The 195,142-nt window shown below is 62.6% G+C and carries 167 protein-coding genes, 1 tRNA gene and 2 pseudogenes (1 of these 170 only partly in view); 103 read left to right on the top strand and 67 right to left on the bottom strand.

Translation table 11 applies throughout. The features are described 5' to 3' along the window. The 5 genes from BM374_RS15305 to BM374_RS15285 all read left to right on the top strand — a co-directional run. The coding region (locus tag BM374_RS15305) for a chemotaxis protein CheW (protein ID WP_092293534.1) at nt 1-364 on the top strand (364 nt) is incomplete at its 5' end. A gap of 35 nt (nt 365-399) precedes the next feature. After that, the gene (locus tag BM374_RS15300; protein ID WP_092293532.1) at nt 400-786 is read left to right on the top strand and encodes a response regulator; all 387 of its coding nucleotides are present in this window, start codon (nt 400-402) and stop codon (nt 784-786) included. A gap of 34 nt (nt 787-820) precedes the next feature. Further along, complete coding sequence (locus BM374_RS15295) at nt 821-1,693, top strand: CheR family methyltransferase (RefSeq protein WP_092293377.1); 873 nt, start codon at nt 821-823, stop codon at nt 1,691-1,693. Between the two features lie 2 nt (nt 1,694-1,695). After that, nucleotides 1,696-2,013, top strand: a complete 318-nt coding sequence (locus tag BM374_RS15290; RefSeq protein ID WP_092293375.1) for a pilus assembly protein PilZ — start codon at nt 1,696-1,698, stop codon at nt 2,011-2,013. A gap of 142 nt (nt 2,014-2,155) precedes the next feature. After that, nucleotides 2,156-2,659, top strand: coding sequence for a response regulator (locus BM374_RS15285; RefSeq protein ID WP_092293373.1), 504 nt, complete (start codon nt 2,156-2,158; stop codon nt 2,657-2,659). Between the two features lie 54 nt (nt 2,660-2,713). Here BM374_RS15285 and BM374_RS15280 read toward each other — a convergent pair whose 3' ends face one another. Beyond that, nucleotides 2,714-3,016 (bottom strand): hypothetical protein, encoded by a 303-nt coding sequence (locus BM374_RS15280; RefSeq protein WP_092293371.1) that lies wholly within the window; start codon nt 3,014-3,016, stop codon nt 2,714-2,716. A gap of 162 nt (nt 3,017-3,178) precedes the next feature. On the opposite strand from BM374_RS15280, the gene BM374_RS15275 reads away from it, so the two are divergent. Beyond that, nucleotides 3,179-3,814 carry a response regulator transcription factor gene (locus tag BM374_RS15275; RefSeq protein WP_092293530.1) on the top strand — a complete coding sequence of 212 codons (636 nt, stop codon included), beginning with the start codon at nt 3,179-3,181 and terminating at the stop codon, nt 3,812-3,814. Nucleotides 3,815-3,855: 41 nt separating this feature from the next. Here BM374_RS15275 and BM374_RS15270 read toward each other — a convergent pair whose 3' ends face one another. Together BM374_RS15270 and BM374_RS15265 are read right to left on the bottom strand one after the other, a co-directional pair. Continuing rightward, a complete protein-coding gene (locus tag BM374_RS15270; RefSeq protein WP_092293369.1) occupies nt 3,856-7,467 on the bottom strand; it encodes a PAS domain S-box protein in 3,612 nt (1,203 codons plus the stop codon). Continuing rightward, nucleotides 7,445-7,864 carry a response regulator gene (locus BM374_RS15265; protein ID WP_092293368.1) on the bottom strand — a complete coding sequence of 140 codons (420 nt, stop codon included), beginning with the start codon at nt 7,862-7,864 and terminating at the stop codon, nt 7,445-7,447. Before BM374_RS15265 ends, BM374_RS15270 begins: the two co-directional genes overlap by 23 nt. Before the next feature lie 253 nt (nt 7,865-8,117). On the opposite strand from BM374_RS15265, the gene araD reads away from it, so the two are divergent. Both araD and BM374_RS15255 read left to right on the top strand, forming a co-directional pair. Beyond that, nucleotides 8,118-9,860 carry an L-arabinonate dehydratase gene (gene araD / locus BM374_RS15260; protein ID WP_092293366.1) on the top strand — a complete coding sequence of 581 codons (1,743 nt, stop codon included), beginning with the start codon at nt 8,118-8,120 and terminating at the stop codon, nt 9,858-9,860. A gap of 139 nt (nt 9,861-9,999) precedes the next feature. Further along, nucleotides 10,000-10,718: pseudogene (locus tag BM374_RS15255) on the top strand (ribonuclease activity regulator RraA). Nucleotides 10,719-10,733: 15 nt separating this feature from the next. On the opposite strand, the gene BM374_RS15250 reads toward BM374_RS15255, so the two are convergent. Then, entirely contained in the window at nt 10,734-12,833 is a 2,100-nt protein-coding gene (locus tag BM374_RS15250) for a S9 family peptidase (protein ID WP_092293528.1), read from the bottom strand. A gap of 140 nt (nt 12,834-12,973) precedes the next feature. Between BM374_RS15250 and BM374_RS15245 the strand changes: the two genes are divergently transcribed. After that, on the top strand, nt 12,974-14,410 hold the full coding sequence (locus BM374_RS15245; RefSeq protein WP_092293364.1) for an MBOAT family O-acyltransferase: 1,437 nt from the start codon (nt 12,974-12,976) through the stop codon (nt 14,408-14,410). Then, nucleotides 14,410-15,516: a hypothetical protein gene (locus tag BM374_RS15240; RefSeq protein ID WP_092293362.1), complete on the top strand. Its 1,107-nt coding sequence runs from the start codon at nt 14,410-14,412 to the stop codon at nt 15,514-15,516. The genes BM374_RS15245 and BM374_RS15240 overlap by 1 nt, the downstream gene beginning before the upstream one ends. Nucleotides 15,517-15,545: 29 nt before the next feature. Here BM374_RS15240 and BM374_RS15235 read toward each other — a convergent pair whose 3' ends face one another. The 3 genes from BM374_RS15235 to BM374_RS15225 form a co-directional block, all read right to left on the bottom strand. Beyond that, nucleotides 15,546-16,733, bottom strand: coding sequence for a pyridoxal-phosphate-dependent aminotransferase family protein (locus BM374_RS15235; RefSeq protein WP_092293360.1), 1,188 nt, complete (start codon nt 16,731-16,733; stop codon nt 15,546-15,548). A 102-nt stretch (nt 16,734-16,835) separates the two neighbouring features. Further along, nucleotides 16,836-17,561 carry a thermonuclease family protein gene (locus BM374_RS15230; RefSeq protein ID WP_092293526.1) on the bottom strand — a complete coding sequence of 242 codons (726 nt, stop codon included), beginning with the start codon at nt 17,559-17,561 and terminating at the stop codon, nt 16,836-16,838. A 157-nt stretch (nt 17,562-17,718) separates the two neighbouring features. Beyond that, nucleotides 17,719-19,449 carry a hypothetical protein gene (locus BM374_RS15225; RefSeq protein WP_092293358.1) on the bottom strand — a complete coding sequence of 577 codons (1,731 nt, stop codon included), beginning with the start codon at nt 19,447-19,449 and terminating at the stop codon, nt 17,719-17,721. A 424-nt stretch (nt 19,450-19,873) separates the two neighbouring features. Here BM374_RS15225 and BM374_RS15220 point away from each other — a divergent pair, with 424 nt between their 5' ends. Further along, on the top strand, nt 19,874-20,725 hold the full coding sequence (locus BM374_RS15220) for a caspase family protein (protein WP_092293356.1): 852 nt from the start codon (nt 19,874-19,876) through the stop codon (nt 20,723-20,725). Between the two features lie 176 nt (nt 20,726-20,901). Here BM374_RS15220 and BM374_RS15215 read toward each other — a convergent pair whose 3' ends face one another. After that, nucleotides 20,902-21,792 carry an efflux RND transporter periplasmic adaptor subunit gene (locus BM374_RS15215; RefSeq protein WP_177248310.1) on the bottom strand — a complete coding sequence of 297 codons (891 nt, stop codon included), beginning with the start codon at nt 21,790-21,792 and terminating at the stop codon, nt 20,902-20,904. Between the two features lie 299 nt (nt 21,793-22,091). Here BM374_RS15215 and BM374_RS38580 point away from each other — a divergent pair, with 299 nt between their 5' ends. Continuing rightward, nucleotides 22,092-22,232 carry a hypothetical protein gene (locus tag BM374_RS38580; protein ID WP_177248309.1) on the top strand — a complete coding sequence of 47 codons (141 nt, stop codon included), beginning with the start codon at nt 22,092-22,094 and terminating at the stop codon, nt 22,230-22,232. A 19-nt stretch (nt 22,233-22,251) separates the two neighbouring features. On the opposite strand, the gene BM374_RS15210 is transcribed toward BM374_RS38580, so the two are convergent. Together BM374_RS15210 and BM374_RS38575 are read right to left on the bottom strand one after the other, a co-directional pair. After that, the gene (locus BM374_RS15210) at nt 22,252-23,367 is read right to left on the bottom strand and encodes a lactonase family protein (RefSeq protein WP_177248308.1); all 1,116 of its coding nucleotides are present in this window, start codon (nt 23,365-23,367) and stop codon (nt 22,252-22,254) included. A gap of 170 nt (nt 23,368-23,537) precedes the next feature. Further along, nucleotides 23,538-23,675 carry a hypothetical protein gene (locus tag BM374_RS38575; protein WP_177248307.1) on the bottom strand — a complete coding sequence of 46 codons (138 nt, stop codon included), beginning with the start codon at nt 23,673-23,675 and terminating at the stop codon, nt 23,538-23,540. Between the two features lie 146 nt (nt 23,676-23,821). On the opposite strand from BM374_RS38575, the gene BM374_RS15200 reads away from it, so the two are divergent. From BM374_RS15200 to BM374_RS15195, 3 genes are all read left to right on the top strand, one after another. Further along, nucleotides 23,822-24,004, top strand: coding sequence for a hypothetical protein (locus BM374_RS15200; protein WP_092293351.1), 183 nt, complete (start codon nt 23,822-23,824; stop codon nt 24,002-24,004). Between the two features lie 115 nt (nt 24,005-24,119). Further along, the gene (locus BM374_RS39970; protein WP_271614830.1) at nt 24,120-24,242 is read left to right on the top strand and encodes a hypothetical protein; all 123 of its coding nucleotides are present in this window, start codon (nt 24,120-24,122) and stop codon (nt 24,240-24,242) included. Between the two features lie 153 nt (nt 24,243-24,395). Then, nucleotides 24,396-26,495: a methyl-accepting chemotaxis protein gene (locus BM374_RS15195; RefSeq protein WP_092293350.1), complete on the top strand. Its 2,100-nt coding sequence runs from the start codon at nt 24,396-24,398 to the stop codon at nt 26,493-26,495. Between the two features lie 142 nt (nt 26,496-26,637). Here the strand turns inward: BM374_RS15195 and BM374_RS15190 are convergent, their stop codons facing one another. Continuing rightward, nucleotides 26,638-28,335: a GMC family oxidoreductase gene (locus tag BM374_RS15190; RefSeq protein ID WP_092293348.1), complete on the bottom strand. Its 1,698-nt coding sequence runs from the start codon at nt 28,333-28,335 to the stop codon at nt 26,638-26,640. A 115-nt stretch (nt 28,336-28,450) separates the two neighbouring features. Then, nucleotides 28,451-29,332 carry an SDR family oxidoreductase gene (locus BM374_RS15185; RefSeq protein WP_092293524.1) on the bottom strand — a complete coding sequence of 294 codons (882 nt, stop codon included), beginning with the start codon at nt 29,330-29,332 and terminating at the stop codon, nt 28,451-28,453. A gap of 105 nt (nt 29,333-29,437) precedes the next feature. Here BM374_RS15185 and BM374_RS15180 point away from each other — a divergent pair, with 105 nt between their 5' ends. After that, nucleotides 29,438-30,328: a LysR family transcriptional regulator gene (locus tag BM374_RS15180; RefSeq protein ID WP_092293346.1), complete on the top strand. Its 891-nt coding sequence runs from the start codon at nt 29,438-29,440 to the stop codon at nt 30,326-30,328. A gap of 18 nt (nt 30,329-30,346) precedes the next feature. Here BM374_RS15180 and BM374_RS15175 read toward each other — a convergent pair whose 3' ends face one another. The 4 genes from BM374_RS15175 to BM374_RS15160 form a co-directional block, all read right to left on the bottom strand. Continuing rightward, entirely contained in the window at nt 30,347-30,607 is a 261-nt protein-coding gene (locus BM374_RS15175; protein WP_177248306.1) for a hypothetical protein, read from the bottom strand. A 79-nt stretch (nt 30,608-30,686) separates the two neighbouring features. Beyond that, complete coding sequence (locus BM374_RS15170) at nt 30,687-31,046, bottom strand: hypothetical protein (RefSeq protein ID WP_092293344.1); 360 nt, start codon at nt 31,044-31,046, stop codon at nt 30,687-30,689. A 202-nt stretch (nt 31,047-31,248) separates the two neighbouring features. After that, complete coding sequence (locus tag BM374_RS15165) at nt 31,249-33,912, bottom strand: bifunctional diguanylate cyclase/phosphodiesterase (protein ID WP_092293342.1); 2,664 nt, start codon at nt 33,910-33,912, stop codon at nt 31,249-31,251. A gap of 148 nt (nt 33,913-34,060) precedes the next feature. Next, nucleotides 34,061-34,765 (bottom strand): hypothetical protein, encoded by a 705-nt coding sequence (locus tag BM374_RS15160; protein WP_092293340.1) that lies wholly within the window; start codon nt 34,763-34,765, stop codon nt 34,061-34,063. A 161-nt stretch (nt 34,766-34,926) separates the two neighbouring features. On the opposite strand from BM374_RS15160, the gene BM374_RS15155 reads away from it, so the two are divergent. Beyond that, nucleotides 34,927-35,970 carry a LysM peptidoglycan-binding domain-containing protein gene (locus BM374_RS15155; RefSeq protein WP_092293338.1) on the top strand — a complete coding sequence of 348 codons (1,044 nt, stop codon included), beginning with the start codon at nt 34,927-34,929 and terminating at the stop codon, nt 35,968-35,970. Between the two features lie 130 nt (nt 35,971-36,100). Beyond that, on the top strand, nt 36,101-37,402 hold the full coding sequence (locus BM374_RS15150; RefSeq protein ID WP_244552602.1) for a Spy/CpxP family protein refolding chaperone: 1,302 nt from the start codon (nt 36,101-36,103) through the stop codon (nt 37,400-37,402). Between the two features lie 191 nt (nt 37,403-37,593). Here the strand turns inward: BM374_RS15150 and BM374_RS15145 are convergent, their stop codons facing one another. After that, nucleotides 37,594-40,041, bottom strand: a complete 2,448-nt coding sequence (locus BM374_RS15145) for an adenylate/guanylate cyclase domain-containing protein (protein ID WP_092293334.1) — start codon at nt 40,039-40,041, stop codon at nt 37,594-37,596. Between the two features lie 255 nt (nt 40,042-40,296). After that, complete coding sequence (locus tag BM374_RS15140; protein ID WP_092293332.1) at nt 40,297-42,348, bottom strand: AsmA family protein; 2,052 nt, start codon at nt 42,346-42,348, stop codon at nt 40,297-40,299. A 245-nt stretch (nt 42,349-42,593) separates the two neighbouring features. On the opposite strand from BM374_RS15140, the gene BM374_RS15135 reads away from it, so the two are divergent. After that, the gene (locus tag BM374_RS15135) at nt 42,594-43,268 is read left to right on the top strand and encodes a Crp/Fnr family transcriptional regulator (protein ID WP_092293330.1); all 675 of its coding nucleotides are present in this window, start codon (nt 42,594-42,596) and stop codon (nt 43,266-43,268) included. 37 nt (nt 43,269-43,305) lie between these two features. Here BM374_RS15135 and BM374_RS15130 read toward each other — a convergent pair whose 3' ends face one another. The 4 genes from BM374_RS15130 to BM374_RS15115 form a co-directional block, all read right to left on the bottom strand. Next, nucleotides 43,306-46,446 (bottom strand): efflux RND transporter permease subunit, encoded by a 3,141-nt coding sequence (locus BM374_RS15130; RefSeq protein WP_092293328.1) that lies wholly within the window; start codon nt 46,444-46,446, stop codon nt 43,306-43,308. Then, on the bottom strand, nt 46,446-47,375 hold the full coding sequence (locus BM374_RS15125) for an efflux RND transporter periplasmic adaptor subunit (protein ID WP_092293326.1): 930 nt from the start codon (nt 47,373-47,375) through the stop codon (nt 46,446-46,448). Before BM374_RS15125 ends, BM374_RS15130 begins: the two co-directional genes overlap by 1 nt. A gap of 142 nt (nt 47,376-47,517) precedes the next feature. Then, nucleotides 47,518-48,180, bottom strand: a complete 663-nt coding sequence (locus tag BM374_RS15120) for an OmpA family protein (protein ID WP_092293324.1) — start codon at nt 48,178-48,180, stop codon at nt 47,518-47,520. 144 nt (nt 48,181-48,324) lie between these two features. After that, nucleotides 48,325-49,836 (bottom strand): caspase family protein, encoded by a 1,512-nt coding sequence (locus BM374_RS15115; protein WP_092293322.1) that lies wholly within the window; start codon nt 49,834-49,836, stop codon nt 48,325-48,327. Nucleotides 49,837-50,200: 364 nt separating this feature from the next. Here BM374_RS15115 and BM374_RS15110 point away from each other — a divergent pair, with 364 nt between their 5' ends. Further along, nucleotides 50,201-51,007, top strand: a complete 807-nt coding sequence (locus BM374_RS15110; RefSeq protein WP_092293320.1) for an N-acyl homoserine lactonase family protein — start codon at nt 50,201-50,203, stop codon at nt 51,005-51,007. Between the two features lie 212 nt (nt 51,008-51,219). After that, entirely contained in the window at nt 51,220-51,867 is a 648-nt protein-coding gene (locus BM374_RS15105) for a DUF4019 domain-containing protein (protein ID WP_177248305.1), read from the top strand. Between the two features lie 153 nt (nt 51,868-52,020). On the opposite strand, the gene BM374_RS15100 is transcribed toward BM374_RS15105, so the two are convergent. Together BM374_RS15100 and BM374_RS15095 are read right to left on the bottom strand one after the other, a co-directional pair. Beyond that, the gene (locus BM374_RS15100) at nt 52,021-52,809 is read right to left on the bottom strand and encodes a class I SAM-dependent methyltransferase (RefSeq protein ID WP_244552601.1); all 789 of its coding nucleotides are present in this window, start codon (nt 52,807-52,809) and stop codon (nt 52,021-52,023) included. A gap of 11 nt (nt 52,810-52,820) precedes the next feature. Next, nucleotides 52,821-53,360 carry a MarR family winged helix-turn-helix transcriptional regulator gene (locus tag BM374_RS15095; RefSeq protein WP_092293316.1) on the bottom strand — a complete coding sequence of 180 codons (540 nt, stop codon included), beginning with the start codon at nt 53,358-53,360 and terminating at the stop codon, nt 52,821-52,823. A gap of 110 nt (nt 53,361-53,470) precedes the next feature. Between BM374_RS15095 and BM374_RS15090 the strand changes: the two genes are divergently transcribed. The 5 genes from BM374_RS15090 to fahA all read left to right on the top strand — a co-directional run bounded on the left by BM374_RS15090 (nt 53,471) and on the right by fahA (nt 59,117). Then, complete coding sequence (locus BM374_RS15090; protein WP_092293314.1) at nt 53,471-55,099, top strand: FAD-dependent oxidoreductase; 1,629 nt, start codon at nt 53,471-53,473, stop codon at nt 55,097-55,099. A gap of 8 nt (nt 55,100-55,107) precedes the next feature. Further along, entirely contained in the window at nt 55,108-55,341 is a 234-nt protein-coding gene (locus BM374_RS15085) for a DUF2783 domain-containing protein (protein ID WP_092293312.1), read from the top strand. A gap of 20 nt (nt 55,342-55,361) precedes the next feature. Beyond that, nucleotides 55,362-56,318 (top strand): MBL fold metallo-hydrolase, encoded by a 957-nt coding sequence (locus BM374_RS15080; protein WP_092293310.1) that lies wholly within the window; start codon nt 55,362-55,364, stop codon nt 56,316-56,318. A 2-nt stretch (nt 56,319-56,320) separates the two neighbouring features. Next, nucleotides 56,321-57,667, top strand: a complete 1,347-nt coding sequence (gene hmgA / locus BM374_RS15075; protein WP_177248304.1) for a homogentisate 1,2-dioxygenase — start codon at nt 56,321-56,323, stop codon at nt 57,665-57,667. 175 nt (nt 57,668-57,842) lie between these two features. Beyond that, a complete protein-coding gene (gene fahA, locus BM374_RS15070; protein WP_177248303.1) occupies nt 57,843-59,117 on the top strand; it encodes a fumarylacetoacetase in 1,275 nt (424 codons plus the stop codon). 1 nt (nt 59,118) lies between these two features. On the opposite strand, the gene BM374_RS15065 is transcribed toward fahA, so the two are convergent. Further along, nucleotides 59,119-59,430, bottom strand: a complete 312-nt coding sequence (locus BM374_RS15065) for a DUF1272 domain-containing protein (RefSeq protein WP_092293516.1) — start codon at nt 59,428-59,430, stop codon at nt 59,119-59,121. A 74-nt stretch (nt 59,431-59,504) separates the two neighbouring features. Then, nucleotides 59,505-59,984, bottom strand: a complete 480-nt coding sequence (locus tag BM374_RS15060) for an Lrp/AsnC family transcriptional regulator (RefSeq protein WP_177248302.1) — start codon at nt 59,982-59,984, stop codon at nt 59,505-59,507. A 122-nt stretch (nt 59,985-60,106) separates the two neighbouring features. On the opposite strand from BM374_RS15060, the gene hppD reads away from it, so the two are divergent. Continuing rightward, a complete protein-coding gene (gene hppD, locus BM374_RS15055) occupies nt 60,107-61,222 on the top strand; it encodes a 4-hydroxyphenylpyruvate dioxygenase (protein ID WP_092293304.1) in 1,116 nt (371 codons plus the stop codon). Between the two features lie 202 nt (nt 61,223-61,424). Here hppD and BM374_RS15050 read toward each other — a convergent pair whose 3' ends face one another. From BM374_RS15050 to BM374_RS15035, 4 genes are all read right to left on the bottom strand, one after another. Further along, on the bottom strand, nt 61,425-62,531 hold the full coding sequence (locus BM374_RS15050) for a CaiB/BaiF CoA transferase family protein (protein ID WP_092293302.1): 1,107 nt from the start codon (nt 62,529-62,531) through the stop codon (nt 61,425-61,427). Nucleotides 62,532-62,741: 210 nt separating this feature from the next. Beyond that, nucleotides 62,742-63,542, bottom strand: coding sequence for an FAD binding domain-containing protein (locus BM374_RS15045; RefSeq protein WP_092293300.1), 801 nt, complete (start codon nt 63,540-63,542; stop codon nt 62,742-62,744). A gap of 135 nt (nt 63,543-63,677) precedes the next feature. Further along, nucleotides 63,678-66,020: a xanthine dehydrogenase family protein molybdopterin-binding subunit gene (locus BM374_RS15040; protein WP_092293298.1), complete on the bottom strand. Its 2,343-nt coding sequence runs from the start codon at nt 66,018-66,020 to the stop codon at nt 63,678-63,680. A gap of 82 nt (nt 66,021-66,102) precedes the next feature. Then, the gene (locus BM374_RS15035) at nt 66,103-66,588 is read right to left on the bottom strand and encodes a (2Fe-2S)-binding protein (protein ID WP_092293296.1); all 486 of its coding nucleotides are present in this window, start codon (nt 66,586-66,588) and stop codon (nt 66,103-66,105) included. A 659-nt stretch (nt 66,589-67,247) separates the two neighbouring features. Between BM374_RS15035 and BM374_RS15030 the strand changes: the two genes are divergently transcribed. The 5 genes from BM374_RS15030 to BM374_RS15010 all read left to right on the top strand — a co-directional run bounded on the left by BM374_RS15030 (nt 67,248) and on the right by BM374_RS15010 (nt 72,734). Further along, a complete protein-coding gene (locus BM374_RS15030) occupies nt 67,248-67,697 on the top strand; it encodes an SRPBCC family protein (RefSeq protein ID WP_177248301.1) in 450 nt (149 codons plus the stop codon). A 295-nt stretch (nt 67,698-67,992) separates the two neighbouring features. Beyond that, nucleotides 67,993-69,708, top strand: a complete 1,716-nt coding sequence (locus tag BM374_RS15025) for a PQQ-dependent methanol/ethanol family dehydrogenase (protein WP_244552600.1) — start codon at nt 67,993-67,995, stop codon at nt 69,706-69,708. Nucleotides 69,709-69,859: 151 nt separating this feature from the next. Further along, a complete protein-coding gene (locus BM374_RS15020) occupies nt 69,860-71,071 on the top strand; it encodes a c-type cytochrome (RefSeq protein ID WP_177248300.1) in 1,212 nt (403 codons plus the stop codon). 180 nt (nt 71,072-71,251) lie between these two features. After that, a complete protein-coding gene (locus tag BM374_RS15015) occupies nt 71,252-71,938 on the top strand; it encodes a response regulator transcription factor (protein WP_092293290.1) in 687 nt (228 codons plus the stop codon). Nucleotides 71,939-72,035: 97 nt separating this feature from the next. After that, complete coding sequence (locus tag BM374_RS15010; protein WP_092293514.1) at nt 72,036-72,734, top strand: response regulator; 699 nt, start codon at nt 72,036-72,038, stop codon at nt 72,732-72,734. Between the two features lie 156 nt (nt 72,735-72,890). Here the strand turns inward: BM374_RS15010 and BM374_RS15005 are convergent, their stop codons facing one another. After that, entirely contained in the window at nt 72,891-74,240 is a 1,350-nt protein-coding gene (locus BM374_RS15005; protein ID WP_177248328.1) for a hybrid sensor histidine kinase/response regulator, read from the bottom strand. A gap of 5 nt (nt 74,241-74,245) precedes the next feature. Next, on the bottom strand, nt 74,246-75,412 hold the full coding sequence (locus BM374_RS15000) for an FIST N-terminal domain-containing protein (RefSeq protein ID WP_092293286.1): 1,167 nt from the start codon (nt 75,410-75,412) through the stop codon (nt 74,246-74,248). Between the two features lie 263 nt (nt 75,413-75,675). Between BM374_RS15000 and BM374_RS14995 the strand changes: the two genes are divergently transcribed. After that, entirely contained in the window at nt 75,676-77,715 is a 2,040-nt protein-coding gene (locus tag BM374_RS14995) for a methyl-accepting chemotaxis protein (protein WP_092293284.1), read from the top strand. 77 nt (nt 77,716-77,792) lie between these two features. On the opposite strand, the gene BM374_RS14990 is transcribed toward BM374_RS14995, so the two are convergent. Further along, nucleotides 77,793-78,164 (bottom strand): DUF3175 domain-containing protein, encoded by a 372-nt coding sequence (locus BM374_RS14990; protein WP_092293282.1) that lies wholly within the window; start codon nt 78,162-78,164, stop codon nt 77,793-77,795. 126 nt (nt 78,165-78,290) lie between these two features. On the opposite strand from BM374_RS14990, the gene BM374_RS14985 reads away from it, so the two are divergent. From BM374_RS14985 to BM374_RS14975, 3 genes are all read left to right on the top strand, one after another. Further along, on the top strand, nt 78,291-79,778 hold the full coding sequence (locus tag BM374_RS14985) for an MFS transporter (protein ID WP_177248327.1): 1,488 nt from the start codon (nt 78,291-78,293) through the stop codon (nt 79,776-79,778). Nucleotides 79,779-79,781: 3 nt separating this feature from the next. Next, on the top strand, nt 79,782-80,603 hold the full coding sequence (gene otsB, locus BM374_RS14980) for a trehalose-phosphatase (RefSeq protein WP_092293278.1): 822 nt from the start codon (nt 79,782-79,784) through the stop codon (nt 80,601-80,603). 236 nt (nt 80,604-80,839) lie between these two features. Continuing rightward, a complete protein-coding gene (locus BM374_RS14975; RefSeq protein ID WP_177248299.1) occupies nt 80,840-82,303 on the top strand; it encodes a trehalose-6-phosphate synthase in 1,464 nt (487 codons plus the stop codon). Nucleotides 82,304-82,342: 39 nt separating this feature from the next. Here the strand turns inward: BM374_RS14975 and BM374_RS14970 are convergent, their stop codons facing one another. Further along, nucleotides 82,343-82,684 carry a hypothetical protein gene (locus tag BM374_RS14970; protein ID WP_092293274.1) on the bottom strand — a complete coding sequence of 114 codons (342 nt, stop codon included), beginning with the start codon at nt 82,682-82,684 and terminating at the stop codon, nt 82,343-82,345. 195 nt (nt 82,685-82,879) lie between these two features. Between BM374_RS14970 and BM374_RS14965 the strand changes: the two genes are divergently transcribed. Next, nucleotides 82,880-82,969: transfer RNA gene (locus BM374_RS14965), tRNA-Ser, on the top strand. A gap of 43 nt (nt 82,970-83,012) precedes the next feature. On the opposite strand, the gene BM374_RS14960 is transcribed toward BM374_RS14965, so the two are convergent. The 3 genes from BM374_RS14960 to BM374_RS14950 form a co-directional block, all read right to left on the bottom strand. Then, nucleotides 83,013-84,092 (bottom strand): YeeE/YedE family protein, encoded by a 1,080-nt coding sequence (locus tag BM374_RS14960; protein WP_092293272.1) that lies wholly within the window; start codon nt 84,090-84,092, stop codon nt 83,013-83,015. Between the two features lie 71 nt (nt 84,093-84,163). Beyond that, nucleotides 84,164-84,514 carry an ArsR/SmtB family transcription factor gene (locus tag BM374_RS14955; RefSeq protein ID WP_028137430.1) on the bottom strand — a complete coding sequence of 117 codons (351 nt, stop codon included), beginning with the start codon at nt 84,512-84,514 and terminating at the stop codon, nt 84,164-84,166. 29 nt (nt 84,515-84,543) lie between these two features. Then, nucleotides 84,544-84,915: a thioredoxin domain-containing protein gene (locus BM374_RS14950; protein WP_092293270.1), complete on the bottom strand. Its 372-nt coding sequence runs from the start codon at nt 84,913-84,915 to the stop codon at nt 84,544-84,546. Nucleotides 84,916-84,990: 75 nt separating this feature from the next. Here BM374_RS14950 and BM374_RS14945 point away from each other — a divergent pair, with 75 nt between their 5' ends. Continuing rightward, nucleotides 84,991-85,722 carry a cytochrome c biogenesis CcdA family protein gene (locus BM374_RS14945; protein WP_092293268.1) on the top strand — a complete coding sequence of 244 codons (732 nt, stop codon included), beginning with the start codon at nt 84,991-84,993 and terminating at the stop codon, nt 85,720-85,722. Between the two features lies 1 nt (nt 85,723). Here BM374_RS14945 and BM374_RS14940 read toward each other — a convergent pair whose 3' ends face one another. Further along, nucleotides 85,724-86,443: a hypothetical protein gene (locus tag BM374_RS14940; RefSeq protein WP_177248298.1), complete on the bottom strand. Its 720-nt coding sequence runs from the start codon at nt 86,441-86,443 to the stop codon at nt 85,724-85,726. 87 nt (nt 86,444-86,530) lie between these two features. Here BM374_RS14940 and BM374_RS14935 point away from each other — a divergent pair, with 87 nt between their 5' ends. The 12 genes from BM374_RS14935 to BM374_RS14880 all read left to right on the top strand — a co-directional run bounded on the left by BM374_RS14935 (nt 86,531) and on the right by BM374_RS14880 (nt 96,044). Continuing rightward, the gene (locus BM374_RS14935) at nt 86,531-87,112 is read left to right on the top strand and encodes a SoxW family protein (protein WP_092293266.1); all 582 of its coding nucleotides are present in this window, start codon (nt 86,531-86,533) and stop codon (nt 87,110-87,112) included. Nucleotides 87,113-87,242: 130 nt separating this feature from the next. After that, the gene (soxX, locus tag BM374_RS14930) at nt 87,243-87,686 is read left to right on the top strand and encodes a sulfur oxidation c-type cytochrome SoxX (RefSeq protein ID WP_092293264.1); all 444 of its coding nucleotides are present in this window, start codon (nt 87,243-87,245) and stop codon (nt 87,684-87,686) included. Nucleotides 87,687-87,704: 18 nt separating this feature from the next. After that, nucleotides 87,705-88,157, top strand: coding sequence for a thiosulfate oxidation carrier protein SoxY (gene soxY / locus BM374_RS14925; protein WP_092293262.1), 453 nt, complete (start codon nt 87,705-87,707; stop codon nt 88,155-88,157). An 18-nt stretch (nt 88,158-88,175) separates the two neighbouring features. Next, a complete protein-coding gene (gene soxZ, locus BM374_RS14920; protein ID WP_092293260.1) occupies nt 88,176-88,502 on the top strand; it encodes a thiosulfate oxidation carrier complex protein SoxZ in 327 nt (108 codons plus the stop codon). A 28-nt stretch (nt 88,503-88,530) separates the two neighbouring features. Then, the gene (gene soxA / locus BM374_RS14915) at nt 88,531-89,352 is read left to right on the top strand and encodes a sulfur oxidation c-type cytochrome SoxA (protein WP_092293258.1); all 822 of its coding nucleotides are present in this window, start codon (nt 88,531-88,533) and stop codon (nt 89,350-89,352) included. A gap of 27 nt (nt 89,353-89,379) precedes the next feature. Next, on the top strand, nt 89,380-91,071 hold the full coding sequence (soxB, locus tag BM374_RS14910; RefSeq protein WP_092293256.1) for a thiosulfohydrolase SoxB: 1,692 nt from the start codon (nt 89,380-89,382) through the stop codon (nt 91,069-91,071). Nucleotides 91,072-91,077: 6 nt separating this feature from the next. Beyond that, complete coding sequence (gene soxC, locus BM374_RS14905; protein ID WP_092293254.1) at nt 91,078-92,349, top strand: sulfite dehydrogenase; 1,272 nt, start codon at nt 91,078-91,080, stop codon at nt 92,347-92,349. Next, nucleotides 92,288-93,025 (top strand): c-type cytochrome, encoded by a 738-nt coding sequence (locus tag BM374_RS14900; protein WP_177248297.1) that lies wholly within the window; start codon nt 92,288-92,290, stop codon nt 93,023-93,025. The genes soxC and BM374_RS14900 overlap by 62 nt, the downstream gene beginning before the upstream one ends. Nucleotides 93,026-93,051: 26 nt before the next feature. Further along, nucleotides 93,052-93,483 (top strand): DsrE family protein, encoded by a 432-nt coding sequence (locus BM374_RS14895; protein ID WP_177248326.1) that lies wholly within the window; start codon nt 93,052-93,054, stop codon nt 93,481-93,483. A gap of 14 nt (nt 93,484-93,497) precedes the next feature. Continuing rightward, the gene (locus BM374_RS14890; protein ID WP_092293248.1) at nt 93,498-94,403 is read left to right on the top strand and encodes an alpha/beta hydrolase; all 906 of its coding nucleotides are present in this window, start codon (nt 93,498-93,500) and stop codon (nt 94,401-94,403) included. An 8-nt stretch (nt 94,404-94,411) separates the two neighbouring features. Beyond that, the gene (locus BM374_RS14885; RefSeq protein WP_092293246.1) at nt 94,412-94,855 is read left to right on the top strand and encodes a DsrE family protein; all 444 of its coding nucleotides are present in this window, start codon (nt 94,412-94,414) and stop codon (nt 94,853-94,855) included. Nucleotides 94,856-94,937: 82 nt separating this feature from the next. After that, nucleotides 94,938-96,044 carry a YeeE/YedE family protein gene (locus BM374_RS14880; RefSeq protein WP_244552598.1) on the top strand — a complete coding sequence of 369 codons (1,107 nt, stop codon included), beginning with the start codon at nt 94,938-94,940 and terminating at the stop codon, nt 96,042-96,044. A 6-nt stretch (nt 96,045-96,050) separates the two neighbouring features. On the opposite strand, the gene BM374_RS38570 is transcribed toward BM374_RS14880, so the two are convergent. Next, nucleotides 96,051-96,314 carry a hypothetical protein gene (locus BM374_RS38570; protein ID WP_177248296.1) on the bottom strand — a complete coding sequence of 88 codons (264 nt, stop codon included), beginning with the start codon at nt 96,312-96,314 and terminating at the stop codon, nt 96,051-96,053. 627 nt (nt 96,315-96,941) lie between these two features. After that, the gene (locus BM374_RS14875; RefSeq protein WP_092293244.1) at nt 96,942-97,157 is read right to left on the bottom strand and encodes a hypothetical protein; all 216 of its coding nucleotides are present in this window, start codon (nt 97,155-97,157) and stop codon (nt 96,942-96,944) included. Between the two features lie 687 nt (nt 97,158-97,844). On the opposite strand from BM374_RS14875, the gene BM374_RS14870 reads away from it, so the two are divergent. The 3 genes from BM374_RS14870 to BM374_RS14860 all read left to right on the top strand — a co-directional run bounded on the left by BM374_RS14870 (nt 97,845) and on the right by BM374_RS14860 (nt 100,462). Beyond that, complete coding sequence (locus BM374_RS14870) at nt 97,845-98,090, top strand: hypothetical protein (protein WP_092293242.1); 246 nt, start codon at nt 97,845-97,847, stop codon at nt 98,088-98,090. A gap of 172 nt (nt 98,091-98,262) precedes the next feature. Further along, complete coding sequence (locus BM374_RS14865) at nt 98,263-99,402, top strand: PqqD family peptide modification chaperone (RefSeq protein ID WP_244552597.1); 1,140 nt, start codon at nt 98,263-98,265, stop codon at nt 99,400-99,402. After that, complete coding sequence (locus BM374_RS14860; protein WP_244552596.1) at nt 99,389-100,462, top strand: nucleotidyltransferase family protein; 1,074 nt, start codon at nt 99,389-99,391, stop codon at nt 100,460-100,462. Before BM374_RS14865 ends, BM374_RS14860 begins: the two co-directional genes overlap by 14 nt. A gap of 108 nt (nt 100,463-100,570) precedes the next feature. Here the strand turns inward: BM374_RS14860 and BM374_RS14855 are convergent, their stop codons facing one another. Further along, nucleotides 100,571-100,954: an H-NS histone family protein gene (locus tag BM374_RS14855; protein ID WP_092293238.1), complete on the bottom strand. Its 384-nt coding sequence runs from the start codon at nt 100,952-100,954 to the stop codon at nt 100,571-100,573. A gap of 598 nt (nt 100,955-101,552) precedes the next feature. Between BM374_RS14855 and BM374_RS14850 the strand changes: the two genes are divergently transcribed. Further along, nucleotides 101,553-101,921: an H-NS histone family protein gene (locus BM374_RS14850; RefSeq protein WP_092293236.1), complete on the top strand. Its 369-nt coding sequence runs from the start codon at nt 101,553-101,555 to the stop codon at nt 101,919-101,921. A gap of 55 nt (nt 101,922-101,976) precedes the next feature. Here BM374_RS14850 and BM374_RS14845 read toward each other — a convergent pair whose 3' ends face one another. The 3 genes from BM374_RS14845 to BM374_RS14835 form a co-directional block, all read right to left on the bottom strand. After that, entirely contained in the window at nt 101,977-103,443 is a 1,467-nt protein-coding gene (locus BM374_RS14845) for an exopolysaccharide biosynthesis polyprenyl glycosylphosphotransferase (protein ID WP_092293234.1), read from the bottom strand. Between the two features lie 118 nt (nt 103,444-103,561). Then, nucleotides 103,562-105,646, bottom strand: coding sequence for a hypothetical protein (locus tag BM374_RS14840; protein WP_092293232.1), 2,085 nt, complete (start codon nt 105,644-105,646; stop codon nt 103,562-103,564). A gap of 93 nt (nt 105,647-105,739) precedes the next feature. Further along, complete coding sequence (locus BM374_RS14835) at nt 105,740-108,073, bottom strand: polysaccharide biosynthesis tyrosine autokinase (RefSeq protein WP_092293230.1); 2,334 nt, start codon at nt 108,071-108,073, stop codon at nt 105,740-105,742. A gap of 297 nt (nt 108,074-108,370) precedes the next feature. On the opposite strand from BM374_RS14835, the gene rfbC reads away from it, so the two are divergent. The 9 genes from rfbC (at nt 108,371) to BM374_RS14790 (ending at nt 123,652) form a co-directional block, all read left to right on the top strand. Continuing rightward, the gene (gene rfbC / locus BM374_RS14830; protein ID WP_092293228.1) at nt 108,371-108,928 is read left to right on the top strand and encodes a dTDP-4-dehydrorhamnose 3,5-epimerase; all 558 of its coding nucleotides are present in this window, start codon (nt 108,371-108,373) and stop codon (nt 108,926-108,928) included. A gap of 10 nt (nt 108,929-108,938) precedes the next feature. Next, complete coding sequence (gene rfbB, locus BM374_RS14825) at nt 108,939-109,997, top strand: dTDP-glucose 4,6-dehydratase (RefSeq protein ID WP_092293226.1); 1,059 nt, start codon at nt 108,939-108,941, stop codon at nt 109,995-109,997. An 8-nt stretch (nt 109,998-110,005) separates the two neighbouring features. After that, nucleotides 110,006-110,995, top strand: a complete 990-nt coding sequence (rfbD, locus tag BM374_RS14820; protein ID WP_092293224.1) for a dTDP-4-dehydrorhamnose reductase — start codon at nt 110,006-110,008, stop codon at nt 110,993-110,995. Next, a complete protein-coding gene (gene rfbA, locus BM374_RS14815; protein WP_092293222.1) occupies nt 110,904-111,776 on the top strand; it encodes a glucose-1-phosphate thymidylyltransferase RfbA in 873 nt (290 codons plus the stop codon). The genes rfbD and rfbA overlap by 92 nt, the downstream gene beginning before the upstream one ends. 116 nt (nt 111,777-111,892) lie before the next feature. Beyond that, the gene (locus tag BM374_RS14810; protein WP_244552595.1) at nt 111,893-118,501 is read left to right on the top strand and encodes a DUF4082 domain-containing protein; all 6,609 of its coding nucleotides are present in this window, start codon (nt 111,893-111,895) and stop codon (nt 118,499-118,501) included. A gap of 10 nt (nt 118,502-118,511) precedes the next feature. Further along, entirely contained in the window at nt 118,512-118,847 is a 336-nt protein-coding gene (locus BM374_RS14805) for a hypothetical protein (RefSeq protein WP_092293220.1), read from the top strand. Beyond that, on the top strand, nt 118,825-121,029 hold the full coding sequence (locus BM374_RS14800) for a peptidase domain-containing ABC transporter (RefSeq protein ID WP_092293218.1): 2,205 nt from the start codon (nt 118,825-118,827) through the stop codon (nt 121,027-121,029). The genes BM374_RS14805 and BM374_RS14800 overlap by 23 nt, the downstream gene beginning before the upstream one ends. Continuing rightward, complete coding sequence (locus tag BM374_RS14795; protein ID WP_244552594.1) at nt 121,026-122,453, top strand: HlyD family type I secretion periplasmic adaptor subunit; 1,428 nt, start codon at nt 121,026-121,028, stop codon at nt 122,451-122,453. The genes BM374_RS14800 and BM374_RS14795 overlap by 4 nt, the downstream gene beginning before the upstream one ends. A 26-nt stretch (nt 122,454-122,479) precedes the next feature. Further along, nucleotides 122,480-123,652, top strand: a complete 1,173-nt coding sequence (locus BM374_RS14790) for a hypothetical protein (RefSeq protein WP_244552593.1) — start codon at nt 122,480-122,482, stop codon at nt 123,650-123,652. 16 nt (nt 123,653-123,668) lie between these two features. On the opposite strand, the gene BM374_RS14785 is transcribed toward BM374_RS14790, so the two are convergent. Continuing rightward, the gene (locus BM374_RS14785) at nt 123,669-124,556 is read right to left on the bottom strand and encodes a glycosyltransferase family 2 protein (protein WP_092293216.1); all 888 of its coding nucleotides are present in this window, start codon (nt 124,554-124,556) and stop codon (nt 123,669-123,671) included. A gap of 169 nt (nt 124,557-124,725) precedes the next feature. On the opposite strand from BM374_RS14785, the gene BM374_RS14780 reads away from it, so the two are divergent. From BM374_RS14780 to BM374_RS14740, 9 genes are all read left to right on the top strand, one after another. Next, entirely contained in the window at nt 124,726-125,520 is a 795-nt protein-coding gene (locus BM374_RS14780) for a WecB/TagA/CpsF family glycosyltransferase (RefSeq protein WP_092293214.1), read from the top strand. Nucleotides 125,521-125,523: 3 nt separating this feature from the next. Then, the gene (gene wecB, locus BM374_RS14775) at nt 125,524-126,648 is read left to right on the top strand and encodes a non-hydrolyzing UDP-N-acetylglucosamine 2-epimerase (RefSeq protein ID WP_092293212.1); all 1,125 of its coding nucleotides are present in this window, start codon (nt 125,524-125,526) and stop codon (nt 126,646-126,648) included. Continuing rightward, nucleotides 126,641-127,903, top strand: coding sequence for a UDP-N-acetyl-D-mannosamine dehydrogenase (gene wecC, locus BM374_RS14770; RefSeq protein ID WP_092293210.1), 1,263 nt, complete (start codon nt 126,641-126,643; stop codon nt 127,901-127,903). The genes wecB and wecC overlap by 8 nt, the downstream gene beginning before the upstream one ends. Nucleotides 127,904-127,972: 69 nt before the next feature. Then, on the top strand, nt 127,973-129,034 hold the full coding sequence (locus BM374_RS14765) for a Gfo/Idh/MocA family protein (RefSeq protein ID WP_092293208.1): 1,062 nt from the start codon (nt 127,973-127,975) through the stop codon (nt 129,032-129,034). Nucleotides 129,035-129,080: 46 nt separating this feature from the next. Then, nucleotides 129,081-130,556, top strand: coding sequence for an oligosaccharide flippase family protein (locus tag BM374_RS14760; protein WP_092293500.1), 1,476 nt, complete (start codon nt 129,081-129,083; stop codon nt 130,554-130,556). Nucleotides 130,557-130,587: 31 nt separating this feature from the next. Continuing rightward, nucleotides 130,588-131,103, top strand: coding sequence for an acyltransferase (locus BM374_RS14755; protein WP_092293206.1), 516 nt, complete (start codon nt 130,588-130,590; stop codon nt 131,101-131,103). 103 nt (nt 131,104-131,206) lie between these two features. After that, the gene (locus BM374_RS14750) at nt 131,207-132,385 is read left to right on the top strand and encodes a DegT/DnrJ/EryC1/StrS family aminotransferase (protein WP_092293204.1); all 1,179 of its coding nucleotides are present in this window, start codon (nt 131,207-131,209) and stop codon (nt 132,383-132,385) included. Then, nucleotides 132,382-133,380, top strand: coding sequence for an NAD-dependent epimerase/dehydratase family protein (locus tag BM374_RS14745; protein ID WP_092293202.1), 999 nt, complete (start codon nt 132,382-132,384; stop codon nt 133,378-133,380). The genes BM374_RS14750 and BM374_RS14745 overlap by 4 nt, the downstream gene beginning before the upstream one ends. Then, the gene (locus BM374_RS14740) at nt 133,377-134,516 is read left to right on the top strand and encodes a DegT/DnrJ/EryC1/StrS family aminotransferase (protein ID WP_092293200.1); all 1,140 of its coding nucleotides are present in this window, start codon (nt 133,377-133,379) and stop codon (nt 134,514-134,516) included. The genes BM374_RS14745 and BM374_RS14740 overlap by 4 nt, the downstream gene beginning before the upstream one ends. A gap of 20 nt (nt 134,517-134,536) precedes the next feature. On the opposite strand, the gene BM374_RS14735 is transcribed toward BM374_RS14740, so the two are convergent. Beyond that, nucleotides 134,537-135,856, bottom strand: coding sequence for a glycosyltransferase family 4 protein (locus BM374_RS14735; protein WP_092293198.1), 1,320 nt, complete (start codon nt 135,854-135,856; stop codon nt 134,537-134,539). A 172-nt stretch (nt 135,857-136,028) separates the two neighbouring features. Here BM374_RS14735 and BM374_RS14730 point away from each other — a divergent pair, with 172 nt between their 5' ends. Both BM374_RS14730 and BM374_RS14725 read left to right on the top strand, forming a co-directional pair. Next, complete coding sequence (locus BM374_RS14730) at nt 136,029-137,483, top strand: class I SAM-dependent methyltransferase (protein ID WP_244552608.1); 1,455 nt, start codon at nt 136,029-136,031, stop codon at nt 137,481-137,483. Nucleotides 137,484-137,583: 100 nt separating this feature from the next. Then, nucleotides 137,584-138,861 (top strand): O-antigen ligase family protein, encoded by a 1,278-nt coding sequence (locus BM374_RS14725; RefSeq protein WP_092293194.1) that lies wholly within the window; start codon nt 137,584-137,586, stop codon nt 138,859-138,861. Here the strand turns inward: BM374_RS14725 and BM374_RS14720 are convergent. Further along, nucleotides 138,855-139,655 (bottom strand): FkbM family methyltransferase, encoded by an 801-nt coding sequence (locus BM374_RS14720; protein WP_092293191.1) that lies wholly within the window; start codon nt 139,653-139,655, stop codon nt 138,855-138,857. The genes BM374_RS14725 and BM374_RS14720 overlap by 7 nt on opposite strands. A gap of 289 nt (nt 139,656-139,944) precedes the next feature. Then, complete coding sequence (locus BM374_RS14715; RefSeq protein ID WP_177248295.1) at nt 139,945-140,826, bottom strand: right-handed parallel beta-helix repeat-containing protein; 882 nt, start codon at nt 140,824-140,826, stop codon at nt 139,945-139,947. Nucleotides 140,827-140,897: 71 nt separating this feature from the next. Between BM374_RS14715 and BM374_RS14710 the strand changes: the two genes are divergently transcribed. From BM374_RS14710 to BM374_RS14685, 5 genes are all read left to right on the top strand, one after another. Beyond that, nucleotides 140,898-142,034 carry a glycosyltransferase family 2 protein gene (locus BM374_RS14710; RefSeq protein WP_177248294.1) on the top strand — a complete coding sequence of 379 codons (1,137 nt, stop codon included), beginning with the start codon at nt 140,898-140,900 and terminating at the stop codon, nt 142,032-142,034. Nucleotides 142,035-142,572: 538 nt separating this feature from the next. Next, nucleotides 142,573-145,170: an Ig-like domain-containing protein gene (locus BM374_RS14705; RefSeq protein WP_143270192.1), complete on the top strand. Its 2,598-nt coding sequence runs from the start codon at nt 142,573-142,575 to the stop codon at nt 145,168-145,170. 215 nt (nt 145,171-145,385) lie between these two features. Continuing rightward, nucleotides 145,386-147,197: a type I secretion system permease/ATPase gene (locus BM374_RS14700; protein WP_502689435.1), complete on the top strand. Its 1,812-nt coding sequence runs from the start codon at nt 145,386-145,388 to the stop codon at nt 147,195-147,197. After that, nucleotides 147,194-148,507, top strand: a complete 1,314-nt coding sequence (locus BM374_RS14695; protein WP_092293179.1) for an HlyD family type I secretion periplasmic adaptor subunit — start codon at nt 147,194-147,196, stop codon at nt 148,505-148,507. Before BM374_RS14700 ends, BM374_RS14695 begins: the two co-directional genes overlap by 4 nt. Before the next feature lie 842 nt (nt 148,508-149,349). Next, entirely contained in the window at nt 149,350-149,967 is a 618-nt protein-coding gene (locus tag BM374_RS14685; protein WP_092293175.1) for a transglutaminase-like cysteine peptidase, read from the top strand. A 40-nt stretch (nt 149,968-150,007) separates the two neighbouring features. Here the strand turns inward: BM374_RS14685 and BM374_RS14680 are convergent, their stop codons facing one another. From BM374_RS14680 to BM374_RS14670, 3 genes are all read right to left on the bottom strand, one after another. After that, entirely contained in the window at nt 150,008-151,009 is a 1,002-nt protein-coding gene (locus BM374_RS14680) for a methionyl-tRNA formyltransferase (protein WP_092293173.1), read from the bottom strand. Between the two features lies 1 nt (nt 151,010). Further along, nucleotides 151,011-151,970: a hypothetical protein gene (locus tag BM374_RS14675; RefSeq protein ID WP_092293171.1), complete on the bottom strand. Its 960-nt coding sequence runs from the start codon at nt 151,968-151,970 to the stop codon at nt 151,011-151,013. Nucleotides 151,971-152,109: 139 nt separating this feature from the next. Further along, entirely contained in the window at nt 152,110-152,949 is an 840-nt protein-coding gene (locus BM374_RS14670) for a 2OG-Fe(II) oxygenase (RefSeq protein WP_244552592.1), read from the bottom strand. A 281-nt stretch (nt 152,950-153,230) separates the two neighbouring features. Here BM374_RS14670 and BM374_RS14665 point away from each other — a divergent pair, with 281 nt between their 5' ends. After that, complete coding sequence (locus BM374_RS14665) at nt 153,231-153,452, top strand: hypothetical protein (protein ID WP_092293168.1); 222 nt, start codon at nt 153,231-153,233, stop codon at nt 153,450-153,452. A gap of 61 nt (nt 153,453-153,513) precedes the next feature. On the opposite strand, the gene BM374_RS14660 is transcribed toward BM374_RS14665, so the two are convergent. Next, the gene (locus BM374_RS14660; RefSeq protein WP_092293166.1) at nt 153,514-153,858 is read right to left on the bottom strand and encodes an H-NS histone family protein; all 345 of its coding nucleotides are present in this window, start codon (nt 153,856-153,858) and stop codon (nt 153,514-153,516) included. A gap of 931 nt (nt 153,859-154,789) precedes the next feature. On the opposite strand from BM374_RS14660, the gene BM374_RS14655 reads away from it, so the two are divergent. From BM374_RS14655 to BM374_RS38565, 3 genes and pseudogenes are all read left to right on the top strand, one after another. Next, complete coding sequence (locus tag BM374_RS14655; protein WP_092293165.1) at nt 154,790-155,479, top strand: LuxR C-terminal-related transcriptional regulator; 690 nt, start codon at nt 154,790-154,792, stop codon at nt 155,477-155,479. Between the two features lie 522 nt (nt 155,480-156,001). After that, nucleotides 156,002-156,391, top strand: a pseudogene (locus BM374_RS39385) (hypothetical protein); the annotation flags it as partial. A 368-nt stretch (nt 156,392-156,759) separates the two neighbouring features. After that, on the top strand, nt 156,760-156,912 hold the full coding sequence (locus BM374_RS38565; protein ID WP_177248293.1) for a hypothetical protein: 153 nt from the start codon (nt 156,760-156,762) through the stop codon (nt 156,910-156,912). Nucleotides 156,913-157,204: 292 nt separating this feature from the next. Here BM374_RS38565 and BM374_RS14640 read toward each other — a convergent pair whose 3' ends face one another. After that, the gene (locus tag BM374_RS14640) at nt 157,205-157,978 is read right to left on the bottom strand and encodes a Crp/Fnr family transcriptional regulator (RefSeq protein WP_092293160.1); all 774 of its coding nucleotides are present in this window, start codon (nt 157,976-157,978) and stop codon (nt 157,205-157,207) included. Nucleotides 157,979-158,560: 582 nt separating this feature from the next. On the opposite strand from BM374_RS14640, the gene BM374_RS14635 reads away from it, so the two are divergent. From BM374_RS14635 to recQ, 7 genes are all read left to right on the top strand, one after another. After that, nucleotides 158,561-161,950, top strand: a complete 3,390-nt coding sequence (locus BM374_RS14635) for a LuxR C-terminal-related transcriptional regulator (protein ID WP_244552591.1) — start codon at nt 158,561-158,563, stop codon at nt 161,948-161,950. Between the two features lie 353 nt (nt 161,951-162,303). After that, entirely contained in the window at nt 162,304-163,281 is a 978-nt protein-coding gene (gene dusA, locus BM374_RS14630; RefSeq protein WP_177248292.1) for a tRNA dihydrouridine(20/20a) synthase DusA, read from the top strand. 119 nt (nt 163,282-163,400) lie between these two features. Beyond that, the gene (locus BM374_RS14625) at nt 163,401-164,978 is read left to right on the top strand and encodes an amidase family protein (protein WP_092293157.1); all 1,578 of its coding nucleotides are present in this window, start codon (nt 163,401-163,403) and stop codon (nt 164,976-164,978) included. Between the two features lie 243 nt (nt 164,979-165,221). Continuing rightward, entirely contained in the window at nt 165,222-166,523 is a 1,302-nt protein-coding gene (locus tag BM374_RS14620) for an O-acetylhomoserine aminocarboxypropyltransferase/cysteine synthase family protein (RefSeq protein WP_092293156.1), read from the top strand. 12 nt (nt 166,524-166,535) lie between these two features. Continuing rightward, on the top strand, nt 166,536-167,537 hold the full coding sequence (gene metA / locus BM374_RS14615; protein WP_092293154.1) for a homoserine O-succinyltransferase MetA: 1,002 nt from the start codon (nt 166,536-166,538) through the stop codon (nt 167,535-167,537). 105 nt (nt 167,538-167,642) lie between these two features. Next, a complete protein-coding gene (locus BM374_RS14610) occupies nt 167,643-168,386 on the top strand; it encodes a polysaccharide deacetylase family protein (protein WP_092293152.1) in 744 nt (247 codons plus the stop codon). An 85-nt stretch (nt 168,387-168,471) separates the two neighbouring features. After that, nucleotides 168,472-170,337 carry a DNA helicase RecQ gene (gene recQ, locus BM374_RS14605; protein WP_092293150.1) on the top strand — a complete coding sequence of 622 codons (1,866 nt, stop codon included), beginning with the start codon at nt 168,472-168,474 and terminating at the stop codon, nt 170,335-170,337. 205 nt (nt 170,338-170,542) lie between these two features. On the opposite strand, the gene BM374_RS14600 is transcribed toward recQ, so the two are convergent. Then, a complete protein-coding gene (locus BM374_RS14600) occupies nt 170,543-171,559 on the bottom strand; it encodes a 1-aminocyclopropane-1-carboxylate deaminase (protein WP_092293148.1) in 1,017 nt (338 codons plus the stop codon). Nucleotides 171,560-171,718: 159 nt separating this feature from the next. Here BM374_RS14600 and BM374_RS14595 point away from each other — a divergent pair, with 159 nt between their 5' ends. The 3 genes from BM374_RS14595 to BM374_RS14585 all read left to right on the top strand — a co-directional run bounded on the left by BM374_RS14595 (nt 171,719) and on the right by BM374_RS14585 (nt 174,118). Further along, on the top strand, nt 171,719-172,183 hold the full coding sequence (locus BM374_RS14595) for an Lrp/AsnC family transcriptional regulator (RefSeq protein WP_092293496.1): 465 nt from the start codon (nt 171,719-171,721) through the stop codon (nt 172,181-172,183). A gap of 106 nt (nt 172,184-172,289) precedes the next feature. After that, nucleotides 172,290-173,435 (top strand): PLP-dependent cysteine synthase family protein, encoded by a 1,146-nt coding sequence (locus BM374_RS14590; protein WP_092293147.1) that lies wholly within the window; start codon nt 172,290-172,292, stop codon nt 173,433-173,435. A 122-nt stretch (nt 173,436-173,557) separates the two neighbouring features. Continuing rightward, entirely contained in the window at nt 173,558-174,118 is a 561-nt protein-coding gene (locus BM374_RS14585; RefSeq protein ID WP_092293145.1) for a carboxymuconolactone decarboxylase family protein, read from the top strand. Here the strand turns inward: BM374_RS14585 and BM374_RS14580 are convergent. After that, nucleotides 174,115-174,951 carry a hypothetical protein gene (locus tag BM374_RS14580; protein ID WP_244552589.1) on the bottom strand — a complete coding sequence of 279 codons (837 nt, stop codon included), beginning with the start codon at nt 174,949-174,951 and terminating at the stop codon, nt 174,115-174,117. The genes BM374_RS14585 and BM374_RS14580 overlap by 4 nt on opposite strands. Before the next feature lie 227 nt (nt 174,952-175,178). Continuing rightward, complete coding sequence (locus BM374_RS14575; RefSeq protein WP_092293141.1) at nt 175,179-176,114, bottom strand: alpha/beta hydrolase; 936 nt, start codon at nt 176,112-176,114, stop codon at nt 175,179-175,181. A 149-nt stretch (nt 176,115-176,263) separates the two neighbouring features. Between BM374_RS14575 and BM374_RS14570 the strand changes: the two genes are divergently transcribed. Continuing rightward, nucleotides 176,264-177,151 carry a branched-chain amino acid aminotransferase gene (locus BM374_RS14570; RefSeq protein WP_092293139.1) on the top strand — a complete coding sequence of 296 codons (888 nt, stop codon included), beginning with the start codon at nt 176,264-176,266 and terminating at the stop codon, nt 177,149-177,151. A gap of 6 nt (nt 177,152-177,157) precedes the next feature. Here the strand turns inward: BM374_RS14570 and BM374_RS14565 are convergent, their stop codons facing one another. Then, the gene (locus BM374_RS14565; RefSeq protein WP_092293137.1) at nt 177,158-177,775 is read right to left on the bottom strand and encodes a class I SAM-dependent methyltransferase; all 618 of its coding nucleotides are present in this window, start codon (nt 177,773-177,775) and stop codon (nt 177,158-177,160) included. 94 nt (nt 177,776-177,869) lie between these two features. Beyond that, a complete protein-coding gene (gene phaR, locus BM374_RS14560) occupies nt 177,870-178,460 on the bottom strand; it encodes a polyhydroxyalkanoate synthesis repressor PhaR (protein ID WP_092293135.1) in 591 nt (196 codons plus the stop codon). Nucleotides 178,461-178,502: 42 nt separating this feature from the next. On the opposite strand from phaR, the gene BM374_RS37875 reads away from it, so the two are divergent. From BM374_RS37875 to yddG, 4 genes are all read left to right on the top strand, one after another. After that, nucleotides 178,503-178,685: a hypothetical protein gene (locus BM374_RS37875; protein WP_143270191.1), complete on the top strand. Its 183-nt coding sequence runs from the start codon at nt 178,503-178,505 to the stop codon at nt 178,683-178,685. Nucleotides 178,686-178,763: 78 nt separating this feature from the next. After that, on the top strand, nt 178,764-179,942 hold the full coding sequence (locus BM374_RS14555) for an acetyl-CoA C-acetyltransferase (RefSeq protein WP_092293133.1): 1,179 nt from the start codon (nt 178,764-178,766) through the stop codon (nt 179,940-179,942). Nucleotides 179,943-180,179: 237 nt separating this feature from the next. Beyond that, nucleotides 180,180-180,905 carry an acetoacetyl-CoA reductase gene (gene phbB, locus BM374_RS14550; RefSeq protein WP_092293130.1) on the top strand — a complete coding sequence of 242 codons (726 nt, stop codon included), beginning with the start codon at nt 180,180-180,182 and terminating at the stop codon, nt 180,903-180,905. Nucleotides 180,906-181,074: 169 nt separating this feature from the next. Beyond that, entirely contained in the window at nt 181,075-181,944 is an 870-nt protein-coding gene (gene yddG, locus BM374_RS14545) for an aromatic amino acid exporter YddG (RefSeq protein ID WP_092293128.1), read from the top strand. 7 nt (nt 181,945-181,951) lie between these two features. On the opposite strand, the gene BM374_RS14540 is transcribed toward yddG, so the two are convergent. Together BM374_RS14540 and gloB are read right to left on the bottom strand one after the other, a co-directional pair. Continuing rightward, nucleotides 181,952-182,374, bottom strand: coding sequence for a cupin domain-containing protein (locus BM374_RS14540; RefSeq protein ID WP_092293126.1), 423 nt, complete (start codon nt 182,372-182,374; stop codon nt 181,952-181,954). A gap of 30 nt (nt 182,375-182,404) precedes the next feature. Further along, nucleotides 182,405-183,172 carry a hydroxyacylglutathione hydrolase gene (gloB, locus tag BM374_RS14535; protein WP_092293124.1) on the bottom strand — a complete coding sequence of 256 codons (768 nt, stop codon included), beginning with the start codon at nt 183,170-183,172 and terminating at the stop codon, nt 182,405-182,407. 108 nt (nt 183,173-183,280) lie between these two features. On the opposite strand from gloB, the gene BM374_RS14530 reads away from it, so the two are divergent. After that, nucleotides 183,281-184,021: a methyltransferase domain-containing protein gene (locus tag BM374_RS14530; protein WP_092293122.1), complete on the top strand. Its 741-nt coding sequence runs from the start codon at nt 183,281-183,283 to the stop codon at nt 184,019-184,021. Between the two features lie 63 nt (nt 184,022-184,084). Here BM374_RS14530 and BM374_RS14525 read toward each other — a convergent pair whose 3' ends face one another. Continuing rightward, nucleotides 184,085-184,870 carry a DUF4167 domain-containing protein gene (locus BM374_RS14525; protein WP_092293120.1) on the bottom strand — a complete coding sequence of 262 codons (786 nt, stop codon included), beginning with the start codon at nt 184,868-184,870 and terminating at the stop codon, nt 184,085-184,087. Between the two features lie 462 nt (nt 184,871-185,332). Further along, on the bottom strand, nt 185,333-186,229 hold the full coding sequence (gene prmC / locus BM374_RS14520) for a peptide chain release factor N(5)-glutamine methyltransferase (protein ID WP_092293118.1): 897 nt from the start codon (nt 186,227-186,229) through the stop codon (nt 185,333-185,335). A 157-nt stretch (nt 186,230-186,386) separates the two neighbouring features. On the opposite strand from prmC, the gene BM374_RS14515 reads away from it, so the two are divergent. After that, on the top strand, nt 186,387-186,794 hold the full coding sequence (locus BM374_RS14515) for a MarR family winged helix-turn-helix transcriptional regulator (RefSeq protein ID WP_244552588.1): 408 nt from the start codon (nt 186,387-186,389) through the stop codon (nt 186,792-186,794). Nucleotides 186,795-186,797: 3 nt separating this feature from the next. Here BM374_RS14515 and prfA read toward each other — a convergent pair whose 3' ends face one another. From prfA to BM374_RS14500, 3 genes are all read right to left on the bottom strand, one after another. Next, nucleotides 186,798-187,883 (bottom strand): peptide chain release factor 1, encoded by a 1,086-nt coding sequence (gene prfA / locus BM374_RS14510; protein WP_092293115.1) that lies wholly within the window; start codon nt 187,881-187,883, stop codon nt 186,798-186,800. 51 nt (nt 187,884-187,934) lie between these two features. Then, entirely contained in the window at nt 187,935-190,202 is a 2,268-nt protein-coding gene (gene ptsP / locus BM374_RS14505) for a phosphoenolpyruvate--protein phosphotransferase (RefSeq protein ID WP_092293113.1), read from the bottom strand. Nucleotides 190,203-190,469: 267 nt separating this feature from the next. Then, nucleotides 190,470-191,726 (bottom strand): aspartate kinase, encoded by a 1,257-nt coding sequence (locus tag BM374_RS14500; protein WP_092293111.1) that lies wholly within the window; start codon nt 191,724-191,726, stop codon nt 190,470-190,472. 152 nt (nt 191,727-191,878) lie between these two features. Between BM374_RS14500 and BM374_RS14495 the strand changes: the two genes are divergently transcribed. From BM374_RS14495 to BM374_RS14485, 3 genes are all read left to right on the top strand, one after another. Then, on the top strand, nt 191,879-192,346 hold the full coding sequence (locus BM374_RS14495; RefSeq protein ID WP_092293109.1) for a PH domain-containing protein: 468 nt from the start codon (nt 191,879-191,881) through the stop codon (nt 192,344-192,346). Between the two features lie 14 nt (nt 192,347-192,360). Continuing rightward, a complete protein-coding gene (gene ubiG / locus BM374_RS14490) occupies nt 192,361-193,134 on the top strand; it encodes a bifunctional 2-polyprenyl-6-hydroxyphenol methylase/3-demethylubiquinol 3-O-methyltransferase UbiG (RefSeq protein WP_177248291.1) in 774 nt (257 codons plus the stop codon). A gap of 141 nt (nt 193,135-193,275) precedes the next feature. Further along, nucleotides 193,276-194,175 (top strand): EamA family transporter, encoded by a 900-nt coding sequence (locus BM374_RS14485; protein WP_092293107.1) that lies wholly within the window; start codon nt 193,276-193,278, stop codon nt 194,173-194,175. A gap of 114 nt (nt 194,176-194,289) precedes the next feature. Here BM374_RS14485 and BM374_RS14480 read toward each other — a convergent pair whose 3' ends face one another. Continuing rightward, a complete protein-coding gene (locus BM374_RS14480) occupies nt 194,290-194,772 on the bottom strand; it encodes a DUF1178 family protein (RefSeq protein ID WP_092293105.1) in 483 nt (160 codons plus the stop codon). Then, nucleotides 194,769-195,142 carry the 3' end of a carbon-nitrogen hydrolase family protein gene (locus BM374_RS14475; protein ID WP_092293103.1) on the bottom strand. The gene runs 517 nt beyond the window's last position, so 374 of the gene's 891 nt are visible here — the last part of the coding sequence; its start codon lies beyond the right edge, outside the window — the gene reads right to left on this strand; it ends in the stop codon at nt 194,769-194,771. Before BM374_RS14475 ends, BM374_RS14480 begins: the two co-directional genes overlap by 4 nt.

Raw genomic sequence — 195,142 nt, 5'->3', positions numbered from 1 at the left:
GCCCGAGCGCGTCACCCGCGTTCCCTTGTCCTCGCGCGAGATCTCGGGCGTCCTGAACCTGCGCGGCCGCATCGTCACCGTGGTCGACATGCGCGCTCGCCTCGGCCTGCCCAGGGACGAGGACGGCAAGACGCCGATGGCGGTCGGCGTCGACCTGCGCGGCGAATCCTATGGCCTCCTGATCGACCAGATCGGCGAGGTGCTGCGCCTGCCCGAGGACGGCAAGGAAGACAACCCCGTCAACCTCGACCCTCGCATGGCCAAGCTCGCCGGCGGCGTCCATCGCCTCGACGGACAGCTCATGGTCGTCCTCGACGTCGATCGCGTCCTCGAGCTCAAGACCGACGTACAAATGGCTGCCTGAACGGAAACAAGAGACATTCAATGCCGGAGAGCAAAATGAAGACCTGTTTGGTGGTTGACGATTCCAGCATCGTTCGCAAGGTCGCGCGCCGCATCGTCGAATCGCTGGGATTTCACGTCATCGAAGCGGAAGACGGCGTCGAGGCCCTGGTCCATTGCAAGAAGGCCATGCCGGAAGCGATCCTGCTCGACTGGAATATGCCTGTCATGGACGGCTTCCAGTTTCTGGGCACACTGCGCCGCATGCCCGGTGGCGACGAGCCCAAGGTGGTGTTCTGCACCACCGAGACCGGCATCGACCACATCACGAAGGCGATGGGCGGCGGCGCCAACGAATACATCATGAAGCCGTTCGACAAGGACATCGTGATGGCGAAATTCCAGGAAGTCGGACTGGTCGAGCGCGAAGAAACAGCTGCCTGAAAATCAACCTGCCAGTAGCGTCAAGAGGTATCCTGTGAACGCGCCCGACTACGAGTATCTGCGTAAGTTGCTGAAAGAGCGCTCCGGTCTCGACCTGTCCGCCGACAAGCAATATCTGATCGAAAGCCGCCTGCTGCCGCTGGCGCGCAAGGCCGGACTCGCCGGCATCCCCGAACTCGTGCAGAAGCTGCAAGGCGGATCGAGTGCGCTGATCACCAGCGTGGTCGAAGCCATGACCACGAACGAGACCTTCTTCTTCCGTGACAAGGTCCCGTTTGACCATTTCCGCGACACCATCATGCCGGAGATCCTCAAGGCCCGTGCCGGCAAGCGCAGCGTGCGGATCTGGTGCGCCGCAGGCTCGACCGGGCAGGAGCCCTATTCGCTTGCGATGACCTTGAAGGAGATGGGCGCGGCCCTAACCGGCTGGCGCGTCGAGATCATCGCGACCGATCTGTCGCAGGAAGTGCTGGAGAAGGCCAAGTCCGGCGTCTACAGCCAATTCGAGGTGCAGCGCGGCCTGCCGATTCAGCACCTGGTGAAATACTTCAAGCCGAACGGCGAAACCTGGCAGATCAATCCCGAGCTGCGGGCGATGGTCCAGCACCGCCAGCTCAACTTGCTGCAGGACTTCTCCCATCTCGGAACCTTCGACGTCATCTTTTGTCGCAACGTGCTGATCTATTTCGACCAGGAGACCAAGATCAACATCTTCAACCGCCTGGCCCGCCAGATCGAGCCCGACGGCTTCCTGGTGCTGGGTGCGGCGGAAACCGTGGTCGGACTGACCGATACGTTCCGGCCGCTTGCGGATCGCCGCGGCCTCTACAGGCCGAACGATTCGCGTGCGGCGGCCAAGCCCGCCGCTGACAGTGCGGCGCCGCGCATGGCGATTGCAGGACGATAGACATGGCCGAGGATGGCAAGGGTGCAGAGCGCGTCACATTCAGCCGGGGCTATGATGTCTGCATCATGGCCATCGACGGTACGTGGCGGCGTGACTGCACCCTCAATGCGATTTCCGACAGCGACGCCATCCTCACGGTGGAGGGTTCGATCCAGGGGTTGAACCTGAAGGAGTTCTTCCTGCTGCTGTCGTCCACGGGCCTCGCCTACCGCCGCTGCGAGCTGGTGCGCGTGAACGGCGCCGAGATGGATATTCAGTTCCTGCGCGGCAAGAACCGCAAGAAGCGCGGCGCAGCCAGCGGTCATGATGCGGTGGCGTGATCGCCACGCGCGCTGTGCGCTCCTTTGCTGACGCGTTGCTTCAAATTTTCTGAAAACATCCGAACGAATTGGCAGACCCGGCTTTACACAGCCTAAGCGTGCAGCGTGTAGCAATGGCTGGTCGCAATTTCAGGATCCGGCAATGCCAAGAAGCTCTCTCTCCCCCATTCCCTCAAATCTGCCCGACGCCGCCGAACGGCGCGCGCTTCAGCTCCTGGTGGTCGACGACGACGCTACCCAGCGCAGCCTGATCACGGTCGCCGCCAAGCAGGCCGGCCACGAAGTCACCGTTGCGCCGTCGGTTGCGGAGGCGATCGAAAAGCTGCGCGCTGGACGCTTCGACTGCGTGACGCTCGATCTCGTGCTGGAGGACGGCGATGGCGTCGATGTGCTCCGTGAGATGGCGGCGGCGAAATTCTCGGGTTCGGTGATCGTGATCAGCGGCATGGACGGCAAGCGCCGCAGCGCCGCCCGCAGCTACGCCCGCTCCGTCGGCATCGAGCTCCAGAGCCTGCCGAAGCCGCTGGATCTCGCGGCGCTGCGCATCAGCCTCGCCAATCTCGGCAAGACCGCGATGGGATTGCCGCCGATCCATACCTGGGGCGGCGTCGCCACTGACGCGATCGTGGAGCGGCATCGGACCTGAGACGCGGAGCTGCCATGCAATCGGCTGCGGCCAATCAACCGCACCGATTGCCGCCTACACTGAATTGCCCGATTCCGACAGCTTCTGGAGGGCCCGGGCGAGCTCCGCCCGGCAGGCGTTGAGGGCGGCGCTCGCTGTCGCATATCGGGGCGTGACGTCGTCGAGCACGACAATCTCGGTGGAACCCAGATTGGCGCTCACGATAGCGCTATCGTCCTCGGGCTCCATCGCCGCGTCGATCAGACGCGTGCTGATCTCGATGCGCGCGATCAGGGAGCGAAGTTCGGCTGCGATCAACTGGCGGCTGTCCGTTTCGGCCATCGCGGCGAGCGGGGGTGTAGCTGCGTAATTTAGCATGGATATTCTCCGTCTCCCGCAATAAGGCACCTCAGCGCTACTTGTGCGTTAAGTTCATGTCCCGTACAAATGCGGGTGGGCGGAATCCGCGCCGAAAGCCGAAACTTCAGGCGCGGACGCGAGTCCTTCAATGCCGACTGGCTTGGCGAATGGACGTGGCACATGGTCGAACAAAGCTCCCGTGGTGAGATCTTCGTGGTCGATGACGATCCTGCTGTTCGCGACACCCTGTCGATGGTGTTGAAGGCGGCGGGCTATGAGGTGATCTGTTTTGCGGACGGCGCAGCACTGCTCTCCGTGGCGCGAAACCGTACACCGGCTGCGATCCTGCTCGACGTGCACATCCCCGGAAAGTCGGGTCTCGACATTCTGAAGGAGTTGCACGGCGAAGACTATCCGGCCCCGATCTTCATGATCTCCGGGCAGGGCGACATCGCGATGGCGGTGGGCGCCATCAAGAGCGGCGCGCTCGACTTCATCGAGAAGCCGTTCCGCGGCAGCGAGATCGTCGGCCGGCTGGACGAGGCGATCGGCGCTTATGCACGCAGGCAGGCCGAGAACGCGTCGCCGAAATTCGGCTCGCTGCATTTCCCCGGACGCGAGCCGCTGACCCGCCGTGAGCGCGAGGTGCTGGAGCAGTTCGCTGCCGGTGCCTCCAACAAGGAGGCCGGCCGTACGCTTGGCATCAGTCCGCGCACCATCGAGGACCACCGCGCCAACATCATGAAGAAGCTCGGTGCCCGCAATGCCGCCGACCTGATCCGCATCGTGATGACCGCGGCCCAGCGCGCATCGTAGTTCTACACGCGAAATATCGTAGCCCGGATCCAGATTGCTCCTCAGCTGCTCAGCGCCTTGCGGATGATGCGCGCGAGATCCGATTTGCGATAGGGTTTCGCCAGCAGCAGCACGCCTGAATCCAGCCGGCCATGGTGGATGATGGCGTTTTCGGTATAGCCGGACGTATACACCACCCTGAGATCGGGGCGCGTCTTCAGCACCTCGTCGGCGAGTTGACGCCCGTTCATCTTGCCGGGCATGATCACGTCGGTGAACAGCAGGTCGAACGGCTGTCCGGCCGCGACGATTGCCAGCGCTTCCGCGGCGTTGGCGGCCTGCAGGGTGACGTAGCCGAGCGAGTGCAGCTGCGCGAGCACATATTCGCGCACCAGACGGTCGTCCTCGACCACCAGGATCGTCTCCTGTCCACCCTCGATCGACGCCGGCAGCACGCCGTCGCTGACGACCGTGGGGGTCTTGCCGGGGGGCAGGTACATCTTGATCGTGGTGCCGTGGCCTTCCTCGCTGTAAATCTTGATGTGTCCCGCGGACTGCTTGATGAAGCCGTAGACCATCGAGAGCCCGAGCCCGGTGCCTTTGCCCGGCCCTTTCGAGGTGAAGAAGGGATCGAACACGCGGGCCAGCATGTGGGCCGGAATGCCGGTGCCGGTGTCGCTCACCGCGATCAGCACGTAATGTCCGGGCGGGACGTCGTTGGCGCTGGCGTAGACCTCGTCGAGATAGGCGGCGCCGGTCTCCACGATCAACTTGCCGCCATCAGGCATCGCATCGCGCGCGTTGAGCGCGAGGTTGAGGATAGCCGTGGTGAGCTGGTTGGGATCGACGATCGCGACACAGCTCTCGTCCTCGAACACGGATTCGATCTGGATCTGCTCACCGAGCGTCGGCCGCAACAGCTTGGCTGTGTCGACGATCAGCGAGTTGATGTCGACCTCGCGCGGCTGGAGCGGCTGCTTGCGCGCAAAGGCGAGCAGATGCTGGGTCAGCTCGGCGCCGCGGCCGGCAGCCTCGTCGATCATCTTCGTGATTGCCGCGAGCCCCGGATCCTTGGCCACCGCATCGGCCAGAATTTCGATCGTCCCCGTGATGACGGTGAGGATGTTGTTGAAATCGTGAGCCACGCCGCCGGTGAGCTGGCCCACCGCCTCCATCTTCTCGGCATGACGGATGCGCTCCTCCGAGGCGATCTTGTCGGTGAGGTCGCGGTAGAACACGTTGAACAGGATACCCTCGCGGCGCTTCAGCGCCGTGACGCTTAGCTCGGCCCTGAATTCCTTGCCGTCGCGGCGGCGGACCATGAGCTCGCGGCGGCGGTTGAGGGTCTGACCCTCAGCGGATTCGAGGAAGCGGGCGAGGCCGGCCTTGACCCTTTCGTGCTCGCTCTTGGCGACGATCATGTCGATGGCATTCTTGCCAAGCGCCTCGTCGCGCCGCCAGCCGAACAGCTCCTCGGCCCTCGAGCTCCAGTTCAGGATGGTGCCGCGATCGTCGGTCTGGACGAAAGCGTCGAGCGCGGTTTCGACGATGTTGCGAGCAAGCTGCTCGCTGTCGCGCAAGGATTCGGCGGCGAGCCTCGCCTCGGTCATGTCGCGTCCGACGAAGAAGAAGCGCCTGACCTGATCCGACCAGTTGCCGAGCCAGGAGAGCCAGACTTCGCGGCCGTCCTTGTGGAAGCAGCGGGTGTCCGCGAGCTTGGGATGGCCGCCGCGCCGGAGCTCGCGCATCTCCTCGCGGGACCGATCCAGGTGCGCGGGATGAACGAACTCGGCGCCGCTGTGCCCGATCATCTCCTCCGGCCTGTAGCCGAGGATGGTCTCGCTGCTCGGGCTGATCTGCACGATCTCGCCGCGCGAGTTCATGATCATGATCAGATCCTGCGAGGCGTCGAAAAGCTGCCGCCGCTCCTCCAATTGCTGCTGGAGCGCGCGCTCGGCACGACGGGCCTCGGTCAGACTGCGCGCGGACCCGGAGACGCCGATGACCTCGCCCGACGGCCCCCTGATCGGCGACAGGCTGAGCGAGATTTCGACCGGCGTGCCGTCCTTGCGCATCCGGACCGTCTCGAAGCGTTCGATCGGCTCGCCGCGCGAGATCCGCCTCAAATACTCCTTGCCCTGCTCGCGGCGGTCGGGCGGGACGATGATCGAGGTGGATTTTCCGATCGCCTCGCTGGCCGAATATCCATAGAGACGTTCGGCGGCAGGATTCCAGCCCGTGATGATAGCTGCGAGGGATTGCATCACGATCGCATCGTCGGACGATTCGACGGCGGCGCTGAACAACAGCTCGCGCGCCGCATGATGGCTTCGTGCGGCCTCGGTGCGGCGATGCTCCTGGACCTCGCGTTCGAGGGCGGCTGCTTTCGCTCGCGTTTCTTCGACCATCTGGGCAAAGGCCCGCGCCAGCGCGCCGGTCTCGCCGCTTGCATCGACCGGAATGTCGGCCGGCCGTCCGTTGCCAATTGCCGCCACCGCCCCGGTCAGGCGCGTGATCGGACTTGTCAACGAGCGCGCCAGCAGTACGGCGAGCGAGGCCGCGGCGAGGACGGCCAGCACGCCGACGAGCACGGACGTTCTTTCGATGGCTGCTGGCACGAGACCAAAGACAGGCGCCGGAATCGTCTCGATGATGGCGACCCAATCCTTGCCCGCGAGCAGCGCCGGCGCGAACGCTGCGCCGCTCGGCCGGCCCGATTCATCGGTCATGAGCCGCGTGGATGCGTCCAGCGTACCGATCAAGGGGGCAAAATATGGAAAGTCCTTGCGCCAGTCGTTGGGACTAACATGGGATGCGCCGAATTCCCGCGCGCGATCGGGATGGACCAGATAGTCCCCCCGCGAACTTACGACGTAGATCTCTCCGCCCGAGGTCTTGGTGGAGCGGAGGCTGTCGAGCGCCGGTCGCATGTCGATGTTGGCGACGATGATGCCGAAGGGCTTGCCGTCCGGCGCGAACAGCGGCATCGCGACGCGCAGCGTCGGAACGTGCGGGGCCGTTGTCCCCCCGTGCCGGGTGGCGAGCTCGATGGGCGACACGTAGATTTCACCGGGCCCGAGCCGTATCGTCTCCTGGAAATAGGCCCGGTCGCTCTTGCTTTCCAGTTCGCCGTCGGGAACGATCCGTGCTCCTCCGTTCGGTCCGGACCGGTCGACCCGGACGAGTTCGCGCTGGTCATTGTCAAGCCCGATGATGCGAAACTGCCCATAGATGGGTTTGGCCTCGATCTCGGCCGCGAGCCGCGCCGCGATACGATCGCGCCAGGTTCGCTCCGAAACGCCGTCGGTGGGGTCAATTCCTCCAGCGGCGTGGGCGCGAATGATGCCATTGATGGCCGCGGCGGCGTGATAGCCGATCAGGTCGCCGCGCACTCCGGCAACATAGGATTCAAGATTGACCGCCAACAGGCGCGACTGGGCTCCGACCCGCTCCAGGACGCGGGGGATGACCGCCTGCGTGGTGTTGCGATAGCCCAGCCAACCGACTGCGCCCACGGTAACCGCCACCAGCAGGGTCATGGCGATGGCCAGGCGTGTCGCGAGCGTCGTTCCCTGCCTCACGGGAACATTCGCGGGGCTTCCTGCAAGATTGCTTCCGTGCCGGTCCCGAGCTGAGGAGGAGGCGCTGCCATCATTGGCGGCTGGCATTGACATCAGACCCCTCCGACTCGCCCGCCTTCAGGCAGCCGTCGACCGCCGCCAGCAACGCATCGGCCCGGAACGGCTTCTGCAGGCTGGCGACCGCGCCGAGCTTGGTCGCCATCTTGAGAAAGTCCGGTTCGGCATAGGCGTCCGGCGCGGTCGAACGACCGGAAATGACGATGATGGGGATTGCCGGTTGCAGCGACCGGACATGACGCATTGTTTCCAGTCCATCCATGCCGGGCATGAAGATATCGAGGAACAGTAGGTCGAACGGGTCGGCTTTGAACAGAGCGAGCCCCTTGCGGCCATCGCCGGCGACCGTCACGTGGTGACCGGCTCGCTCCAACAGCAGCCGGATTGTCAACTGAACGGCCGGGTCGTCATCCACGATCAGGATGTTGGCCACGCTAAAACCTCCGGGCCGGATGGGGATGCTCCCAGCGACCCAAATCAAAGCTCCAAATGTGAAATTGTTGCGCGGTTTGTGCCCGCGCTGCAAGCACTTCGGGGCTGGCCTGGCCGAACTCACCCAATTTTGCGCCGCACCCTGAGGTATGCACGCTTGCATGCATGCCGGAGGTCCACCCCGCAACCGGTGCCTTGCGAGAAGTGGACCGCCTGTGGGAAGAGCACGGCGGCCTTCCCGACGGACGAGGACAATGACCAAAACAAGGAAGAAAACACCCGACCAGCTCCGCAGCGCGCGCTGGTTTGCGCCCGACGACCTCCGCTCGTTCGGCCACCGCTCCCGCACCATGCAGATGGGCTACGCGCCGGAGGAATGGAAGGATCGCCCGATCATCGCGATCCTCAACACCTGGTCGGACGCCCAGCCCTGCCACATGCATTTCAAGTCGCGCGTCGACGACGTCAAGCGCGGCGTCCTGATGGCGGGCGGCCTGCCGCTTGAGCTGCCGGCATTGTCGCTCTCGGAATCACTGCTGAAGCCGACCACCATGCTCTATCGCAATCTTCTTGCGATGGACGCCGAGGAGCTGCTGCGCAGTCATCCCGTCGACGGCGTTGTGCTGATGGGCGGCTGCGACAAGACCACGCCGGCGCTGCTGTTAGGGGCCACCTCGATGAACATCCCGGCGATCTATCTGCCGGCGGGGCCTATGCTGCGCGGCAATTGGAAGGGCAAGACGCTCGGCTCGGGCTCGGACGGCTGGAAATATTGGGACGAGCGCCGCGCCGGAAAGATCTCCGACAAGGATTGGCTCGACATCGAAGCCGGCATCGCCCGCAGCTACGGCACCTGCATGACCATGGGCACGGCCTCGACCATGACCGCGATCGCGGAGGCGATCGGCATGACGCTGCCAGGCGCCTCCTCGATTCCGGCCGCGGATGCCAACCACATCCGCATGGCCTCGGAATGCGGCCGCCGCATCGTCGAGATGGTGTGGGAGGATCTGACGCCGAAGGCGATCCAGACCCGTAAGGCCTTCGAGAACGCGATTGCGGTCGCGATGGCGATGGGCTGCTCGACCAATGCGATCATCCATCTGATCGCGCAGGCCCGCCGGGCCGGCCAGGATATCGGCCTCGACGATTTCGAGATCGCGAGCCGCAAGGTGCCCGTGATCGCCAATGTCCGCCCCAGCGGCGAGACCTATCTGATGGAGGACTTCTTCTATGCTGGTGGCCTGCCGGCATTGATGGGAGAGATCAAGGAGCATCTGCATCTCGATTGCATCACGGTGTCTGGCAAGACGCTGGGCGAGAACATCGACGGTGCCGAGGTGCACAATGCCGACGTGATCCGTTCGGTCGCCAATCCCATCTACAAGGAAGGCGCGCTCGCGGTGCTGAAGGGCAATCTTGCGCCCGACGGCTGCGTCATCAAGCCCTCCGCCTGCGCGCTGCGCTTCCTCAAGCACACCGGGCCGGCGCTGGTGTTCGACGATTATCCGTCGATGAAAAAGGCGGTCGACGATCCCAATCTTGACGTCACTGAGGATCACATTCTCATCCTGCGCAATGCGGGGCCGCAGGGCGGGCCAGGCATGCCGGAATGGGGCATGCTGCCGATCCCGACCAAACTCGTGAAGCAGGGCGTGCGCGACATGGTGCGCATTTCCGACGCGCGCATGAGCGGCACCAGCTACGGCGCCTGCATCCTGCATGTTTCACCTGAGTCCTATATCGGCGGCCCGTTGGCGCTGGTGCAGAACGGCGATCGCATCACGCTGGACGTCGCTGGCCGCACCATCAATCTCGACGTTCCCGAGGCCGAGTTGGAGAAGCGCCGCGCCGCCTGGAAGCAGCCCGAGCGCCGCTTCGAGCGCGGCTATGGCTGGATGTTCACCAAGCACATCAAGCAGGCCAATGAAGGCTGCGACTTCGACTTCCTCGAGACCGGTTTCGGCGCGCCGATCGGCGAGCCGTCGATTTATTGATCGTCGTTCCGGGGCGCGCGCAGCGCGAGCCCGGAACCCATTTCACCGCGTTGCGTGCGGCCCGATGGATTCTCTGGTGCGCAACTGCGCACCATAGCTCGCCGCTGCGCGGCGCCCCGGAATGACAAGAGGATACATCATGACAAAACTCAGCGAAGCCACCCGAAACAAGCTCAAATCCGTCTCCACTGCCACCGTCGCCACCGCACTGTTCAAGCGCGGCCTGCGCATCCAGATGATCCAGGATGTGCACCCGTTGGCCCCGACAAGCCGACCATGGTTGGCGAGGCCTTCACGCTGCGTTACATGCCGGCCCGCGAGGACCTCAACACGATCGACGTGTTCAGGGACCGCTCGCATCCGCAGCGCAAGGCGGTCGAGGATTGCCCCCCAGGCGCGGTGCTGGTGATGGACAGCCGTAAGGACGCGCGCGCGGCCTCGGCCGGCGCGATCCTGGTAACGCGCTTGATGAAGCGCGGCGTTGCCGGCGTCGTCACCGATGGCGGCTTCCGCGATTCCGCGGAGATCGCCAAGCTCGGCATTCCCGCCTACCATCATCGCCCATCGGCGCCGACCAATCTGACGCTGCACCAGGCGATCGAAATCAACGTTCCCATCGGCTGCGGCGATGCGCCGGTGTTTCCCGGCGACGTCATCCTGGGCGATGCCGACGGTGTCATCGTGATCCCCGCGCATCTTGCCGACGAGATCGCCAATGAAACTTTTGAGATGACCGCGTTCGAGGATTTCGTCACCGAGGAAGTCGGCAAAGGCCGCGGCATCTTCGGTCTCTATCCCGCGACCGATCCGCAGACGCTCACCGACTTCGCCGAATGGCGTAAGAAAAACGGAAGATAGCTTCGGGCTACAAGATCACGCCTGCGCCGGCCCGGTCGCCCACAGCGCAAACGCGTACACGATCGCGACTTCGTCGAGCCGGTCGAACCGACCCGAGGCGCCGCCATGGCCGGCGCCCATGTTGGTGCGCAGCAGTACCGGCCCGCCGCCGGTCATGGTCGCGCGCAGGCGGGCGATCCATTTCGCCGGCTCCCAATAGGTCACGCGCGGATCGGTTAGTCCGCCCATCGCCAGGATTGCCGGGTATTCCTTCGCTGTGACATTGTCGTAGGGGGAATAGGACAGGATGGTGCGGAAATCCTTTTCGCTCTCGATCGGATTGCCCCATTCGGGCCATTCCGGCGGCGTCAGCGGCAGGGTGTCGTCGAGCATGGTGTTGAGCACGTCGACGAACGGCACTTCGGCGACGATGCCGGCGAACAATTCGCCGGCGCGGTTGGCGACCGCGCCCATCAGCATGCCGCCGGCCGAGCCGCCATGGCCGACGATGCGCTTTGCGCTCGTGTATTTCGCATCGATCAGCGCGCGAGCGCTGGCGGCAAAATCGTCGAACGAGTTGGTCTTCTTTTCCCGTTTGCCGTCGAGATACCAGCCCCAGCCTTTGTCGGCACCGCCGCGGATATGGGCGATGGCATAGACGAAGCCGCGATCGACCAGCGACAGGCGGTTGGCGCTGAACGAGGCCGGCATCGCCATGCCATAGGAGCCGTAGCCGTAGAGCAGTAGCGGCGCCGCGCCGTCGAGCTCGAGGCCGCGGCGATAGAGGATCGAGACCGGCACCTCGGCGCCGTCATGTGCTTTGGCCATGATGCGCGTGGTGACGTAATCGGCGGGGTCGTGGCCGGACGGAATCTCCTGGCGCTTGCGCAGCGTGCGCGTGCGCTTGACCATGTCGTAGTCGTAGACTTCCGAGGGCGTCGTCATCGACGAATAGGCAAAGCGCAGATTGGTCGTTTCGAATTCGTAGGAGCCCATCGTATCGAGCGAATAGGCGGCCTCGTCGAAGGCGATCGCGTGCTCCTCGTTCGATGCGAGGTCGCGGATCACGATCGAGGGCAGCGCGTTGGCGCGCTCCAGCCGCACCAGATGGCCGGCATAGAGATCGAGGTCGATGATGTAGATGCCGGGACGATAGGGGATCAGGTCGCGCCAATTCTTGCGTTCGGGGGCGCCGAGCGGCGCGGTGACGATCTTGAAGTCGATGGCGTCATCGGCATTGGTGAGAATGAAGAGTTCGTCGCCGCGGTCGGCCAGCGAATATTGCACGCCTTCCTCGCGCGCCGCGACGAGGCGCGGCGGCGTCTCGGGGTTGGTGAGATCGATCAGCCGCTGCTCCGACGTCTCGTGGTCGCCGCCGGCGATCACGCAGAAGCGGCCGCTGGTGCTCTCATGCAGATGGGTGAACCAGCCGGAATCCTGTTCTTCGTAGACCAGCGCATCGTCAGCCTGCTTGGTGCCGAGCTTGTGCCGCCAAACCTGCATCGGGCGGTGATTGTCGTCGAGCTTCACATAGAAGAAGCTTTTGCCGTCCTTGCTCCAGACCACGCCGCCGTCGGTTTCCTCGACGACGTCGTCGAGATCCTGACCCGTCGCCCAATCGCGTACGCGGATGGAGAAATATTCGGAGCCCTTGGTGTCGGCGCTCCAGGCCTGGAGTTCGTGATTGTCCGAGTGCCGGCTGCCGCCGAACTTGAAATATTTGTGGTCCTTGGCGAGCGCGTCGCCGTCGAGCACGATCTCGGCCTTGCCGCCGTCGCGCGGCATGCGACCGAACAATTCGTGCTGGCCGCCCTCGCGGAATTTGCGGAAATAGGCAAACCGTCCGTCCGGCGACGGCACGCTGGAATCGTCCTCCTTGATCCGCCCGCGCATCTCGCGCACCAGCGTCTTTTGCAAGCTTGCGGTGTGGCCGAGCAGGCTCTCGGTGTAGCCGTTCTCCTCGTCCAGATATTTGCGGATATCGGGGTCGAGTACCGCGGGGTTACGCAGCACCTCCTGCCAGTTCGGGTCCTTCAGCCAGGCATAGTCGTCGGTCACGACGATGCCGTGCCGGGTGAAGGAATGCGGCCGGCGCGGCGCGACGGGGCGCAGGGAAGGTGTCTTGGCCTGGGTCACTCGATCCTCATTCAACTCAGTATTTCACCTTATATCGTCCCGATTCGGCGAATTGCCAGCGCCGTAGCTTCACGCCACCCGCTTGTTGGCCGGTCGCATGTATGCTTTAGGGGCAATACCCCCGCCGCTGGTCCAGCCTGATGCTCTTCAATTCCTATACGTTCATCCTGCTGTTCCTGCCGGCCGTGCTGGCCGGCTATTTCTGGCTGGGGCGGCGCAGCAATCTTGCCCCGGTGATCTGGCTGGCGCTCGCTTCGCTCACCTTCTACGCCATCGGCAACTGGCAGTTCGTGGCCCTGTTGCTGCTCTCGATCGCCTTCAATTACGGGATCGGTCATCTCCTGATCGTGGCGAAGCTCGGCCCGTCGCAACGAAAGGCGGCCCTTGCCGTTGGCGTCGCCGGCGATCTTCTCGTGCTCGGCATCTTCAAATATGCCGGCTTCGCCATCGACAACATCAATGCGCTGGCCGGCACGCATATTGCCGTTCACATCCTTCTGCCGGTCGGCATCTCCTTCTACACCTTCACGCAGATCGCGTTCCTGGTCGATGCGTATCGCGGGCAGGTCGCCGCCTACGCGCTGCCGCACTACGCGCTGTTCGTGACGTATTTTCCACATCTGATCGCGGGGCCGATTCTCCACCACAAGGACATGATCCCGCAATTCGAGCAGGAGCGATCGAAGCATCCGCAATCGCATCTGATCCTGTGCGGTCTCATCATCTTCGGGATGGGCCTGTTCAAGAAGACCGGGCTCGCCGACGGCATCCAGCCCTTGGTCATGCAGGCCTTCGGGCCGAACACGCCGACCTTCGATCAGGCCTGGATCGGCGCGCTCGCCTACACGTTCCAGCTCTATTTCGATTTCTCCGGCTATTCCGACATGGCGATCGGCATATCGCTGATGTTCGGCATATTCCTTCCGGTCAACTTCAACTCGCCTTACAAGGCGACCAGCATCATCGAATTCTGGCGGCGCTGGCATATGACGCTGTCGCAATTCCTGCGCGACTACCTCTATATTCCCCTCGGAGGTAACCGCCTTGGCCGCGTGCGGCGCTACGTCAACCTGATGGTCACGATGCTGCTCGGCGGTCTCTGGCACGGAGCGGCCTGGACGTTCGTGGCGTGGGGCGCGCTGCACGGTGCCTATCTTTGCATCAATCATGCCTGGATTCATTTCGCGCCGCCGATCCCGCGGCGGCTAGCGCCGGTGGCCGGCTTTGTCGGCTTCGTCCTGACCTTCCTCGCCGTCGTCGTCGCATGGGTGTTCTTTCGCGCCGACAGCCTGGCAACGGCGCTTCTCGTGCTGTCGAAGATGGCAGAGCCGGGCAACCTCGCCCTTGGCCGCGGCGAGATCGCCTATGCGCTGTTCATCGCCGTCTACGCGGCCTTTGCGTGGTTCATGCCGAATACGATGAAGCTCATGGGTTACGATCATCGCAGCCGGAAAGTCGGGGAAGCCTTTGCGGCCAGCCGCCTGCACTCCGTCTATCTCTACGCGGCGGCGGCGGTGCTGGCGTTCGGCGTCCTCGGTATCCAGAGCCGCAGCGAATTCATCTATTTCAGGTTCTGATGAGCACGCCGACAAAGAGCCTGATCAAGTTTCTGGCCGCGGTCGTCGCCGTTCTTGTGGCGGCGCCCGTGCTCACCTTCATCGTCGATCCCTTGCAGTTATTTCGGCCGGCACGCGTCGTCGATGCCATGTATTCGATCGACAGCCGGATGCAGAATGCCGGCCTGATCCGTAGCCAGACGTTCGACACCGTTTTCATGGGAACGTCTCTGGCGATCCATTTTCGGCAAAGCGATATGGACAAGGCACTTGGTGTTCGCTCGCTGAAGCTGGCGATGAGCGGCTCGAATTCGCACGAGCAGAGTTTCGTGCTCGCGACTGCGATGGAGCGCCATCCCGCGCGGGTGATCTGGGAAATGGATGACTGGATCTTTCGTGATGCGCCCGAGGTCGACGCCAACGCATATATCCCCGCCGATTTCTACCGGCGAAACGCAAGGGGCATTGCCTCCTATCTCGTCTCGGGAGCGATGGCCCGTGAATCGCTATGGATACTGGCGCGATCGGTTCCTCCGTTGAGGCCTGTCGTCACGCGCCTGACCAACGGCATCATGTTCAAGTTTCCGCTTGCGCAGGCGGAGGACATCAACGTCCTTCGCCCCAGCGACAACGTTGCAGAGATCTACAACGCCGGAAAAGCGCTGGCCGCCTTCAAATTCATTACCGATCCCGTCCGCAGCAATTATCTGGCGGAAGGTTACGAGACCGGCGCCATGATGCGAAATTTCGAACGCGATGCCGTTGCCCTGATCGCGCAGAACCCGAGCGTGACTTTCGACATCTATTTCCCGCCTTACTCGATCCTGCAGTTCGTGGCGATGCGCGATGCGTCTCCCATGACGCTGGCGATCGTCTACGACGTCACCGCCCGCATCGCGCAGCGCCTGACGCAGCTCCCCAACGTGCGGCTCTATGACTTTCGTCGCGTCAAGGACGTCACCCACGATCTCGGCAATTATAGCGACGTCGTCCACCATTCGCCGGCCGTCGATGCGAAGGTCCTGCACTGGCTGGCGCGCGGAGACTACCGGGTCGATCCGAAGATGCCGCTTGCCTCGCTCGACGAGCTGAAGGCGCAGGTCGAGGCGTATCGCGTGCCGCAGTAGGCCAGGACGGCATCGGAGTTTGTGGCGCCTTACACCGCCACTTCCTCACCCAGATACGATACCGCGGCCTCGAGCCCGCCCTTGCCGTGCGGAATCTTCAGCGCGTTGAGGCCGACCTCGATCACTCCGAGCGTGCCGAGCAGCATCGGCGCGTTGACATGGCCCATATGGGCGATGCGGAAGGCTTGTCCGGAGAGATCGCCGATGCCGGTGCCGAGCACGACGCCGCACTTCTCCTTGCAATAGCGCTGCAGCACCGCCGGATCGTGGCCGCTCGCCATGGTCACCGTCGTCACGGTGTTGGAGCGCTCGCTGGGTTCGGCAACGTTGAAGCCGAGGACCTGGCCTTCCGTCCATGCGCCGACCGCGCGACGGGTGGCTTCGCCGAGCAGGGCGTGACGGCGGAAGGCGTTCTCCAACCCTTCCTCGTGCAGCATGTCGATCGCCTTGCGCAGCGCGAACAACAGATGCACCGGCGCGGTGCCGGCATATTTGCGATAGTTCTCGGTGCCCTCGCGCTCGCTCCAGCTCCAATAGGGCGTCGACATGTCAGCCTTCTTGTGCACCTCGAGCGCGCGCGCATTGGCTGAGACGAAGCCGAGACCGGGCGGCGTCATCAGGCCCTTTTGCGAGCCGGACATGGCGACGTCGACGCCCCATTTGTCCATCTCGAACGGCATGCAGCCGAGCGAGGCGACGGTGTCGACCATGTACAGGGCGGGATGGCCGGCCGCCTTGATCGCCTTGCCGATCGCCTCGATGTCGTTCTGCACGCCCGAGGCCGTGTCGACCTGGACGACGACGACGGCCTTGATCCTGTGCTCGGTGTCGCGGCGCAGCCGTTCCTCGACCTCGTGCGGCCGCACCGCGCGGCGCCAGTCGCCCTTGAGCACCTCGACCTCGGCGCCCATCAGCGCGGCCGCATTGCCCCAGCCGATCGCGAACCGTCCGCTTTCCAGCACCAGGACCTTGTCGCCGCGCGACAAGACGTTGCTCAAGGCAGCTTCCCAGGCGCCGTGGCCGTTCGCGATGTAGATGTAGGACTTGCCCTTGGTCGCGAACAGACCAGAGATGTCGCGGAGCAGGCTTTCGGTCAGGTCGAGCATCTCCTTGGAGTAGATGTCGATCGCCGGCCGATGCATCGCCTGCAGCACCGCGTCGGGCATCGTGGTGGGCCCGGGGATGGCCAGAAACTCCCGGCCCGCGCGAACGGTCATTGCTATCGGTCCTTGTTGCTTGAGAACAGGATGGTGGGTCGCTGAATCACACTTGTACGCGGCGCTGGCGCCTTGGAAAAGCGCGCAAAACGCAGGTCTGGGTTATCGTTTGGTTTCGCGGCAGCCGGCGGCTTCCGCCTCCTCGACCGAGCAGAACCAACGGGTGCCCTTGCTGATCTTCATCTTGATTTGCGCATACCAGCGGCTGGTCGGCTGGTGATAGATGCACTCACCGGCGCTGTTGACGTTGCCCTTGATGGTGCAGTCCGGCGAGGGTGCGACCGGGCCTGAGGCCGAGGCCAGCAGCACCGTATGCGCGCCTTCGGGCGGCTTGGTGGCGCCAAGGATCGCGGTCTTCTTGTTGCGCACGCGCCAGTCCCAGGGGGCGATGAAGGCGCCCTGCCACATCCCGGCCTTGGCTTCGCGCGCGGCCTTCTCGTCCGCATCGTAATCGTGCGACATGCGGGTATAGGCCAGCGCCCAGCCGTTGCGCACCAGCCATTTCTGGATGTCTTCGCCGCCGACCTCGCAACGCGCCACGGTGCGACCGCGCCGGTCGATCGAGCGGGCATGGCAGACCCAGCTTTTGCCATCGGCGTATTTGGCGAGCTCGTCGCGCGCCGCGACGCCGCAGGTCCAGCGCTCGCCCTTGGTGTTGAGGCAAAGCTGGTCGACCGACGGCGCATCGACGCCGCCGAGCCGGATCCGCGTGTTGCCGATCAGGATGGAATCGCCGTCGCGGACTTTTGCAGTGCCGGTGACGTCGGCCGCCTGCGCCAGCGAGGGGACAATCAGCAAAGACAACGCAATCAGGATTTTTCGCAACATGCCGGTCCGCGTGTAAAGGAACTCGATACAGCCGCGCAATTGTGGTCGGCTTTGGGCTATCAGGCCAGCATATGCCCAACGGAGAGGCTTTCAACTTCCCGTCATTACCGGGCGAGTAGCGAGTAGGGAGTGGCGAATAGCGCGCGTGCACCATTCGCTATTCGCCATTCACAATTCGCCTGCGCGCCACCGCCAGCCCCATCAGCACGAAGGCCGACGTCACCTCCGGCCCGCCGACCAGGATCCGCGTCGGGGTCTTCATCTTGTTCCATTCATAGGCGCGGAACGGGCCGCGGCGGCCGCCTTCGCCCACGGCATCGACGATCACGTTCAGCGCGGGTGCAAAGGCGCGCGGGTCGGCGCCGAGATGGCCGAGCGCGATCAGCGCCAGCGCGGCGTCGAACACGTTCATCTCCGCGGCGATCAACTCGCCCTTGACGTAGGAGAGCACGCGGTGGCGGATGAAATCGAAATCGCCGTCGGGATCGATCGCCGCCTGCGCCGCCAGTGGCAGCGCCAGGAAAGCTGCGTAGCAGCGGCCGAAATAGGCGCTGTAGAGTTCCGGCAGATAATAGATGTGCGAGCGCGGATTGGCGAAGGCGCCGCTTGCGGCGAGCCGCTTCTGGAAGCCGATAATGCGATGCACGGTTGCCAGCCGCGCCGGCGTCTCCAGAATCTTCCAGCGCGCCAGATTGCGAAAGCTCACCTCGAGAATGTCGAGATTGAGCGTTGGATCGAGATCGTTGCCATAGGGCCGCTCGCCCTTGAGGTTATCGATCCAGGTCGCAACGCCGCCCTCGTAGTCGATGTTATCGTTGAGCGGCACCGTCACGCGCGGTTCGTTGACGCCGGCATGCACCTGATAGCTCGCGTAGAAATCCAGCAGCGGCTGGTCGATGATGGGGTCGGTGCAGCCGGCCTGCGTCGCTGCTGAGATCGAGCACGCCGTCGTGTCGCAGTCCGGCACATAGATGCCGAAGCCGAGGTCCTGCTTGATTTGCGCAAAATAGCGGGAAAAGCGCGGATGCGGCGCCGGCGCGAGCGCGGTGATGACGTTGAAGCGCGAACCGCCTGGGCCCTCGACCTCTTCGCGGCTGATATTGACGCAGAAATCGACCATGTCGGCGATCGCGCGCTCCGCTGCTTTCTTGTCCGCCGGCGACGCCAGCCCGGTCTCGACATAGCCAAGCAATGCCTCGATGAAGAACGCATCGTAATAGGCCGAGCGGTGGCGGATTTGCACCGGCTCCCACATCGGCTCGGCGATCCCTCGCCAGGGCGGATTGACCACGGCGCGTGCGGGCGAGCGCGCGATGAAGACCCGCGCGAGGTTGAACAGCAGCGACGAATTCTTGTAGCCGCGCGCGTTCAGCCCGGTGAGGGCCATGGTCAGCTCGCGCCCGCGGAAATCGGGATCGCCGATCAGGTTGAAGGCGGCGTAGGTCGGCAGAAAGCCATTCTTGCGGTACGAGCCCAGCAGATGCTGCGCGCAGTCGCGGATCACACGATCGATCTGCGCCGGTGCCGGCATCGCGCCGATGAACGCGGTCGGCGGCGGCTTGGGATGGTCGAGCGCGATGCTGTCGACCAGTTCGGCGACGGGCTGGCCGACCGCGGCCCAGTCGGGTTCGGCATCGTCGCGGGCGCCGACCAGGGCCTCGCGTAGCCGGGTCAGCTTGGCCTCGTCACGCAGCTCGGGGAGACCGGCGCGGCGCAGCAGCATCCGCAATGCGGGATTGCCGAGTGCGGTCTTGTAGAACTTGGCCAGATGCGGATCGCCGCTGGCTTGGCCCGACAATACGGGATCGCAGACGTCATAAAGGGAGGGGCCGTCTTTCCGGGCCATCAGCGCCCGGCACGCGGCACCTGCAAAATAATGAAAGCTCATGAAATACCTGGTGGCGGGGGACTTTCGCGGAGGCCAAGTCGGCGCCAAGTCGCCGACCCCATCCTCCGCAAGTCGTTGAAAAAGCTACCCGGATTCGCAGGAAAAACAAATGTGACTGATGTCACATAAATAACCCGCAAAAGAGGCCAGCAAGATCCGCCCCGGAAGGCTACGGGGAGGGGGAAAAGGGAGGAAAACGGGCCGGAAAATATATTGAGATCTCAATATGTTAACTCAAATCTTGGCAATCTATTGCCCGCGAGCCTATATCCGGTTAAGTCTTTGTTTGGTGCGGCGCCGCAAATTGCGCGCAATTCGGGGGCACTCCCCCCGGCCGATCCCTCAAACCTAAAGACGCCATCGCGCTACTCAAGCAGTGTGCGCGCGCTTGGCAGGTCTTTGGCACCGACAGGAATGAAGCGAGATGAATGTAAGGCAGCTCGACATTTCCAAACGCTCGATTGCGCTCGCCGCAGCCCTCATCGGCACGGTGTCGCTGGCGATCGGCGCTCATGCTGCCCTCAACATGCGCGCGCTCGACGCCGCCAAGGCTGTTTCGACCGACCAGGTCACGGACTCGGTCGGCCAGACCTCGCGCCTGGCGCTCGTCATTGGCAATGGTCACTATCCCGACGCCAGCGCGCCCCTGACGCAGTCGATCAACGACGCCCGCGCGCTGTCCTCGGCTCTGCGCAAGAACGGTTTTGACGTCGACATGGTGGAAGACGCCAGCAAGGACGACATGGTCCGCGCCGTCAACCGTCTGAAGTCCCGCATCACGCATGACACCACCGTCATGCTGTTCTTCGGCGGCTACGGCGTGCAGGCCGGCCGCGAGAGCTACATGCTGCCGGTCGATGCCGTGATCTGGAAGGAAAGCGACGTCCGCCGCCAGGGCGTCTCGATCGAGGGCGTGCTCGACATGATGAAGCAGCAGGGCGCCAAGGCCAAGCTCGTCGTGGTCGATGCGTCCCGCCGTAACCCTTACGAGCGCCGCTTCCGCTCCTACAGCCATGGTCTCGCGCCGATCGGCACGCCCGACAACGCACTGATCCTCTCCTCGGCTTCGCCCGGCAAGGTCGTCGACGACGGCAAGGGCGAGCACTCGACCCTGGTCAGCGAGCTCCTCAACAACCTGAATGCGCAAGGCAGCAGCGCCGAAAGCGTCTTCAACAAGACCCGCATCGCCATCTCCCGCGCCAGCGAAGGCGATCAGGTCCCGACCGTCTCCTCCTCGCTGCTCGAGGACGTGCAGTTCAACCAGGCTGGCGGCTAGTTTTTCCTAGATCTTACGACGTCTTCGGCCCCGGACGCGGCGCATCATGCAAGGATGCGAAGCTGAGCCGGGGCCCGGTTCCTTAGGGTGATCGCGTCGCAACGAGACGGGTCCGGCTCTGCGCAGCAGCGCTACACGCTGCAGCCCGTCCGGGACACGGGATCAATCTCTCAAACCTACTTCGCCGCTTCGCTCGCCATTACCGGGCGCACTGGATCGCCTTCGCGCAACAGCGCGCCGGCGCGGGCGACGACGATATCGCCTTCATTGAGGCCGTCACGGACCTCGATATTGCCGCCCGACATCAGCCCGATCTCGACGCGCTTGGTCTCGACGCGATTGCGGCGGATCACCTGCACCACAGTGCCGGCGGACGAATATTGCACCGCTGTCAGCGGTACCGCGACATTGCAGCTCTGCCCGGTCTTGATCAGCGCCCGCCCGCTCGCATTCAGCAGCAGCCGCTTCTGCGACGAGATGCCGATATAGACCATGCCCTGCTGGATGTTCGGCTCGACGGTCGGACCGATGCGCCGCACCTTGCCGTCGATATCGCCGGCGCCGGCAATCCGCACGGTGGTCGGCTGATTGACCGCGAGCTTCCTGACATCGTTGGTCGCGACCAGGCCGACGAGATCGTATTCGCTGCGTGCAATGATCGTGAACAACGCCTCGCCCTTGGCCGAGGCGAGATTGCCGATCTGCGCGGTCGAGGTGGCGATGACGCCGGCCACGGGGGCGGTGACCTGCAGCGTGCCGCCTTCGGGCAGAGCCAGCCGCGCCAGCACCTGGCCGGCCGTGGTGGTATCGCCTGCTTCGGCCAGCACGTCCGTCACCTTCAGCCCGGGCCGCTCGGGGCGCACCGAGGTCTCCTCGCGGGCGATGATCGTGCCGGTGGCCTCGACGATATCTGAGAAGCAGGACTTTGCCGCCTTCAGCACTGTGACCGCCGGCCCCTTGGGCGTGTCGTCATCGGCGGCTGCGGCCGGATATCGACCGAAGACGAGCGCTCCGGCGATGGCTGCGGGAAACAGGCTACGGACGACGGCACGAGGCAAATGGCGCATTGGAAATTCCACGAGGGCTATGCCTCCAAATCGATAGCAGATGGCGGCCCCCCGGACTACGGCAGCGTTGTCCCAAGGCAGGGATGCCGAGCCGCCTGGGCTGCCGCAGCAAGCCGTTGATTAGTCGCGGGAATGGAAATCAGGTTCGCCAAACAGGGCTTCGCACCAGGTCGACGACGTCTCTGCTCAGGTGGCGGTGACGCCCTAGCGCTCCCTCAGCCCCGGCGATCGCCGACCAGCTTGCCGCTGGAACGATCAATCAAGTGCAGGCGTGTACAGGCTGGACAGGAGACCGGCACATGCGTGCGATCGGCCGGCTCGTCACTGAGCCGATGCTGCACATTCAGGCCGGTCTGAGGGCACTTGAAGACAATGTGACGGTCCATGAGCGACGATATGACGCTTGGGCGCACCTTGCGAAATTCCGGATGTTTACTTAGGTCGCCCGCCCGATCCCGCTCAGGGCAGGGTTAAGAATTCCACCCAATTCGGCTTCTTCCCGGTGGCATAGGATTTCAGCTTGCTGAGCGCGCCGCTGGTCTGGTCGATGGCGTAGACCGTCATGCCGTCGGACAACTCGCCGACGGCGGCGAGATAGCGGCCGGTGGGGTCGATATTGAAGCCGCGCGGCTGCTTCTCGGTCGGCACGCTGCCGATCGTGGTCAGCTTACCGCTTGACGCATCGACCTTGTAGGCGGTGAGGGTGTTGCTGGTGCGCTCGGAGGCGTAGAGGAAGCGGCCGTCCGGGGTGATGTGGATGTCGGCGGCCCAAGGCTTGCCGTTGAATCCCTCCGGGAGCGCGGTGGTGCGCTGGATCTCGCTCCAGGCCCCGCTCTTGGCCTCATAGCTGAACGCGGCGACGTCGCCGTTCAGCTCGTGGATGAGATAGACGAACTTGCCGCCCGGGTGGAACACGAAGTGCCGCGGGCCGGATTTCTCGGGCACCTTGATCGCGGGCGGATCGCTCGGCGTCAGCGTGCCGGCCGCGGCGTCGAACGCAAAGCTCAGCACCTGGTCGGAGCCGAGATTGGTCGCGAACACGAAGCGGTTGTCGGGCGAGGGCAGGAGGGCGTGTGCGTTCAGCCCGGTCGGGATCACCTGCTTCGGCTCGCCGACGACGCCATTCGCGGCAAGTGGATTCAGCGCGACCTTGTTGCCGCCATAGGAGGCGCTGAACAGCACCTTGCCGGTGCGATCGGTCGCGATATTGGCCATGCTGTCGGCGAGCGGCCCATTGCCGATGTGGCTGAGGAGGCCTGTCTTGGGATCGATAGCAAAGCTCACCGCGAGGAACGGCTGCGAGCGGACGCCGGCGATCAGCACGCGATGGTCCGGTGTGATCGCGAGCGGCGTCGAGGCGCCCGGCTTTTCGACCCCGGTGAAGGCGGCCGTCTGCACCGGCGTCATCTCGCCGTTCTCGGCGATCTTGAACACGCTGATGTTGTTGGAGTCGGCATTGCCGACATAGGCGAAGGTTTCGGCCATGCCGGCACGGACTCCCGAGATGAGGGCAACAGAGGTGAAGAGAGTGGCGACAATCGCAGCACAGGCTGCGGGGCGTGTCGGTCTGATCAAGGCATCCTCCCGCCGGTGTGGTGTTGTCATTGTGCAGGGAAGGATAGCGGCCCGTGTTCCGCTGCACCAAACTCCAGATGGGATTGATTGATGCCGAAATCGTATCGGTTGCGTCCGCCTTGTCGGGCGAAGCGGATGCCGGTCCAGGGAAAACGCGCCGAGCCGGAAATCTAGCGCACCGACGCCGTCAGGTCGCGCGAGGGCAGATGCGGGCCGGCCGGGTGGTCGGGCGGCCCGAGCACGCTCCACACCGCGACGGCCAGCAAGGCCGAGGTCAGGATGGTCCAGGCAACGAGTTGCTTCCGCATTGGGCCAAATCCGTTCGTCGAGGGATCAATGCGCCGACAGCGCCAACCATCGTGCACTGCCAAAGACGGCGATCCTATGAACTCGTTCACAGCCATAGCGCCGGGAGCAGATTGCGAACCATTGCCGGGCGAGCGCGTTGACCGTCATGCCCCGTGAAAACGACCTCGAAGGCAAGCCCGACATGGGCGGCAAGCATGGCGGCCAGTCCGGCCAGCCCAAGCCGCCGCCGCGTCCGCGCGAAGGCGCGGGGGATGAAGACGTCGTGGCAAAGCGCCACACCGGTGAAACCGATCGCAAGGCCTCCCCGACCAAGAACAGGAAGCGCTAAGCTTGCCTGCGCTTGCTCGAGCCGCAGGCCCAGTCATGGGCTCGTTCTGGAACGGCAGCCTCCTCGTGCCGTTACTCCGGGCGCAGGCGGAGGACGTCAAAAACGGAGGCTGAAAGTGTTTTGGATCTATTGGGACACCGCCTGGTCGCTCATCATTAGCGGCATCATGTTCGCAACGATCGTCGCCCACCCGGACGCCGAGTTCGTCGAGATCCAGGCCGCCAGGCGGACGAAGTGAGCCGCGCGACCTGAAGTCGCCACGTCCTCACAGGAGCGAAGCGAGCCGGGCTCGGCGCCTGTCGCGGGCCGCGGTATGTTTGATGAACCAAATCTTAGGGACGGCCGGGTATTTTTCTGCATCTTTTTCCGATTCAGAGACCCGGCGCTTCCTATGGCATTGTTCGGCAATCCCTCTATTCGTTCTGTTCTCGGCGCCATCATCGGCGTCCTCGGCCTGTTCCTGTTGGGGCAGCTCTCGACCGGCCTGTTCGGGGCCGTCGAGCGCAACAGCGCCGCGCAGAAGGTCGAGCGTTTTGCCAGCACCGACCAGCAGCTCTTCACAGCCCTGCTCGGTTTCCGCATCGAGCGCGGCACCTTCCTGTCGGCGCTGGTTGCGGAAGAGCCGGCCAATGCCGGTGCCGACGACCGGATCGCCTCCAACCGGCAATTGTCGGAGGCAGCCTACAAGAGCGTGCTCGAACGCCTCGATGGCGTATCCGATTCCCGCCTGGCCAGCGCCGTGAGCAAGCTCGTTGCGATCCATGATGCGTTGACGCCGCTGCGATCGAAGGCCGAGGGCCTCATTCACCAGCCCAAAGCGGCGCGCGACGTAAAGGCGGCTGACGAGTTCCGGAAAGTCGCGCAAGACTATCTCGACGCCATCCTGGCACTGACGGCCGAACTCGAAAATGCGCTGAAGCTGACAGACCCCGTGGTCGATCATCTCCTTGGCGTCAAACAGTCGGCCTGGGCCGCACGCAATTTTGGAGGCCTCGTTGCGATCCGGCTCGAAACTGCGGGCGCTGCCGCAAAGCCCTGGACTGGGGCCGACATTGTCGGGGCTGCCGAAGATACCGGCCGGGCCAAGCAGGCCTGGAGCCAGGTGCAGGACGCGGCTAGCCGCATTGACGCCCCCGCCAGCCTCACGGATGTGATCGCGCGCTCGAAGCAGGGCGATGCCGTCGCCATGATCCAGCGCCAGCAGGGCCTCATCAACGCCCTGAGCAACAACCAGACGATCGACGTTAAGGGCGTGGAGCTCGCCAAGCTCAACACCGCCATCCTCAGCTTCTACGTCGAGGCCGGCCAGGCGGCGCTTGCCGAAATGGTTTCCCGCGCCGGGCAGCAGATGACATCGGCAAGATGGAGCCTCGTGTTCAACGGCGCCATGATGCTGGTCGCACTCGCGATCACCGTATTCGGCTTCATCCTGGTGAACCGCCGCGTCAGCACGCCGATCCGCAAGCTGACGCACGCCATGCAGAAGCTGGCCGAGCGCGATTATGCGATCGAGCTCGCGGGCATCGAGCGCGGCGACGAAATCGGCGACATGTCGCGTGCCGTGTCGGTGTTCAGGGAGAACATGATCGCGGGCGATCGCCTCGGCGAAGAAAAAGCCGCAGAGCAGGCGAAGAAGGAGCGGCGCCAGTCCGCCGTCGATCGCTTGATTGAGCAGTTCGAGAAGACCGTGACGGAATCGCTGCACACGCTGGCTTCGGCCTCCGGCGAGCTCAACGCCACTGCGCAGTCGATGTCGTCCACCGCCGAGCAGGGCTCGTCCAAGGCAGCCTCGGTCGCGAGCCTGTCGGGTGATGCCTCCGCCAACGTGCAGACGGTCGCAGCCGCCACGGAAGAGCTCTCGGCCTCGATCAGCGAGATCAGCCGTCAGGTCGCGGAATCCTCCAGCATTGCGAGCGCCGCCGCCGGCGAAGCCGACCGAACCAATGGCGAGGTGCAGGCCCTGGCCGACGCGGCCCAGCGCATCGGTGACGTCGTCGCGCTGATCACGGGCATTGCGCAACAGACCAATCTCCTCGCGCTCAACGCTACCATCGAGGCCGCGCGCGCCGGCGAAGCCGGACGCGGCTTTGCGGTGGTCGCAGCCGAGGTGAAGAACCTCGCGACGCAGACCGCGAAGGCGACCGAGGAGATCACGGGGCAAGTCGCCGCGATCCAGGGCGCGACCCAGGCCTCGGTGAGCGCGATCCAGTCCATCGGCACCACCATCCAGCGCGTCAACGAGATCGCAGCCGCGATCGCGGCCGCCGTCGAGCAGCAGGGCGCTGCAACCCGCGAGATCGCGCGCAATGTGCAGCAGGCCTCGCAAGGCACCAACGAAGTCTCGCGACACATTTCGGGCGTGTCGCAGGCTGCCGGGCAGACCGGCGCCGCCGCCGGCGAGGTGCTCGACTCCGCGAAGATGCTGGCGCGCCTGTCCGACGATCTCAAGCGCGATGTCGACCGCTTCGTCGGCGATCTCCGCGCGGCGTAGGAAGTCTGTAGGGTGGGTTAGCCGCAGGCGTAACCCACCACTGCTGTCGCCGAGGAAAGAGAAGAGGTGGGTTACGCCCCCGCGGACTGCGCTTCGCGCAGCCGCAGTGCTAACCCACCCTACGAGGCTCGTTCCGCCGGCGTTACTGCACCATCGCGGCCGCGATCTTCTCTGCCGACATCAGCACCGGAAAATTGGTGTTGGCGCAGGGCACCACTGGAAAGATCGAGGCATCGACGACGCGCAAGCCCTGGATGCCTCTGACCCGGCCCTCGGTGTCGACGACCGCCATGGGATCGCCGGCCCGGCCCATGCGGCATGAGCACGAGGCGTGCCACACGCCGATGGTGGCCTTGCGCACGAAGGCTTCCAGCGCCTCGTCGTCATTGATCACGTCATCGAAGGTGAAGCCTTCGACCACGAAATTGTCGATCAGATAGTGACGCAGCGCCGCCGGTCCGTCCATCAGCGTCGCGGCGACCCTGGTCAGGATCTTGTTCGTGGTGTTGACCACGCCGATCTTGCGCACCTTGTCGGTATAGGCGGCCGGGAACGGCTTGTCCGTCACCTTCTTCACGATATCGCTCATCTGAATCGCCGCCATCTTGCGGAAGCCGCTCATCAGGCGTTCGAGGTCGCGCCGGTCGGACAACAGGTTGAACTCGACGATCGGCTCCGCTGTGGGATCGCGCGAGGCAAGCTTCACCTGTCCGGTCTCGGAATAGGTTTTGTTGACGAAGGTGAGCAGCGAGCCGATCTGCGCGCCGACCGCATGCCAGGCCGATTTGGAGAGCACGACGACGAACATGTCGCCCTTGGGAACGCCGGGGAGGCCTGACGAATAGCGCAGACCGAGCTGCATGTGCCGCCTGGTATGCTCGTTCATGCGCGCACCGCGGCGGACGAAGGACGACAGCGAGATCGAGGGATGATCCATCAGGCGCTGTCCGACGCCCGGCAGTCCCATCAGGACCTGAATGCCGAGATCCTTGAGGTGGCCGACCGGCCCGATGCCGGCGCGCAAGAGATGCGCCGGCGAGTGGATGGCGCCGGAGGAGAGGATGATCTCGCGTCCCCGGAATTCCTGCTCGCGCCCGTCGATCATCGCCTTCACGCCGACGCATTGCGTGCCTTCGAACAGCAGCTCTCTCACCTCAGTGTTGGTGGAGATCGTGAGGTTGGCACGCTTGCGAGTGTCGCGATCGAGATAGCCCATCGCAGCCGAGACACGTTGCTCGGCCTCATTCGAATGCGTCACCGCGAAATAGCCGTCGACGAACTCGCCGTTCTGGTCGGGCAGATATTGATGGCCGGCCTGTTGAAAAGCGTCGGCGAAGGCCTGCGAATGCCGTGTCCAGTGCTCTCTGGGAATTCTGCGCACCGGAATTCTTCCGTCCTTGCCGTGATACGGCCCGTCGAAATCGAGGTCGCGCTCCACCTTCTTGAAGAACGGCAGCACGTCGGCCCACGACCACCCTTCGGCGCCCCGCGCTTGCCATTCATCGTAATCGGTCGGTGCGCCGCGATTGGCCATCTGGCCGTTGATCGACGAGCCGCCGCCGAGCACGCGCGCCTGCTCGTATTTGCGCAACGGCGGGCGCGCTTCGTTCGGATTGTTGTGGCTGACGACCTGGGTCGTCACCTTGAGCTCGGTCCAGTGAAAGCGCGGGTCGAAATAGGCTGTGCCCGGATAGCTGTCCCTGATTTCGGCCGGTTCGTTGCCGGGTGGTGTGTCCTGTCCGGCTTCGCAGAGCAGGACCTTGTTGGCGCTCCTTGCGGAGAGCCGGTGGGCCAGCACGGACCCTGCCGAGCCGCCGCCCACGATAATGTAGTCGTACACGATTGGCGTTTCCTCTTGTTCTTGTCAGGGAAGGCTAGCGTGGTTTGATCGCGAGGTCACGCCAAAGCCCCTGAGGTCGTGTGGCGGCGACGTCAGGGGCTCGTTGCAGCTATTGTCACGCGGACTTTGTCGCGCTCGCCGCGATCTGGGCTGCGAAACCGCGGTAGGAGTGCAGCGGTCGCCCCAGGATTCCCGTGAGACGTTCAACGTCGCCGGCTTCGGGAATCATGCCGTCGGTGACATAGCGCTCGGCCATCAGGCGCATCTCATAGGCCGTCCATCTCGGCAGGAAGCGCGCCATGTTCTGCTCGAATCCGCTGGGATCGTCGCCGCCATAGACGATCGGGCGATCGAGGATATCAGACCAGATCTTTGCCACGTCAGGACCGGTCAGCGTGTCGGGGCCGACCAGGTTGATGGTCTCGACCGGAAGCTTTTCCGGGGCGCGGTCGCGGCGGATCAGTTCGATCGCGGCGACCTCGGCGATATCGCGCGCGTCGACCATGGCGACGCCCTTGCTGCCGATCGGCATCGGATAGACGCCATGGTTGAGGATCACGTCCTTGATCATGAGTTCGTTGTCGATGAAGTAGCTCGGGCGCAGGATGGTGGCGCTGAAGCCCATGTGCGCGAGCATGCGCTCGGCGCCCGACTTCACCGCGAAGTGCGGCACGTTCACGGCCCCGTCGGCGTCGAACACCGACTGGTAGACGACCCGTTCGACACCGGCCTCGCGGGCGATGTTGAGCGTGACGATCGCCTGGGTGAATTCGTCGCCGGTAACGGCGTTCAGCAGGAACAGCGTCCTCACGCCTGTGAACGCGGCGCGCAGCGCCTCGATGTCGAGCAGGTCGCCCTTGGCGACTTCGACGCCGGCCGGGAATTTGGCCTTGGCGGGATCGCGGGTCAGCACCCGCACCTTGGCTCCGCGCTGGACGAGCTGTTCGACGACATGGCGGCCGACGCGGCCGGTAGCGCCGATAACGAGGATGGTCATGGGGGTCACTCCTTGCTGGGGGTTAGAAGACACCCCGGAAATTAGTGATCCACATTCGGACCGATAGACGCTATATTTGGACATTCCGTTTCACTGGTGGAACGAATGGATCTCCTTGCCCTCGCCGATTTCAATCTGGTGGCCCGTCACGGCGGCTTTGGCCGGGCTGCCCGGGCCGCCGGCCGCCCGAAAGCGACGCTGTCCCGTCGGGTCTCCGAACTGGAGAGCAGCCTCGACCTGCGTCTGTTCGAGCGCGGAAGGCGCAACCTGAAGCTCACGGAGGAGGGGCGGGCGCTCCATGAGCGGACCGGGGCGTTGCTCGCCGAACTCGACGAGACGGCGGCCGCAATCGCCGCCCGCGGCGATAGGCCGCGTGGCCGGTTGCGGATCAGTGCGCCGCTGTTGTTCTCGCAAACCGCGATGGGAAAACTGGCGGCCGCGTTCGCGATGGAATATCCGGAGGTCCGGCTCGAGGTCACGACGGAAGATCGCTCCGTCGACATGATCGAGGAGGGCTATGACCTCGTGATCCGCGTCAATCCGGATCCCGACGAAAGCCTGGTCGGACGGATCTTCCTGCGCGATCGGCTGGTGGTGGTGGCGAGCCCGAGTCTCCGTCGCCCCGTGGGCGATGTCACCGTCCCGGCCGTGGTGCGCAGCGCGGGGGATTTGAACTCTGTCTGGACTGTGGTGACGCCGGTCGGAAGCGCTGAGATCGCAATCGAACCCGTGCTTCGCTTGTCATCGCTCATCATGATCCGCGACGCCGTCCGAGCCGGCGTCGGTGCCGCGCGACTTCCTGTCTCGCTCGTCAGTCGCGACCTCGCAGCCGGCAGGCTCGTGCACTGGGGCGATGTTGACGGGCCCGAGATCAGTCTCTGGACGCTCTATCCGTCTCGCCGGCTGCTGAGCGCGCGCGTGGCAGCGTTTCTCGATTGTCTCAAGAACGCATTCCCCTCCGGCAAACCGGAGGAGCTCGCATCGTTCATCGATTGAGCGAGCTTTTCCGGCTGCTTATTGCAGAACCTTGGGCATCACCACGACGACGTCGACCTGCTTGCGCAGCACACGCGAGGCCACGGCGGCGACGAGCGGCGAGTAGCTGTCCTCGATATCGGAGGCGACGTCCTCGTTCCTGGCGAAAGCGTAGAGCATCGAGCCTTCGACCTCATCGAAGCGGATGCCTGCGAAGACGTGATCGAACGTCTCGGCGCCGACGATGCCGGCCATGAGTGCCTGAATGGCGTGGTCCTGAATGCGTGTAAGCTTCATCATGGCGATGAGATATGGCAGCGCCGCGCGAATACAAGATGCGGTGCAAGCCGGCCGAGCGCGATCGATTGCTCCGATCACCTCACGTCATGCTGCCGGGCATGAAGCAGCGGATGATGGCGCGGCCGTTGATATAGTAGGGCCAGACGATCGTGCGGCCGACGCGGTTCGGCTCGGTGATCACGGTGTCGTCAGGCACCTCGATCCATTCGCCCTGGATGCGGACACGGTAGTGCCCGCCACGCGTGTCCCAATCGACGTCGTCGAGCGCCGTGCCGTCGGCATCCGCGCAGCACGGGCCGCCGCCCTTGCTGTGCAGGCTCTCGAACCAGCCCTTGAGGGGCGAGTTCGCGTAGCGGCCATCGTCGCGGGCCTCTGCGGTAAAGCCGATCACGGCAGCCGCCGCTATCAAAGGGATCATCCTGAACGTCACGATCGCCATGTCGCCTCGCTCGATTTCGCACGCGCGCAACCGGTCGCAGACGACAAGCCGCCTGCGATGCGCGTGATGCACTGTCGGCTGGTGCCCGCCGGCCGGAGTTCCCGGCCGCCTCAGCAGCGCGATAACCGCGAGGCGCGAGGTTTGATCCTATCTTCAGGATGAGAAGTGATCATCGCCGCAATTGCAGGCGGAGGAATCGGCCTCAAGCCGCGGCCGCCTGCTTCGACAGCAATTGCTTCAGCTTTGCCGCCGGCACGGCGGGGCTGAACAGCCAGCCCTGCATCTGGCTGCAGCCGAGCTGGCGCAGCACTTCGCGCTGCGCCTCGGTCTCGACGCCTTCGGCTGTTGTCGCCATGTGGCGGGCGGCGGCCATGTGCACCACGGCCTGTACGATCGGGGAGGAATCCTCGGGCTCGCCGATGTCGCTGATGAAGCTGCGGTCGATCTTGATCTTGTCGAACGGGAAGCGGTGCAGATAGCTCAGCGATGAATAGCCGGTGCCGAAATCGTCGAGCGCGATGCGCACGCCGATCTCGCGCAGCTGCTGCAGGATGGTCAGTGCCTCCTCGTCATCGCGGATCAGCACGGTTTCGGTGATCTCGAGCTCGAGCCGTTCCGGCGCGAGGCCCGATTCGGCGAGCGCCGCGGCGACCTTCAGCGCCAGCGTCTTCGAGCGGAACTGCACCGGCGAGACGTTGACCGCGATGTGAATGTCGCCGGGCCACGACGCCGCTTCCGCGCAGGCTTGCTTCAGCACCCATTCGCCGATCTCGCTAATCAGGCCGGTATCCTCCGCGACCGGAATGAAGTCGGCAGGTGAGACCATGCCGCGCTCCGGATGGCGCCACCTCAGTAGCGCCTCGCAGCCGGTGACAACATTGGCGGACAAATCGACCAGCGGCTGGTAGTGCACCTCGAACTCGCCGCGCACCAGCGCCTGGCGCAAATCGAGCTCGAGCTGGCGGCGCTGCCGCGCCTTGGCGTCGTATTCGGGTACGAAGATGCGGAAGGTGCCGCGCCCCTCCGACTTTGCGGCGTACATCGCGAGATCGGCTCGCTTGAGCAGGTCATCGATGATGTCACCGTGGTCGGGCGCGATCGCGATGCCGATGCTGGCATCGGTCGTGATCTCCTGGCCCTTGCAGTCGACAGGCATGCGCAGCGAGGTCAAGATCTGCTCGGCGAGGCTCGTCAGCTCGGCCTGGTCATGGGTGCCGGCCTTGATGATCGCAAACTCGTCGCCGCCCAAGCGCGCCACCATATCGTTGCCGCTGACGCAGGCCCGCAGCCGGCTCGCGACCTGGCGCAGCAATTCGTCGCCGATCTCGTGGCCGAGCGAATCGTTGACGCCCTTGAACTCGTCGACGTCGATATAGAGGATCGCAAACGGATTGCCGTGGGCAAGCTCCGCCACGCGCCGTTCCAGATGGCCGCGCATCAGCACGCGGTTGGGCAGGTCCGTCAGCGCGTCGTAGTGCGCCATATGCGCGATGCGCTCGTCGGTGCGGATGCGTTCGGTGACGTCGTCATGGGTGGCGAGCCAGCCGCCGGCCGCGCCGGGCTGGTTCTTGATCTCGATCAGGCGTCCGTCGGACGTCTCGACGATGTTGCTCTGGATCCGTGCGACGCCGTTCAGGACGCCGTCGCAATAGGAATCGACGTCGCCGTCGAACGAGCCGGTGTCGGCGCGATGCTGGATCACGTCGCGGAAATGGGCGCCGGGCTTCACCACGTCGGCCGAGAGCCGATACATGTCGATGTAGCGGCGGTTGCAGACGATCAGCCGCTGGTCCTGGTCGAACATCAGGAGACCTTGCGTCATCGTGTTCATCGCGGTGTCGAGCTGCTCCTTTTCCAGAGCGAGCCGGCGGGTCATCTGGCGGAAGATCAGGACCAGCGTGAGCACGAGCAGACCGATCGACACGACGGCGACGGCGACGAAGAACTTGGTTTGCGTGCGCCAGGTGGCGAGCGTCGCATCCAGCGATTTGGTGGCGACCACGACCAGCGGTTCGCCCGCCAAAAGGCGCGAGGCGACGATGCGATCCTTGCCGTCGATCGGGCTCGCAAGCTGCGTGGTGACGGACGTCCGCTCGAACACGGCGATCTGCTCCGGCGTGCCGGTCCGGAAATTCTTTCCGATCATCGCCTCGACATGCGGGATGCGCGCAAGCAGCTGGCCGTTCTGGTGATGCATCGCGATCGAGGAGTCCTCGCCGAGCCCGGCCGAGGCGAAGAACGATTCGAGCTGCTCGGGCGAGATCGCGCGCGACACCAATCCGAGGAACTCGCCATGCGGGCCCGACACGCGCCGCGCGAACACGATTGCCGGACCATGGCCGAGCCGACCGGGCACGAGCTCGATCTCTTCCTGCGCGGCCGCATCGTTCTTGAGTCTGATGAAATAGCCGCGATCGGACACCGAGATATCGGCGACGGGCCAGCGCCGCGACGAATTGATCAGCACGCCGTCAGCATCGAACACATTGGCGCCGGCGACGTCCGACCAGCCGCTGGCCTTGGCGCGTAACACCTCATGCATCGCGAGCGTACCCATCTCGCTGCGGAACGCATCCGCGGACTCGATGCCATGGCTTTCGAGTTCCGCGATGATGCTCTTCTGGAGCACCGCAAAATCCTCGAACTCACGGTCGAAATGACCGGCGAGCAGGCGGACCGAGTTCTCCAGGCTGTCGCGGCCGCTCTCGATCGCGTTCTGGCGGAAGCGGTCGACGGTGAGGCCGGTGCCGATGGCCATTGCCGCCATCAGCACGAAGCCGCCGACAATCAGCCACGTCAGCGGCGCGCCGCGCCAGCGGCGCAGCAGCGCGCGCAATCGCGCGGTCCATCGAATCGATGTGCCCATCCCGTCCTCCCGTGGGATGCAGGATGCAGCGAAATCGACAAGACCCCGTTACCATTGAAGGTTAGGGAACTCTGAATCGGAACAATATCAGGGGCTTGGCGCGGGGATAGAGAACGCACAATTTGCGACGCGGGTTTCGAACACCGCTTCACTCCCGCTTCACTTCCCATTTCAGCGCCGCGGCATTCTCCTTGGCGAAAATCGCCGGCACATCGAATTTCCCGGTCTGGAGATCATAGCGGCATCGCCAGCCGCCGAGCCCTTTCATCACCGTATTCCTTGGGTGCTTGTCGTATTCGCCGCCGAGTCCGATTACGAGGTAGCGGTTGTTGGGCCAGTTCATGCCGAGCTCTTGATAGGCGTTTTCCGTCCCCTCCAGCAGATTGGCCGTGATGTGAAAGTCGAGCTTGGCGAAATGCTTCGTCTCCGACCGGCCATAGAAATAGGCCCAGGCGAGATCGCTGAGGGACTTCTTCTTCGTGGCACTGACGAAGACGCCGTTTTCGAGATGATAGAGGAACAGGTCCTGCTCGCCGGAGCCGGTCTTCTGCATCCGCACCAGCCATTGCGAGTCGTTGGTGAAGCGGAAGCCGGCGCCATAGCCCTGCTCGGGCTTCAGTTCCGTCATCTGGTCGCCGCGTCGTGCCCAGACCTGCCATTTGACGCCGAACAGGTCGTCACTGTCCTTCATGTATTGCTCGAGCCTGGTGGCCCCGTCAGGCGAGGTGAAGCCGAGGCCGGGATTGTCTGTCAGGACGAACCCCGGCGGCGGGCCGGAGGCGGAAAGCGCGGGAGAGGCGACGAGCGTCAGGGCAAGCGCCAGCCATGGCGCGGCGCGGTAAAATACGGGCATGGATGAAATTCCTAAAAATGGCGGCGCTACGGCCTCGCTCATTTGACGCCGATAGGTCCGGCCCGGTTCATCCCTTCGACCGGCTTGCTGCCGGTGCCAAAACGGCGCAATTTGCGCCTGATGATTTGCGATCCAAGTTTTTGATCAAGGTTTGAGGACTGATGATCACCGCATCCAAGGCCATCATTGCATTCTGTCTGCTCGCGGTGGCCGGCACCGTGCTGGTGATCGGCCCGACCGAGCTGCGCCACATGTTGCCGGGCGGGGCGAGCACCGAGGTCGCCGTCGCCGCCAAGCCCGAAAGCAAACCGGAGACGAAGGCCGAGACGAAGGTCGCCTCCAAGATCGAGTCCAAAGCAGAGTCGCAGACAGAGTCGAAGACTGAAGAACCGAAGCTCGCCGCAGTCGCGCCGCCCGTTGCCCCTGTCACGGCCGACGCGCCCAAGGCGGATGCGCTTGCCGAGACCCAGAAGCAGGTTGCGGGGCTGGCCGATGTCGCACCGACCAAGCCGCAGCCTTCCGTTGCAGACGCCGGCCCCCGTTTCGACGTCGCACGCGTCGACGATCATGGCGAGGCGGCCGTGATCGCGGGCCAGGCCGCACCGGGTTCGAAGGTCGAGCTGCTGCGCGACGGCCAGCCGCTCGACAGCGTGGTGGCCGATGCATCGGGCCAGTTCGTCATGACCCCGCCAAAGCTCCCCGCCGGCAGCTACGAGCTGGCGCTGCGCGCCAAGGCGCCCGACGGCACCGTCACGCAATCCAGCCGCACCATGCCGGTGACGATCGCCGAAGCCGCGCCACCGCCGGTACGGGTCACACCGGTTGCCAAGCAGGACGCAAAGCCTGACGACACATCGGACGTCGTTGCCGCCTTGCCGGCGCCGCGTCTCGCCGCGACGCCGGAACGATCAGCGGTTCGGCCTCGCATGATGGGCGCGCCCAAACCCAAATCCATGGCGCGGGTGCCGGCGTCGGGGCCGGCGGTCGCATCGGCCTCGCCCGGAGACGCGCTCACCACCGGGACGGCCGAGGCCGGCGGCAGCCGGGTGATTTCCCGCGGCGACAGCCTCTGGGCGCTGAGCCGCCTCGCCTATGGCGACGGCGCCCGCTACGCCGTGATCTTCAACGCCAACCGCGGAAAGATCCACAATCCCAACTTGATCTATCCTGGCCAGACCGTCGTGGTGCCGCAAAAGGCGCAGTGAGGATGGCCACGGCGCCGCGATGACGTCCCGCATTTCCCGCTTTGACCCTCTCGCCATGGAACAATCGGTTCCCTCGAGAGTCTTCTTCGTGCGCCGTGATGTGCGCTTGGCACGGGAGGAGGGCCAAGAGGTGGTCAACTCGGTGGTCGGCTCGGCAAGCACATCGAGATCACGCTTGAGGCTGGCGCTGTCAGGCGCTGTCCTGCTGCTTCTGACAGTGATGCTGCCTGATACAGCGCAGGCGCAGTTCGGATTCCGCGGCGGGCCCCTCGGCGTGGCGCGCTTTGCGGTCGGCCATATCATCGGCCTGTCGCGTCTGCGCCATGCCCGCATGGCGGTGCGGGGCAGCCGCTATCGCTCTGCGGCGCTGAGATCGGAGGATCCGCGTCGCCGCGAGCGCGGCCAGCCCGCCAACCCCTATGTCCTGCGCGCTGCGCTGACGGCGGAGGCTGCGCTTTCCGGCTGGCACGGCGGCCGCCGTCCGCAGGGCTGGTGGCGCCATCCTGACGGCAGTTATGGCTGGATCGGTCCCGTGTTCTGGCCGTTCGCGCATGACGATCTCACCACCGCGGTGATCTATGGCGACACCACCAGCCTCTCGCTCTACGGCTATGGCGATATCTACGCAGCGATCTTCGCGCCGTATGCGGCGCCGGAGCTCGCCGCTTACACCGCGCCGCAAGGCCGTCGTGCGCGACGCGTGCCATCGGCGGAGGCGGTCTGCGACAGCAGCGACACCGGCGGCTTGCCGGTCGACCGCATCGCGGCCGCCGTGCAGCCGAACGAGATGCAGCGCACTGCGCTCGATGAGCTCGCAAGCGCCTGGACGAGCTCGCGCGACACCATCCGCGCCTCGTGCCCGGCGCAGGCGCCCGCCAATGCGGCCGAGCGCCTCGGTGTGATGCAGACCCGCCTCGACGCGATGGCCAAGGCCATCGATGCGCTGGCGCAGCCGCTGACAAAGTTCGTCGAGCTGCTCGATGACGGCCAGAAAGCAAAGCTCGACTCGCTGGCAAAAGAGCGCCAGGCGGCGCTTGCTTCGGCTCAGCACAAGGACGCCCAGGCGGCCAAAGCCTGCGATCCCAATTACGATCCCCGCTATGATGTGCAGGCCCAGCGCCAGTACGAACAGCTCGTGCAACAGCAATGGCCCGCTGAGGACATTGCCTCGACGCTCAAGCTCGACGACACCGGCCGCGCCCGCCTCGACGTGCTCCAGGACACCACGCTCCGCACCATGCAGACGCTCAGCTCTTGCCCGATGAAGGCGGAAGCAACCCCGCAAGCCCGCCTCGCCGCCGTGAAAACGCGCCTGCAAACGATGCAGCAGGCGGTCGCCGGTGTCACTGATGCGCTCGACGATTTCGAATTCGATCTGAGCGACGAGCAGAAAGCCGCATTCGAGGCGATCGGGCCGAAGCGGGGGGCGTGAGGAGAAATCACCTCTGTTAAGCAGTCCCGATGCTATCAGGCCGACGCCGCATTCTCAGCTGTCATCGCCCGATTTAATCGGGCGATCCAGTATTCCAGAGGCGATTGTAATTGAATCGATACGCCCCGGCGTACTGGATGCCCCGGTCAAGCCGGGGCATGACCAGAAGAGCATGTGGCCAGCTCTTCCGTTCACATCCTCCGCCGCGCTGCCGTCGCATCCACCACGTTGTCCACCGCCTCGCGCCAGCCAAGAATTTCCATCGCCAGCACCGGGTGATTGAAGCCCTTGAGCTGGAGATCGTCGAGGGCGCGGGCTTCGACCCATGGCTCGACCATGCCGTAGACGCGGCGGCTCACCACGATCTGGTTGGGCTTGGCCTCGGCGCAGAGGCGGGAGGCGAGGTTGGTGACGCTGCCGATCGCGGCATATTCCAGCCGCTGCTCGAAGCCGACCTGGCCGAGCGTGGCATAGCCGAGCGCGATGCCGATGCCGAAGCCGAGGCTGTGTCCGCGATTGCGCCAGCGCTCGGTCAGCGGGCCGATCGTGTCGCGCATCTCCACCGCCATTTTCACGGCGCGCGCGGTGTGGTCCTCGAACTGGATCGGCGCGTTGAACAGGATCATCACGCCGTCGCCGGCATATTTGTCCAGCGTGCCCTCGTATTTGAAGATCAGCTTGCCGAGCGCGGCGTGATATTCGCGCAGCACGTTCATCGCCTCTTCCGGCTCGGTCGCTTCCGTGAAGGCGGTGAAGCCGCGCAGATCGCAGAACACCACGGTGACCTCGCGGCGCTGGCTCGTGAGCAACCCCTCCGGACTATCGGAGGAGGCGATCAGCTGCGCCACCTGCGGCGCCAGGAAGCGCTCGAGCTTGCGGATGCGCTCGATCTCGCCGAGCTGGGTCGCGACGCGCTCTTCCAGCGACCTGTTCCAGTCCTTGAGCTGCTCGGTCTGCTGCTTGAGCTTGTCGGCCTGGGCGCGCACGGTCTCGTTGGCGGTCTCCAGCGCGTGGCTCTTGTGGTCGACTTCGGTGAACAGGCGCGCATTGCGCATCGCCAGCACCGCCTGGTTGGCGAAGGTGCGCATCAAGCCGGTGAGGCTGCCTTCGAACGTGCCGCTCGAGCGGCGCAGCACCACCAGCGCGCCGAGCGTGCCCTGCTGGTCGACCAGCGGCACCACCAGCACCGAGTGGAAGCCGGCAGCGACCGCGACGTCGCGCAAGGGTTGCTCGGCGGCGTGGTCGAGATCGGCGATCGCGATCGGCTCACAGCTCGCGGCAGCATCGCTCAGGACGTTCTCGCCTTCCTCGATCGTGACATGGTCGCCCTCAACCGACCTGTCGATGCCGTTGCCCTCGACCAAGTCGAAGCGGCGCTTCTGGGCCTCATAACCGTAGATCAGCACCGCATCGGCATGGCTGATCTCCAGCGCGCGGGCGGCGATGGTCGGCAGCACGGCGTTGAGGTCGAGCGAGGAGGCGAGGGCGCGGCCGACCTCTTCCAGCACCTTCAGCTCGTTGATCGACTGCGCGAGATCGCGGGTGCGTTCCTCGACCTTGGTCTCGAGGTTGGTGTAGGTCTCCTGAAGCTGGCCGGCCATGCGGTTGAACTGGCCGGCGAGCTCTTCCAGCTCGTCGGAGGTGTGCACGTCGATGCGGTGGCTGAAGTCGCCTTCGCCGAGCTTGTGCGCGCCATCGCGCAACGCGGTGATCGGGATGATCATGCGGCGCGCCAGCAGCGTGCCGGCGAGAATCGCCACCAACAGGCCCATGCCGATCAGAAGCGCGATGCGCACGAGCTGGTCGCGGATCGGCGTCAAGGCCTGCGCGGTCGGTTGCTCGAACAACACGCTCCAGCCGAGCTTCGGTACAGTGCTCGCAGCCGCCAGCACCGGATGGCCGTTGAAGTCGGTACCTGAAGTGTCGGGCTCGCGGCCGGGCGCGATCGCAGCCGCGACCTGCGGCAGCTTCGACAGGTCCTTGCCGATTTCGGGCCCCTTCGACGAGGTCGCGAGAACCCGGCCGCGCGCATCGACCACATAGGCGAAGGCGGCCTTGCCGACCTGGGCGTCGGACAGGTAGTCGGAGAGAAAGTCGAGATCGACCTCGGCCACCGTGACGCCGGCATTGAAGCCGGAATGCGCCACCGAGATCGACATCACCGGCTTCTGATCGACGAAATAGGCCGGCGCATAGCTGACGCCGCGGGCGACCGCTTCGGTGAAGCGCATGTCGCGGGCGAGGTCGGCATTGCCGCCGGTCGTGGTCGACTGGCGCGAGACGCGCAGCACCTCGCGGCCGTCGCCGTTGAGCTGGAACAGCTGGGAGACGACGGCGACCTGTTGCAGGAGCTGGGCGTAGTCGGCGCGGCGCTTCTCGATGGTGTCGCGGCTGGCAGTGGTCACCCAGCTGATCTGGCGCTCGAGCTCGGAGACGGATTGCTCGATGCGCCGGGCGGCGCCTTGCGCCTTGTCCTCGAGCCCGTCGACCAGTGACGTCTTGGTGGCGCGATAGGAGATCCAGGTCTCCATCGCGCCGTTGACGGCAAGCACGAACACGACGAGGCCGACGAGGGAGACGACATATTTGGCGAACAGGCCCTCGCGTAGAAACCAGGTCTTGTCCTTCGCTCCCGTCATCCGGCTCCTCTCGCGCCGCGGCCGACGCCGGCGCTATGGGCCGTACAGGCCCATCGTCCTTCTAGCACAATTTGGGCTCTTTGACCGGCAAGGGGCCGGTCGGAGGGAGGTGTGGTGACCCGCCGGTGAATGTCGGGACGGCCGGCAGGGCGGCGGATTGCCGCAGCTGACAGGCCCCCTCCTCCGTTCGGAGGAAGAATCGTGTGACGAGGCGGTGTAAGGCTGCGCGTGGAGTTCGACGCCTTGGTCCCCTCATCACCTGTTAAAGAGCTGCCGCATCACGTCGTTCATCGGCTGGCTGTCTTGTTGTGCCTCAGGCGGGTCCTGGGTCGGAGGAGCGGGCGAAGCCTGCGGCGCCGGGCTGGTCGGCGCGCCGGGCAGGCTGCGGCTGCGGCCGGTGCTATTCCCGGCGCCGCCCGCGAGCCCCTGCTGGATCAGATTGCCGATCGCCTCGCCCAGCTGGCCGCCGAGCAGGTTGTTCTGCCCCTGTCCTTGCCCTTGCTGCTGGGCTTGCCCATTGGCATTGCTGCTCGGTGCGGCGCCGCCGAGGCCAAAGCTGTTCAGGATGTTGCCGAGCCCTGCGCCGTCGGGACCGAACAGACCCTTGCCCATCTCGCGCAGCTTCGCATAGGCTGCGTCCGGATTGTCGAGCACACCGGCCATGTCAGGGTAGATCCGTGGCTGCGACCATGCGCCTGTGATCATCACGGGAATGCCGAAGCCCACCGGCTCGGAGGCGCGGCCCTGGCCTTGCGTCGTCATCACCAGCTTCGGCTCGACGCGAAAACCCATCATCTTAGTGTCGAGCGCGACGGTGCCGGCGCCCGTGACGCGCACCAGCGGCCCGATCAGGTTGAGATCGGTCGTCACCGCCTGGCCCTTGTCGATGCGGAACGATGCCGAGAGCTGCGACAGGTCGGTGCTCTGCTCCTTGCTCTGCTCTTGGCTGGAATTCTGGTTGTCCTGCCAGCCCGACAACGTGCCCGATGTCAGCGAGCGAATCATCTGCGCGACATTGATGCCGCGAATGCTGCCGTCCTGGAAATCGACGAAAGCCGTGCCCTGCATGTTCGCCATCAACGCGCGCTGGCTGGTGCCGGCGCTGCGCAAAGCGAGTTTGGCCTGCAGCTTGCCGTCGATCCGGTCGAATTCGGCAAGACCCTGCAGCAGCGGCAGCGCGCGCACGCCGACGAGATCGGAATGCATCGCAAAGCTCGGCGCGCCGCTGGTCGCGTCCAGAATCACCTCGCCCGAGACCTGGCCGCCATAAGCGCCGAGATTCGCAGTGCCTGTCTTCAAGACGCCGCCGGCGAGTTTTGCATCAATTGCCAGCGGCGCGAGACGGGCGTCGCCGATGACGGCTTCGTTGGCCGAGACCCTGATCTGCGCGTCGACATAATTCAGTCCGGACACGTCGATCGGCGCATCGCTCCAGGGCTGGCCGGTCGCGCCATCGGGCGATTTCGCCAGCGGGATCGCGAGCCGCTGGAAATCGAGATCCACTTTCACCAGCGGTTTGCTGGCGATGTCGACCGACGCCCAGCCGTTGAAGCCGCCATCGCCGAGCGTGCCGTTGACGCCATTGATCATCACGACCGCGCCGTTCAGCCGCATGTCGGCATGGCCGGCGAGCTGAGACTTCAGCACGTCGGGCATGTCGATGGCGAAATCCAAGGGGATGCTCTGTCGCTCGATCGGAGGCGCCGGTGCGGTCGCTTTGATGTCGAATTTGGTCGGATGCTCGCCGACGCGCGCGGTGCCGGCGAGATTGAGCTTGCGGTCACGGCCCATGGCGGCGTCGGCGTTGATGGCGCTGATGCGGCTGTCGACCCGGTCGCGCACACGCGAAAACGCGACTTCGCCGTTGATGATCTTGACGTGGGCGATGCTCGGGCCATCCGCATCGAGCGCGAGCGGCTTCGCCGATGCATCGGCGTTCGGCAGGCGCTCACGCAGCAACGGCTGGTACAATACCGGATGGCTGACCACGATCTCGCTGATGTCAGGATGACCCGACCATACGCTGGAAAGCGACATGTCGGCCTGCACGCTGTCGATCGTCACGCGCGTGATGCCGCTGCGATCCCTGGGGTCGGCGAGCGTGAGGTCGTTCAGCGTGACGTTCAAGGACGGCCACAGGCTGATCCTGGTCGTGCCGTCGATCGAGACGCGATAGCCGGTCGCCTGCTCGACGCGCGAGGCAATGGTCGCGGTCAGGAACCCCGAGGGGATCCCGACCACCAGAAGGAGGACGATCACGACGATGATGACGGCCAAAGCTGCGCCGGCAAATTTCACTGCTCTCATGTCGACTTTCCAACGACGGACGAGCGGCGTCGCATCCGGCAGATGGCCCGTCCTTTACGCCTGAGTTTATCCCGGGACGGGAAGCCGCTCCAAGCGACTAAAAATAATCGCGGGGTGCTGTAAAATTATGTGACTTATGACACACTTCCCCGACGCGGTTTTACGCGATCCTGACGCTGATGCTTCCAAGCGATTTGCAGGCGATTTGCCACAGAACCTGGCAAGGAATTCACAAGGACGTTGAAATGAGCAAGCAGGCCGAATTTGCGGTCATTCTGAAAATGAATGCCATGTTCGCCGATCTCGGCGCGGACGAACTCCAGCGGTTGTCCACTCTCTGCCACACTCAGCATCTGGCGAATGGCGAGGTGCTGTTCCAGAAGGGCGACCCGGGCAACGCGCTGTTCGGCGTGCGCCGCGGCCAGGTCCGCATCGAGACCGGCGCCTCCGACGGCAGCCGGCTGACGCTGAACTTCATGGGCCCGGGCGATCTGTTCGGCGAGGTCGCCGTGCTGGATGGCCAGAGCCGCACTGCGGATGCCACCGCCGGCGAGGCCAGCGAATTGTTCGTGCTGCGGCGCGAAGACTTCCTGGCCTTCCTCGAGCGCGAGCCCAAGGTCGCGATCAAGATCATCGCGCTGCTCTGCCAGCGTATCCGCTGGCAGAGCGAGCGCATGGAGGAGTCGATGTTGCAGCCGCTGCCGGTGCGATTGGCCCGGCGGCTCTGCGCGCTCGCCGCCGATTTCGGCTCCGAGGTGCACATCTCGCAAGAACAGCTCGGCGTGTTCGTCGGCGCCGCCCGCGAGAGCGTCAATCGCCAGCTTCAGGCCTGGCGCAAGGAGGCGATCCTCGATCTTCAGCGCGGCCGCATTCTGCTGCGGAACATGAACAGGCTGACGGCGATCGCGCGGAACGAATAAGGATCGGGTGATCGCGGCGAGCCGAGCTGGCCGGAACTCACTCGGCCGCAGGGCGCGCGATGTTCTTCGGCGCGGCCGCGTCCGTCTCCTCGTGATGATTGCCGGTCTCTGCGTCCTCGCTGTGCACGATCAGCCGTTTGCCGAAGCGCCAGATCAGGGCGCCGAAATCGTCCATCACCATGAACATCGCAGGTACGAACACCAGCGACAGGATGGTCGAGAAGATCAGGCCGCCGATCACCGCGAGCGCCATCGGGGAACGGAACTCGCCGCCGGCGCCGACCGCGAGCGCACTCGGCATCATGCCGGCGGCCATCGCGATCGTGGTCATCACGATCGGGCGGGCGCGTTTCATGCCGGCGTCGATCATCGCCTCCTCGCGCGGCTTGCCGGAATTGATGGATTCGATCGCGAACTCCACCAGCATGATCGCGTTCTTGGTGACGATGCCCATCAGCATCAGGATGCCGATCCACACCGGCGTAGTGAGCTGCTTGCCGGTGATGAGCAGCGCGGCGATCGCACCGCCGATCGAGAGCGGCAGCGAGAACAGGATGGTGATCGGCTGCAGGAAGGTGCCGAACAGCAGCACCAGCACCGCATAGACCATCATCAGGCCGGCCGTGATCGCGGTGGCGAAGCCATCGGACAGCTCGTTGAGGCTTTCGGCATCGCCGGAGGGTGAGACCTTCACGCCCTTCGGCAGGCTCTTCATGACGGGTAGATCGTAGATCTTCTTGGTGGCATCACCGAGCGCCGCGGAGCCGACGAGGTCGGCGGCGACGGTGGCCTGCCGCTCGCGATCATAGCGGTTGATGCTGGTCGGCCCCTGGTCGAGCTTGACGTCGGCGATGACGGAGAGCGGCACGCCGCCCTTCTCGCCGTGCTCGCCGAGCGGCACGCGGAGCTGCTCCAGCGTCTTCAGATTGCCGCGCGCGGCGTCTTCGAGCTGGACGCGGATCGGCACCAGGCGGTCGCCGACGTCGAACTTGGCGAGCGCGGGACCAACGTCGCCGATGGTTGCGACACGGATGGTCTGCGACAGGCTTTCGGTCGAGACGCCGAGCCGCGCGGCGAGGTCGGCGCGCGGCTCGATGCGCAGCTCGGGACGTTCCAGCGAGGTTTCCGAGATCACGTTGGAGATGGTCGGAATCCGCTTCATCTGCGTCGCAAGTTCGCTGGCGACGTTGTTGACGATGTTGGCATCGACACCCGTCACCACCAGCGAGATCGCGCGCAGGCCGTTCTCGTCGAGGAACCAGAAGCGGATGTCGGGAACGTTCTCCAGCTCCTGGCTGATCGAGAATTCGAGCTCGCGCTGGGTGATCTTGCGGTCGCGCTTGGGTGTGTAATTGATGATCAGGGAGGCGCGGCGGACTTCCTGGGTGCCGGGAGGAACGCGGCCACCGTCGACGAAGATGCTCTTCACCTCTGGCCGCTTGCGCAGGCGTGCGACGATGTCCTCGGTGACCTTCTCGGTGTAGGCGAGCTGTGTGCCCGGCGGCAGTTCGAGGGCGAGCAGCGAGCGGGCGCTGTCCTGCGCAGGCAGGAAGCCCTGCGGCAGCAGCGTGATGCTCCAGATCGACGCCGCGAAGATGCCGAAGCCGATCAGCACGGTGATGAAATAGTGCTTCACCGACCACGAGACGACGCCGTGATAGGTGCGCAGGATGCGGCCGGGCGGCGGCTCCTCGTGATGGCCGTGCTTGAGGAAATAGGCCGCCAGCATCGGCGTCACGAAGCGCGCCGCCAGCAGCGAGAAGAACACCTGCACCGAGACCGTGATGCCGAATTGCTTGAAGAACTGTCCTGCGATGCCCGACATGAAGCTTGCCGGCGCGAAGATCGCGATGATGGTCAGGGAGATCGCGATCACCGCGAGGCCGATCTCGTCGGCGGCTTCCAGCGCGGCGCGGTAGGGCGATTTGCCCATGTTCATGTGCCGCACGATGTTCTCGATTTCGACGATGGCGTCGTCGACGAGAATGCCTGTCGAGAGCGTGATGGCGAGGAAGCTGACGAGGTTGAGCGAGAAGCCGAGGATGTCCATCGCCCAGAATGCCGGGAAGATCGACAGCGGCAGCGAGACCGCGGCGATGATGGTGGCGCGCAGATCGCGCAGGAACAGCAGCACGATGACCACGGCAAGGATGGCGCCTTCGAACAGGGTCGAGATCGCCGCCTCGTAATTGCCGTTGGTGTAGTCGACTGAGGTGTCGATCAGCTTGAGGTCGACATCGGGATAGGCGGCCTTGAGCGCGTCGATGCGCTTCTGCACGGCTTCGGCGACCTTGACGTCGCTGGCGCCCTTGGAGCGCTTGATGCCGAGCGCGACCACCGGCTCGCCGTTGAAGCGAGCGAAGGTGCGGCGGTCGGCGATGGTGTCGGTCACGGTGCCGAGATCGTCGAGACGGACCTCGCCGCCGCCGAACAGCGGGACCATGGTGCCGGTGAGATCGCTCAGCGTCTTGGCGCCGGCGAGCGTCCGGATCGCCTGGTCGTTCTTGCCGATCTCGGCGCGGCCGCCGGCGACGTCGACATTGGTGCCGCGCAGGCTCTGGCTGACATTGACGGCGGTCAGCCCCATCGCCTGCAGGCGATCGGGGTCGAGCGAGACCAGGATCTCGCGCTCGACACCGCCGATACGCTCGACCTGGGCGACGCCGCGCACACCCTGCAGCGCGCGCTTGACCACGTCATCGACGAAATAGGAGAGCTGCTCCGGCGTCTTGCCGGGCGAGATCGCGGCATAGGTGACGATCGGCAGGCCGATCACGTCGACGCGCTGGATCAGCGGCTCGGTGACGTTCTGCGGCAGGTTCGAGCGCACGCGCGTCACCGCGTCCTTGACGTCGTTGAGTGCGCGGTCGGTGTTGGTCTCCAGCGCGAACTGGATGGTGGTGACCGATACGCCGTCGGTGATCGAGGAAGTGATGTGCCGCACGCCCTCGACGCCGGAGACGGCGTCTTCAACCGTCTTCGTGACCTGGGATTCGAGCTCCGCCGGCGCGGCGCCGAACTGCGCCACCGCGACCGAGATCACGGGAATGTCGGCGGACGGCAGCCGCGTGATCGCGAGCTTGCTGAAGGAGGTCCAGCCGAGGATCAGGAGGATGATCGAAAACACTACCGACGGCAGCGGATTGCGGATCGACCATGCCGAGATATTGAGAGCCATCAGCGTACCCGCGTGCGATCGAGTTCATCGGCGAACATGGTCTTGATCTGGTCGCCGTCATGGAGTGAAGAGCCGGCGTCGGCCACGACGATCTCGCCGACGTCGACCCCTTCGAGGATTTCCGTCTGGCTGTCGGATGTGAGCCCGACGCGCACCCGCCGCGTCTCGACGACATTGCCCTTGACCACCTGCACGGTGAGATGGTCGATCGCGGTCTTGGGGACCGCGACGCCGCAGCTTCGCTTGGCGTCGATCGAGGCGCGGGCGAACATGCCGACCTTCAACGACGGATTGTTGGTGACGCTGATGCGGACACGGCCGAGCTGCGTGGCCCGGTCGATCTCGGGCGCGACCAGCCGGACCCGGCCGATCAGGTCCGCGGCATCGTCCCGGCTGATCCGCACCGTCGCGCCGGGGCTGAGCTTCGGCATATGCACGGCCGGAACCTGCGCATCCAGCTCGATCTCGTTGTTGACCGCGATCCGGAACATCGGTCCGGCCTGTGGCGAGGCCGGTGCGCCGACGATGGTCCGGACTTCCGTGATGAGACCCGCCGCGGGCGCCTTCAGCGACACCGGCCCCTGCGGGCCCGGCCGTTGCGGCTGTCCCGGGATCTGCGGCGGCGCCGTCAGGCGCGCGAGCTCCTGGTTGTCAGCGACGACAGTGCCCTCGGTGACGAAGAGGTCGGTGACCTTCGATCCTTCCTGGTCGGCCATGACCACGGCCTCGCGCCGCGGCACGAAGAAGCCAGTCACCCGCACCAGATCGGAGAAGCAGGCATTGGTCGACTTCGTCACGATGACGAGCGCCTCGCCCGGCGTGTCCTTTGCCTCGGGGCGATGGCGATGCTCGAACCAGTAATAGCCGATGCCGAGCGCAACGATGAACGCCACGGTTCCCGCAGGCTTGAGATATTCGGAGATGTTCATCGCCGGATCATCCTGGCCTGGCGCGTGGTTGGCGGGAACGTTTGCCTGAAACGAAGCGGCGTCCCGCAGGGCTGCGGGACGCGCGCTGGTCTTGAGACTTTACACCACATCGGAACGTGTCACTGCAAAGGAATCGCGGTGGTCACTTCGATGCGGTGGTCTTGTTTTCCATGTTCACGACCTGCACACGGCGGTTCACCTCCGCCATCGGCTGGCTCGGATCCTTCAGCTTGCTCTTTCCATAGCCCACGGTGACGAGGTCGCTCGCGGCGATGCCGTACTTCTCGACCAGGTAGCGCTTGATCGAATCCGCGCGGCGTTCCGACAGGTCCTGATTGTAGCTTTCGCCGCCGGCGGCGTCGGTATGGCCGGCGACCACGAAGGTCGAGCCCTTGAGGTCCGGGCTGGTGAGCGCACGGCCGAGCGCCTGCACCGAGGGCAGCGACTTGGCGCTGATATTGGCCGAGTTGTAATCGAAGGTGATTTCGAGATCGATATTCGGCTTGTCCTTGGCGGCGGAGGCGATCTCCTCGCGCTCGGTCGAGGACAACGACCGCGTGGCCCGGCCGCGGACGGACTGCATCAGCTTGGTCTCCGCCGGGTTCGGCGCCGGGGCGGCCTGCGGCGCCATCGAGAGGCCGCGGGTCAGGGGCTTTTTCGGCGGCGCCAAGGCGCGGACGATCTCGTCCTCGGTGACGTTCTTGCTGTTGCCGTCGTCGCCGGCGAAGGCTGGTGTCAGCGACAGCGCCGCGCCGAGGGTGATGATGGACAGGATCGCGGTCAGTCCCTTTGCAGCCAATCTCATTGTCTGTCCCTCCTGCGCGAGCCCGCGCGGTTCCAAAATTTTTGCGAGTAGCCCCACGGCAGGGCCGCCTGCGGCATCCGTTCCGTTAGTCTCGGCCGGGCCGCCAGGGGTTCGAGGCGGCGCACGCCTCAAATCAAAGAAATATCAACGCACTCCGTAGCTTGCGAATTCCTGGACGATGTTCGGATCCATCGCCTTGGCATTGGCGATGTCGAGCGCACCCTCCTGGGCCGAGCCATTGCGCTGCTTGGCGAGGCCCCGGCCATAGAGCGAGGAGGTCAGGCGCGGATTGATCCTCAGCGCGGCGTCAAAATCGGCGATGGCGTTCTTCACCGCCCCGGATTTGAGGTTCACCAGCCCGCGGCTATCCAGCGCGTCGACGAAGTTCGGCCGCAGTCGCAGTGCCTCGTTGCAATCCTTCAGGGCGCCCTGGAGATCGCCGACCACGGTGCGGGTCCAGCAGCGGTTGTTCAGCGCCTCGACGTCCTTCGAATTGATCCGCAGCGTGTTATCGAAATCCTTGATGGCGAGGCTGTAGGCCCCCTTGCTGGCATAGACCTGGCCCCGCCGGTACAGCGCGTTCTGGTCATCAGGATTGGCGGCGATCTTGGCCGTCAGGCTCTTGATGGTGGGATCCTCCGCCAGCGTGCTCTCGCTCGGTCCGCCATTCGGAGCGGGCTCGGCCGGCTTCGCCGGCGGGGGCGGCGGAGGCAGCGCGGCCTCGATCTGCGGCTTCGGCGCCGGCGGCGGTGACGGGGGTGCGGGCGGCGCCGGCGGATTGTTCGAAGCCACCGGTGCCGGTGGCGCGGGCGGGGGAGCCGGAGGCGGGTTATTGGCGACCGGAGGAGGCGACGGCGCGGGAGGCGCTGGTGGCGACGTCGTCGCCGTCGGGCGCGAGCCCGCGGCTCCCGGGATGAACGAGAAGTCTTCGGCGAGCGAGGACGAGATCCATGGCACCTGCTCGCCGCGCGAGGCGCGGGTGACGCCCATCTTGGTGCGGTTCAGCGTTTCCTCCGCCATCAGGTCGGGGACGCGGATTTCCTTGAGCAGTTCCTGCACGAACAGGCTGTGGTCGCCGCCGGCATCCGACACCACCGATGCGAGCGCCGCCGAATACATCACCAGCGTGCCGTTCGGCGCGATGACCGGGGTGAGCCCCGCCGAGAAGCTGCGGAAGCGGCGCTCGAACGGGTTGCGCCTGGAGGCGTCGATCAGCGCGATCTTGACGCCGGCACCGCGCGTGTTGAGCTCGCCCAGCACCGCTTCGATGCTGAAACCGTCGCGACGGACGTCGGACTCGGTCCAGATCTGCGCGTCGACCGGGATCATGTAGCTCTGCCGCGCCGACTGGATGCCGAACCCGCTGTAGAACAGCAGCGCCACCGATCCCGGCTTGATCTTGCCGTAGAGCTTGTCGAAGGCGCGGCGCATGCCGTCGCCGGTCAGGTTCTCGCCGACCTCCACCGAAAAGCCGTCGCGCTTGAGCTCGTCGGCGACGTCGCGGGCGTCGTTGATCGGCTCCTTCAGCGGGCTGTCGGCATCGGGATATTTGGCGTTGCCGATCACCAGCGCGAAGCGGTCGCCGGCCGCAAGCGAGGGCGCGGTCGGGATGAACGAGACGAGCAAAGGCAGGAGACAAAGGAAGCGAATTTTCATAATCAGCGCGGTCCAGCCAAAAAGGCGCCGTTCCAGCTTGCGCCGCGGCGACCTTAACTTACGCAATTTGCATTATCAAACCGGGGAACGGGGGCGTCAACCGCTTGGAGATTCTGCACTATCGCGACAATTGAGCGCGACGCACGGGCTGGTGGCGAGGGGAATAATTCGGTTGTCACGATTCTCCTCGATGCATGCTTGCTCACGGTTCCGGACATCATGTTAGGCCGGCACACGCGACGAAAATGTGATTGGTCTCACATTGTGCCCCCCTGTCCACCGCGGACGTTTGACCTTTGCGGCAGGCGATGGCTTGGTGCGCGGCAGGTCCATTCAGCAAAAGCAAGAGCCGGGATCAAAGCCAATGGGAAACGTCTACGAAATCTACGCTCTGCGCTATGCGACGATGTCGCCGCGTACGCCCAGCATGAACTTCCTGGCGCCCGATCCGCATGACAGTGCGGCGCAGGACCTCGACTATTTCGTCTGGCTGATCCGAGGGCAGGAACGCGATATTCTGGTCGATACCGGATTCAATGCCGAGGAAGCGAGCCTGCGGGCGCGCAAGCTGACGCTCAATCCGGTCGATGCGCTAGAGCGCTTTGGCGTCGCAGCCTCCAGCATCCGCGACATCATCGTGACGCATCTGCATTACGACCACGCCGGCAATCTCGATCGCTTTCCGAATGCGCGCTTCCATCTGCAGGAGCGTGAGATGGCCTACGCTACCGGCCGCTGCATGTGCAACGGCCTGCTGCGACATCCGTTCACCGTCGAGCACGTCACGCAGATGGTGCGCCATGTCTATGGCGAGCGCGTCACCTTCCATTCCGGCGATGGCGAGGTCGCGCCCGGCATCACCGTGCATCGCGTCGGCGGCCATTCCGACGGCCTGCAGGTGGTGAAGGTCGAGACCGCGCGCGGCCCGGTCGTGCTGGCGTCCGACGCCGCGCATTACTACGCCAATCTGCAACGCCGCAGCCCGTTTCCGATCGTCTACAATGTCGGTGACATGGCTGCGGGCTGGGAGACGATCGAGCGCCTCGCCGGCCATCCCGACCGCTATATTCCCGGCCACGATCCTGTTGTGACGCAGATCTATCCGCGCGCGAGCGACAAGGTCGACGCCTGGGCGTTGCATTTGCCGCCGACGCGGTCGTTTGCGAAGTGACCGAATCCAGGCGTGTACTCGTGAAACCTACTAGGCGCACAGAGGGCCCGATGTCCGCTGTGCTCCTGAAAGCAGCGTGCGAACCAGCATCGCACAATGTCCGAGTCGGGCCCATTCCGGAAATTCCCGTTTCACCAGACAAGCTATCGGATGCTACACCTTGCGTTGTGCCTCCCTTGCATGAGAAATTGCCGTGCGGCAGGGGGAGGAAAATGAAATTATCGCCAATCTATGCCGTTTTGATAGCAGCGACAGCGGCGCTGGGCCTCTTCGAGGCTGCGAGGGCGCAGAACTCGCCAGTGCAAGATCCCGCGACGTCGAGCCCTCGTCGCGAGGTAAACATAACGAATGACTCAGCGCCCGGCTGGCTGCCCTCCCGTATCCAAGAGGAGCAGGTTCTCAAGACAACAATCGACTACTTTTCTGCACTCGATCAGCAGCAATATGAACGGGCCTACGCCATGATGGCCGAAGCCAACCGAAATTCGCTCCCTCTTTCGCGGTTCATCCAGCAGAATCGTGAATTTCAAGAACGATCGGGCACGCTGGTGCGGCGTAATGTCCTGAAGGTTACTTGGACCAAAGACCCGGCCTCCGCGCCGTTTCGCGGAGTGTATGCTGCCGTAGACATCGCCACCCAGTTCGTGAACGTAGACCGACATTGCGGTTATGTAGTCCTCTATCAGAGGCCATCCGGCGGCGAGTTCGAGGTCATGCGCCAAGAGAGCAATTTCATAGACAACGGCACCGCCGCAAAAATCGAGCGGGACAAGCGCGCAGTCCTTGACCACATGTGGGCGGGGTTGGCTACGAACTGTCCTAACTATGGATCGACTGCATCGCCTCTGCCGGCCCGCTGAAAACAAGCCTTACGCAGGTTCGCGAAAATCCGTTCCGCCGTTCTCGATGACGGCTTCGGGTCAAAAGCGCCGGTTTGAGCCTCAGCCGGCGACTTCCGGTCTGACCTCCTCCTCGGACGTCTTCAGCCTTCGAGGCGACCCGCCAGCGTGCTGTCAGCGCGTGCCGGCAGGATCCCCGCAAGCAACGATATCGCGAGGAGATTTTCGCGCCGCTAGCTCCGGCGGAGAGAATATCGCCAGATATCCTGTGTCCCCTGCGAGCTGATACGCAGCGACCTCGCGATAGCCGACGGCGGTCAATTCGCAGCGCAAGAGCGCGATTGGCGTGCCATGCTTCGACGTCGGTAGCTCGAGATCGACAATTCCGACCCGCGCACCCTGCTTCAAGGCGGGCGCGAGATTGTAAAGGAAGGCATAGGGCTGGGCTATCTCGTGATACATGTGCACGAGGATTGCGGCGTCCAGCGAGGAAGCGGGCAGGCGCGGGTCGTGTGGTTCGCCGAGCGCGAATTGCACGTTCGTCAACTTCAGAAGTTCTGTTCGCCTTGCGAGTTCGACCAGGTAATCCCGCGTGACGTCCTGGGCAATGACGGAGCCGGCGGGTCCGACGAGGCGCGAGAGCCTGACCGTGTGGTAGCCACTGCCTGCTCCAATGTCGCCGACCGTCATACCCGGTTTCAGTTCAAGCGCACGTGCGATCTGACCGGATTCATTGAGGGCGTCGCGGCGCTCTTCGGCGGCGCGGCGTGGGCTGACGATCCGTGCAACGGGGCGCTGCGGTGAGGGAAACTCGTTTGCAGCGACTCCGGGGGGAGCCAGATAGCCTATGTCAGCCGCACGTGAGCGAGTTGCGGCAAATGCCACCAGTAGCGCCGCGATATAAGCCAGTGCCTTCACGAGCCCACCAAGCGTTCTCAACCGGTCGAAGCGTGTGCGCTCCATGCGTGCACGCTTTAATACGCCTGCTTCGCATCCGCCTCTTCGCTGGTCTGGATCAGGTCAAGGCTCTCTTCGATCTTGCCAAGCAGTGCCGAGAGCTGCTTGCGTTCCTGCGCGGAGAGGCAGGCGAGAATCTCGTCTTCCCGCCGCAGCAATTGCGGGAAGAGTTCTTCGTAGAGCGCACGGCCCTTCGTCGTCATTTGCAGGCGGAACTCGCGGCGGTCGGCTTCGTTTTCGACGCGCTCGATCAGGCCGTCATGCAGCAGCGCGGTCACGGCGCGGCTGATGGTAGATTTGTGGGTGCGGGTGCACTGCGCGATGAACTGTGCGCTGCAGGCATCGTTGCGAAAGCCGAGCGTGGCGATCACGCGCCAGGCCGGAATGTCGAGGCCGTGACGCTCCTGATATTCGACCGCGAGCGCGGAACTGAATTCGGCTGCGAGCCGATTGAGGCGGAACGGCACGAACTTGAACAGATCGAGCCGCGACTTTGTCTTCGGCGATGGCGGGTCGGCCTCGCGTGTCTTCAGCGCAGTGTCTGTCGTCCTCGCCAAGAAGAGTGCTCCGAATTCCAGTTGACGGCCGGCCGGCTCCGGTCCAAAATAGTTGCACGTGAGACTATCTAGCAGATCCTTCCCTTCCTGACCAGAGCCGAGGTTAGTGTATGGCTCCCGCCAATACGCAGCAGGCCAAAATCCAGTTCGGCTATCGCCGCCATCCCGACCAGGATCGCCCCGGCCAAAGTCCGGCCGAGCATCCGGTCGTGATCGTTGGTGCCGGTCCGGTCGGGTTGTCGCTGGCGATCGATCTCGCCCAGCGCGGCCAGCGCGTCGTATTGCTGGATGACGCCGACCGCATCGGCGAGGGCTCGCGCGCGATCTGTTTCTCCAAGCGTTCGCTGGAATATTGGGACCGGCTTGGCGTCGCCGATCGCATGGTCGACAAGGGCGTGGTGTGGAGCGTCGGTCGCATCTTTCACGGCGAACAGCAGCTCTATCAGTTCAATCTGCTGCCCGAGGATGGCCACAAGCGCCCGGCCTTCATCAACCTGCAGCAATATTACGCTGAGGCCTATCTGGTCGATCGCATCCAGGATCTGCCTGCGATCGACCTGCGCTGGCGCAACAAGGTGACGGCACTCGAACAGCGCAACGATTCGGCCCTGCTGACGATCGAAACGCCCGAGGGCGCCTATCGCCTGCAGGCGCAATATATCGTCGCCTGCGACGGCGCGCGCTCCTCGCTGCGGCAGATGGTCGGCGCCGAGTTTGCGGGGCAGGTGTTCGAGGACCAATTCCTGATCGCCGACGTCAAGATGACGGCGGAATTCCCGACCGAGCGCTGGTTCTGGTTCGATCCGCCGTTCCATGCAGGACGCTCGGCGCTGTTGCACAGGCAGCCTGATGACGTCTGGCGCATCGACCTCCAGCTCAACCGCTATGCCGATCCCACAGTCGAGAAGAAGCCGGAGAATGTGCGGCCGCGGATCGCGCGCATGCTCGGCCACGACAAGTTCGAGTTCGAGTGGATCTCGCTCTACAAGTTCCAGTGCCGCCGGATGGACCGCTTCATCCACGGACGCGTGATCTTTGCCGGCGATTCCGCCCATCAGGTCTCGCCGTTCGGTGCGCGCGGCGCCAATTCGGGCCTGGAGGACGCCGAAAATCTGTCCTGGAAGCTCGATCGCGTGCTGCGGGGCGCCTCGCCCGCAAGCCTGCTCGAGAGCTACCATGTCGAACGCAGCATGGCGGCCGACGAGAATATCCGCGAATCCACCCGCTCGACTGATTTCATGGCGCCGAACTCGCATCAGGAGGCGCGGCTGCGCAAGGCGGTGCTGTCGCTCGCCAAGGAGACCGAGTTCGGCAAGCGCATGGTCAATGGTGGTCGGCTTTCGGTGCCGTGCAGCTATGACTCGCCGCTGTCGTCGCGCGATGCGGATGCATGGCATGGCGGGCCATCGCCCGGCTGTTCCATGTTGGACGCGCCCGTTGCCACGCGCGCGGGCGAGCAGGCCTATCTGACGGATCTATTTCGCAGGGGTGGAACGGACTTTACCTTGCTGTCGTTCAACAATGGCGCAGCGGTTGATGCGCCCGATGGCGTGAAGGATATCAGGATCGGCGGCGAGGGCGAGCTCGCCGATCCGCAAGGACTCGCCGCCAAGCGCTACGATGCCGAGCCGGGCTCTGCCTATCTGCTCAGGCCCGATGGCTATGTCGCAGCGCGCTTCCGCCACCCGACCGCGGCTGCGATTGCGGCGGCCCTTGCGCGCGCGGAAGGTTTGAACTGAGGTCCCTGATGCCGCTGTCCACCAGCTCCAACTTTGCTCGACCCGATGACGCTTTTCGCGCCATCGTCGAAGCGCATCGCGGCCTCACCGATGAGCAGAGCGCGGATTTCGACGCGGCGCTGGTCCTGATCCTCGCCAATCATATCGGCGATATCGATGTGCTGCGCCAGGCGATCGCCCTGGCGAAGCGGCGCATGATCGACGGCCAGCAGCAACAGCAACAGCAACAGCAACAACAATAGACGTGCAAGGAAAGAAACTGATGGCGAAGAACTTCGCATCCACCGGCGATCTCGCCGAAAAGAAGATCACCTTCTCCGAGATCGGCACCGATCTCTATGCTTTCACCGCCGAGGGCGATCCGAACACGGCCGTGATCGTCGGCGACGACGGCTGTCTCGTGTTCGATGCCCAGGCGACGCCGGCCATGGCGAACAAGGTGATCGAGCGCGTGCGCAAAGTCACGGACAAGCCGATCAAATATGTCGTGCTGTCGCACTATCACGCGGTGCGCGTGCTCGGGGCCTCCGCCTACAAGGCGCAAGGCATCGTCGCCTCGCAGGAGACCTATCGTCTGATCGAGGAGCGCGGCAAGCAGGATTGGGATTCGGAGTACGGCCGTTTTCCGCGCCTGTTCCAGGACGCGCAGAGCATTCCCGGCCTGACCTGGCCGACGCTGACCTTCGAAGGCGAGATGTCGATCTATCTCGGCAAGCGCGAGGTGCGCTTGATGCAGCTTGGTGCAGGTCACACTTCGGGCGACATCGTCGCCTGGGTGCCGGATGCGGAAGTCATGTTCTCCGGCGACCTCATCGAATACCACTCGGCCTGCTATTGCGGCGATGCGCATCTGCGCGAATGGCCGATGACGCTGAACGAGATCCGCAGCTTCAATCCCAAGGCGATCGCGCCGGGCCGTGGCGATGCCCTGAAGGGCACGGCCACCGTGCGCGAAGCCATCGCGATGACGCGCGATTTCGTCAACTCGCTCTATGGCGCCGCCGAAATCTCGGTCGCGAAGGGGCGCACGCTCAAGGAATCGATGGCGGCGACGCGCGAGGTCATGGATCCGAAATTTTCCAGCTTCGCCATCTACGAGCACTGCCTGCCATTCAACGTGTCGCGCGCCTATGACGAGGCGTCGGGGATCGACGACCCCGTGATCTGGACCGACAAGCGCGACCAGGAAATGTGGGCTGCCCTGCAAGGAGGAGGATAGTCATGAATATCAATACCTCGCCTGACCAGATCATCCGCAGCTCGGCGCAGGTGACGCCGGGCTACATGTCCGGCTTCGGCAACAGCTTCGAGACCGAGGCGCTGCCTGGTGCGTTGCCGATCGGACGCAACTCGCCGCAGCGCTGCGCCTACGGGCTCTATGCCGAGCAGCTCTCGGGCTCCCCCTTCACGGCGCCGCGCGGCGCCAATGAACGCTCATGGCTCTATCGCATCCGTCCCTCCGTGAAGCATTCCGGCCGCTTCGAGAAAGTCGATGCCGGCCTGTGGCGCTCGGCGCCGTGCCACGAATATGATCTGCCGATCGCGCAGCTGCGCTGGGATCCGACGCCGCTGCCGAAGGAGGAGGTCACCTTCGTCCAGGGCGTGCAGACCATGACGACGGCGGGAGATGTGAATACGCAGGCCGGCATGGCCGCGCATGTCTACCTCATCACGAAATCGATGGTAGACCAGCACTTCTACAATGCCGACGGCGAGCTGATGTTCGTGCTTCAGCGGGGTGACTTGCGCCTCGTCACCGAGTTCGGCCGCATCGATGCCGAGCCCGGCGAGATCGTGGTGATCCCGCGCGGCGTCAAATTCCGCGTCGAGATTCCAAATGGCCCGGCGCGCGGCTATCTCTGCGAAAACTATGGCGGTGCCTTCACGCTGCCCGAGCGTGGGCCGATCGGCGCCAACTGTCTCGCCAACGCGCGCGACTTCCTCACGCCGGTCGCGAACTACGAGGACAAGGACACGCCGACCGAGCTGTTCGTGAAATGGGGCGGCTCGCTGTTCAAGACGACGCTTCCGCATTCGCCGATCGATGTCGTCGCCTGGCACGGCAATTACGCGCCCTATAAATACGATCTGCGTACCTTCTCGCCGGTCGGTGCGATCGGATTCGACCATCCCGATCCCTCGATCTTCACCGTGCTGACTTCGCCGTCGGAGACGGCGGGCACCGCGAATATCGACTTCGTGATCTTTCCCGAGCGGTGGATGGTGGCTGACAACACCTTCCGCCCGCCCTGGTATCACATGAACATCATGAGCGAGTTCATGGGCCTGATCTACGGCGTCTACGACGCCAAGCCGCAGGGCTTCGTTCCGGGTGGCATTTCCTTGCATAATTGCATGCTCCCGCACGGCCCCGACCGCGACGCCTTCGAGCACGCCAGCAATGGCGAGCTGAAGCCGGTGAAGCTCACCGGCACCATGGCCTTCATGTTCGAGACGCGCTATCCGCAGCGCGTCACCGCCCATGCCGCGAAGTCGTCGACGCTGCAGGACGATTACGCGGATTGCTGGAAGGGCCTGGAGAAGCTGTTCGATCCGAACAAACCGTAGCTTTCCTCCCCTCTCCCCTTGTGGGAGAGGGTGGCTCGCTGCGTAGCGGCGAGACGGGTGAGGGGTTCTCTCAGCACGGAAATCTCTCATTGGAGTTCGCGGAGACAACCCCTCATCCGGCGCTTCGCGCCACCTTCTCCCACAAGGGGAGAAGGAAGAAAGAATCGAGCCGAAAGTGAAAATCCACCCCAACGACCCCAGCCTCCGTTCCTTCATCGACGTCGATCCCGCCTCCGACTTTCCGATCCAGAACCTGCCCTACGGCGTGTTCTCGACCCCACGCAATCCGACGCCGCGCGTCGGTGTGGCAATCGGCGATTACGTGCTCGATCTTTGGGAGCTGGAGCAGGATTCGCGGCTCGACGTCGGTCCGCTCGGCGTGTTCGCCGGGCCCTCGCTCAATGCCTTCATGGCGCTCGGGCCAAACCTCTGGAGCAAGACCCGCGCGCGGATCAGCGAGCTGTTGTGGCACGATCATCCGGAGCTGCGCGACAACGAAGAACTGCGCGCCCGCGCGCTGGTGCCGATGCGCGACGCAAAGCTGCATCTGCCGATCACGGTCTCCGGCTACACTGACTTCTATTCCTCGAAGGAGCACGCCACCAATGTCGGCGTGATGTTCCGCGGCAAGGACAATGCGCTGCAGCCGAACTGGCTGCATATGCCGATCGCCTATAACGGCCGCGCCTCGACGGTCGTGGTGTCGGGCACCAAGGTGAAGCGGCCGCGCGGCCAGCTGAAGCCGCCGAATGTGGAGGTGCCGAGCTTCGCGCCCTGCAAGCGGCTCGATTTCGAGCTGGAGATGGGCATCGTCATCGGCCAGCCCTCGCCCATGGGCGGCATGCTCAGTGAGCGACAGGCCGAGGAGATGATCTTCGGCTTCGTCCTGCTCAATGACTGGAGCGCGCGCGACATCCAGCAATGGGAATACGTGCCGCTCGGCCCGTTCCTGGCGAAAGCATTCGCGACCTCGATCAGCCCGTGGGTGGTGACGCGCGAAGCGCTGGAGCCGTTCCGCGTGAAGGGGCCGGAGCAGGAGCCGGTGCCGCTCGATTACCTCAAGCAGGCGAAGCCCCAGAACTACGATATCGCGCTCGACGTTGCTTTGCGGGCGGCCGGCGCCAATGCACCCGCCGGCATCAGCCGCACCAATTTCAAATACATGTACTGGTCCTCGGTGCAGCAGCTGATGCACCACGCCTCCTCCGGCTGCGCCATGAATGTCGGCGATCTCTTAGGGAGCGGCACCATCTCCGGCCCGGAGAAGAACCAGCGCGGCAGCCTGCTCGAGATCAGCTGGAACGGCACCGAGCCGGTCGAACTCCCCGGCGGCGTCAAGCGCGCGTTCCTGGAAGACGGCGACAGCATCGTGATGCGCGGCTGGTGCCAGGGCAACGGCTATCGCGTCGGATTTGGCGAGGTCGAGGGGACGATCTTGCCGGCGGAGTAGCCTACCGCTTCTCCGGCGGCACGTCGCGCACCCGCGCGCAATGCGCCGCGACATCCTCGACGCTGTACTTCAAATGCACCCGCTTGTCTGACGGCGCCTGCTTCGCCGTGCACACACCCGGTCGCCATTCCTGAACGGGGCGAATCGGGCGCGGGGCGAAGCCGCCGCCGCAGTTCGGGCAGACGTTGAAGAGTTTGGTCTCGACGCAATCCGCACAGAACGTGCATTCATAGGAGCAGATCCGCGCATCCGTTGCATCAGGCGGCAGGTCGCGGTCGCAATACTCGCAGTTCGGCCGAAGCTGGAGGGCCATGATCAATTCTCCGAAAGCTGGCCGCGATCATCGCAGGTCGCGCGCTGGATGCGAATGGCGTAGTTCCCTCGATTTCAGCCAGCCTTCGAATCCTTCAGCGGCAGCTTCGCGCTTTCCTTGAGCCGATCGAGCACGATCGAGGAGCGCACATGCGCCACGCTCTGGTGCGGCATCAGGATGTCGTTGACGAGATTGGAGAGGCCCTTGAGATCGCGCAGCACGGCCTTGAGCACGTAATCGGCATCTCCAGTAAGCGAATAGGCCTCCTGGATCTCATCGATCCGGTTCACCAGCGCGCGAAAACGCTTGGAATTGTCCGGCGAGTGGGTCGCAAGTCCCACCTGGATGAAGGCGATCACGCCGAAGCCGAGCGCCTCGCTGGAGAGGTCGGCATGATAGCCCGCGATCACCTTCTCCTCCTCCAGCCGCATCCGGCGCCGCGAGCATTGCGAGGCCGACAGGCCGGCGAGGTCGGCGAGTTCCTGGTTGGTGAGGCGGCCGTCGTCCTGCAGCGCGCTCAGGATCTTGAGGTCGAAGGCGTCGACTGGAATCATGCGTCGTTTATCCAATTCGTGCACGGATCGTGCATAGGATATCGAAATCGCGTCTCATTTGCACGCTCATTGCGGATATCATGAAGGATAATTCAGCCAGCAGCAATTTGGGAGAACCGCCAATGGGTCCGTTTCCGCACGATGCACCGCCGGCCACTGTGAGCGCCGAGAATCCGATGGGCACCGATGGGTTCGAGTTCGTCGAATATGCGCATCCGAACCCGCAAGAGCTGCACGCGCTGTTCAAGCTGATGGGCTATGCGCCGGTCGCGCGCCACAAGACGAAGAAGATCACGGTCTATCGCCAGGGCGACATCAACTATCTCGTCAACGAGGAGCCCGGCACTCACGGTTACGAGTTCGTCGCCGCGCATGGTCCGTGCGCGCCATCGATGGCGTTCCGCGTGGTCGATGCCAAGGCGGCCTATGAGCGCGCGCTCGCGCTCGGCGCGGAGCCGGCGGATGTGTCGTCCGCACAGAAGACGCTCGATGTGCCTGCGATCAAGGGCATCGGCGGCAGCCTGCTTTATCTGGTCGATCGCTACGGCGCAGAGGGCTCGGCCTATGATGCCGAGTTCGAATGGCTGGGCGCACGCGATCCCAAGCCGGTCGGCGCGGGCCTGTTCTATCTCGACCACCTCACCCACAACGTTCACCGTGGCCGCATGGATGTCTGGGCCGGCTTTTACGAAAAGCTGTTCAACTTCCGCCAGATCCGCTTCTTCGACATCGAAGGCCGCGCCTCCGGCCTGTTCTCACGCGCGCTGACGAGCCCCGACGGCAAAATCCGGATTCCGATCAACGAGGACGCCGGCGAGTCCGGCCAGATCGAGGAATATCTCAAGACCTATCGCGGCGAAGGCATCCAGCACATCGCCTGCGGCTGCCGCGACATCTACCGCACCATCGAGGGCCTGCGCGAAGCGGGCCTGCCCTTCATGCCATCGCCGCCCGACACCTATTTCGAGAAGGTCGACGTGCGGCTGCCCAAGCACGGCGAGGACCTCGCCCGCTTGCAGAAGAACGGTATCCTCATCGACGGCGAAGGTGTCGTCGACGGCGGCCAGACCAAGGTGCTGCTGCAGATCTTCTCGGCCAACGCGATCGGCCCGATCTTCTTCGAGTTCATCCAGCGCAAGGGTGACGACGGTTTCGGCGAGGGCAATTTCAAGGCCCTGTTCGAGTCGATCGAGGAAGATCAGATCCGGCGCGGGGTGTTGAAGGTGGACGCGGCGTAAGGCTGCGGCATCAGACGCGGGCGGCCTCCACATTATCGCTGTCGTCCCCGCGAAGGCGGGGACCCATAACCACAGGGAGTGGTTGTCGCGCCAAATGGTAACTCCGAGCCCTCGCCAAACCACTTCTTGTGGCTATGGATCCCGGGCTCGCGCTTCGCGCGCCCCGGGGATGACAGCGGACTTTGAGACGATAGCGGAGACTCTATCTCTTCCACGCCTTCATCACGGCGCCAATCTCCGCCGCCTCGGGCTCGCGCGCCACTGAGGGCGTGCGCGAGAATCTCGGCGCCGGCGCCGGCTGCTTCACGCCATGGCGCTCGATGAAGACGTTGCGGGCCACCATATGCGGATGTTCGGTCGCTTCCGACATGGTCAGCACGGGCGCGAAGCAGATGTCGGTGCCTTCCATGATCCTGCACCAGTCCTCGCGCGTCTTGCTCTTGAACACGGCCTTCAGCTTCTCCTTCAGCGCGGGCCAGGCCTTGGGGTCCATCTGCGCGTCGAAATCCGCATCCGTCAGGCCCGCGTGCTGGCGCAGCAGCGCGTAGAACTGCGGCTCGATCGAGCCGATCGAGACGAAATGCCCGCAGGCGCATTCATAGACGCCGTAGAAATGCGCGCCGCCATCGAGAAAATTCCGGTTGCGGCCTTCGGTCCAGCGGCCCAGCGTCTTCATGTCGAAGAAGAACGACATCAGCGAGGCCGCGCCGTCGCACATCGCGGCATCGACGACCTGGCCCTTGCCGGACCTTGATGCTTCCAACAGCGCCGCGAGCACGCCGACGACGAGATAGAGCGCGCCGCCGCCGAAATCGCCGACCAGATTGAGCGGCGGCACCGGCGCCTCCTGTGTGCCGATCGCGGCCAGCGCGCCGGTGATGGAGATGTAGTTGATGTCGTGACCGGCGGCATTCGCCAGCGGGCCCTCCTGGCCCCAGCCGGTCATGCGGCCGTAGACCAGCTTGGGATTGCGCGCGAGCACGACGTCAGGCCCGAGGCCAAGCCGCTCCATCACGCCGGGGCGAAAGCCTTCGACCAGCGCATCGGCATTGGCGAGGAGGTCGAGCACCTCGGCGATCGCCGCCTTGTCCTTCAGATCGAGCTCGATAACCTTGCGGCCGCGGCCCGCGACCGACTTCATGCTCTTCTTCGCGCCGACGCGGTCGAGCGTGACGACATCGGCGCCCATGTCGGCCAGCATCATGCAGGCGAACGGGCCGGGCCCGATGCCGGCGAATTCGACGATTCGGAAACCCGCGAGCGGGCCGGAGCTTCGGACGGACGATGTGGCGGCTGATTTGTCGAGCACGTTGTTGTTTCCTCGGGTCGCGGGCAAGTGCCGGAGATCCGGCCAACGCCTCTGACGTTGCTCTTAAGGGGCGAGTTAATTGGCTGATTAACTCTTCTCGCCTTCCCGCCGAGGAGGCAAGCGGTTTTCATCCCGCATCGGCAAAATAAAACGGCGCGCACCGAAGTGCGCGCCGCGGAAATTTTGTGTCGAGGCGCTGACGCGCTGTTCTCAGCTAGCCGACGCCACTGCGCGCTGCGCCATCACCTTGACGAGGTTGGCGCGGTACTCCGCCGTGCCGTGGATGTCGGCCAGAAGTCCGCTTGAGGAAATGCTGACGTTGTCGAGCGCCGACGCCGACCAGTTCGCCTTCAGCGCCGCCTCGATGGCGCCGACCCGCATCACCCCGCTCTGCGAAGCGCCGGTTGCGGCCACGCGGATCTCGCCCGACTTCGTCTGTGCGACGAAGACGCCGGTCAACGCAAAGCGCGAGGCCGGATGCCGCATCTTGGCGTAGCCCGCCTTCGCCGGAACCGGGAACGACACGGCCGTGATGATCTCGCCGTCTTCGAGCGCCGTGGTGAACAGGCCCTTGAAGAAGTCCTCCGCCGCAATCGACCGCTTGTTGGTCTTCACGGTGGCACCGAGCGCGAGCAGCGCGGCCGGATAGTCCGCGGCAGGATCGTTGTTGGCAATCGAGCCGCCGATCGTGCCGCGGTAGCGGACGGCGGGGTCGCCGATCATTGACGCCAGATAAGCGAGCGCGGGGATCGCCTTCTTCGCGGCATCGCTGGTGGCGACGTCGTAATGCGGCGTCGCCGCCTTGATGGTCAGCGTGTCGCCGGAGGCCTCGACGCCGATCAGCTCCTTGATCTTGCCGAGGTCGATCACATCGGAGGGACTGGCGAGCCGCTGCTTCATCACCGGCAGCAGCGTCTGCCCGCCGGAGAGGAATTTCGCCTCGCTGCTCTTGCCGAACAGGCTGGCGGCTTCGTCGACCGAGGAAGCGCGATGATAGGTGGTCTGGTACATCTTGTTGCTCCTGGAATCTTTGCTCTGTCATTCCGGGATGCGCCGAAGGCGCAGACCCGGAATCTCGAGGTTGAATTCGTGGCTCCGGATTCCGGGTTCGACGCTTCGCGTCGCCCCGGAATGACGATGGCGAAGTTAAGCCGCGTGGATCGTGCGCCACACCCGATCGGGGGTTGCGGGCATTTCCAGATTGTTCTTGCCGATCGCATCCGTGATCGCGTTGATCACGGCCGCGGAGGCGCCGATCGCGCCGGCCTCACCGCAACCCTTGATGCCCAGCGGATTGCCCGGGCACAGCGTCGTGGTGTGGGAGAGGTTGAAGGAGGGCACGTCGTCGGCGCGCGGCATGGCGTAGTCCATGAACGAGGCCGTGACCGGCTGGCCGTTGGCATCGTAGACCGCATGCTCGAGCAATGCCTGCCCGATGCCTTGGACAAGGCCCCCATGGACCTGGCCCTCGACGATCATCGGGTTGATCAGCCGGCCGAAATCGTCGGCCGCGACGAAGTTGACGAAGGAGGTCTTGCCCGTTCCGGGATCGACCTCGAGCTCGCAGATGTACGCGCCGGCCGGGAAGGTGAAGTTGGTCGGGTCGTAGAAGGCGCTTTCCTTCAGGCCCGGCTCCATCCCGTCAGGGAGATTGTGCGCGGTGTAGGCCGCGAGCGCGACCATCGGCAGTGCAATCGCCTTGTCGGTGCCCGTTACCTTGAACTCGCCGTTCTCGATGACGATGTCGGCTTCCGACGCCTCCAGCGCATGCGCGGCGATCTTCTTGGCCTTGGACTCCATCTTCTCCATCGCCTTCAGGATCGCGGTGAGACCGACAGCCGCGGAGCGCGAGCCGTAGGTGCCCATGCCGAACTGCACCTTGTCGGTGTCGCCATGGACGATCGAGACCTGGCTGATGGGAATCCCCAGGCGATCCGCAACGAGCTGGCAGAACGTCGTCTCGTGACCCTGGCCGTGGCTGTGCGAGCCGGTGAGGATCTCGATGGTGCCGACCGGATTGACGCGCACCTCGGCGGATTCCCAAAGGCCGACGCCGGCACCCAGGCTGCCGACCGCCTTCGACGGCGCGATGCCGCAGGCTTCGATGTAGCAGGACACGCCGATGCCGCGCAGCTTGCCGTCGGCTTTCGCCTTGGCCTTGCGGGCGGGGAAGCCGGCATAGTCGATCGCCTTCATGGCGGCATCGAGCGAGGCGTTAAAGTCGCCGGTGTCATAGGCCATGATCACGGGCGTCTGGTGCGGGAACTGGGTGATGAAGTTGGTGCGGCGCAGCTGGGCCGGATCGACCTTGAGCTGCCGCGCGGCCGTCTCCATCAGACGTTCGATCAGATAGCTCGCCTCGGGACGGCCCGCGCCGCGATAGGCATCGACCGGCGTAGTGTTGGTGTAGACACCGATCACCTCGGCATGGATCGCCGGGATGTTGTACTGGCCCGACAACAGCGTCGCGTAGAGATAGGTCGGCACCGAAGACGAGAATAGCGACATGTAGGCGCCGAAATTGGCGTAGGTCTTCACCTTCAATCCGGTGATCTTGTTGTTGGCGTCGAATGCCATCTCGGCGTGGGTGACGTGGTCACGGCCATGCGCATCGGTGAGGAAGGCCTCGGTGCGGTCGCCGGTCCACTTCACGGGGCGGCCAACCTTCTTCGAGGCCCACAGCGCCACCATCTCTTCGGGATAGATGAAGATCTTCGAGCCGAAGCCGCCGCCGACGTCGGGGGCGATCACGCGCAGCTTGTGCTCGGGGGCGATGTTGTAGAACGCCGAGAGCACGAGACGGGCGACGTGTGGGTTCTGCGAGGTCGTGTAGAGCGTGAAGTGCTCCTCCGCCGCATCGTAATCGGCGATCGCCGCGCGCGGCTCCATCGCGTTCGGGGCCAGGCGGTTGTTGGTGACGTCGAGCTTGACGACATTGGCGGCCTTGGCGAAGGCGGCATCCGTCGCGCCCTCGTCGCCGATCACCCAATCATAGACCTGGTTGCCGGGAGCTTCGGGGTGAAGCTGCGGCGCGCCTGATTTGATCGCGGCTTGAACGTCGGCGACGGCCGGGAGCTCTTCATAGTCAACGACGACGGCTTCGGCGGCGTCGCGCGCCAAATTCTTGCTGTCGGCGATCACGACCGCGACGGCCTGACCGACGAAACGCACCGTCTCCGGCGCCATAGCCGGCCATGCGCCCATCTTCATCGGGCTGCCGTCCTTGGAGGTGATGGCCCAGCCGCAGATGAGGTTGCCGACCTTGTCGTCGACCAGCTGCTGGCCGGTGAGCACCGCGACGACGCCCGGCATCTTCAGCGCGGCGGACGAATCGATCTTCTTCACCTTGGCGTGCGCGTGCGGGCTGCGGATGAAATGAGCGTGGGTCATGCCCACCAATTTGATGTCGTCGACGTACCGGCCCTTGCCGGTAATGAAACGCTTGTCTTCCTTGCGCACGACGCGCGCGCCGATGCCTTCAACACCCATGTCTGGTCCTCCCCAGGAGTTTCCTTGACTGCGCTTTCACTCGAAAGCAGCAGCGGTGGTTGTTCTTTCGAGGCTAGCCGCTCTACTCGGCCGCCTGCGAGACCTTCATGCGTCCGGCTGCATCCAGCACGGCCTTGACGATATTGTGATAGCCGGTGCAGCGGCAGATATTGCCTTCGAGCTCCTGACGAACGGTGGCTTCGTCGAGCTGGCCACCATGGCGCTGCACGATGTCGATCGAGGACATGATCATGCCGGGCGTACAATAGCCGCACTGCAGGCCATGATTGTCGCGGAAGGCGGCCTGCATCGGATGCAGCTCGTCGCCTTTGGCGATGCCTTCGATGGTGGTGACGCTGGCGCCGTCGGCTTGACCCGCCAGCATGGTGCAGGATTTCACCGCCCTGCCGTCCATGTGTACGACGCAGGCACCGCACTGACTGGTGTCGCAGCCGACATGGGTTCCGGTGAGGTTGAGGTGATCGCGCAGGACGTGAACCAGCAGCGTGCGGTCCTCGACGTCGACGGCAACGGCCTTGCCGTTCACCGTCAGTTTGACTGTAGACACAGTGAAGTCCTCCCGAATGTTTGTCGTTATTCCAATTAGAGACAGCGCGAACGAAACTTTGCAACTGGGATTTTGGTGACGGCGCGTCATCGAAAGGTCATCGTGGCGGCTGCCGCCGATGCGCGATTCGGTCACGCGGATCCGTGCCGCCGCCGATGTATGGCGCGACCTCGTGGTGAGCTTTGGAAAAGGTGCTCGCTGCGTCTTTGACGGCGTGTGCTCAAAGGCCCATCGCGCGAAACGCTTGCTTGTCGTGCCTTACGCCTCGCCCGGTCGCACGTCGATTTCTCCCTTGGATGCGTTGTTCGTTGCGCGAATAGGAGCACGCGTCCATGCCGTTGTAATCGCGATCTTGGTAGTAGTCGGCCGCGGATTAAGTCATTGATTTCATTTGCGGCGATGCAGCAAGTCGCGGCGATCGGCGATGTCCCGGTGTTGAGTCCACCCCGTCATTTCGGGGCCCGAGCGGTGCGAGGGAGCCCGGAATCCATCGGGCAGCAAAGTAGGTGGAGCAATGGAGTCTCGCGACGTCGTCGCGCCCCGGAATGACATCGATTGAATGAGGCGCGGCAAAGCAGCCCTAGTACTTACTGGCGATTGATCGTAGCCGGGCGCCACCTTAGTCGGAGCTGACAAGCAACAGCAAAGGGATGGAAACGATGCAGATGAACGACAGCCAGCGTATCCCGGCATCGAAAGCCAAGGTGTGGGCCGCGCTCAACGATCCCGATATCCTCAAGCGGTGCATCCCTGGCTGCCAATCGCTCGAGATGTCGTCGCCGACGGAAATGACTGCGACCGTGGTGCTGAAGGTCGGGCCGGTAAAGGCGACGTTCGGTGGCAAGGTGACGCTGACCGATATCGAAGCACCGACCAGCTATCGCATCGTCGGCGAGGGCGCCGGCGGTGTTGCCGGCTTCGCCAAGGGCGGCGCAAGTGTCAGGCTCGAAGAAGAATCTCCTGACGTCACCATACTGCACTACGAGGCCGATGCGCAGATCGGCGGCAAGCTCGCGCAGCTCGGTTCGCGATTGATCGATTCGACCTCGCGAAAGCTCGCCGCCAATTTCTTCGAAAGTTTTGCGGCATTGGTAGCGCCATCATCCTGATTGCCGAATTCCTCCGTCGTCCCGGATCAGCGCTCACTCTGGACAACGCTACGCGTTGCCTCGAGTTCGCTTGTCCGGGACGACGGTCGAGCACGAGGCAAGGCAAGACGCAAGCCTCTACAACGGGATGAGCGTCGAAACGCGCCACTGATTCTCACTACTACCTTCCGCCTATACTAAGCGCGCAGCGGCGATGTTGTAATTCCGAACGATGGTTCGCAGACAAACTGCGCATCACGAGCGCATTGCGCTCGGGCGCTCCACGTGGCGCATGCAACAACATCGGAGGGAATACATGACCTTTGGAACGAAGGGCTTTTTGGCTGGCATTTCGATGATTGCGATGCTGGCCGCTGCGACATCCACCGCTCGCGCCAACGACTCCCTGATCAAGGCGCAATCCGATCAGAAGCAGTGGGCCGTCCCCGGTCACGACTACGGCAACACGCGCTTCAGCCCGCTCAAGCAGATCAACGCCGAGAACGCCGGCAAGCTGACGCTCGCTTATTCGTTCTCGCTGGCCTCGCTGCGTTCGAACGAATCGTCGCCGATCGTGATCGGCGACACGCTCTATGTCTCGACCTCCTGGGGCCCGAAATACGTCTATGCGCTCGATGCTGCCACCGGTAAGCGCAAATGGACCTTTGAACCGGAAATTCCCGATGACGTGCTGCAATACGCCTGCTGCGACGTCAACAATCGCGGCGTCTCCTATGCTGATGGCAAGATTTTCGTCGGCCGCCTCGACGGCAAGCTGACGGCGCTCGATGCCGCGACCGGCAAGGCGCTGTGGACGTCCAAGGTGGTCGATTACAAGCAGGGCTCGGTCATCACCTCGCCGCCGCTCGTCGTGCGCGACAAGGTCATCACCGGCTTCGGCGGCGGCGAGTACGGCGTGCGCGGTTCGCTCCAGGCCTTCGACATCAATACCGGCAAGCAGCTGTGGCAGACCTTCACCGTGCCCTCGCCGGATGAGCCCGGCGGCGACAGCTGGAAGGGCGACTCCGCCCAGCATGGCGGCGGCGCGGCCTGGCTGGTCGGATCCTACGATCCGAAGACCGACACGGTCTATTGGGGCACCAGCAATCCCGGTCCGTGGAACACAGGCGTCCGTTCGACCGGCGACGGCAATTTCGGCAAGCTGACCAACCTCTACACCGCCTCGACGCTGGCGCTCGATCCCAACACCGGCAAGATCAAGTGGCACATCCAGACCACGCCGGCCGATGCCTGGGACTACGACGGTGTCAACGAAGCCGTGCTCGCGGATCTCAAGATCGGCGGCAGCACTGTTCCGGCGCTGATGAAGGCCGATCGCAACGGCTACTTCTTCGTCGCCAATCGCGAGACGGGCAAGGTGCTCTCGGCTGAGAAGTACGTCTTCTCGAATTGGGCCAAGAAGTGGGACGTCAACACCATGCGTGCGGAAGAGGATCCCGACAAGCGTCCGGGTCCGAACCATCCGGCGAAGGACATCTGCCCGAACCTGATCGGCGGCAAGAACTGGCAGCCGATGTCGTTCAACCCGCAGACCGGCCTCGTCTATATCCCGTCCAACAATGTCTGCATGGACTGGGCAGTCTCGGACGTCGCCTATAAGCGCGGCGTGTTCTATCTCGGTGCCGAATTCCCGACCAAGGAAGGCCCCGGCGGTTTCCTTGGCGAGCTCATGGCGTGGGATCCGGTCGCTCAGAAGAAGGTGTGGTCGATCAAGGAAGACCTGCCGTTCAACGGAGGCACGCTGACCACCGGCGGCGGCCTGGTGTTCGCCGGCAACCTTCACGGCGACTTCCGCGCCATCGATGCGAAGAACGGCAAGGTGCTCTGGAGCAGGAATCTCGGCTCCGGCATTGGTGCGGGTCCGGTGACCTATGAGGTCGGCGGTAAGCAGTATGTCGCCATCGTCGTCGGTCGTACGGCCGCGATACCTGCGTTCCTGGGCGATATTGGAAAGAAGATGACGGCCGCAGCCCCCGAGGGCGGTTCTCTCTTCGTGTTCTCCGTCCAGTGACGACTGGCGCGCGTATCCAGAGGTGACAGGATACGCGCGCATTTTTTCACAGACGACAATTGCGGCATCGGCCGGCGCTTGTGCCGCAATCCTTGGCCCGAAACCCTTGGCCCGACACAGCTGCGGCCCAACCAAGCTATGGGAGACGAAGATGCGTCCGAATCAATCCGGCATCGGCACGAGCCGAAATCGCGCCATCTCAGGCCTGCTCGCTTGTGTCGCCGCGGCGTCGATTGTTTCGGCCTCGGCACTTCATGCCGAGGAGGCGCAGCCGTTCCGCCTCTGCGCCGATCCGACCAATCTTCCGTTCTCGAGCGATAGTCCGTCGCAGCCGGGGTTCTATGTCGAGATCGGGCAGGCGCTGGCGCAGGCGCTCGGCCGGCCGATCGCCTATGATTGGTACAAATCCTATTTCGGCAAGCGGACCGTGCGCGTCACGCTGCTCGGCAAGCAATGCGACGCCATGATCGGCCTGCCGCGCTCCGAGGATTTCATGGGACCGGCCGTGATCTTCTCCAGTGCTTTCGCCAAAGAGGGTTATACGCTGGTGGCGGCGAAGGGAGGGGTGATCGGCGGCGTCGACGGCCTCAAGGGCAAGCGCGTCGCGGTGCAGTTCGCCAGCACGCCGCAAAACCTGCTCGCGAGCCGTGACGATATCCAGAAAGTCACCGTGCTCTCGCCGGAGGAAGGCATGCAGGCGCTTGACCAGGGCAAGGCTGACGTCGCCTTCATCTGGGGACCTGTCGCCGGCTGGCTCAACAAGACCAGCTACAACGATCGCTATCAGATTCAGCTGACCGAAGGAGAAGGCCTGTCATGGGAAGCCGCCATCGGCTTTGCGAAGACATCCACCGAGCTTCGCGATCGCGTCGATGCCGTCCTGCCGCAGCTTCAGAAGACGATCGGCGAGCTCGCTGTGAAGTATGGCTTGCCGACGGGGCAGCCGGTGCGCTTCGGCGCGGCTCAGCCGGTGCCGGCGGGAACAACGACGGGGACGGGAACCGGCCCCAGTGTGGTGCAAGTCGCCAACGTGGTAGCGACCGAGACCAAGGGTGAGGCCAAGGGTGATGCCAAGGGCGATGCGCCTGCACCGAACGCTGAGACCGTCGATGCTGGCAAGGAGATCTTCAACGGCACCTGCGCGCATTGTCATGGTCCCGATGCCGTCCAGAGCGAGCGCAAGATCGATCTCCGGCTGCTGCATCACCGCTACGGCGAAGACATGCGCGACACGTTCTGGAAGACCGTTCATGAAGGCCGGCCGTCCAAGGGCATGCCGGCCTGGAAGGAAGTGTTCACCGACGAGCAGTTCGACAGCATCTATTCCTTCCTGCTGACGGTCCAGGCGGAATCCAACGATTGAACGGCCTTGACCGGACGGGAGCGGGAAGGTGTGCTAGCGTCCATTCGCCATCCTCCCGACGCCGAACCGGCGCAGGATGGGGCCGCTGCCGCGCATGCGGTGGATGCCTGTGCCGTGCAGTCTCGTGCGGTGGAGTCTTGTGCGGTGGAGTCTTGTGCGGTGGAGTCTTGGGAAGGCGCCATGACTAGCTTCCTGATCATCGACGATCATCCGCTGTTTCGCGAGGCGCTCGGCAGTGCGGTGCGGTTGGCGTTGCCGGAGGCGCGGATCCTCGAGGCGATGTCGATCGAGGACGCACTGCATATCCTGTCGGCCGAACAGGGCATCGACCTCGCGCTGCTCGACCTCTCACTGCCGGATGCGACCGGATTCTCCGGCTTTCTCCGCCTGCGCGAGACCCATCCGCGCCTGCCCGTCGCCATCGTGTCGAGCGAGGAGGACCAGCACGTGGTCCGCGAAGCGCTGGCGTTGGGAGCCGCCGGGTACTTGCCCAAGTCGACCTCCAAGCGCGAACTGGCGCAATCGATCGAAGGCGTGCTCAGCGGATCGGTGTCAGTGCCGAAGGATTTTGTCGTTGCGCCGCAACGACGACGGGCAGATGGCAACAAGGCGCTCGAGGTCAAGTTGCGCGAGCTCACGGCGCAGCAGCTTCGCGTGCTCGACCTGCTGCGCCGCGGTTTTCCGAACCGGCAGATCGCCCAGGAGCTTCGGCTCGCGGAATCCACGGTAAAGGCGCATATCACCGAGATCCTGCGCAAGCTCGGCCTGTTCAGTCGCAACAAGGCGATCGTCGAGGTCGGCAAGATGGACCTGCCGGATCCCAAGAGCCGGCCGTATGCGCGCATCGATCGCGGGAGGCCGCAATAATACGGTTCGTCATTTTGATCTGGATCAATCCGGTTCGCTCCGGCTCGAACATGTTTTATATACGGGGGCGCAGGCAACGATCGGGGAATGGTCCAAGGTGACGCGATTTCTGATTGTCGAAGATCATCCGCTGTTTCGCGAAGCTCTGGAAGGCGCCCTGCAGCTGGCGACGCCCGAGGCCACCATCCTGCAGGCGACCTCGATTGACGGCGCGCTCGGCCTGCTGTCCTCGACGGACGGCGTCGACTTGATCCTTCTCGACCTTTCGATGCCGGGGACGACAGGCCTGTCGGGGATCATCCGCATCAGGAAGGCGTTCCCGCGGATACCTGTCATCATTGTGTCCGGGTATCAGGACCCGCAGATCATTGGCAGCGCATTGTCGCTCGGTGTGTCCGGCTACATCCTCAAATCCTCTTCGAAACAAGAGCTAGCGCAGGGGATCAGTGAGGTCTTGCGCGGCTCGATCTGCCTGCCGGATGCGTATCGCGGGTTGGCGCGACCACAGCGGTCTGGAGGCCCCGCCCAGGAGCTGTTGAAGCGCCTGCACGACCTGACCTCGCAGCAACTGCGCGTCCTGGAAATGCTCCAGCGTGGCCTTCAGAACAAGCAGATCGCCTATGAGCTGAAGATTTCGGAGACTACGGTGAAGGTCCATGTCTCCGACATCCTGCGCAAGCTCAACGTGATGAGCCGCACCAAAGCCATCGTCGAAATGTCCAGAATTGATTTCGTGACGTTGGCCGCCGAGGGCACCGGGTCAAGGCGTGAGTGTGCCCGGCCAGATCAGCCCTGAGGTGATTTCTCCCGTTCGGGCTCGCCCTTCGAGGCGCGCCCTGCCGATGATTTTTGCCGGTAAATCAGTGTCTTGAAATGCTGTAATGTACTACCCCTACGGTGCATGGGGTTGTTTTCGCTTGTGTGGGTCCGCACTGGCCCGCGCCGCGCCTGGTTAGCTCAGCAGGAACGACAGCAGCGCCCGCATCTCGGCAGGCTTGATCGGTTTCTTCAGCACCTCGAGGCCCAGGAGGCTCGCCTCCTTCGCCGCTCTTTCAGAATAGTCGGCCGTGATGATCATGGCGGGGGTGTCGAGCTTCAGATGCTCCCGGACCTCGGCGATGGCCGACAAGCCGCTCTCGCGGTGATCGAGATGGAGATCGGCGATGATAGCGTCCGGCGCGCCGCCGAGCTCGTTGAGACACAGGAGCGCGTCCGCGGCCGATCGCGTCGGCGCGACGTCGCAGCCCCATCCCTCCAGCAGGGCGGCCATCGCCTCGGCGCCATCAGGATCGTTCTCGATCAGCAGGATCTTGGCGCCTTCGAGGCCGCCACAGTGCCGCTCGGCGAGCTTGGCCTCGTGCCTCTCGTCGCTGACTTCAGCAAGATCGGCCGATGCCAGCTCCAGAGTGAAAGTCGATCCCCTGCCGAGACGCGACGACAGCCGCACCTCGTGTCCGAGCACCGTTGCGAAACGGCGGACGATGGACAGGCCGAGCCCGAAACCGGCCTGGTCGGTCGCGCTCGCCTCGCCGCGCTGGAACTCGCGGAAGATCGCCTCCTGCTGCGTCTGTGCGATTCCCGGCCCTGTGTCGGAGACCTGAATGCAGATGCGGCCGCCCCTCGGACGGCATCCCATGATGACGCCGCCGCTGCGGGTATAGCGAATGGCATTCGCCAGCAGGTTCTGGAGGATCCTGCGCAGCATCATGGCATCGGAAGACACCGCGAGCGCGGAGGGGCGAATGCGCAAGGAAAGACCTTGTCTCCATACGGCCGGCTCGAATTCGTTTCGTAGCTGGTCGAACAGGGGAGCGAGCGCAATCGGCCGCACGTCGGGCCGCAGCGCGCCCGCATCGAGCTTGGCGATCTCGAGCAGCGAGCGCAGCAGGTCTTCCAGCGTCACCAGCGAGCGGTCGACCTGATCGATAAGGACGCCTGCTTCCTGCGATTCCATCATCTCGGTCAGCGCCGACAGCGTCAGGCGGGCCGCATTGAGCGGCTGCAACAGGTCGTGGGTGACGGAGATCAGCACCGAGGATTTCAGCGAGCTCGCGGCTTCCGCCTGCTGCTTGGCGCGATAGAGACCCTCATTGGCGCGCTCGACCGAGTGCAGGGCCTCGCGCAACTGATGCGTCCGGTCGCGAACCTTGTGGTCGAGCGCGATGGCGGTCTCGAACAACGAGAATGCGTTGAGCTGCTGGTCCATCGAGCGCTCGACGCGCGACATCAGCGCGGCATTGATCTTCCGCAGCTTGGCGGCCTCGCGCTGCAGCTGGTCCATCGAATCGGGGCCCTGCGCCATGTCCGTCACGCGGTGCGCCTTCCGATCGCGACGCCCGTAAAGGTCTGATTCACATGCATCGAGCCGAATTGCTCGCCATAGGTATGAAAGCCGACGACGCGGTTCTGCCGGTACAGTTCGGACATGTCGCGGGCGAGCTGGTGCTGCTCGGCGTCGAGGCGGCGGAGCAGACATTCAAAGCCGATATAGAGCGAGACGTCTCCGATCTGGTCGCGGATCTCGGCGAAGGTCTCACGGGTCGAGCCGACCAGGCTTTTCGACGAGGCCGCGGTCAGCACCATGCCCTCGTCGATCGCGCAGAAGAAATGCAGCGAACCGTCGGGCTCGACGCGCTGGATCGACCTTGCGTAATAGGAGCCGCCGACGCGCACCAGGACCGGATGGGATGCGAAGGAGAACGGGTCGAGCTTGGCGTCCATGATCCCGACCATGCGTGAATATTCCTCGGCCGCCGGCTCGGCATTCAACTCCCTGACCGTTCGATTTTCGATGTCGGCCTCCGTGACCACCATCTTCTGCGCCCGCGGCTCGAAATTATCGCATTTGAAGACCCGGAACGGCAGTGACGTGCTCAACAGGATCAGGAGCGCGGCATTGCTGTGTGCCTCACCGTCAAAGAACACAAAGGTCCTCTCGAAGCGCATTCCGTCGCCCGCGGAGCCGCCGACGACGGGGATATCATCGAGCGAGGCATAGATCGCGGACATCACCGCCTCTTCGCGGCGGCACAGGCCGTCGATCAGGACCAGGCCGAAGGGACTCCCGCGATCGATCTGCGGGGTCGCTCGCAGCAGCTCGTGCCGGAGCTCGCCGCCGATCCTGCGGCCGTCCTCGACCTGGAAGCTGTCGAGGTTGAGGATGGGCCGCACCGCGGCCGAGAAGTCCGAGCGGCTGAAGGCGAGGGCCACGACACTGTTCTCGTCCCAGCCGTCTGGCGCGAGCTCGCCCGCGGTGGTGCAGCCGCAGACCCGGGTCTCATCGAATTGTCGGGTGATCTCGGCGATGAAATGGTGGGGGTCGTAGCGCGGAGAGAGGAAGACCAGGATCAGCGCCAGCTCGTCGGACGGGAGCTGGCTTGCAAGCTCGGCCACGGCTTCATCGACGGTCGCGGCCTTCGATTTGGCAACGGCAACACCAGACGCAACGCCAAACCGAGACTCGGTTTGCCCCACTCCGCTTCTCCCTCGAGACCAGCTTGGTCTAACGCCAAGTGCATAATTATTGTCTGACAAGTGCCGTAAGAATAAGGCGTTTTCCGGCTAGCCGCAACACGCGAGCTCGCTCGGGGCCCGCTCCTGGAGCTGACTCTCTCCGCTCCCGGATGCAGATCGGACGAATTTACCGCCCTTTATCGATTGTGCCTTAGTTTTGCGCATCCAGATCTGGGGGCGGGGCGCCTCCAGATCGCGGCTGAAGACTGAATGGGGGTTTGGAAATGTCCGGGCGTACAGCGTCGCCGTCTAAGCGCAGCATATTTCCGACCGTCCGGTTCCGCGCCAAGATTATGCTCGGTTTTGCCGCCGTGCTGGTCATCTCGGCCGGAAGCATGGCGTTCTCCTATTTCGGTTTCGAGCGCGTCTCATCCGGCGTAGGCTCCTATCGCCGCAGCGTCTCGGAGGCCGATCTTGCCCGCAACATCGACCGCGAGCTGCTCGGTTACCGCTCGGCCGTCAAATATTTCGTCCTCACCGGCAAGGAAGAAGACGCCAAGGTGGCGCTTGACGCCGAGACCAGCCTGAAGAATGCCATCGACCAAGCGGTCAAAAGCGCGAAGACACCGGCGCGGCAGGACAGCCTTGCCAAGCTCGCCAAGGAATTTTCGAACTTCTCCACGACCTTCGCCAAGGTCCTTAAGGCCAAGCGCGACAGCGCACTGCTGGTGCAGAATCAGCTCACGCGCCAAGCCAATCTCCTGAAATACAAGCTCGACGATATCGGCAACAACGCCTCCGATTCCGAGGCGCAGGCGATCGAGTTCGGCACCAAGCAGGTCAATGCCCAGTTCCAGACGGCGAGCGCTGCGGCGACCAATTTCGTGCTGACGTCCGACCAGGCGATCGCGAGCAGTGCGCTGGCGCGGCTGAAATTCGTCGAGAACTCGCTCGGCGCGGTCTATTCCATGGACGACAAGATCGTCGACGGCCTGAAAGATGCCAAGACCATTCTCGCTGCCTATCGCGACGCGTTGGAAAAGCTGATCGCCAACGCCAAGCTGGTCGACGAACTCGTCACCGAGATGAGCGGCTCGGCGGGCGCCATCCTTCAGGGTGCCACCGCCATGAAAGCGGATCTGGTTGCCGAACAGCAGCGCCTGGATTCGGAGTCGGAGGCGACCATCGGCAAGACCGAGCAACTGGTGCTGATGCTGGCCGTCGGCGGCACGCTGTTAGGTGCGGTCCTCGCTTTCCTGCTCGGCACCGGCATCTCGCGGCCGATGATCGCGATGTGCAAGGCGATGCGCGAGCTGGCCTCGGGTAATTTCGACGTCGTGCTGCCGGGTCTCGGCCGCAAGGACGAGATCGGCGAGATGGCTGGCGCGGTCGAAGAGTTCAAGGTTCAGGCGGTCGCCAAGGCCGAGCGCGATGCCGCCGCCAGCGAAGCCCAGAACAAGGAGCAGGCGGCTTCACGGCGCTCGGAGCTGATCCGTTTTGCTGACGATTTCGAGGGCGCGGTCGGCGCCATCGTGTCCAACGTCTCGGCCTCTGCCGTGCAGCTGGAATCGGCGGCCTCCACGTTGACCCGCACTGCCGAAACCACGCAGAGCCTGTCGAGCCAAGTCGCCGGCGTCTCCGAGCAGGCCTCGAGCAACATGCAGTCGGTCGCCACCGCGACCGAGGAGCTGTCGGCTTCGGTCGAGGAGATCGGCCGCCAGGTTCGCGATTCCAGCCGCATTGCCGAAGCCGCCGTGGTGCAGGCCAAGGAGACCGACGGCCGTATCGGCAAGCTGTCGCATGCCGCCCAGCAGATCGGCGAGGTCGTCAAGCTGATCACGGCAATTGCCGAGCAGACCAATTTGCTTGCGCTGAACGCCACCATCGAGGCCGCGCGGGCCGGGGAAGCCGGCCGCGGCTTTGCGGTGGTTGCAAGCGAAGTGAAGTCCCTGGCGAGCCAGACCGCCAAGGCAACGGACGAGATTTCCTCGCACATCGCGGGCATGCAGGGGGCGACCGCCGAGTCGGTCGCCGCGATCAAGGAGATCGGTGCCACGATCGGCCAGATCTCGTCGATTTCGACCTCGATTGCGAGCGCCGTCGAGCAGCAGGGTGCGGCGACGCAGGAGATTGCGCGCAGTGTCCAGACCGTCGCGCAGGGCACCCAGACCGCGGCGACCGATATCGGCCAGGTCAACCATGGCGCGGCCGAGACCGGTTCGGCCTCGGAGGAGGTGCTGAACTCGGCGAAGACGCTATCCAGTGAAAGCACGCGCCTGCGTGCCGAGCTCGATCGCTTCATGGCCAATATCCGGGCGGCTTAAGGCCACTACGTCTGTAGCCCTCGCTGTCGCGTTGCTCTTCGCTTGTCCGGGATGACGGCGGAGCGAGGCGCAGCGCCTCATTCCCTCCCAAACGCTCGCTTCAGCTCAAGCTTCGCTTTCTCCAGCCGATCGCGTTCCGTCTTTGGCAGCGTCTTGCCGGCGCGGTTGATGTAGAACGTCAGCATCGACAACGCCGAGCGATACGCACCTGTCTTGCGACGCGCGCTGTGCTCGGCGGAACGTTTCAACGAGGCCGCGATCTTTTTCGGGCTGGTCAGCTTGAACACGCCGCGCTTGAGGTCGAGCGCGTCGCTCTCCCTCGTCACGCGCTGCGACCATCGCTTCGATGTCGCACGCCTTGTGCTTTTGCGCGCGGTGCTCCGCCGCGCGCTGGCCCTCTTGTGGGCAGCGGTTTTGCGCGAATGTGTCGTCTTTCTGACATGAGCCATGCGTCAATTCCTTGCGGCTCCAGCGGAAACGATCGGTGGTCGCCACAGTTCCTATCGGAACCTGCCGTTGCCGCAGGCGTTGTCGCAGGTGGCAGGCGGATGCCGCACCCCAGACCCAGCAACGTGATGGAATTGCAGCAGAGCCAAGCAGTCGATTATGGACCTGCAATCTCGGCGGTGGCCACGACCGATCGCGTCGTCGCGACCAGCATTCCCGCGCGTCTCGACGCTCTGCCCTGGAGCGGCTTTCACACCCGCGTCGTCCTGGCGCTCGGCATCACCTGGATCCTTGATGGTCTCGAGGTGACACTGGCCGGCGCGCTTTCGGGCGCGCTGAAGCAGAGCCCGATGCTGCACTTCTCCAATCTCGATCTCGGCATCGCGAATTCTGCCTATCTCGCGGGCGCAGTGCTTGGCGCGCTCGGCTTCGGCTGGCTCACCGACCGCATCGGCCGCAAGAAGCTGTTCTTCATTACGCTGGCTCTCTATCTCTCCGCGACGGCCGCGACCGCGCTCTCGTGGAATATCGCGAGCTACGCGCTGTTTCGCTTCCTGACGGGCGCCGGAATCGGAGGCGAGTACACCGCGATCAACTCGACGATTCAGGAGCTGGTGCCGGCGCGCTATCGCGGCTGGACCGATCTCGTCATCAACGGTAGCTTCTGGATCGGTGCGGCGATGGGCGCGGTGGCAGCGATCGTGCTGCTCGATCCAGCGGTCATCGGTGCCGATCTCGGTTGGCGCCTCGCGTATCTCATCGGCGCGGCCATCGGGCTCGTCGTGCTCCTGATGCGGATGTGGATCCCGGAAAGTCCGCGCTGGCTGATGATTCACGGCCGGCCGGACCAGGCCCACAAGATCGTCGACGATATCGAGCGTTCGGTGCTCGGAAACGATCAGGACGCGAGCGACGGCCGCTTCCCAAAAATGCGGCTGAAGATGCGCGATCACACCCCTATAGGCGAAGTCGTGCATACGCTGTTCGTAACCTACCGCCAGCGCGCGCTGGTCGGGCTCGTGCTGATGGCCGCACAGGCCTTCTTCTACAACGCAATCTTCTTCACCTTCGCGCTGGTTCTGACCGACTTCTACGGCATCAGCGCCGATCATGTCGGCTGGTACCTGCTGCCGTTCGCCGCCGGCAACTTCCTCGGCCCGCTGCTGCTTGGCCGTCTGTTCGACACGCTCGGCCGCCGCGCCATGATCATGTTCACCTATGGCGCCTCGGGCCTGCTGCTGGCGCTGTCGGGTTATCTGTTCTCGATCGGTGCGTTGAGCGCGCAGGGACAGACCATCGCCTGGATGGTGATCTTCTTCTTTGCCTCGCCCGCAGCAAGCGCCGCCTATCTCACGGTGAGCGAAACCTTTCCGCTCGAGGTTCGCGCGCTGGCAATCGCGGTGTTCTATGCGGTCGGCACCGGCATCGGCGGCGTCGTGGGCCCCGCACTGTTCGGCGCGCTGATCGATACCGGATCGCGCGACAGCGTGTTCGCCGGCTATTTGCTGGGAGCATTCCTGATGATCGCGGCTGCGATCGTGGCCTGGCGCTATGCCGTTTCTGCGGAGCGCAAATCGCTCGAACAAATCGCACGGCCGCTCGCTTCCATGGAGTAGACTATGAAATCGGAACTCGCTGAACTGGATCAGATGCGTCCCATGCCAGATGATGAAGCTCCCGACGCCGTGCCGGTGCCGCACGCGCTCGTCCCGCATCTCAACGAGACGGCGATCCTGCTCGATATCGACGGCACGTTGCTCGACCTGATGCCGACGCCGCGCGAAGTGTGGGTGCCACCGGGCCTGTCGGAGACGCTCAACCGGCTGACGCAGCGGACGTCTGGCGCGCTGGCCATGGTCAGCGGCCGCTCGCTCAACGACATCGACCTGATCTTTGCGCCCGATGTGTTTCGCGCCGTCGCCGGTCACGGTGCGGAGATGCGGCTGTCGGTGGGGAATGAGGCTGATGACGTCCACGCGCCGCCGATGGACAAGGAGCTGAAGCGGCGGCTGGCCGCGATCGCAAAGCTCAGCCCCGGCATTCTGCTCGAGGACAAAGGTTATTCACTGGCGTTGCATTATCGCCTCGCGCCGCATGCGGAGAAGGCGATCTATGAAGCGGTCTCGCTGATCCGCGCCGATCTGCCCAATGCGCCGATCGAGGTGTTGCCCGGCAAGTTCGTCTGCGAGATCAAGCATTCGGGTTTCACCAAGGCGACGGGGGTGCGCGAGCTGATGAAGCACGAGCCCTTTAAAGGGCGCCGTCCCATCTTCATCGGTGATGACGTCACCGATGAAACCGTGTTTGCGATCATGCCGGACATGAACGGCCTTTCTTTCTCGGTCGGTCGCCGGGCCATGGGCGTCAACGGTCACTTCGATACGCCAAACGATGTCCGCGCCTTTCTTGCCCGCCTGCTTGACGACACGAGGCTGGAATAAGGCAAGGGTCATCGCAGAGCCACATTGTGCTCCTGTGGGTTCCTGCGCGCGAGGGATTCAAGTCGTGCCGAGTTGATGCCGCGCTCCATTTTCCCAACAAAATCGCTGGGTTCCTCTGAAGGAAACTGGTTCCAACGCGCGTGCCTGACTTTGGTTTCATTTCGTGGAAATGATGACCGGAACCATATTGATGAACGGCAGTTAAACGGGGTGGAATGAACAGGAGGGGACGACCTGTGAACTTAGTCGTCGTTTCAAATCGAGTTGCGCGCGGTAAACCCAACGAACCCATGACGGGCGGTCTGGCGGCGGCCTTGCTTCCCGTCGTGGAGCATTCCGGTGCCATCTGGGTCGGTTCCTCCGGTCGCGTGCGCGACGGCCATCAGAAGGAGCCGTTCGCCGAGATCGAAGCGCTGGGATCAGGCGCGATTGCGACGCTGGATCTGCCGGCGGCGCATTACGGCGGCTATTATGAAGGCTTTGCCAATTCGGCGCTGTGGCCGGCGCTGCATTCGCGCAGCGATTTGATCCGCGTCTCCCGCGAGGACTACGTCAGCTATCGCGAAGTCAACGCGTTCATGGCGCGCGCTCTGATGCGCTTCCGAAAAGTCAAAACCGCGTTCTGGGTGCAGGATTATCATTTCCTGGCGCTCGGTGCGGAGTTGCGCGAACTCGGCGTCGATGATCCCATTGGCTTCTTTCTGCACACGCCCTGGCCGGTCGCGGCGGTGATGCAGGGTGTGCCCAATCATCGTGAGCTGATCACGGCGATGCTGGCTTATGACCTGCTCGGTTTCCAGACCGATGCGGATTGTCAGAATTTCCTCGGTTATGCCGGCGGTGAGCTCGGCCTCGCCATCGAGGACGGTGTCGTGCTCTCGCAGCATGGCCGCACGCGCTGCGAAGTGTTTCCGATCGGCATCGACGCAGAGAAGTTCGCTGCCTATGCCGCGAAGTCTGCTTCGCATCCCGATGTCTCGCGCCTGCGTCGCAGCTTGAACGGCGAGCGGCTCGCGATCGGCGTGGACCGGCTCGACTATTCCAAGGGCCTTATCAACCGCATCAGCGCGTTCGACCGGCTCTGGACCGATCAACCGCAATTTGCGCGCAGCATCTCGCTGCTGCAGATCGCCAACCCGTCGCGCGGCGGCATCGAGGCCTATGGCAATCTTCAGAGCGAGGTCGCCCGCCTCGTCACTGACGTTAACGGGCGCCATGGCGAAGTCGACTGGACGCCGATCCGTTATCTCAACAAGGGTTTCAGCCAGGCCGTGCTCGCCGGTCTCTACCGCACCGCGCAGATCGGCGTGGTGACGCCGCTGCACGACGGCATGAACCTTGTCGCCAAGGAATATGTCGCCGCGCAAAATCCGGCCGATCCCGGCGTGCTAGTGCTGTCGAAGTTCGCCGGCGCCGCCAATGAGCTCGACACCGCGCTGGTGGTCAATCCGCACGACGTCGACGGCATGGCCCGCGCGATTGCCGTGGCTGCCGCGATGCCGCTCACCGAGCGCAAGATGCGGTGGGAGGCGATGATGAAGACCCTGCGCGGCCATACCATCCAGCAATGGTCGTCGGACTTCGTCGCCGAGCTGGAGAAGTGTCGGACGGAGAAGGTTGCGGCTGCCCCACTCGCCGCGCAACCGCCGCAAGCGCTGCGGTGGCTGAAGTCGGCGATCTCCGGTGTCCGGCTGATCTAGATTTATCGCCTCTGCCTGGTTCTCCGGGAGAGGCGAGCCTCAATAGCAATATGACACCCCGTCCAGAATCGCGCACTGCCGCTTGTTCGGCGCGTTCGGATCGTCCATCGGCACCACGCCCTTGCCTTGGCCGACGAAGACGCCGGGCCCGACATGTACCGAGCTCTTGTTGCCGATGATCACGCTCTGATGCGGCGTCGAGCTGGAGCGGGTCCCATCCGGCCAGAGGATGGCATCGCCCGAAAGTACCCCGTGCCGGCCATCGTCGCAGGTCACATCGATGCCCTGGCGGGTGCAGGCCTGGGCCTGGGCGGGCGCCGCATAGCCGGAGCCAAGGGCCGAAATCAGGCTAAGCGCGGCGATGATCTTGCGGATGGTCATGGCGTCCCCAGTCACGTCTGGCGTCCTCAGGTGAATCGTCGCGCCAAACCCGCGATCGGTTCATCCCGAGAGGCTTCGGAGCAGGTCCGGGGCGCGACATATTCTCATGCAAATACAATGTGTTGCGGAAAATTTAGCCGATTTGCCCGCGATCCCTTGCAAAATCACCGGCGCCCCTTCAAGAGAGGGCGCTCCGGAGAGATGGCCGAGTGGCTTAAGGCGCACGCTTGGAAAGCGTGTGTGCGGGAAACCGTACCGTGGGTTCGAATCCCACTCTCTCCGCCACGGCCCCAACCGCAGTCCGGTGTTGAAGCGACAGTCCTTTCCTCTAGGTCGAGACGCCAAACAGCTTGCGCACTGCGGGCAGCCATTCGCCGGTCATCGTGAACTCAAGCCCGAGTCGGGCTCCGCAGGCAATCGCCAGCATGGTCATCGGCGCCGAAACGGCGAGCGTCGAGAACGCTGTCAAGCCCTGGCCGATGGTGCATCCCATCGACATGACCCCTCCGCAGCCCATCAGAAGCGCGCCAGTCATGTGGCGCTTCAATTCGCGCGCGTCGTCGCAGGCTTCCCAGCGAAAGCCGCGCGCGAGCATTGCCGCAGCAAAAGAGCCCGCTATGACACCGGCAACGGAGCCGATGCCGAAATTCAGCCGCGCACCTGAGAAGGTGGCGATATAGAGGATGGTGTCGCCGAGTGGCGCGACGAAAGTGAGCGAAGAGACGCGGGCGGGATCGAATTCGTCGTCGGCAAGCCACCCCGTCGCGAACCAGCCGAATGCGATCGCGCCGCCGACCGCGAGGCCCGAGGCCAAAAGTCGAGGCGACCGGACGAGCCGGCCGTCTGCCAAGGCCCAGATGGCGAGCGCAATCGCGATCGACACGACGAGGAGTGCGCGCATCGCGCTTCCCGCACCCAACAGCGAGGCCAACGTCTGGTTGGTGCCCTCCGCCAGCCGCAGCGACAACGGTTCGATCAGCATCACGCGCAGCATCCCCGTGATGCCGCGCATGGTCGCGAGCGCAGAGAGGCCGAGCACGAGAAAGATCACGATGGCCCGCAAATCGCCGCCGCCGACGCGGACCAGCGTGCCGAAACCGCAGGTGCCGACCAGCGCCATGCCGATGCCGAACATCAGCCCGCCGACGATCGAGCCGCCAAGTCCGATCGACGACGTCAAATAGATCGACCGCGACAGATCGACGACGCCGAATTCAGAAAGAGCCTGGGTCGCAAGCAGCGCCACGGCCGCAGCCAGCGCAAAAGACTTCAGCCGGCGCAAATCCGACCCGAAAAACGCGTCCTCGAGCATCGCGAGTGTGCAAAACCTTCCAGCGCGCCCGGCGACACCGAGCACGGCCCCGGCGGCAAGCCCGCATGCAAATGCTATGGTCGACGGATTCAGCATTCCTCCGGAGATGTTTGTTCTTCGCCTCGGGCAGTCTGCGCCGGAAGGCTCCGGAAAGCCAGTGCGGAGAACTACCGGCGCCGGCGGCGCACCGGCTCGCAGAACACGTCGTAAACCGCAGTCAAAATCTTGCGGACGTCCTCGCTGGCGAGGCTGTAGTAGATCGTCTTGCCGTCGCGGCGGGTGGTGACGAGCCGGTCGAGCCGCAGCCGCGCGAGCTGTTGGGAGACAGTCGACTGCCGCTCGCCGAGGAACTGCTCGAGCTCGGTCACCGACTTCTCACCCTCGGCGAGGATGCAAAGCAGCAGCAATCGGGATTCATGCGACAGCGCCTTCAGCATGTCGCTCGCCTCGCGCGCCTTCTCGATCATCTGCTCGAGTTCGGCGGATCCCTCGATCTCCTTCAGCTTTGGCAACGGCATCGCGTCAAATCCCTAACGACATCCTTTGATCACGACCTGCCGGGCGTCGATCCCGAGCTGGTCAGGATCCGGTTCAGCAGGCCGAAGAAGAAGGCATCCCCCGGATAGCCGCGAATGCGGCCGATCTCCCGGCCCTCTTGTAGCACGACGAAGCTCGGCGTGAAGGCACCCGGATCGATTCCGGAGAGATCGCCGGGCAGGGGACGGTCGAGGTCGACACGGCGCAGCGGCGCGGCATGGCCCTCCTCGGTCCTGCCGTAGATCGGCGCGATCTCGGCGTCAAAGCGCGCGCACCACACGCAGCCGGCCCGTTCGAACATGACGAGTTCGGCAGCGTGCGACCGCGTCGCGTGCAGCGCGAGCATGATAGCGACCACGAGCAATCCGACGATGCGACTCATCCTGCGTAATGGACCTTCTGGACTTTCCTGGCTCTTTATATCATTAAATTCGTATATGTGCTAGGGATGGGAGCAATGACCTTGGATGTCACGCTTGGTGCGGCCTTCGTCGCGGGCCTGTTATCGTTTCTGTCGCCCTGCATCCTGCCGCTCGTTCCGCCGTTCCTCTGCTATATGGCCGGTGTCTCCGTCACGGATCTCTCGGATAGTCAGCCCGAACTGCGGCCGCGCATCCTGGTTTCGGCGCTTGCCTTCGTGGCCGGCTTTTCCCTGGTTTTCGTCGCGCTTGGTTCGACGGCATCGATTGCGGGCCGTTTCGTCTCGGCGCATCTTTCGACGCTTGGTATCGTCGCCGGCGTCCTGATCGTCGTGATGGGTCTGCATTTTCTCGGCGTGCTCAGGATTCCGCTGCTCTATCGCAGCGCCACGCTGCAGATCGAGAGTCGGCCGGCCGGCGTGGCGGGCGCCTTCGTCATGGGGCTGGCGTTCGCGTTCGGGTGGACGCCCTGCGCCGGACCCATCCTCGCCGCCGTCCTGCTCATGGCCGGGTCCGAGGACACCACCTCACGAGGGGCCTTGTTGCTGCTTGCCTATTCGATCGGCACCGGCATCCCTTTTCTTGTCGCAGCCGCTTTCACCGGCCGCTTTATCGGAGCGCTTGGCCGCGTGCGCCGGCACCTCGGCATGGTCGAAAAGACAATGGGCGCCTTTCTGGTCGCGACGGGATTGATGTTCCTGACCGGGCTGATGCCCACGGTTTCGGAATGGCTGCTGGAGCACTTTCCGGCGCTGACCAGCATCGGTTGATCTAGCCGAAACGGAAATCCAGGAGCTGGGCGTAAGACTGCAACTCGATCAGGTAACGATGCACGAGCGGTCCGTCGCCCGCCATCGCCGCATGGGCGATCTCGCTGCTGCTGGCGATCGCGCCGTCGATCAGCCGTCGGAACTCGTTTCTCTCAGCGACGGCCGCCCGCGCCCAATCGTTGCAACGCTGCAGACGATCGCGCAGTGCGCTCGCCGCGGCGACGGTATCCTCGGCGTGAGCAGGTGCAGGCTGTTCGCCATACGAGCTCGCTGCAACGCGTAATTTTTCCATGGCAGGCGCGATCTCGAAGACGCAGTCGCCGAGATCGTAGAGGCCGGACTGGCGTCGAAGCTGATGGAATGATTGGCGGATCAGGTGCAGGTCGCGGCCGGCGGCGACATTGTCTCCGCTGTCGAGGGCGTGCGCGGCGGCTCCAAGCCGCTGGCTGCCCTGGCTGAGAAATTCCGTCAGGGTTGCCGGCGTTTGAGGGAAAGGGAGACTCGATGCATTTGTCTCGAGCCGCTTCCAGGCTGTCACGGCCTCCTCGGTCTCCATCTGCGCCAACGCGATGTTTCCGGTCCGCGTGTAGCTAGCGGCGGTGCGCAGATTGGCCATGATAGGCTCCATCGCCGATGCGAAATCCTTGGCGCCGTCGCTCTCGGCGCCCAACGCGAGCGTGCTGCAGGCCAGAAACGTCAAAAGCGCGATGATGCAGCGCAAGATCAGAAATCCTTGTCATATTCCTGTATTCGAATATCATAATAAACCTGACGCGACTCGCAACATCCTCGAAGGCCGAAATTCCCGATGTCTCTCAGCAGGTCGACGCGGCGTGGGTTTCTGGCATTGGCCTCGGGCGCCGCGTTCACCGCCGCCCGCGGTGTGGCCGTGGCCGAGCCCGCGCTGGGAGATGACGGCCTCTATCACGAGCCTTGGTTTCTGCAGAGCTTTCTCGATCTACGCGAAGACCTCGAGAGCGCTGCCGCCAGCGGCAAGCGCCTCGCCATCATGTGGGAGCTGCGCGGTTGTCCCTACTGCCGCGAAACGCATCTGGTGAATTTCGCCGATGCCAGTATTGCGAACTACGTCCGCGATAATTTCGAGGTGCTCCAGCTCAATCTGATCGGGTCCCGCAAGGTTACGGATTTCGATCGTCAGGAGCTGTCGGAGAAGGACCTTGCCCAGAAATACGGGATCAGGTTCACCCCGACGTTCCAGTTCTTTCCACCGTCGTCCAGCGGTATCGAGGCGAAGGACTCGATGGCGCGGGAAGTCGCGCGAGCACCCGGCTACCTGAAGCCGCAGCATTTCCTGGCGATGTTTCGATTCGTGCGGGAGCGCGCCTATGAGCGTGGCTCGTTCAAGGATTTCCTCGCCGCCAGCGGCTAGTCCCGACGTCGCGCTCAGATTTATCTTGACGCCGCTCAATACATGAACATATCATAATAACTGAATGTGAAGGATCGTTGGATCCGTCATCAACGAGGCGGGCGTCACCTCGCCATCAAGGGTAGGAAATATGCGGCGCCCGCTTGCTGCTGCGTTTGCTTTATGTCTGATGGTCGGGAGCGCGTACGCGCAGGAGCCGATCAAGCTCGACGTCGTCAGCGATTCCCTGCCGAAATCCCTGACCGGTTCGCCCGGCAGTGCCGAGGCTGGCAAGAAGGTGTTCCTGACCCGCACGCTCGGCAACTGCCTGGCTTGCCATCAGGTCACCAGGCTGAAGTCCGAGGAATTCCACGGCGAGTTCGGTCCGTCGCTCGACGGCGTCGCCGGCCGCTACACCGAGGCGCAACTGCGGCTCATCGTCGCCGACCCCAAGCGCATCTTCACCGACACCGTGATGCCGGCATTCTTCAAGAACGACGGCTTGAGCCGGGTGCGCCCGGAGTTCGTCGGCAAATCCATTCTGACGGCCGCGCAGGTCGAGGATGTCATCGCTTTTCTCAAGACGCTGAACTGACGGCGAGGAGGATCAGGAATGAAGGCCATCAATCGACGGCAGGCGTTTGCGCTCGGGGGCGGCTTCGTCATGCTGACCCTGATGCCCATGGGGGCCGATGCCGAAGTGACGAACGACGCGGCGAAGTGGATCGAGAAGTTCACCGGCGGCAAGCAGCCGGCCAAGGGCAAGATTTCGCTGGATCTGCCCGAGATCGCCGAGAACGGCAATACCGTGCCGCTGTCGATCAACATCGAGAGCCCGATGACCGCGGAGTCCTACGTCAAGGACGTCATGATCATTGCGGACGGCAACCCGAATGCGGGCGTCGCGACGCTGTCGTTCACGCCGCTGTCGGGCAAGGCGGAAGCCTCGATCCGGATCCGGCTCGCGACCACTCAGAACGTGGTGGCGATCGCGAAGATGAGCGACGGTTCGTTGTTCACGGAGCAGAAGACCGTGAAGGTCACCATCGGCGGCTGCGGCGGCTAAGGGCTCAGGAGAGAGAAGATGGCAGACAAACCGCGCATCAAGCTTCCGAAGGAAGCGGCCAAGGGCGAGGTCATCCAGATCAAGACCCTGGTTTCGCACGTCATGGAATCCGGCCAGCGCAAGGACGCGCAGGGCAAGACCATTCCGCGAAAGATCATCAACAAGTTCGCCTGCGAGTTCAACGGCAAGCCCGTTTTCTCCTGCGGGCTGGAGCCGGCGATCTCGGCCAATCCCTACATCCAGTTCGATGCGAAGGTGGACGAGGCCGGAACGTTCAAGTTCTCCTGGACCGACGACGACGGCACGGTGATCACGGCCGAAGAGAAGATCGCGCTCAAGGCCTGACGCGCGCGCGTTTCGAGGGAGGGGACGGATGCTGCAACGATATGTTGGGCTCGCCGCCGCGGCCGTCGTGCTTGCGTCGGTCGCAACCTGCGCCTCCGCGCAGGAAGCCGAACGCAAGGGCATCCCGGCACCGCCCGGGCACGTGTTCAAGACCATCATCTCCGGCTACGAATTCCGCAGCAAGGAGACGCGTGCGCTGCAGGACGACGACCTTGAGAACCCGGGCTTCTTGGCGGTCGAGCGTGCCGCCGACATCTGGAAGAAGGTCGAGGGCAGTGAGGGCAAGTCCTGCATGAGCTGCCACGGCGAGGCCGAGACCAGCATGAAGGGCGTCGGGGCCGCGATGCCGAAATGGGACGACAAGCTGAAGAAGCCGGTCAATCTCGAGCAGCGCATCAACATCTGCCGCAGCGAGCACATGAAGGCGGAGCCGTGGAAATTCAAATCCCAGGAACTGACCGACATGACGACCTTCGTGCGCTATCAGTCCCACGGCATGCCGGTGACGGTGAAGACCGACGGCCCGATGTCGCCATGGTTCGAGCGCGGCAAGCAGACCTACTACACGCGGTTCGGCCAGCTCGATCTCGCCTGCGCCTCCTGCCACGAGCGCAACAACGGCAAGTTCATGCGCGCGGATTTTCTAAGCCAGGGTCAGACCAACGGCTTTCCGACCTACCGGCTGCGCGACCAGCGACTGGTGCCGCTGCACGAGCGATTCGAGGGCTGCATGTTCGACGTGCGCGCCGAGCCGTTCAAGCCCTTGTCGGACGATTTCCTTGCGCTCGAGCTCTACGTCGCCTGGCGGGGCATCGGATTGCCGGTCGAGACGCCGTCGGTGCGCAACTGAAACGATGAGCTTGCAGGAGTATTGCGCATGATCTCTCGCCGCGAATTCATCCAGGTGGCCGCGGCAACGGCGGCGCTCTCGACTGGCGTCGGCTCCGGCCTGACCCGGGCGGTTGCCCAGCAGCGCCTGACCGAGAAGGAGTTACTGGCCTTCGAGCCGCTCGGCAATGTCACGCTGGTGCATGTGACCGACATTCACGGCCAGCTCATGCCGCTCTATTTCCGCGAGCCGTCGACCAATCTTGGCGTGGGCGAGGCGAAGGGACTCCCGCCGCACGTCACCGGCAGGGAGTTCCTCGCCCGCTTCGGTATCGCCCCGGGCTCGTCGGCGGCCTACGCCCTGACGTCGGAGGATTTCGAGGCGCTGGCCAAGAGCTACGGCCGGATCGGCGGTCTCGATCGTGCCGCCACCGTGATCAAGGCGATCCGCGCCGAACGGGGCGACAAGGTCGCGCTGCTCGACGGTGGCGACACCTGGCAGGGTTCATGGTCGTCGCTGAAGACGCGCGGCCAGGACATGATCGACTGCATGGCGCTACTTAAGCCCGACGCCATGACCGGCCATTGGGAGTTCACTTACGGCACCGAGCGCGTCAAGCAGGCGATCGAGGGCCTCGGTTTCCCGTTCCTCGGCCTCAACATCCGCGACACCGAATGGAACGAGGCGGCGTTCGACGCCTCCTCGATGATCGAGCGCGGCGGCGTCAAGATCGCCGTGCTCGGCCAGGCCTTTCCCTACACGCCGGTCGCCAATCCGCGTTGGATGATTCCGAACTGGTCTTTCGGCGTGCGCGAGGAGGATGTCCAGGCGCAGGTCGACAAGGCTCGCAAGGGCGGCGCGCAACTCGTCGTGCTGCTTTCCCACAATGGCTTCGACGTCGACCGCAAGCTTGCGAGCCGAGTCAAGGGCATCGACGTCATCCTGACCGGACACACCCATGACGCGCTGCCGGAGGCGGTCAAGGTCGGAAAAACCCTGCTGATCGCGTCGGGTTCGTCCGGCAAGTTCGTCTCGCGGCTCGATCTCGACGTCCGCGACGGCGAGGTCAAGGCTTTCAGGTACAAACTCATCCCGCTGTTTTCCGACGTGATCACGGCCGATGCCGAGATGGCGGCCAAGATCGCCGAGGTGCGGAAGCCCTTCGCGTCGGAGCTGTCCAAGGTGCTCGGCAAGACCGATTCGCTGCTCTATCGGCGCGGCAATTTCAACGGCACGTTCGATGATCTGATCTGCCAGGCGCTGATGCAGGAGCGCGATGCCGAGATCGCGCTGTCGCCGGGCTTCCGCTGGGGCACCAGCGTACTGCCTGGACAGGACATCACCTTCGAAGACCTCACCAACGCGACCGCGATCACCTACCCTGCGGTGTACCGGATGGGCATGACGGGCGCGCGATTGAAAGAGATCGTCGAGGATGTCGCCGACAACCTCTTCAACGTCGATCCCTACTATCAGCAGGGCGGCGACATGGTGCGGATCGGCGGCCTGTCCTACGCGATCGATGTCACGAAACCGCAAGGCAACCGAATCTCGGACATGCAGATGCTCAAGACCGGCGCGCCGATCGACCCCGCCAGGGAATATCAGGTCGCCGGCTGGGCCAGCGTCAACGAAGGAACCGAAGGGCCGCCGATCTGGGAGGTCGTCGGCAATTACCTGACCCGACAGAAGGTGGTTCGCCTCGAACCCAACAGAGCCGTCAAAGTCACCGGAGCGTAAGAAGCGATGTCGAAGATGGACAGTCCCCGGCAATCCCGACGCAACTTCCTGGCCGTTGGGGCCGGTGTTGCCGCATCGGTGCTCGCCAAGCCCGCTCTTGCCGGCGGCGGCAATCCGGCCAACCAGCCCCCCAATGTCCCCGAATGGACCAGGGCACTCGGCGAGGGTGTTGCCGTACGCCCCTACGGCAAGCCCTCGAAATTCGAGAAGGATGTCGTCCGGCGCGACGTCGAATGGCTGACCGCCTCGCGCGAATCCTCGGTGAGCTTCACCCCGCTGCATGAGCTCGAAGGCATCATCACCCCGAACGGGCTCTGCTTCGAGCGGCATCACGGCGGGATCGCCGAGATCGATCCGGCCGATCATCGCCTGATGATCCACGGGCTGGTCGAGCGTCCGCTGATCCTGACGCTGGAGGAGCTGAAGCGCTACCCGCGCGTCAACCGCATCCACTTCATGGAGTGCGCAGCGAATTCGGGCATGGAGTGGCGCGGCGCGCAACTCAATGGCTGCCAGTTCACCCACGGCATGATCCACTGCGTGCAGTACACCGGCGTGTCGCTGCGCACCCTGCTGGAAGAAGCCGGCGTCAAGACCAACGGCAAGTGGTTGCTGGTCGAGGGCGCCGATGCGGCGGCGATGGATCGCAGCCTGCCGATCGAGAAGGCGCTCGACGATTGCATCATCGCCTACAAGATGAACGGCGAAGCGCTCTATCCCGAGCAAGGTTATCCGATGCGGCTCGTGGTGCCCGGCTGGCAAGGCAATCTCTGGGTCAAGTGGCTGCGCCGCATCAAGGTCGGCGACCAGCCCTGGCACACCCGCGAGGAGACGTCGAAATACACGGATCTGCTGCCAAACGGCAAGGCGCGCCGGTTCACCTGGTCGATGGACGCCAAGTCGGTGATCACTTGTCCAAGTCCGCAGGCACCGATCAAGCACGGCAAGGGTTTTACGATCGTCTCCGGTCTCGCCTGGAGCGGCAACGGCAAGGTTAAGCGCGTGGACGTCTCGCTCGACGGCGGCCGCAATTGGTGGCCGGCGCGGATCGATGGGCCCGTGCTCGATAAGGCGTTGACGCGCTTCTACTACGAGTTCGACTGGAACGGCGAGCCGCTGCTGCTGCAATCGCGCGTGCAGGACGAAACCGGATACGTGCAGCCGAGCAAGGCCGAGCTGCGCAAGATCCGCGGCGTCAACTCCATCTATCACAACAATGGCATCCAGACCTGGCATGTGCAGGCCAATGGTGAGGTCGAGAATGTCGAAGTCGCCTAACTTCATTGTAGCTGCGCTGCTCGCTTGCGGGCTGAGCACGCCGGCGCTCGCGCAACAGAAGGCGGATGCCAAGAGCGCGCCGCGCTATCACATTGGACGCGCTCCGACCGCGGACGAGATCCGTGGCTGGGATATCGACGTGCGGCCCGATGGCCAGGGTCTGCCGGAGGGCAAGGGTACCGTCGCGCAGGGCGAAAAGCTTTTCATGGACAATTGCTCGACCTGCCATGGCGAGTTCGGCGAGGGCAACGGCCGCTGGCCGGTGCTGGCCGGCGGCAAGGGCTCGCTGACATCCGATAATCCGGTCAAGACGGTGGGCTCGTACTGGCCCTACGCCTCGACCGTGTTCGATTATGTCCGTCACGCCATGCCCTACGGCAATGCCGAGTCGTTTTCGGTCAACGAATACTACGCGCTGGTCGCCTATGTGCTGTACCTGAACGACGTCGTCACCGACCAGAATTTCGAGCTGACCAACAAGAATCTTGCCACGATCAAGATGCCGAACGAGCAAGGCTTTGTGATGGACGACCGCGCCACCAGCGAGAAGTCGTTCTGGCAGAAGGACCCTTGCATGAAGGATTGCATCGCACCGGTGAAGATCACCGGGCGCGCCGCGGTCATCGATGTGACGCCTGAGGACGGCAAGGACGGAAAGCCGCGGGGCGTGGAGTGAGCATCGGGGCAAGTCGTCGCGCGGTACTGTGCGCGGCGATTGCCGCCGGCTTGCTCATCGCGACTTTTCAGGCTTCGGCGCAGGCGGCGGATCCACACCGGCTCGCGCTGCAGATCAGCGATGACGATCCGGTCAAGATGCGCGCGGTTCTCGATGTTGCGGCCAACGTCTCGCGGCATTATTCCGGGCAGGGCGACGACGTCGAGATCGTGGTCGTCGCCTTCAATGGCGGCCTCGACATGCTCCTCGATGACCGCTCGCCGGTGAAGGAACGCTTGTTGAATTTCCTGAAATCGATGCCCAATGTGAGCTTCATCGCCTGCGGCAACACGCTGGAGACGTTGGCAGCGAAGGAGGGCAGGCGACCGCCGCTGATCGCGGGCATCAGCGTCACCCAGGTCGGGGTTGCCGCGCTGATGGATCTCGCGGAAAAGAACTGGACGATCGTTCGTCCCTGAGGAGGGGCCCGCCGATGCGATGGTTGATGGGACTGGCTGCCTTGCTCGCGCTGGCGGTGCCTGCCGGCGCCACCGAACAGCAGCTCGAATTGTCGATCAACGGCCAGACGGCACTCGCGACGCTGCGCACGCCAACGTCGATGGCGCCCGACACGCCACTCGTCGTGATGACCCATGGCACGCTCGCCCACAAGGACATGGAGGTCATCCAGGGCGTTGCCAAGGCGCTGGAGCAGCGCGGGATCGCCTCGCTCGCCCATACGCTGTCGCTTGGCCTCGACCGCCGTAATGGTATGTATGACTGCGCCGTTCGGCACGACTATGTCACCGCTGATCCGGTCGCGGAGATCGCGGCCTGGGTGAACAGGGCAAAGAGCATCTCCCGGCCCGTCTTCACGTTCGGCCATTCTCGCGGCGGAAACCAGGTTGCGCGCTATCTCGCGGCGAACGAAGCTCCGCCGGTGGCTGGCGCGGTGCTGCTGGCGCCGGTCACCGCAAAGGCGGAGGCCGACTTGCGCGTCTCCTATGCCCGGACTTATGGCAAGCCGCTCGAACCGTTGCTGGAGCAGGCAACGAAGGCCGTCGCAGCGGGCCGCGGCGGAGAGTGGATGGACGTGCCTGGCTTCATCTATTGCCGCAACGCCATCGTGACTGCGCGCGCCTTCACGTCCTTCTATGCCGCCGATTCCAGCCAGGACACCGCAGCGCTGGTGTCGCGCATGAAGCTGCCGGTGCTGGTGCTCGCCGCCGCCAAGGATACGGTCGTGCCCGATGTGATAGCATCCTTCGCGCCGCTTGCCGATTCGAGCGGTGGCCGGGTGCAGCTCGACAAGATCGATGACGCCGATCACTTTTTTCGCGACCTCTTCGCGGAAGACGTCGCCGATCGCATCGCTGACTTCATCAAGCAGACACGATAGGAGGGACCATGCAGCGTCGATCCATGCTTCGCGCGAGCCTTGCCGGACTATTTGGCATTCTCAGCGTACGCGAAGCGTCCGCGGCGACGGAAGCGCCCGCGCGACAGCGCGTCGTCTATCACCTCGCCGATCTCGACCGTGTCGTCTTCGTTCTGGGCAATCTGCAGAACCATGTCGACGGCGTCGGCGGAGCCGGCAAGGCCGACATCAGGCTGGTCGTGCATGGGCCGGCGTTGCGCGCCTTTCACGCGCTCGCCGCCGAGGATCACACCGTTGCGATGATGACGAAGCTCGTCGATGCCGGCGTCGGATTTGAGGCCTGCGCCAACACGATGAAGGCGCAGGGCGTCAAGCTCGACGATCTCACCCCCGGCTTCGTAGTGGCCGAGAAAGGTGGCGTAGTGCGGCTCGCCGAGTTGCAACAGCAGGGATATGCCTATCTGCGGCCATGACCGATATCGCGAGCCTTTGATCTGGCTCATATGACGCTGCGGCGTCGAGCGATAGATTGATCCATCTCTGGGAAAAACTGAGGTGGGCGCGCTGACCACGCTGATCGATCTCTTGGGAGAAGACCTGCTGTCATGGCTGGGCGGCCTCCTGGTCGGCGGCCTCTTCGGATTCTTTGCTCAGCGCAGCCGCTTCTGCCTGCGCGCCGCGGCTGTCGAATTCTCTCGCGGCGAGGGCGGGCCGCGCCTTGCGGTCTGGCTTCTGACTTTCGCCGCGGCGCTCGTTGGCACGCAGGCGCTGGTTGCGGTCGGTTGGCTCGACGTGTCCGAGGCGCGCCAGCTGGCGCAGCAGGGCAGCATCTCGGGCGCGCTGGTCGGCGGCGTGATGTTCGGCTGCGGCATGATCCTCGCCCGGGGCTGCGCCAGCCGGCTGCTCGTACTCTCGGCCAACGGCAATCTCAGGGCCCTGCTGTCCGGCCTGGTGTTCGCGGTCACCGCGCAGGCCTCTTATCGCGGCCTGCTGTCGCCGACCCGCGAGTGGGTGACCAATTTGTGGCCGGTCGACGGTGGCCCGTCGCGCGACATCATGGCGGTTTTCGGTGGCGGCACGCCCGAGAAGCTCGCCTTTGGCGGACTGTGGCTGTTCGTGGGGCTCGTCTTCGCTTTTCGCAGTCAGTTGCCGCGCCGGCTGATCCTCGCCGCGCTGGCCACTGGCGCGTCCGTCGTCGCCGGCTGGTTCTTCACCTATCGGCTCGCGCAGGCTTCCTTCGCGCCGGTAACGCTGAAGAGCCTCACCTTTAGCGGGCCCTCGGCCGAATTGCTGATGCTCGTCCTGAACAGCTCGAAGCTCCGGCTCGGATTCGATCTCGGCATCATTCCCGGCGTGTTCCTCGGCTCGTTCGTCGCCGCGACAAACGCGCATGAGCTGAAGCTGGAGGGATTTTCGGACGGGCTCGGCATGCGCCGCTATCTGCTCGGTGCGGTGCTCATGGGGTTTGGCGCCATGCTGGCGGGTGGCTGCGCGGTTGGCGCCGGGGTGACCGGTGCCTCGGTGTTCGCGCTCACCGCCTGGATCGTGCTCGGCGGCATGTGGTTGGGGGCGGGGCTCACCGATCTGCTGGTCGACCGTGGCGGCGTGCCGCAACTGCAGCAGGAAAGTCCGACCGCGTCGGGCCCTGACGCTGTACTTTAGAGTGTGCTAAATTGGCTTTTTAAATGTCATTTTCTTTGCCGGTCGATCGTGCCGTGAGAGCGCGGCGCCGGCCGCTGTCGGGCAAACGCACATGCGCATCGCCTCGCTGTTCGCAGTCCCTGTCATTGGCTCGGAGGCGGTTGGGCGCAGCCTTCGACTGGCTGCTGCAGCGTGGCGATGTTCGTTGGCGAACATGCGCATCAATGCGGCCACATCTCTGGCTTGCCGCTCCAGCGCGCGGGTGTTTGGTTTGCCCATGACGGCGTTCAATAGTACCCGCCTCGCGGTGTCAACGTGCCCGCGCTGATCAGAAGGCGAGGCACGTGAGCGGCACGCCGGGTTGAATTTGGCTGGTGGCCGGAAAATGCATTTCATCGCACAAAATCAGGCCGCAAGATCCCGGTATCTCCGTCGACCTTCAATCAGGCGCTCGATCGGGACCGCCGGCGCGATCCGGGAGGGGCGGGGGTGAACTTTCAAGTCGTGGTGCTCAAGATCCTGGTGAGCTATCCCATCGGGCCTTCGGGCGCGCGATGCCGACGCGGATCGTCGTCTTTCTCCCGAGCGCCGAGCTTCCGCCCTTCGTACTCTGTCGCGGAGCCGCTTCAATTGAGCCAGCAGGTTAATGAGCTCGATTTTTGTGTCACGCAGAACGGCTAGGCTGCAAACCCCACTACTCACTGCAACACCCTCAAACAGGCCCTTGCCGAACTCGTGACGCGAAGCTCGGATTTGTGGCGACGTGCCAACAACGTCTAAGCGATGGCGTCAGAGGCGTCGGTTCGTTTTACGACAATGAACGGAAAAATGTTCTCGGGGGCCTAATGCCTGCAACGGAAGTGGCGGTATCGGAGGGGAAACTTGCACGCACTTTCTGAAGCGCGCCTGTCATTTGCATCAGTACGTTGGCGCCGCACGAGCGGCCTCTACCGTTCTGACGATCGGCTCCTCCACCCAGGCCTCGCGGGCAAACCAGTTGTGATTGGCCTGACAAACCGGACAAAGAGTATTGCCGAAAAATACGATGCTTCGCAGGAAGGTCTCACGATCGGATTTGATGCCGGTAGGAATCGTGCGGCCGGACTGCGGACACTTGACCATAATCATTCCCATACGAGCCTCCCTGAAACACGCATCTGTCGATTAAAAGGGCCGGCCGGCTGGAGTGCGTTCTCGTCGGTGCGGGTGACTTGGGGGGCATCGCACCTGGGGTCGGTGATCGAGCAAAGGGCAGCTTGCTCGTGACAACGTTTCTCCAGCCGACCGGATTCCTGCTTGGCGAATTCTTTGGGTAGTGTCGGCTTTCGCCGCAACACCGAATGATTGTCCGACCTCAACCGAAAGCTTCTAGAGGTCTCTAATAATCGTCGTGTCGAAATACCTGCGACATCGTGCGGATGTTTCCCCCAACGAAACCGTTATTTCTCTCTGGACGGACAGATCAGCCAACCGGATCATCGGTGTCACCTTCCCTGGCGCTCGTTAACTATTCTCTTTTTATATTTAATAATGTGCAAATTAAAAATCTCTTGTCGGTCTGATTTGCGACTCTCGGCTGATTATTTTCTTGCTGCGGCGCGGTGCGTTGTCAAAAATGCAAATCGTTTCGTCCGAGGCTGTGACAACCCTTACACTGGCGTCGATTTCGGGCGTGCCGCGATTTGCGTTTGGTGTCGAATTGTCGATGGAGGTTCAAATGTGAAACAAATTTTGATTATAAGAAAAATATTTGAATTTCGTTGTTAATTGCTGCCGATCACGTAAGCTAAACTCGTCGGGTTTCTTCGGCTGGAGGAGACAATGCGGGAATTTATTCTCAACGAGTACAACCTCACTTTGGAGGCACTCGAGTTGGCTCAGATGCGCGCAGAATTGGTATGCATTGGCGAGAAGGAGCGCATCCTGAGAGAACGGAGTGCCGATCTCGAAGCTTTTCGGTACCTGTTGGATGCTCATCGGGTGATCGCGAGCGCGCGTCTCGTTGGAGAGCAGATGTTGAGCATTTCTCCTCAAAAACCTGACAAGGACGGTCAGCTCGCGGCATGACCTGCGGGATTGACATGTCGAAACGAGCCGGACCTGGCGGCCTGTGCTCGGCTGAACGGAAATCGCAGTGCCGCAAGCCGGTTTAGATTGAATGCGCAGGCGGTGGGCCCTCCTGCCGCCGCAACATCCCCTGGAGGCTGTCGTCGCCTGGCCAGTACAGGGCGAGACAGAATTGTTCACATCGGTGGAAGCAGTGCTGGAAAGATCGTCGGCAGAGATAATGTTGAGACCGGCTCCGGATGCAGTATTCGCGCTGTTGGATGGTCGTTCAATTATCTTCAGCGGAGCGGGGCAGAAAATCTTTGAACTCGACCGAGTAGGGGCATTCATCTGGTGCAGGTTAGGGGAGGGCGCCTCTCTAGGAGAAATTCATCGGGAGCTTCAGGCGCAAGGCATTGACGAGCGCACCGCACGCCAGTTCACGCGACAGCTTGTAGATATCTGGATCGACCGAGAGTTGCTCGAAGTCGATTGGCGAATGCCGATCGATTGCTCCTTCTCGGCCGATCTGGGTCAGCACAGAATAACCGTGCGGGCTGCAAATCCGAACCTCTTGGGACGGCTACTTTCGCCATTTTGTGCTTCGGACCAGAGGGCCGGGTGCGACGGCGACATCGTGATCGAGGCTATGATGCTGGATGAGCAAGTGTTCTTGCGCGGAGAGGATTCCAGCATCTCCAGATGCGAAGTCGACGCCCTGGCGCCGACTATCAAAGCTCATCTCACCCAGCGGCTTATTCAAAGCAATCGTTGGGTCTTCTCCCTTCATGCCGCTTCTCTCGTCAAAGACGGCATGGGCCTGCTGTTATGCGGCCATCCGGGAGCAGGAAAGTCTACCCTCACACTGCAGTTGGTAGACGCCGGATTTCGGTACGCTGGCGATGACGTCGCGCTGGTGGGCGGTGACGGAACGATATGCGGGGTCCCGTTTGCGCTCACCCTCAAGGAAGGATCGTGGGACTTGCTCGCGCGACTACATGGCGATCGGTATGACGCGACGCATTGCCGCTCCGACGGCGTTCGGGTGCGGTACGTACCAATTCCAGATGCCCAGAACCGATGCGTTTCCGCAGGCTGGATCATCTTCTTGAACCGGGTCCGCAGCGGTCCGGCCGAACTGACCACAATAGATCGTTTGGAGTCGATGAAGCGGCTCATCGAAAACGCATTTGCCGGCGATGGGAAACTGTCGGAGGCCGGCTTTTGGGCTTTAAGGCGGATTGTCGCGGGCGCGCAATCGCTTCAACTAACCTATCGCGAGGCCGGAGAGGCTCGAGGCTTGCTTGTGGGGCTGTGCAATGGCAAGGCATAGCAGCGCGCTCACGAGCCTTTGCAATTGCTTGCGAGGAATGCCGCCCGGCGACATAGACTGGACGTCCGTCATCGGGCTCGCAAATCAGACCCTGACGACGCCGGCTCTCATCGACTTTGTCGACAAGTATGCGGGGATACTGCCGGAGGACGTCTGCACATATATTCGTCATATCCACCGACGAAACGTGCTGCGCAATAACCGCCTCGTCGCTCAACTCGAAGAGGCCGTCGTTGCGCTGAACGATCACAATATTACGCCGATCCTACTCAAGGGGGCATCGACGCTGGCGACCTCGCCCGAGGCGAGAAGAAGCGTTCGGGTAATGTCTGATCTGGATATCATGGTCATGCCAGATGAAGCCAGAACGGCAGTCGCCGCGCTATGCGGAATTGGTTACGATATTAATGATCAGGCCCCCCCCGAAAGCCAGAGATGGCATGCCGATCTAGTTCGCTCGCAGGATGTCGGGTCCATCGACCTGCAGCAGGCAGCTCCAGGTCCCGCGTACCTCTACCAGAACTTCGGGCATGCGCTGAACCATTGTCTTCCTGCGCCGCTGGGAAGGGCGCGCGTATATATCCCCACACCAGCCTATCGCGCGTTCATGTTGATCGTCCACGATCAGTTTCAAGACTATGGCTATTGGCTTGGCGACCTCGACCTGCGGCACCTGGTTGAATTGCGCGATCTAAATGCCGCGGAACCCATGGATTGGGAGAAGTTTACCTCTCTCGCCTCGGACCAATTGATGAAGAACGCGATTGAAACCCAGCTGTTCGCCCTTGCCAAGCTGTTCGGCGTCGATATTCCGCTGGCGTTGCGCTCCCGACTGCTTCCTCGCCTGCAGTTCATGCGACAGTTGATGCAAGCTCGGTTTCCCGCGACGCGCATTCCCTTCCTCGCATTGATGGCGCTGGATCTCGGAAATTACCGGAAAGCGTCAAGCGGCGCGCGGCAAGGCGCCGCGCATCCGCGTGGGCTGTGGTCCTTGCCGAGAGTGGGCACGGTGCAGTTCCTGTTGAAGACGGCCGTCGCCGTGCGCGCAGGGAAGGTCTAGGCCACAACTGCCTTCGATCGGGCCGCAGATTCCCTCGGCGCTCTCAATCGACCACGAACGCAGCGACTGGAGCCAAAGATTCGTTCCTGGCGGTTTGCAGGCTGGCCATCAATGCTCGTGACCGCCAGCATTCCGGTTAGACGCTTCGCCGTTCTCGCGAATCCTAAATTCCTCCAGCGTGTGCCCTGATTGGAGTGCCGCGACCAACCAGCGTGGCTGTTTGCCGCGCCCGGACCAAGTCTCTGTGGGCTTGAGGGGGTTGAAGTATTTCGGAACGACCTTCGGATATTTGCGACGAGGGGCCTGACTTGAACCCGTCGCTGTCGCCCCGCCCTCCACCCCGCTGAATTGATCCGGCTGATTGAGCTGTGCCAGGCGCTTTTCCAATTCTCGCTTTTCGGCTGTGATCTTTTCAGCAAGAATCTTCGTCAGCTCCTCGTGGAGGAGCCAAAGTTCTTCAAAATCCATGGCTTCGAGATCCTGCCTGCGCATAGCATTCTCGTCACCGTCCGACCGGCACCTTGCCTACCCGTCCGTCTCTCAGCCGGATTATCGGCGGCGAACAATAGAGCAGAGGGAGCAAAGCCCGGCCTTCAAATCACATGGTAATAAATAAATAATATATTTATTTAATATATATTGCGAGGATTATTTTCACTATTTATTGCGGGCGGAGCCTTGCTGAAGGGCGCCGAAAGAAGCATTGGATATCGTCAATTGGTCCACCGGTCCGTCTTCAAGGGCGCGATCAGTCGGGCATCGCTCCCTTGAGCCGGAATGGCGACTATCCAGGCGTCGGCGTCACCGATCCAGCACGACGGGTGCGGCGACGCAGAGGGAACTCGTACCCGGTTAGTGAGACACACCTCGCTCGAGTCGCGCCTCGGTGCTCGTATGGTGCAGCGTTGCACCAGCCGCTATTAAATTGAGGGAATAAATCCGTTTTAGTCTTGATTGGAACCGGCGACGCAGTTATGTGGAGCCCCTGAATTCCCATTTCGGTTCCACGCTTTTTTGGGCGCTGACCCAATTAGCTCCTTGATTACCAAGCCGGGGCAATATTAAATGGGCGCAACTACAGGATGCTAGCATGTCGATCAAGAAGCTCGAACTAGAAGCGATGTCCCTCGATGATCTATGGTCGCTTCATGAGGAAATTAGCGGCATTTTGTCGGATCGGATCAAGGCGGAAAAGCAGGAACTTGAGAAGCGTCTCGCGGTTCTCGGCGGCGGGATGGCTGCGTTAGCCGAAACAAGCGAGTTGCGCGTCTCTGCCATCGGTAAACAGAGGCGGAAATACCCGCGTGTATTGCCGAAGTATCGTAACCCGCAAACTTCCGAAACTTGGTCGGGACGTGGCAAGCGGCCGCGTTGGTTGGTTGCTGCCATGAAATCCGGCCGTCGGATCGAGGAGTTCCGCATAGGAGAAGCGGCTCCGAAGGTTCGGCAGCGGGCGTGACGAGTTTGCTGCGCCTGTGAACGGGCGCAGCTCGGCGCTTATGTTGGGATCGAGCCTAGTAGGCGTTGCGGCCTCGCAATACTTCCATAGGGGTTCGCAAGAGGATTGCGAGATCCAGCCGAATACTCCAATTGTCGATGTACCAGAGATCGTACTGGACGCGTGCTTCGATCATCGATGTCGTGGGCGTTGCGCCGCGGCAACCGTGGATCTGGGCCCATCCGGTCAGTCCTGGTCTGACCCTGCGACGAAAGGCGTAATTTCGCACGAGTTTGTCAAATTGTCCGTCGTGGGCCAAGGCGTGCGGACGCGGGCCTACCAGGGACATGCTGCCTTCAAGAACATTTAGCAGTTGTGGCAATTCATCGAAGCTCGTCCGGCGCAGCAATTTGCCCACGCGGGTGACGCGCCGGTCCAGAGGGGTGGCCTGAGTAATCAGGTGGCCGTCCTCGAGAACATGCATGGTCCGAAACTTGCGGATCAAGAATGTCCGGCCATTGAAGCCACAGCGTTGTTGCCGGAAAAATACCGGGCCGGGAGAATCGAGTTTGATTGCGACTGCGGCGAGCGCGAGCAGTGGTGCAGACATCACCAGCGCCAACCCCGCGCCGACAACGTCCATCGATCGCTTGGTCACGCACTCGAGGGAGGTAAGGGGACCGCGCTGCAGTTCAACGCAAACGGCACTTCCTAGATTCCGAGTCGGATGTCGAAGCAATTCGGATGTTGTGCCGACGGGCACGAACATGATCGGGAGCGGCAATACCCGGAGATCGGCGACAAACGCTCGGAGCTCGGGCCATCGCTCCGGGCTGGCTTCGACCACCACCTGGTCGAGAGGGGCGTTGCGAACATAGTCGATCACGCGAGAAGTGAGCCGCTTTCGACCGGCGGGCCCAAATTCAATCAGCGGCAGGGTGAACCGCCCCCTGACGCAATATCCGTGCATTGCCAAGACTTCCGGCAGGCCGGCGTCTTTCGAAAGCGGCTGGTCGCTGATCAGAACGATATTGGTGCTAGCGAATTTTCTTTCGCTCAGACCTCTCACTAGCAGCGACCTGATTCCCCATCGCTCGGCCACAAGTAGTACCAGGCCTAGGATAGCGAAGAGCGGACCTGCTCCCTGCGATGGGTGCGGGCGAATTGCAAAGCCGTACGCGACCCAAATCAACAGCAACAATGACGTCCAGGTGGTGAAGACGGCCCGAACCTGGTTCTTGAGCATGAAGAGCTCAATGGGGCGATAGAGACCTTGAGCCTTCAGCACGGAGGCGACACAAGCTGCGCTGACCAGCGCCAGTCCAAGGGCGCTGCCATAATCTCCCTCCGACTGCCCGCTCTGAAGCCGGTACAGTAACTTGGAGAGCACGCCCGCGAACAAAATCGTCGCTACATCCGCACAAAGCGCAACGTGTTCAATCCAGTCATAACGCAGGGGCCATTTATGCCGCGATATCGACGGCTCCGGACTGACACGGGCCGTATCAGGCTGCGCGGAGAGGTGTCGGTTCACGAAGTTCATGGCCGGGCACTCTGTATTAAATATTTAATATATTATTAATTTATTGGATACTTCAAGCGAAATAGCAATTTAAATATATTCTCTTTTGGTTCCACTGAGGAGCGGAGTACGTCGGGAATTACCGTACCAAGTCGCCCCCGGGTGTTCTGCTTGACGATGGAGATGCAGTTCCGGACGGAGGAGCGCGCCTGCCTCGAAGTGCGGCCGAATCCCGCTCCGAAATCAGATCCTCCACCAGGGCTTTCCCCTCTGCCGATGCCGATTGATAGGCGGCGACAAGAGCGGGGCGGAAACTGGGGTGTCTAGTCAGGACGATCTTGACGTCACGCTGCACCAGTTCGCGCAGTTCAGGCTCGCTTGCCCCTGAGACCTCGCCGAGCGCTACAGTCAGTCGCAGCGGCAGCAAGGCGAAGTCGTTTGGTGCTGTGTAGTACGACAGTTTCAGCAAGGCCGTGACGTCGTATTTCGCAGATTTCCGCTCCTTTGAGAGCGCCGCAAGCATAAGCCAAAGATCACCTCGTACTGGCGAGGACTGCAGTGCCCGTGCCAATACATCCAGCGCGGCCGGGTCGGCTCCGATCTCCGGCTTTGAGACTGCGGCTTCGTTCGCGGCGGGTTGCTGCGCAGAAACGAGCCTCCCGGGACGCAAATCGCCGTCACCGCGCAGTGAGCTCGAAAGCGGCCTTAGAAGGGTTTGTCGTACCGCTTGGTCGGCGGCAAGCGCTTCAACCGGAAAACCGCGCGGATACGACGGTCGAGCGAGCAGCCATAGCGTTTGCGCGATCAGGACGACGGCAACGCAGCCCAGTCCAATACGCACAGACGCGTCGCCAATAGCAAAAGTGCGTGTTGGCGCAGGTATCGGACCTGGACGATCCGGCTCACTTACGGATCGCGTTGATTGTGATGGCAAGGTCGCAGCGCCGGCATCACCTCGGCTTTGAGCAATCGCCAATCCGAACACGGCGGCAGCCAACAGCGATGCGCCCAATTCGAGAATACCGTCCTCGACGAAGGCTAGCATGGTTAGTGCAGCCGCAGCGCCGGACCCAATGGCGGCGTAGACGTAGTCACGCCTTCGCCGCAGTGAAAATCTGAACAGAGCCGCCGCGCTAAATACCGCAACTATCAAAAGGCCATACAGGAAGGTGTGGCCCATTTCGATCGCGATGGCAGCGGCAGCCGTCGGGCGCTCCTGCGACGATGCCGCGCCGACGTCGCGGTGAATCGGCAGCAGTGCCACGTAGGTCCCCGCGCCGGAGCCGGCTTTGCCCGTATTTTGCAACATCCGTTCAGTCGCCGCGACGTGATGCGCGGAGAGGGCAATCGCGAGATCGCTATTCTGCCTCACCGAAAGCAGGGTGAACGCCGCCAGATAGAAAACTGTGGCCGTGGCGAGCACACTCGCCATTCCCCAAATCCCGTAGAACCAGTTCTGGATCACGAACACGACGAGAACGAGTCCCACCCCGAGCAGTGCAGCTATTGTAATTCCTGTACCGTCTCCCGTGGCAAGAACCGCCGACAGGCAAAGAAGCGTTGCCAGGACTGTCAACGATAGGGTCGTCGCCAGCCGGATCGAGACCTGCCTCACTCGACGGCGTTCTTCAAACACCCGGGCCGTCATCGCTGCAGAAAGAGTCAGGCCCAGCACCGCCGGTACTGCGCCGGTCACGATCAGCACAGGAGTGTCGCGGAACGAGAGGCCGTCCGCTCCTATCGTGTGTTGTATCAACAAGTACGTACTGACGATTGCGGCGCCCGAGACTAGCATGGTGAGGAGCTGCCACGCACGCTGCTTGTCCAGCGCGACGACGGTCGCGACGAGCGCGAGGGCGACAGCAGTAGAGTAGTGTTGGAATGCCCGCATGGTTATGCCGGTGTCCACCGTGACCCTATCAGCAAGGGAGACATTCAGTGCTGCCGATGCGGTCGCCCATATCGGATTGCCGGAACCGCGGATAGGAATCGGAGCGAGTTGCAGGGCTATGCAGATTGCCGGTACAACGAGAATGACGAGGAGAAAGAGTGACAACCGCCGTACCAGTCGCGCGATTGTGGGAGATGAGGCGAAGACTGCGGTTGCCAGTACCGCGATCGCGAGAAGGGCAGAGCATATGGCTCGCGCTTGCGGGATATCGGGCATTGCAAAAGCCGTCGCGAGCGACACCAAGATTGCCAGCATCAGGAACCCGACGAGCATACAACCTCACCTTTCTGGCTTGGCGTTTCTCCGAAGGCTCAGATCGGCGGGCCTTCAACGCAGGGACTTCGATCGTGCATGGCGACAGCCCGCTCAGGAGCTCGAAAGACCATAGCGGAGATAGTGACTGTCATCATAGTAGTCGCTTCGGTAGGTGTCGTATTGCGCCATCGCCTTGATGTCAGTCTTGTTCAGCACTGCGCCGATCAGCGCGTCCGAGATCATTGGGGCGGTGTGCAGTGCATGCTGTACCACGTCGATCTTCGTGCGACCCCACTCGACGACGAGAACGTAACAATCGATCAGAGGAGCTGTGACCCGTACGTCGACAAGCGGACTCAGCGGCGGCAGATCGACGACGATATAGTCATAGCTTTGCCGCAGGCGATCGAAGAGCTTGCATATCGAGGCGTCGGACAGGAGCTCGCTCGAGTGAAGCACGGGGCTGCGCGGCGCGGCCGGAAGAACGGAAAGCGCCGTCTTCGGATCCCGCCATATCACCTCCTCAAGTGACCGATCTCCGTTCATGATCTCAATAATGCCATCCACGGCCTTAGGGACGAGACGGGCCGAGAGCGATGGATTTCGAAGATCGCAGTCGACAATGATCACCTTTTTCCCGCTGTGGCCGATGAGTTGCGCCACGGAAGCGGCAATCGTGGTCTTGCCTTCATTTGGTAAGGCTGATGTCACGCCAATCACCTGATTGGGCGTCTTCGCCGGGCTATGATCGATCGCAATCTTGATCGCTCGGATCGCCTCGGTATACCGAGAGAGAGGCATGCCCACGACGGCCCGATGAATGTCCGGTGCGGTCGAAAGTATTCGTTGGTTCGCGTCTTCCTGCGTCTGCTGCAGCCGGGCCGCCGGCCGTTTCTGTCTCGGCAAATTCAGGATCGGCACGAGTGACAGGCACGGCAGCTCCAACGCTGCCTCGAGTTGGGAGGACGTGCGGAAAACGCGGTCCATCACGTCCCGTACGAAACCGAGGAGCAGCCCCAGTGCGAGCCCCCCCAGAAGACCGAAGCTCAGCACGATCTTCGCTTTCGGCTTGCTCTTGGTTTGAGCGGCAGAAGCGGGGAAGATGATCCGGGTTTCCGAGATCGGGAAGCTTTCCTGCTGCGTCGAGCCCATGTACTGCTGAAGGAAGGTATCGTAGAGGCCCCGAAGGCTCTTCGCCCGACTTTCCAGATCTCTTATCGTCAGCTCCGCCGAGTTCGTGAGGCGCGACTGCGCGATGGCCACAGACAGCCGTTTTTCGATCTCTTCCTGTCGCTGCTTTGCAAGTTCGGCTTCGCTGCGGCTGATCTCGGAAAGTCTCTTGACCTCGTCCAGAATGGAGACGCGAAATTCACGCAGCCTGTTTCGGATGTTGACGACCGCCAGGTGATCGCGGCCGACGCGGGCGGTCAACTCGGCCTCACGTCTGGCGAGTTCGAGATACTGCTGGCGTAGCGACGTGATGATCGGACTGTTCATCGCATCGGAGCCGATGGCATCCAGATTGCTGATCGAGGACGGTTTTGCCGGGTCGGCAGCAAGGAGTGCTTCGTAGCGCGACAGCTTGGCGGCGGCCTCCGAACTCTGCGCGCGGGCGGTAGCCAGCCGGGTGTTGAGCTCCGTGATCTGCTGCTCGTCGATCGGCTTTCCGCCGGATGAAACGATGTTGTTCTGAGATTTGTAGGCCTCGACTGCACGCTCGGCGGTCAGCGCCTCCTCGCCGAGGCTGCGCAACCTTTCCCGCAGCCAGCCGGTTGCAGTTCGCGTGGCTTCGAATTTCGCCTCAAGCTGATCGTCGATGTAGGCCTTGGCAATTGCGTTTGCGATGTCGGCCGCAAGCGTTGGATCGCTCGAGGTGAACGCGATTTCGATGACGCGGCTATAGCCAACCCGGCCTGCAGACAGGCGATCCAGAAAGTTCGCAATCGCGGTTTCCGAGGGCTGTTCTGACGGAGCAGGTGGAGCACCTTCTGTCGATTCCGACCGCCACCTTCGAAGCCAGCCCGCCAACCAGGATCGCAGCGGTCGCGACTCCCTGAAGTCCTGGTGATCGGCCAATTTCAACTGTTTGATCACGGCCGCAGCGGTCGCCTGCGACTTGATGATCTGCAGCTGCGTTTCGATCTGGGTGACATCGACCATCGGTTCGGAGAGAAGCGACTGCTTCTGGAGGAATTGCGCCCTCGGGTTCTCGAGCAGGACCTGAACCTGCGCCGTATAGGCCGGCGAGACCAGCCGGAGGTATAGGAGGCTGGCGGCACCCACCAGGATGGTAGTGAAAATGATGACGAGGTATTGTCGCCTTATAAAGACGAGCGCCAATTTAATGAGCTCGCCGATGCCCGCGGCGCCCTGGCGATCCGACTGCATTGGCATGGAAGAGGGCGGACGTGCCCCATCTGTCTGGAGCGTATTGGTCTGAAGCATCGAACAATTCTCTCGGCTGTCGACAGTCGCGCAGGAGCGCACGGTCGTGGGCGACGATATAACCCGCGGCCGTATTTAAAATAATATATCTGATAATTTTTGTATTGCCAATTAAATATGGTTGGGTCATTAATTGTCGCAAATTAACTCGATGAGGGGTCGGCGTTCAATTAAACCCGATATTGTCGCGAACCGAGCGCGGGCGGACCTGATCCGCTGCGATGCTCGGTTGGGAGGACATCGGGAGGATTGGGCCGACCGTTCGGGCGCTAGCGCCGCTTATCGGAGCGTGCGGTCATGCTGGAAGTGCGAAGTTTGGCGATTCCGGATGTCAAGCTGGTCCGGTCGAAGCGCTTTTCCGATACGCGCGGCTATTTTTGCGAGACGTTTCGTCGCTCTGCTTTTGCCGAAAGAGGAATTTCTCACGATTTCATCCAAGACAATCAATCCTGCTCGGAGCGGGTCGGGACGGTTCGCGGATTGCACTTTCAGCAGCCTCCTTTCGCGCAGACCAAGCTGGTTCGCGTGTTGAGGGGAGCGATCGTAGATGTGGTGGTCGACCTTCGGCGGCGGTCGCCGACATTCGGTCGGCACGTCTCGGTCAAGCTGGATAGCGAGACTGACGAGCAGTTGCTCATTCCAAAAGGGTTCGCTCACGGTTTCTGCACGCTCGAGCCTCAAACCACCGTCTTTTATAAGGTCGACGAGATCTACTCTCCGGACCACGACGCCGGAATCTATTGGGCGGATCCCGAATTGGCCATCGAATGGCCGGTGAGAGCCTCGGCGGCCCAGCTTTCACCGAAGGATCAAGCGCTTCCCCGCTTCGACCAGCTTGCTCCAGTGTTTGATTAGAGGGTGCGGCATGCGTGTTCTGGTGACCGGAGGAGCGGGATTTATCGGGTCTGCGGTCTGTCGACAGTTGGTGTCGGAAGCCGGTGCCTCGGTCGTCAATGTCGACAAGTTGACCTACGCGGCCAACTTGGCGTCGCTGGCATCCATCGACGGAACGAACCGCTATCGATTTGAGCAGCACGACATCTGCGATCAGGAGGCGGTCACTCGTCTATTCCACCAATGGGAGCCAAGCGCGGTCATCCACTTGGCGGCTGAGAGCCATGTCGATCGATCGATTACCGGATCGGCGACGTTCATCAATACCAACATCGTCGGGACCTACACTCTGCTGGAGGCTGCCAGGCGATATTACGACGGGCTCTCGGGTCCGCGGCAGAGACAGTTCAGGTTCATCCACGTGTCGACAGATGAGGTCTATGGTTCATTGGGTCCGACCGACTGCTTTCGGGAAGATACCCCCTATCGACCGAGTTCACCCTATTCGGCGAGCAAGGCCGCTTCGGACCACCTCGCGCTCGCCTGGTACAAAACCTATGGCTTGCCGGTGATCGTGTCGAATTGTTCGAACAACTACGGACCATTCCAATTCCCGGAAAAGCTCATTCCGCTAACGGTCCTCAACGCGATCGAGCACAAGTCGTTGCCCGTCTATGGCGACGGCAGCAATGTGCGCGATTGGCTTCACGTCGAGGATCACGCCGCAGGCCTGATCCGGCTGCTATTCGAGGGCAGAGCCGGAGAGAAGTACAATTTCGGCGGCGATAGCGAACGCTCAAACTTGGAGGTAGTCACGCAGATTTGTGACGTGCTGGATCGGTTGCGTCCAGGGCCGGCAGCGAGGCGATCATTGATCTCGTTTGTGCCGGACCGTCCGGGTCACGACGCACGGTACGCAATCGATGCGTCCAAAGCTCGCAGCGAGCTGGGATGGCGGCCGACGCGAAGCTTCGAACAAGGTCTCGCAGAGACGGTGGAATGGTATCTGGCCAGCGGCGCCTGGTGGGCGCGGGCTCGCAGCATGGTCTACGACGGCTCGCGTCTTGGTCTTCCAGCCACCCAACACTGAGGCTGCCAATGATCGAAGGACCGATTCTAATTGCTGGTCGAAATGGCCAACTGGGCAGCTGCCTTCTTGATGTCGCTGCTCTTCGCGGCCTGTCTGCAGTGGCCCTCGGACGCGAGGAGCTCGACCTCGAGGTCCGGGACGGGATCGACACGAGGGTCGCATCGATCGCTCCCTGCATGATCATTAATGCCGCGGCCTATACGGCCGTGGACCTCGCCGAGTCCGAGGTCGGAAAGGCCTTCAGCATCAATCGCGACGGTGCGGCTGCGTTGGCGGATATCGCATGGCAGAGAAACATTCCATTTGTGCACTTGTCCACCGATTTCGTCTTCGACGGCGCCAAGCGCGAGGCTTACGATGAAGCCGACGTGCCGGCGCCGCTGAACACATACGGTGCATCAAAGCTGGCCGGCGAGGCGGCCGTGTTGGCGGCACATCCCCTGGCAACCGTCGTCAGGTCATCCTGGATCTACAGCCCGACAGGCAGCAACTTCGTCCGGACCATGTTGCGGCTGGCCGAAACACGCACGATCGTAAGGGTCGTTTGCGACCAGCTCGGTAGCCCGACGTCGGCGGCGGATCTGGCCGTAGCGCTCCTGCAAATTGCAGAGCGGTCGCTCAGCGATGACCGCCGCATAGCGGCGGGCATTTTCCACGTGGCCGGCCAGGGAGCAGCGACCTGGCATGGCTTTGCCGAGGCAATCTTCGATGGTTTATCCCGTCGGGGAGGGCGGCCGCCGTCGCTGGAAGCGATCACCACAGCGCAGTACCCGAGCGCTGCGCGCAGGCCTGTAAACTCGCGCCTGGACTCGTCCAAAGCGGAACGCGTGTTTGGAATTCGATTGCCGGCCTGGCGCCAATCTCTCGAAATCTGTCTCGACCAACTTGTGGGAAGAGGGGAATCCGATGCTGAAGGGAATAGTCCTGGCGGGCGGCAGCGGAACGCGGCTCTACCCGATCACACGTGTGGTCAGCAAGCAATTGCTGCCCATCTATGACAAGCCGATGATCTACTACCCGCTGTCGACGCTAATGTTGGCGGGCATTCGTGAGATACTGATTATCACGACCCCGGCGGACAGGTCGCAGTTCGAGCGATTGCTCGGGAACGGCAGCCAGTGGGGAATCAGCCTCAGCTATGCCGAACAACCCCGCCCCGGTGGGCTTGCGGAGGCGTTCATCGTAGGCGCCGACTTCATCGGAACCGATCGCGTCGCGATGGTTCTCGGAGACAACATCTTTTTCGGCGGCGGCTTGCGCGAGCTTCTCGCAAGAGCCGCGGCCCGCGACGAGGGCGCAACCGTGTTCGCGTATCATGTGCGCGATCCTGAGCGGTACGGCGTGGTGACGTTTGATGATGCGGGCCGCCCGCTACGGATCGAGGAGAAGCCGAAAACGCCGGCATCGAACTGGGCCATCACCGGTCTGTATTTTTTTGACAACCGGGTTGTGCGGTATGCTCGCCGTGTCGAGCCGTCGCCTCGGGGAGAGCTCGAGATCACCGATCTGCAAATGCGCTATCTGGCGGCCGGCGCTCTCCATGTCGAGCGCATGGGACGGGGATTCGCATGGCTGGATACCGGCACGGTCGAGTCGCTCATCGATGCGGGGATGTTTGTGCAAACGCTTGAAAAGCGGCAGGGCATGAAGGTCGCTTGCCTTGAGGAGATCGCCTTCCGGCAGGGCTTCATTGATCGAAAACAGCTTCTCGGGTTGGTTCAACCGCTGGAGAAGAGCGGTTACGGCAAATATCTCACTGAAATCCTGCTGTCCGGATGACGTATTCCATCGTCCGGCTTCTAGTTAATAACATTAAATTGCATATTAAGCTGAATTGACTGAAATAGTTTTTTTAAATTAAATTTATTGCTTGAGTGAGTTTCGGGAGGCGGGCCATGCTGAACCAAAAGGCGAGCGTCTTTTATCGAGGGGCAACGCCCTTCCTCTCGGAAGAAGGTGATTTCGGCCAAACAAATCCGGTCTCGGGCCGCCGCCCGTTCTTCTGGAACGCGACCCTCGGCAATCTGCCGCCGTGGCCGGCGTTTGGAATTCCGCCGGGCGACGGACCGAAGCGCGATCAAGGCACGGTGCCGCCGCACTCCAAGACCACGCGTTGGATCGAGCCAAACGGTGGCTATTGGAATCTCGCTGCGAGTTGGAGCGCCGGGCTCCCGGATACCACGAGCGCTGCGCTCATCGATACTTCGGGACCCGACCTTGTCGAGACCAGGGCCAGCCCGTCTGTCAGTGGAGGTGCCACGTTTCCGCTCTGGGCAGGACCCTCATCCGTCGTAGGGAGTGACGGGGTCACCAACGGCAATATGAGTGACGGATCGGCCGGCGGAAACGCGACTGCTGCGGCGGATCTTAGAGCGACCGTCGGCGGGCAGAAGGTCTTCACGATTCCTGACAAGGGGACCCTCGAGCTCGGGGGGGCGGCTTCCGGGCAATTCTTGCGCGGCTCATTCTCTGGAGTAACCGTGTTATTCGACACGGAAGCCGGCACGCTCATTCTCGATCACGCTGCGCAATTCCGCGGAGTGATTGGAAGTTCATCACCGGACCAGCCGCTTTCAGCCGGCGACCTCATCGATCTCAGAGATTTTGCCTTCACGCCGACGATGTCGGCATCCGTTCGCTACGACAGCGGCCCGAATATCAGCACGGTCGATTTCAGTAACGGAGCCGACAACGTCAGCTTGCGGTTTTCCGGGAACGACGCCAACTGGACGTTTGCCCCCGATGGGCAAGGCGGCACCATCGTCGCGGATCCAACCACGAACCCGATCGTGCTGGAGAACCAGAAGCCGGGCACTCCCCAGAGCATCTGGCAGATCAATCCGGGACAGGATTCGACGAAGATCCAGGGGTTCACGACGGCGATAAGCACCAATCTCGGCGGCACCGTTCAATTCAAGATCAACAATCAGACTGGAACCTCGAACTACCACATCGATATCTATCGGCTGGGTTATTACGGAGGCGACGGCGCGACACTTGTCACCACCCTGCAGCATCAGGCGGCAACTGTCGTTCAGCCAGCTCCGTTAAAGGACGCATCGACCGGCCTGGTCGACGCCGGCAACTGGAGCGTGACCGACTCCTGGGCTGTGCCAACCAACGCGACGTCCGGCGTCTATATCGCCAACGTCATTGACGGCACGCAGATTTTCCAGATTCCATTCGTCATCCGTAACGATGCGTCGCATAGCGGGATCGTATTTCAGACGTCGGATCAAACCTGGGAGGCCTACAATCCTTGGGGCGGCGCCGATCTGTACGCCGGCAACGGACCTGGTATCAACGGATCCGCTTATGCCGTGAGCTACAACCGTCCCATCACGACACGTGACGGCGGTCTGTTCGGCACCTCCAACGATATGCTGTTCTCGGCGGAATATCCGGCTATCTATTGGCTGGAGCAGAACGGATACGACATCTCTTACATTTCCGGCATCGACGCGGCGACCAGCGGCTCGCTCCTGCTCAACCACCAAGTCTACATGGACGTCGGTCATGACGAATACTGGACCGACAGTCAGGTCTCCAACGTCCAGGCGGCGGGCCATGCCGGCGTCAATCTGATGTTTCTGAGTGGCAACGAGGTGTACTGGCAGACGAGACTGTCGACCAGCATCGACCCCAGCCACACTGCCAACCGGACGTTGATCACGTACAAGGACACGCACGCCAATCAGCTGATCGATCCGACCGGAACGGCAACAAGCACATTCATGGACGCGCGTTTTGCGTCAACCGGAGGCATGGCAGGGATCCCTTCCAATGCCCTCACCGGGACCGTGTTTCAGGTCGACTCCGACCGCACCGATATCATCCAGATTCCGTACGGCGAGACGAAACTGCGCTTCTGGCGCAATACGTCGGTCGCCAATACGCCCTCTGGCCAAACCGCCTCGCTCGTACAGAACCTGCTCGGTTACGAGTGGGATTCATCGCCTGACAACGGCTTTCGCCCGGCTGGACTGGTCGATGTCTCGTCGACGACACTGCAGGTGAATACCGATCTTTTGGACTACGGCAACACCACGGGCAACGGAACGGCAACGCATAATCTCGTCGAGTTCCGCGACCCGGTCAGCGGCGCCCTGGTTTTTGGAGCTGGTACGGTGTTCTGGTCGTGGGGCCTTGCCTCCGACCACGACCAGGTGACGGGCTCGGCGACGCCGATTGATCCGAATGTTCAGCAGGCGACGGTCAATGTGCTCGCCGATATGGGCGTGCAGCCCGCGACGCTGCAAGCGAGTCTGGTAATCGCTTCCCAATCGACTGATCGCACGGCCCCGACCTCCACCATCACGAACGTCTCGGCGACCAGCATCCCGGAGAGCCAGTCGGTTACCGTCACAGGAACGGCCAGCGACGTGGGGGGCGTCATAGGCGGCGTTGAAGTCTCGACCGACGGCGGAAAGACGTGGCACCCGGCCACCAGCAGTGTTGGCACCGCAAATGTGACGTGGTCTTACACCTTCACCTCCGGTGCTACCGGCCAGTACAAAATCGAGAGCAGGGCGGTGGACGACAGCCTCAATCTCGAAACGCCCGGCGCGGGGGTGACTTACACCGTCACGCCATCGACGAACCTATCGATTTTCAGTCCGACGGACACGCCGGCGGTCATCACGACGAACGATGCCGGCGCCGTAGAGCTGGGTGTGAAATTCGTGCCCGCGGTGTCGGGCGACATCACCGGCATCCGCTTCTACAAGGGGCCGCAGAACACGGGGACGCATCTTGGCGATCTCTGGACGACGAACGGCACGCTGCTTGCGAGCGCGACGTTCACCAACGAAACCGCGAGCGGCTGGCAACAGGTGAATTTCGCGACACCGGTCCATGTGCAGGCCGGGGTCACCTACATCGCCTCCTATCACACGAATACCGGTGAGTACTCCACGACCGACTTCTATTTCGACAATGCCGGCCATACGCGTGGCCCGTTGACGGCCACGGGCAGCGGCCTCAATGGCGTCTATGCCTACGGTCCCGGACCGCTCTTCCCGAACACTGTTTCGAACATCAAGGCTGACAACTATTGGGTCGATGTCGTCTTCAGGGACACCACCCAGCAACCACAGGCCAACAATGACACCGGCTTCAACGTAACCGAAAATGGTGTGCTGAACATTCCGGCGTCGGCGCTGCTCGCCAATGATACGGATCCGGCCGGCCTGTCGTTTTCAATTACCAGCGTGAGCAGCCCTGTCAACGGGAGCGTCAGCTACAATGCCCAGACCCAGACGGTGACGTTTACTCCGACTGCGAATTTCGCCGGACCGGCGAATTTCTCCTACACGATCACTGACACGAGCGAAGCCAGCGGAACCGGCCAGGTTTCCGTCAATGTCAACTATCCGGTTTCCGCCCAGAGTCTGTTCGCCACCACCGACACGCCGAGCGTGGTCAATTCCGGTGATACGAGTTCCGTCGAGGTTGGAGTCAAATTCACCGCCTCCGTAAATGGGACGATAACAGGTCTGCGCTTTTACAAGGGATCAGCGAACACAGGTACTCATGTGGCGCATCTCTGGAGCTCGACCGGAACCTTGCTCGGCACCGCGACTTTCAGCGGTGAGACTGCCAGCGGCTGGCAACAGGTCAGTTTCTCGGCCCCGATCGCCATTACCGCGGGCACCACGTATGTCGCTTCCTATCACACGAACGGCAACTATTCCGACACTCAGAACTACTTCACGAGTTCGGTTACGAATGGCCAGCTGAGCGCTCCAGCGGCCGGAAATGGAGTCTACGCCTACGGATCCGGCGCGCCATTCCCGACCAACGTCTACAAGTCCAGCAACTACTATGTCGACGTTGTGTTCAATGGCTCCTCCAGCACCAACACGCCGCCGACAGCGGTCGCCGACACGGCCGACGCCACGGAGAAGGGCGGCGTCAACAATAGCACGGGCGGCTCGCCCGCCACGGGAAACGTGCTGACCAACGATACCGATCCGGACGCCGGAGACACCAAGACCGTGACGGCGGTCAGTTTCGGCTCGACCTCCGGTACGCTCGGTCAAGCGCTGAACGGCGCGCACGGCAGCCTGGTGCTCAGCGCCACGGGGGCCTTCACTTACACGGTCAACGAGACTGATCCCGCCGTACAGGCCTTGCGGCTCGCGACCAACACGCTGACAGACGTCTTCAACTACACGATGCGCGACTCCGCGGGCGCGACATCGTCGACCACGCTCACCATCACCATTCACGGCGCCAACGATGCGCCGGTGCTGGCGATCCAGACAGGCAATCAAACGGCAACCGTTGGCTCGACCTTTACGCTGACCCTGCCCGTGGGCACCTTCACCGATGTCGATTCCGGCGATTCGCTGACCTATACCGCGACCTCTGCCGATGGTTCGCCGCTTCCCTCCTGGTTGACCTTCAACGGCTCGACACGGACCTTCAGCGGAACACCGACATCCGCGAACGTCGGCACCCTCAGCGTCAAGACAAGCGCGACCGATCTAGGCGGTCTCTCTTCGAGCGAGACGTTCAATATTGTCGTGACGACGACTGCGAATTCTCCGCCAACCGCGGTCGCCGACACGGGCGACGCGACCGAGAAGGGCGGTGTCAACAACAGTACCGGCGGCTCACCCGCCACGGGAAACGTGCTGACCAACGACACCGATCCCGACGCGGGCGACACGAAGACCGTGATTGCAGTCAGCTTCGGTTCGACTTCCGGCACGCTGGGCGCGGCGCTGAACGGCGCGCACGGAAGCCTCGTGCTCAACGCTTCAGGCACCTTCACCTATACGGTCAACGAGACGGATCCCGTCGTGCAGGCGCTGCGGCTTTCGACCGACACGCTGACGGACGTCTTCAGCTACACGATGAGCGACGCCGCCGGTGCGACTTCGTCGACCACGCTCACCGTCACCATTCACGGCGCCAATGACGCGCCGGTGCTGGCGATCCAGACCGGCAATCAAACGGCAACCGTTGGCTCGACCTTTACGCTGACCCTGCCCGTGGGCACCTTCACCGATGTCGATTCCGGCGATTCGCTGACCTATACCGCGACCTCTGCCGATGGCTCGCCGCTTCCCTCCTGGTTGACCTTCAACGGCTCGACACGGACCTTCAGCGGGACACCGACATCCGCGAACGTCGGCACCCTCAGCGTCAAGACGAGCGTGACGGATCTGGGCGGTCTCTCTTCGAGCGAGACCTTCAATGTAACCGTAAGCACGGCTCCCACGACGGTCAGTCTGTTCTCGAACTCCGACACGCCGGCGACACTGTCGGATTCGGATGCCTCGCAGGTCAATCTCGGTGTGCGATTCTCGTCGTCAGCGGCCGGTACGATCACCGGAATCAAGTACTACAAGAGCGCTAACGACACAGGCACGCATACCGCCTCGTTGTGGAGCAGCACGGGAACGCTATTGGCGAGCGCAACGTTCACGAATGAAACCACCAGCGGATGGCAGACGGTCACATTCAGTAGTCCTGTGTCCATTTCGGCAGGCACGACCTATGTCGCGAGCTTCCATAGCAATGGCCACTATACTGACACCGCGAGCTACTTTACGACGGCCCATACTAACGGCCCGCTCACGGCTCCGTCCAGCAACAATGGTGTGTACACCTACGGCACGAGCAATCTGTTCCCGACCAGCACGTTCAACGCTACCAATTATTGGGTGGACGTGGTGTTCAGCAGTTCCAGCAGCGGCACCAACCAGCCACCGATTGCGAACAACGATAGCGGCTTCGACGCGACCCAAGGGGTTCCGCTGAGCATCTCAGGTGCGTCGCTGCTTGCCAACGATACTGATCCGAATGGAGATCAGTTGACGATCACAGGGGTCAGCGGAGCCGTTAACGGCACCGTCAGCTTCAGCGCCCAGAACAATACGGTGACGTTCACAGCGCCGAACAACTACACCGGGCCGGCCTCGTTCAACTACGCGATCTCGGACGGCCGGGGTGGGACGGCGAGCGCAAGTGTGGCCGTGACCGTTCACGCGCCGTCAGCAAGCACCGTAAGCCTGTTCAGTTCGAATCCGACGCCCAGCGTGGTGACGGTGAATGATCCGAACTCGGTTGAGCTCGGCATGAAGTTCCAGGCGTCCACCACTGGCGACATCACGGGGCTGCGCTTCTACAAGGGACCATCCAATATCGGCACTCACGTCGCCGATCTCTGGAGCAGCACCGGGACCCTGTTGGCGACCGCCACGTTCACCAATGAGACGGCGAGTGGCTGGCAACAGGTCAATTTCGCGACGCCGGTTACCATCACCGCGGGCACGACTTATGTCGCCTCCTACCACACTGCGGGAAATTACTCTGACGATCCGAATCTATTTGCCAGCTCGGTCACCAACGGGCCATTGACCGCCCCGTCATCCGCGTCCAGCGGCGGGAACGGCGTCTATGCATACGGATCCGGGAGCCTCTTCCCCACCAACACCTTCAACGCAACGAGCTACGCAGTTGACGTCCTCTTCAGGCCGCAGCTCGCAGCATAGGAGAACCGCAATGCATGCCGAGATCTATACCGATGGGGTGGACGAGGTCACGATCGGCGGGTCGATCGTCCGGGTGGACCTGTTCAGCCTTTCGCCCACGGAACGTGACGCCAACAACGCGCCCAAGAAAGTCTTTCGCCAAAGGCTGATCTTCTCCGCGGAGTCGTTCGCGAACTCCGTGGAGGTGATGCAGAACGCGCTTCAGGGGCTGGTCGACGCCGGCGCCGTCCAGCGCTCTCGGCCCAGGACGCCGATGGCCGCGCCTCAGGCCAGCACGCGAGTCGAGCCCGCCCCGCCAGTTTCGGACAACTCACGATCGCCAAATGTCTCAACCAACTTCCGTTGAAATTGAGCAATGTGAACCGGCACCGCTTTCGTCGGAGGACGAGCCGCGTCGGGCTGCTCAAACCGCACTTGAATGCCTGTCGAGGGTCGCTGCCCATCACGGTATTGATCTGCCGTCCGAGCGCCTGCGGCACGCCTACGCTGTCGACGAGACCGGCATCTCGACCGACCTCTTGCTGCGCATGGCCGATGATGCGGGCCTTCGCGCCCGCGCGGTGCAACTCGATTGGGAGGCGATATGCCGGCTCGGCGAAGCCTATCCGGCCCTTGTTCAGCTCTCGAACCGGAACTGGGTCTTGGTCCTCGGCGCGAGTCCGGAATGCGACGCTGTAACAGTGTTCGATCCGCTGGCCGAGCGGAGGGACGAGCACCTGCTGGTCGAAGCGGACCGGTTTTGCGCCAGATGGTTCGGAACGGCTGTTCTGGTCAAGCGCGAGAGCATTCCAGCGCAGGGCCAGAGATCCTTTGGGTTACGCTGGTTCGTGCCCGAAATGCTGCGTGAGTGGCGGTTGTTTTCCGACGTCGCAATTGCTGCGGTGTTCCTGTATGCGCTGGGGCTGGCGCTTCCGATCTTCTTTCAACTCGTCATCGACAAGGTTCTAGTCCACGAGAGTCTCACGACACTCTACGTGCTCTCGGCTGGCGCGATCCTTGCGCTCTGCTTCGACGCAATATTCAACTTCCTGCGACGCTACCTGCTGCTCTATGCCACGAACAAGATCGACATCCGGGTCGCGACCAGGACGTTTCGGCATCTTTTGGGGCTTCCGGTAACCTTCTTCGAGCGCATCTCGGCCGGCGTCCTGGTGAAGCACATGCAGCAGGCCGGACGAATCCGCGAGTTCCTGACCGGCCGACTGTTCCTGACTGCCTTGGACGCGCTTTCGCTGTTCGTCTTTCTGCCTGTTCTGGCGCTCTACAGCATCAAGCTCACATGCGTCGTGCTGGCCTTCACCGCCACCAGCGCGAGCGTGATTGCCATTCTGATGGGACCGTTCCGACGGCGGCTCTATCAGCTTTATCAGGCGGAGGCCGGGCGCCAGGCGCTCCTCGTCGAGACCGTGCACGGCATGCGAACGGTGAAGTCGCTGGCCATGGAACCAAGCCAGAACAGGACATGGGACGATCGTTGCGCGCAGGCGGTATCGATGCGGTTTGGCGTCGAAAAAATCTCTGCCGGCGCTCAGGCGTTGACCGGCTTCCTCGAGAAGATGATGACGCTCGGCATCGTGGCCTTGGGCGCGCTCGACGTTTTCGCCGGCGAGATGACGATCGGCGCACTGGTCGCCTTCAACATGCTGGCGGGACGGGTTTCGGGACCGCTGGTGCAGATGGTGACCATGGTGCATGAGTATCAGGAAGTTGCGCTGGCCGTTAAGATGCTCGGCGAGGTCATGAATAGGGAGCTGGAACGGGACGATCATCGCGAGGGCCTGCGGCCCGACTTCACCGGCCAGATCGAGTTTGAAAACGTTACGTTCCGCTATGGCGAGGATGCGCCGGCCTTGGACGAGGTGTCGTTCTCAATCGCGCCCGGTTCGATCTTTGGAATTGTCGGCCGGAGCGGTTCTGGAAAGACGACGCTGACGCGGCTCATTGCAGGGATGTATCCTGTGCAACAGGGATTGGTTCGGATCGACGGTCACGATTCGCGCGAGATCGATCTCACTCATCTGCGGCGGAGCCTGGGGGTCGTGCTGCAGGAGAATTTCCTGTTCCGAGGCACGGTACGCGAAAATATCGCATGCGTGAGGCGGGACGCCACATTTGAGGAGGTCGTCCGGGCAGCTCAGCTTGCCGGTGCCGACGAGTTCATTGAGCGATTGCCGAGGGGATTCGATACCATGCTCGAAGAGCAGGCGTCGAACTTGTCAGGCGGGCAAAGGCAGCGGCTTGCGATCGCGCGAGCCTTGATCGTCAACCCGCGTATCTTGATCCTCGACGAAGCCACCAGTGCACTGGACTCCGAGAGCGAGGCGATCATTCGGCGCAATCTGCGACGTATTGCGGAGGGGCGAACCGTCATCATCGTATCGCATCGGCTTTCGATGCTGTCGGACGCAAGTCAGATTCTGGTGATCGACCGTGGGCGGATCGTCGATGTGGATCGTCACGACGCGCTGCTGTCGAAATGCACCTTCTACAGGCATCTCTGGAGCCAGCAGACGAGGCATGTCGCATGACCGCGACTGAGAAGACCAAGATTGAAGCGGCGCCGGGCAGATTCGGGCTTCCGCCCGTTTCGCGGACGCGACGCCGGCTCATGAGATCCGCGCCCGCAGGTTCTCGCGTGGTCGCGCAATTTCAGTCTGACGCAGCCGAGATTGAGCTGCAGACCCCACCGCGTGTGGGGCGGATCACGCTCTACTGTGTCGTCGGCCTGATCGTTGCGGCGATCACATTCGCATGCGTGTCTCGAGTTGATATGATTGTGACGGCACAGGGTAAGCTGATCACAACGCGTCCGAACCTGGTCGTGCAGCCGCTGGAAACCTCGGTTATCCGGGAGATTCGCGTCAAGGTCGGCGACGCCGTTAATCGCGGCGACGTTCTCGCGGTCCTCGATCCGACATTCTCTCAGGCCGATCTTGCCCAATTGCGCAGCCGTCTGGCGGGCCTCGACGCTTCCATCGACCGGCTTCGCGCCGAGCTGGACGGGACGGACTACGGCCTCGACGAGACGCTTAACGCCGACCAAGCTCTGCAGCGAAGGTTGTTCCTCCAGAGGAAAGCGGCTTACGACCTTCAGATCCAGAACTATGACGCGCAAATTGCGTCCGCACAGGCCAATCTGAAAACGGCACAGAACGAGGAACTGGTTCTGACCCAGCGGCTGGACACGATGCAGTCCATTGAAGCCATGCGAAATGCGTTGATGGCTAAGGAGGTCGGTTCAAGACTGAACTTCCTGCTCTCACGGGATGCCCGGTTGGAGGTCGAAAGCAACCTGGCGCGAGTTCGTGGCAGCATCGTCGACAACACGCATCGCCTGGAAAAAGCCCGTGCAGACCAGAAGGTGTTCGCCGCCGAGTTTCGCCGCGCTGCCTATCAAGAATTGGTCGAGGCGTTGCCAAAGCGCGATGGCACTGCCGAAGAACTCAAAAAGGCGGAACTCCGCCGGCAACTGATCGTGCTGCATGCGCCGGCGGATGCGGTGGTGCTCGAGATCGCCAATCGGACGGTGGGTTCGGTGGTGCGCGAGGCCGAGACCTTGTTTGTGCTGGTTCCTCGGGATGAGGCGCTACGTGCGGAGGTCAATGTCGATGGCAGGGATATCGGGCAGGTGGCGGTCGGGCAGGTCGTACGAGTGAAGTTCGAGGCATTTCCATTTCAGAAATACGGCACCGCTACTGGCGAGGTCGGAGTCATTAGTCAGGACTCGTTCTCGCCAGAGGCGAAGGCCGAAGGTGCGCGCCGGTCGTCAGCTCCCTATTACCGCGTACTGATCGATCTGCGGGACACGCACCTTCGGCTGCCGTCCGAGCGCGTTCAATTGATGCCCGGTATGGCCGTCACCGCCGAGCTGAAGGTCGGACAGCGGACGGTGATTTCGTATTTCCTCTATCCGCTGCTTCGCGGTCTGGATGAAAGCATCCGGGAGTACTGAGTCGGATTTACCATGGTGCGTTGTCGATGATGATCAGTCCGAATTCCAATGTGAAGCTCATCGTGCCCCCTCCTGCGAAGGTTCCGTCGCCAAACTCGCCTCTGGTGAACTATGCGCTCAGCGGGCTGGAACGCTGCTGGTTGCCGAGGGAGCGCCGTTGGTCGCACATCTATCATCTCGACGGGCGGGCTTCGCCGAACGAGTCGCTGCCGCACAGCGACGTGTTCTATACGCTCAACGTCTTGCTTGGGATGTCGCGGGTCGCGAAACTTCCGGAGGATATTGATCTCCCAGAGATCTTCCATCGAAATGCGATGAGCCTCACCGCGCTTCCCGTGCGGAAATATGCGTTTGGCATGGCCTTATGGGCCGCCGCCGAGCTCGGCCTTCCCATTCCGGAGCAGGTGAGATTCGAGTTGAAAGCGATTCTCTCGGATGACTCGCGGTGGCGAGCGTTTCGGGCCCAGGACCTCGGCATGCTGCTGACGGGAGTCATCGCGCAAGCCAGGGCGGGCGAGAGCGAGTGGCTATGCTTCGCCGCTCCGCTCTATCGTTTCCTGAAGGAGCGCTTCCATAGCGAGTCCGGACTATTTTTCGATGCGCCGTCTGGTTTCCGCCGCCGCTTTTCGTCATTTGCGACGCAGACCTATATTACCATCGCTTGCTATCAGTACGGCGAATTCACCGGAGACGTGTCCGCGCTCGTCATGGCCGATACCTGTGTGCGCAATCTGATCGCGCTTCAGGGTCCCCAGGGTGAGTGGCCGTGGTTCTTCGATGCGAAGAGTGGCCGCGTCCTCGATTTCTACGAGGTCTATTCAGTCCATCAGTATGGAATGGCTCCGGCGCTACTAGAATGGGCCGAGCGCTTTGGACGACGGGGAGCGCGGGATGCCCTGGTCAAGGGATTCAACTGGGTGTTCGGTCACAACCAACTGGGCCGGACCATGCTTGTGCCGGAGCTCAGCCTGACGATCCGTTCGCAGGTTCGCAAGGGTGAATTGACAACGAAGACGCCGCGTGCGCTACGCGCGCTCAAGAACGCCTGGCTCGGAACCGGAGACCAGCTGACCGACGGCGCTGACGTGGACGTTCGGCGTGAGTGCCGCAGCTACGAACTGGGATGGATCCTGTGGTCGTTCGGCCGGCGTAATGACTTGTCGGAGCTCACCAACAACGGTGTCTTTGGTGGCGTCTAATGGAACTCTCGTTTTGCTAACGATTCCAGGCGACCGCTTGCCGGCCTCGCAGGTGCGAGAGCATTGTCATGGCGCGGTGGCTGCGGACAGCACACAATACCGCAATTGCCTTAAGGCGGACGCCACCACCATGCAGGCGATCACTGGTTAGCACAGTCACGGCGTTTGGGGCGAGCGACGCGAAGATGAGAAACGCTTGTGCAATCCAGCGCAATTGCCAAGCAGGTTTACGTTCCGCCATGTTGCGATAGTGCGCGATATGTCGGTCCCATTTGGCGTAGAGTTCCTGGAGTGAGCGCCGAGCCGGATGGAAGACGATCATTTCAGGAGTGTATCGGAATCGAAGTCCCGCGCGCAACGCACGCTCTCCCCACTCCATATCTTCGGCTATATCAATACCTGCAAAAGGCCCAACGCGATCGAAGTCGCGGCGAAGTACCGCCATGTTGCCAGTACCGGAATAACCGTGGCGCTCGATATAGAGCTTGAAGCGATAAGCAAAGACGCTCTCGTAAGCCGCAATTGCATCAAGCTCCGCATCGTCAGGCCGCCAAATGCGAACATCGCCGCCGAGAACCGTGCCAGCTGGCGACATGGAAATCCATTTTAGGACGCTGCTCAGCCAGTCCTGATGGGCTCTGCAATCGGCGTCGATGAAGGCGAGGATCTCGCCTTTGGCAGCAGCAACGCCCGTGTTCCGCGCCGGCCCCGGACCCGGACGTAGTTCGCGCTCCAGCCTTACGTCAGGATGGCTTGCAAGGACGTCCATCGGCGATATCGCCGAGCCATTGTCCACCACGATGATCTCGAACAGGTCCCGGGACAGGGTCTGTGCATCCAGGCTTCGCAAGCAGGCTTCCAGAGCCTCCGCCTGGTTGAGGTGGGGAATAATTACCGAAATCATTATTTAATTTCCCCCGGTGCGTTGGGAGTCCATCGGCGCCGTAACCGCCATTCTACGGCCGCTGGAAACCGCGCATTTAATCCTTGCAATTAAATATTTGCAATTTATTATCGTTATTATAATCTTAAATGCAAGTTAAACAAAATTGCATTTTGGAGGGTCGATTCAAATGCGAGCATCGTTCCTGGCGTGCCCCATCGACCTGCTGACTATGGCGGAAACCGTAGAGCTGGCGTGCGGCGCCATGCGCAGCCGCCGACGACTGCAGCACGTGGCGCTGAACGTCGCCAAATTCGTCAAGATGCGATCCGATCCCGTGCTCGCGGCCGATGTCGCCAACAGCGACATTGTCAGCATAGACGGCATGGGGATTCTCTGGGGCGCTCGAGCCGTCGGGCTTCCGGCAACGTCGCGAGTCACCGGCGTCGATCTCCTGGCCGAACTACTCGCGGTGTGTGCGCGGGAAGGTTTCAAGCCGTATTTCCTGGGAGCCACCCAAGCCGTGCTGCACGAGGCAATGCAACGCGCACGCGGGAGACATCCCTCACTTGTCTTCGCGGGCTGGCATGACGGCTACTTCAAACCCGCGCAGGAGAGTGACGTCGTTCGGGATATCCGATCCAGCGGGGCCGATTGTCTCTTCATCGGAATGCCGACACCTCGGAAGGAGCGCTTTCTGGCCGCCCACCGCGATGATCTCGGCGTACCTTTCATCATGGGCGTGGGTGGCGCGTTCGATATTCTTGCAGGCACCGTTCGACGCGCACCAGCGCAGATGCAGAGGCTGGGCCTCGAATGGCTGTATCGCATCTATCAGGAACCCGGACGGATGTGGTGGCGATACGCCACGACAAACACGCTGTTTGCGAGGATCCTGGCGCAAGCGCTCATCAAGCAGGCGATTCAGCATACGCTGGGCGCGCCGGGTTCCGTGCCGCCGGGCCCGAGCCGGATCGGAGGGTGAGACGTGCGCAAGCATTTTTTCATCCTCTTGGGAACCCGGCCCGAAGCAATCAAGCTCTTTCCGGTCATCAACCGCCTCAAGGCCGAGAATCGCAAGGACATCTCCCTGACGATCTGTGCGACGGCACAGCATCGACAACTGCTCGATCAGGTCCTCAAGCTCGCCAAGGTAGTTCCGGATTTTGATCTGAACGTCATGACGGACAATCAGACGCTGGATCATCTGACTGCCCGCTTGCTCGGAGAGATCGGTGAACTCCTCGACAAGGTGAAGCCTACGAGGGTTATCGTCCAAGGCGACACGGCGACCGCCATGGTCGGCGCGCTGGCGTCCTACTACCACCGGATACCGGTTTCGCACATCGAGGCAGGACTGCGTAGCGGCGACATATTTTCTCCGTGGCCCGAGGAGGTGAACCGCAAGATCGTCGGGTCGATCGCCGATCAGCATTTCGCCCCGACAGAGCGCGCTGCGTGCGCGCTGCGGTCTGAGAACGTATCGGACGACCGCATCCACGTCACCGGCAACACGGTGGTGGACGCGCTCATCCTCGCGAAAGCCATGGTCGAATCCGATCCGGGGCTTTCGTGCCGCTGGGACGACATCAAGAAGCGTCACGGCAATCGGCGCATCATCCTGGTGACCTGCCACCGCCGGGAGAATTTTGGCGGCGGCGTAATCAACATCGTGAACGCGTTGGAAACGATCCTGCACAGGGAAGACGTTGCTGTCGTGCTCCCCGTGCATCCGAATCCGAATGTCCGCGACTTGTTTGCGTCCCGACTGTCGGAACACCCGAGGGTCGTCCTTATCTCCCCCCAGGAATACACGGACTTCGTGAGCCTGCTCTCGTTGTCGCATCTGGTCCTGACGGATTCAGGCGGCGTCCAGGAGGAGGCTCCCACTTTCGGGAAGCCAGTCCTGGTGATGCGCGACACGACCGAGCGCCCCGAGGGGGTGGAGGCCGGGACGGCGCGCCTGGTCGGCGCGAACTACGACAAGATCGTTGCCGAAACAGTTCGCTTGCTCGACGACGACGAGACTTATGCCGCCATGGCCCGTTCGCACAATCCGTTCGGTGACGGGCGCGCGAGCGAGCGTATCGTGAAGGTGCTTCTCGATGCCTGAATTTCAGAAGATCAACGTCGTTGGACTTGGCTATATCGGGCTCCCGACCGCAGCGCTGATTGCGAGCCGGGGAATGCAGGTGGTCGGGATCGACACCAATGAGCGTATCGTCGATACGGTCGCATCCGGAAAGATTCACATTGCGGAGCCCGATCTCGATGGTCTCGTTTCGAAGGTCGTGTCGAGCGGCGCCCTGACAACCTCCACCAAGCCGCAGCCTGCCGACGTCTTCATCATCGCAGTGCCGACGCCGATCGATCACGAGAACCGTCCAGACTTGTCAAGTGTGAATGCCGCAGTCGACAAGATCGTCGATATCCTTGCACCAGGCAATCTCGTCATCCTCGAATCGACGTCGCCGATCGGGACCACTGAGGCGATCGCAAAACGGATCATCGAGCGCAGGCCAGACTTGCACATAGGCATCAACGGCAGGGAAGACGGGGCAATCTACGTCGCCTACTGCCCAGAACGCGTGTTGCCGGGACGTATCCTGACCGAGCTCATCAACAATGACAGATGCATTGGGGGAATTACGCCAACCTGCACGCGGCGGGCCCAGCGCTTCTACAAGATGTTCGTTCGCGGCGCCTGCGTCGGTACTACGGCCCGCACAGCCGAATTGGTCAAACTGACGGAGAACGCCTTCCGCGATACCAACATAGCCTTTGCGAACGAACTCTCGCTGATTTGCGATAGGTTCGACATCAATGTCTGGGAGGTGATCGACATCGCCAACCGCCACCCTCGCGTAAACGTATTGCGGCCAGGACCGGGGGTGGGCGGGCACTGCATTGCAGTCGATCCCTGGTTCATCATCGACTCTGCGCCAGATATCGCTCGGGTGATGCGAACCAGCCGGGAAGTCAACAATGCCAAAACTCAGAAGATCATCGAACGTACAGAGGCGCTGATCGACGATCATCCCTATGCAAACGTCGCTTGTTGTGGATTGACCTTCAAGGCCAATGTCGACGATCTGCGTGAAAGTCCCGCCATGGAGATCGCCACGCATCTCGCTGCGAAGTACGGAGAGCGCGTCAAGGTCGTTGAGCCGAACCTTCGCCGTCTGCCACCCCAGTTGGCCGATCATCGCGTCGGGTTCGTGAACATCGAGGAGGCTCTGCGTAGTTGCGAAATCGCGGTTCTCCTCGTGGATCACGACGAATTCAAGATGGTGCCCCTTTCGGAGCGCCGACATCTCGACGTCATAGATACGCGAGGCATATGGCAGGACATGCCGGCGCGGACCTGATGCCCGCGTGAAGCGATCATCGGCAATGGGATGAGTAGAGGCGTACCCTCTGGGTGGATCGAGGCTAGCATGCGAGACAGTCAACTTGGAATCGGCGTCGTGGGCTACGGTTACTGGGGCCCAAATCTCGTTCGAAATTTCTCGATCAATCCTGGCGCCCGTGTCGTCAGCGTGAGCGACCTGAACTCAGGAAGGCTCGGCGCGATAAAGCAGCTTTACCCGGCGGTGGAAACGACCAGTCGCTACGAGGATCTGCTGAAGGACGCGCGTATCGACGCAATCGCTATCGCTACGCCGGTGCATACGCATTACGAGCTGGCAATTGCGGCGTTAAAGGCCGGAAAGCATGTTCTGGTCGAAAAGCCGCTTGCGCCGAGCGCTGAGCTCGTGATTCGCTTGATCGAGGAAGCGGATCGGCGCGGACTGACGCTCATGGTCGATCATACCTTCCTCTACACACCGGCAGTTCAGAAGATTCGGGAGCTCCTGCTGAGCCGAGAACTCGGAGACATCTACTACTACGACAGCACACGCGCGAGTCTCGGCCTGTTTCAAAAGGACGTAAACGTAATCTGGGACCTGGCGGTGCACGATATCTCCATCATCCACCATATCCTCGATCAGTCGCCGATCGCCGTTTCGGCAACCGGGTCGTGCCACGTCGTCGGCTCGCCCGAGAACATGGCGCACATCACGCTTTTCTTTGCCGACGCGTGCGTGGCGCATGTCAGCGTCAATTGGCTCTCGCCCGTCAAGGTGCGCCAAACGTTCATTGGAGGCAGCAAAAAGATGATCGTCTACGACGATCTCGAGCCGACCGAGAAGATCAAGGTCTATGACAAGGGAATCACGCTTGATGTGCCACCCGAGGACGCGCACCAATTGCGGATCGGGTATCGCGCCGGCGACATGTGGGCTCCGCACATATCGCCAACTGAGGCACTGCAGACCGAGGTGGAGCACTTTGTCGATTGCGTACGCTCCGGTGGCCAGCCGATTTCCAGCGGCACCTCGGGACTCCGCGTGATCGAGGTTTTGGAAGCGGCATCGCGCTCGATCGCAAAACAGGGTGCGCCCGTATTGCTAGGCGAATCTCACGGAACCCGGCAGCTCGCCAGGGCGATGGCATGACGGGCGCGGCGACCCAGCTCACCTGACCTACATGACAGACGATGCAATGAAGTCCGTGCAGCGCTCCATTCTGTTCTCGGCGCTCGACCGTTACGTCGGCCTGCTGCTGGTCTTTGTCGCGACCGCCGTGCTTGCCCGTTTGCTGTCTCCGGAAGAGTTTGGCATCTATGCCGTCGCGAACGCCATCACGTCGATCATTGCCGCCTGCTTCCAGGAGTTTGCAGGCGCAAGCTATCTGATTCAGAAGCGCGAGTTGTCGCGCGCGAGCGTGCAGACCACGTTCACGATTACCCTCATGATTTCGGCTAGCACGGCTTTCGCGCTGTTCCTGTCTGCGCAGCCGATCGCGCGCTTCTTCGAGCTTGACCGCTTGGGCGGAGGGATCGAGGTTGCCTCATTAAATCTTCTCTTGCTGCCGTTCTCCGGAACGATAGCCGCATTGTTTCGTCGCGAGATGCAGTTTGGCGTGCTTGCAATCTGCAACCTCGCGGCTGGAATGACCATCGCTGTCGTTTCGGTCGGGCTCGCAATGGCCCACTTCAGCTACACGGCCCCACTCTGGGGAGGGGTGGCCGGCAACGCGGTGCTGGCCGGGATGCTGCTGCTATGGCGTAGAGATTTTGATGCGATGCGGCCCTCCTTGGTCGATTGCCGAGAGATCGTCGGCTTCGGCCTCTACTCGGGGGCGGTTAGTGTTGTAAACGTGTTCTATGGTTTAGCACCGCAACTGTTCCTGGCGAGAGTGCTCGACTTCACGGCCGTCGGTCTTTACAGCCGGGCAACCGCATCGACGCAGATCTTCGATAAGCTGGTTACCCAAGTCATAGGTCCGGTCGTCATGCCGGCAATTGTTGCGCGAAACAAAGCAGGCGGCGATCTCAAGGCCCTCTATCTGGAGGCCATTCAGTTGCTCTCCGCGGTGCAGTGGCCGTTTTTGATATTCATGGCAATCATGGCCCGGCCAATCATTCTGATTTGGCTCGGCCCGACGTGGCTCGAGACGGTTCCGCTGGTGCAACTGCTCTGTATTGGCAACCTTGCGCTTTTCGCGGCATGCCTGACCTACCCGGTGTTCGTTGCGGTCGGAAGGGTGCAGGATGCGCTGATCTCCTCGTTAATTTCGCTGCCACCATCACTTCTGGTCATCCTGGGCGCCTCGTTTCTTGGAGTGCACGCCGTTGCTGCATCCGCTCTTGTGACATTGCCATTTCAAGCGACGGTTGCGTTCTACTTCTTGGGACGACACCTCGGCCTTCGGCCCGTCGAGTTTGTACGCGCCCTATGGAGAAGCGGAGCTGTAACGGTTCTGGCGATTGCCGGTGCTTCTATTTGCGCGGCGCTGACGGAAGCTGGAGGCCTTACCTCGGGTGCCGGGTTGGCGTCGGCCTTCTCCGTCGCCGTGCTCTGTTGGTGGCTTGGACTGATGGCCACTGGGCACCCGCTGTTGCAGCAGTTTCACTATGCCGCAGCCGGCCTGGCGAGAGTGGCGCCTGGCCTATGGCCTTCGCGGACGACGCCATAGCAGCCCTACGACATCATTCGGAGCGCGGGATATGCCTATCACACCAGACGTGGAACTTGGTCGCGATGTCCGTATCCTTCATCCGGAACTGGTCAATCTGTACGGCTGCACAGTTGGCGATGAGAGCAGGATCGGAGCTTTCGTCGAAATCCAGACGGGAGCAAGGATCGGCGCGCGGTGCAAAGTATCATCGCATAGCTTCATCTGCGAAGGCGTCACACTCGAGGACGAGGTGTTTATCGGTCATGGCGTGATGTTCACGAACGATAAATATCCGAAGGCAACGACCGCGAATGGTCGTCCTCAGCAAGCTTCGGACTGGACATTGGAGCGCACTCTCGTCGGCAAGGGGGCTGCCATCGGTTCCAACGCAACAATTCTATGCGGTGTCACGATCGGTGCGGGTGCGACCGTCGGCGCGGGCTCCGTCGTGACAAGAGATGTTGCCCCTGGTGCCACCGTCGCCGGAGTACCTGCCCGGCCCATGTCCGCAGCCGGAAGCAGGGCCACGGTCGATCGTGCTCTCGTCAGCGGATCCCCGGGCTAGGTTGAATTAACCCGAATTGATCTTATTCAAAATTTACGCTTGATTAAATATTATATTTCGAGTTAATTATTTAATAGCGCCGCTCCAATTCAAGGTTTGAATCTTGATACCTTTCCTGGATTTGAAAGCCCAATACCATCAAATCAAGCCGGAAATCGACGCCGCGGTGGCACGGGTCGTCAGCAGCGGGCATTTTGTGCTCGGGCCGGAGGTGGCGGCGTTCGAGGGGCGTTTTGCGGAATATTGCCGGACTGCGCGTTGCCTCGCAGTGAATAGTGGGACCTCTGCGCTCCACCTTGCGCTGTTGGCCGCGGGCGTCGGGCCGGGCGACGAAGTCATCACGGTGTCCATGACGTTCGTGGCGACAACCGCGGCCATACTCTACAGCGGCGCCAAACCTGTTTTTGTCGATGTTGACCCGGTCACGTGGACGATGGATCCCGGGCTGATCGAGGCTGCGATCACTTCTCGAACCAAAGCCATTGTGCCGGTTCACCTTCATGGATTGATGGCCGACATGGATCCCATCATGTCGATTGCGCAGCGGTACGGCCTGATCGTGATTGAGGACGCCGCGCAGGCCCACGGCGCGGAATACCGGGGACGCCGCGCAGGGTCGATCGGAGATCTGGGATGCTTCAGCTTTTACCCAGGCAAGAATCTGGGGGCGTTCGGGGAGGGTGGGGCGGTCGTAACCGATCGGCCTGAATTCGCACGCCGTGTGTCGTTGCTGCGCGACTGGGGGCAAGAGGCAAAATACGATCACGTCATTGCCGGATACAATTATCGCATGGATGAGATCCAGAGCGCGATACTGAATGTCAAGCTGGACTACATCGAGCGCTGGACCGAGGCCCGCCGATCGATCGCAGAACGATACAACGAACTGCTTTCTGAGCTCCCATTCGCGCGCCCGCGACCGCCCTCGCACTCCCGCCACGTCTATCATGTCTATTCCATCAGATTGCAGCGGCGGGACGACACGCTTGCATTGTTGCGGGAGGCCGGCATCGGTGCGGGGATTCACTATCCCATTCCGGTGCACCTGCAGAAGGCCTATGCTGAACTGGGTTACCGGGCCGGTGATCTGCCGGTAACCGAGATGCTTGCGAACGACTTTCTCTCTCTTCCCATTTATCCGGAGCTGCCGCCGGACCGGGCGAACGAAGTTGTCTCCACGTTGAGGAACGCCGGAGCCTTGCGGCCCAGCGAAACCGCCAGCAACCGGGCGCAGCGATCACAAAGCGTCACAACAGGGTCCTGCAACAGGAGGGCATCTTGATTGAGCTCAAGGGAAAGCGCGTTCTGGTCACCGGCGGAGCGGGATTCATCGGCTCTCACATCATCGATCTTCTCTGCGATGAAGGTTGTATCGAGATCGTTGCCCTCGACAACATGATAAGAGGCCGACCGGAAAATCTCCGGCGCGCGCTCGGACGCGGGCCGGTGAGACTGGTTCACGGCGACATACGCGATCGCAAGCTGATGGAAGCCTTGGTGAAGGCGGCCGACATCGTTTTTCACCAGGCCGCACTCCGTATCACGCACTGCGCAGCAGAGCCGCGCTTGGCCAAGGAGGTCATGGTGGACGCCACCTATGATCTTCTGGAATTGTGCGTCAAGCATGACATCGAGAAGATCATCGCAGCGTCCTCGGCATCCGTTTACGGCATGGCAGAGGAGTTTCCGACAACCGAGCGACAGAATCCGTACAACAACCGGACTTTCTACGGTGCAGCCAAGGCTTTCAACGAAGGCCTTCTGCGTTCCTTCAACGACGTGTGCGGCCTTGATTACGTGGCTTTCCGGTATTTCAACGTCTATGGCAGCCGGATGGATATACACGGGCGGTACACCGAGGTCTTGATCCGCTGGATGGAGCGGCTGGAGGCCGGATTGCCTCCCGTTATTTTTGGTGACGGCTGTCAGACCATGGATTTCGTTCACGTCCGCGACGTCGCGCGCGCCAACATCCTCGCGGCCCGGGCGAAGATTACCGACGAGGTCTTCAACGTCGGAAGCGGTACTGAGACGAGCCTGACGCAATTGGCGACGGTGCTTGCGTCGGTGATGGGACGCCGGAACCTGACGCCCGAATTCGTACCTGAGCGCTCAGTCAATCCGGTGCCGCGACGGCTGGCATCGACTGGAAAGGCCGAGCGTCTGCTAGGGTTCCGCACCACCGTTTCGCTCGAGCAGGGGCTCGCCGACCTCGTGAAGTGGTGGCGATCAGAACGCGATCTCGCTTCAGATCGCCCGCGGCAGGCGGCATCGTGATCCCGATTGCAGCGCCGCTCCTCGCGGATGCAGAGGCTGATGCTGCACGCGCCGTCGTGCTGTCGGGCTGGGTATCGCAAGGCCCGCAAGTGGCTGCATTCGAGCACGAGTTCGCCGCACTCGTCGGCGCACCGCACGCTTGCGCCGTTGCCAATTGTACCACCGCCCTGCAACTCGCCCTGACAGCGTTGGGAGTCGGCAGGGGTGACGAGGTGATCACGGTAAGCCACTCCTTCATCGCAACCGCCAACGTGATCAGACATCAGGGCGCCACTCCTGTTTTCGTCGATATCGAGCCCGAGACGTACAATTTGGATTGCGCTCGGCTGGCCGACGCCATCACCGAGCGCACGCGCGCGATCATTGCGGTCCATCAGATGGGAATGCCGTGTGACATGCTCGCGCTCATGGCCGTGGCGCGCCGCCACGGGATCGCCGTTATCGAGGATGCGGCCTGTGCCGCCGGCTCGCAGATCCGGATGAACGGGCAATGGGAAGCGATCGGCAAGCCGCATGGCGACATCGCCTGCTTTTCCTTTCATCCGCGAAAGGTGATCACGACAGGTGAGGGTGGCATGCTCACCACCGCCGATGCCGAGCTCGATCGCAAGTTCAGGCTGCTACGTCAACACGGGATGAGCGTTCCGGACATCGTGCGTCACGGGTCGCAGTCTGTCATTTTCGAGGAGTACGTCATCATCGGCTACAACTTTCGAATGACGGATATGCAGGCCGCGATCGGGCGCAAACAGCTCGAGCGACTTCCGCAGCTAATTGCGCGGCGGCGAGCGCTCGCCGCCCGTTACGCCGAACTGCTTGGGAATATCGAGGGGCTGCGGTTACCGTTCGAGCCGGACTGGGCGCGGTCTAACTGGCAGAGCTACTGCGTACGCTTGCCCGATCGATTGGATCAGCGGACGACGATGCAATCGCTGCTCGACCAGGGCATCGCCACGCGCAGGGGCATCATGTGCTCGCATCGCGAGCCGCCCTATGCGGGTACCGACCCGTCCCATGATCTGCGACAATCCGAGCTCGCTCAGGATCACGCGATCCTGCTTCCACTTTACGCGCAGATGGACTTAGCGGACCAGGAACGTATCGCCGACGCGGTGAAGGGTGAACTTGCCCGTTGAGCTTGTCGATCCGCGGCTGGTCAGGAATCGGTTTGCCGCGATATCTCACTCGTCGGATCCGACGCGGCTCTGTCTGATTGAGGGGCGATCGCCTTCGCGGACAATACAGCAGAGATTCGCGCCCGATCATTGTCGTCCTCGGCGGAAGCCGAACCCATCCAACGTTGATATCTTCGCTGAACTTTATAGCGGGCAAGGCTGGCAGCACATCGGCCGGCATCGGCCAATCGGCGGCGGCGCGAGATTTTGCTGCGCAGGGCGTGCAGATAGGTTTGCTCTATCGTTCTCGCTGCGTGCGCAACGCTGAAGCGATGCTCCACCAGCCGTCGGCCGAACCCGCCAAGCTCCTGGCGGAGCGACATTGAGGCGAGAATGGTCTCGAGAGCCGACCGAAGTGCGCCGGCGCCGGCACCGCGCGAGCCCCTGCCCAATCCATACCAGCCCTGCTGCAGGAAGGTCGGTGCACTCTCGGGCGTTAGCAGCTCACTGAACCCGTCCTCACCAATGACCACCAGCGGCTTGCCAAAAGCCATCCCGCGCAGCGCCGAACCTCCCTGGCCAACAATGACATCCGCAGCAGCATAGCCAGGGCGCGGATCCGACATCTCGCCCACCAATATGATGGTTTTTCGGCCGACCAGCGCGTTGGTTCTGGCCGCCCGCGCTTCGACGCTGGGACGCGCCGGCCCATCACCAATGATCAGCAACCGCACGGGCTGATCCTCGAGCGCCATCTCGCCAACGGCATCGCACGCCGATAGCAGGCCCTCGAGTTTCAGGTTCGGCACCAACCGGCAGACCATCGCAATGACGATATCGCCAGGTCCAATGTTCTGAGCCAAACGAAAATTCGTGCCGTCGACGCGGGGATGGTCGGACTTCGTATCGACTGGCGGCTCGAGCAAGGTAACATCCTGATGTCCTGCCGTGACGGCGGCACGACGGATCATCTCTGTGCCCACCGTCAGGGGAATGCTGCGCGGAAGGAAAGAAGGTACGGACATGGACATGACCGTCCCAACCACGGCAGCGTGCGTCGATAGACCGACGCTAAGAAAGGCCTCGACGATTGGTGGCCACTCATAGGCATGCACCACGTCGATCGCGGCTTCCCTGACGATGCTGCGGATCAGCTGGCCGACGTGAGGCGAGGGACGCGCCCGGTGCTGAGGGATTACAATATGCCTGAGGCCAGCCTTCGTCATCCTCTCCAGAAGAGGGCCTGTCTCGGAGGCCACGATGACGTCGTGGCCGAGGTCTCGAATTGCCTCGGCAAGCTGCAATGCATTGAGTTGCGATCCTCCAAGCTCCATGGAATGCGGATAGATCAGCGCCCTCATACGTGGGAATTCTCCAGACGGCGGCGAACGGGGGGCGGTCTCGGCCCGGCCTTCATCGTGATCTAACATTTAATTTAAATCAATAATAATGTCGACATCACCGCATTTATTATTTATTCTCTCCTATTAAATCAATAAAATTTGGCGTCGAGTTCAAGAGGGATTGCCTGACGTGATGAATGAACGTGTTGCTCAGGATCCCGCGTGCCGAGACAGCCGTCCACTGCCCCGCATGCTGGTCGCGATTGCGAGCTATGGAAGCTCGAACGACCGCCACCTCGAGCGGATCATCAACGAATACCGCTCGATGGCATTCGCGGTCGATATCGTCGTGCTGTCGAACATCGATAAGCGGGCCAAATTCGGAACTGACTGCATTGTCGGCACGCCAAGCAGAAATCCATGGTCGCTGCCGTTTGCGCACAAGAAGCTGTTCGCCGAGCGTCGTGACCAGTACGACCTGTTCATCTACTCGGAGGACGACATTTTGGTCACCGAGCGGAACATCAGTGCCTGGCTGGAGGTGATGCGGGTCCTGCCCGAGAACGAAATCGCCGGTTTTCTCCGGGTTGAGTACGGAGAAGATGGCCAGCGGAACTATCCGGACGTTCACGCCCATTTTCATTGGGATGCGGCATCGGTCAGGCGGCGAGGAGACTATGTCCTGGCGCACTTTACCAATGAGCACGCCGCCTGCTTCATCCTGACGCGCGAGCAGCTCCGCGGCGCTCTGCGGTCGGGACGTTTCGATGTCGCTCCACATGAAGGCAAATACGATCTGCTCTGCACCGCGGCCACCGATCCCTATACGCAATGCGGGCTCACGAAATTCATTCCCGTGTCCCATCTGGAGGAATTCACCGTCCACCATCTGTCGAACAAATACGTCGGACGGGTCGGGGCGATCCCGGAGGAGTTCGACAGGCAGACAGGCGCCTTGCTGCAGATTGCCGAACAGGGGAGCCGTCCTCCATCGCTCCTCGCGAGCGAGACCAAGCTGCCGCGTGGGGCCTATTCGAAGGACTACTACGAACCCGCGGTGCCGCAGGTCCTGGAGCGCATTCCGTACGCCGCGCGCAGCGTGCTGTCGATCGGTTGCGGTTCGGGTTCCACCGAAAGCTGGCTGGTCCACCAAGGAATCGCCGTGACGGCAATTCCCCTCGATCCTGTGATCTGTCGCGGCGCCGCCGAAAAGGGCGTTGAGATCATCGAGGGCGATCTCCGGGGGGCCAGAAGGCGCCTTGAAGGCCGGCAGTTCGACTGCATCCTCATGCTGAAGGTGCTTCATCTGTTCCCGAAACCGGTGGACGTTCTGTCGTCGTTCGGCGATCTGCTAGCGCCGAACGCGCCGATTATCATCCAGAGCCCGAATATGTCGGGTCTGCCCGCGATCTGGAGACAATTGCGCAACGGCCGCATCGAGGTGCCCCGAACGTTTGAGATCGCAAATGCTCATTTCAGCGACAGGGGCAACGTCGAGAAGTGGTGCAGGAAGGCTGGTTTGAGCTCTGTGCGAACCGTGGGGGTACCCCACCGACGTGCGGCGGCACTTGAGGACATTGTGCCGGCGATCGCCAAGCTCGCTCTCTCTTCGGAGATGATCAGCATTGCCAGGAGAGAGCAGTGAACCAAGCGCAGCAGCGGGGCAACTGCGGAGATCAAAGGGCAGCACTGTTGGCGGCACCGATCCCATCTTGCGGAGGCCTCCGAACTTGACCCGAACGCGATTGGCAGGTCTCGAGGCGATCGGCACCGCGGCATCCAATGGATGGGCGCCGTCAGACTGCACCTTGCCGCGAGAGGCCTTGGCTGGCTCGCGCCACCAGTTCGCCGCCTGGTTCGTCCTTGCCGGCTTGATCATTCCAGCCTGGGAAGCAGAGGTTTCGATCGCTGGTGCAAAGTTCACGGCGGGACGTCTGGCCGTGACGCTATTGGTTGGGCCCGCGCTCGTGCTGCTCATGCGCCGGGGACGGCATGCGGTTGCTTGCGATCTTTTTGCCGTCCTGACCGCCGCCTGGATGCTTGGGGCGGCAGCATCGACGGCAGGCTTCGAATCCTTGTCCTCGCCGGCAGCGGAGAGCCTGCAGTTTCTCTTCAGCTACATCGTTGCCAGAGGCTACTTTTACTCTCCGGTTGCGCTTGACACCTTCATACGAGCTTTGAAGATCCTGACGGTTGCCGTCATTCTCGTCGGGGCGATTGACTACGTCACCGGACGTTGGATCGCGCACGAAGCTGCAGCGGCGATCTTTGGCACTACGCCGCTGGGTGCAGTAACTCGGAGCGGTGCCATCCGCGCGACTTCAACCCTCGATCATCCTATCCTGTTCGGCGTGTTCTGCGGGCTCGTCAATCCGATAGTCTTGCTTTCCGAACGAGCGGTGGGTCGAAAAATTCTGTTCTCGGGACTCTGCCTCGCCGGGTGCTTGCTCTCGCAGTCTTCGGCCGCGTTGATGGCCTATGTTTTGGGAGTGGCGGCCTATTCCTACGATCGCCTCATGCGGCAGCTTCCCGGACGATGGATGATCTTCTGGACAGTCCTGGGCGTCGCGACCGGCGCTCTCATCACCGTTGCCGAGCACCCGATCGGTTGGTTGATTTCGCACCTCACGCTGGACCCGGTGACTGGCTATTATCGGATCTTGATCTGGGATGCGGCTTTCGAACGAATTGGAAACCGTCCACTGACGGGATATTCATTTCAGCTGTTCGACGAAAATATCCTTGATTCGACCGTCGACTGCGTTTGGCTCGTGGAGGCGCTCAGGTTCGGCTTACCGGCGATGGCAGGTCTGCTCGCGACGAATTTAATGGCAATCTGGCCTGTCAGGAAACAGGTGGAGTTTGATGATTTTCGTGAGCGGATGAATTTGGCCTTCACGATCGTCATCCTGTTATTCTTCTTCACCGGCATCACTGTCCATTTCTGGAATTATATCTGGATCTTCTGGGGACTATGCATCGGTATAAAGGCGTCGCTGCGCGAAAGCCTTTCTCATCAATGACGGTGCGATGCGTGGTAGAGGTCGTTCACGTGGGTTCTGGTCAGAAACCACGTGAAAGTCGTGCCTGGCCGGGCAAGGCCTTGAGTAAAAACACCGCGGTCATCGAAATAGGGATCATAGTGGAATTGCCGCAAGAAATCGATCAGGTCACGTACGGGGAATGCACACATCAGTGCTGGCGCGCATCGGCGTAGCGTCTCCTGAGCGCCCTTCAGTATCTCAAGCTCGGCGCCTTGCGCGTGCAATTTGATCAGCATCGGGAGCATGCGGAAGGAATCCAGCGTCCTGCATTGCACCGGGTGCTCGGCCACTGTCAGTCTGGTCTCATCGAAGCGAAACATCCGGCCTCGATCGCGTAGCCATTGCGTGGCTTCCTCCCGGCTGGTGGCGGCCATGCCGTCGCAGTCCCATCTCCCGTATTGCGGGATAAAGAAGGTCAATTGGCCCGTGCGCTGCCCCAGCGCGCAATCGTGAATCGTGACCCTGCGGTCGCCCTGATGTCGCAAGACCAGGCGGGCGGCTGATCGAGGCTCCGGTTCGAAGGCGACCACCTCACAATTCGGTCGCAGTCGCCTAAACGCAGCGATGCTTTGTCCTCGGTTGGCGCCCACGTCAATAATTAACCCGCCACCATCGCCAATCAGGGAAAGACCGCCGAATTCAGGTTTCGAGACGTAGCGCGCAGCGACATCCTTGACGGCGAATCTAAGCTGCGCTGCGCCCGGAACGTGGGCATAGAGAAAGCGTGCGAACGCCTTCGCATTCTTTGGCCCCCATTCCATCGTCGTGCTCATTCACGACCCCGTCGATGATGATCAATGGTGCTGGCTGAATTAAAGCACGGTTTAATTACAATTGCATTTTAAATCGCCGTCAAACAGAATGATAGATTATAAAAGCCCGGCCAGCGCAGCGTCATGTAGTTGGTCCGGGCCGGATTGAGCTGATGGATAAGACCATTCCGCGGTTTTCCAACCGTTTCTGGTGCGTGCCGGCGAGCAGGACCGCTTGCGAAACCGCGCCAGCCGTCGCGCAAGGAGCGTTCTTGCAATGCAGCACGCCGATTGCGGGATGTGAATGATGTCAGATCGGGTGCCCGGTTATGTCGTCCACATTGCCGCGCCAGACCGGCTTGTTTTTGCTGAATGCCGAATACCCCCAACGCCCTCTGCCCATTCGGTTGTGCGTGAAGGAAACGCTCGAGATTGGTCCGTTGCCTTGCCTTCCATCCGAATAGACGGTGTAGCCGCCGCCGATCAGCCGGTTGTTCGCGACGACGATGCTGGAGACTGCGTTGAACGCATTGTCGATCATGACAGCCGACGTCTGGGCGTGGTGGTTAATGATCGTGTTGTGACGGATGCTAATGTCATGTCCGCCGTCGATCTGCACCCCGTCGTAGTGCGGGGCGCCTGGAGCGGCAAGATCATGCACGTAATTGTCTTCGAACAAGAGAGGGGCGATTACATTGATACCATTCTCGACCCTATGGATATTGCACCGACGGACCGTTCCGTACCCGTTGATGCCGTTCGAGCCCTCGGCGCCGTCAAGGCCGAGTCCGTCGATCTCGCAGTCCTGGATGATTGGTGGCACGCTCAAATTTTCCGCCACGTTCACGACGGAGGAAGCTGCCGCCGTAATCCTACAGTTCTCGAGTGTGACCGCGCCGTGGTTGATCTGCACGGCTCCTGATATGTCGAGTCCGCGAATGAGCTGTCCGTCGCTGCTCGTGGTGACCGGGCCCGAGGGAATCAGGTTCGTGTTCTCGGAAAAGCCCGTGCTGGTCTCGTCCGGATATTTCACATCAGCCGTGCGCGCGGCAGCGGCGGCCGCTGCTCTCTCGGAAGAGCCACCATGGCTTGCGTCTGGCGATAGTTTGTCGATGGGATCGGCGCGGCTCATCTGCGGGGCGTCGATCGCAGCTAAGACAATGAGGAAGGCGCGTCGCGAGAGCAGCAACATGGCCGAATCCTTCTCCACGGCCGCACGATCCCAAAGACACTCTGGAAAGTCTGGTCGGGTGATGACATCCCATGGCGGTCGTGACGAGGCAGCGTAGTTTTGCGCTTGATTACAGTCAATCAACCAAGAGGACATTCATGTGCAATTCGTTGCAGTCGAGCCTCGACGAACGTCCCGGCGCCCTCATTTCAACGTGCCGGTTTGACGTTGCGGTCTTGATTGTTGGCTTCCGCAATCCTGAGGACATCCGGAATTGCCTCATGGCTGTCGCCGGCATCGAACGTGATCCGACGTTCGACGTATTCATTTGCGAGAATGGCGGACGGGAGGCTTACCATGAACTCGTCGAGGCATTGAATTGTTTGCCGTGCTTGTGCGCAGAATGGGATCCTGCAGACGTAGGTGGCATCGCTCCGTTCACAGAAGTACGACGGATGCGGTTCAAGAGAAGACCTTCGAATGTCTGGATAGGTTGCGCCAAGGACAACCTTGGCTACGCGGGCGGGATCAATGCGTGGCTGAAGCCCCTCACGTCGGTTTCCGGATGGAAGGGGATATGGATACTTAATCCGGATACCGAGCCGAGGCCGAATGCGTTAGCGGCCCTCGTCGAGCGGGCAGAGGAAGGTGGAAAGGCGATGGTCGGAAGCACCATCCTGGAAGCCGGAAGCGAGGACCTCATCCGCTTTCGCGGAGGGCTGCACTGGCAGACGTTCGCGGCCAGAGGGACGGCGGTCGGGTTGCATGACAAGCTAGGAGATCCGTTCGATCTTCACGCAATCGAGACGGCTCTCGATGCTCTGTCCGGAGCGTCGATATACGCAACGCGGCAATGCGTTGAGCGGATCGGCTTCATGGAAGACAGCTACTTCCTCTTTTTCGAGGATCTGGACTGGGGAGCGCGCGCGAAAAGACTTGGTTTGGGATACGCAAGTGATTCGATCGTTGCGCACAGGGGCGGAACGACCACGGGATCGACGGGCACCTTGGCCGGGCTATCCCAGCTGTCCGTTTACCTGGAGCATCGAAATGCGATCCATTTTGTGCGGACGCATCGTCCGTGGACGTTGCCGATCCGCGTGGTCCTTTCGCTGCTTCACGCTCTTCGCTTCTTGATGCATGGTGCCCCGCGTAATTTCGTGGCGACGCTGGAAGGCTTGTTGGCTGGCCTTCGGGGCGAGAGAGGCCAACCGGCTTGGCATCAATGAAAACGCTTATAGCTTGCGGTTCGGCGCGCAGTGCACCCCTGCTCTCAGCCCGAGCCGAGAGTTGAGTTCGTGAGCTGCCATACGGAAGTATGTGCGAAAAATACGAATGTGTTAAACGAGTTGAACGTGTCGCCGTAATTGCGATGATCTCATCGACGTGTAGCGGCCGTACTAATCCGAGCAAATAAACTCCGAAGCGCATCCGGGATCGATCCGAGAACTGAAATGCGCGTGCCTTTAAGAGGTTAGGACACGCATTCTCAGCTGTCGAAGTCCGCATCTTTAAAATACCGGCATTTTCGATTGACGCTCATTTAATGAGAAGAATATTCGCATATAAAAATATCTGTGGTTTGCCTGTTGATCGAATCGGATGTTCGTTGCAAAAAAATGACCTTGGGGAGGCCGTCGTCTCGTCCAAAAAAAGCCGCGCCCAATCGGCCATTACGCTTTACGCGAATGGGGGCTACTCCACTGCGTCTTGGCGAGTGGATTGAATGCTTCGGATATTGCGGGTGGCAATTATTCGAAGTCATTAATGCTGAAACACACAGGAGATTTCGATTTGGCGACGACAACAACGGGATGGCCGGATGCATCAAGCACGGGGGTGCCGGCAGGCGTGACTCTTACGCCATCGGGCGACCTAGTCATCACTCAGGCCGGGACTGTGATCTCGGGGCTGAATATCACCGGAACGGTTTATATCGACGCTGCCAATGTGACGCTCGAGAACTGCAAGATCACGGCGGCGAGCTTTGCGGTCGTGCAGATCGCGCAAGGCGTGACGGGAGCGGTTGTCCAGAACTGCGAGATTAATGGCGTCGGCAGCAACAACGACGGTTCAAACGGCATAAGCGGTCAGGGCACGTTCATCGGCAACAACATCTACAACGTCGAGAATGGCATCAATGTGCAGGGCAGCTCGATCATCAAGGACAACTACATCCATGACCTGAACGCTTCCGGGTCGCCGCACTATGACGGCATTCAGATCGATGGCGGCGTATCAAATGTGACGATCAGTCATAACACCGTCATCAATGACTACAGCCAGACCTCGGCGATCATGGTCGACAACTACTTCGGCCCGATTTCGAATGTTAGTGTCGACAACAACCTGCTCGTCGGGGGTGGTTTCACGGTTTATTCGGACGCTCAATTCAACGGCGGCTCGATTACAGGCGTATCCTTCACCAACAACCACATGGGATCGGGTTATTGGGGTGTAACGGATTTCAACTTGAGTTCCCCGACCTATACAGGGAACGTCAATGATGGCGCGACTCTCGCTGCGACGCTCAACACGTCGGCAAATAGCGGTACGACGACCGCGCCGACTTCGGCCCCGAGCGCGCCTGTCATCGCGTCGTGGTCACCTGATACTGGTGTGGCCGGAGATGGCATCACTGACGCCAGTCAGATCACGCTGCACGGCACTGCCGCGGCTGGCAGCACCGTGAAAGTCTATGATGGTTCGACGCAGATCGGTACGGCGACCGCGACTTCGACCGGAACCTGGGACTACATCAGCCAGGTCTTGACCGATGCGAAGCATACGCTGACAGCGACCGCGACCAACTCGTCGGGTCAAACCAGTGCAGCGTCGGCCGCGCTCGCCGTCACCGTCGACACCAAGGCGCCGGCTGCACCGACAATCGCGAGCGACACGGTCAACAGCGCCAATCAGGTGGTGGCGTCCGGGACCGCTGAAGCCAACAGCACGATCAAGGTGTATGACGGCACGACTCAGGTCGGTACCGCTACGACGAACGCTACCGGGGCCTGGACGGTGACGACGGCTGCTCTGGCGGCCGGCACACACGCTCTTACGGCCACGGCGACTGACGTTGCGGGCAACGTAAGCGCCGCGTCAGCGCCTTTTGATCCTGTCATCGGATCGTCCGGCTCATCAGGGTCCGGTACGTCCGGTTCGGGCACGTCCGGTTCAGGTACCTCCGGCACAGGCACATCGGGCACGGGCACCACTGCGCCCGCCACGCCGAACATCGCCTCGTTTTCCAGCGATACCGGTATCGCCGGAGATCACATCACGAGCGACCAGACGCTGACCCTGGCGGGGACGGCGGTTGCCAACAGCACGGTCAAGGTGTTCGATGGCACCACCCAGCTCGGCTCCGTTACCGCGGACGCCAGCGGAGCGTGGCACTACACGACCGCCGCGCTGTCGGACGGCAAGCACGATTTTACTGCGACCGATACGGTCTCCGGCGTTACCGGCAAGGCATCGACCGCGCTGGACGTCACGGTGGATACCGTGGCCCCCAATGCTCCAGTTCTGTTGAGCGATCCGACGACACATAACCACGCCACGGTATCCGGTACGGCTGAGGCGGGGAGCCTGGTCAAGCTCTATGAGGGCACGACCCTGCTCGGCACTGCGACCGTTGCAAGCAACGGTGACTGGAGCGTGACGACCCCTAATCTCAAGCACGGGTCGCACACCTTCACCGCGACAGCCACCGACGCCGCTGGCAACACCAGCGCCTTGTCGCAGCCGATTGATCCACCAATTGGTTCGCACAGCGGCCAAGTTGGCTCGCAGAGCGGCAGTGGCACGTCGACTGTTGAGGTCACCAATGTGCATCAGCACAGGGATCACACCGCGACGATCAAGGGCACGGCTGATCCCAACAGCAATATCAAGCTGTATGACGGCACGACTTCGGTCGGTTCGGCTACCACGGGAGCCGACGGCAAGTGGAGCTTCCAAACCTCCGATCTGTCGGGCAAGAGCCACGCCTTTACCGCAGAGCAGGTCGATACCAAAGGCCACGTGGTCGGAACCAGCTCGGGTGAGGCAATCATCGGCTCCGGCCACAGCAACACTCTGACCAGTACCAGCGGCAATGACGTCATGGTTGGCAAGGCGGGAGCGGATACGTTCCAGTTTGCGTCGAACTTCGGCCAGGACATCATCAAGGACTTCGCTGCCCGCGGGCCTGCTCACGACACGATCGAGTTCAGCAAAAGCGTATTCGACAGCTTTGCGAGCGTTCTCTCCCACGCGGCCCAGTCAGGCCACGACGTCGTCATCGCGACGGGGAGCGACACCCTCACGCTGAAGAACACGCAGCTCGACAAGCTGAACAGCCACGACTTCCACTTCGCGTAAGGAGCGGGTCAACACACAGGTTAGTACTCACAACCGCCTCGGGGGATCGCTTGGGGATCCCCCGACACAGGCACCACTATAGGGCAGGCGCCATGACTGACGTTGGACGGCGGGGGATGATTACCCCGCCCGCGAATCTTTATCGAATCCCATTTATATATTTGTCGGGGCTGTGGTCGCCCGGCCGCGGGTCGGTGGATGCTGCCGAACAACCGATGTCCCGACTCATCGGCTGGGGAAGGCGCTTGGTTGAAGCGCTTCGGCAACGGATATTCGTCGGTCGGTTCCGGTCGGCGGAGAACTATGAGGAGCCGCAATCAGAGATGTCTGCGTTCCTGCGGTCTTGCCGGAGGATATTCTGGGCGCTCGCGGCCTTCAGCGGGATGAGCAACCTCCTCATGCTCACCGGCTCCTTCTTCATGCTGCAAGTCTACGATCGCGTGCTGCCTGGGCGCAGCATACCGACTTTGGTCGCTTTGATGGTTCTCGCTACGGTCCTGTACCTGTTTCAGGGCGGGCTCGATTTCGTCAGGAGCAGGATCAGCGCGCGGGTCGGCCGGTATTTTGATGAAAGGCTCGGCATTCGCATCTTCCACGCGCTCGTTCGTCTGCCTTTGAAGACGAGGGCCGATGGCGACGGCTTGCAGCCGGTGCGGGATCTCGATCAGGTCCGCAGCTTCCTGTCGAGCGGCGGGCCGACCGCGCTTTTCGATCTGCCCTGGATGCCGATCTATCTCGGCGTTTGCTTTCTCTTTCACTTCTGGATCGGCGTCACCGCGCTGGCCGGTGCGCTGGTGCTTGTCGGCATCACGATGCTCACGGAGACCCGGACGCGGGGGCCTGCAAAGGCGTCCTCGCGTCTCGCAGTCTCGCGAACGGCACTGGCGCTCGAGGGACGACGAAATGCCGAGGTTCTGCAGGCCATGGGGATGCGGCAGCAGGCGGCGTTGCGTTGGCAGGATGTCAACGCGAAATACCTCGCGGCCCACGAGCGCGCCAGCGATGTCGCAAACGGGCTCGGGGGCGCCTCCAAGATCTTCCGAGCGATCCTGCAATCGCTGGTTCTTGCCGTTGGCGCAGTCCTCGTCATCAACCAGGAATCGACGGCTGGCATCATCATTGCCGGATCGATCCTCACCGCGCGGGCCTTGGCGCCCGTCGAAATGGCCATTGCGAACTGGAAGGGGTTCGTCGCTGCGCGGCAATCGGGACAACGGCTCGATGCCCTGCTGAAGCTTCTGCCCTGCGAAGAGGAGCGGCTGGCATTGCCTCCTCCTGTTGAAACGCTCACGGTCGAGCATCTCTATATCGGAGCCCCAAATTCGGAGAGGCCCACCGTCAGCGAAGTGTCGTTCCAACTGCGGAGCGGGCAGGCCGTTGGTATCATCGGGCCGAGCGGATCCGGAAAATCGACGCTGGCGCGTGCGCTGGTGGGGGTATGGCCGAGCATTCGTGGCCGGATACGGTTGGACAATGCTGCGCTCGATCACTGGTCTTCGGACGCTCTTGGCAAGCACATTGGTTATCTGCCCCAGGACGTCGAATTGTTCGACGGCAGCATTGCGATGAACATTGCACGGTTCGATCCGCAGGCGACGGCCGCCGCTGTCCTGGAGGCCGCGCATGCCGCGGGCGCGCACGATCTCATCCTCTCGCTTCCGGACGGCTACAGCACGAAGATTGGCGAGGGGGGATTGGCGCTGTCGGCGGGGCAGCGGCAGCGAATCGGGCTCGCGCGTGCCTTCTACGGCAAACCGTTCCTGGTCGTGCTCGACGAGCCCTCCTCCAATCTCGATGCCGAGGGTGAGGAGGCGTTGACCGAGGCGATCCTGAATGTGCGTCGCCGCGGCGGGATTGTCGTCGTTGTCGCGCATCGCCCGAAGGCGCTCGAAGCGGTCGACCATGTCCTGTGCCTCGGGGAAGGCCGGGTTCAGTCCTTCGGCAAGAGGGAGGAGGTCCTCAAGAAGGTCTTGCGCAATCCCGTGCCTCTCAAGGTGGTCGCGGAAGCTCAGGGAGGCAGCCGATGAACAGCCAAGTCATGCCGGCGATGCAGTCCATCCAGCGCTACATGATCGTCGGTATGATCATGCTCGCTCTGGTGACGTTTGGGATCGGCGGTTGGGCGACAACAAGCCAATTGTCGGGCGCGGTCATCGCTCAGGGCGTCGTCGTGGTGGATTCGAGCGTCAAGAAGGTTCAGCACGCCACTGGTGGTATCGTGGGAGAGTTGCGCGTGCGCGAGGGCGATCGGGTCAATGCCGGGGACGTTCTGATCCGCCTCGATGAGACCCAGACGCTCGCCAATGCGACGATCGTCACGAACAGCATCGATGAGCTCATCGCGCGGCAGGCGCGCCTCGAGGCCGAGCGCGATGGCGCCGAGCAGGTCGTGTTTCCCAAGGCGTTGCTCGATCGGGCCAAGGAGAGCAACTCCGAAGCGAGCCGTGCGATCACTGCCGAGCGAAAGCTGTTCGATCTCCGCCGTCAGGCCAGAAGCGGCCAAAAAGCGCAGCTCCAGGAGAAAAGCGCGCAGCTGGAAAACGAGATCAAGGGCTATATGGGGCAGACCGAGGCCAAGCAAAAGGAAGTCGAATTCATCCGTCAGGAGCTGGAGGGCGTGCGCAGCCTCTGGCAGAAGAATCTGGTGCCGATCACGCGGCTCAATTCGCTCGAGCGCGACTCCGCTCGCCTCGAAGGCGAGCGTAGCCAGCTCGCAGGAATGATTGCTCAGTCGAAGGGTAAGATCTCCGAAATCGGCCTCCAGATCATTCAGGTCGACCAGGATCTGCGAACGGAGGTCGGGAAGGACCTGATTGAGACGCGCTCGAAACTCTCCGAGCTGGGCGAGCGCAAAACTGCAGCGGTCGATCAGCTGAACCGGATCGAGATCAAGGCACCACAATCCGGGCGCGTCCATGAGCTCAGCGTCCACACAGTCGGAGGCGTCATCTCCCCCGGCGAGCAGATCATGTTGATCGTGCCGGATGCGGACTCGCTCGCGGTTGAGGTGAAGATCGCGCCCCGTGACATCGACCAGGTCTATGTGGGGCAGACCGCGACCATGCGGTTCGCAGCCTTCAACCAGAAGACAACGCCTGAAATCGACGGCGAGGTCAGCATGGTCTCGGCTGACATCACCCAGGATCAACGCGCCGGCACGAGCTATTACACGGGCCGCGTCCTCTTGAAGCCGGAAGAGTTGGCGAAACTGGGGGGGGCCAAGCTGCTGCCCGGCATGCCGGTCGAGGTCTTCATCAAGACGGCAGGCCGGACTGCACTATCCTATCTGCTCAAGCCGCTGCACGATCAGGCGGAGCGGGCGTTCAAGGAGCGCTGAATCTCCGCGGCCGCGCACGACAGCATTCGTTCGGGATCGACGCCCGACCTTCGGGGCGCGGCGTTGCGATCGGGCTCTGAAAACACGACTGGTCGGCCGGACGCATCGGCAGCGGGCGTCGCAGGCCGGCGAAAGCGCGCCAGGGGCGGGACGAATCCTGCGGTCGGGTTTGGAAGAAGTGACTGCCGCAGTCTGGTGATGTCAGGCCGTTGCAAAAGATTTGCCGGAGCAAACCTCGTGCGGTCGCGCCACCTCCTGGTCAAGCGCCGCAGGAGACCGTGCGCCGTCCGACGGAGCGACCGTGACCGATGCCAGATGCCTGTGGGCGAGACCTCCGACTGCTCGAACGAGCGTCCGCTCAGGACGTCCATGCGCCTGGCGTACAGGGTCATCGCGGCTACGAAGACAAGTATGGTGGCTTCGGCCCCCAGAATGACGAGTAGCTCATCCGGCATATGAAATCCCTTCCTGCCTGGGGGAAGTGCGGTCGAAGGTTGGCCTCGGTTAATAATTAAATCAACAATTATAATTGTATCCGACCGTTAGATCGTAGTCTTGCCTGAGGGCGGTCAAAGCAGGTTCGGCACCGCGCTTATTGCGCTTCCGCGCCGATAAATCCCGCCCAATTCATTCCCATTCTGCCTTCGGCTGAACGCGTGGCGGCGCAGCGGTTGTCCCTTGCGACTTTCCGCATATTTAATTTCGATTTTATTGTTGTAATTTAATTTAAATAAATTAACTTTTAGATAATATAAATCTGCGGAGTGCCCGCTCCCATCACCGGGGGGGCTGCTCCGAGTGTGAATCCCGGCCCTGGTTGGCATTCGAATGGGGATCGGCAGATGCAACGAGCCTCGACAGCGGTCGTCGCGGCAGCGCTGGCTCTCATGACTGGCGGCGGCGTTCAGTGGGCGCGTGCGGCATTGGCGATGGTGCCCGGGGATCAGCGGTCGGCTCCCGCGAATATCGAGCTGGGACGCCCGACGCTCGCCCCCCTCAGCTACACGATGTTTTGTCTGCGCTATGAGGCCGAATGCCGCGCGCGACGCTCCTTCCGCGGCGGGCCCATCCGCTTGACTGACAACCGATGGTCAGACCTGCGGGAAGTCAATCATAGGGTCAACGTGGCAATCGCGCCGGAGCGCAACGAGCTCGGTCTTGCGGGCGAGGCGTGGATCATCAACCCCCCTCGCGGCGATTGCAACGATTACGCGGTGAGCAAGCGCCACGAGTTGCTTCAGCGCGGTTGGCCGGCGCGCGTCCTGCTGTTGAGTGAAGTGGTCGTTGGTTCTGGAGAGCATCATCTGGTGCTCCTCGTGCGCACCAGGAGCGGCGACATGGTTCTGGACAACCTCACGCCGCAGATCAAGCAATGGTGGCGGACGCCCTATCGCTGGGTCCGCGTGCAGAGCCCGGGCAGCAACGGGCTGTGGGCTGCGGTGGGACGGGAAGGGGCATGAGCGCCGGAAGGCTGCGCCTTTTCGTCGGAGGCGGCCTCGGCTACTCCTGAGCGCATTTGATCTGCTCGAGCGAGGCCAGCCTGTCTTCAAGCGCCACGATCCGGCGGAGAAGATCGAGGCGCGACAGCCCGAGAGTGGCTCGCGTCGATCCGATGACGGAAGTGGCAGCACATGGCTGTTCGGAATTGGCGGTGAGGAGGCTGAACACGCGCAGGACGCCGTCGCCGGTCAGCACGTCGACCCAGCCTTCGGAGGGCGAGCGCCCCACGATCCGTCCCGGGACGCGGCCGATATAGGGCGGAGCGTCGAGCCGCGGCGAGGCGCTGGCAATGATGAGCCGCCGAGCGTCAAGATGGGTGAAGGCCCCGGGAAATGGCGGGGTCAATCCGCGGATCAGCCGATCAATGACGTCGGTCGGCTGTCGCCAATCGATCTCTCCGTCTTCCGGCACGCGGGTGCAGCCATAGGAGGCCCGATCGGCATTCTGACTGGTGCCCTGATAGCCGGTGATCGCCCGCAGGATCACCCCGCCGAGCTCGCGTTCCTGGATCGCGTTGAGGCGTTCGTACAGGCACGTGACAGTGTCGTCCGGGCCGATCGGGATCGCCTGCTGAAACAGTAGATTGCCGCCATCGAGCTCCGGGATGACGAGGTGGATGCTGATCCCGGCGGTCGTCTCGCCATTAATAATAGCCCAGTTGACGTTGGCCCGGCCGCGATAATGCGGCAGAAGCGAATAGTGCACGTTGACGAAGCGGCATAATGCAAGAATCTGCGGCGGGATGATCCGATCGAAGGAAGAGATCACGACGGCGGCGGGGCGCAGATCGGCGATCGTTTTCCGAAGCTGGTTCAATTCCTGCAGCTCCGCGACCGGGATGTCGCGAGCCCTGGCAAATGCCCTCAACGCGCCGGCCCCGGGCGGGTCCGGTTTACGGAAGACCTGGACCACGCGGCACTGCGCAGCCAACGAGCGAAGCGCGGCGAAGCCGGTCGGTCCATCAGCGAGAAGGACGACATCGGGCTGAGGCCGCTCGGTCATGTCATTCCTGCCATCGTACGAGCTGCGCGAAGCCGTCCGGGGTCACGGCACCGCCGCGTCGAACCCATTCGGCCGCACGCAAGCCCCCGGTCTGCAATCGTACGATCGGCTCGGGACCGATCTCTGACAGAAGAATGCCCATATGGCCCTGCCCGACGGATAGTGTGGGCCACACGCTAAGACCGTTTCGTGCCAGCGCCGCGCGATCGATGTCGCCCCAGAACTGCATCACCACGGCACCGGGCGCGCATGCGGCCAGATGCGCAGCCTCCGCCTCGCCGACGCGCGGCGTTGTCGCAGGCTGCAACGCGACGACGAACGCATCCCAAGCGCCGGGACGGACGGCTGCGACGTTCTTGAACGTCTCGACGTTCGCCCCCAGGCCGGCCAGTCCGGTGTGCAGCGGGGCAAGGAAGTCATTGTCGCAGAGCAAGCCGATGGTGTTGCCGAGGACCGCAAAACCGCAATCGTGCAACTGCTTCACGGCAAGCGGCCCAAGAAATGAGAAGACATCGACGGCGGGGTGCCGCTCGTTGACGCCGACCACCGGGATCTCGCGCCGCGCGCACGCTTCGATATCCAGGTCCTCGCGACGAAATTCCCAAGCCTCAAACATCAGGGCAATCACGGCGTCGCCGCGCAGGTGGGCGATCAGCTCAGCTGTAATAGGACGTAGGTGGCCACTGTTGGTTACGATGTCGACGTTGTGAAGCACCTCAGGACTGACCTTCTCCAGAATCTGGATGCGATCAGCGACGCCAATGGGTGCTGCGAGCTCCAAAATCTGCCGTTTGGCATCGGACACGGTCCCATGGCGGCCAGATCTGGTGAATGCGTAGACCTGCTTGGCTCCCGCCATTGCGGCGAGGACCGGGGTTACGGAATAAGCGCCGGTCGCGGCTTCGGTCAGCACAGTCATTCCCGACATGTCCAGTCCGGTGTCCGCGACGGCGAGTTTCATCAGCGTCCGCAGTCGAACGGGTGAGAAGCCAGGTCTGCGAGGAGCTGCCGTATTGGTATCGCCAGAGCGCAAGTGCGCGAGTGTTGCTCCACCCCCGGTCATTGATCGATCCTGCTGTTGCCGCTGGAAGATGCCGGCTTCATCGTTCTCTGGACCGATGTGCTCTGGAGATCCGATCGCGCACTGTCCGGAGCACGTTGTGGAGCCGGTCGGGTATGAGCGCGCGCAAATGATCCTGCCAGCTCATTCGCTCAATCCATTGATCCTCGCCGGGCCGCGCGGCCCAATACCGGACGCGGCGTTCACCCGACGCGGCGACGCGGCGCGTTGTCGTGTAGTAGTAGGACGCGACCGAAAGGCGCATTCGACCCGGCGGGCAGGTGACCGGATCCGGGAGGCCGTGGAGGGTGCCACCATGCGTCTCCCAGAGGATCATGCTGTTGAACCGCGGAAAGATACGGCACCCCAGTGCCGACATGTCCGCAGGCCACAATTCAAGGCTGCCACCGTAAGCTTCGGGCCAATCCCGATTGAGATAGATGAGCAAATTGACTCGGTGGAACAGCCCGGTCATCGGGTGAACCTCGAAATCGCGATGAATCTTCGTGAAGCCGCCGGGAGGTGTTCGATGCACCCCCGCAAATTTGTGCGTCGGGTCGGAAAGAAGGTCGTGAACGCCAGTGACCGCCGATATGAATTCTCGGAAGCGCGCACTATCCACCAGGTTCAGCAGATGCTGAGTGGCTGGCCCCAGTCCATCCGATACCTCTTGCTTCACAAGGCGATCGGTATTCGTGGTGACCAGGCGAGCCTCGGGGAGGGCTGTGCATTCGGCCGCGACCATGTCCAACAATTTTTCAGGGAACGCATCATTGACGACGATGTGCGGCCATGGCCTTGCGCTGGCGTACTCGTTGCGCAGGGAGCTGGCCCGGGCAAAGAGGCCGCTCAACGAGTGAAGCTGGAAATCAACATGCAATTTCGCAGACTCCGGCTGCAGTACGAGGAACTTTCGGCTCGAGGCCCGTCGGCCACCAAATTAAATATATTATTAATTCACAGGATAATAAATGTCAATAAATGGATGCCGCGCGCCTGGCGCTTGAGGCTTGGCGCGACGGGAATGTCGACTTGCTGCATGCACCAAAGCCAGACGTCCATCACAAAGAAATTAAATAGGACGAAATTAACATATTTAACTTGAGGCGCGATAATAGAGGTCTATCCTGGCAGAGGGCTGGATTGAAGCAGAGCGAGCCGATGACCCATCTCGACACAGAAGGCGACGATCGTCGCGAATTCCTGAAGAACTGCGGAAAATTTGCCGCCGTTACTCCTCCGACTGTGACGCTGTTGCTCTCCACCTCCCTGACGTCAGCCGCGATAGCGGGCTCAGGCGGTCACATTGTGCGTGGCAACAATGGCTTCGGCAATGGTGGCGATGATGGCAGTCCTAACGGGAAAGAAGACCGGGATCGGTAAGATCGACCCTACGGGCAGCTGCTGCCGTGGATAACATAGGCGCCGCTGGCGGGCCTGGCGGTCAGCCGGTTCGGCGGCGCCTTTGCGCGGACGAGCGATCAATCAGCAGATCGTTTAGCTTCTTGCCGGCTCGAAGCTGGGCCTTGAGCCATCGGGGCTGCTTACCGCGACCGGACCAAGTTTCAGACGGATTCTTTGGGTTCTGGTATTTTGGCAGCACTGGGGGGTAGGGGCGGCGAGGGCGTTCCTCATTTTGAGCCGGAGCGCCGGTCCCCTCAATCTTGCGAAGCCGTTCTTCGAGCTTGGCTTTTTCCGCTGTCATCCTGCGACTGAGAACAGTCGTGACCTCATCATAGAGCTGCCACAGCTCGGCTGTGGTCATGGATGCCCAGTCCTCATTCTCCATGGAAAGCCGTCCCCAACTAGCTCCGAACGAAACAGGAGGGGGATTATCAGGTCAAACCGGGGGCCGGCAAGCGCGATCCACTCGTGCGGCTGCGCCAGTGGACAAGGAGTGGTTGATCGGAGTTACCGGCTGGGCCCATACCTCCGAACGCGCGGCCGCTTCCTGAGCGCCCTCCACCCGCAGGCTCGTCGTCTGGGCGTAAGCAGTCTAAGCTCGGCCCTCAACACGCGGCTACGCAAGTTCTGCAATTCAGTAAATTGAACGATAAGAGCTTGATGAGTTTGACGCAAAACAGCTGAAGAATACATGTGACCACCTACTCATTGTCAACGATGCCCTCCGTATCCGCTCGTTGAAGATGCTGAATTGACGAAGATGCAGCTCCAATTTGGGTGACCGGTGTTCATCGTTGCTACACGGGATGCGCGACGCAGCCATTTCGTGCTTCATTACCTGGCTCCGCCTTGGTGAATAGTATGATTTCCCTCCCTCCCTCCAGAAGCGCGGCTTTTGAATGGTCTCGTGTCCGTCAAGATTTCGTCGAATGTTAAATTTGAATTATGAATGTCCCAATATATCGTTGGTAATAATAGCACCAACGAAGTTAATTGGATGTTTACCATCATACAAGGCGGGATCCGTGCACCGATGACACTCTCTAGGGGAATCTGCCGATTGAATCTATCGAGCGTTGTCGAAAGAGCGTTGCTACGTCGAGGACTTCCGACGAATTTTGCGTGGAGCACCGCATTCTTACGGTGCTGCGCGTGTTTGCAGGTCAAGTTACTTTGGCGCAGCCGTCGAACTTTGGCTGTCTGGGATTTGAGACTGTGTGACGTTTTGTCCGAGCGGACTGGTGCATCCTCGCGTTTTGACGAGATTGTCGGATTAAACGGCTGCGCGGGGGGTTGTTAGCGATAGGCAGGGAAGTATGCGCCGCACCAGAATTGTCATCGCGGATCGACATCCGATCGTTTTGCAAGGGGTCAGGAGCGTTCTTGCGACGCAGCGCGATTTTGCGATCGTTGCATCCTGCGGCGATGGTGCGAGCTGCATTGAGGCAATCCGATTTCTTGTACCTGATGTCGCGCTTGTCGATGCCGCACTGCCCTCTGTCAGCCGACAGCAAATCCTCGCTCCCGCAAATGCTGCACGCCCAAGGCCCGCGGTAGTCTTCTTCGCCGGTATCGCGGCCGATTGTGAGTTGCAAAGCCTGGCCTCGGACGGCGCCTGCATCGTCCTCTCGAAGGATTCGGATGCCGAGATGCTGGTGGCAACCCTGCGGAAAGCCGCCCAGGGCCAAGCAACGGCCTCGCCAAACGCCTGGCAAGGCAATGATGAGGCCCGCCCCGATGCAAATCCTCTGACACAACTGACGGACCGGGAGCGGCAAATCATGCGGCTCGTGTCGGAGGGGCTGTCGAACAAGGAGATTGGACGTCGGTTGAACCTTGCCGACGGTACGATCAAGGTCCACCTTCATCATATCTTCCAAAAGCTGGACATCAGCAATCGTACGGTTCTCGCGGCATTGGCGATTTCGCGAAACGAGCTGCATGCCGCGTCACGTGACACGGACACCCCTGACTTCCTGCGTCAGGATCCGGAGGGCGTGAAGTGACGGGGACGTTTGGCTTCTCGGAGCGTGTGTAGGGGGTCATCGTGGTGCTAGATGCCCCGCCAGGTCGCTGCAGGCCCCTTCGGCCTCGGCTAACGTTCGAAAGGGCGAGCCGCCAATCTTGATTGCAGCCTGGTTTTTGTGGAGCGGACGCCAACTCGCCAAATAACCGGATCGTCCATGAAAGCCGGGGCCCGTGGGGCTTCCGAAGCTGATCACGAACGAGAAGCCCTCGCTGGTCGCGCTCCAGATCTCCATGTCCCGGACAGACCGATGGAATTGCAGCGGCATCGCAAATATCCGTCGTGATCGGCTCTGCGCCCGATCCCTATTAAACCAAAATTAATCTAATTAAACTGCGAGCGCAACTCTGAAGCTGCGCCCGAACGGCAGGTGCGCGCCAGGAGGTGAAGGAATGAGCAAGGAAATTGCCGATGATCAGCTGCAGGTGCACGTTAAACAACCCCAGCCATGTAAAGAAAATTATTGGTTGAAAGTCTATTTAATTTATTTTAGCGTATTTAAATGTTAAACCGGAGGGAGCCTATTGTGACCCGGGACAGCAACGAAGATGACGACCGGCGGGCGTTTTTGAAAACCTGCGGACGATTTGCGGCCGTGACACCCCCAGTGATGACTCTGCTTCTATCCACGTCCCTGACCTCCGGAGCCATTGCAAGCTCGGGAGGGCTGCATCATCGCGTGACGCAGAAGGACGAAAGTCGGTCGTTCTTCGATAACGATCGCTCGTCCGTATCAGGGGCGGGGAGCTCCAGCGGCGGGTCGTCAGGGGGCGGGGGAGGGGGAGGCCCCGGCGGTAGCTCTGCCGGATCATCTCGCGCCGGAGGGACAGCTGGTGGTGGCGGATCCGGTGGTGGCGGCGGGTCTGGTGGTGGCGGAAGCAATGCGAAAGGGCCTTTCGCAACGGGCGGCAGCTCTGGAATTCCAAGCGCGGATGGTGGGCTCGATTGCGCAGACGAAAAGGATGAGGAGAAACGTAAGGCCGATTGCCCCCGAGCTAACGCGAGAATCTCGAGTGCAACCGAATCCAGCCGATAGCAGTCTTCTCGGCCCATACCTGAGGCTGCGGGCCGCCGCATGGCCTGGCAAGGCTGATCTTCGTCCAATGCCTAAACGGCGGCGGGGTAATCCCTCGATGCACAGCCGTGACGCGTTTGGGGACGCAACATGTCCCATGTTAATGCGAATTTGCCGGAATTGCATAGTTTTCCCGATTCCTCAGTAGACGACTTGTCGACAAGACCTCGATCAGGAGGCGTGTCATGAATACCCACGTTCGAGCCGAGAATCCGGTGGCACTGCTTCGAGAACGTCTCGAGGCGCTGGCCGCACAGCTCGCGGAGCTCGAGAAGCTCAGAAAGCGGGTAGGTCGAGAGGAAAAGCTTCGGCGCAAGCTGCGCAGGGCGGGGCGGTGACTGTAACTGAGTCCGGACCGCATGTGGGCGCTCCAGCATCGCACAGGCAACCTTCATGCTGTGCTGCTTGTTCGCAACAAGTCGGGCTGTTGTGACGAGGGTGCCAAGGCGAATGGACGACGGGACTTTCGTTCATTATTCCCTTGGCTGGCAGCTAAGCCGCAAAGATCTTGAACTTGCTTCCACGCGGGACCAGACGATTGCCGCGACCGATCCGCGTGCGCTTTTGCCGAATGGCAAGATATACGCGGGTGATTTGCGAAAGCGAACTGGTTCTAAGAGCTTGTCCCGGCTATTCGACTGCCATGCGAGCGGGAGGCGCTCCGCGCTGGAGCCTATTAGCGCGCCCGACCGTGCCGTGCGAGACGATCCGATCGATTCTGCGGCTCAGGATCTTGTAGCACTCGCATGCCACGGCTTCGAGCCGCGGCCGATCGATCTCAAGCTGGCCACGTCGATTGGATTTCAGGGCTCTTGACGCCCGCATTGTGCTCACGACATGCGTGACGGTGGTGCGGCGGACGCCCAGCAATTCCGATAACGTTTCCTGGGTCAGCGGGAGGAGATCGCTGCCATTTGCCCGATCGTGAATGTGAAGCAGCCAGCGCGCCAAGCGGGCTTCGACGGAATGTAATGCATTGCAAGCCGCCACGTGCTGGAGTTGGGTCAACAAAGATCTCGTGAAGACTTGCACCATCGCTGCGATGGCGGGGCTGCAATTTTGCGCTGTCAGAAATTGCGCGGTCGAGATCTGCAGTGCGGCCCCCGAGATGCGCACAACGGCCGTCACGGGCGAGCGGGATCCGCCAAGCGCTGACGTCAGACCTACAGCCCCCTCATGCCCGACTATCGTCGTGGCGACTGTCTGCCCGTTAGACAGCTCCATGATAGTGGCTATTGCGCCGCTCAGGGGGAAGAGAAGATGTTCGATTCGATCCCCCGATCGGACCAGCATCGAATCACGCTGGATGACAATCTTCCGCAGATGAGGCGCAAGCAAAGCAAAATCCGCTTGCGGCAACGCTGCTAACAACCGATTACCAACTCTGGTCGCGTGGTCCATCATGGGATCAACCCCCGACGGATGCCCGGCGCGAGAACTCATGCCGGCGTGCCGAACTGCTCTTCTGAGCCTCAGCTCGACACCATCCAACAGGCAGCCACGGGTATGGTTCCTGCGACGAAGGCCAAGCATGTGTTGGCTTGCCAATCGCATGAAGAGCCTGCGCGTGCGACTCCAACCTGCGTTAATGCAGAACTGTCGCCGACGCACAATCAATAATAGCGTCAACTCGCCGATGGCGCCTTGCACGGGGGCCAAACGGCATCTCAACCACGATCATTCTCCCAACAGGCTGTCGGCGGCGAGGAGTAGGCGTGAGATGCACATCGCGAGCGCGATCTGAAAGTCGTCGCAGGGTCGAGCAATTTGTAGAATGATTTCGGTCGCCGGGACTAACAAGTTTTGCAATGGCAGCCGAGACCCGTTCGAGCGCGCACTCGAAGCGAACCCAACGGCTCAGCGTCGCCCTATTTGGCAAACGAACGCAGTTCGGCAAAATGAACAAATTTTGCACGCCAAAATTCGCGATTTTAAGTATGGTTAAATCAATTAAATCACTTTCTTTCTTCGTTTAGTTGAATTTTAATGTCCTCGCTCGGTCTCGGCTATATGCCGAAGGACATAGACGGCCGGGTCGAGGCAGGGTCCATGTTAGACACGTCTGCGAAAGAAGGGATATTCAAGCGCACCCGGCTTGTGATCGTAGATCGACAGCCGATCATTCTACAGGGGCTTAGGTCGGTACTCGAGGCACAGCCGGATTTCGACGTTATCGCCTCGTGCAGCGATGGGACAAGCTGCATTCAAGCAATCCGAAGTTTGACACCCGACATTGCCCTTCTTGCCGATACCCTGCCAGACCTGAAGGCATCGGAGATTCTCGCCGTTGCAAAAGCTGAGAGCCTCTCCACGCGCCTGGTGTTCTTTACCGATTCCGACGCGGACCAAGATCTAACCTTGGCCATGGCAGCCGGAGCGTGCGATGCAATCACGAAGTATGCCGCACCGGACGCCATGCTGCGGTCACTGCGACTGGTGACGAAGCGTAGCGTGTTTTTGGAGCAGTCCGATCTGTCGTCAAGCGGCAAGGAAGCCGATACCGGGAGAATTGACAACCTGCTGGAGCTATTGACGGCGCGCGAACGTCAAATCGTACGACTCGTGTCAAAAGGAATGTCGAACAAGGAGATCGCGCACCAGCTCAACGTTTCCGACGGGACAGTTAAAGTACATCTGCACAACATATTTCAGAAGCTTGAAATAACCAACAGGACGGTGCTCGCGACCCTCGCATTGCTACAGCGCCCGTCCGGGTTCGGCATACTCTCGCTGGCTCTACTTGCCGCCGCCGTTGCGGATCAACTCAAGGCGTCGGAGGCGAACGACATGCTTCCGGTTGACGACCACATCGACCCCGCGGTGGAGCATGCCGAAATTGAGCTCTGGAAGCGAGCTATTCTCCGTGACGTCATCGTTGCGGAATCGGATGAGAAGCCGGCGTTGACCCAGAGAGACGTTTCTGGCGCGGTGAGCCAAGTCTCAGGCGCGGCATGGGCAACGGAAGCGCTGCGCATCGCTGAGCAATCAGCTGGCTCGAAATCGCGTAAGGACTATAATTTTGTTGGATCTAGCACGCCCGATTGGGCCTCGCCTTCCCTGCAAGGAACAAACGTCGCGCGGATTGGGGGCGACCCCACCGCGGAAGATCTGTCGTCGCGGGTCATATCCAATCCGACGTCGATTCACGCAGGGTATGGGACCTTCGTCACTCTGACCGGTGCGTTGCTCTACGCACTGAACGATCACCATTTGACGTTGCTGTCGCATAATCCGGCCAAAGCGCCGCTCGACAGCCTCGCGGACATCATCGGCGATAATGCGGCCACGAAGCTGACTGCGATCGTCAATGCCGACGGCAACCATGTAGACCATTCAGTCCCGGGTTTCTTTGCGCACGAGTCCCGCCTGCCTTCCGCGCTTGTGACCACTGAAAACGAAAGCGTCGCAGCAGCCGTTCCCAATTCTATCTCTTTCGACTCTGTCTTCAATTTCAAATCTGGGCCGAGCAGGATCAATCTTGCGAGTTTCGGAGCGCTTGCCTGGTTGCATTTGACGGCAGCAAGCAAGTCCATACCCCCACACACCGTTGCCTGGATATCCAACTCCGCAAGCAATGAAACGATCGTCTATGTGAATTCGACCGATCACGTTCTCGAAATCGGAGATCGTGGCCTAATGGAAATCCATCTGCAGGGGACTGTATCCATTGCAGAAGCGGATCTCGTCGGCCAGCCGACCGGTGCGGCTGCCGCTATCACCTTGGAGCAGCTCGAAGAAGCGGTCACATCGGTGACTGCGGCCGGAATGGTGGCGAGTACCGACGGTGCCCATACCGATATCGGGACGAGTGAGAGCGTATTCGGGATCGCTGGAGTTTGGGACTTTCTGAATGATGTCGGCTTGAGGACCGGATTGGCGTCGCCTCGGACTGGTTTCGGCGGCACGAGCGGGTTCGGGGGCTTCATTGGCGATCCGGCTCGGACAACGGATGAGAGCGTCGATGAAGCCGGTGGGTCGGCTGATGCCTCATCGATCGTGCTTGCTCATGCTGCGACGGTCACCGCGGTTGAAAGTCTCACACCGAAGAGCCAAGGGGCCAATGCAGATACCGGCCCTTGCATCGCAGCGGCCGTTAGCGCGCGCGGCGGTAACTCACAGGATGTTTTGGGGGCATGGTCCGCAAAGGAAACAGGCGCGGAGCTGACTGAAGCCGGCTTCATACCGGGGAATGATGTCGGTGGTGAAAACGGGCATCAATCCCCGGCTTCGGCCACTCCGGGAAGATCGGCGAAGGCGGCAGAAACAGACGGCGCGGAACATGGCAAGCCGGTGCACTCAACCTCTACCAGCGTATCGGAAGCAGCCGAGATTGGTGAATCGAGCTTCGCAACCGACAGGGGCGACTCCGAAAAGCCGCCGCATGCTCCCGAACAAATGTCTGTAAGGGCGCCCGCTCGAGATGTGGACGAAGTGAGGTCCATGCCGGGCCATCGTGCCGGCAATGATGATGCGAAGGAGTCTCTGGCTTGGGACGGTTCGTCAGGGCCCGCGAAAATGGCAGAACCAGGCGGCCTGGACCACAGCAACTCGCACGCGTCGGAGCCAGGGGCGGCAATGGCAGCCACGAAGACCGAAGCGAAGGCCACACGGGATAACGGCGTCGGCAATGACAATGAGCATCATTCCTGGACCCCGGCCGATACGCCAGGATCAGCGAAGATGGCAGAATCCAGCAACGTGGAGTCCAGCGACAAACGGGGGGACCTGACCTCTGTCCACGGGCCGGAAGCAGACGAGAGTGTTGCGATGGCCGGTGGCGCGGATCGCGGTGGCGCGCAACACATCAAGGAGCTCGCGCCTGCAAAGGCGGCGGCAACCACCGAGTTGGCTGAAATTGACCTTGGATACGGGAAGGGTGGCGGCGATGGCGCCAATCATCATGCTCCGAACGCAAGCGCCTCGGCAGCAGAGACCACAGCAGAACTGGCCGATCTGCAGCATGAATTTTCGGGACACAATTTACCCCCGACCTCTGCAAACGCATCGGCAGCAACCGAATCGAGCGCCGCAGAAGGCGACAGCGTCGGAAACGGAAACTCGCAGCAGGCTACGCAACCAGCTGCAATCGCATTAGTCGCCGCACAGCCGGCCAAAGCTGCGTCCGAGATCGGCGGCGCGGATCAAGAACCGGTGTTCCGCTTCGATAGCGACGCAACTCCTTTCGCTCTCATCGCCACGGTTGAGCCCAAGGAAGTCCATATTTCGCTCGATTCGCACGACACGGGCGGGCAGGCCGCCAACCCCGACATCCTCGTCAAAATCCTGCACAATACGCTGGACGAACACGCGACCAACCAGAGCAATAGCGGTCCGCATCACACCACCGCACCTGCGCCTCATGACTTGCTGGTTTGAAGCGCTGCATTGCCGTCGTCGCCGCGTGACACCCGCTCTGGTACAGGTTTTGTCGCGCTCGTCGAATTTGAGCGTCAACGCAGACCGGTAGGCCTCGACCGATTTCGCCGGAGCCTCGAGCCGGCCTGGATCACGCGCCGCCGCATCTTCACCTGGCGACCACGCACGAACTCACTCAGCACTGCGACGCAGTAACGGAGGCCCGAAAGATTCAAAGGCCTGCTCCGGCAAGGTAGTCGCGTAAACCAGTAACCGATTGGGAAACATGCGGGAATAGATCGACTGAATACCTGAACTGCTATCGCCCCAAAAAGAATGGACGGATTGTCGCCAGAAGTGTTAGCGTAATCAACATGTTAGCGCATCGATTCAGCGTTGCCCCCATGATGGATTGGACCGACCGGCATTGCCGGGTGTTCCACCGCCATCTGTCGCGGCGGGCGCTGCTCTACACGGAAATGCTGACGACCGGGGCCATCATTCACGGCGACCGGGAGCGGCTGCTTGGGTTTGACGCGATCGAGCATCCGGTCGCGCTTCAGCTTGGCGGGTCGGATCCCGGTGAACTGGCGAAGGCGGCCCGGATCGGCGAAGAGTTTGGTTATGACGAGATCAACCTCAATGTCGGCTGCCCATCCGATCGCGTGAAGGACGGCCGCTTCGGCGCGTGCCTGATGGCGGAGCCGGACCTTGTGGCGAGGTGCGTCGAGGCGATGAAGGGCGCGGTCGCCATTCCCGTCACCGTCAAATGCCGCATCGGCATCGATGCCCAGGACCCGGAGATCGCGCTCGACACGCTCGCGCGCGCCGTGGTCGCCGCCGGCTGCGATACGCTGATCGTGCATGCCCGGAAAGCCTGGCTCAACGGGCTGTCGCCCAAGGAGAACCGCGACATCCCGCCGCTGGACTATGATCGCGTCTATCGGCTCAAGCGCGCGATGGCCGGCGTTCCTATCATCATCAACGGCGGCGTCTTGACGCTCGACGAGGCGAAAGCGCACCTTGCCCATGTTGACGGCGTCATGCTCGGTCGTGCGGCCTATCAGGAGCCGTGGCGGCTGCTCTCGGTCGATTCCGAGATTTTCGGTGAGGCAGCGCCGCACGCCACGATGCACGACGCGTTCGAGGCCATGATGCCCTATATCGAAGCGCAGCTTGCCCGCGGCACGCGGCTGCATGCCATCACGCGGCACTTCGTCGGTGCATTCCACGCCGTGCCGGGGGCGCGCGCGTTTCGTCGTCATCTTGCCGAGCACGGTACGCGGCCGGGCGCAAATCTGACTGTATTGCGGGATGCGATTGCTAAACTCGTACTCAGGCAGGCCGCCTAGCGCATCGCCTCTGATCCGGGTGCGGCGCTCCGTCGCGCCAGCACGCCATGCAGAAACGCGCCTGTACAGGGGCGCACGTCCTTCGTAACTTTTGCCACGCAATTTCAGGAGATGGGGACGTGGCAAAGAAGGCGACGAAGAAGCAAAGCGTTTCGAAGAAGGCAGCGAAAACCTCGAGCAAGCAGGGCCCAATCCGCAAGCGGACTGTCGCTAAGACGGCAAACAAGACGGCAAAGAAGATTGCTCCGCCGGCTCGTAAATCCGCCATTGCGAGCCGCCCCAAGGGGCCGGCCTGGCAATGGTCGGCGGTCGAGACTGCAGCGGCGATCCGCTCCGGTGCAATCTCTGCGGTGGAAACCGTCGAGGCGCATCTGGAACGGATGCATGCCGTCAATCCGAGGCTGAATGCGGTCGTCGTCGATCTCGGCGAGGAAGCGCTGAAGGCGGCGCAAGCGGCCGACAAGCAGCGCGCCCGAGGCGGCGAACTCGGTCTCCTCCACGGCGTCCCCGTGACCATCAAGGAGAACGTCGACTATGAGGGCCGGCCCAATTTCAACGGCGTTCCCGCCAACAAGAATCTCATCGCGCCTTCGGATTCGCCCGTTGTCCGCAACCTGAAGAAATCAGGCGCGATCGTCATCGGCCTCACCAATACACCGGAATTCTCGTTCCGCGGCTTCACCGACAATCCGCTGCATGGGCTGACGCTCAATCCCTGGGACCCTGACATCACGTGCGGCGGCTCCTCGGGCGGTGCGGGGGCGGCAGTCGCCGCCGGCATCGGCACCATCGCCCACGGCAACGACATTGGCGGCTCGCTGCGCTGGCCGGCACATTGCAATGGTGTTGCCACCATCAAACCGACGCAAGGCCGCATTCCCGCTTTCAATGCAAGCGCAACGGCCGAGCGGCCGATGCTGGCGCATCTGATGTCGGCGCAGGGGCCGCTCGCCCGCCATATCGGCGATGTTCGCCTCGCACTCGAGGTGATGAGCCAGCGCGATCCGCGCGACCCCTGGTGGGTGCCGGCGCCGCTGACAGGGCCCAAGCCGAAAAGTCCGATCAAGGTCGCGCTGGCCAAGATACCCGAAGACATGGACGTCGATCCGGCAGTCAGCGCTGCGCTCCGCCAGGCCGCCGACCATCTGGAGCGATCCGGCTACCGCGTCGGCGAGGTCGAGGTGCCCGACATCAACAGCGTCTGGCAGACCTGGTACGACATCATCACCAACGAGACTGTCGTGATGCAGGAGGCGGCCATGCTGGAGGTCACATCCGAAGACTTCCACAAGGCGTGGGGCGGGATGAAGACCAAGGCCAATGTCCTCGACCTCAAGGCCTGGATGCAGGCGACGGCTGCCCGCAACGGCCATATCCGCGCCTGGCAAATGTTCTTCGAGGAATATCCGGTGGTGCTGGCGCCGACAACGGTGAAGCCGACGCCGGGGCCGCGCGAGGACACCGTCAGCGCCGAGCGCGTCCAGGAGATCTTCTGGGGCGAAATCCGCTTCATCTCCGCGATCAACGTGCTCGGCCTGCCCGGCGCGGTGGTGCCGGTGTCGGTGCACGACGGCAAGCCGATCGGCGTGCAGCTCATCGCAGGCCGCTATCGCGAGGATCTCGCTCTGGACGCGGCCGCTGCGATCGAGAAGCGCGCCGGCGTGCTAGCCCATCGGCTCTGGGAGACGATGGACTGATCCAGCGTTCGAGGCTTCGTGCGTCTGCGCGAAGCCTCCGGCTTCCCGGTGACCCTCGCGCGTTAATTCATCCAAATTGATTCAAATTTTAGCCAAGTCGCCAACGACTATTAGGGTTACTTCCTCGATCTCTAAGCGAATTATTGTCCGCTTTACCACCCGCCTCTAACAGAGGGACGGCGGACAACGCACATGCCTCACACAGGCCAATAAGTGCGGCCCGCGCCATGCGGAGGTGGTACGATGCGCAACGAGACGATCGCTATTCACGCCGGCTACGAGCCCGAAGCCACCACGCACGCTGTCGCCGTGCCGATCTACCAAACCGCGGCCTACGCCTTCGACAGCGCCGATCACGGCGCAGCGCTCTTCAATCTCGAGGCCGAAGGCTTTCGCTACAGCCGCATCGCCAATCCCACCAGCGCCGTGCTGGAGAAGCGTATCGCCCAGCTCGAAGGCGGCGTCGGCGCGCTTGCGGTTGCGACCGGCCAGGCCGCGCTGCATTTCGCCTTCGTCAATGTGGCCGACCACGGTGGCAATATCGTCTCGGTGCCGCAGCTCTACGGCACCACGCACACGCTCCTCTCTCACATCCTGCCGCGGCAGGGCATCACCGGCCGCTTCGCCGAGAGCGACGCGCCTGATGCGATTGCAAAGCTGATCGACGAGAACACCCGCGCCGTGTTTGCCGAGACCATCGGCAATCCCGCCGGCAATGTCTGCGACATCGAGGCGCTGGCGAAGATCGCGCATGCGCATGGCGTTCCGCTGATCGTCGACAACACGGTCGCAACGCCCATCCTGCTCAAGCCCTTTGACTACGGCGCCGACATCACCGTGCATTCGCTGACCAAATTCCTGGGCGGCCATGGCACCACGCTCGGCGGCGCGATCGTCGATTCCGGCAACTTCCCCTGGGCCAAGCATGCCGAGCGTTTCCCGGCCTACAACAAGCCGGATGCCTCCTATCACGGCCTCGTCTATGCCGAGCGCTTCGGCAAGACCGCCTATATCGAGCGGGCGCGCAGCGTCTATCAGCGCACCATGGGCTCGGTGCTGTCACCGTTCAACGCGTTCCTGTTGCTTCAGGGCGTCGAGACCGTGGCGCTGCGCATGGAGCGCCACGTCGAGAACGCCCGCAAGGTCGCCGAATTCCTCCGCAAGGACCCGCGCGTGGCCTGGGTCAATTACACCGGCTTTCCGGACAGCCCCTATTATCCGCTGGTCCAAAAATATCTCAACGGCAACGCCTCATCGCTGTTCACCTTCGGCATCAAAGGCGGGATGGAGGCCGGCAAAACCTTTTATGACGGGCTGAAGCTGATCACGCGGCTTGTCAACATCGGCGACGCCAAGTCGCTCGCCTGTCATCCAGCCTCGACCACGCACCGCCAGATGTCGCCGGATCAGCAGCGCATAGCCGGTGTCCTGCCGGAGACGATCCGCCTCTCGATCGGCATCGAGCATGCCGCCGATATCATCGAGGATATCGACCAGGCGTTGGAAAAAGCCTGTCCGGCCGCCCGTCTTCAGGCGGCGGAGTAGGCAATCGGGACGATGAGTGTCTTGATCGCCAGGGATCAAGGTATCGCAAGCCCGGCGCTGGTGCCCGCCGAGGACGAACTCGCGCGCGATCGCGACGGCGCGGAGCTTACCATCGGGCTGATCAACAACATGCCGGATACGGCGCTGAAGGCGACCGAACGGCAGTTCATGACGCTGCTCCAGGCCGCTGCGGGGCATCGCCGCATCCGCTTACATTGTTTCTCGCTGCCGTCGCTGAAGCGCTCGCCGGAAGCGAAATGGCATGTCGAGAGTGAATATTCCGATCTCACCGATCTCAAACGCCAGGCGTTCGACGGGCTGATCGTGACCGGCGCCGAGCCGGTCGCGCCCGAGCTCGACCAGGAACCCTATTGGCGCGATCTCACCGAGCTGATCGACTGGGCCAAGGTCAACACCCGCTCGACGATCTGGTCATGCCTCGCCGCACACGCCGCGGTGCTGCATCTCGACCGCGTCGAACGGCAGCGCCTGCCGACCAAATGTCATGGCATCTTTGCCTGTGACGCCGTGACTCATGATCCGCTGACGCGTGATGCGCCGGCACCACTCAAGATTTCGCATTCTCGCCTCAACGAAGTCACGGAGGACGATCTCACGCAGGCCGGCTATCAGGTGCTGACCCGATCGGCCCAAGCTGGGGTCGACGTCTTTACCCGGCAATATGCCAGCCGTTTCGTGTTCTTCCAGGGCCATCCCGAATACGATGCGCTGTCGCTCCAGCGCGAATATCTGCGCGACATCGGCCGTTACCTCGCGCGCGAACGCGAGGTCTATCCGGCCCTTCCTCTGAGCTATTTCGACGCGGCGACGGAAGAGAAGCTGGCGCGCTTCGAAAAGCGGGCGAGGCACCAGCGTCATCCGGCGCTGGCCAACGAGCTGCCTGCGCTGACCTTGCGCGCGGATATTGCCGCGGGTACCGCTGCAGCCGCGCTTTTCCGCAATTGGCTGCAATATCTTGGCGCGGCCGCCGATGCTCCGCTACTCGCGCGTTAACCCGGGACGTCTGGTTCCACGTTAGGATTACTCAGGCGTTAAGCTTGCCTCGGACCACGTGCAAATGTTTCAGTACAGAAACGTGGAATCACAGGGAATGCACACTTGCTGTCGGACCTCAACGGACGCTTGAGCAATCGGCTGGCCCGGCATTTCCGTGCCGCGCCGCACCGATTGCCGATGTATGCACCGATGGTGAGCTTTACTTTCGATGACGCGCCTGACAGCGCTGCAAGCGAGGGCGCCGCGCTGCTGGAAGCGCACGGTGGGCGCGGCACGTTCTACCTTGCCGGCAGTCTGATCGACCAGCCTGGAGATCATTGGCACGGGCTATCCAACGATGCGATCGTCCGGCTGCATCGCGCGGGTCACGAGATTGGCTGCCACACCTTCTCGCATTTGCGCGCGGTCGATCTCGACGAGAGCGCAATGGCGCGCGAGATCGAGCGCAACTGCAGCTATTTTCACGGCATCGATTGTTCGATCCGGCTGGAGAATTTCGCCTATCCCTATGGCCTCGCCTCGGTCTGGCGCAAATCCCAGCTCGCGAAAACCTTCCGCTCGGCGCGTGGCATCCTTCCCGGCGTCAACAGCGACGTCATCGATCTCCAGTTTCTGCGCGCCTCGCCGCTGATCGACTGCGAGATCGATACGAGGGGCGTCGATCGTTATTTCGACGAGGCGGTTGCCAGCGGCGGCTGGCTGATTTTCTACGGCCATGACATCGTCGACCAGCCGAGCCCCTATGGGTGCACGCCGACCCTGCTGCGCCACGCGCTGAAGGCGGCGGAACGGCGCAACATGCCGATCGTGACGGTCGTCGAGGCGTTGCGCAGGATCGGAGCGTAGCTTCGGCTCCCAAACAGTCTTGCCACGCCAGCCCTGTCATGCGACTGGCGTTGTGACGAATCTTTTGAAGCCCCAGCCAACGCCCATGTCCGCCCCTTCCACAGCTCCGCTGTCAGTGCCAGCCGATGGCCGTGATGCGCTGTCGGTGTTGCATTCGGTGTTTGGCCTGCCGGGTTTCCGCGGTGCCCAGGCCGAGATCATCCGGCATGTCACCAATGGCGGCAATTGCCTGGTGCTGATGCCGACCGGCGGCGGAAAGTCCTTGTGCTATCAATTGCCGTCCCTGTTGCGCGAAGGCTGCGGCATCGTGGTCTCGCCGCTGATCGCACTGATGCGCGACCAGGTCGCCGGCTTGATCGAGGCCGGCGTTAATGCCGCCGCGCTGAACTCGTCACTGACATTGCAGGAAGCTTCCGATATCGAACGGCGCTTGATCGCGGGCGATCTCAACCTGCTCTATGTCGCGCCGGAACGCCTGGTAACGCCACGCTGCCTGTCGATGCTGGCGCAGGCCAGAGTGGCGCTGTTCGCGATCGACGAAGCGCATTGCGTGTCGCAATGGGGGCATGATTTCCGGCCTGAATATGTCGGCCTTTCCATCATCGCCGAGCGCTTTCCCGACGTGCCGCGCATCGCGCTGACCGCGACCGCTGACGAATTGACGCGGAAAGAGATCGTTCAGCGACTCCAGCTGACAGACAGCCCGCAATTCGTCTCCAGTTTCGACCGTCCGAATATACGCTACGAGATCGTCGACAAGCGCAGTGCGGTGTCGCAGCTGAAGGAGTTCATCCGGGAGCGCCATGCGGGTGACGCCGGCGTGGTCTATTGCCTGTCGCGCAACCGCGTCGAGGAGGTCGCCGCCGCGCTCGCCGACGCCGGCATCGCAGCGCTGCCCTATCACGCCGGGCTCGACGGCAGCGTGCGCTCGCGCAACCAGGATCGCTTCCTCAATGAGGACGGTATCGTGATCGTCGCGACCATCGCCTTCGGCATGGGCATCGACAAGCCGGACGTGCGTTTCGTCGCTCATCTCGACCTGCCCAAGAGCATCGAGGCCTACTACCAGGAGACCGGGCGCGCCGGGCGCGACGGCAAGCCGTCCGCAGCCTGGATGGCGTATGGACTTTCGGACATCGTGCAGCAGCGCCGCATGATCGACGAATCCACCGGCTCCGACGATTTCAAGCGCGTCTCGATCGGCAAGCTCGATGCTCTGGTCGGGCTCGCCGAGACCGCGCAATGCCGGCGCAAGCGGCTGCTCGCTTATTTCGGCGAGGTCGTGACCGCCGAGAATTGCGGCAATTGCGACAATTGCCTGACGCCACCCAAGATGCGTGACGGCAAGGTGCTGGCGCAGAAGCTGCTATCCTGCGTCTATCGCACCGGACAACGCTTCGGCGCGATGCATCTGATCGACGTGCTGATCGGTCGCCTGAGCGAGAAGGTGACTCAGTTCGGCCACGACAAGCTCTCGGTGTTCGGCATCGGGCGCGAGCTCAACGAGAAGCAGTGGCGGACCGTACTGCGGCAGTTGGTGGCGATGGGGCACTTGCAGAGCGACAGTGAGGCCTTCGGCGCGCTGAAATTGACGGAGTCCGCGCGCGGCGTGCTGCGCGGGGAGACTGAGGTGTGGCTGCGCGAGGAAGCGCCAGGCACTCGTGTCCGCGCGAGCCGTGCAAAATCCCGGCGCGGCGACCTTGCGCCGGCAGCGAACGCTCCGCAGGGCGATGTCGATCCGGAATTGCGTGCGCGGCTGCGGTCCTGGCGCTCGGATGTGGCGCGCGAGCGCGGCGTGCCCGCCTATGTCGTGCTGCACGATGCCACCATTGACGGCATCGTCCGCGCCTGGCCGACTACGCTGGACGAGTTGCGCAACGTGCCGGGAATTGGCGACAAGAAGCTCGAGCACTACGGCGAAGAACTGCTGCAGATCGTCAGGACACGATAGGGCGCCGCGGTCGTTGGTGCGCCCAACTCTCTCCTCATCGTCATCCCGGACAAGCGCAGCGCAGATCCGGGATCCATAACCACGGGAAAGACGAGGTTACGACAAGCCAGTCACCACGAGTCTTCGCCAAACGCGATCCTGTGGCCATGGGTCCCGGGCTCGCGAGTTCGTCGCGCCCCGGGACGACAATGTTCGTGTGTCTACCTCAACCGTTCCTGAACGCGTAGGCATACCCGTTCAGGGCCGGCGCGCCGCCGAGATGGGCGTAGAGGATCTTCGCGCCCTTCTCGAAATGGTTCTTCTGCACGAGATCGATCAGGCCCTGCATCGACTTGCCCTCATAGACGGGGTCGGTGATCATGCCTTCGAGCCGTGCGGTGAGGCGGATCGCCTCCTTGGTCTCTTCCGACGGCACGCCGTAGGCGGGATAGGCGTAGTCCTCGACCAGCACGACGTCGTCGGCGACGAGATCCTTGCCGAGCTCGACCAGCTTGGCGGTGTTCTGTGCGATCTCGAGCACCTGAGCCTTGGTCTGGGCCGGCGTGAACGAGGCATCGATACCAATCACCTTGCGCGCGCGGCCATCCGCGGCGAAGCCGACCAGCATGCCGGCATGGGTCGATCCGGTGACGGTACAGACGACGATATAGTCGAACTTGAAGCCGAGGTCCTTCTCCTGCTTGCGTACTTCCTCGGCGAAGCCGACATAACCGAGGCCGCCGAATTTGTGCACGGAGGCGCCAGCCGGAATCGGGTAGGGCTTGCCGCCCGCCGCCTTCACTTCCTCGATTGCCTGCTCCCAGCTCTTGCGGATGCCGATGTCGAAGCCGTCGTCGACCAGGCGCACGTCGGCGCCCATGATGCGCGAGAGCATGATATTGCCGACACGGTCATAGACGGCGTCCTCGTGCGGCACCCAGGCTTCCTGCACCAGGCGGCACTTCATGCCGATCTTGGCGGCGACGGCGGCGATCATGCGGGTGTGGTTCGACTGCACGCCGCCGATCGACACCAGCGTGTCGGCGTTGGAGGCGATCGCGTCGGGGATGATGTATTCGAGCTTGCGCAGCTTGTTGCCGCCATAAGCGAGGCCGGAATTGCAGTCCTCGCGCTTGGCATAGATCTCGACATTGCCGCCGAGGTGCTTCGACAGCCGCTCCAGCTTCTCGATGGGCGTCGGTCCGAAGGTCAGCGGATAGCGCGCGAATTTGTCCAGGTTCATTGCATCATCCCGATTGGTGTTGTTGCTGGGATGTCGCTAGCATTGCGCCGCAAAAAGGTGCTTTCGAATATTGCACTTATATTGCGCCTAGTCTTGCACTGAGATCCATGTTTGCTAAGGTTTCTTCCAATAAAGGCTGTATTGTCGAAAGATTATTTCATGGCTGCCCGGCTTGATCGGACCGACCTTAAGATATTGAGATTGCTGCAGAATAACGGTCGGCTCAGCAACGCCGACCTGGCCGTATCGGTCGCGATCAGCCCCGCCACCTGCCACCGCCGCACCCAGCGCCTGTTCGAGGACGGCTTCATCACCACTGTCCGCGCCATGGTGGCGCCGAAGAAGGTGGCGAAGGGCACGCTGGTGATGGTCGGCGTTGTGCTCGATCGCTCGACGCCGGAGAGCTTTGCGATCTTCGAGCAGGCGATCGCCAAGCTGAAATTCGTGCTCGACTGCCACCTCGTCGCTGGTGACTTCGACTATTTCCTGAAAATCCGCGTCGGCGACATGGAAGATTTCAACCGTATTCATGGCGAGCAGCTCATCGCGCTGCCCGGCGTCCGCCAGACCCGTACCTTCTTTGTGATGAAAGAGGTCGTCGATAATGCACCGCTGGAGTTTTGAGCAGAGCGTTTTCCAACGAAGTGGAAGCCGATTCGCGTGGAGAAACGCGTCAATCAAATAGACCAGCGCTATTGATGCGCCATGCGCATCATGAGAGATTCGCCCAATGCAACCGCTTCCCTTTCGTCAGCATGATCCCGTCGCCCCCAGCTACCGGCGCGGCTGGGTCGACAACGCCATCGCTGCCATCGAAGCCGACCAGTGCCGCACAGCCGACACGCATCTGATCCGACTGATCGTGCCGGCGCTGTCGGGCATCGACCTCTATTTGAAAGACGAGTCCACGCATCCGACCGGCAGCCTGAAGCACCGGCTGGGGCGCTCGCTGTTCCTCTACGCGCTCTGCAACGGCCACATCCGCGAAGGCACGCCGGTCGTAGAAGCCTCGTCCGGCTCGACCGCGGTGTCGGAAGCCTATTTCGCGGAGATGATCGGCGTGCCCTTTTACGCCGTGATGCCGCGCACGACCTCGGCGGAGAAGATCGCCGCGATCGAGCATTATGGCGGCAATTGCCACCTGATTGACGACGGCCGCGCCCTTTATGCCGAGGCCGCCGCGCTCGCCACCCGGCTGGGCGGTCACTACATGGACCAGTTCACTTTCGCTGAGCGTGCCACCGACTGGCGCGGCAACAACAACATCGCCGAATCTATCTTCACGCAGCTGAAGGGCGAGCCGCGTCCGCTTCCGGACTGGATCGTGATGGGGGCGGGCACGGGCGGCACCTCGGCCACCATCGGCCGCTATTTGCGCTATCGCCAATATCCGACGCGGCTGTGCGTCGCCGACGTCGAGCATTCCGCCTTCTTCGATTGCTTCCGCTCGCAGGACCCCTCACATGTTTGCGAACGTCCCTCGTTGATCGAGGGCGTCGGCCGGCCCCGCTGCGAGCCGTCGTTCGTGCCTGGTGTGGTCGACCGCATGATGAAGATTCCGGATGCGGCGACGATCGCGGCGATGAACGTGCTGTCGCGACGGCTGCGCCGCGCCGTGGGCGGCTCCACGGGCACCAATTTCCTGGCGCTGTGCCGGCTTGCCTCGGGCATGCGAGAGGCAGGTCAGACAGGATCGCTGGTGACGCTGATCTGCGATTCCGGCGAGCGCTACCGGCAGACTTATTACGAGCCCACCTGGCTCGTTGGGCGCGGTCTCGATCCGGCGCCGTTCGAGGCGGCCTTGTCGTCGTTTCTGGAGACTGCACAGCCCTTGGCGCTTGCGGTCGAGGACGTCGTCAATCCCCAGAGCCCATGAGGCCGAAGGCTTCGTAGCAGCGCCTTTTCCATTTGCGAAAATGCACCGATGTCACAGCAACTTCACTTGCCATGCGCTCAGACCCGGGCGACGGTCGCCCCTTCTCAACGAGGAGACCCTCCGTGCGCCTTCCCATTCTCGATCCGAAAGAGCTGACCGACGAACAGAAGCCGCTCTATGCCGACATGCAAGCGGGCATCAAGGACCACTTCAAGGGCTTCGTGAACATGCGCGACGATGGCGCGCTGCTCGGCCCCTGGAATCCCTGGCTGCGCGAGCCGCGCTTCGGCAAGCCGGTGTGGGAGCTGGTCAAGGCGATCGCGTCGAACCCGCTGCTGCCGGCGCCGGTGCGCGAGGTCGCGATCCTCGTCACCGGCTCGCATTTCCGCTCCGGCTACGAGCTCTATGCTCACGTGCTGGTCGCCGAGCAGCGCGGCCTTTCGGACGAGAAGCTCGCGACGATCGTCGCCGGACAACGGCCGGTCGATCTTACCAAGCAGGAGGCGGTCGCCTACGACATGGCGTCTGCGCTGGTGAACGGCGGCGTGCTGCCCGAGCTGACCTATCGGGCTGCGGTGAAGGAATTCGGCGAACACGGCGCGGCCGAGCTGTCCTATCTGGTCGGTGTTTATTGCATGGTCTCGGTCACGCTGAATACTTTCGACGTGCCGGTGCCGGATTAATTGCGCACGGCGTAAAGCGGCGTGCGCAGCGTCACCTGGTAGGCCGGCTTCGGCATCCACGCGATCTGTGCGGTGATGCCGAACAGGCGGTTGTCGTTGTCGTCCATGCGGTCAAGGTCGAGCCGCAGGACCGGCTGGGTGAAGGAGTCCGCCAGCGTCCGGCCCGCAAGCTGCGCGCCGCCGAACGACTGCATGCCGAGCCGCCCCGTGAACTTCCAGTTGCTGGGCCATTGGTAATAGCCGCCGGCGTAAAGGATCGTGTTCGGCCGGATACTGGTGAACGGGCTTGCGATCGTGGTGTAAGTGTATTGCACGCCGGCAAGCCAGCCGCGCGTCTCGTCCTCGTCGAGGGCGTAGTCGAACTCCAGGATGTTATTGAACGAATTCGTCATGCCCTGTTCGTTCGGCACCGATTGGGTGAGGGTGGATTGCAGCGTGATGGTCGGGAGCCTGCCGCCGTTCTGCTTGTAAAGATCGGCCTGAAGGCCGATGTTCCAGCTCGTGATGTCGAAGGCCGACCAGCCGCCGCCGATATCGGTGGTCGAGCCCGACACGCCGCCATAGAGCGAGACGCGGTCGCTGACGTCGATGGTGAGCGGCAGATCGACCGCAATCGATTTCGCGGCCGGCAATCCGTTTGGCAGCGTCGCGCCTCGTCGTGCCGCCAGGGCTTCGAACGCGGCCGATAGCGAGGTGTTGCCAAAGCCGAGCCCGAGTGTGCCCGCGGGAATCGTGGCGTAGATCGTGCGCAGGTCGAGGTAGATGTTCGGGACGGCGGGCTTTGCTGGTGTTTCCTCATCCTCGTCGGCGGCGAAGGCGGCGCCGGCTGTCATGGTCAGGCAAAGCAATCCCATCGCGACAGCGCGACAAGCCGTAACCTGCAATGGCCTGCGATGTGACAAGTGACAATCCGACGCGCGGCGCTATGAGGACCAGGAATTGTTAGATGGAACGTGTTCGCCGGTGTGGTCAAGCGGGATCTCCAAGCGGGGAACGCGATGGGTGCCCGTGGCTGTCAAACCGGCACAGTCTCCCGCAAGGGGAGAAGCGAGCATGTGCGTTACTTTTCTACCGCCCGCCGCACCTGCTCGCCGATCTGCGACAGCACGAGCTGCGCCTGCGGCAGGATCGCGCCCATGGCATGGAAATTGTGGACCATGCCCTCATGGCAGACGTGCTCGACCGCCACGCCCGCGGCAAGCAGCTTGCGTGCATAGGCATTGCCCTCGTCGCGCATAGGGTCAAATTCGGCGGTGTGGATGATCGCCGTCGGCAAGCCTGCGAGCCGTGTCGCACGCAAGGGCGAGATGCGGGGATCGGCGGCATCCAGCCCCTCGGGCAGATAGTCGGACAGGTCGGCCTCGATGGTGACGCGATCGATCAGATGCCCTTCCGCAAAAGCCTCGCGCGAGGGTGAGGTCTCCTCGAAATCCAGCACCGGGCAGATCAGGCATTGGGCGACGATCGAGAGGCCGGCGCTCTGCGCTGCCTCCTGGCACACGATCGCAGCCAGCGTCGCACCCGCGGAATCGCCGCCGACCACCAGACGCCCGGCGTCGATGCCGAGCGAGGGGGCTTCGCGCGCGACCCATTCGGTGGCCGCGATGGCGTCGTCGACTGCGGCAGGATATTTGTGCTCGGGCGCCAGGCGATAATCGACCGAAACGAGACGGCAGCCGGTCGCATGCGCCAGCGCGGCCGCGATCCGGTCATGCGTCGCAACGCTGCCGGCCACGAGCCCGCCGCCGTGAAAGAACACGAAGCCCGGCACGCGTTCGCCGGCAGATGCAGGCGAATAGAGCCGATAGGGCAGCTCTCCGCCGGGCCCGGGCAGCGTCCCGTCGGACGCCGTCACGTCAGGCGCCTCGGCGCGGGCAAACTGCATCAGCTTCGCCAGCGATTGCCGCCGCGCCTCGACGCTCGGCCGGCTGCGCGCCGTCGGCGCAGCCGCGGCCATCATGGTCAACAAGCGCTTTGCGAGCGGATCGAGCGGCATGGGGAAGCTCCGTTGCTTGCCCGGCATTATAGCCGGTTTGGTTGCGCCTTTGTCTTGCCTTCCGGAGGGGGGGAGTGGTGCTTCGCCGCAGCAAATCGTTTAGAAGTTGGGACAATTGTGCCCGGATATCTTTCGAAGGGAGGCCTGATATGGTCGAGGTCAAGAAGCCGATCGAATATTCGCCGAGCTGGACCTTCTTCGAGGGCAAATGGCACGATGGGAACGTGCCGATCATGGGTCCGCGTACGCACGCGGCCTGGCTCGGCTCGGTGGTGTTCGACGGTGCGCGCGCGTTCGAAGGCGTCGCTCCCGATCTCGACCGTCACGTCGCCCGCGCCAATCAGTCCGCGACCAATTTTGGCCTGAAACCGGTGGTCGATGCTGGCACCTGGCTCTCGCTCGCCAACGAGGGCATTGCGCGGTTCGCTGCGAATGCCGAGCTTTATATCCGTCCGATGTACTGGGCCCAGAACGGTTCGGGCGGCGGAGTGCTGTTCGACCCCGAGACCACGAATTGGTGCCTGTGCATCTACGAGGCGCCGATGCCGAAGCCAACAGGCAGTGCGATCACGCTGTCGCCGTTCCGCAGGCCCACGGTCGAATGCGCGCCGGTCGAAGCCAAGGCGGCCTGCCTCTATCCGAACAATTCGCGCGCGCTCGCGGAAGCGGCCTCGCGCGGTTTTCAGAATGCGCTGATGCTTGACATGCTCGGCAACGTCGCGGAGTTCGGCAATTCCAACGTGTTCATGGCGAAAGACGGTGTGGTCTTCACGCCGGTGCCGAACGGCACCTTCCTCAACGGGATCACGCGCCAGCGCGTCATCAGCCTGCTCCGCGGCGACGGCGTTACCGTGGTCGAGAAGACGCTGCGCTATGCGGACTTCCTCGCCGCCGACGAAATCTTTTCAACGGGCAATTTCGCCAAGGTCGCGCCGGTGATTCGCATCGACGGGCGCGAACTGAAGCCGGGGCCGCTCTACACCAAGGCGCGAAAGCTCTATTGGGACTTCGCCCATACGGTGAAGCTGGCGGCTTGACGCGAGCTAGCTGCGTCGCCGGAACCGGCTGAACTGAAACGCCTGCGTCGAATGCCAGGGCGTTTGATGCATTTCGCTCCGCGTCTCGACCAGCTCGAACTCCGGCCCGAGCTCGCCTGAAAGGCTCGTGCTGTCGTACCGTTGCACCGGCAAGCCGCTGCATTTTTCCGGCCCGTCGGGGGCAAATGTCGCGATGATGACGTGGCCGCGGGGCGCAACCGCCCTGCGCAGGCGCTCGACGTAAGCGGCGCGGTCGCGCGGATCGGTCAGGAAGTGAAACGCGGCGCGATCATGCCAGACATCATAGGTCTTCGCCGGTCGCCATGTCGTGGCGTCGGCAACGAACCATTCGACTGTCGCGGCGGCAGCGCCGATTCGCTTCTTCGCTGTATCGAGTGCATTGGCAGAGAGGTCCAGCACGGCGAGATTGCGGTATCTGTCGTGCAGAAGGGCATCGGCCAATCGCGACGCGCCGCCGCCGATATCGATGATGGCGGCGCTACGGTCAGGGGTCGCGGCGCGAATCATCTCGAGCGAGATCGCAGGGCTGTCCTGAAACCAGCTGACCTCGGTCTCGCTCTTGGTGGCGTAGACAGTCTGCCAGTGCGTGGTGCGGTCAGACATCGAAGCTCCGGCCTGGCCGGGACGGCAGCGCCCGTGGCGACATCGCAATCAATCGGTCGCTTGCGCGCCCGCGGCGTGCGGACGCGCGAAAGGCCTACTCGTCCTTCTTGGACATCCGCTCGAGGCGTTCCTGCATGTCCTTCATCTGCTGGCGCAGATCGTCGATGTTGGTGTCCTTTGGCGCCTCGGCATTCGCATCGGGCTCCGGCTCCGGAGTGGCCGAACGTGCGGGAGGGGCGAAGGGCTTGAACATCGAGAAGGTTTGCTGGAACAGCTCCATGTTGCGGCGGACCTGTTCTTCCAGCGGGGCAAAGGGCGTGCCGGACAGCGTGTTGGCGATCTGCTTGCGGAACTTCTCCTGCTCCTGGGTCAGGGTCGCGATCGACTGTTCCAGATATTTCGGCACCACCATCTGCATGCTGTCGCCGTAGAAACGGATCAGCTGGCGCAGGAAGGTGGTCGGGAGCAGGTTCTGGCCGGCCTTGTTTTCCTGCTCGAAAATGATCTGGGCGAGCACGGAGCGGGTGATATCGTCACCGGTCTTGGCATCGTAGACCAGGAAATCCTCGCCGTCCTTGACCATGGCAGCGAGATCCTCGAGCGTCACGTAGGTGCTCGTTCCGGTGTTATAGAGCCGGCGGTTCGCGTATTTCTTGATGGTGGTGGGTTGGTCTGATTTCGCCATGGGCTCTCACTTGCAAGCGCGGAGAACAGGAACCTGCAGGCTATGCCGCAGGGCGGGAAGAGTACGCAACGCAACAAAATAAGCATTTTCAAAGGGCTCACGCTACCGTTTTGTGCGGCACGGTTAATTGCAGAGCAAAATCTTGCTTGCGAAAGCGCCAAGAACGCTATTTTGAATGCGCTGCGGCATGAATTCGGTGACCTGCCGATTGACATGGCGCAATGACGTTAACAGGATGCCGTTCGAGACTGGCGAGCCGTTTTCCCAGCCCCGTCTGCCCCCATTGAACCTCAGGAGATGCCCATGTCAGACGATGTCGTCATCGTCAGCGCCGCCCGCACCCCGGTCGGAAGCTTCAACGGAGCCTTCGCGACCCTTCCCGCCCATGACCTCGGTGCCGTCGCCATCAAGGCCGCGCTGGAGCGCGGTGGCATCGAGCCCGGACGGGTCTCGGAAGTCATCATGGGTCAGATCCTGACCGCCGCCCAGGGCCAGAACCCCGCCCGTCAGGCCTCGATCGGCGCCGGCATTCCGGTGGAGAGCCCAGCCTGGGGCGTCAACCAGCTCTGCGGCTCCGGGCTGCGCACGGTCGCGCTCGGCTACCAGGCGCTGCTCAACGGCGATTCCGAGATCGTGGTCGCCGGCGGCCAGGAATCCATGAGCATGGCTCCGCATGCCCAGTATCTGCGCGGCGGCGTCAAGATGGGCCCGGTCGAGTTCGTCGACACCATGATCAAGGACGGGCTGTGGGATGCCTTCAACGGCTACCACATGGGCAACACCGCCGAGAACGTCGCGCGCCAATGGCAGATCACCCGCGCCCAGCAGGATGAGTTCGCGGTCGCCTCACAGCAGAAGGCCGAAGCCGCGCAGAAGGCCGGCAAGTTCAACGATGAGATCGTCCCCGTCACCATCAAGACCCGCAAGGGCGACGTCGTCGTCAGTGCCGATGAATATCCGCGTCATGGCGCCACGCTCGACGCGATGGCCAAGCTCCGTCCCGCGTTCGAAAAGGATGGTACGGTCACCGCGGGCTCGGCCTCGGGCATCAATGACGGCGCTGCCGCCGTGGTGCTGATGACGGCAAAGCAGGCCGCCAAGGAAGGCAAGAAGCCGCTCGCGCGCATCGTGTCTTGGGCGCAGGCCGGCGTCGATCCGAAGATCATGGGCTCGGGCCCGATCCCGGCCTCGCGCGCCGCGCTGAAGAAGGCCGGCTGGAGCGTCGGCGATCTCGACCTGATCGAGGCCAACGAGGCCTTCGCGGCGCAGGCCTGCGCGGTCAACAAGGATCTCGGTTGGGACACCTCCAAGGTCAACGTCAACGGTGGCGCAATTGCGATCGGCCATCCGGTCGGTGCTTCCGGCGCGCGCGTGCTGGTGACGCTGCTGCACGAAATGCAGAAGCGCGATTCGAAGAAGGGCCTCGCCACGCTGTGTATCGGCGGCGGCATGGGCATCGCGATGTGTCTGGCGCGCGACTGAGCTTACACTCGACTGACGGGTGCGCTGCACACGCAGGTAGAGTGCGTTGCACGCGATTAAAAAGGCAGCGGTTGCAAATCAATTATCCTTCGCAACCGCGCGAGCCTCGACTAAATACAAACGCCCGGCTCGACGCCGGGCGTTTTGTTCTTGATGTCCGTCAAACCAACCGCATAATCCGTCATTAAAAAAGATCACCTCAGAAACGTCCGAAGAGTGCAAGGGAAGGAATACGACATGGCACGTGTTGCATTGGTCACGGGTGGTACGCGGGGCATCGGTGCCGCCATCAGCAAGGCGCTGAAGGCCGCCGGCTACAAGGTCGCGGCGAGTTACGCGGGCAATGACGCTGCGGCGGAGAAGTTCAAGGCCGAGACCGGCATCGCCGTCTACAAATGGGACGTCAGCAGCTTCGATGCCTGTGCCGAGGGCGTGAAGAAAGTCGAAGCGGACCTTGGGCCAATTGAAGTGCTCGTCAACAATGCCGGCATCACCCGCGACACCGCCTTCCACAAGATGACGCTGGAGCAGTGGAACGCCGTCATCAGCACCAATCTCGGCTCGCTGTTCAACATGACGCGCCAGGTGATCGAGGGTATGCGTGCGCGCAAGTTCGGCCGCATCATCTCGATCTCGTCGATCAACGGCCAGAAGGGCCAGTTCGGTCAGGTCAACTATTCCGCGGCGAAGGCCGGCGACATCGGCTTCACCAAGGCGCTTGCGCTAGAGAATGCCAAGGGCGGCATCACCGTGAACGCGATCTGCCCGGGCTATATCAACACCGAAATGGTGCAGGCGGTGCCGAAGGACGTCCTTGAGAAGAGCGTGATCCCGCAGATCCCGGCCAACCGGCTCGGCGAGCCCGAAGAGATCGCGCGCGCGGTCGTGTTCCTCGCCGCCGACGAATCCGGTTTCATCACCGGCTCGACGCTGACGGTCAACGGCGGCCAGTACATGGCGTGATGCGATCGCATCACGCTCGATCATAAAGCCCATGCCTCTTCATGCCCGGGGCTTGTCCCGGGCATCTTGGCCTGTCATTCCGGGGCGCCGCGATAGCGGCGAACCCGGAATCTCGAGGTTTCGGGTCCGGCGCTGCGCGCCACCCCGGAACGACGAGGCCTGCAGTTCAATGACTCCCCGCACCGCCACGCTAATCGGACTGACCGCGATTCTGATGTGGTCGCTGCTGTCGGTGATGACTGTGGCGACCGGAAAGATCCCGGCTTTCCAGCTCGCCGCCATGACTTTCGCGATCGGCGGTCTCGTCGGACTGCTGACCTGGGTCGGGCGCGGCGACGCCGCGAAAAGCCTGCGTCAGCCGCTGGTCGTGTGGGTTGTCGGCGTTGGCGGCTTGTTCGGCTACCACGCGCTCTACTTTCTCGCGTTACGCTTCGCTCCACCGGCGGAAGCCGGCCTTCTCAACTACATGTGGCCGCTGTTGATCGTGCTGTTCTCATCGTTCCTTCCAGGTGAGCGGCTTGCATTGCATCACATCATCGGTGCCGTGCTCGGCCTCGTCGGCACCGTGCTGCTGTTCGCCGGCAATACGAGCGGCTTCGCGCCGGGGGCCGTGCCGGGATTGATCGCGGCCTTCATCGCCGCCTTCGTCTGGGCAACCTATTCGGTGCTGTCGCGGCGATTGAAGGCCGTCCCGACCGACACTGTCGCCGGCTTCTGCCTCGCCACATCGGCGCTTGCCGCGCTGATGCATGCTGTGCTGGAAAACACCGTCTGGCCGGAGAGCGGGTTGCAATGGCTTGCGGTGGTCGGGCTCGGCATCGGTCCCGTCGGTGCGGCCTTCTATGCCTGGGATATCGGCATGAAGCGCGGCGATATTCGCGTGCTCGGCGCCGCCTCTTACGCGACGCCGCTCTTGTCGACCGGCTTCCTCATCGCCGCCGGCTTCGCCAAAGCCAGCGCCAACATCGCGATTGCCGCGATCCTGATTGCCGGCGGCGGCCTGATCGCGGCCAAGGACATGGTGCTGCGAAAGCGCTGAGAGTCCTCTAAGGCTCCCAGCCCTTCGGCGCCAGCTCGAACTTTGCGAACTCGAACGCCGGCGCCACGGTGCACCCGACCAGCGTCCATTCGCCTGACGTCTCCGCCATCTGCCATGCGTCCGCCGGAACGATCGCCTGCGGCCGCTCGCCGCTCGCAAGATCGCTGCCGAGGCGCACCTCGTGCTGGGAGCAGCCGGCGTGGGCGATGCGCAGCGTCAATGTGCTGCCGGCATAATAGTGCCAGGTCTCGACCGCATCGATACGATGCCAGTGCGAGCGCTCGCCACGCGCGAGCAGGAAGTAAATGAGGGTCGAGCGCGAGCGGCCGTTGGCGTCGGTGATCTGGTCGCGAAACGTCTCACGGTAATGTCCGCCCTCGGGATGCGGACGGAGTTCGAGTCGTGCGATGATCTCGGCTGCGGTCGGCATCGATCCCCGTCAGACTTCAGAACTTCTTCTTCAGGATTTGTTCTTGCGCTCGCGCAGCTCGCCGAACACTGCGGCAGCATCCGCGCCCTTCATGTGAAGCCTGGCCGCCACCGACGGTTCATCGGCGCGCAGGAACACGTTTGCTCGCTTTTCATCACCGAGCAGTGAGGGGATGGTCGGCTTGTTTTCCGCCCGCAGCCTCGCAACCTCGGCCGCGCGCGCCTGCAGCGCCGCATTGTCGGGCTCGACCGTGAGCGCGAATTTGACGTTGGACGCCGTGTATTCGTGACCGCAATAGAGCTTGAAGTCGTCGGGGAGTGCCCGCAACTTCAACAGCGAGTCCCACATCATCGCATAATTGCCCTCGAACACGCGGCCGCAGCCGATCGAGAATAGCGTGTCGGCGGCGAACAGGGTCTTCTCGGTGTCGAACACATAGGAGATGTGGTCGAGCGTGTGACCGGGCGTCTCCAGCACGCGCCCGAGCAGCGTGCCAACCTTGACCACATCGCCATTGGCGACGCGCAGATCGACGTCGGCGATCTTCGTCGTCTTATCGTGAGGCCCGACGACGCGGCAATTGTATTTCTGCTTCAGCTCGGCGACGCCGCCGACATGATCGCCATGGTGATGGGTGATCAGGATGTCGGTGAGCTGCCAGCCCTCCCGTTCCAGCGCCTTGATGATGGGACCCGCTTCCGGTGCGTCGATCGATGCGGTTGCCTTGGTTTCCACATCGTGGATCAGATAACCGAAATTGTCGTTTAAACAGGTGAAAGTACGAATTTCGGCGGCCATGACTTCTCCATCGCGCTCAGCCCCGTCAGACAAATATGGCGTTAACGTTGCGCAGGCAATGCAATATTCCGCGCGCAGCCGCCGCCCGGCGCATGTTACATTGCCGTCATGACCATCGACGTCGTCGACCTCAGAGAGTTCTACTCCCGGCGCCTCGGCATCGTGGCGCGACAAATGATCAACCGCGGGATCCGCGAGCGCTGGCCGGGCGCCGAGGGCCAGCGTGTGCTCGGCATCGGCTATCCGACGCCCTATCTCGGCCTGTTCCGTGAGGACGCCGAGCGCTGCATCGCCTTCATGCCAGCGGCCCAGGGTGTCTTGAAATGGCCGACCGGGCGGCCGGCGCTGGCCGCGCTGGTTGACGAGTTCTCGCTGCCGCTTCCCGACGCTGCGGTGGACCGCATCCTGCTGGTCCATGCGCTCGAGATGTCGGATGATCCGGCCGCGCTGCTGCGCGAGGTCTGGCGGGTGCTGTCGCCCTCGGGGCGCGTCATCGCGGTGATTCCGAATCGGCGCGGCGTATGGACGCGCAGCGACAACACGCCGTTCGGCCACGGCCGTCCATATTCGCGTTCACAGATCACGGATCTGTTGCGCCAGACCTGGTTCACGCCGACCGCCTGGGGCGAGGCGTTGTTCATGCCGCCTTATGCGGGCCGCTGGGTGCTGAAGTCGGCGCAGATGTGGGAGCGCGCCGGCGCGGCGTTGTCGCTGCCTTTTGCGGGCGTCCATATCGTCGAAGCCACAAAGCAGGTCTATCGCGCCATTCCCGCCAAGCGCGAGCGGGCGCGGCTGATTCCCTCGTTGAAGCCGGTGCTGGTGCCATCCTCGACGGTGACGCGGACCTGAAAACAAATCGTCCCGGCGAAGCCGGGACGATGCAGTCCATGAAGATCAGGAGATTTGGTGTGCTTACTCGCCGGAGGCGAGATCATCGCTGGTCGCGGCTGGAGCTGCTTCGCGCTCGGGGCGCGGGCCGCCATGCGGCCGGCGACGGCGCCGCGGATAACGCTCACCACCACCGCCATTGCCGCCCTCGAAGCCGCCAGGGGCAACGTTCGTCTGCGGCTGCGCGCCGGTGATGAAGGAGGGCAGGCGATCGACGTTGGCGGCATCGCCGACGACGGGCTGGGGCTGGTTCTGCGGTTGCGGCTGCTGATGATATTGGGGCTGCGGACGATGGTCGCGCTCGCGATGCTCGCGCGGCTGCTGCTGATCGCGCTGATAGGGCTGCTGGTTGTCGCGCGGCTGGTAGTCGCGCTGGTGGTGGTCGCGCTGGCCATCGCGGTCACGCGTGAAGGACTGCTGCTGCGGCGGCTGCGGAACGAAGCCCGGCTCCTGGCCGAATGCCGAGAAGTTCTCGCCGTCATCCTCGCCATCGTCGCCGCCGGTGCTGACGGGTTCGTCGCCGCGCGGCTGCTGGTTCTGGCGGAACTGTTCCTGGGCCGCGGCGATCAGGCGGAAATAGTGCTCGGCGTGCTGGTAGTAGTTTTCGGCGGCGACCGGGTCGCCCGAAGAGCGCGCGTCACGCGCAAGCTGAAGATATTTTTCGGCGATATGTGAAGCGGTGCCGCGGATCTTGATGTCTGGGCCGTTCGATTCGTAAACCCGGGTCATCGGGTTCTGGCCGCGCCGGTTGTTGTTATTGTTGTTGTTGTTGCGGTTGCGCATCCGCTGCTTGTTCTGACCGTTTCTCATGTCCTGCCTTTGATTCCAGCCCTAAAGGTTGCACGCATTACTGATTGCCAGGAGTAACCTGCAGACAGCGATTCACAGGCCTCGCGCGCACCGCGCGCAAGGGCGGATTGAACCCTGCCAATGTTCGTCGACCATCGCGTTCAACAAAGACGCGTTCCCCACCCGCCAGCATTCATTGCCAGCGAACCCATTCATATCGCCTGCCGAAATAAGCCCAGCTTTCTTGCGTAAGTCTTCAAGCGCAATATCAGGCTTTCGTTCACTTTGCGGTCGGTAAGCAGCGCAGCTTAACTGGCCATCGCGCTCAACAGGACCTGCGGCTTGGAACCTATAATCAGTAAAGCTCTCGCCCGAGAGCCCGGCTTTCGCCCGTAGGTCTACGGGGCCGGCACCGATGTGTTGACCGGAACGTAGTCGTTCCCACGGGATATTCCAAGAGGTTTTTAGCGCCCAATCCGGCTTTTATGGGGGCATTTTTCGGGCCGACACGGCCCTGGGAATGCCCGCCAAGTCAGCCTTGGGCGGTCTGTCGATCGATAACGCGGCAGCCGCCATCAAAGTTTCAATATCGCCGGCCTGGCCCTGACCGGCCTCGACGACCAGGGCGCCGCCGGGCGCGAGCCGTTCAGCCGCCTGCGGGATCAGGGCACGGTAGGCATCATAGCCGTCATTGCCGCCGTCGAGCGCCAGATGCGGATCATGCTCGCGAACCTCGACACTCAATTTCGGGATTTCCCCGGCGGGAATATAGGGCGGGTTCGAAACGATCAGGTCGAACGGGCCGTGAAGCGCGGCCGCATAGGAGCAGGCAACGAAGGCCGCGCGGTCGGCAAGGCCGAGGCCGGCGGCATTGCCCTTGGCGGTATGAAGCGCGGTCAGGCTAAGATCGGTGCCGACGCCGAACGCATCGGGAATCTCGTGCAGCAGCGCGAGCAGGATGGCGCCGGATCCCGTGCCGATGTCAGCGATGCGCGGGCGCCGTCCCGGCACCGCGCACTCGCGAAAAATCTCGAGCGCCAGTTCGACCACGGTCTCGGTATCAGGCCGCGGCACCAGCGTCGCCTCGGATAGCCGGAACGGCAAGCCCCAGAATTCCCGCACGCCGAGAATGCGGGCGACCGGCTCATGCGCGAGCCTTCGCTGCGCATATCCCTCGAGCCGCGCAGCCTCCGCGGGCGTGAGATATCGCGCCCCCTGCGCGACCAGGCCGGTCAGATCGAGACCCAGCGCGGCGCCGACGAGCAGGCGCGCATCGAGAGACGGCTCCTCGATGCCGGCCGCTTGCAGCCGCGCAGCAAGCGCGCGCCGCGCACGCTCGATGCTGTGTCCGGAATCGAAACCTGCCGCCAAGGGAGCCATCCTGCCTGGCATCGTGGATAGATCGGCAGCCTTGCTTGCGTCAACGGAAAGGAGCGCGTTTGATTGCGTGGCGCAGCGAAGGAGGGATCGCGTGAGTGCTCGATCGAAGCGGGCGACCGAACGTACGGCGTCTGCGGCGCCCTCCAAGGGCGGTGCGATGCGCGAGGCCGACTACACGGCGCTTGCGCAATTCCGCTATCAGCTTCGAACCTTCCTGGCCTTCAGCGAGACGGCGGCTCAGAACGCCGGCCTGACGCCGCAGCAGCATCAGGCGTTGCTGGCGATCAAGGGACTGGCCAGCGGCGATGGCGCCAGCGTCGGCGATATCGCCGGTTTCCTCCTGATCCGGCACCATACCGCCGTGGAGCTGGTGGATCGCATGGCGAAACTGAATCTGATCGGCCGGGAAGCCGATCCGGACGACGCCAGGCGCGTCCTGGTCAAGCTGACGGCCAAGGGCGAACAGAAGTTGCGCTCGCTTTCGCGCATCCATCTGGACGAGTTGAGCGCCGCTGCGCCGGCTCTGGCGAAGATCCTGCGATCGTTCCGGGCCAAGACACGCTGAGGCTCAGGCCGCTGCGCCTTGCGCGGCGAGCTGTGCGGCTTGGTGCTCGGTGGTCAGCGCGTCGGTCAACTCGCCGAGGGCCTCGCCTGATATCACCTGCGGCAGCTTGTAAAGGGTCAAATTGATGCGGTGGTCGGTGACGCGGCCTTGCGGGAAATTGTAGGTGCGGATGCGTTCGCTGCGGTCGCCGGACCCGACCTTCTCCTTGCGCTCGGCCGAGCGCGCGGCGTCGACGCGCTGCCGCTCGGCGTCGTAGATGCGCGAGCGCAGGATGTTCATGGCGGAGGCGCGGTTCTTGTGCTGCGATCGGCTGTCCTGCATCATCACCACGATGCCGGTCGGGATATGGGTGATGCGGATCGCCGATTCCGTCTTGTTGACGTGCTGGCCGCCCGCGCCCTGTGCGCGCATGGTCTCGATCCGCAGATCCTCGTTCTTGATGTCGACGTCGACATCCTCGACCTCGGGCAACACGGCGACCGTCGCCGCCGAGGTGTGGATGCGCCCCTGCGTCTCGGTATCGGGTACGCGCTGGACGCGGTGCACGCCGGATTCGAATTTCAGCTTCGAGAACGCACCGCGGCCCTGCACCTCCGCGATGATTTCCTTGTACCCGCCGACGGTGCCTTCGCTCGCCGAGATCACCTCGACCTTCCAGCCCTGCAAGGCGGCAAAGCGCTCGTACATCCGGAAAAGATCGCCGGCGAACAGCGAAGCCTCGTCGCCGCCGGTGCCGGCGCGGATTTCCAGCACCACGTTGCGGTCGTCCATGGCGTCCTTGGGCAGCAGCGCGATGCGAATTTTCTGCACGAGCTCGTCGATCTTCGGATTGAGCTCGTCGCGCTCTGCTTCGGCCATGCTGCGCATTTCGGCATCGGTTGCCGGATCGGCGATCAGCGCTTCGGTGTCGGCGAGCTCCTTCAAGGCGGAACGATAGGTCTTCACTGCCTCGATCAAGGGTGTGATCTCGGCGAGCTCGCGCGTGACCTGCACGTAACGCTCGGAGGAGAGCTGTCCAAGCGATTCGGCCTCGAGCGAAGCGTGATGCGCGAGCAGGACGTCCAATTTGGCTTCGGGGAGTAACGACATCGGTTTGGTCTCAAAAGCGGAGGGAGGTGGCGGCGACGGGCGGCAGGCCCGCTACAACGCCAGGCCTTCGGCCTCGGCAAATTCAGTCAACTTTTGCCGGATCGAGACGCTGCCTGCAGGCGCATCCAGCAGCGGGCCGAGCATCGCTGCGGCCTTCTTGGCATCGAGGTCGATCACCATCGCCTTGACCGGACCGAGCGCGGTCGCCGAGAGCGACAACGAGCGGTAGCCCATTGCAATCAGGGCCAATGCGCCGATCGGCTTCGAGGCCATCTCGCCGCAGAGCGACAGCGATTTCTTCGCGGCCTGCGATTTTTGCGCGATATCGCGCAGCGCCCGCAGGATCGGCGTCGACATGGTGTCGAAACGCTCGGAGACCTTGGCATTGCCGCGGTCGACCGCGAACAGGAATTGGAACAAATCGTTGGAGCCGACCGAGATGAAGTCGACCTTCTTCAAGAGCTCGTCGAGCTGATAGAGCAGCGCCGGCACCTCGACCATGGTGCCGATGTCGATTCTCTCAGGCAGCGTGTGGCCGTGTTGGCGCAGATATGTCAGCTCGCGCTCGACCAGCGCCTTCGCCGCATCGAACTCGGTGACCTCCGAGACCATCGGGAACATGATGCGCAATGCGCGGCCGCCGCCGGCGCGCAGCAATGCGCGGATCTGGCCGCGCAGCAGGCCGGGACGATCGAGGCCGAGCCGGATCGCGCGCCATCCCAGTGCGGGATTCTCCTCGATCACCGTCTCCATATAGGGCAGCGCTTTGTCGCCGCCGATGTCGAGGGTCCGGAAGGTGACGGGCTTGCTGCCGGCGGCATCCAGCACCGCGCGGTAGAGCGCCAGTTGGTCGCTGGTGCGCGGCAGGCTCTGACCGACCATGAATTGCAGCTCGGTGCGGAACAGGCCGATGCCGGCGCTGCCGGTGTCGTCGATATGCGGCAGGTCGATGGCGAGGCCCGCATTGATCAGCAGCTCGACCTTCTCGCCGTCCTTGGTGACGCAAGGGCGATCACGCAGCGCCAGATACTGCGCCTGACGCCGCGCGCGGAATCGCACGCGCTCGGCGTAGGCCGCCTCGATTTCCTGCGACGGCCGCACGTAGATCGCGCCCGACGTGCCGTCGACGATGATGGCGTCGCCAGGGTCGGCGATCCCTGGTGCGTTCGGCACTTCGCCGACGGCGGGAATGCCGAGCGCGCGCGCTACGATCGAAACGTGGGAGTTGGCGGTGCCTTCCTCCAGCACGATGCCGCGCAAGCGCTTGCGGTCGTAGTCGAGCAGCGCCGCCGGTCCCATCGCGCGGGCGATGACGATGGCGTTGTCGGGCATCTGCTCGCGCGAGGGCGCGTGATCCTGGCCGACCAGCTGCCGCATCAGGCGGTAGCCGAGATCCTCGAGATCGTGCAGCCGGTCGCGCAAATAGGGATCGGTCGAGCGCAGCATGCGTGCACGGGTATCGGACTGCACGCGCTCGACGGCGGCTTCCGCGGTGAGGCCAGTGGCGACCGCCTCGTGCAGCTTGTGCGACCAGCCCTGGTCGTTGGCGAACATGCGGTAGGCTTCCAGCACGTCGCGATGCTCGCCACCCTCGGCAACGTCGCCGCGCTCGAGCATGCGGTCGAGATCCGAGCGCAGCTTGGCGAGCGCGGCGTCGAGCCGCTTGATCTCCTTCGGCAGGTCCTCGGCGATGTAGTCCTTGATGACGACGCGCGGCTCGTGCAGCACCACATGGCCGAGCGCGATGCCTTCGGAGAGGATGGCGCCGGCTTTCTGCGTGGAGTGGCGCGCGGCAGGCTCCGCGCCGGGCTGGGCGAGCGCGGACAATTCGCCGGATGCGATCAGCTCCGCCAGCACCATGGCTGTGGTCTGCAACGCCTCGAGCTCTTCCTCGACATAGGTGCGCTTGGCGCGGTTCTGCACCACCAGCACGCCGAGCGTGTTGCCGGCGCGCAGGATCGGCACGCCGAGGAAGGAATGATAGATCTCTTCCCCGGTCTCCGGGCGGAACGAGAAGGCCGGGTGGCTCTGGGCGTCGTTCAGATTGAGCGGGGTTGCCTCGCTGGCGACGAGGCCGACCAGGCCCTCATGGGCGCTCAGCACCGTATGGTGCACGGCCTCGCGATTGAGACCTTCGGTGGCGTAGAGCTCGAGGGTGTTGTCGATGCGCAGCACATAGACCGAGCACACCTCGGCCACCATGTTGGCGGCGATCAGCACCACGATCTTGTCCAGCCGCTCCTGGGCCGAGACCTGCTCCGCCATGGTTTCGCGGAGCCGTCTCAACAAGACGCGGGGACCTCCCGACGCGCTCCGCATGAACCGTCAATCTCCTCCGTCTGCCGGCTCGGCGGTATCGGCCGGCGGCTGGCCCAAAATTCCAGAAAAACAATCAAATTGTTTGTCCGGCGCAGGCGCAAACCACAGCTTGCACCGAATCAGCGGCCTGAACTGGGACACAGTCTGCGGCAGCCCACCCTGTTCGCCGTATAGCGAATCGAGGCTTGTTTTGCCAAGCAAAACGCCTGCCAAACGCGAAGGTGTGTACACCCCAGCGTTTGCTGCGACCGCTAAGAGAAGATTAAACTAGGTTTGGTCGAGGCCGTAGAGCGTGTGCAGGGTGCGAACCGCAAGCTCGGTATAGGCAGTGTCGATCAAAACCGAAAATTTGATCTCGGAGGTTGTAATGGCCCGGATGTTGATATTCCGTCCGGCGAGGGCCGAAAATGCCTGGGCGGCGACGCCGGCATGGCTGCGCATGCCGCTGCCGATCACGGAGATCTTGGCGACGTCGGTAGCGGTATCAAGCCTGGCATAGCCGATCCTGCCCTTGGCGGCGGTAATCGTATCCTTGGCCCTGACGTAGTCGGCAGCCGGCACCGTGAAGGTCAGATCGGTGGTCTTGCCGTCTTCAGACACGTTCTGGACGATCATGTCGACGTTGATATTGGCCTCCGCCAGGGGGCCGAAGATCGACGCGGCGACGCCGGGCTTGTCCTCGATCTGGCGCACCGAGATCTGGGCCTCGTCCTTCGAAAAGGCGATGCCGGTGACGACGTGGCTTTCCATGATCTCCTCCTCGCTGCAGATCAGCGTGCCGGGCGGCTGGTTGGCATGCGGGTCGATATCCTCGGGCTTGTCGAAGCTCGAGCGGACGAAGATCGGCATATTGTGGACCATGCCGAGTTCCACCGAGCGGACCTGGAGCACTTTGGCGCCCTGGGAGGCCAGTTCCAGCATGTCTTCGAACGCGATCTTGTCGAGCCTCTTGGCCTTTGGCACGATTCGCGGATCGGTGGTGTAGACGCCGTCGACGTCGGTATAGATGTCACAGCGGTCGGCCTTGACGGCGGCGGCGATCGCCACGGCCGAAGTGTCGGAGCCGCCGCGGCCGAGCGTGGTGATGCGGTTGGTCTTGGGATCGATGCCCTGGAAGCCGGCGATGACCGCGACCTCCTTGCGATCCCTGAAGCGGTTGATGATCTCGCTGCCGTCGATGTCCTCGATCCGGGCCGAGGCATGGGCGTCGCTGGTCTTGATCGGGATCTGCCAGCCCTGCCAGGAGCGGGCCTGGATGCCCATGCTCTGGAGCACGATGGCCAGCAGGCCCGAGGTCACCTGTTCGCCGGAGGCGACCACGGCATCATATTCGCGCGCATCGTGCATCGGAGAGGCCTCGGTGCACCAGGCCACCAGCTCGTTGGTCTTACCCGACATCGCCGAGACGACCACGGCCACTTCGTGACCGGCGTCGACCTCACGCTTTACATGGCGTGCGACGTTGCGGATTCGTTCGATGTTGGCGACGGACGTGCCGCCGAATTTCATCACGAGGCGGCTCATGACGACGCGTGCATTCCCTCTTAAGGATCAGTATGGTGACCCGCGCTGGACGGATGCCCTGGGGGATACCGACCGCGCGTATACAGAGGGGCGGGGCCGGGGGCAAGCGGGTTCCTGCGCCGGCCAATCCGGGCAATAGGTTATCAGAGGTTATGGCGCGCTATATTGACGAGATCCTGCAACCCGGCGAGCGGGTTCTGTATTCGACCAATGCGCACTGGATCTTCTATTTCCCGGCCATTCTGGCCTGGATCGTGGCCCTGGTCCTGTTCGCAGTCTCCCGCCGGAGCGATGTCTATAGCGTGGAAATGCTGTGCCTGTTCGGCTCCGGCCTGGTCGCGCTGGCCGCTCTGTACTGGACCCTGAAGGGCTGGTTCCATCGCTTCACCACCGAAACCGACGTCACCAACCTCAGAGTTGTGCATAAGACCGGCTTCATCAAGCGCCGGACCTTTGAAATGGCGCTGGACAAGGTCGAGAGTGTCGACGTCGATCAGACGATTCTTGGACGAATTCTCAACTACGGCGATGTGACCATTCGCGGTGTCGGCGAGGGGATCGAGACGATCAAAACCATCGCCTCGCCGCTGGCCTTCCGTAGTTCGATCACTACGCGGTAGGACCGCGCGCAACCATGAGCATGCAGCAAGATACTTCCGCCACTGTCACCGCCCAGCCGGGCTCGACGGTCGATGCCGCCGAGATCGCGAAATTCTCGAAACTTTCGGCCGAGTGGTGGGATCCCAAGGGCAAGATGGCGCCGCTGCACCGGATCAACCCGCTGCGACTCGGCTATATCCGTGACGCCGCCTGCCGCAAGTTCGAGCGCAATGTGCGCAGTCTCAGCTGCCTCGCCGGCTTGCGCGTGCTCGACATCGGCTGCGGCGCCGGCCTGCTATGCGAGCCGCTGTCGCGGCTGGGCGCGCAGGTCATTGGCGTGGATCCGTCCGCCAGCAATATCGCGGCGGCGAAGCTGCACGCGAGCAAGAGCCACCTTGCGATCGACTATCGCTGCACCACCGTGGAGGAGATCGACCCGCGCGAGCGTTTCGATATCGTGCTGGCGATGGAGGTGGTCGAGCACGTCGTCGACGTCGGCGTCTTCCTGAAGCGCTGTGCCTCGATGCTGAAGCCGAACGGCCTGATGGTGGTTTCGACGCTGAACCGCAACTGGAAGAGCTTTGCGCTCGCCATCGTCGGCGCCGAATACGTCCTGCGCTGGCTGCCGCGTGGTACACACGAGTGGAACAAGTTCGTCACCCCCGACGAACTGACCAAACACCTCCTCGACAACCGTCTCGTCATCACCGAGCAGACCGGCGTCGTCTACTCCCCCTTCGCCGACAAATGGACCCTCTCGTCGGACATGGACGTGAACTACATGGTGGTGGCGGAGGGGATGGTGTAGGGGCCGTCGTGAGTGAGGGCCAAGCCTACACCTCTCGAACGGGTTTTTAACAAGAGCATCGCTCCTATGATGTGAGCGTGATTGACCCGCTGCCGTGGCCCCGGCAGGTTGCATCATCATTCCCGTAGTAGTCCCATCCCCATGTTCACCGTCGCCAGCCTCTGGATTCCCTTCACCGTCGTTGCTGCGCTCGGCCAGGTTGCGCGCAATGCGATGCAGCGATCGCTCACGAAACCGCTGGGGACCTGGGGCGCGACCAATATCCGCTTCCTGTTCGGCTTTCCGTTCTCGCTGCTGTTCCTGGGCGCCGTGCTGGTCGCGACCGGCGACCATATCGGCATGCCGCCGTCGGTGTTCTGGCCGTGGCTGCTGCTGGGCGCGCTCAGCCAGATCGTCGGGACGGGCCTGATGCTGCTCGCGATGAACGACCACTCCTTCGTGGTGACGACGGCTTATCTCAAGACCGAGGCGATCCAGACCGCGATCTTCGGCTTCGTCTTCCTCGGCGATCACCTGACCTGGCTGAAGGTGCTGGCGATCGTGATCGCCACTGTCGGCGTCGTCATAACCGCACTGCGGCCCGGCGGCGAGAAAAGCTTTGCGGAGCTGAAGCCGACCATCCTGGGGCTCGTTGCGGCCGCGGCGTTCGCGTTGTCCGCGGTCGGATTCCGCGGCGCCATCATCAACGTGCCTGATGTCTCCTTTGTGACGGCCGCCTCGTTCACACTGGTGCTGGGTCTGTTCGTGCAGACGGCGATCCTGTCGATCTATCTGCTCTGGCGCGCCCCGAAAGTGCTCCAGGCGATCCTTGGCCTCTGGAAACCGTCGTTGTTCGCCGGCTTCATGGGCGCCTTCTCCTCGCAGTTCTGGTTTCTGGCGTTTGCGCTGACCGCGGCGGCCAATGTTCGTACGCTCGCGCTGATCGAGGTGCTGTTCGCGCAAGGCGTGGCGTACTATTCGTTCAAGCAGCCGATCGCGCCGCGCGAGATATTTGGCATCGTGCTGATCGCGGTCGGCGTGGCCCTGCTGGTTGGATTCTGACTTCTCAGCCGCCGTCACGCCCGGGCTTGTCCCGGGCATCCACGTTCTTCGTACTGTGGGAGAGAGTGTCGTGGATGGCCGGGCCAAGCCCGGCCATGACGAGAAGCGAGGCTATTAGTTCCGGTCTTCCGGCAGGGTCGGCAGCGGTGACACCTCGATGCCTTCCTCGATCAGCGATTTCGCTTCATCCGGGGAGGCCTCGCCGTAGATCGGGCGGTGCTCCTTGTCGCCGTAATGCATCGCACGGGCTTCATTCGCAAAGCGCTCGCCGACATTGTCGGCGTTCTTGACGATGTGGTCGCGCAGCTCTTTCAGCTTGGCGCGCAGCTCGCGCTCCTGCGCCATCATCAGCGACGTCGGTCCCGATGGTGCAGCTTCGGGCGCGGCGGTTGTCACCGGCTCCGGCGGCGGCGTGGCACGGCCGCGGCCCTTCTTGGCGACGATGCGCGGCGCCATGATCGCCTTCTCGACCTTGGCCGAGCCGCAGATCGGGCAGGTCACGAGCTTGCGCTTGACCTGCGAATCATAGGCCGACGAGCTCTGAAACCAGCTCTCGAACTCATGCTTGCGGTCGCAATGGAGCGCGTAGCGGATCATGCCGATCCTCGCACCAGGTGCAGATGGTCCGGGCCGGCCTTGGGATCGGAGACACCGAAGCGGCGGCCGTGCTGGAGTGAGGGAATGGCGCGGCGGGCGGTCTCGACCTTGGCTGGGTCGATCTTGGCCATGATGATGCCGGGCTCAACATCGCCTTCAGCGAGAATCTCGCCCCAGGGATCGATGATCAGCGAGTGACCATAGGTCTCGCGCTTGTTCTCGTGGGTGCCGGCCTGGGCGGCTGCGAAGATGAAGCACCCGGTCTCGATCGCGCGCGCGCGCAGCAGGATGTGCCAGTGCGCTTCGCCGGTCTTGCGGGTAAAGGCGGAGGGCACCGTGATGAAGGATGCGCCGCTCTCGGCCAGCGCGC

Origin of the sequence: Bradyrhizobium sp. Ghvi (assembly GCF_900115265.1) — a bacterium.
GTDB lineage: Bacteria > Pseudomonadota > Alphaproteobacteria > Rhizobiales > Xanthobacteraceae > Bradyrhizobium.
The sequence above is the reverse complement of the archived record's forward strand: the minus strand, read 5'-3'. Positions and strand labels throughout refer to the sequence as shown.

Bases quoted from the DNA above. Each gene is read 5' to 3' on its own strand.
- BM374_RS15300 (WP_092293532.1), top strand. From the start codon at position 400: ATGAAGACCTGTTTGGTGGTTGACGATTCCAGCATCGTTCGCAAGGTC.
- BM374_RS15290 (WP_092293375.1), top strand. From the start codon at position 1,696: ATGGCCGAGGATGGCAAGGGTGCAGAGCGCGTCACATTCAGCCGGGGC.
- BM374_RS15285 (WP_092293373.1), top strand. From the start codon at position 2,156: ATGCCAAGAAGCTCTCTCTCCCCCATTCCCTCAAATCTGCCCGACGCC.
- BM374_RS15280 (WP_092293371.1), bottom strand. From the start codon at position 3,016: ATGCTAAATTACGCAGCTACACCCCCGCTCGCCGCGATGGCCGAAACG.
- BM374_RS15275 (WP_092293530.1), top strand. From the start codon at position 3,179: ATGGTCGAACAAAGCTCCCGTGGTGAGATCTTCGTGGTCGATGACGAT.
- BM374_RS15270 (WP_092293369.1), bottom strand. From the start codon at position 7,467: ATGTCAATGCCAGCCGCCAATGATGGCAGCGCCTCCTCCTCAGCTCGG.
- araD (WP_092293366.1), top strand. From the start codon at position 8,118: ATGACCAAAACAAGGAAGAAAACACCCGACCAGCTCCGCAGCGCGCGC.
- BM374_RS15245 (WP_092293364.1), top strand. From the start codon at position 12,974: ATGCTCTTCAATTCCTATACGTTCATCCTGCTGTTCCTGCCGGCCGTG.
- BM374_RS15240 (WP_092293362.1), top strand. From the start codon at position 14,410: ATGAGCACGCCGACAAAGAGCCTGATCAAGTTTCTGGCCGCGGTCGTC.
- BM374_RS15235 (WP_092293360.1), bottom strand. From the start codon at position 16,733: ATGACCGTTCGCGCGGGCCGGGAGTTTCTGGCCATCCCCGGGCCCACC.
- BM374_RS15230 (WP_092293526.1), bottom strand. From the start codon at position 17,561: ATGTTGCGAAAAATCCTGATTGCGTTGTCTTTGCTGATTGTCCCCTCG.
- BM374_RS15225 (WP_092293358.1), bottom strand. From the start codon at position 19,449: ATGAGCTTTCATTATTTTGCAGGTGCCGCGTGCCGGGCGCTGATGGCC.
- BM374_RS15220 (WP_092293356.1), top strand. From the start codon at position 19,874: ATGAATGTAAGGCAGCTCGACATTTCCAAACGCTCGATTGCGCTCGCC.
- BM374_RS15215 (WP_177248310.1), bottom strand. From the start codon at position 21,792: ATGCGCCATTTGCCTCGTGCCGTCGTCCGTAGCCTGTTTCCCGCAGCC.
- BM374_RS38580 (WP_177248309.1), top strand. From the start codon at position 22,092: ATGCGTGCGATCGGCCGGCTCGTCACTGAGCCGATGCTGCACATTCAG.
- BM374_RS38575 (WP_177248307.1), bottom strand. From the start codon at position 23,675: ATGCGGAAGCAACTCGTTGCCTGGACCATCCTGACCTCGGCCTTGCTG.
- BM374_RS15200 (WP_092293351.1), top strand. From the start codon at position 23,822: ATGCCCCGTGAAAACGACCTCGAAGGCAAGCCCGACATGGGCGGCAAG.
- BM374_RS15195 (WP_092293350.1), top strand. From the start codon at position 24,396: ATGGCATTGTTCGGCAATCCCTCTATTCGTTCTGTTCTCGGCGCCATC.
- BM374_RS15185 (WP_092293524.1), bottom strand. From the start codon at position 29,332: ATGACCATCCTCGTTATCGGCGCTACCGGCCGCGTCGGCCGCCATGTC.
- BM374_RS15180 (WP_092293346.1), top strand. From the start codon at position 29,438: ATGGATCTCCTTGCCCTCGCCGATTTCAATCTGGTGGCCCGTCACGGC.
- BM374_RS15175 (WP_177248306.1), bottom strand. From the start codon at position 30,607: ATGATGAAGCTTACACGCATTCAGGACCACGCCATTCAGGCACTCATG.
- BM374_RS15170 (WP_092293344.1), bottom strand. From the start codon at position 31,046: ATGGCGATCGTGACGTTCAGGATGATCCCTTTGATAGCGGCGGCTGCC.
- BM374_RS15165 (WP_092293342.1), bottom strand. From the start codon at position 33,912: ATGGGCACATCGATTCGATGGACCGCGCGATTGCGCGCGCTGCTGCGC.
- BM374_RS15160 (WP_092293340.1), bottom strand. From the start codon at position 34,765: ATGCCCGTATTTTACCGCGCCGCGCCATGGCTGGCGCTTGCCCTGACG.
- BM374_RS15155 (WP_092293338.1), top strand. From the start codon at position 34,927: ATGATCACCGCATCCAAGGCCATCATTGCATTCTGTCTGCTCGCGGTG.
- BM374_RS15145 (WP_092293334.1), bottom strand. From the start codon at position 40,041: ATGACGGGAGCGAAGGACAAGACCTGGTTTCTACGCGAGGGCCTGTTC.
- BM374_RS15140 (WP_092293332.1), bottom strand. From the start codon at position 42,348: ATGAGAGCAGTGAAATTTGCCGGCGCAGCTTTGGCCGTCATCATCGTC.
- BM374_RS15135 (WP_092293330.1), top strand. From the start codon at position 42,594: ATGAGCAAGCAGGCCGAATTTGCGGTCATTCTGAAAATGAATGCCATG.
- BM374_RS15130 (WP_092293328.1), bottom strand. From the start codon at position 46,446: ATGGCTCTCAATATCTCGGCATGGTCGATCCGCAATCCGCTGCCGTCG.
- BM374_RS15125 (WP_092293326.1), bottom strand. From the start codon at position 47,375: ATGAACATCTCCGAATATCTCAAGCCTGCGGGAACCGTGGCGTTCATC.
- BM374_RS15120 (WP_092293324.1), bottom strand. From the start codon at position 48,180: ATGAGATTGGCTGCAAAGGGACTGACCGCGATCCTGTCCATCATCACC.
- BM374_RS15115 (WP_092293322.1), bottom strand. From the start codon at position 49,836: ATGAAAATTCGCTTCCTTTGTCTCCTGCCTTTGCTCGTCTCGTTCATC.
- BM374_RS15110 (WP_092293320.1), top strand. From the start codon at position 50,201: ATGGGAAACGTCTACGAAATCTACGCTCTGCGCTATGCGACGATGTCG.
- BM374_RS15105 (WP_177248305.1), top strand. From the start codon at position 51,220: ATGAAATTATCGCCAATCTATGCCGTTTTGATAGCAGCGACAGCGGCG.
- BM374_RS15100 (WP_244552601.1), bottom strand. From the start codon at position 52,809: ATGGAGCGCACACGCTTCGACCGGTTGAGAACGCTTGGTGGGCTCGTG.
- BM374_RS15090 (WP_092293314.1), top strand. From the start codon at position 53,471: ATGGCTCCCGCCAATACGCAGCAGGCCAAAATCCAGTTCGGCTATCGC.
- BM374_RS15085 (WP_092293312.1), top strand. From the start codon at position 55,108: ATGCCGCTGTCCACCAGCTCCAACTTTGCTCGACCCGATGACGCTTTT.
- BM374_RS15080 (WP_092293310.1), top strand. From the start codon at position 55,362: ATGGCGAAGAACTTCGCATCCACCGGCGATCTCGCCGAAAAGAAGATC.
- hmgA (WP_177248304.1), top strand. From the start codon at position 56,321: ATGAATATCAATACCTCGCCTGACCAGATCATCCGCAGCTCGGCGCAG.
- BM374_RS15065 (WP_092293516.1), bottom strand. From the start codon at position 59,430: ATGGCCCTCCAGCTTCGGCCGAACTGCGAGTATTGCGACCGCGACCTG.
- BM374_RS15060 (WP_177248302.1), bottom strand. From the start codon at position 59,984: ATGATTCCAGTCGACGCCTTCGACCTCAAGATCCTGAGCGCGCTGCAG.
- hppD (WP_092293304.1), top strand. From the start codon at position 60,107: ATGGGTCCGTTTCCGCACGATGCACCGCCGGCCACTGTGAGCGCCGAG.
- BM374_RS15045 (WP_092293300.1), bottom strand. From the start codon at position 63,542: ATGTACCAGACCACCTATCATCGCGCTTCCTCGGTCGACGAAGCCGCC.
- BM374_RS15040 (WP_092293298.1), bottom strand. From the start codon at position 66,020: ATGGGTGTTGAAGGCATCGGCGCGCGCGTCGTGCGCAAGGAAGACAAG.
- BM374_RS15030 (WP_177248301.1), top strand. From the start codon at position 67,248: ATGCAGATGAACGACAGCCAGCGTATCCCGGCATCGAAAGCCAAGGTG.
- BM374_RS15025 (WP_244552600.1), top strand. From the start codon at position 67,993: ATGACCTTTGGAACGAAGGGCTTTTTGGCTGGCATTTCGATGATTGCG.
- BM374_RS15020 (WP_177248300.1), top strand. From the start codon at position 69,860: ATGCGTCCGAATCAATCCGGCATCGGCACGAGCCGAAATCGCGCCATC.
- BM374_RS15015 (WP_092293290.1), top strand. From the start codon at position 71,252: ATGACTAGCTTCCTGATCATCGACGATCATCCGCTGTTTCGCGAGGCG.
- BM374_RS15005 (WP_177248328.1), bottom strand. From the start codon at position 74,240: ATGGCGCAGGGCCCCGATTCGATGGACCAGCTGCAGCGCGAGGCCGCC.
- BM374_RS14995 (WP_092293284.1), top strand. From the start codon at position 75,676: ATGTCCGGGCGTACAGCGTCGCCGTCTAAGCGCAGCATATTTCCGACC.
- BM374_RS14990 (WP_092293282.1), bottom strand. From the start codon at position 78,164: ATGGCTCATGTCAGAAAGACGACACATTCGCGCAAAACCGCTGCCCAC.
- BM374_RS14985 (WP_177248327.1), top strand. From the start codon at position 78,291: ATGGAATTGCAGCAGAGCCAAGCAGTCGATTATGGACCTGCAATCTCG.
- otsB (WP_092293278.1), top strand. From the start codon at position 79,782: ATGAAATCGGAACTCGCTGAACTGGATCAGATGCGTCCCATGCCAGAT.
- BM374_RS14970 (WP_092293274.1), bottom strand. From the start codon at position 82,684: ATGACCATCCGCAAGATCATCGCCGCGCTTAGCCTGATTTCGGCCCTT.
- BM374_RS14960 (WP_092293272.1), bottom strand. From the start codon at position 84,092: ATGCTGAATCCGTCGACCATAGCATTTGCATGCGGGCTTGCCGCCGGG.
- BM374_RS14955 (WP_028137430.1), bottom strand. From the start codon at position 84,514: ATGCCGTTGCCAAAGCTGAAGGAGATCGAGGGATCCGCCGAACTCGAG.
- BM374_RS14950 (WP_092293270.1), bottom strand. From the start codon at position 84,915: ATGAGTCGCATCGTCGGATTGCTCGTGGTCGCTATCATGCTCGCGCTG.
- BM374_RS14945 (WP_092293268.1), top strand. From the start codon at position 84,991: ATGACCTTGGATGTCACGCTTGGTGCGGCCTTCGTCGCGGGCCTGTTA.
- BM374_RS14935 (WP_092293266.1), top strand. From the start codon at position 86,531: ATGTCTCTCAGCAGGTCGACGCGGCGTGGGTTTCTGGCATTGGCCTCG.
- soxX (WP_092293264.1), top strand. From the start codon at position 87,243: ATGCGGCGCCCGCTTGCTGCTGCGTTTGCTTTATGTCTGATGGTCGGG.
- soxY (WP_092293262.1), top strand. From the start codon at position 87,705: ATGAAGGCCATCAATCGACGGCAGGCGTTTGCGCTCGGGGGCGGCTTC.
- soxZ (WP_092293260.1), top strand. From the start codon at position 88,176: ATGGCAGACAAACCGCGCATCAAGCTTCCGAAGGAAGCGGCCAAGGGC.
- soxA (WP_092293258.1), top strand. From the start codon at position 88,531: ATGCTGCAACGATATGTTGGGCTCGCCGCCGCGGCCGTCGTGCTTGCG.
- soxB (WP_092293256.1), top strand. From the start codon at position 89,380: ATGATCTCTCGCCGCGAATTCATCCAGGTGGCCGCGGCAACGGCGGCG.
- soxC (WP_092293254.1), top strand. From the start codon at position 91,078: ATGTCGAAGATGGACAGTCCCCGGCAATCCCGACGCAACTTCCTGGCC.
- BM374_RS14900 (WP_177248297.1), top strand. From the start codon at position 92,288: ATGGCATCCAGACCTGGCATGTGCAGGCCAATGGTGAGGTCGAGAATG.
- BM374_RS14890 (WP_092293248.1), top strand. From the start codon at position 93,498: ATGCGATGGTTGATGGGACTGGCTGCCTTGCTCGCGCTGGCGGTGCCT.
- BM374_RS14885 (WP_092293246.1), top strand. From the start codon at position 94,412: ATGCAGCGTCGATCCATGCTTCGCGCGAGCCTTGCCGGACTATTTGGC.
- BM374_RS14875 (WP_092293244.1), bottom strand. From the start codon at position 97,157: ATGGGAATGATTATGGTCAAGTGTCCGCAGTCCGGCCGCACGATTCCT.
- BM374_RS14870 (WP_092293242.1), top strand. From the start codon at position 97,845: ATGCGGGAATTTATTCTCAACGAGTACAACCTCACTTTGGAGGCACTC.
- BM374_RS14860 (WP_244552596.1), top strand. From the start codon at position 99,389: ATGGCAAGGCATAGCAGCGCGCTCACGAGCCTTTGCAATTGCTTGCGA.
- BM374_RS14855 (WP_092293238.1), bottom strand. From the start codon at position 100,954: ATGCGCAGGCAGGATCTCGAAGCCATGGATTTTGAAGAACTTTGGCTC.
- BM374_RS14850 (WP_092293236.1), top strand. From the start codon at position 101,553: ATGTCGATCAAGAAGCTCGAACTAGAAGCGATGTCCCTCGATGATCTA.
- BM374_RS14845 (WP_092293234.1), bottom strand. From the start codon at position 103,443: ATGAACTTCGTGAACCGACACCTCTCCGCGCAGCCTGATACGGCCCGT.
- BM374_RS14840 (WP_092293232.1), bottom strand. From the start codon at position 105,646: ATGCTCGTCGGGTTCCTGATGCTGGCAATCTTGGTGTCGCTCGCGACG.
- BM374_RS14835 (WP_092293230.1), bottom strand. From the start codon at position 108,073: ATGCTTCAGACCAATACGCTCCAGACAGATGGGGCACGTCCGCCCTCT.
- rfbC (WP_092293228.1), top strand. From the start codon at position 108,371: ATGCTGGAAGTGCGAAGTTTGGCGATTCCGGATGTCAAGCTGGTCCGG.
- rfbB (WP_092293226.1), top strand. From the start codon at position 108,939: ATGCGTGTTCTGGTGACCGGAGGAGCGGGATTTATCGGGTCTGCGGTC.
- rfbD (WP_092293224.1), top strand. From the start codon at position 110,006: ATGATCGAAGGACCGATTCTAATTGCTGGTCGAAATGGCCAACTGGGC.
- rfbA (WP_092293222.1), top strand. From the start codon at position 110,904: ATGCTGAAGGGAATAGTCCTGGCGGGCGGCAGCGGAACGCGGCTCTAC.
- BM374_RS14810 (WP_244552595.1), top strand. From the start codon at position 111,893: ATGCTGAACCAAAAGGCGAGCGTCTTTTATCGAGGGGCAACGCCCTTC.
- BM374_RS14805 (WP_092293220.1), top strand. From the start codon at position 118,512: ATGCATGCCGAGATCTATACCGATGGGGTGGACGAGGTCACGATCGGC.
- BM374_RS14800 (WP_092293218.1), top strand. From the start codon at position 118,825: ATGTCTCAACCAACTTCCGTTGAAATTGAGCAATGTGAACCGGCACCG.
- BM374_RS14795 (WP_244552594.1), top strand. From the start codon at position 121,026: ATGACCGCGACTGAGAAGACCAAGATTGAAGCGGCGCCGGGCAGATTC.
- BM374_RS14790 (WP_244552593.1), top strand. From the start codon at position 122,480: ATGATGATCAGTCCGAATTCCAATGTGAAGCTCATCGTGCCCCCTCCT.
- BM374_RS14785 (WP_092293216.1), bottom strand. From the start codon at position 124,556: ATGATTTCGGTAATTATTCCCCACCTCAACCAGGCGGAGGCTCTGGAA.
- BM374_RS14780 (WP_092293214.1), top strand. From the start codon at position 124,726: ATGCGAGCATCGTTCCTGGCGTGCCCCATCGACCTGCTGACTATGGCG.
- wecC (WP_092293210.1), top strand. From the start codon at position 126,641: ATGCCTGAATTTCAGAAGATCAACGTCGTTGGACTTGGCTATATCGGG.
- BM374_RS14765 (WP_092293208.1), top strand. From the start codon at position 127,973: ATGCGAGACAGTCAACTTGGAATCGGCGTCGTGGGCTACGGTTACTGG.
- BM374_RS14760 (WP_092293500.1), top strand. From the start codon at position 129,081: ATGAAGTCCGTGCAGCGCTCCATTCTGTTCTCGGCGCTCGACCGTTAC.
- BM374_RS14755 (WP_092293206.1), top strand. From the start codon at position 130,588: ATGCCTATCACACCAGACGTGGAACTTGGTCGCGATGTCCGTATCCTT.
- BM374_RS14735 (WP_092293198.1), bottom strand. From the start codon at position 135,856: ATGAGGGCGCTGATCTATCCGCATTCCATGGAGCTTGGAGGATCGCAA.
- BM374_RS14720 (WP_092293191.1), bottom strand. From the start codon at position 139,655: ATGAGCACGACGATGGAATGGGGGCCAAAGAATGCGAAGGCGTTCGCA.
- BM374_RS14715 (WP_177248295.1), bottom strand. From the start codon at position 140,826: ATGTTGCTGCTCTCGCGACGCGCCTTCCTCATTGTCTTAGCTGCGATC.
- BM374_RS14710 (WP_177248294.1), top strand. From the start codon at position 140,898: ATGGCGGTCGTGACGAGGCAGCGTAGTTTTGCGCTTGATTACAGTCAA.
- BM374_RS14705 (WP_143270192.1), top strand. From the start codon at position 142,573: ATGCTGAAACACACAGGAGATTTCGATTTGGCGACGACAACAACGGGA.
- BM374_RS14700 (WP_502689435.1), top strand. From the start codon at position 145,386: ATGTCCCGACTCATCGGCTGGGGAAGGCGCTTGGTTGAAGCGCTTCGG.
- BM374_RS14695 (WP_092293179.1), top strand. From the start codon at position 147,194: ATGAACAGCCAAGTCATGCCGGCGATGCAGTCCATCCAGCGCTACATG.
- BM374_RS14685 (WP_092293175.1), top strand. From the start codon at position 149,350: ATGCAACGAGCCTCGACAGCGGTCGTCGCGGCAGCGCTGGCTCTCATG.
- BM374_RS14680 (WP_092293173.1), bottom strand. From the start codon at position 151,009: ATGACCGAGCGGCCTCAGCCCGATGTCGTCCTTCTCGCTGATGGACCG.
- BM374_RS14675 (WP_092293171.1), bottom strand. From the start codon at position 151,970: ATGAAACTCGCCGTCGCGGACACCGGACTGGACATGTCGGGAATGACT.
- BM374_RS14665 (WP_092293168.1), top strand. From the start codon at position 153,231: ATGACCCATCTCGACACAGAAGGCGACGATCGTCGCGAATTCCTGAAG.
- BM374_RS14660 (WP_092293166.1), bottom strand. From the start codon at position 153,858: ATGGAGAATGAGGACTGGGCATCCATGACCACAGCCGAGCTGTGGCAG.
- BM374_RS14655 (WP_092293165.1), top strand. From the start codon at position 154,790: ATGCGCCGCACCAGAATTGTCATCGCGGATCGACATCCGATCGTTTTG.
- BM374_RS38565 (WP_177248293.1), top strand. From the start codon at position 156,760: ATGAATACCCACGTTCGAGCCGAGAATCCGGTGGCACTGCTTCGAGAA.
- BM374_RS14640 (WP_092293160.1), bottom strand. From the start codon at position 157,978: ATGATGGACCACGCGACCAGAGTTGGTAATCGGTTGTTAGCAGCGTTG.
- BM374_RS14635 (WP_244552591.1), top strand. From the start codon at position 158,561: ATGTCCTCGCTCGGTCTCGGCTATATGCCGAAGGACATAGACGGCCGG.
- dusA (WP_177248292.1), top strand. From the start codon at position 162,304: ATGTTAGCGCATCGATTCAGCGTTGCCCCCATGATGGATTGGACCGAC.
- BM374_RS14620 (WP_092293156.1), top strand. From the start codon at position 165,222: ATGCGCAACGAGACGATCGCTATTCACGCCGGCTACGAGCCCGAAGCC.
- metA (WP_092293154.1), top strand. From the start codon at position 166,536: ATGAGTGTCTTGATCGCCAGGGATCAAGGTATCGCAAGCCCGGCGCTG.
- recQ (WP_092293150.1), top strand. From the start codon at position 168,472: ATGTCCGCCCCTTCCACAGCTCCGCTGTCAGTGCCAGCCGATGGCCGT.
- BM374_RS14600 (WP_092293148.1), bottom strand. From the start codon at position 171,559: ATGAACCTGGACAAATTCGCGCGCTATCCGCTGACCTTCGGACCGACG.
- BM374_RS14595 (WP_092293496.1), top strand. From the start codon at position 171,719: ATGGCTGCCCGGCTTGATCGGACCGACCTTAAGATATTGAGATTGCTG.
- BM374_RS14590 (WP_092293147.1), top strand. From the start codon at position 172,290: ATGCAACCGCTTCCCTTTCGTCAGCATGATCCCGTCGCCCCCAGCTAC.
- BM374_RS14580 (WP_244552589.1), bottom strand. From the start codon at position 174,951: ATGACAGCCGGCGCCGCCTTCGCCGCCGACGAGGATGAGGAAACACCA.
- BM374_RS14575 (WP_092293141.1), bottom strand. From the start codon at position 176,114: ATGCCGCTCGATCCGCTCGCAAAGCGCTTGTTGACCATGATGGCCGCG.
- BM374_RS14570 (WP_092293139.1), top strand. From the start codon at position 176,264: ATGGTCGAGGTCAAGAAGCCGATCGAATATTCGCCGAGCTGGACCTTC.
- BM374_RS14565 (WP_092293137.1), bottom strand. From the start codon at position 177,775: ATGTCTGACCGCACCACGCACTGGCAGACTGTCTACGCCACCAAGAGC.
- phaR (WP_092293135.1), bottom strand. From the start codon at position 178,460: ATGGCGAAATCAGACCAACCCACCACCATCAAGAAATACGCGAACCGC.
- BM374_RS37875 (WP_143270191.1), top strand. From the start codon at position 178,503: ATGCCGCAGGGCGGGAAGAGTACGCAACGCAACAAAATAAGCATTTTC.
- BM374_RS14555 (WP_092293133.1), top strand. From the start codon at position 178,764: ATGTCAGACGATGTCGTCATCGTCAGCGCCGCCCGCACCCCGGTCGGA.
- phbB (WP_092293130.1), top strand. From the start codon at position 180,180: ATGGCACGTGTTGCATTGGTCACGGGTGGTACGCGGGGCATCGGTGCC.
- yddG (WP_092293128.1), top strand. From the start codon at position 181,075: ATGACTCCCCGCACCGCCACGCTAATCGGACTGACCGCGATTCTGATG.
- BM374_RS14540 (WP_092293126.1), bottom strand. From the start codon at position 182,374: ATGCCGACCGCAGCCGAGATCATCGCACGACTCGAACTCCGTCCGCAT.
- gloB (WP_092293124.1), bottom strand. From the start codon at position 183,172: ATGGCCGCCGAAATTCGTACTTTCACCTGTTTAAACGACAATTTCGGT.
- BM374_RS14530 (WP_092293122.1), top strand. From the start codon at position 183,281: ATGACCATCGACGTCGTCGACCTCAGAGAGTTCTACTCCCGGCGCCTC.
- BM374_RS14525 (WP_092293120.1), bottom strand. From the start codon at position 184,870: ATGAGAAACGGTCAGAACAAGCAGCGGATGCGCAACCGCAACAACAAC.
- prmC (WP_092293118.1), bottom strand. From the start codon at position 186,229: ATGGCTCCCTTGGCGGCAGGTTTCGATTCCGGACACAGCATCGAGCGT.
- BM374_RS14515 (WP_244552588.1), top strand. From the start codon at position 186,387: ATGCGCGAGGCCGACTACACGGCGCTTGCGCAATTCCGCTATCAGCTT.
- prfA (WP_092293115.1), bottom strand. From the start codon at position 187,883: ATGTCGTTACTCCCCGAAGCCAAATTGGACGTCCTGCTCGCGCATCAC.
- ptsP (WP_092293113.1), bottom strand. From the start codon at position 190,202: ATGCGGAGCGCGTCGGGAGGTCCCCGCGTCTTGTTGAGACGGCTCCGC.
- BM374_RS14500 (WP_092293111.1), bottom strand. From the start codon at position 191,726: ATGAGCCGCCTCGTGATGAAATTCGGCGGCACGTCCGTCGCCAACATC.
- BM374_RS14495 (WP_092293109.1), top strand. From the start codon at position 191,879: ATGGCGCGCTATATTGACGAGATCCTGCAACCCGGCGAGCGGGTTCTG.
- ubiG (WP_177248291.1), top strand. From the start codon at position 192,361: ATGAGCATGCAGCAAGATACTTCCGCCACTGTCACCGCCCAGCCGGGC.
- BM374_RS14485 (WP_092293107.1), top strand. From the start codon at position 193,276: ATGTTCACCGTCGCCAGCCTCTGGATTCCCTTCACCGTCGTTGCTGCG.
- BM374_RS14480 (WP_092293105.1), bottom strand. From the start codon at position 194,772: ATGATCCGCTACGCGCTCCATTGCGACCGCAAGCATGAGTTCGAGAGC.